The organism is Gordonia sp. DT30 (assembly GCF_049844915.1).
Classification (GTDB): domain Bacteria; phylum Actinomycetota; class Actinomycetes; order Mycobacteriales; family Mycobacteriaceae; genus Gordonia.
Window position 1 is genome coordinate 225427 of the sequence record NZ_JBNCLY010000001.1, and the last position, 194371, is coordinate 419797.

175 protein-coding genes, 1 tRNA gene, 2 pseudogenes and 1 riboswitch are annotated in these 194371 nt (G+C 67.9%); of the genes and pseudogenes, 51 read left to right on the plus strand and 127 right to left on the minus strand.

Annotated features, from left to right (window positions below; genetic code table 11):
- Positions 1-67 precede the first annotated feature (67 nt).
- From ACLQ3C_RS01085 to ACLQ3C_RS01095, 3 genes are all read left to right on the plus strand, one after another.
- Entirely contained in the window at positions 68-1060 is a 993-nt protein-coding gene (locus ACLQ3C_RS01085) for an isopenicillin N synthase family dioxygenase (protein ID WP_425702636.1), read from the plus strand.
- A 156-nt stretch (positions 1061-1216) separates the two neighbouring features.
- Positions 1217-2257 carry an LLM class F420-dependent oxidoreductase gene (locus tag ACLQ3C_RS01090; protein WP_425702638.1) on the plus strand — a complete coding sequence of 347 codons (1041 nt, stop codon included), beginning with the start codon at positions 1217-1219 and terminating at the stop codon, positions 2255-2257.
- 65 nt (positions 2258-2322) lie between these two features.
- A complete protein-coding gene (locus tag ACLQ3C_RS01095) occupies positions 2323-2841 on the plus strand; it encodes an FKBP-type peptidyl-prolyl cis-trans isomerase (RefSeq protein ID WP_425702639.1) in 519 nt (172 codons plus the stop codon).
- Here the strand turns inward: ACLQ3C_RS01095 and ACLQ3C_RS01100 are convergent.
- The 5 genes from ACLQ3C_RS01100 to ACLQ3C_RS01120 form a co-directional block, all read right to left on the minus strand.
- Complete coding sequence (locus ACLQ3C_RS01100) at positions 2838-5234, minus strand: ATP-binding cassette domain-containing protein (RefSeq protein WP_425702641.1); 2397 nt, start codon at positions 5232-5234, stop codon at positions 2838-2840. The two genes, ACLQ3C_RS01095 and ACLQ3C_RS01100, sit on opposite strands and share 4 nt — an antisense overlap.
- A gap of 51 nt (positions 5235-5285) precedes the next feature.
- Positions 5286-5699 (minus strand): VOC family protein, encoded by a 414-nt coding sequence (locus tag ACLQ3C_RS01105; protein ID WP_425702642.1) that lies wholly within the window; start codon positions 5697-5699, stop codon positions 5286-5288.
- Positions 5700-5709: 10 nt separating this feature from the next.
- Complete coding sequence (locus ACLQ3C_RS01110; RefSeq protein WP_425702643.1) at positions 5710-6153, minus strand: helix-turn-helix transcriptional regulator; 444 nt, start codon at positions 6151-6153, stop codon at positions 5710-5712.
- Positions 6150-6626, minus strand: a complete 477-nt coding sequence (locus ACLQ3C_RS01115) for a MaoC/PaaZ C-terminal domain-containing protein (RefSeq protein ID WP_425702644.1) — start codon at positions 6624-6626, stop codon at positions 6150-6152. The genes ACLQ3C_RS01110 and ACLQ3C_RS01115 overlap by 4 nt, the downstream gene beginning before the upstream one ends.
- Before the next feature lie 198 nt (positions 6627-6824).
- Positions 6825-7151: a hypothetical protein gene (locus ACLQ3C_RS01120; RefSeq protein ID WP_425702926.1), complete on the minus strand. Its 327-nt coding sequence runs from the start codon at positions 7149-7151 to the stop codon at positions 6825-6827.
- 108 nt (positions 7152-7259) lie between these two features.
- Between ACLQ3C_RS01120 and ACLQ3C_RS01125 the strand changes: the two genes are divergently transcribed.
- Entirely contained in the window at positions 7260-8507 is a 1248-nt protein-coding gene (locus tag ACLQ3C_RS01125) for an esterase/lipase family protein (RefSeq protein ID WP_425702645.1), read from the plus strand.
- Here ACLQ3C_RS01125 and ACLQ3C_RS01130 read toward each other — a convergent pair.
- The 5 genes from ACLQ3C_RS01130 to ACLQ3C_RS01150 all read right to left on the minus strand — a co-directional run bounded on the left by ACLQ3C_RS01130 (position 8481) and on the right by ACLQ3C_RS01150 (position 11629).
- The gene (locus ACLQ3C_RS01130; protein ID WP_425702646.1) at positions 8481-8843 is read right to left on the minus strand and encodes a hypothetical protein; all 363 of its coding nucleotides are present in this window, start codon (positions 8841-8843) and stop codon (positions 8481-8483) included. The genes ACLQ3C_RS01125 and ACLQ3C_RS01130 overlap by 27 nt on opposite strands.
- On the minus strand, positions 8840-9646 hold the full coding sequence (locus ACLQ3C_RS01135; RefSeq protein WP_425702647.1) for a VOC family protein: 807 nt from the start codon (positions 9644-9646) through the stop codon (positions 8840-8842). The genes ACLQ3C_RS01130 and ACLQ3C_RS01135 overlap by 4 nt, the downstream gene beginning before the upstream one ends.
- Before the next feature lie 409 nt (positions 9647-10055).
- Positions 10056-10277: a DUF3263 domain-containing protein gene (locus tag ACLQ3C_RS01140; RefSeq protein WP_425702927.1), complete on the minus strand. Its 222-nt coding sequence runs from the start codon at positions 10275-10277 to the stop codon at positions 10056-10058.
- A 207-nt stretch (positions 10278-10484) separates the two neighbouring features.
- Positions 10485-11351 carry an adenylate/guanylate cyclase domain-containing protein gene (locus tag ACLQ3C_RS01145; protein ID WP_425702649.1) on the minus strand — a complete coding sequence of 289 codons (867 nt, stop codon included), beginning with the start codon at positions 11349-11351 and terminating at the stop codon, positions 10485-10487.
- Positions 11348-11629, minus strand: coding sequence for a hypothetical protein (locus ACLQ3C_RS01150; RefSeq protein WP_425702651.1), 282 nt, complete (start codon positions 11627-11629; stop codon positions 11348-11350). The genes ACLQ3C_RS01145 and ACLQ3C_RS01150 overlap by 4 nt, the downstream gene beginning before the upstream one ends.
- Before the next feature lie 205 nt (positions 11630-11834).
- Between ACLQ3C_RS01150 and ACLQ3C_RS01155 the strand changes: the two genes are divergently transcribed.
- Positions 11835-12179 (plus strand): RNA polymerase-binding protein RbpA, encoded by a 345-nt coding sequence (locus ACLQ3C_RS01155; protein ID WP_005173696.1) that lies wholly within the window; start codon positions 11835-11837, stop codon positions 12177-12179.
- A 132-nt stretch (positions 12180-12311) separates the two neighbouring features.
- Here ACLQ3C_RS01155 and ACLQ3C_RS01160 read toward each other — a convergent pair whose 3' ends face one another.
- The 5 genes from ACLQ3C_RS01160 to cobN all read right to left on the minus strand — a co-directional run bounded on the left by ACLQ3C_RS01160 (position 12312) and on the right by cobN (position 20891).
- Positions 12312-13112 (minus strand): polyprenol monophosphomannose synthase, encoded by an 801-nt coding sequence (locus ACLQ3C_RS01160; protein WP_425702652.1) that lies wholly within the window; start codon positions 13110-13112, stop codon positions 12312-12314.
- On the minus strand, positions 13099-14679 hold the full coding sequence (gene lnt / locus ACLQ3C_RS01165; RefSeq protein WP_425702929.1) for an apolipoprotein N-acyltransferase: 1581 nt from the start codon (positions 14677-14679) through the stop codon (positions 13099-13101). The genes ACLQ3C_RS01160 and lnt overlap by 14 nt, the downstream gene beginning before the upstream one ends.
- A gap of 212 nt (positions 14680-14891) precedes the next feature.
- On the minus strand, positions 14892-16517 hold the full coding sequence (locus ACLQ3C_RS01170; protein ID WP_425702654.1) for an amidohydrolase: 1626 nt from the start codon (positions 16515-16517) through the stop codon (positions 14892-14894).
- Between the two features lie 69 nt (positions 16518-16586).
- Positions 16587-17120, minus strand: a complete 534-nt coding sequence (locus ACLQ3C_RS01175) for an FxsA family protein (RefSeq protein ID WP_425702656.1) — start codon at positions 17118-17120, stop codon at positions 16587-16589.
- 144 nt (positions 17121-17264) lie between these two features.
- Positions 17265-20891 (minus strand): cobaltochelatase subunit CobN, encoded by a 3627-nt coding sequence (gene cobN, locus ACLQ3C_RS01180; RefSeq protein ID WP_425702658.1) that lies wholly within the window; start codon positions 20889-20891, stop codon positions 17265-17267.
- A 238-nt stretch (positions 20892-21129) separates the two neighbouring features.
- On the opposite strand from cobN, the gene ACLQ3C_RS01185 reads away from it, so the two are divergent.
- The 3 genes from ACLQ3C_RS01185 (at position 21130) to cobJ (ending at position 24595) form a co-directional block, all read left to right on the plus strand.
- On the plus strand, positions 21130-22329 hold the full coding sequence (locus tag ACLQ3C_RS01185) for a precorrin-3B synthase (RefSeq protein ID WP_425702660.1): 1200 nt from the start codon (positions 21130-21132) through the stop codon (positions 22327-22329).
- Between the two features lie 99 nt (positions 22330-22428).
- On the plus strand, positions 22429-23052 hold the full coding sequence (locus ACLQ3C_RS01190) for a precorrin-8X methylmutase (protein ID WP_425702661.1): 624 nt from the start codon (positions 22429-22431) through the stop codon (positions 23050-23052).
- Positions 23053-23062: 10 nt separating this feature from the next.
- A complete protein-coding gene (cobJ, locus tag ACLQ3C_RS01195; protein WP_425702662.1) occupies positions 23063-24595 on the plus strand; it encodes a precorrin-3B C(17)-methyltransferase in 1533 nt (510 codons plus the stop codon).
- Between the two features lie 22 nt (positions 24596-24617).
- Here cobJ and ACLQ3C_RS01200 read toward each other — a convergent pair whose 3' ends face one another.
- From ACLQ3C_RS01200 to ACLQ3C_RS01215, 4 genes are read right to left on the minus strand one after another with little or no spacing between them, the layout of a single operon-like run.
- Entirely contained in the window at positions 24618-25382 is a 765-nt protein-coding gene (locus ACLQ3C_RS01200; protein WP_425702664.1) for a cobalt-precorrin-6A reductase, read from the minus strand.
- Complete coding sequence (locus ACLQ3C_RS01205; RefSeq protein ID WP_425702665.1) at positions 25379-26191, minus strand: cobalt-precorrin-4/precorrin-4 C(11)-methyltransferase; 813 nt, start codon at positions 26189-26191, stop codon at positions 25379-25381. Before ACLQ3C_RS01205 ends, ACLQ3C_RS01200 begins: the two co-directional genes overlap by 4 nt.
- Entirely contained in the window at positions 26188-27459 is a 1272-nt protein-coding gene (cbiE, locus tag ACLQ3C_RS01210) for a precorrin-6y C5,15-methyltransferase (decarboxylating) subunit CbiE (RefSeq protein ID WP_425702666.1), read from the minus strand. The genes ACLQ3C_RS01205 and cbiE overlap by 4 nt, the downstream gene beginning before the upstream one ends.
- Complete coding sequence (locus ACLQ3C_RS01215; RefSeq protein ID WP_425702931.1) at positions 27456-28244, minus strand: SDR family NAD(P)-dependent oxidoreductase; 789 nt, start codon at positions 28242-28244, stop codon at positions 27456-27458. The genes cbiE and ACLQ3C_RS01215 overlap by 4 nt, the downstream gene beginning before the upstream one ends.
- 102 nt (positions 28245-28346) lie before the next feature.
- Between ACLQ3C_RS01215 and ACLQ3C_RS01220 the strand changes: the two genes are divergently transcribed.
- Positions 28347-28748: a PPOX class F420-dependent oxidoreductase gene (locus ACLQ3C_RS01220; RefSeq protein ID WP_425702667.1), complete on the plus strand. Its 402-nt coding sequence runs from the start codon at positions 28347-28349 to the stop codon at positions 28746-28748.
- A 21-nt stretch (positions 28749-28769) separates the two neighbouring features.
- Here ACLQ3C_RS01220 and ACLQ3C_RS01225 read toward each other — a convergent pair whose 3' ends face one another.
- Positions 28770-29888, minus strand: a complete 1119-nt coding sequence (locus ACLQ3C_RS01225; RefSeq protein ID WP_425702669.1) for a M24 family metallopeptidase — start codon at positions 29886-29888, stop codon at positions 28770-28772.
- Between the two features lie 158 nt (positions 29889-30046).
- Between ACLQ3C_RS01225 and ACLQ3C_RS01230 the strand changes: the two genes are divergently transcribed.
- Positions 30047-31012, plus strand: coding sequence for a 5'-3' exonuclease (locus ACLQ3C_RS01230; protein ID WP_425702932.1), 966 nt, complete (start codon positions 30047-30049; stop codon positions 31010-31012).
- Between the two features lie 3 nt (positions 31013-31015).
- Here the strand turns inward: ACLQ3C_RS01230 and ACLQ3C_RS01235 are convergent, their stop codons facing one another.
- The 11 genes from ACLQ3C_RS01235 to dop all read right to left on the minus strand — a co-directional run bounded on the left by ACLQ3C_RS01235 (position 31016) and on the right by dop (position 43812).
- Positions 31016-32182, minus strand: coding sequence for a DUF4333 domain-containing protein (locus ACLQ3C_RS01235; RefSeq protein ID WP_425702671.1), 1167 nt, complete (start codon positions 32180-32182; stop codon positions 31016-31018).
- 250 nt (positions 32183-32432) lie between these two features.
- Complete coding sequence (locus ACLQ3C_RS01240; RefSeq protein WP_425702672.1) at positions 32433-35315, minus strand: DEAD/DEAH box helicase; 2883 nt, start codon at positions 35313-35315, stop codon at positions 32433-32435.
- A 69-nt stretch (positions 35316-35384) separates the two neighbouring features.
- Positions 35385-36371, minus strand: coding sequence for a twin-arginine translocase subunit TatC (tatC, locus tag ACLQ3C_RS01245; RefSeq protein WP_425702674.1), 987 nt, complete (start codon positions 36369-36371; stop codon positions 35385-35387).
- Positions 36372-36382: 11 nt separating this feature from the next.
- A complete protein-coding gene (gene tatA, locus ACLQ3C_RS01250) occupies positions 36383-36643 on the minus strand; it encodes a Sec-independent protein translocase subunit TatA (RefSeq protein WP_425702675.1) in 261 nt (86 codons plus the stop codon).
- 20 nt (positions 36644-36663) lie between these two features.
- Positions 36664-37668, minus strand: coding sequence for a helix-turn-helix transcriptional regulator (locus tag ACLQ3C_RS01255; protein ID WP_425702677.1), 1005 nt, complete (start codon positions 37666-37668; stop codon positions 36664-36666).
- Entirely contained in the window at positions 37668-38699 is a 1032-nt protein-coding gene (locus tag ACLQ3C_RS01260; protein ID WP_425702679.1) for a helix-turn-helix transcriptional regulator, read from the minus strand. Before ACLQ3C_RS01260 ends, ACLQ3C_RS01255 begins: the two co-directional genes overlap by 1 nt.
- A 16-nt stretch (positions 38700-38715) precedes the next feature.
- Positions 38716-40074, minus strand: coding sequence for a Pup--protein ligase (gene pafA, locus ACLQ3C_RS01265; RefSeq protein ID WP_425702681.1), 1359 nt, complete (start codon positions 40072-40074; stop codon positions 38716-38718).
- Between the two features lie 86 nt (positions 40075-40160).
- A complete protein-coding gene (prcA, locus tag ACLQ3C_RS01270; protein WP_425702683.1) occupies positions 40161-40985 on the minus strand; it encodes a proteasome subunit alpha in 825 nt (274 codons plus the stop codon).
- The gene (gene prcB, locus ACLQ3C_RS01275) at positions 40982-41860 is read right to left on the minus strand and encodes a proteasome subunit beta (protein WP_425702684.1); all 879 of its coding nucleotides are present in this window, start codon (positions 41858-41860) and stop codon (positions 40982-40984) included. Before prcB ends, prcA begins: the two co-directional genes overlap by 4 nt.
- A complete protein-coding gene (locus tag ACLQ3C_RS01280; protein ID WP_425702686.1) occupies positions 41857-42048 on the minus strand; it encodes a ubiquitin-like protein Pup in 192 nt (63 codons plus the stop codon). Before ACLQ3C_RS01280 ends, prcB begins: the two co-directional genes overlap by 4 nt.
- Before the next feature lie 264 nt (positions 42049-42312).
- Positions 42313-43812, minus strand: a complete 1500-nt coding sequence (dop, locus tag ACLQ3C_RS01285) for a depupylase/deamidase Dop (RefSeq protein WP_425702687.1) — start codon at positions 43810-43812, stop codon at positions 42313-42315.
- A gap of 156 nt (positions 43813-43968) precedes the next feature.
- Here dop and glgP point away from each other — a divergent pair, with 156 nt between their 5' ends.
- Positions 43969-46527, plus strand: coding sequence for an alpha-glucan family phosphorylase (glgP, locus tag ACLQ3C_RS01290; protein WP_425702689.1), 2559 nt, complete (start codon positions 43969-43971; stop codon positions 46525-46527).
- A 43-nt stretch (positions 46528-46570) separates the two neighbouring features.
- Here the strand turns inward: glgP and ACLQ3C_RS01295 are convergent, their stop codons facing one another.
- The 3 genes from ACLQ3C_RS01295 to ACLQ3C_RS01305 all read right to left on the minus strand — a co-directional run bounded on the left by ACLQ3C_RS01295 (position 46571) and on the right by ACLQ3C_RS01305 (position 49714).
- Entirely contained in the window at positions 46571-47572 is a 1002-nt protein-coding gene (locus tag ACLQ3C_RS01295) for an amidohydrolase family protein (protein WP_425702691.1), read from the minus strand.
- A gap of 118 nt (positions 47573-47690) precedes the next feature.
- Positions 47691-48692, minus strand: a complete 1002-nt coding sequence (locus ACLQ3C_RS01300; RefSeq protein ID WP_425702693.1) for a 4,5-dihydroxyphthalate decarboxylase — start codon at positions 48690-48692, stop codon at positions 47691-47693.
- Positions 48689-49714, minus strand: coding sequence for a PhnD/SsuA/transferrin family substrate-binding protein (locus ACLQ3C_RS01305; RefSeq protein ID WP_425702695.1), 1026 nt, complete (start codon positions 49712-49714; stop codon positions 48689-48691). The genes ACLQ3C_RS01300 and ACLQ3C_RS01305 overlap by 4 nt, the downstream gene beginning before the upstream one ends.
- A gap of 169 nt (positions 49715-49883) precedes the next feature.
- On the opposite strand from ACLQ3C_RS01305, the gene ACLQ3C_RS01310 reads away from it, so the two are divergent.
- Positions 49884-50474, plus strand: coding sequence for a TetR/AcrR family transcriptional regulator (locus ACLQ3C_RS01310; protein ID WP_425702934.1), 591 nt, complete (start codon positions 49884-49886; stop codon positions 50472-50474).
- Positions 50475-50486: 12 nt separating this feature from the next.
- Here the strand turns inward: ACLQ3C_RS01310 and ACLQ3C_RS01315 are convergent, their stop codons facing one another.
- From ACLQ3C_RS01315 to ACLQ3C_RS01325, 3 genes are all read right to left on the minus strand, one after another.
- Positions 50487-53102: an FHA domain-containing protein gene (locus ACLQ3C_RS01315; RefSeq protein ID WP_425702936.1), complete on the minus strand. Its 2616-nt coding sequence runs from the start codon at positions 53100-53102 to the stop codon at positions 50487-50489.
- A gap of 151 nt (positions 53103-53253) precedes the next feature.
- Complete coding sequence (gene arc / locus ACLQ3C_RS01320) at positions 53254-55068, minus strand: proteasome ATPase (RefSeq protein WP_425702697.1); 1815 nt, start codon at positions 55066-55068, stop codon at positions 53254-53256.
- Positions 55069-55229: 161 nt separating this feature from the next.
- Positions 55230-56075 (minus strand): tRNA (adenine-N1)-methyltransferase, encoded by an 846-nt coding sequence (locus ACLQ3C_RS01325; protein WP_425702699.1) that lies wholly within the window; start codon positions 56073-56075, stop codon positions 55230-55232.
- 145 nt (positions 56076-56220) lie between these two features.
- Here ACLQ3C_RS01325 and ACLQ3C_RS01330 point away from each other — a divergent pair, with 145 nt between their 5' ends.
- Complete coding sequence (locus ACLQ3C_RS01330) at positions 56221-57135, plus strand: RecB family exonuclease (RefSeq protein ID WP_425702701.1); 915 nt, start codon at positions 56221-56223, stop codon at positions 57133-57135.
- A 27-nt stretch (positions 57136-57162) separates the two neighbouring features.
- Here ACLQ3C_RS01330 and ACLQ3C_RS01335 read toward each other — a convergent pair whose 3' ends face one another.
- Positions 57163-58584, minus strand: coding sequence for a PE-PPE domain-containing protein (locus ACLQ3C_RS01335; RefSeq protein WP_425702702.1), 1422 nt, complete (start codon positions 58582-58584; stop codon positions 57163-57165).
- A 330-nt stretch (positions 58585-58914) separates the two neighbouring features.
- Between ACLQ3C_RS01335 and ACLQ3C_RS01340 the strand changes: the two genes are divergently transcribed.
- The gene (locus tag ACLQ3C_RS01340; RefSeq protein WP_425702703.1) at positions 58915-59766 is read left to right on the plus strand and encodes a thioesterase family protein; all 852 of its coding nucleotides are present in this window, start codon (positions 58915-58917) and stop codon (positions 59764-59766) included.
- A 33-nt stretch (positions 59767-59799) separates the two neighbouring features.
- On the opposite strand, the gene hisG is transcribed toward ACLQ3C_RS01340, so the two are convergent.
- The 4 genes from hisG to metH form a co-directional block, all read right to left on the minus strand.
- A complete protein-coding gene (gene hisG, locus ACLQ3C_RS01345) occupies positions 59800-60648 on the minus strand; it encodes an ATP phosphoribosyltransferase (RefSeq protein ID WP_425702705.1) in 849 nt (282 codons plus the stop codon).
- A 69-nt stretch (positions 60649-60717) separates the two neighbouring features.
- Positions 60718-60981 carry a phosphoribosyl-ATP diphosphatase gene (locus tag ACLQ3C_RS01350; RefSeq protein WP_425702707.1) on the minus strand — a complete coding sequence of 88 codons (264 nt, stop codon included), beginning with the start codon at positions 60979-60981 and terminating at the stop codon, positions 60718-60720.
- A 6-nt stretch (positions 60982-60987) separates the two neighbouring features.
- Complete coding sequence (locus ACLQ3C_RS01355) at positions 60988-61671, minus strand: HAD family hydrolase (protein ID WP_425702709.1); 684 nt, start codon at positions 61669-61671, stop codon at positions 60988-60990.
- A gap of 83 nt (positions 61672-61754) precedes the next feature.
- Complete coding sequence (gene metH / locus ACLQ3C_RS01360; RefSeq protein ID WP_425702710.1) at positions 61755-65339, minus strand: methionine synthase; 3585 nt, start codon at positions 65337-65339, stop codon at positions 61755-61757.
- A gap of 51 nt (positions 65340-65390) precedes the next feature.
- Between metH and ACLQ3C_RS01365 the strand changes: the two genes are divergently transcribed.
- Positions 65391-66272 carry a PAC2 family protein gene (locus ACLQ3C_RS01365; protein ID WP_425702711.1) on the plus strand — a complete coding sequence of 294 codons (882 nt, stop codon included), beginning with the start codon at positions 65391-65393 and terminating at the stop codon, positions 66270-66272.
- A gap of 3 nt (positions 66273-66275) precedes the next feature.
- On the opposite strand, the gene ACLQ3C_RS01370 is transcribed toward ACLQ3C_RS01365, so the two are convergent.
- The 6 genes from ACLQ3C_RS01370 to ACLQ3C_RS01395 all read right to left on the minus strand — a co-directional run bounded on the left by ACLQ3C_RS01370 (position 66276) and on the right by ACLQ3C_RS01395 (position 71361).
- Positions 66276-66584 (minus strand): hypothetical protein, encoded by a 309-nt coding sequence (locus ACLQ3C_RS01370; protein WP_425702712.1) that lies wholly within the window; start codon positions 66582-66584, stop codon positions 66276-66278.
- Between the two features lie 71 nt (positions 66585-66655).
- Complete coding sequence (gene mshC / locus ACLQ3C_RS01375; protein WP_425702714.1) at positions 66656-67900, minus strand: cysteine--1-D-myo-inosityl 2-amino-2-deoxy-alpha-D-glucopyranoside ligase; 1245 nt, start codon at positions 67898-67900, stop codon at positions 66656-66658.
- Positions 67901-67992: 92 nt separating this feature from the next.
- Positions 67993-68859, minus strand: coding sequence for an SCO1664 family protein (locus tag ACLQ3C_RS01380; protein ID WP_425702938.1), 867 nt, complete (start codon positions 68857-68859; stop codon positions 67993-67995).
- Positions 68860-68890: 31 nt separating this feature from the next.
- The gene (locus ACLQ3C_RS01385; RefSeq protein ID WP_425702716.1) at positions 68891-69613 is read right to left on the minus strand and encodes a DUF3090 domain-containing protein; all 723 of its coding nucleotides are present in this window, start codon (positions 69611-69613) and stop codon (positions 68891-68893) included.
- A gap of 27 nt (positions 69614-69640) precedes the next feature.
- Positions 69641-70423 (minus strand): MSMEG_4193 family putative phosphomutase, encoded by a 783-nt coding sequence (locus ACLQ3C_RS01390; protein ID WP_425702718.1) that lies wholly within the window; start codon positions 70421-70423, stop codon positions 69641-69643.
- Between the two features lie 95 nt (positions 70424-70518).
- Positions 70519-71361 (minus strand): undecaprenyl-diphosphate phosphatase, encoded by an 843-nt coding sequence (locus ACLQ3C_RS01395; protein ID WP_425702720.1) that lies wholly within the window; start codon positions 71359-71361, stop codon positions 70519-70521.
- Positions 71362-71463: 102 nt separating this feature from the next.
- Between ACLQ3C_RS01395 and ACLQ3C_RS01400 the strand changes: the two genes are divergently transcribed.
- The 3 genes from ACLQ3C_RS01400 to ACLQ3C_RS01410 are packed head-to-tail and all read left to right on the plus strand — an operon-like array spanning position 71464 to position 74035.
- Positions 71464-72594 (plus strand): YncE family protein, encoded by a 1131-nt coding sequence (locus ACLQ3C_RS01400; protein WP_425702721.1) that lies wholly within the window; start codon positions 71464-71466, stop codon positions 72592-72594.
- Positions 72591-72938: a DUF5703 family protein gene (locus ACLQ3C_RS01405; protein WP_425702722.1), complete on the plus strand. Its 348-nt coding sequence runs from the start codon at positions 72591-72593 to the stop codon at positions 72936-72938. The genes ACLQ3C_RS01400 and ACLQ3C_RS01405 overlap by 4 nt, the downstream gene beginning before the upstream one ends.
- Positions 72932-74035 carry a quinone-dependent dihydroorotate dehydrogenase gene (locus ACLQ3C_RS01410; RefSeq protein WP_425702723.1) on the plus strand — a complete coding sequence of 368 codons (1104 nt, stop codon included), beginning with the start codon at positions 72932-72934 and terminating at the stop codon, positions 74033-74035. The genes ACLQ3C_RS01405 and ACLQ3C_RS01410 overlap by 7 nt, the downstream gene beginning before the upstream one ends.
- 46 nt (positions 74036-74081) lie before the next feature.
- On the opposite strand, the gene ACLQ3C_RS01415 is transcribed toward ACLQ3C_RS01410, so the two are convergent.
- A complete protein-coding gene (locus ACLQ3C_RS01415) occupies positions 74082-74627 on the minus strand; it encodes a YbhB/YbcL family Raf kinase inhibitor-like protein (RefSeq protein ID WP_425702725.1) in 546 nt (181 codons plus the stop codon).
- Positions 74628-74721: 94 nt separating this feature from the next.
- Complete coding sequence (locus tag ACLQ3C_RS01420) at positions 74722-76068, minus strand: M20/M25/M40 family metallo-hydrolase (protein ID WP_425702727.1); 1347 nt, start codon at positions 76066-76068, stop codon at positions 74722-74724.
- 95 nt (positions 76069-76163) lie between these two features.
- Between ACLQ3C_RS01420 and ACLQ3C_RS01425 the strand changes: the two genes are divergently transcribed.
- The 3 genes and pseudogenes from ACLQ3C_RS01425 to ACLQ3C_RS01435 all read left to right on the plus strand — a co-directional run.
- Positions 76164-76252 (plus strand) — tRNA-Leu (locus ACLQ3C_RS01425).
- A gap of 384 nt (positions 76253-76636) precedes the next feature.
- Positions 76637-77533: a hypothetical protein gene (locus ACLQ3C_RS01430; protein WP_425702728.1), complete on the plus strand. Its 897-nt coding sequence runs from the start codon at positions 76637-76639 to the stop codon at positions 77531-77533.
- 167 nt (positions 77534-77700) lie between these two features.
- A pseudogene (locus ACLQ3C_RS01435) lies at positions 77701-77844 on the plus strand (3-hydroxyacyl-CoA dehydrogenase NAD-binding domain-containing protein); the annotation flags it as partial.
- Positions 77845-77953: 109 nt separating this feature from the next.
- On the opposite strand, the gene ACLQ3C_RS01440 reads toward ACLQ3C_RS01435, so the two are convergent.
- The gene (locus ACLQ3C_RS01440) at positions 77954-78949 is read right to left on the minus strand and encodes a mechanosensitive ion channel family protein (protein ID WP_425702730.1); all 996 of its coding nucleotides are present in this window, start codon (positions 78947-78949) and stop codon (positions 77954-77956) included.
- Positions 78950-79045: 96 nt separating this feature from the next.
- Between ACLQ3C_RS01440 and ACLQ3C_RS01445 the strand changes: the two genes are divergently transcribed.
- Both ACLQ3C_RS01445 and ACLQ3C_RS01450 read left to right on the plus strand, forming a co-directional pair.
- Entirely contained in the window at positions 79046-80089 is a 1044-nt protein-coding gene (locus tag ACLQ3C_RS01445; RefSeq protein ID WP_425702731.1) for a nucleoside hydrolase, read from the plus strand.
- Between the two features lie 9 nt (positions 80090-80098).
- The gene (locus ACLQ3C_RS01450) at positions 80099-81058 is read left to right on the plus strand and encodes an LLM class F420-dependent oxidoreductase (protein ID WP_425702733.1); all 960 of its coding nucleotides are present in this window, start codon (positions 80099-80101) and stop codon (positions 81056-81058) included.
- A 59-nt stretch (positions 81059-81117) separates the two neighbouring features.
- On the opposite strand, the gene meaB is transcribed toward ACLQ3C_RS01450, so the two are convergent.
- The 3 genes from meaB to ACLQ3C_RS01465 are packed head-to-tail and all read right to left on the minus strand — an operon-like array spanning position 81118 to position 86368.
- Complete coding sequence (gene meaB / locus ACLQ3C_RS01455) at positions 81118-82134, minus strand: methylmalonyl Co-A mutase-associated GTPase MeaB (protein WP_425702735.1); 1017 nt, start codon at positions 82132-82134, stop codon at positions 81118-81120.
- The gene (gene scpA, locus ACLQ3C_RS01460) at positions 82131-84404 is read right to left on the minus strand and encodes a methylmalonyl-CoA mutase (protein ID WP_425702737.1); all 2274 of its coding nucleotides are present in this window, start codon (positions 84402-84404) and stop codon (positions 82131-82133) included. Before scpA ends, meaB begins: the two co-directional genes overlap by 4 nt.
- Entirely contained in the window at positions 84401-86368 is a 1968-nt protein-coding gene (locus ACLQ3C_RS01465; RefSeq protein ID WP_425702738.1) for a methylmalonyl-CoA mutase family protein, read from the minus strand. The genes scpA and ACLQ3C_RS01465 overlap by 4 nt, the downstream gene beginning before the upstream one ends.
- A 192-nt stretch (positions 86369-86560) precedes the next feature.
- Between ACLQ3C_RS01465 and ACLQ3C_RS01470 the strand changes: the two genes are divergently transcribed.
- Complete coding sequence (locus ACLQ3C_RS01470; protein ID WP_425702740.1) at positions 86561-87319, plus strand: TVP38/TMEM64 family protein; 759 nt, start codon at positions 86561-86563, stop codon at positions 87317-87319.
- Here ACLQ3C_RS01470 and ACLQ3C_RS01475 read toward each other — a convergent pair.
- The 3 genes from ACLQ3C_RS01475 to ACLQ3C_RS01485 all read right to left on the minus strand — a co-directional run bounded on the left by ACLQ3C_RS01475 (position 87307) and on the right by ACLQ3C_RS01485 (position 89947).
- Complete coding sequence (locus tag ACLQ3C_RS01475; RefSeq protein WP_425702741.1) at positions 87307-88593, minus strand: SPFH domain-containing protein; 1287 nt, start codon at positions 88591-88593, stop codon at positions 87307-87309. The two genes, ACLQ3C_RS01470 and ACLQ3C_RS01475, sit on opposite strands and share 13 nt — an antisense overlap.
- Positions 88581-89009 carry an NfeD family protein gene (locus tag ACLQ3C_RS01480; protein ID WP_425702743.1) on the minus strand — a complete coding sequence of 143 codons (429 nt, stop codon included), beginning with the start codon at positions 89007-89009 and terminating at the stop codon, positions 88581-88583. The genes ACLQ3C_RS01475 and ACLQ3C_RS01480 overlap by 13 nt, the downstream gene beginning before the upstream one ends.
- A gap of 98 nt (positions 89010-89107) precedes the next feature.
- The gene (locus ACLQ3C_RS01485; RefSeq protein WP_425702744.1) at positions 89108-89947 is read right to left on the minus strand and encodes a DUF3097 domain-containing protein; all 840 of its coding nucleotides are present in this window, start codon (positions 89945-89947) and stop codon (positions 89108-89110) included.
- 77 nt (positions 89948-90024) lie between these two features.
- Here ACLQ3C_RS01485 and ACLQ3C_RS01490 point away from each other — a divergent pair, with 77 nt between their 5' ends.
- Positions 90025-90816: a hypothetical protein gene (locus ACLQ3C_RS01490; protein ID WP_425702745.1), complete on the plus strand. Its 792-nt coding sequence runs from the start codon at positions 90025-90027 to the stop codon at positions 90814-90816.
- Between the two features lie 6 nt (positions 90817-90822).
- On the opposite strand, the gene ACLQ3C_RS01495 is transcribed toward ACLQ3C_RS01490, so the two are convergent.
- The 8 genes from ACLQ3C_RS01495 to ACLQ3C_RS01530 all read right to left on the minus strand — a co-directional run bounded on the left by ACLQ3C_RS01495 (position 90823) and on the right by ACLQ3C_RS01530 (position 99488).
- Positions 90823-91908, minus strand: a complete 1086-nt coding sequence (locus ACLQ3C_RS01495; RefSeq protein WP_425702747.1) for a ferrochelatase — start codon at positions 91906-91908, stop codon at positions 90823-90825.
- 4 nt (positions 91909-91912) lie between these two features.
- On the minus strand, positions 91913-92746 hold the full coding sequence (gene inhA / locus ACLQ3C_RS01500) for an NADH-dependent enoyl-ACP reductase InhA (RefSeq protein ID WP_425702749.1): 834 nt from the start codon (positions 92744-92746) through the stop codon (positions 91913-91915).
- A 64-nt stretch (positions 92747-92810) separates the two neighbouring features.
- The gene (gene fabG1 / locus ACLQ3C_RS01505; protein WP_425702751.1) at positions 92811-93554 is read right to left on the minus strand and encodes a 3-oxoacyl-ACP reductase FabG1; all 744 of its coding nucleotides are present in this window, start codon (positions 93552-93554) and stop codon (positions 92811-92813) included.
- Between the two features lie 103 nt (positions 93555-93657).
- Positions 93658-94635: a VWA domain-containing protein gene (locus tag ACLQ3C_RS01510; RefSeq protein ID WP_425702752.1), complete on the minus strand. Its 978-nt coding sequence runs from the start codon at positions 94633-94635 to the stop codon at positions 93658-93660.
- Between the two features lie 4 nt (positions 94636-94639).
- Entirely contained in the window at positions 94640-95578 is a 939-nt protein-coding gene (locus ACLQ3C_RS01515) for a DUF58 domain-containing protein (protein ID WP_425702754.1), read from the minus strand.
- Complete coding sequence (locus tag ACLQ3C_RS01520; protein ID WP_425702756.1) at positions 95565-96767, minus strand: AAA family ATPase; 1203 nt, start codon at positions 96765-96767, stop codon at positions 95565-95567. The genes ACLQ3C_RS01515 and ACLQ3C_RS01520 overlap by 14 nt, the downstream gene beginning before the upstream one ends.
- 150 nt (positions 96768-96917) lie before the next feature.
- Positions 96918-98447 carry an NlpC/P60 family protein gene (locus tag ACLQ3C_RS01525; protein ID WP_425702757.1) on the minus strand — a complete coding sequence of 510 codons (1530 nt, stop codon included), beginning with the start codon at positions 98445-98447 and terminating at the stop codon, positions 96918-96920.
- A gap of 375 nt (positions 98448-98822) precedes the next feature.
- On the minus strand, positions 98823-99488 hold the full coding sequence (locus ACLQ3C_RS01530; RefSeq protein WP_425702759.1) for a DUF6676 family protein: 666 nt from the start codon (positions 99486-99488) through the stop codon (positions 98823-98825).
- Positions 99489-99876: 388 nt separating this feature from the next.
- Between ACLQ3C_RS01530 and ACLQ3C_RS01535 the strand changes: the two genes are divergently transcribed.
- The 4 genes from ACLQ3C_RS01535 to ACLQ3C_RS01550 all read left to right on the plus strand — a co-directional run bounded on the left by ACLQ3C_RS01535 (position 99877) and on the right by ACLQ3C_RS01550 (position 105982).
- Positions 99877-102687 (plus strand): aconitate hydratase, encoded by a 2811-nt coding sequence (locus ACLQ3C_RS01535; RefSeq protein WP_425702760.1) that lies wholly within the window; start codon positions 99877-99879, stop codon positions 102685-102687.
- 31 nt (positions 102688-102718) lie between these two features.
- Positions 102719-103285 (plus strand): TetR/AcrR family transcriptional regulator, encoded by a 567-nt coding sequence (locus ACLQ3C_RS01540; protein WP_425702762.1) that lies wholly within the window; start codon positions 102719-102721, stop codon positions 103283-103285.
- A gap of 96 nt (positions 103286-103381) precedes the next feature.
- Positions 103382-104929 carry an acyl-CoA synthetase gene (locus ACLQ3C_RS01545; RefSeq protein ID WP_425702764.1) on the plus strand — a complete coding sequence of 516 codons (1548 nt, stop codon included), beginning with the start codon at positions 103382-103384 and terminating at the stop codon, positions 104927-104929.
- 153 nt (positions 104930-105082) lie between these two features.
- On the plus strand, positions 105083-105982 hold the full coding sequence (locus ACLQ3C_RS01550) for an MSCRAMM family protein (protein ID WP_425702765.1): 900 nt from the start codon (positions 105083-105085) through the stop codon (positions 105980-105982).
- 204 nt (positions 105983-106186) lie between these two features.
- On the opposite strand, the gene ACLQ3C_RS01555 is transcribed toward ACLQ3C_RS01550, so the two are convergent.
- Complete coding sequence (locus ACLQ3C_RS01555) at positions 106187-106516, minus strand: hypothetical protein (RefSeq protein WP_425702767.1); 330 nt, start codon at positions 106514-106516, stop codon at positions 106187-106189.
- Between the two features lie 7 nt (positions 106517-106523).
- Here ACLQ3C_RS01555 and ACLQ3C_RS01560 point away from each other — a divergent pair, with 7 nt between their 5' ends.
- Together ACLQ3C_RS01560 and ACLQ3C_RS01565 are read left to right on the plus strand one after the other, a co-directional pair.
- Positions 106524-106823: a hypothetical protein gene (locus ACLQ3C_RS01560; protein ID WP_425702769.1), complete on the plus strand. Its 300-nt coding sequence runs from the start codon at positions 106524-106526 to the stop codon at positions 106821-106823.
- On the plus strand, positions 106820-107449 hold the full coding sequence (locus tag ACLQ3C_RS01565; protein ID WP_425702771.1) for a class F sortase: 630 nt from the start codon (positions 106820-106822) through the stop codon (positions 107447-107449). The genes ACLQ3C_RS01560 and ACLQ3C_RS01565 overlap by 4 nt, the downstream gene beginning before the upstream one ends.
- A 10-nt stretch (positions 107450-107459) precedes the next feature.
- On the opposite strand, the gene ACLQ3C_RS01570 is transcribed toward ACLQ3C_RS01565, so the two are convergent.
- Complete coding sequence (locus ACLQ3C_RS01570) at positions 107460-109088, minus strand: ABC-F family ATP-binding cassette domain-containing protein (RefSeq protein WP_425702773.1); 1629 nt, start codon at positions 109086-109088, stop codon at positions 107460-107462.
- A gap of 81 nt (positions 109089-109169) precedes the next feature.
- On the opposite strand from ACLQ3C_RS01570, the gene ACLQ3C_RS01575 reads away from it, so the two are divergent.
- Together ACLQ3C_RS01575 and ACLQ3C_RS01580 are read left to right on the plus strand one after the other, a co-directional pair.
- Positions 109170-109958 carry an SDR family oxidoreductase gene (locus ACLQ3C_RS01575; RefSeq protein ID WP_425702775.1) on the plus strand — a complete coding sequence of 263 codons (789 nt, stop codon included), beginning with the start codon at positions 109170-109172 and terminating at the stop codon, positions 109956-109958.
- A 23-nt stretch (positions 109959-109981) separates the two neighbouring features.
- Positions 109982-111064 (plus strand): lycopene cyclase family protein, encoded by a 1083-nt coding sequence (locus ACLQ3C_RS01580; RefSeq protein WP_425702939.1) that lies wholly within the window; start codon positions 109982-109984, stop codon positions 111062-111064.
- Between the two features lie 36 nt (positions 111065-111100).
- Here the strand turns inward: ACLQ3C_RS01580 and ACLQ3C_RS01585 are convergent.
- Together ACLQ3C_RS01585 and ACLQ3C_RS01590 are read right to left on the minus strand one after the other, a co-directional pair.
- Positions 111101-113657: pseudogene (locus ACLQ3C_RS01585) on the minus strand (polynucleotide kinase-phosphatase).
- A complete protein-coding gene (locus tag ACLQ3C_RS01590) occupies positions 113654-114952 on the minus strand; it encodes a 3' terminal RNA ribose 2'-O-methyltransferase Hen1 (protein WP_425702940.1) in 1299 nt (432 codons plus the stop codon). Before ACLQ3C_RS01590 ends, ACLQ3C_RS01585 begins: the two are co-directional and overlap by 4 nt.
- Before the next feature lie 223 nt (positions 114953-115175).
- Here ACLQ3C_RS01590 and ACLQ3C_RS01595 point away from each other — a divergent pair, with 223 nt between their 5' ends.
- The 3 genes from ACLQ3C_RS01595 (at position 115176) to ACLQ3C_RS01605 (ending at position 116810) form a co-directional block, all read left to right on the plus strand.
- Positions 115176-115862: a DsbA family oxidoreductase gene (locus tag ACLQ3C_RS01595; protein ID WP_425702777.1), complete on the plus strand. Its 687-nt coding sequence runs from the start codon at positions 115176-115178 to the stop codon at positions 115860-115862.
- Complete coding sequence (locus ACLQ3C_RS01600) at positions 115859-116044, plus strand: hypothetical protein (RefSeq protein WP_425702779.1); 186 nt, start codon at positions 115859-115861, stop codon at positions 116042-116044. The genes ACLQ3C_RS01595 and ACLQ3C_RS01600 overlap by 4 nt, the downstream gene beginning before the upstream one ends.
- Positions 116045-116162: 118 nt before the next feature.
- The gene (locus ACLQ3C_RS01605) at positions 116163-116810 is read left to right on the plus strand and encodes an FMN-dependent NADH-azoreductase (protein WP_425702781.1); all 648 of its coding nucleotides are present in this window, start codon (positions 116163-116165) and stop codon (positions 116808-116810) included.
- Between the two features lie 61 nt (positions 116811-116871).
- On the opposite strand, the gene ACLQ3C_RS01610 is transcribed toward ACLQ3C_RS01605, so the two are convergent.
- The 8 genes from ACLQ3C_RS01610 to ACLQ3C_RS01645 all read right to left on the minus strand — a co-directional run bounded on the left by ACLQ3C_RS01610 (position 116872) and on the right by ACLQ3C_RS01645 (position 123884).
- Complete coding sequence (locus tag ACLQ3C_RS01610) at positions 116872-117237, minus strand: DUF1992 domain-containing protein (RefSeq protein WP_425702942.1); 366 nt, start codon at positions 117235-117237, stop codon at positions 116872-116874.
- A 96-nt stretch (positions 117238-117333) separates the two neighbouring features.
- Positions 117334-117699, minus strand: coding sequence for a metal-sulfur cluster assembly factor (locus ACLQ3C_RS01615; protein ID WP_425702783.1), 366 nt, complete (start codon positions 117697-117699; stop codon positions 117334-117336).
- Positions 117696-118166: a Fe-S cluster assembly sulfur transfer protein SufU gene (gene sufU, locus ACLQ3C_RS01620; RefSeq protein ID WP_425702785.1), complete on the minus strand. Its 471-nt coding sequence runs from the start codon at positions 118164-118166 to the stop codon at positions 117696-117698. Before sufU ends, ACLQ3C_RS01615 begins: the two co-directional genes overlap by 4 nt.
- A 34-nt stretch (positions 118167-118200) precedes the next feature.
- Entirely contained in the window at positions 118201-119499 is a 1299-nt protein-coding gene (locus tag ACLQ3C_RS01625) for a cysteine desulfurase (RefSeq protein ID WP_425702787.1), read from the minus strand.
- Between the two features lie 53 nt (positions 119500-119552).
- A complete protein-coding gene (gene sufC, locus ACLQ3C_RS01630; RefSeq protein WP_425702789.1) occupies positions 119553-120326 on the minus strand; it encodes a Fe-S cluster assembly ATPase SufC in 774 nt (257 codons plus the stop codon).
- Between the two features lie 77 nt (positions 120327-120403).
- Complete coding sequence (sufD, locus tag ACLQ3C_RS01635) at positions 120404-121588, minus strand: Fe-S cluster assembly protein SufD (RefSeq protein WP_425702791.1); 1185 nt, start codon at positions 121586-121588, stop codon at positions 120404-120406.
- On the minus strand, positions 121588-123042 hold the full coding sequence (gene sufB, locus ACLQ3C_RS01640) for a Fe-S cluster assembly protein SufB (RefSeq protein WP_425702793.1): 1455 nt from the start codon (positions 123040-123042) through the stop codon (positions 121588-121590). The genes sufD and sufB overlap by 1 nt, the downstream gene beginning before the upstream one ends.
- Positions 123039-123884, minus strand: coding sequence for a helix-turn-helix transcriptional regulator (locus ACLQ3C_RS01645; protein ID WP_425702944.1), 846 nt, complete (start codon positions 123882-123884; stop codon positions 123039-123041). Before ACLQ3C_RS01645 ends, sufB begins: the two co-directional genes overlap by 4 nt.
- Positions 123885-124044: 160 nt before the next feature.
- On the opposite strand from ACLQ3C_RS01645, the gene mptB reads away from it, so the two are divergent.
- From mptB to ACLQ3C_RS01665, 4 genes are all read left to right on the plus strand, one after another.
- Positions 124045-125865: a polyprenol phosphomannose-dependent alpha 1,6 mannosyltransferase MptB gene (gene mptB, locus ACLQ3C_RS01650; protein WP_425702795.1), complete on the plus strand. Its 1821-nt coding sequence runs from the start codon at positions 124045-124047 to the stop codon at positions 125863-125865.
- Between the two features lie 117 nt (positions 125866-125982).
- Complete coding sequence (locus ACLQ3C_RS01655; protein WP_425702946.1) at positions 125983-126954, plus strand: ABC transporter ATP-binding protein; 972 nt, start codon at positions 125983-125985, stop codon at positions 126952-126954.
- The gene (locus ACLQ3C_RS01660; protein WP_425702797.1) at positions 126951-127775 is read left to right on the plus strand and encodes an ABC transporter permease; all 825 of its coding nucleotides are present in this window, start codon (positions 126951-126953) and stop codon (positions 127773-127775) included. Before ACLQ3C_RS01655 ends, ACLQ3C_RS01660 begins: the two co-directional genes overlap by 4 nt.
- Before the next feature lie 77 nt (positions 127776-127852).
- A complete protein-coding gene (locus ACLQ3C_RS01665; protein ID WP_425702799.1) occupies positions 127853-128860 on the plus strand; it encodes a COX15/CtaA family protein in 1008 nt (335 codons plus the stop codon).
- Between the two features lie 23 nt (positions 128861-128883).
- Here the strand turns inward: ACLQ3C_RS01665 and ACLQ3C_RS01670 are convergent, their stop codons facing one another.
- A complete protein-coding gene (locus ACLQ3C_RS01670; protein ID WP_425702801.1) occupies positions 128884-129282 on the minus strand; it encodes a hypothetical protein in 399 nt (132 codons plus the stop codon).
- Positions 129283-129384: 102 nt separating this feature from the next.
- On the opposite strand from ACLQ3C_RS01670, the gene ACLQ3C_RS01675 reads away from it, so the two are divergent.
- Together ACLQ3C_RS01675 and ACLQ3C_RS01680 are read left to right on the plus strand one after the other, a co-directional pair.
- Positions 129385-129891: a phosphoribosyltransferase gene (locus tag ACLQ3C_RS01675; protein ID WP_425702803.1), complete on the plus strand. Its 507-nt coding sequence runs from the start codon at positions 129385-129387 to the stop codon at positions 129889-129891.
- Between the two features lie 50 nt (positions 129892-129941).
- Positions 129942-130907 (plus strand): quinone oxidoreductase family protein, encoded by a 966-nt coding sequence (locus ACLQ3C_RS01680; RefSeq protein ID WP_425702805.1) that lies wholly within the window; start codon positions 129942-129944, stop codon positions 130905-130907.
- 16 nt (positions 130908-130923) lie between these two features.
- Here the strand turns inward: ACLQ3C_RS01680 and ACLQ3C_RS01685 are convergent, their stop codons facing one another.
- Positions 130924-131934 (minus strand): heme o synthase, encoded by a 1011-nt coding sequence (locus tag ACLQ3C_RS01685; protein ID WP_425702947.1) that lies wholly within the window; start codon positions 131932-131934, stop codon positions 130924-130926.
- Positions 131935-132400: 466 nt separating this feature from the next.
- On the opposite strand from ACLQ3C_RS01685, the gene tkt reads away from it, so the two are divergent.
- From tkt to pgl, 5 genes are all read left to right on the plus strand, one after another.
- Positions 132401-134476, plus strand: a complete 2076-nt coding sequence (tkt, locus tag ACLQ3C_RS01690; protein ID WP_425702807.1) for a transketolase — start codon at positions 132401-132403, stop codon at positions 134474-134476.
- An 80-nt stretch (positions 134477-134556) separates the two neighbouring features.
- Complete coding sequence (gene tal / locus ACLQ3C_RS01695; protein ID WP_425702809.1) at positions 134557-135678, plus strand: transaldolase; 1122 nt, start codon at positions 134557-134559, stop codon at positions 135676-135678.
- A 4-nt stretch (positions 135679-135682) separates the two neighbouring features.
- Positions 135683-137275, plus strand: a complete 1593-nt coding sequence (gene zwf, locus ACLQ3C_RS01700; protein WP_425702811.1) for a glucose-6-phosphate dehydrogenase — start codon at positions 135683-135685, stop codon at positions 137273-137275.
- Between the two features lie 22 nt (positions 137276-137297).
- Positions 137298-138215, plus strand: coding sequence for a glucose-6-phosphate dehydrogenase assembly protein OpcA (locus ACLQ3C_RS01705; protein WP_425702813.1), 918 nt, complete (start codon positions 137298-137300; stop codon positions 138213-138215).
- A complete protein-coding gene (gene pgl / locus ACLQ3C_RS01710; protein WP_425702815.1) occupies positions 138212-138955 on the plus strand; it encodes a 6-phosphogluconolactonase in 744 nt (247 codons plus the stop codon). Before ACLQ3C_RS01705 ends, pgl begins: the two co-directional genes overlap by 4 nt.
- Before the next feature lie 24 nt (positions 138956-138979).
- Here pgl and ppc read toward each other — a convergent pair whose 3' ends face one another.
- From ppc to ACLQ3C_RS01780, 14 genes are all read right to left on the minus strand, one after another.
- Positions 138980-141817: a phosphoenolpyruvate carboxylase gene (gene ppc, locus ACLQ3C_RS01715; protein ID WP_425702817.1), complete on the minus strand. Its 2838-nt coding sequence runs from the start codon at positions 141815-141817 to the stop codon at positions 138980-138982.
- A 150-nt stretch (positions 141818-141967) separates the two neighbouring features.
- On the minus strand, positions 141968-142207 hold the full coding sequence (secG, locus tag ACLQ3C_RS01720; RefSeq protein ID WP_006370296.1) for a preprotein translocase subunit SecG: 240 nt from the start codon (positions 142205-142207) through the stop codon (positions 141968-141970).
- Between the two features lie 140 nt (positions 142208-142347).
- A complete protein-coding gene (tpiA, locus tag ACLQ3C_RS01725; RefSeq protein WP_425702948.1) occupies positions 142348-143136 on the minus strand; it encodes a triose-phosphate isomerase in 789 nt (262 codons plus the stop codon).
- Entirely contained in the window at positions 143130-144341 is a 1212-nt protein-coding gene (locus ACLQ3C_RS01730) for a phosphoglycerate kinase (RefSeq protein WP_425702819.1), read from the minus strand. Before ACLQ3C_RS01730 ends, tpiA begins: the two co-directional genes overlap by 7 nt.
- Positions 144342-144374: 33 nt before the next feature.
- Positions 144375-145391, minus strand: coding sequence for a type I glyceraldehyde-3-phosphate dehydrogenase (gap, locus tag ACLQ3C_RS01735; protein ID WP_425702821.1), 1017 nt, complete (start codon positions 145389-145391; stop codon positions 144375-144377).
- 179 nt (positions 145392-145570) lie between these two features.
- Positions 145571-146548 carry a DNA-binding protein WhiA gene (whiA, locus tag ACLQ3C_RS01740; RefSeq protein ID WP_425702949.1) on the minus strand — a complete coding sequence of 326 codons (978 nt, stop codon included), beginning with the start codon at positions 146546-146548 and terminating at the stop codon, positions 145571-145573.
- 148 nt (positions 146549-146696) lie between these two features.
- Positions 146697-147701 (minus strand): gluconeogenesis factor YvcK family protein, encoded by a 1005-nt coding sequence (locus ACLQ3C_RS01745; protein WP_425702823.1) that lies wholly within the window; start codon positions 147699-147701, stop codon positions 146697-146699.
- Complete coding sequence (rapZ, locus tag ACLQ3C_RS01750) at positions 147698-148615, minus strand: RNase adapter RapZ (RefSeq protein ID WP_425702825.1); 918 nt, start codon at positions 148613-148615, stop codon at positions 147698-147700. Before rapZ ends, ACLQ3C_RS01745 begins: the two co-directional genes overlap by 4 nt.
- Positions 148616-148662: 47 nt before the next feature.
- A complete protein-coding gene (gene uvrC, locus ACLQ3C_RS01755; RefSeq protein ID WP_425702827.1) occupies positions 148663-150705 on the minus strand; it encodes an excinuclease ABC subunit UvrC in 2043 nt (680 codons plus the stop codon).
- Between the two features lie 10 nt (positions 150706-150715).
- Positions 150716-151603, minus strand: a complete 888-nt coding sequence (locus tag ACLQ3C_RS01760) for an SAM-dependent methyltransferase (RefSeq protein WP_425702829.1) — start codon at positions 151601-151603, stop codon at positions 150716-150718.
- A 9-nt stretch (positions 151604-151612) separates the two neighbouring features.
- Entirely contained in the window at positions 151613-152074 is a 462-nt protein-coding gene (locus ACLQ3C_RS01765) for a PH domain-containing protein (protein ID WP_425702831.1), read from the minus strand.
- A 23-nt stretch (positions 152075-152097) separates the two neighbouring features.
- Positions 152098-152613 (minus strand): 6,7-dimethyl-8-ribityllumazine synthase, encoded by a 516-nt coding sequence (gene ribH, locus ACLQ3C_RS01770; protein WP_425702833.1) that lies wholly within the window; start codon positions 152611-152613, stop codon positions 152098-152100.
- Complete coding sequence (locus ACLQ3C_RS01775; protein WP_425702835.1) at positions 152610-153926, minus strand: bifunctional 3,4-dihydroxy-2-butanone-4-phosphate synthase/GTP cyclohydrolase II; 1317 nt, start codon at positions 153924-153926, stop codon at positions 152610-152612. Before ACLQ3C_RS01775 ends, ribH begins: the two co-directional genes overlap by 4 nt.
- Positions 153926-154648: a riboflavin synthase gene (locus ACLQ3C_RS01780; protein ID WP_425702837.1), complete on the minus strand. Its 723-nt coding sequence runs from the start codon at positions 154646-154648 to the stop codon at positions 153926-153928. The genes ACLQ3C_RS01775 and ACLQ3C_RS01780 overlap by 1 nt, the downstream gene beginning before the upstream one ends.
- Positions 154649-154699: 51 nt before the next feature.
- Positions 154700-154857: riboswitch (FMN riboswitch) on the minus strand.
- A gap of 138 nt (positions 154858-154995) precedes the next feature.
- On the opposite strand from ACLQ3C_RS01780, the gene ACLQ3C_RS01785 reads away from it, so the two are divergent.
- Positions 154996-155271 carry a lipopolysaccharide assembly protein LapA domain-containing protein gene (locus ACLQ3C_RS01785; protein WP_425702839.1) on the plus strand — a complete coding sequence of 92 codons (276 nt, stop codon included), beginning with the start codon at positions 154996-154998 and terminating at the stop codon, positions 155269-155271.
- Here ACLQ3C_RS01785 and ribD read toward each other — a convergent pair.
- The 3 genes from ribD to map are packed head-to-tail and all read right to left on the minus strand — an operon-like array spanning position 155260 to position 157792.
- Positions 155260-156306, minus strand: a complete 1047-nt coding sequence (gene ribD / locus ACLQ3C_RS01790; protein ID WP_425702841.1) for a bifunctional diaminohydroxyphosphoribosylaminopyrimidine deaminase/5-amino-6-(5-phosphoribosylamino)uracil reductase RibD — start codon at positions 156304-156306, stop codon at positions 155260-155262. The two genes, ACLQ3C_RS01785 and ribD, sit on opposite strands and share 12 nt — an antisense overlap.
- Before the next feature lie 4 nt (positions 156307-156310).
- Complete coding sequence (rpe, locus tag ACLQ3C_RS01795; protein WP_425702950.1) at positions 156311-156988, minus strand: ribulose-phosphate 3-epimerase; 678 nt, start codon at positions 156986-156988, stop codon at positions 156311-156313.
- A gap of 39 nt (positions 156989-157027) precedes the next feature.
- Entirely contained in the window at positions 157028-157792 is a 765-nt protein-coding gene (gene map / locus ACLQ3C_RS01800; RefSeq protein ID WP_425702843.1) for a type I methionyl aminopeptidase, read from the minus strand.
- A 104-nt stretch (positions 157793-157896) separates the two neighbouring features.
- Here map and ACLQ3C_RS01805 point away from each other — a divergent pair, with 104 nt between their 5' ends.
- The gene (locus tag ACLQ3C_RS01805; protein ID WP_425702844.1) at positions 157897-158163 is read left to right on the plus strand and encodes a helix-turn-helix domain-containing protein; all 267 of its coding nucleotides are present in this window, start codon (positions 157897-157899) and stop codon (positions 158161-158163) included.
- Positions 158164-158176: 13 nt separating this feature from the next.
- Complete coding sequence (locus ACLQ3C_RS01810) at positions 158177-158317, plus strand: hypothetical protein (RefSeq protein WP_425702846.1); 141 nt, start codon at positions 158177-158179, stop codon at positions 158315-158317.
- 111 nt (positions 158318-158428) lie between these two features.
- On the opposite strand, the gene ACLQ3C_RS01815 is transcribed toward ACLQ3C_RS01810, so the two are convergent.
- The 22 genes from ACLQ3C_RS01815 to ACLQ3C_RS01920 all read right to left on the minus strand — a co-directional run bounded on the left by ACLQ3C_RS01815 (position 158429) and on the right by ACLQ3C_RS01920 (position 183305).
- A complete protein-coding gene (locus ACLQ3C_RS01815; RefSeq protein ID WP_425702848.1) occupies positions 158429-159868 on the minus strand; it encodes an RsmB/NOP family class I SAM-dependent RNA methyltransferase in 1440 nt (479 codons plus the stop codon).
- Positions 159865-160806 (minus strand): methionyl-tRNA formyltransferase, encoded by a 942-nt coding sequence (fmt, locus tag ACLQ3C_RS01820; protein WP_425702849.1) that lies wholly within the window; start codon positions 160804-160806, stop codon positions 159865-159867. Before fmt ends, ACLQ3C_RS01815 begins: the two co-directional genes overlap by 4 nt.
- A gap of 52 nt (positions 160807-160858) precedes the next feature.
- Positions 160859-162817, minus strand: a complete 1959-nt coding sequence (locus tag ACLQ3C_RS01825; RefSeq protein WP_425702952.1) for a primosomal protein N' — start codon at positions 162815-162817, stop codon at positions 160859-160861.
- A gap of 80 nt (positions 162818-162897) precedes the next feature.
- Entirely contained in the window at positions 162898-164109 is a 1212-nt protein-coding gene (metK, locus tag ACLQ3C_RS01830) for a methionine adenosyltransferase (protein ID WP_425702851.1), read from the minus strand.
- A gap of 106 nt (positions 164110-164215) precedes the next feature.
- The gene (gene coaBC, locus ACLQ3C_RS01835; RefSeq protein WP_425702853.1) at positions 164216-165478 is read right to left on the minus strand and encodes a bifunctional phosphopantothenoylcysteine decarboxylase/phosphopantothenate--cysteine ligase CoaBC; all 1263 of its coding nucleotides are present in this window, start codon (positions 165476-165478) and stop codon (positions 164216-164218) included.
- 19 nt (positions 165479-165497) lie between these two features.
- Positions 165498-165797 (minus strand): DNA-directed RNA polymerase subunit omega, encoded by a 300-nt coding sequence (rpoZ, locus tag ACLQ3C_RS01840; RefSeq protein WP_425702854.1) that lies wholly within the window; start codon positions 165795-165797, stop codon positions 165498-165500.
- 77 nt (positions 165798-165874) lie between these two features.
- The gene (gene gmk, locus ACLQ3C_RS01845) at positions 165875-166432 is read right to left on the minus strand and encodes a guanylate kinase (RefSeq protein WP_425702856.1); all 558 of its coding nucleotides are present in this window, start codon (positions 166430-166432) and stop codon (positions 165875-165877) included.
- Between the two features lie 62 nt (positions 166433-166494).
- Positions 166495-166809 carry an integration host factor, actinobacterial type gene (gene mihF, locus ACLQ3C_RS01850; RefSeq protein ID WP_425702858.1) on the minus strand — a complete coding sequence of 105 codons (315 nt, stop codon included), beginning with the start codon at positions 166807-166809 and terminating at the stop codon, positions 166495-166497.
- A gap of 475 nt (positions 166810-167284) precedes the next feature.
- Positions 167285-168556 carry a sensor histidine kinase gene (locus ACLQ3C_RS01855; protein WP_425702859.1) on the minus strand — a complete coding sequence of 424 codons (1272 nt, stop codon included), beginning with the start codon at positions 168554-168556 and terminating at the stop codon, positions 167285-167287.
- Positions 168553-169191, minus strand: coding sequence for a response regulator (locus ACLQ3C_RS01860; protein ID WP_425702861.1), 639 nt, complete (start codon positions 169189-169191; stop codon positions 168553-168555). Before ACLQ3C_RS01860 ends, ACLQ3C_RS01855 begins: the two co-directional genes overlap by 4 nt.
- Before the next feature lie 9 nt (positions 169192-169200).
- On the minus strand, positions 169201-170472 hold the full coding sequence (locus ACLQ3C_RS01865; protein ID WP_425702863.1) for a lipase family protein: 1272 nt from the start codon (positions 170470-170472) through the stop codon (positions 169201-169203).
- Between the two features lie 81 nt (positions 170473-170553).
- Complete coding sequence (locus ACLQ3C_RS01870; protein ID WP_425702865.1) at positions 170554-172218, minus strand: FUSC family protein; 1665 nt, start codon at positions 172216-172218, stop codon at positions 170554-170556.
- Positions 172219-172253: 35 nt separating this feature from the next.
- Positions 172254-173075: an orotidine-5'-phosphate decarboxylase gene (gene pyrF, locus ACLQ3C_RS01875; RefSeq protein ID WP_425702867.1), complete on the minus strand. Its 822-nt coding sequence runs from the start codon at positions 173073-173075 to the stop codon at positions 172254-172256.
- Positions 173072-176407 carry a carbamoyl-phosphate synthase large subunit gene (gene carB, locus ACLQ3C_RS01880; RefSeq protein WP_425702869.1) on the minus strand — a complete coding sequence of 1112 codons (3336 nt, stop codon included), beginning with the start codon at positions 176405-176407 and terminating at the stop codon, positions 173072-173074. The genes pyrF and carB overlap by 4 nt, the downstream gene beginning before the upstream one ends.
- Complete coding sequence (gene carA, locus ACLQ3C_RS01885) at positions 176407-177582, minus strand: glutamine-hydrolyzing carbamoyl-phosphate synthase small subunit (RefSeq protein WP_425702870.1); 1176 nt, start codon at positions 177580-177582, stop codon at positions 176407-176409. The genes carB and carA overlap by 1 nt, the downstream gene beginning before the upstream one ends.
- Entirely contained in the window at positions 177579-178148 is a 570-nt protein-coding gene (locus tag ACLQ3C_RS01890) for a transporter (RefSeq protein ID WP_425702872.1), read from the minus strand. The genes carA and ACLQ3C_RS01890 overlap by 4 nt, the downstream gene beginning before the upstream one ends.
- Positions 178145-179425 carry a dihydroorotase gene (locus ACLQ3C_RS01895; protein ID WP_425702874.1) on the minus strand — a complete coding sequence of 427 codons (1281 nt, stop codon included), beginning with the start codon at positions 179423-179425 and terminating at the stop codon, positions 178145-178147. The genes ACLQ3C_RS01890 and ACLQ3C_RS01895 overlap by 4 nt, the downstream gene beginning before the upstream one ends.
- A 26-nt stretch (positions 179426-179451) precedes the next feature.
- Positions 179452-180402 (minus strand): aspartate carbamoyltransferase catalytic subunit, encoded by a 951-nt coding sequence (locus tag ACLQ3C_RS01900; protein ID WP_425702875.1) that lies wholly within the window; start codon positions 180400-180402, stop codon positions 179452-179454.
- Positions 180402-180989: a bifunctional pyr operon transcriptional regulator/uracil phosphoribosyltransferase PyrR gene (gene pyrR, locus ACLQ3C_RS01905; protein ID WP_425702877.1), complete on the minus strand. Its 588-nt coding sequence runs from the start codon at positions 180987-180989 to the stop codon at positions 180402-180404. Before pyrR ends, ACLQ3C_RS01900 begins: the two co-directional genes overlap by 1 nt.
- Positions 180990-181104: 115 nt before the next feature.
- Positions 181105-181572 (minus strand): transcription antitermination factor NusB, encoded by a 468-nt coding sequence (gene nusB / locus ACLQ3C_RS01910; RefSeq protein ID WP_425702878.1) that lies wholly within the window; start codon positions 181570-181572, stop codon positions 181105-181107.
- Positions 181573-181587: 15 nt separating this feature from the next.
- Positions 181588-182151 (minus strand): elongation factor P, encoded by a 564-nt coding sequence (gene efp, locus ACLQ3C_RS01915; protein WP_425702879.1) that lies wholly within the window; start codon positions 182149-182151, stop codon positions 181588-181590.
- A 35-nt stretch (positions 182152-182186) separates the two neighbouring features.
- Positions 182187-183305, minus strand: coding sequence for a M24 family metallopeptidase (locus ACLQ3C_RS01920; protein WP_425702881.1), 1119 nt, complete (start codon positions 183303-183305; stop codon positions 182187-182189).
- 102 nt (positions 183306-183407) lie between these two features.
- On the opposite strand from ACLQ3C_RS01920, the gene ACLQ3C_RS01925 reads away from it, so the two are divergent.
- The gene (locus tag ACLQ3C_RS01925; RefSeq protein ID WP_425702883.1) at positions 183408-183908 is read left to right on the plus strand and encodes a B-4DMT family transporter; all 501 of its coding nucleotides are present in this window, start codon (positions 183408-183410) and stop codon (positions 183906-183908) included.
- A 22-nt stretch (positions 183909-183930) separates the two neighbouring features.
- On the opposite strand, the gene aroB is transcribed toward ACLQ3C_RS01925, so the two are convergent.
- From aroB to ACLQ3C_RS01970, 9 genes are all read right to left on the minus strand, one after another.
- Positions 183931-185070: a 3-dehydroquinate synthase gene (aroB, locus tag ACLQ3C_RS01930; RefSeq protein ID WP_425702885.1), complete on the minus strand. Its 1140-nt coding sequence runs from the start codon at positions 185068-185070 to the stop codon at positions 183931-183933.
- Entirely contained in the window at positions 185067-185630 is a 564-nt protein-coding gene (locus ACLQ3C_RS01935) for a shikimate kinase (protein ID WP_425702887.1), read from the minus strand. The genes aroB and ACLQ3C_RS01935 overlap by 4 nt, the downstream gene beginning before the upstream one ends.
- Positions 185627-186835 carry a chorismate synthase gene (aroC, locus tag ACLQ3C_RS01940; RefSeq protein ID WP_425702889.1) on the minus strand — a complete coding sequence of 403 codons (1209 nt, stop codon included), beginning with the start codon at positions 186833-186835 and terminating at the stop codon, positions 185627-185629. The genes ACLQ3C_RS01935 and aroC overlap by 4 nt, the downstream gene beginning before the upstream one ends.
- Before the next feature lie 60 nt (positions 186836-186895).
- The gene (locus ACLQ3C_RS01945; RefSeq protein WP_425702890.1) at positions 186896-187312 is read right to left on the minus strand and encodes an A24 family peptidase; all 417 of its coding nucleotides are present in this window, start codon (positions 187310-187312) and stop codon (positions 186896-186898) included.
- Positions 187313-187404: 92 nt separating this feature from the next.
- Positions 187405-188313 carry a shikimate dehydrogenase gene (locus ACLQ3C_RS01950; protein WP_425702954.1) on the minus strand — a complete coding sequence of 303 codons (909 nt, stop codon included), beginning with the start codon at positions 188311-188313 and terminating at the stop codon, positions 187405-187407.
- Positions 188314-188318: 5 nt separating this feature from the next.
- On the minus strand, positions 188319-189863 hold the full coding sequence (locus tag ACLQ3C_RS01955) for an endolytic transglycosylase MltG (RefSeq protein WP_425702892.1): 1545 nt from the start codon (positions 189861-189863) through the stop codon (positions 188319-188321).
- Positions 189864-190344: 481 nt separating this feature from the next.
- Positions 190345-190788, minus strand: coding sequence for a Holliday junction resolvase RuvX (ruvX, locus tag ACLQ3C_RS01960; RefSeq protein ID WP_425702893.1), 444 nt, complete (start codon positions 190786-190788; stop codon positions 190345-190347).
- Between the two features lie 14 nt (positions 190789-190802).
- Positions 190803-193514 (minus strand): alanine--tRNA ligase, encoded by a 2712-nt coding sequence (gene alaS, locus ACLQ3C_RS01965; protein WP_425702895.1) that lies wholly within the window; start codon positions 193512-193514, stop codon positions 190803-190805.
- 124 nt (positions 193515-193638) lie between these two features.
- The gene (locus ACLQ3C_RS01970; RefSeq protein WP_425702897.1) at positions 193639-194172 is read right to left on the minus strand and encodes a hypothetical protein; all 534 of its coding nucleotides are present in this window, start codon (positions 194170-194172) and stop codon (positions 193639-193641) included.
- Between the last annotated feature and the right edge of the window lie 199 nt (positions 194173-194371).

A 194371-nucleotide genomic window follows, 5' to 3' on the forward strand; every position in this document is an offset into this window, starting at 1 on the left:
CGGTGGACAACGATCGGGGTGACGCCGCCCACGGCCGCCGCCGGGGCAGCGGTGCCACCATGGACTCATGCTGCCAACTCTGGATCTGACCGACGCCGACACCGACCCCGCCGGGTTCGCGACCGCACTGCGTGAGGCCGCCCACGCCCACGGCTTCTTCTATCTCGTCGGCCACGGTATCCCCGATGCAAGGATCACGGAGGTCCTGCGACTGGCCCGCGACTTCTTCGCGTTGTCCGCCGAGGAGAAGGCGCGCATCTCGGCGCTGGAGAGCCCGCACTTCCGCGGATACTCACGGCTCGGCGGTGAGCTGACGAATGGCCAGGTCGACTGGCGTGAGCAGATCGACATCGGGCCGGATCGGCCGGCCATCGACGACGCACAGGGCTATTGGAACCTGCAGGGCCCCAACCTGTGGCCGGAGCGGCCCGCTGCCTTCCGGGAGGCGTTCACGTCATGGATCTCGGCGCTGTCGGCCGTCGGCTTACGACTGCTCCAGCGGTGGGCGGTGTCGCTGGGCGCACCCGCGGACCGCTTCGACGCGACGTTCGCCGACCGACCGGCCACCCTGCTGAAGGTGGTGCACTATCCCGGCAGCGCCGACCGTGACCAGGGCGTCGGTGCGCACAAGGACTCCGGCGTGCTCACGCTGCTGCTCGTGGAACCCGACTCGGCCGGACTACAGGTCGAGACGCTCTCGGGTGAGTGGATCGACGTGCCGCCGGTTCCCGGCGCGTTCATCGTCAACATCGGGGAACTGCTCGAGGTGGCCACCGGCGGATACCTGCGCGCCACCCGCCACCGCGTCCGCGCCCCCGGCCCGGGCACCGACCGGGTGTCGATCCCGTTCTTCCTGAACCCGGGCCTCGACGCCACGATTCCGATCATCACCCTGCCGCCGGAGCTGGCGGCACTGTCACGCGGCGTCGAAGCGGACCCGCGCAACCCGATATTCCACACCTACGGCGAGAACGCGTGGAAGTCGCGCACCCGCGCCCACCCGGATGTGGCGCAGCGCCATCATGGGATCGTGCCCGCAGGCCCGGGCACGAACTACTGAACGTTCCGCCGCGGCCGTTCGCGGCGGCCGCAGACGGTTACCGCAGACGGTGACCGCAGACGGTGACCCGTTGTATGTTCGAGCGGGCGGCCGCGGTCGCGCCAGATCGTCGGCGCAGATGCGGCGACGACACATTTGCCCGTGCGAAGGAGAGCGATGAAACTCGGACTGCAACTGGGGTATTGGGGTGCGCAGCCGTCGCCGAACCATCGTGAACTCGTCGTGGCGGCCGAAGAGGCGGGCTTCGACGCCGTCTTCACCGCCGAAGCCTGGGGCTCGGACGCGTACACCCCGCTCGCTTGGTGGGGTTCGTCGACGCAGCGGTTGCGGCTGGGTACCTCGGTGCTGCAACTCTCCGCACGGACACCCACCGCATGTGCGATGGCTGCGTTGACCCTCGATCACCTCTCCGGAGGTCGCCATATCGTGGGACTCGGAGTTTCCGGACCGCAGGTCGTAGAGGGTTGGTACGGCCAGAAATTCGCGAAGCCGCTGGCCCGTACGCGCGAATACATCGACATCATGCGTCAGGTGTGGGCACGGACGGCCCCGGTCGCGAGCAGTGGACCGCACTATCCGCTCCCCTATGACGGACCCGGCTCGACCGGTCTCGGCAAGACCCTCAAGCCGATCGTGCATCCGTTGCGCGCCGACATCCCGGTGATGCTCGGGGCCGAAGGTCCAAAGAACATCGCGTTGGCCGCCGAGATCGCCGACGGTTGGCTGCCGCTGTTCTACACACCACGGATGGCCGACACCTACAACGCATGGCTCGACGAGGGTTTCGCGCGGCCCGGTGCCCGCCGCGGCCGCGCGGACTTCGAGATCTGCGCCACCGCCCAGATCGTCATCACCGACGACCGGGCCGCCACCTATGCGGCGATCAAGCCGTTCCTCGCCCTCTACATGGGCGGAATGGGCAGCGAGGACACCAACTTTCACGCCGAGGTCTACCGGCGGATGGGGTACGGCGAGATAGTCGACGAGGTGACCGCGCTGTTCCGGTCCGGCAGGAAGGACGATGCGGCGGCGGTCATCCCGGACGAGGTGGTCGACGACTCCGCGATCGTCGGCGACGCCGATCATGTCCGTGAGCAGATCAGGGTGTGGGAGCGTTCCGGGGTCACCACGATGCTGGTCTCGCCGGGTAGCGTCGACGAGGTGCGGCAGCTTGCCGCGCTGGTCGACACCGAATGACCGTCCGGCCGTCGCGCGGGAGCTAGTCGAGGTGGTGGCCGGCCCGGCCGGTAGCGTCTGTGGCCATGCGTATTCTTCGTGGAGTTCTCGCGGTACTGGCACTTGTCGCCGCACTCGTCCTGTCTGCGTGCGGGTCGTCCGACAAGCCCGCGGCGCCGGTCAACTGGACGCAGCAGGGCACCACCGGCAGCGTCACCGTCACATCCCCCGGTGACCCCGCGACCGCTCCCACCGTCCACGTCACCACGCCGTTCGGCGTCGATCAGACCCTGGTCCATGTGTTGCGCACAGGCACCGGTGCCACCGTGGCGCCGGGCGCGAACGTCTCCGTCAGCTACGTCGGCGTCAACGGCCGCACCGGCGACCGGTTCGACAGCAGCTACACCAGGGGAGCTCCCGCCGATTTCTCACTCGCCCAGGTGATCCCGGGATTCTCCAAGGCGATCGTCGGCCAACACGTCGGCTCCACGGTGGCCGCGGCCATCGCGCCCGCCGACGGCTACACCTCCGGGATGCCTGCGGCAGGCATCGAGGCCGGCGACACCCTGGTGTTCGCGTTGACGATCGTCAGCGCAGGAGGCTAGCGGGAACCGGTAGCACCGACGTATTCGGCGAGATGCCGCCCGGTCAGGGTGCTGCGATCGGCGACCAGCTCGGCGGGGGTTCCGGTGAACACCACGTGCCCGCCGTCGTGCCCGGCTCCCGGGCCGAGGTCGATGATCCAGTCGGCGTGGGCCATCACCGCCTGATGGTGTTCGATGACGATCACCGATTTGCCGGTATCGACCAGCCGGTCGAGCAGACCCAGTAGTTGTTCGACGTCGGCCAGGTGCAGTCCGGTCGTCGGCTCGTCGAGGACGTAGACATCGCCCTTCTCCCCCATCTGCACTGCGAGCTTCAGTCGCTGGCGTTCGCCACCCGACAAGGTGGTCAACGGCTGGCCGATCCGCAGATACCCCAGGCCCACATCGGCGAGCCGAGCCAGGATCTTGTGGGCCGCCGGGAGTTTCGCATCACCATCGCCGAAGAACGCCTCGGCCTGTGCGACCGACATTCCCAGTACGTCGTCGATGTTGCGGCCACCGAAGGTGTAGTCGAGCACCTGCGCCTGAAAACGCCTGCCCTCGCACACCTCACACACCGTCGACACCCCGCCCATCATGGCGAGGTCGGAGTAGATCACGCCGGCGCCCTTGCAATTCGGGCATGCGCCTTCTGAATTCGCGCTGAACAGAGCAGGTTTGACGCCGTTGGCCTTCGCGAAGGCCTTGCGGATCGGCTCGAGCATCCCGGTGTAGGTGGCCGGGTTGCTGCGCCGCGAGCCCTTGATGGCGCGCTGGTCGATGCTCACCACCGAGTCGCGGCCCTCGACCGAACCGCTGATCAGTGAACTCTTGCCCGAGCCGGCGACGCCGGTCAGCACCACCAATACCCCGAGCGGGATGTCGACATCGACGTCGTGCAGATTGTGGGTGTTCGCGCCGCGGACCGCGAGGGCTCCGGTGGTCGCACGCACCTCGGGTTTGAGTTGGGCGCGGTCATCGAGGTGTCGTCCGGTCAGGGTATCGGCGCCGCGCAGCCCTTCGACGGTCCCCTCGAAGACGATCTCACCGCCGTCGGTGCCCGCGCCCGGCCCGATGTCGATGACGTGATCGGCGATCACGATCGCCTCCGGCTTGTGCTCGACCACGAGCACCGTGTTGCCCTTGTCGCGCAACTGCCGCAGCAGATCATTCATCCGCTCGATGTCGTGCGGGTGCAACCCGATCGTGGGTTCATCGAAGACATAGGTGACATCGGTCAGCGACGAGCCCAGATGCCGGATCAGTTTGGTGCGCTGCGCTTCTCCGCCCGAGAGCGTGCCGGCCGGTCGGTCGAGGGACAGATAACCCAACCCGATGCCGACGAACGAGTCCAGCAGCTCCGACAACGACGCCAGCACGGGCGCGACCGAACGGTGTGCCCCATGAAGGCCACGGACCCACCCGGCGAGGTCGGTGATCTGCATCGCGCAGACGTCGGCGATACTGCGGCCGTCGATCTTCGACGAGCGCGCGAGCTCACTGAGCCGCGTCCCCGCGCAGTCGGGGCAGACGGTGAAGGTGATCGCACGGTCGACGAACGCGCGGATATGGGGCTGCATGGCCTCACGGTCCTTGGCCAGCATCGACTTTCCGATCTTCGGGATCAATCCCTCGAAGGTGACGTTGATGCCCTCGACCTTGATCCGCTTCGGCTCGGAGTACAGCAGGATGTCGAGCTGGCGTTTGGTGAACTTGCCGATGGGCTTGTCCGCGTCGAAGAATCCGCACCCGCGGTAGATGCGACCGTACCAGCCGTCCATCGAGTAGCCCGGGATCGTCAACGCGCCCTCGTTGAGCGATTTGGTGTCGTCGTAGAGGGCGCTCAGGTCGAAGTCGGAGACGGTGCCGCGTCCCTCACACCTCGGGCACATGCCGCCGGTGACGCTGAACTCCCGGCGCTCCTTCACCTGTCGTCCGCCGCGCTCGACCTCGATTGCGCCCGCACCTGATACGGACGCCACGTTGAACGAGAATGCTTGCGGCGAACCGATATTCGGATCACCGAGGCGACTGAAGAGGATGCGCAACATGGCGTTGGCGTCGGTGGCAGTACCGACGGTGGAGCGCGGATTGGCACCCATCCGTTCCTGATCGACGATGATCGCCGTGGTCAGTCCCTCGAGAACGTCGACGTCGGGGCGGCCCAGCGCGGGCATGAATCCCTGCACGAAGGCGCTGTAGGTCTCGTTGATCATCCGCTGCGATTCGGCTGCGATGGTCGCGAACACCAACGAGCTCTTTCCCGACCCGGAGACCCCGGTGAATACGGTGAGCCGCCGTTTGGGTATCTCGACCTCGACGTTCTTGAGGTTGTTCTCGCGGGCGCCGTGCACGCGGATGAGATCGTGGGTGTCGGCGGGGTGGGGCGTCGATCGGGTCGGCGTCGCGCTCAAGGGATTCTCCGTTGTCGTCGGCGGGACATGGGGCGGGGTCGCGGGCGTCGGTCAGGACACTTGATTGATACGCAACAGATTTCCGGTTGGATCGCGGAAGGCGCAGTCGCGCACCCCATATGGCTGATCCATCGGCTCCTGGACGACCTCCGCACCGGCGGCCTGCAGTTTGTCGAACAGCCCCTGGAGATCGTCGGTCGCCAGGGTCAGCGCTGCGCCGTACGTGCCCTTGGCGATCAGGTCGAGAATGGTCTCGCGCTCCTCGTCGGTGATGCCCGGGTCGGCCGCCGGCGGGTGCAGGACGATGGAGGTCTGCGGCTGATCGGGTGGTCCCACCGTGATCCAGCGCATGCCCGAGTAGCCGACGTCGTTGCGAACCTCGAATCCCAGGGTGTCACGGTAGAACCCGAGCGTGGCGTCAGGATCGGTCTGTGGAAGGAAAGTGTAATGAATGGTGATGTTCATGGCACTCAGGCTATCCACGCCCGGCCCTGATCACTTCTCGATTCCTGACCGGTTTGGTGACCTGCTTGGCGATGCAGGCCGGGATGCCCGCGGTCTCGTCGGCGGATCGCGTGCGGTACTGCGACGGTGACATCCCGACGAGTTCGGTGAAGCGGGTGCTGAAGGTCCCCAGCGACGAGCAGCCCACCGCGAAACACACGTCGGTGACCGACATGTCGCCTCGACGCAGCAAGGTCATCGCGCGTTCGATCCGCCGCGTCATCAGATACGAGTAGGGCGATTCGCCATAGGCGCGCTTGAATTCGCGGCTGAGGTGACCGGCCGACATCGATGCGCCGCGAGCGAGCGCCTCCACATCGAGAGGTTGCGCGTGATCCCGGTCGATGCGGTCGCGTACCTGCCGGAGCCGCCGTAGATCGGTCCGCCGGCGTTCGCGGTCTGTCGTCGCGGTCACGGGTTGGATCCTCGCACATCTGTGGGTACCGATCGCGTTCTCAGATAGACGTCGACGTCGAAACGTAGCACCATCGCATCCGCCTGGTTCACGAGTTCGGTCGTGTACGTCACCAGCCCGCGGTCTCGCGTGCCGAGTACGACGGCGTCGATGTGCAACGTCCCGGCCAGGGTGTCGTCGGACCGGACCGGTGCGCGGAACTCCACCTCGCGCAGCCGCCGGCCGGCAATGACGCTCCACGAGTGCAGAAGCGAGGTGACCGAGAGTTGCTGTGCGATCGCCAGACTGTGGATACCGCTGGCGATCAGACCACCGAAGGCCCCCGCTTCGGCCGCCTCCCGATCGACGTGGAACGACTGCGGATCCCACTGCGAGGCGAAGTCGAGGAGTTCGTCCTCCGACACCGTATGGTCGCCGAGATCGTAGCGCTGCCCGGCATGAAGGTCCTCGGCGTAGACGGTCGGATCGGTCATCTCGTATTGCTCCTCGGGTCGGCTCACGGATGTGGCGCGCGTGCGCCGGAACTCGTGGCGAGACGGTGTAACGGCGCCGAACTCTTCGACGATCTCATCCATGACTCCGACCGAGAGTGCCAGACCCCCGACCCGGCACCCTCGGTCGGAGTTTCTCGTGGGCACTCGAGTGTCGGCGAAAATCGGTATCGGCGAACATCAGCGGCGGCGTCCCCTGATCCGACCGGGCTCGTCCACCGGCCGCAGCGCCCACGCCGGTACCCAATGGGTCACCGACTCCTGCCGATCGCGCGCGCTGAGTGTGTAGGTCACCTTGCCGTACCACTCGCCCCACTCCGATAGCCCCCACTCGGTGAGTACTCCGGTGGCCACCTTCCGGACCTGCAGCCCATCGGGGTGATACGTGCCGTTGTGGTGCGGAGTCTGCGGATACAGGGCATTCAGGTCGATGCGCACCGCGCGGTGCCCGACCCGAACGAAGGCCGGCCGGTGTGGTCGTCCGCTGTCGCCGCCGATCTGCGCCATACCCACGGCCCGATCATATGTTCGATCCCGGGATTTGCCCAACCCGGATGATCGGCCACCGGGCCGGCAATCGGGAAACGCCCAGTGCACATACGTACACTGACTGCCATGGGAGAGATCCGTTCAGCGGGTGAGGCCGGTGAGGTGCGCGCGCTTGCCCGGCTGGGTTTGCGCGAGCTGGCCAAGGCGACGGTCGGCATCGCGCGGGTGCACCGGACGACATCAGTGGCGGTATTCGGACCGCTGCAGGCGACGCTCGGCCGGCCGGTCACCCCGGTACGCGCCGTGCACGACACGGTCAGCGATGCCGTTTACACCTCGATCACCGGGATACTCGAGTCGGCATCGATCGTCGCCGACGCATTGCCTGAGAGCCGGCGTCCACCGACCACCACCGTTCGCGGCGCGAGGTTGATCGGTGTTCTGGACGGGCTGATAGGCGATGCGCTCGCTGCCGAGGATTCGCCGCTGGCACCGGATATGGCGGTGCGGGTCGACGGGACACCGATCCCGGTGACCACTGCGGGACTGGCCGCCGGCTTTCCTTCCGCCACCGGGCATCTCGTCGTCTTTCTCCACGGACTGATGGAGACCGAAAACGCATGGCGCCTCGGTGGGCGCCCAACCTACGGGACGCGGCTCGGCGAGGACATCGGTGCAACCGAGGTGCAGATCCGGTACAACAGCGGTCGTCACATCGCCGAGAACGGGGACGCCCTGACCCACCTGCTGCGCGGACTCGTCCTGCTGTGGCCGGTGCCGGTAACGCGGATCTCGCTGGTCGGCCACTCGATGGGCGGGCTGGTCGTCCGGGCCGCGTGTCACCGCGGTGCAACCGATCACGAACCGTGGGTTCCGCTGGTGACCGAGACAGTCAGTCTCGGGTGCCCCCATTTCGGCGCACCGCTGGCCCGCGGAGTGCATGCCGCGACGTCGGCACTCCGGGCACTCACGGTCACCCGACCGTTTGGCGATCTACTGCGCAGGCGCAGCGCCGGCGTGCGCGATCTGTTTCACGGCAACATCCTCGCCGATGATGGACCGGACGACGACCCTGACGGGTGGTGGCGCGCTCCCGGGGCCGACGTCCCGTTGCTGCGGGGCGCCCGGCACCTGTTCGCGACCGCGTCGATCTTCGAGGATCCGCGCCACCCCGTGGGACGCCTGATCGGCGACGGGCTGGTCCTGACGCCCAGTGGCCGCGGGTTCCACCGATCGCGGCGCATCGGATTCCACGAGGAGGATGGCGTGCATCTGGGGCGCGCCCACCATTTCACGCTCCTCAACAACGAGAACCTCTACCACTGGCTACGTCACGGTTTGCGACCGTTACGGGCGCTCACCGCCGGCGCCTAGATCGACGCGGACCGTGACCCGGCCCTTCTCGTCGCGGTGTGCGATGGCATGACCCTGCTGAGTTGCTCCGCCGAGTGTCAGCGACAACGGCCCACCATCTCCGGTGAAATTGCGCCACCACTTCTTCTCGTCGGGCAACGCAACCCCGATGACGACGGTCTCACTCCCGGCTTCACGGCGATAACCCACCGGCAGGCGGAAGGTCGAACCCGAGCGGCGTCCGGTATAGGTCACCACCGTCATCGAGCGGCCGAGAGCCGGACCGATCACCGGAACTGTCAACAGCGGAAGCACGGCCTTGTTGGCGGCGCCGGCGATCTGGGCGAAAAGACTCATTCTCGGGATCCATCCGTTCTGTGGTGATCGATGCGGGGTGTACTCGTGGCGATGATGATGGTTCGGGTGGCCAGCGCATCGTCATCGACGGTGGCGACCCGGGTTCCCGGTTTGCGGCCGGTCCGGATGTCGGAGACCTGCACGCCACCCTCCCGCAGGCGGCGGTGGGTGGTGTCGATGTCGTTGCTGCGCCAGGCTATTCCCCAGAGAGCGATCGGCGCGTCGTCGGGAGCATGGTCGGGGACGACGACCTCGATGACGAGATCGCCACGCCGGAAGAACAACTGACGCAGCCCGTCGACCACCCGACGATCGAGACGGAAGTCGAGTCCCAGGGTGGCCCCGAACAGGGCCACTGCCCGATCGCGATCCGGGCTCTGGAACACCAGATGGTCCACCCCGGAGATGTCGGGGGCGACACCGGTCGCGGCCGCGGAGCCGCTCGGGACCCGGGTGGCCGACAGCACGCCGAATGGAAGATCCTCGACGTGCGACTCGGCATCCGGGTCGGCTGAGGTCGCCGGACTCGACAGATCGAGTCCGCGCCGGCGCAGCACCCGGGTGTGCTCTTCGATGTCGGTGACCCCGAAGAGTACGCGGTGACCACCGGACTGCTGGGGCTGCAGCCGGATTCGCGTCGCGAACACGTCGACGTCGGCGCTCGGCTCGCTGCGCCCCAGCAACCGGGCGTAGGCCTTCGCCGAGTCCTCGACGTCGGCGGTGACCAGATCGAGCACCGCGACCAGGTGATGGGCTGCCGCGGGCGCCGTGCTGGGCTGTTCGGCCTCGGTCGGGTCGCTCATCATCAGGTGCTACTCCTCATCGCTTGTGCCGAGGGCGCCGGCCGTTCGGCCGGGGCGGTTCGTCACGCGGCGGACTGCTGGTGATGTGCCACCATCCGCATTCGCATCTGTAACACCGTAGCGTCGGCGACCGCCGCCCGGCCTGCCGAATGCGTCCGATCCCTGCCCCGGCCGCAGCTTGCGAAGCGAACGCATCCTTGTACGGCGTCGGGCAGCCACGCGGAGGAGGCACGCGCCGGTGGCGTTGCCGCGGAGTCAGATCGGTGCGCGCCTCGATCCGCCGGTAGAACTCCTCGAGGTCGTCATCGGAGAATGGGGCCATCAGGTGTCGGGGATCTGTTGCACTGCTCCAACCGGCGACGGATTCTGGATTGTCGGCGGTGGCCGCGTGTCGATCAGATGCCAGCTCTCAGCGGGCCATCCACAACCGACGACGAATGACCTCGCGCATCCTGCGCAGCTCGGCATTGGTCATGCCCCTCGGCGGTGCCGCGCTGACGATCTGGTTGAGCTCGGCGAAGAAGTCGCGGTCGGACAACCCGAACTGCTCGTTGATCTCCCGCGACGAACCGCCGCCGAGCGAGTACCAGCTCGACTCGAAATCGATCATCTGTTGCTGCTTGTTGTTGATCAGTGTCATGGTTGTGCCCCAACATAAAGGTGTCCCAGTGCGCACGTAGCCCACTCGGTCGTGGCTTGGCCGGGTGCGAAGCAGATGCGCTGTTGTCGTCCTTTGTACACCGCGATGGTGGCCGATGGCAGTCATTTCGGCAGCGGTGAGGTTAATGTCGGAACGCGGCACACATTGTGGCCGAAACCTGCTGTTGCGCCGGGTATCTCAGGCGTCGTATCGGGGGATCACCGCGTACACCGTCAGTTCGCGCGGAACTCCCTTGGCCTTGAACCGGCGGCGTCGGCGGCGGGCGTATCGCTCCGGATCGACAGCGTCGAGGGTTGCGTCGCTGATCAGTAACTCCCCCGCGCCCGCGGCGCCTGCGACCCGCGCGGCGATGTTGACGTCCACGCCGAGGAAGTCATCACCGACCGCACGCGGCGTCCCGGTGTGCAGGCCGGCCCGCAACTGGGGTCGATAGCCGTCGATCGTGAGTGCACTGACCGCGCCGATCGCCTCGTACGCCGCCACGATCGCCTCATCCGGATCGATAAAGGTCGCCATCACGCCGTCGCCGAGATTCTTGACGACCCGGCCACCACGGCGCCGGACCACCTGCTCGGTGGCCGCGTTGACCTCGCGCAGCAGACGCAGCACCTGATCATCACCGGCAGCGAGGGCCCAGGTGGAAAACCCGACGAGATCGGTGAACACGATGGTGACCGCGACCGGCGTGCCGGTGCGCTGCCTACGGCGGATCACCGACTGCCACGCTTGCACCCCCGCCAGGCCCAGCTCGCGGGTGGCGCTCGGCTTCCCCGGGCCGGCGTCGGCGATCAGCCGGGCCAGCCGATCCGACGGTCGAGAGTGGGAGATGGCCGCCGGCGCATCCGGCAGTAGACTCCGGACCGCGCGGATGGCGCGGATCCCGGTGGTGCTGGAATCGGCGCGGGCGAGCAGTTCGGCTGCGCGCCGTGCCGGTGGGGTCGGGGCCGGTGGGGTCGGGGCCGGTGGGGTCGGCTCGGGTGCCGCGGGCGGGGTCGGCCTCGGATCAGGGGAGGAATCCGGCCGGGCGGCATCGCCGTCGTTCATCGCAGCCGCTCCGCATCCCGCGCCAGCGACAGCAGGTCGTCGACGAGGCCGGCGAGGGTGATGCGATCGGCATCCTCGCCGACCGCGGTCTCGAGGTCTTCCGCGGCGCAGCGCAGCGCGAACATCCGATCGCCGAAGTCGGCGACGTCACCGGCGGACAGGATCACCGCGTCGTCGGGAATAGATGCCCCCGCCACGAGCGCTCTCTGTTCGTACGCACGTTGTCGGCAGGAACGCTTGCAGTACTTCCGGCGGCGGCCCATCTCGGAGTCGGCCATCGCAGATCCGCACCATGCGCAGGCATAGGTTCGCCGCCGGGGCGGGTCGCATCCACGGCACAGACCGTACCGCGTGCGGCGGCCATCCGGACGCAACGCACCGGGCCGGCCGGACCGAGCGGGAAGCCCGGGTGGAGAGAGTAGAGTGGTTCTGTTCAGCAGCTGGTTTGGTCAGCGATGCAAGCCGAGAGGAAAGCAGTAGCAAATGGCAGATCGAGTACTTCGGGGTAGCCGCCTCGGTGCGGTGAGCTACGAAACCGATCGTGATCACGATCTCGCGCCGCGGCGCATCGTCCAATACCGCACCGACAACGGTGAGATCTTCGATGTCCCCTTCGCCGACGACGCCGAGGTGCCGTCGAAGTGGCCGTGCAAAAACGGCATGGAGGGCACAATCCTCGAGGGCGCCGAGCCCGAGGAGAAGAAGGTCAAGCCGCCGCGCACCCACTGGGACATGCTTCTCGAGCGGCGTAGTGAGGAGGAACTCGAGGTCCTGCTCAACGAGCGCCTCGACCTCCTCAAGCAGCGTCGGCGTGGCGTGACGAACTGATCGGATACCGATCGATTCCTTGAACGAGGGCAACAGAAGGGCCGGTGGAGCGCAGTGCTCCACCGGCCCTTCTGTCGTATCCCCATTCGTCGGGCGCGCTCGGCGATGGAGCGGGCGCCGTCGGCGGTGTGCTCAGCGCCGCAGGCCGAGCTGGGTGAGCCGGCTCTGTACACCCCAGCGGAGCACCTTGACGAACGCCTCCGACATCACCCCGCCGCTCATCTTCGACTGCCCGATCTCACGTTCGGTGAAGGTGATCGGAACTTCGCGGACGTCGAATCCGGCCTGTACCGAACGCCAGGCGAGATCGATCTGGAAGCAGTAACCCGCCGATTCGACGGTGTCGAGGCTGATCTTCTCCAGGACCGCGCGCCGGTACGCGCGGTATCCGGCGGTGATGTCGTTGATTCCGGCGCCCAGGGCCAGTCGGGCGTAGGTGTTGGCGCCACGAGACAGGATCTCGCGTCGTCGCGGCCAATTCACCAGTTTGCCGCCCCGCACGTAACGCGATCCGATGACGAGGTCGGCGCCGTCGTTGATCGCGCGGAGGAGCGTGGGCAGTTGCTCGGGAGCGTGGCTGCCGTCGGCATCCATCTCGATGATGACCTCGTAGTCGCGGGCCAGCCCCCACGCGAATCCGGCAAGGTATGCCTTGCCCAGGCCGTCCTTCTCCACCCGGTGCAGCACGTGGATCCGATTCGCGTCGTCGGCGGCGGCGAGGTCGTCGGCGACCTCACCGGTGCCGTCGGGGCTGGAGTCGTCGACGACGAGCACGTGAATGCCACTCAGCGTCGACTGCAGGCGTCCGACGATCGTCGGCAGGTTCTCCCGCTCGTTGTAGGTGGGGATGACGACCAACGCGTTCTCGCCGTCGGGCCCGACGACGGCGGTTCTGTCGACACCACCGGCGGGCGATCGGTCACTGTTCGTCACCGGTGAACTCCTCCGACTTGTCCGGGGCGGCGCCGCCCTCCTGATGGGGCCGCACCGCCGTGAATCTCTGAGTGAACCTAGTACGCATGGCCACTGCGAACAAAAGCGCCACCAGTGCGAGGACCATGGCGACACGCTCGGGCCATGCTCCCAGACGGGCCGCGATCGTGATGTGGGAACTGAGCGGAAGGCGATCGGCGAGGATCGCCGGGGTGAAGATGTCCGATTCCGCCGACATCGAGCCGTCGGGTTCGATCAGCGCGCTGACGCCGCTCGTGGCGGCGACGATGACGGCCCGGCCGAATTCGACGGCACGGAACTGTGACATCGCCAACTGCTGGTAGGTCATGGAGGTGCGTCCGAAGGTGGCGTTGTTGGTGGGCACATAGAGGATCTGCGCGCCCTGGTCGACTGCGGCGCGCGCCGCCCGGTCGAATGCGATCTCCCAGCAGGTTGCGACGCCGACGACGACATCGCCCGACCGGCCGGGCACGGTGAGCACCGAGGGGCCCTGCCCGGGCTGTAGATCGCCGGCCATGTCGGCATAAGAGGAGAACATGCGAAAGAACGGCCGCCACGGCAGGTACTCGCCGAACGGCTGGATGATGTGCTTGTCGTAGCGGCCGATCGGGCCCTTGCGCCCGTCCCAGACGAGAACGGTGTTGGTGGGCCGGCCGTCGGCTCCGAACACCAGTGTGCCGACGAGAATCGGCGCACCGACTGCTACCGAGGCCGCGGTGATCTCCTCGGCGGCATCGGGATTGGCCAACGGGTCGATATCGGAGGCGTTCTCCGGCCACGCGACGAACGCCGGCTGCTCGGCCCGCCCGGCCCGGATCTCCTCGGCGAGCCGCATCGTCTCACGAACATGGTTGTCGAGGACGGCGCGCCGCTGTGCGTTGAACTCGAGGCCCAGCCGCGGCACGTTGCCCTGGATCGCGGCGACCCGGGTCGAGGAGGTCGCCACGTTGCGGTCGATGGTGTCGGGCATCAATGCGATGGCCGAGACGGGGGCGAGCAGAGCGAGCACGATCGCAAGTGCCGCGTGCCGGACGAGTACCCGTGATCGGTGATCCGACACGTGATCGCGACGGATGACGAGCTGTATCAGCCAGACCACCGCGGCAGCGGACAAGGCGACCGCGCCGGAGACACCCGGCGCGCCCAGTGCGGACGCCAGCGGCAGCAGAGGGCCCTCGACCTGACTGAATGCCACTCGGCCCCAAGGGAACCCGCCGAACGGGAAGGCCGAACGCACACCCTCGACAAGGACCCATGACAGTGCGAACCAGACCGGCGGTATCGGTAGCCGCATCGTCAGGGTCGCGCAGAGACCGAACAACGCCAGATACACCGCGAGTACGGCGGCCAGCGCCAGCCATGGCAGGGGCCCGACGTAGACCCCGATCCACGGCAGCAGCGGGATGAAGAAGCCGAGACCGAAAACGAAGCCGATCCAGGCGCCGGTGCGGGCCCGGAGCTGCCCTGCACTCAACAGCGCATACAGCACGGCAAGCGCGAGGACGGCCATGAACCACCAATTGTGTGGCGGGAACGCCGAATCCATCGCGAGCCCGGCGAGCGCGGCGAGGACCGTGCGAACGGCCCAGTCGATCCGTCGCCGCGCGACCGGTGATCCCTGCGCCCACCGCCGTACCGCGCGCCCGGACGCGCCGGCACGTGCGAACACCGCATGTGGGTCGGCCGAGGGTCGCGGCGCGGCCGACTCGTGCCCTTCGGGCGGCGGCTGATCGCGCGCGATCTGCTCGGGCGGGGGCGTCACCAGGCGTCTCCGGTATAGATGGCGGTTCCCGCACGCACGGTCCGCACGCACCGCGGCAGGCGCGCACTCGCCGACACATCGGGCAGCGCGGGTACCCGCGACCGCGGATCGGTGGACCAGCGTTGCACTCCCGCGTGGGAGCCGGCGACGACGAGCTCGTCGACCTCCCACACCGCGTAGTCGGCGTCGGCTCCCGGTTCGAGGGTGCCTGCGAGCCCGTCTCGGATGCCGCCGGCCCGCCAGGCCCCGCGCGTGCACGCGCCGAATGCGGCGCGTGCGGAGATCCCCGACTCCGTCCGGTGTGGATGCACTGCAGCCCGGATGGTCGCCCACGGGTCGATCGCCGTCACCGGCGAGTCGGACGAAAATGACAGAGCCACACCGGCTTTGGCGATCATTGCGAAATCGTTGAGGTCGGCGGCGCGGACGTCGCCGAGCCGCTGGGCATACAACTGCCCCGCCCCTCCCCATTCCGCGTCGAACAGTGGTTGCATGCTCGCGATCACCCCGCAGCGCGCGAGGACTGCCGCATCGTCGGCGTCGGCCATCTCCAGATGTTCGAGTCGATGGGCGCACCGCGCCACCGCCGGGGTACCGAGTTCTTCGGCGACGGCGGCGAAGGCGGCCACGGCGGTTTTGGTGGCGGCATCACCGATCACGTGGAAGCCGGCCTGTATCCCGGCGAGCGTGCAGGCGCGGATGTGGGCGCCGATGGTGCCCGGATCGAGATGGACGATGCCGGTGGTGTGCGGGTCGTCGGCGTACGGGTCACGCAACCACGCGGTGTGCGAACCGAGGGCGCCGTCGACGAAGAGGTCTCCCGCGAGGCCGTCGGCGCGCGTGATCGAGAGCAGCTCGGCGGCGTGCTCGGCGCTGTCGGCGGCCTGTCCCCAGTAGCGCCGGACGGCCACCGGGTGATCGAGGTCGGCCAACGAGAGGAAGTCGTCGAGGCCGGCGATCTCGGGACCACTGTTCTCGTGTACCGCGACGACCCCCGCGGCCGCGGCGGCATCGAGGGCGCGGCGCTGCAGACGGAGCCGGGTATCGGCGCTGATCAGGCTGCGTGCGGCGGCTCGGACCAGGTGATGGGCCTGCGCGACCAGCGGTGCGTGCTGATCGAATCCGTCGGCGGCATCGAGATCGGGAACCAGCCGGCGCAGCGCGGTGGAGGCGACCGCCGAATGCTCGTCGGCGCGGGCGAGATACACCGGACGATGGCCCACCACCTCGTCGATCTCGGCGGTGGTCGGGAAACGGCGGTCCTCGGAGTCGACGCCGCCCCACGTCGAGTCATCCCAGCCGAGACCCCAGATCGGCTCGCCGTCGCCGGTGTGGCGCACGGCAGCGGCCAGACGGGCCAGACAGTCCGACCGGCTCGTCGCCGCATGGAGGGTGAGACCGTCGAGGGCGAGACCGGTCGAGGTCAGATGGACGTGCGAATCGACGAACGCAGGAGCCACGAACCGGTCGGCGAGGTCGATGATCTGGGCGTCGGGATGCAGGGCCCGACCGACCGCGTCGGAGCCGACCCACGTCACGACGCCGTCGGTGACGGCCAGCGCGGTCGCATCCGGAACGCTCGACGAGTAGACGAATCCACCCAGCAGGAGTTCGGTAGCCACGGTCGTTCAGTGTGCCCTGAGTCGGGTTCGGTGGTGTCAGAGGGTCTGGGCGGCCAGGATGCTGGGATGTCAGGGGGTTCGCGGGCCCCGCGGCAACTGCCGCCCGCTCATCGACGGTGAACTGCCGGCGACGTCGCCGTCATGATGAATGTCCCCGTCCACGACGGTTCCGTCGATGACGGTGCCGCGCCCGAACCCGGAGTTGGGAAACCGGCCCGTCGCACGCATTCCCATCTGGTCCATCGCGACGACCATCCGCCGGGCGCCGAAGGCGGTCACCGCCGGACGGACGAGCCGGCGGGTCGGCGGGGCGAGGAGCACGATCCCCAGCAGCGTGGAGACCACTCCGGGCACGACGAGCAGCATCGTGGAACCGGCCATGATCGCGGTGTCGGCGAGCGGTGCGCGGGCATCCACTTCGTTGCGGGAGGCGCGGCGCAGCTCGCCGAAGACCTTGGCGCCCTGCCAGCGCAGCAAGAGGAAGCCGACGACGGCGGCGGCGATCGTGATCAACACCGCCCACCCGAATCCGAGGGTCATCGTCATCGCCACGAACACGCCGATCTCGACGGCGAGGTACAGGAGCACATACGCGAGTCGCATGTTTCGACCTTTCGTTGCGGTCACCGGTCGCCGTACGCGGGTCACGTCGTCGCGGCCGAGAGCCGGAAACCGATGGTGTCTGCATGGTCCAACGAACGGGACACCGATTTTGCTCCGCACGCACGAACGCGCTGCAGTACGTGACTACTCGTCGCGACCTTCGATGTCGCCCTCGGTCTGCAGGTACACCGCCCGCAGGTCGTCGAGCAGTTGTGCAGGCGGTTCGTGCCACATGTCACGTTCGACGGCCTCGAGCAGCCGCTCGGCGATCCCGTGCAACGCCCACGGGTTCGACTCGGCCATGAATTTCTGGTTGTGCTCGTCGAGCACATAGGACTCGGTGAGTTTCTCGTACATCCAGTCGGCCACGACGTCGGTGGTGGCGTCATAGCCGAACAGGTAGTCCACGGTGGCGGCCATCTCGAAGGCGCCCTTGTACCCGTGGCGCTGCATCGCCGAAATCCAGCGCGGGTTCACCACTCGCGCGCGGAACACACGGCTGGTTTCCTCCGAGAGGGTTCGTGTCCGGACCGCGTCGGGACGGGTGGAGTCGCCGATGTAGGCCTCCGGTGACGTGCCGGTCAGCGCCCGCACGGTCGCGACCATGCCGCCGTGATATTGGAAGTAGTCGTCGGAGTCGGCGATGTCGTGTTCTCGGGTGTCGGTATTCTTCGCGGCGACCGCGATACGACGGTAGGCGCTGCGCATGTCGTCGACGGCGGCGACCCCGGAGAGGTCACGCCCGTAGGCGTAGCCGCCCCACTCGGTGTAGACGCGAGCGAGATCCTCGTCGGTGCGCCAATCCCGGGAGTCGATCAGTTGCAGCAGTCCGGCACCATAGGTCCCCGGCTTGGAGCCGAAGATCCGGGTGGTGGCGCGGCGGTGGTCGCCGTGTTCGGCAAGTGCGGCGCGGGCGTGCGCGGCCACGAAGTTCTGCTCGTCGGGTTCGTCGGCGCCCGCGGCGAGGGCGACGGCGTCGTCGAGCATGGTCACCACATGGGGGAAGGCGTCGCGGAAGAAGCCGGAGATGCGGACGGTGACGTCGATTCGGGGCCGGCCGAGCTCGGTGAGCCCGATCAGCTCCAGGGAGCTCACGCGTCGGGAGGCCTCGTCCCAGACCGGGGTGACCCCCAGCAATGCGAGCACCTCGGCGATGTCGTCACCGGAGGTGCGCATGGCGCTGGTGCCCCACACCGACAATCCGACCGACGCCGGATACTCGCCGTGGTCGGCGCGGTAGCGGTCCAGCAGCGAGTCGGCCATCGCACGGCCGGTCTCCCATGCGAGCCGCGACGGGACGGCCTTGGGGTCCACCGAGTAGAAGTTTCGTCCGGTCGGCAGCACGTTGATCAGTCCGCGCAGCGGCGATCCGCTCGGTCCGGCCGGGATGAACCCGCCATCGAGGGCATGCAGCACCCGGGGGATCTCACGCGTGGTCTGCCGCAGCCGCGGGACCACCTCGGCGGCGGCGAAACGCAGAATGTCGCCGACCGCGGCGGGGTGCCCTGCGGCAGCGGCACTCGCCGCGTGCTCCGACCAGTCATCCTCGGCGCACGCCTGGACGAGTCCACGCGCCACCTGTTCGATCTCGTCCACCTCGGTACGGGCCGCTTCCCCGCTGCCCTCGGTCAGGCCGAGAGCTTCACGCAGACCCGGCAGAGCCGCGCTGCCGCCCCACAACTGGCGTGCGCGCAGCATCGCAAGGACGAGGTCGACCTCGTGCTCGTCGGCGGGCGACTCACCCAGCACGTGCAGACCGTCGCGGATCTGTGCATCCTTGATCTCGCACAGCCAGCCGTCGACGTGCAGCAGCATGTCGTCGAAGATCTCTTCGTCGGGCCGCTCGGTCAGTCCGAGATCGTGATCCATCTTCGCCGCGGTGAGCAGCGTCCAGATCTGCTGACGGATCGCCGGGAGTTTGGCCGGATCCAGGGTGGAGATGTTGGCGTGCTCGTCGAGGAGCTGCTCGAGCCGGGCGATGTCGCCATAGGATTCGGCCCGGGCCATCGGCGGGATGAGGTGATCGACGAGGACCGCGTGTGCGCGTCGTTTGGCCTGTGTTCCCTCGCCTGGATCGTTGACCAGGAACGGGTACACCAGCGGCAGATCGCCCAGCGCGGCGTCGGTGCCGCAGTCGGCGGACATGCCAAGTGTCTTGCCCGGCAACCATTCCAGATTTCCGTGCTTGCCGATGTGGACCACCGCGTCGGCGCCGAAACCGGGCACGTCAGCGGCGCGGCCGGAACGCCCGGCGACCCAACGATAGGAGGCCAGATAGTGATGAGACGGCGGTAGGTCGGGGTCGTGATAGATCGCGACCGGATTCTCTCCGAACCCGCGCGGCGGCTGCACCATGATCGCAATATTTCCGAAAACCAATGCGGCGACGACGATATCGCCATCGGGGTTCGATGATCGGTCGACGAACAACTCGCCGGGCGGCGGACCCCAGTGCGCGGTGACCGACTCCCGCAGCGTTGCGGGCAGGGTGGCGAACCAGTGGGTGTAGTCGGCGGCAGACACGCGGATGGGGTTGGCCGCCAACGCTTCCTCGGTCAGCCAGTCCGCATCCTGGCCCCCGGCGGCGATGATGGCGTGGATCAGTGCATCCGAATCATCCTCGGCCAGGCCGGGAATGGCCTGTGGCCCGGACTCGGGGCCGATGTCGTATCCGGCATCACGCAGGGCGTGCAGCAGCCGCAGCAGGCTGCGTGGGGTATCGAGTCCGACGGCGTTGCCGATCCGCGCGTGTTTGGTGGGATACGCCGAGAGCATCAGCACGATCCGCCGGTCGGTGGCGGCGGTGTGCCGCAGCCGCGCGTGGGCGACGGCGATGCCGGCCACGCGCGCGCACCGTTCCGCGTCGGGCCGATAGGTGGGCAGACCGTTCTCGTCGAATTCCTTGAAGGAGAACGGGACCGTGATGATGCGGCCGTCGAATTCCGGAACGGCTACCTGGGTGGCCACGTCGAGCGGCGAGAGTCCGTCGTCGTTGGCCGTCCAGTCCGTCCGAGCGGACGTCAGGCACAATCCTTGCAGTATCGGAATGTCCAGGGCGGCAAGGCGTTCGATGTTCCACGCGTCGTCATCACCGCCGGCCGACGCGGTGGCCGGGGTGGCGCCGCCCGCGGCGAGCACGGTGACCACGAGGGCATCGGCGGTGCCGAGGAGCTCGATCAGGTCGTCCGGGGCGGTCCGCAGCGATGCGCAGAAGACCGCCACGGCACGCGCGCCGGCGGCCTCGATCGCATGGCACAGCGCGTCGACGTAGGCGGTGTTGCCTGCCAGATGTTGGGCCCGGTAGTAGAGCACCGCGATGGTCGGTCCCGTCCCGGCGGTGGCATGGGGACGGTCGAGAACGCCCCAGGCCGGCGTCTGAGCCGGCGGTTCGAATCCGAGACCGGTCAAGAGCAGGGTGTCGGAGAGGAAGTTGTGCAGGTTCTCCAGATTCACCACGCCGCCGGCGGCGAGGTAGTTGTGCGCCTGCTGCGCGACACCGGCGGGCACCGTCGAACATGCCATCAGGTCGGGGTCGGGTTGTTGTTCGCCGGAGAGCACCACCACCGGACGCCCGGCGGCGAGTACGGCCTCGAGTCCGTCCTCCCACGCGCGTCGGCCGCCCAGAATGCGCACAACGACGATGTCGGCGGCCCGCACGAGTTCGGGGACCTCGTCGATGAGCAGACGCGCGGGATTGGCGATGGTGTAGTCGCCGGACCCCGCATGCGCGGTGATGAGGTCGGTGTCGGAGGTCGACAGCAGCAAGATCATGGTGCACTCCTCACCGGGGTGACGCGCCCGGTCGTGGTGGTCGGGTACCCGGTGGCAGGTCTGGCTCCGGGACGCCGCCGCGGGGCGCTGTCCCATACAGTGGCGCGACCGCGCCGGATTCGCACCGGCTTCTGCGCAGTGGGGTGTGTGTGGAGCCTAGTTGTCACCGCCGGTGCAGCAGATTCCGGGGCCGACCCGAGCCGCGAGCCCGCCCCGCCTGCGCGGCTACGCTGGAGCCGTGAACGAGCCGGTGCAGCGACCAACACGGGACCGGTGTCCCGGTGTCGTCGACCCGCATCCGGCCGCCGACGGCGCACTGGCCCGGATCCGGTTGCTCGGGGGTGCGCTCACCCCGGCGCAGATGCAGACGTTGGCGCAGGTGAGCGCCGAGTTCGGAGACGGATTCCTGGAACTGACCGCGCGCGCCAACATTCAGGTCCGCGGTATCGCCGACGTCGACGCGGTGGCCGAGCGCCTCACCGCAGCCGGACTCCTGCCCGGTGGCGACCGCGAGAAGATCCGCAACATCGACGTGAGTTCGCTGACCGGCCGCATCAGCGGTCACATCGACGTCCGCGACCTCGCCGAGGCGCTGGACGCGGCGCTGCGCACCGACCACGGCCTTACCGGTTTGTCGGGCCGATTCCTGTTCGGGGTGGACGACGGACGCGGCGACGTGGTGGCCCGGCGGCCCGACGTGTGCGCCGTCGTGCGTCCGGGCGCACACCTCGGCACGCTGTCGCCGGCCGACATCCTGATCGACGGCACTCCGGCCGGATCGGTGGCCGATCGGTCCGACGCGCCGTCGGCGATGATCGACGTGGCGCGCGACATGGTGCGCATCGCTGCCGCCGCCGAATCCGGTTCGCGACGCCCGTGGCGGGTCCGCGATCTCGATGCCGGCGGCCGCAACGATCTGATCGGCTCGGCGCGCGCCCGGCTGGCGACATCTGCCGCGGCTCCCGATGCCGCCGAGACGGTTCGGGCGCCGAGTGCGCCCGTTGTCGGATGGTTCGAGCAGGACGACGGCCTCGTACTGCTGGGCGCCGTCGTCGAACTGGGTCGGCTGCCTGCGCGGCCGGCCGAGTTCCTCGCCGCGATCGGCGCACCCATCATCGTCACCCCGGACCGGGAGATCCTGATCTGCGACCTCACCGAGGGCGCCGCCGAAACGGTGGTCCGGGTGCTCGCCCCGATGGGAGTGATCTTCGATGCCGACTCGCCCTGGGTGAAGGTCAGCAGCTGTGCGGGTGCGCCCGGGTGCGTGAAGTCCCATGCCCCGGTACGGGCCGATGTGGCGCAGCGCGTCGACTCCGATGTGGCGGTCACCGAACGCGAGCACTGGGTGGGGTGTGCGCGCGGCTGCGGCTCCCCTGCGCAGAGCCATATGCGTGTCGAGGCCGGACCCGGCGGTTACCGCCGTCAGCGCATCGGCTGAGAAGCGAAGAGTCACGCGCCCACCACCCCCCGGCATCACCGACCGCGGCGCCGGGAGTGCTCACCGATAGTCTTGTCGCACCATGACGGAGTACGCACCATGACCGAATACCTGCGCGATGGCGCCGCGATCTACCGCCGGTCGTTCGCGATGATCCGCGACGAGGCCGACCTGTCGGCGTTCGCACCCGATGTTGCCGGCGTGGTCGTACGCATGATCCACGCCTGCGGGCAGACCGACCTGACGACCGATGTTGTCGCCACCGCAGGCGTGGTGCGCGCGGCGCGCGGCGCGCTCGAGAGCGGCGCACCCATCCTCTGCGATGCCACCATGGTCGCCAGTGGCATCACCCGCCGGCGGCTGCCTGCCGACAACCAGGTCATCTGCCGGCTCGCCGACCTGCGCGTGCCCGATCTGGCCAAGCGAATGAACACCACCAGAACCGCTGCGGCGCTTGAACTCTGGCGGCCCATGCTCGAGGGCGCGGTGGTCGCGATCGGCAATGCGCCGACCGCGCTGTTCGCCTTGTTGGAGATGATCGACGCCGGCGCACCACGGCCGGCGGCGGTCGTCGGCGCACCCGTGGGTTTCGTCGGTGCCGCCGAATCCTGTGCAGAACTCGCCGCCCGCGCCGACCTCGAATTCGTGACGGTGACCGGGCGCCGTGGTGGATCGGCCATCACCGCGGCCGCCGTCAACGCCCTGGCCACGCCCGAGGAATGAGGCTGCGCAGATGAGCGGAGAAGACCCGAAGGCGACGGTCACCGAGCACCGGCCGGGCACGTTGTGGGGCGTCGGACTCGGTCCCGGAGACAGCGAACTGGTGACGGTCAAGGCCGCGCGCGTGATCGGCTCGGCCGACGTGATCGCCTATCACTGTGCGCGGCACGGCCGCAGCATCGCGCGGTCGGTGGCGCAGCCGTACCTGCGTGCCGGGCAGGTCGAAGAACAGCTCATGTACCCGGTGACGACCGAGTCCACCGATCACCCGGGCGGATATCGCGGTGCACTCGAGGACTTCTACGCCCGAAGTGCCGAGGTTCTCGCCGGTCATCTTCGCGCCGGCCGCGACGTAGCACTTCTGGCCGAGGGTGATCCGCTGTTCTTCAGCTCCTACATGCACATGCACAAGCGGCTGGCCGACGAGTTCCCCACCGAGATCATCCCCGGCGTGACCTCGGTGAGCGCGGCGTCGTCGGCGATCGAGATCCCCCTGGTCGAGGGCGAAGAAGCCCTCACGGTGGTGCCGGGCACCTTGCCCGTTCCCCGGATGCGCGAACTGTTCTCGCACGCCGACGCGGTGGCCGTACTCAAACTCGGCCGCACCTTCTCGCGAGTGCGCGAGGCGCTCGAGCAGGCCGGACGCCTCGAGGAGGCCTGGTACGTCGAACGGGCGTCGACGTCGGTGCAGAAGGTCGCACCGGTCGGCGACGTCGATCCGGCGGAGGTGCCCTACTTCTCGATGATCGTCGTACCCGGGCGCACCAACAATCCCCGCTCGGCACCGGCACCGGCGACCCGCGGCGAGGTGGTCGTCGTCGGGCTCGGTCCGGGCGCCGACGACTGGACGACGCCGCAGGTGAGCCGTGAGCTGGCAGCCGCCACCGATCTCGTCGGGTACAAGACCTATCTGGCCCGGGTCGCCGCACGACCCGGTCAGCGCGTCCATGCCAGTGACAACCGCGTGGAGTCCGTGCGCGCCGAATTCGCTCTCGACCTGGCGGCGCGCGGAGCGCACGTCGCGGTGGTGTCCTCCGGCGATCCCGGCGTCTTCGCGATGGCGTCCGCGGTGGCCGAGGTGGCCGCCGAAGACCGATGGGCCCACGTTCCGGTGCGGGTGGTGCCGGGCATGACGGCGGCGAACGCTGTCGCGGCCGCAGTGGGTGCGCCGCTGGGGCACGACTTCGCGGTGATCTCGCTGTCGGATCGGCTAAAACCGTGGGACGTGATCACCGACCGGATCCGTCGGGCGCTGTCCGCGGACCTGGTGATCGCGGTTTACAACCCCGGCTCGCAAAGTCGCAGTTGGCAGGTCAGTGCCCTCAAAGACATTCTGGCCGAGGCGGTCTCGCCTGACCGGGTCCTGATTCTGGGACGAGATGTCGGTGGGCCCGAGCAATCGCTGACCGTCACCACTGTCGCCGAGTTCGATCCGGCGGTCGTCGACATGCGAACTCTGCTGGTCATCGGGTCGTCGGCCACCCGCGTCGTCACCCGTCCCGGCGGCGACCTGGTCTACACCCCGCGTAGCCACCCCGCCCGCTGAGGCGGGTGCCGACGGCGCGGGGTCAGCGGACCCGCTCACCGACCCACGCGGCGGCGGCACCGACATCGTCTACCGCGATGAGGCCGACCGGTTCGGTCGGCCGCTCGACGATGATCACCCGGATTCCCAGTTCGCGGGCCGCGTCGAGCTTGGGCCGGGTCAGCACTCCCCCGCTATTTTTGGTGACGAGTGTATCGATCCGATTGGCCTGCAGCAGTCGGTGTTCGGCCACGAGATCATAAGGCCCGCGGGATCGCAGGATCTCGTGACGCGCAGGCAGATCCCCGGTCGGTGGGTCGACGACGCGGATCAGGAACCAGGCCGAGGAGTTGCCGACGAACGCGTCCACGTCCTGGCGGCCGGTGGTGAGCAGGACGCGTCCACGGTGCCCGGCGACCGCGGTGGCCGCGCCTGCGATGTCGCGCACGGGGAGCCAGTCGTCGTCCGGGCGCGGGCTCCATGCCGGGCGACGCAGCCGCACCAAGGGCACCCCGGTGGCCGCGCACGCCGCGACCGCGTGCGCGGTGATGGTGGCCGCGAACGGGTGGGTGGCGTCGACGACGGCGCGGATCGTGTTGTCCGCCAACCACGAGGCGAGTCCGGCGACCCCGCCGAAACCCCCGATGCGTACCGGCCCCTCCGGCAACCGGGGGCGCGCGACGCGCCCGGCGAGCGAACTGATGACCGGCACGTCGGCGGTCCGTAGCGCCGACGCGAGGTCGCGGGCCTCGCCGGTACCACCGAGGATCAACACGGATCCGTCGACCGGCGGCGGTGGAGCGTTCACCGGGACCGGGACCCGTCTCCCGGACCGTCTGTGTGGGCGTGCCGGGAATCGGTGCGCAACTTGGTCATCCGGGCCTGCGAGTACAGGTAGCTGTCGAGGCGGGCGGGATGGTCGGCGGCGGCGAGAACACGGCCCACGAAGATCACCGCGGTGCGCCGGATCCCGGCGTCGGTGAGTGCCGTCGGCAGGTCGGCCAGGCGGCAACGAACGATCTGCTGATCGGAGCGCGAGGCGAAAGCTACTGTGGCGGTCGGGCAGTCGGCTCCGTAGTGCGGGACAAGAGTCGCGGCGATCTGCTCGGTCCGATGCGCGGCAAGATGCAGGGCCAGGGTCACGCCGGTGGCGGCCAGGGCGTCGAGCTCCTCCCCCGCCGGCATATCCGTCGACAGCGTCGACACCCGGGTGACGAGCAGGCTCTGACCGATTCCGGGCACGGTCAATTCGTTTTCCAACGCCGAGGCGGCGGCGGCGAACGCCGGGACCCCCGGTACCCACTGCACGTCGATCCCGGCTGCACGCACCGCAGTGACCTGCTCGGTGACCGCCGAATACAACGACAGATCGCCCGAGTGCAGACGCGCCACATCGTGACCGGCCCGGTCGGCGTCGACGATGTGGGAGATGATCTGCCCCAACGGCATCCGTGCCGTGTCGATGATCTCGGTGTCGGCCGGGCACAATTCCAGGATCTCGTCGGGCACCAGCGAACCGGCCACCAGACACGTCTGGCACCGGCCCAGGATTCGCACACCGCGCACGGTGATGAGGTCAGCGGCGCCGGGACCGGCACCGATCAGGTACAGCGTCATGATGCCCCCGATGGGATGGACCCCGATTCGGTGTCCGATGGTTTGGTGCCCGCCCACGTCACGATCGGCAGGGCCGGCCGCCAGGCCAGGTAACGGCCAAGGGGGGCGGCGGTGTCAACGGCCACCCGACGCAAGGTTCCGGCATGAGTGCGGTGCCAGTCGGCGAGCAGGCTCTGGCTCTCGATGGTGACGGCGTTGGCGACGAGACGCCCACCGGGACGCAGTGCCGCCCACGCGGCAGCCAACAGCGCCGCGTCGAGTCCGCCGCCGACGAACACTGCATCCGGAGTATCGGTCTCGGTGGCGGAATCGGAAAACGCGGCGGGTGCGGCGCCGCGGAGGCCGATCCGGCTCGACACGCCATGGCGCCGGGCGTTGGCGACGATCCGTGCGGACCGGGTCTGGTCCTGCTCGAAGGCCACCGCCCGGCCGCCGGGATCGGCGCGCAACCACTCGATCGCGACAGCGCCGGATCCGGATCCGATGTCCCACAGGGTCTGTCGGCCCGCCGGGGCCAACGCACACACGGTCAGCGCGCGGATCGTCGATTTGGTGATCTGGCCGTCATGGTCGAATCCGTCCTCGCCGCGACCGGGCAGGGCCGACCGGCGTGGCCCGATACAGTCGACGGCGATCACATTCAGCGGATCGACGCGCGCGCCGGGATCCCAGCTGCCCACGCGGGACGCGGTGACCTGTTGGCGCGGACCACCGAGTTGCGCGAGAACCGTGAACGTCGAATCGCCGAATCCGTGTGCCGCAAGCAGTTCCGCGACGCGAGCCGGTGTCGACGCGTCCCGGCTCAAGACGAGCACGCGGCGGCCGTCGGTGACCTCGGTGAGGATGATCTCGGGATCGGCGGTCACGGCACTGACGACGGCCACCTCGGCGAGATCCCAGCCGAGATGCGCACACGCGAGCGAGGCACTCGAGACCGCGGGGAACACCTCGACTCGCTCGGCTCCGACGGCCCGCACGACCGTGGCACCGAGACCGTGGAACATCGGGTCGCCGCTGGCGAGCAGATGAACCCGCGGGGAGGCCGGCACCGCACCCGGAGCGCCGGTGAGCACTGCGTCGAGATGCGCTGACATCGGTGACCGCCAGTCGATCGTGGTGGCCGGTAGCGCCGGCAGCAGATCCAGTTGCCGCTGCGACCCGAGGATCACTGCCGCCGAGCGCAATTCGGCCCGGACCCGCGGCGACAAACCGTCCCAGCCGTCGGCGCCGATACCGACCACGACGAAGCCTGGTGTTGCGGCACTCATCGTGGCAGCCGTCGCCAGATCGCCCGCGGAATCATCCGCATCCCGACGAACAGCGGACGCAACGCGGCCGGGACCCACACCTCGCCGCGCCCCTTGCGATAGGCCCGGGCGACCGCATCGGCCACCTCGTCGGCGGTCACCGACAACGGTGCCGGTTTGGTGCCCGCGGCCATCAGATCGGCGGTCATATTCCCGACCACAAAGCCCGGTCGGGCCAGCAGAAGCCGAACACCACTGCCGTGCAATGCATCCGCGAGCCCGCCGGCGAATCCGTCGAGACCGGCCTTGGTGGACCCGTACACATAGTTGGCGCGCCGGACGCGGATACCGGCCACCGAGGAGAACACGATGATCGTGCCGCTGCGTTGCTCGCGCAGTGCCGACGCCAGTGGCGTGAGGACGCTGATCTGCGCGAGATAGTCGGTGTGTGCGATCTGCAGGGCATGGCTCACATCGGATTCGGCGCGGACCTGATCGCCGAGAATTCCGAAGGCGACGATCGCTATCCCGACCGGCCCGTGTTCGTCCACGATCTGCTGGATGAGGCCCGGGTGGGAATCGGTGTCGTCGGCGTCGAAGGCCACCGCGGTGACGCTGCTCGCCCCGGCGGCCAGCAACGATTGCCGTTGGGCGTCGAGGTCGTCGGGTCGGCGCGCGGCCAAGACCACGGCACGACCAGTGCAGAGTCTCTCGGCCAGCGCCACCCCGATCTCGCTGCGACCGCCGAAGACGACCACCGACCCGGGATCGGACTGTGCTCGCTGCTGATCTGCCACGTCATGCAGTATTCCACCGGGCGCCGATGCCCCCGGCGGGAGCCTGGTGTCCCGGCGCACGGTGCGGGTGGCCGGATACGGATACGGAAACGGGCTCGCTACCGTGAACCCATGCCACGTACCGCTGTCGACCTGGGCTCCGCTGCCCTGACCTTTCTGGCCGAGCGCCACCTTGCCAGCATCGCCACCCTGCGCGCCGATGGCACCCCCCACGTCGCGGCGGTCGGCTTCACCTACGACCTGGAGAACAGCATCGCGCGGGTGATCACCTCCGACGGCAATCAGAAGGTCCGTAACGTCGAACGTGGTGGCTACGCGTCGCTCACCCATGTCGACGGCCCCCGATGGCTGACCGTGGAAGGCCCGGCGCGGGTGCGCCGGGAACCCGAACGGGTCGCCGACGCGGAAAATCGCTATGCCGCCCGCTACCGCCGACCCAAGCCGAACCCGCGACGCGTGGTGATCGAGGTCGAGGTCAGCCGGGTGATGGGGTCGACCACCCTGCTCGGCTGAACTCTCATCGACGTGTGGCGTCTAGAGCATGACGAGGTCGTGCGGGCGGGAGTTCAGCGGCTCGCACCCGTCGTCGGTGACGAGCACGATGTCCTCGATGCGGGCACCCCATTGACCCGGGAAGTACACACCCGGTTCGATGCTGAAGGCCATCCCCGGTCGCAGGGTGAGGTCGTTGCCGCCGACGATGTAGGGCTCCTCGTGCACCGACAAGCCGATCCCATGGCCGGTGCGGTGGATGAAGTTGTCACCGAATCCCTTGTCGCGCAGGAGGTCCCGGGCTTCTGCATCGATCGACTCGGCCCTCACGCCGGGCCGGACCGCACCCACCGCGCGCGCCTGCGCCTCCTGCAGGGCCGCGTAGGCCCCGGCGATCTCGGGGGGCGGCGGCGCGAAGCAGTAGGTGCGGGTGGAGTCGGAGTTGTATCCCGGCTCCACCGGGCCACCGATGTCGATGACGACGATGTCGCTGGGTGCGACGATCCGGTCGGAGAACTCGTGATGGGGATCGGCCCCGTTCGGACCGGAACCGACGATCACGAACTCCGCACCGGTGTGTCCCTCGGCGACGATCGCGGCGGCGATGTCGGCGGCGATGTCCTTCTCGGTTCGGCCGGGCCGGAGCCACTCGCCCATCCGGGCATGCACCCGGTCGATGGCCGCACCGGCACGACGTAAGGCGTCGATTTCGGCGCCGTCCTTGATCATACGTAGCTCGCGCAGCACGTCGGTCGCCAACCTCGGAGTGGCGCCGACGCGTTCGGCGATGGGCACCACGTGCAGCGCGGGCATCGCGTCGGAGACCGCGATGTGGGGGTGTGCGGGAAGGCCGGCCAGTGCGAGTGCATGCGCGTCCTGACCGTCGACCCAGTCGGCGACGTCGATGTCGAGGTCCGCAACGGCCGACTCCCGCAACGACGCCGTCTCCAGCCGGGCCACCACCAGCTTCGGTACGCCGGCGGCCGGAATCACCAATGCGGTCAGACGCTCGAAGGTCTCGGCGCGCGAACCGACCAGATAGCGCAGGTCGGGCCCGGGCGAGACGATGAGGGCGTCGAGGCCGGCGGCGCGGGTCAGTTGGGCCGCGCGGGACACTCTCGCGCGGTAGACATCCGAGTCGAATCGCGAAGCGCTGGTCATGCGGGCAGCCTACGCGGAGTCGATGGGGCGGGCGGCGCCGCATTCGTCGGGCGGCGGCCGCCCGGCGCGGCCGGGGTGATGGCATCGAGACCCGCGCAGATGACAGAGTTGAGTCCGTGACCGACATACACGCCGGGGATCGGCCGACCGGATCGCTGATGCTGCTCGACGGCGCGAGCCTCTGGTTCCGCTCGTTCTTCGCCCTTCCGGAGAAGATGACCGCGCCCGACGGACGACCGGTCAACGCCGTTCGCGGATTCCTCGACACCATCGCCAATCTGGTGACGGCGCACCGGCCGACACGCCTGGTCGTGTGTCTGGACCTCGACTGGCGACCGGCCTTCCGTACCGAGCTCATCCCGTCCTACAAGGCGCACCGGGTGGCGCAAACCGCCGATCCGGGCGCAGTGGACGTCGAGGAGGTTCCCGACACGCTGACGCCGCAGGTCGACATGATCCTCGCGGTGCTCGCCGCTGCCGGGCTGGCGACCTCCGGTGCCCCCGGTTGCGAGGCCGACGATGTCATCGGCACTCTTGCCTTCGCCGAGTCCGCCGACGACGTCATCGTGGTCAGCGGGGACCGCGACCTGCTGCAGGTGGTCGCCGATGATCCGGTGCGGGTCCGCGTCCTCTACGTCGGACGGGGTCTGGCGAAAGCCGAGATGATGGGGCCTGCCGAAGTCGCCGCGAAGTACGCGCTACCACCCCAACGGGCCGGCGCCGCCTATGCGGAGATGTCGATCCTGCGCGGCGATCCGTCCGACGGGCTGCCCGGTGTCAGTGGGATCGGCGAGAAGACCGCCGCGAAACTCATGAACGAATACGGTGACCTCGACGGACTCGAGGTGGCGGCCGCCGACGCATCCTCGGCATTGACCAAACGAAATCGCAAGGCGCTCAACGACTCTGTCGATTATCTGCGTGCGGCGCGAACGGTGGTCTTTGTGCGGACCGACGCCGAGACCATCGACAGCTCCGACGATGGCCGCCTACCCGATGCACCCGCTGACCAGGCGCGGTTGGCCGAACTCGTCACCGAACTCGGAATCGGCGCGTCGGTGGGCAGGCTGGCCAAGGCGCTGGGCTGGGACGCCATGAGCGTCGCGGCAAGCGGACCGAGCTGATGGTCAGCTCGTCGGCCTGGCGACCTGATATTTGCCGTCGTCGTCGAGGAAGGTGACCTTGACCTTCTGTTGCTGCCCGCCGACCGTCGCGGTGCATGTGAAGGAATTGCCCTTCTTCACCTTCTGACCTGAGGGACAGCTCACCTTGGAGACGTCACTGGCCTGGTACTGCTCGGTAAGGACCTGCTTCACGCCGTTCTGGGCGGCGGTCTGATCGAGTTCGTGCGGCCACCACCACAGCCAGCCGGTGACGACGATGACAACCGCAGCGATGATGAGCACGGCTCCGCCGGCGATCAACGCCTTCCACAGTCCCTTTTTCTGGGGTGGCTGTGCCATCCCGGCGAACTGATCCCCCGGTGCACCGTAGGGACCATATGGACCTGACTGGGCCGCCTGCCCGTATTGGCCCGGTTGTTGCCCGTATTGGCCCGGCTGCCCGTATTGGCCTGGTTGCTGACCGTACTGGCCGGGTTGACCGTACTGGCCACCACCACCAGGCTGGCTCTGGGCGCCCAGGGGTGCCGTCCCCGGCTGGCCGTATGCGCCAGGAGGCTGCTGACCGTATGCTCCGGCCGATGGTTGCTGACCGTAGGGAGCGCCCGGCTGCGCACTCGGCTGACCGTAGGGACTGCTGCCCTGCCCGGGCTGGCCGTACTGACCTGGTTGCGCGGGCGAACCCGCATACGGTGTGCCCGCCGGCTGACCATACTGGCCGGCCGACGGATCGGTGCCGTAACCCGGCTGGGGCTGACCGGGCTGGGGCTGACCGGGCTGGGATTGACCGGGCTGGGATTGACCGGGCTGGGATTGACCGCGCTGGGGCTGACTCGTCTGGGCCATCTGGGTGGGGTTGTACTGCGGATTCGAACCGGCGCCGGGCGGCGTGGCCGGAGTCCCGTACGACGGCGCCGGGGTCTGACCCGGAGATGGGGTTTGACCCGGGGCAGGCGGATAACCGAATCCGGGCGTCGGCGCCGCGGTCGTCGGCGGCGCCTGCGGCGGCTGGGGACCTTGTCCCGGGATTCCCACAACCTCGGTCTTTCCGTCAGTGCCCGCATCGCCCGGATTTGAGTTGTTCGGGTCCGGGTTGGTCGGCTCTGGGGTGTTCGGGGCGGGATTGCCCGGATACGGAGACGCGGGATTGTTGGGATCGTAGGGGTTGCTCATGTGTGGTCTCCCGCCTTCGCTGTGGCCGCCCGGCCAACCGTATCTGGCCTGCGCGCACCCGATCGCTGAACGTCTGATCTCAAGGCCGGTGAGTCCCCCCGCCGAGTGCACGGCCTCCGCGCTGAGGTCAGCGAGAAAGGTCGGGCACCGGCCCCGATGCGCAACGAACATTACCCCAGCCACGTCCCACAATCACTCACCGAAACCCTGGCCCGGCCTCCGCGTCGGTCGGATGGCCGATGGGCGTCTATCACCCGAGCTCGGCGGCGACGACGCCCCGCCGGATCGCATCGACTGCCGACCGCGCCGGCCGTGCCAGCGGTGAGTCCGGACCGACACACAGGCGGATCTGTTCCAGCAGATCGACGACCTGACGATTCCATCGCACGAAATCGCCCGGGGAGAGCAGATGACCACGTTCTCCGGCGGCGGCGAGCGACTCGGTGAGCGACCGGCCCGCCACCCACAACGAGATGGCCACCGAGAAGCCCGTGTCGGGTTCCCGGGTCGGCGGCACATGATGACGCGACTCCACTTCGGTCACCGTCCGCCAGATGCCGATCGTCTCGGCCATGGCGGTCCGCAGCGCGGTGTTTCCCGGCAATGCGTCGGCCCCGGCATAGCTCTCCCGGCGTGATTCGAACACCAACGACGCGACCATCGCGGCGAGATCCGACGGCGACAACCGATCCCAGATACCTGCCCGAATGCATTCGGTGACCAGCAGATCACTCTCGCTGTAGATCCGACCGAGTACTTCCCCGGTCGGGGTGACCCGGACGGTGTCGCCGGTGTACTCGAGATAGTTCAGTTCACCCAGCACCCCGACGATGTGATCGAAGGTGACGCCGAGCGTCGAGGTACGCGCCCCGATGCGTTGCTCGGCGTCGACGATGTCGCGCAATAGCCGGTTTCGGCGTTCGGCCAGGCGGAAGAGCTCGTCCGAGGCCTCGACGTGGTGGGCCGGATGCGCCTTCAGCCGTTGCCGGAGACGCCGTAGCTCGGCATCGTCGGCGGCATCGGCACGCTTCTTGTTCCCCCGGCCACGCGGCATGTCGATGCCCGTCGAGCGCAGGGCCGATGCCAGGTCGCGGCGTCCCCGCCCGGTACGCCGATCGGGGTTACGTGGCAACCGCATCCCCCCGAGCACCTCGGGCGGGTTGATGAAGTCGCCGACCCCGATCCGGCCGCACCAGGCGTCCTCGGTCAATACGAGCGGCTTGGGGTCGACGGGTTGCCCGGCGGTCTCCAGGACAACCGCCAGACCCCGATGGCGTCCGGTGGGCACGCCGATCACCGCACCCCGTTTGAGTGCGGTGAGTTCGTCGGCGATGCCGTCGCGCGTGTCGATGCGGCGCCGGAACCTGAGCTCGCGTTCGCGGTGGCGGATGTCCTCGCGCAACGTGATGTAGCCGAGGAACCCGGCGTAGAGGTCATCAGGGGCCGACCCGGACACCTCGTCGGGTCCCTCCGGTCCGATGGGGCCCGGGTCGATTCCGTGATGCTGCGCGGCGCCGGCCAGTTCGACGTCGAGGCGACGCAGCTGCCGGGTCATCTCATCGACCTTGCGGGCCTGGCCGACCACCGACCGATCGGCCTGGAATTGCGCGAACGACCGGTTCAGGAGGTCGCGCGAGCCCTCGATCCCCAGTCGTCCGATCAAGTTCACGGCCATGTTGTATTCGGGGGCAAAGGAACTACGCAGCGGAAAAGTCCGGGCGCCGGCGAGCCCGGCGACCTGTTCGGGCACCAACTCGGGCGACCACACGATGATCGCGTGTCCCTCGACGTCGATACCGCGGCGTCCGGCCCGCCCGGTGAGCTGCGTGAACTCGCCGGGACTGAGATCGACATGCGCCTCGCCGTTGAACTTCACCAGTCGCTCGAGCACCACCGACCGTGCGGGCATGTTGATGCCCAGCGCGAGCGTCTCGGTGGCGAAGACCATACGCACCAGACCACGGACGAACAGTTCTTCGACGGTATGGCGGAAGGTCGGCAGGAGACCCGCGTGATGCGCGGCGAAACCGCGACGCAATCCCGCACGCCATTCGGCGACCCCGAGAACCTCGGCGTCGGCCGGTGACAACTCCGTCAGGTGCCGATCCACCACTTCGTCGACCGCGGCGGCCTGGTCGGGCGCAAGCAGGTTCAGGCCTGACCGCAGACACTGCGCCAACGCGCCGTCACACCCCGCCCGCGAGAAGATGAATCCGATCGCCGGCAGCAGGCCCTCGCGTTCGAGACGGGAAACCACCTGCGGTCGCGGCGGGCCGGCGTTACGACGCGGGCGCGACCGAGGGCCCCGACCTCCCCGGCCGCCTCGATCGTCGTCATCGGCCATTAGCACGCGGTTACGGATGAAACGCTTGAGTTCGGGATTGACCTTGGGCCGGCCCGGGCCCGAGGCGGTGCGCGTGTCAAATAGGTCGAACAGCCGGCTGCCGACCAGCATGTGCTGTGTCAGTGGCACGGGGCGATGGTCGTCGACGATCACCGTGGTGTCGCCGCGCACAGTCTGGATCCATTCGCCGAATTCTTCGGCGTTGCTGACCGTGGCCGACAGGCTGACGACCCGCACCGATGATTCCAGATGCAGGATGACCTCTTCCCAGACCGCACCGCGGAATCGGTCGGCGAGGAAATGCACCTCGTCCATCACCACATGTGACAGCCCGACCAGCGCCGGGGAGTTCGCGTAGATCATGTTGCGCACGACCTCGGTGGTCATCACGACGACCGGCGCATCGGAGTTGATCGACGTGTCGCCGGTGAGCAGACCCACCGATGCGGCCCCGTACACGGCGACCAGATCGGCATACTTCTGGTTGCTCAACGCCTTGATCGGCGTCGTGTAGAAGCATTTGGTGCCGGCCGCCAGCGCCAAGTGCACCGCGAACTCGCCGACGATCGTCTTACCGGCGCCGGTCGGGGCACAAACGAGGACGCCGTGTCCGCCCTCGAGAGCGTGACACGCGCGGACCTGGAAGTCGTCGAGACCGAAGTCGAGGCGGGCGGAAAAGGCATCGAAGGCCGAACCGGCGGACCGGTTCTGCGGTCGGCCGGCGGTGACCGGATTCGTGACGACGGGACCGGCGGGAGTCGTCGACTCCAGAGGTTCGGAGGGATTCATCGACTCCAGCATGTCACTGTGAGCCGACAGTGGCCCACCACCGCGCCGGTCACCGAACGCTTCGGCAGGTCAGAGAACATCGTCGAAGGACTGCGCGGCATTCGTCCGGGACGACGACGCATAGCCGGTGGTCGGCGTCGTCGTACCGGTGGTGGCGGGCAGCGGTGAGGCCGCCGGCCGCGGTGACGGCGCCGGGATGGAGCTGGCCTCGTCGTCCGACAGGGCCTCCCACTCCGCGGCGCGCCGAGCCTTGCGGCGATCGTTGATACGCGCGATCTGGATCGCCAGCTCCAGGAGCACCGTCAACGCGACCGAGAGCGAGAGCATCGTGAACGGGTCCTGGCCGGGTGTGACGACGGCGGCGAAAACGAACATGGTGAAGACCAGTCCGCGGCGCCACGCCTTCAGCTTCTGATAGCTGACGGCGCCGACGAGGTTGAGCGCCACGATCAGCAACGGCAACTCGAAGCTGACGCCGAAGATGATCAACAGGTGGATCATGAACCCGAAGTACTGGTCGCCGGCGAGGGCCGTCACCTGCACATCGTTGCCGACGGTCAGCAGGAAGTGGAACGCCTTGGCGACCACCATGTACGCGAGTACGGCACCGCCGACGAACAGCACCGCTGCCGCCGACACGAACCCCATCGCGTACTTGCGCTCGTTCGCATGCATACCGGGAGTGACGAATTGCCAGATCTGGAACAGCCAGACCGGGCACGCGAGAACGAGACCGGCGGTGAGCCCGACCTTGAGGCGCAACATGAACTGATCAAAGGGTCCGGTCGCCAGCAGCCGGCAGGCGCCGTCGGGTGTGAGCGTCGCGCGCGTCGAGGCAGGCAACGAGCAGTATGGTTCGCGCAGGAGATCGCCCAGCGACGAGATGCCGAGGGCGCCATGTGAGTACCAGATGAAGCCGACAATCGTGGTGATCACGATCGCGCTCAACGCTATGAGCAGCCGGTATCGAAGCTCCTGCAGATGCTCGGTCAACGGCATCGTGCCGTCGGGGTTGAGCTTGCGTTGTCGCTTACGCGGGTCGAGAGGGATCCGCACTCCGTACGCGCCTAAGCAGACTTCTTCGTGTTGTCGGCCGCGGCATCGTGCGTTGGCCGCTCCGCCGACGCCGACAATTCGCGTGGCGGCTCCGGCTCGGCGGTCTTCGTCGGCTCGGGCTCACCATCCTTCTGCATCTCCTGGACCTCACTCTTGAAGATCCGCAGCGACTGGCCGAGGCCACGCGCCGCATCGGGAAGCTTCTTCGATCCGAACAGCAGAACCAGAACCACCAGCACGATGACCCAGTGCCACCATGACATTGCACCCATTGGAAAACCTTTCCCCGTCTTCAGTCGGCCCGGTGGTCATCGTACCGCGCGAGGGCCCGCGCGGCGTCCTCACCGATTGCGGCCGCAAGGTCGGCGTCGTCGACGACGCGGATCCGACCGCCGAAACCGAGCAGAAAGCGGGTGAGCCAACGCGGCGAACCGTAGACGATGCGGGCGCGCACCGGCAGCGTGGGATCGGGGCGCGACTCGATCGGTTCGAGTGGTTCGACGGTGTAGTAGTCCAGAATCCACAGTTCGGATGGGTCGATGTCGATGAGCGCCGTGGGCAGATCGGGATTTCCGGCGAGTATCGGCGACTGCGGGCTGTGGCGGGCCTGCTCGGGCGGCGCCGCGGGCTCGTCGAGCATCTCGGCGTCGTCGATGCGGTCGAAGCGGAACAGCCGCACACCCTCACTCTCCCGGCACCAGGCCTGCAGGTAGGTGTGGTTGTCGACGGCCTGCAACGAGATCGGGTCGACGATCCGGCGGGTCACGACATCGCGGGTGGCCGAATAGTAGTTCAGCGACAGCGCGCGATCGGCGCGGACGGCCTCGCGGACGGTGCGATAGCGGGGGGACTCGGTCAGTTCGGCGCCGGAGGCCGAGGCGACCGAAGTCCTGCCGTGCCCGCCCTGGGCGTCCGGGGCGGGCGTGCCGACGGCCTGCTCGATCTTCGCGATGGCCCGCCCGGCGGCCTCCCGGTCCACGATGCCCGGGGTGTCGACGAGCGCGCGCAACGCGACCAGCATGATGCTGGCCTCGGTCGGGGTCAGCCGCAGCGGGCGATCCATGCCGGCGGCGAAGCCGACGTGGACGTGCCCTTCACTGAACTCGAGCTCGATCAGGTCGTCCGGGTAGTAGCCCGGCAGCCCGCAGACGAACAACTGCTCGAGGTCCTTGGTCAGCTGCCGCACCGTGACACCGAGATCGGCCGCGGCCTGATCGATCGGAATCCCGTCGTGGGCAAGGAAATACGGTACGAGCGCGAGTAGCCGGCTCAGCCGGGATGGCGCAGCGGAGGCCATTACGCACGCACCCGCGCCATCGTGTCGAGCGCGCCGATGACGAGGTCACGTAGCTCCGGCGGTGACAGCACCACCGCGTCGGCCCCGGCGCCGAGAACCATCCGCGCCAGCGTCGTCACCGAACTGATCTCGATGTCGAGGACATCGCCGGACGCGTCGGCGTACTCCATCGGTTCACTGCGCTGCGCCAGACGCCGCAGTCCGGCGGCATGATCTGCGGCCACCCATACGCGTGCGGTGCGACCGTCTGATCCGGCGGCCGAATCGACGGCGGCGGCAACGATCTGCTGCAGATCGGTGTCCGCGGGCACCACCACCGAACCCGGGGCATCGATGGCAACGACCTCGGTGACCCGGCTGAGACGAAAGGTTCGGGTGTCGTCACGATCACGGTCATGGCCCACCACATACCAGCGGCCACGGTGAGTCACCACACCCCACGGTTCGAGGGTGCGGGTCACCCCTGCCGAACCCGAGCCGGCCCGGTAGGTGAAAGTGACCGGACGCTGGGCCTCGATCGCGGTCAGCAGCGCACCCAGCGTCGCCTCACTCCCCATCGAACGGGGCGAATCTCCTGCGGAGACGCCGATCTCGTCATCGGCGCGCACGTCGAACCCGGCGGCACGCAACTTCAGGACGGCGGTCTGGCTGATGGCCGAGATCTCGGGCGTATCCCAAAGGGTTGCGGCCATGGCGATCGCTGCGGCCTCGTCGCGGTCGAAGGAAAGTTCGGGCAATGCATAGCTGTCCCGATTGATGCGGTACCCGTCATGTCCCTGGCCCACCACCGATGGACCGGTGACCAGCGGGATACCGAGTTCGCGCAGCTCGGTCTTGTCGCGCTCGAACATTCGGTTGAACGCCTCGACCGACTGTCCCTCGTCGTTGTATCCGACGACGCTGCGGCGGATGTAGTCCGCGGTCACGAACTGGCGGGTGGCCAGCAGACAGATGACCAGGTTGAGCAGCCGCTCCACTTTCGAGGTCTTGCGTACCGCCGACTCAGAGGACGACGTCTTGGATGGTGCCACCGGTCGAGCCTACGACTCACATGGACGCGATCAGGCGTTCGACGCGCTCGTCGACGGACCGGAACGGGTCTTTGCACAGCACCGTCCGTTGTGCCTGATCGTTCAGCTTGAGGTGGACCCAGTCGACGGTGAAATCGCGGCCGGCCTTCTGGGCGGCCGAGATGAAGTCACCCCGCAACTTGGCCCGGGTGGTCTGCGGTGGCTCGTTGACCGCGGTCTTGATCGCCTCGTCGGTGGTGATCCGCCGGACCAGACCCTTGCGGGCGAGGACGTCGAAGACACCACGGCCACGTTTGATGTCGTGATAGGCGAGGTCGAGCTGAGCGATCTTCGGATCCGACAGATCCATCGAGTATTTATCCTCGTAACGCTGGAAAAGTTTGCGCTTGATCACCCAGTCGATCTCGGTGTCGACCGCGGAGAAGTCGTCGGCTTCCACGGCGTCGAGCATGCGGCCCCACAAATCGACGACCATGTCCATCTCCGGATCCGGCCGGCGATTGACCAGATGCTCGACGGCCCGCGCGTGATACTCGCGCTGGATGTCCAAGGCGGTGGCCTGGCGGCCGCCGGCCAACCGCACCGGCCGGCGCCCGGTCGGGTCGTGGCTCACCTCTCGGATGGCCCGAATCGGGTTGTCCAGCGCGAAATCCCGGAACACCACGCCCGCCTCGATCATCTCCAGCACCAGGGCGGCCGATCCCACCTTCAGCATGGTGGTCATCTCCGCCATGTTGGAGTCACCGACGATGACATGCAGGCGCCGGTACTTCTCGGCATCGGCGTGCGGCTCGTCACGGGTGTTGATGATCGGCCGCGAACGGGTGGTCGCCGACGACACGCCCTCCCAGATGTGTTCGGCACGTTGTGACAGGCAGAAGGTGGCGGCCTTCGGGGTCGCGAGGACCTTACCTGCGCCGCAGATCAGCTGGCGTGTCACCAGGAATGGCAGCAGCACGTCGGAGATGCGGGAGAACTCACCGGCACGCACCACGAGATAGTTCTCGTGGCAACCGTAGGAGTTGCCCGCCGAGTCGGTGTTGTTCTTGAACAGGTAGATGTCACCACCGATGCCCTCGTCGGCGAGTCGCTGTTCGGCATCGATCAGCAGATCCTCGAGGACGAGTTCGCCGGCGCGGTCGTGAGTGATGAGCTGCACCAGCCCGTCACACTCGGCGGTGGCGTACTCGGGATGCGAACCCACGTCGAGGTAGAGACGCGCCCCGTTCTGCAGAAAGACATTCGACGACCGGCCCCACGAGACCACCCGCCGGAAGAGGTACCGGGCCACCTCGTCCGGACTGAGTCGACGATGACCGTGAAAGGTGCATGTGACACCGAATTCCGTCTCGATGCCCATGATTCGACGCTGCACGTGATCAACCCTACCCGCGGCGACGTCCGCCGACCCGCCGGACGCGCGCCCAGGCGGTCGGCGATGCAACCGGCCAGCGGCGGCCCCTATGAGTCGCCGTCACCGGAATCCGAACCATCATCTGCCTCCGATCCGCCCGGCGAGTGCGGGGAGGCGGCCCCGTTGTCGGTGCCGTCGGCGTCGTGGCCGCCCTCGACGCTCGCGAGGAGCTCGGCGACCCGGGCGGTGGTGAGCCGCTTGAACGCGCGACGCGGGCGAGTGCGGTCGAGGATCGCGACCTCGAGATCGCCCGGACTCAGTTCCCGTGGCGTGCCGGCGGCACCGTTGCCCGCATCGGCGGGGGTGGACAACGCCTCGACGGCCATCGAGAGTGCCTGCGCCAGCTCGAGATCGGGCGCGTAGGCCTCCTTCAGTGCGGCCGCGATCGATTCGGTGGCACCGCCCATGACAAGAAAGCGGGTCTCATCGGCGATCGAACCGTCATAGCCGATGCGATACAGCTGGGACGGCTTGGGCTTGCCCGCGCGCGCCACCTCGGCGACGCACAGCTCGACCTCGTAAGGCTTGGCCTGCTCGGTGAACACCGAGCCCAGCGCGTTGGCGTAGGTGTTGGCCAGGCTCAACGCCGACACGTCGTTGCGGTCATAGCTGTATCCACGCATGTCGGCGAGCTGGATGCCGGCCTTGCGCAGACTCTCGAACTCGTTGTACTTGCCGACTGCGGCGAAGCCGATGCGGTCATAGATCTCGCTGGTCTTGCGCAGCGTGTTCGACGGATTCTCCGCGACGAACAGCACACCGTCGGCATAGGTCAGGACGACCACGCTGCGGCCACGGGCGATGCCCTTGCGCGCGAGCTCCGAGCGGTCGCGCATGATCTGCTCGGCACTGGCGTAATACGGGAACGTCACCGCACTTCTCCTTCGTGCTCGGCGGACCGGCGTTCGATGATCGCCCGCGCAGCCGCCTCGATGGCGGCCGACTCCACATCATGTGCGCCGTCCGCGCCGACGATGACCGCCAGCGGGAAGATCTTGCGGACGAGGTCCGGGCCGCCGGTGGCGGTGTCGTCGTCGGCGGCGTCGTAGAGCGCTTCGATCGCAACCGCAAGTGCGCCCTCGGCATCGAGATCACGACGGTAGAGCTTCTTCAACGACGACTTCGCGAAAACCGAACCCGAGCCGATCGAGGTGTAACCGGCGGACTCTTCGTGCCGGTCACCGGCGACGTCGAAGGAGAAGATCCGGCCGCGTTCGGTCGGATCGTCGTGGTCGATGTCGTAGCCGACGAGCAGCGGGACCGCCGCCAAACCTTGAAGTGCCGCACCGAGATTGCCGCGCACCATCGACGCGAGCCGGCTGACCTTGCCGTCGAGCGTCAGCGGCACACCCTCGATCTTCTCGTAGTGTTCGAGCTCGACGGTGAACAACCGGACCATCTCGATCGCGATACCCGCGGTACCGGCGATACCGGCCGCCGAATACTCGTCGGTGATGTAGACCTTCTGCACATCACGCGTGGCGATCAGATTTCCCATCGTCGCGCGCCGATCACCGGCGAGCACGACACCGCCCGGGTAGCTGACGGCCACGATGGTGGTGCCGTGAGGAATGTCGGAGGTGTCCGGGGAACCGCTGAAGGTACTCATCTGCTGGGCGCGAGTGGAGGGCAACTGCTCTGGTGCATGGACCCGGAGAAAATCACTGAACGAGGAGATGTCCGCGCCAAGGGAAAATGCCGGTCGTCGGGTGGGATCGGGGAGCAGTGAATCGAACCTGTCGCTCACTGGCCGCCCTTCTGCACGTAGGCCCGCACGAAGTCCTCGGCGTTCTCCTCGAGCACATCGTCGATCTCGTCGAGCAGGTCATCGGTGTCCTCGGCGAGCTTCTCGCGTCGTTCCTGACCCGCACCGCCATCCGAACCGAGATCGTCGTCGTCTCCGCCACCACCGCGCTTGGTCTGTTCCTGCGCCATCTGCACTCCTTAGTATCGGCGAAGCCTCCGGCTTCGCGTGTGTTCACGCCCTGATGCACCGCTCTTCGTCGTCAGCAACATCGCTCGCTTCGCTCGCTCGTTCCTTCCTCCTGCATCGCGGTGCGGCGTGAACACGCCCGTGCCATGCCGTTCCGTCGACCGTTGCCCATGAGTTCATGCGTGTCGGGGCCGGCGGTGTAGGACCACACTACCGGCGAGGACCCGATCGCGGCGGCCGTAACGCGAGGCGAATGTCGGAGTCCGTCAGTTGGTGAGCTGCTCGACGAGTTCGGCGGCGGAGTCCACCGAATCGAGAAGCTTGCCGACGTGGGCGCGACTGCCGCGCAACGGTTCCAGCGTCGGGATGCGCACGAGGGAGTCGCCGCCGAGGTCGAAGATCACCGAGTCCCAGCTCGCCGCCGCCACATCGGCCCCGAAACGACGCAGGCACTCGCCGCGGAAGTACGCCCGGGTGTTGGCCGGCGGTTCGGTGATGGCGCGGGTCACCTGCGCCTCGTCGACGAGCCGCTTCATCGAGCCGCGCGCGACCAGTCGGTTGTAGAGGCCCTTTTCCAGCCGCACATCGGAATACTGCAGGTCGATCAGATGCAGACGCGGCGCCGACCAGCCCAGCCCCTCCCGCTGCCGGAAACCCTCGAGGATCCTCAGTTTCGCGGGCCAGTCGAGGATGTCGGCGCATTCCAGCGGGTCACGTTCGAGGCGGTCGAGGACCTCGGCCCACGTGGCCAACACGTGCATGGCGCGCTCGTCGTCGGAGTGTTCTCGCTGGTGAAAGGTCATGCACCGCTCGAGATATTCTCGCTGTAATGCCAAGCCGGTGAGTTCGCGGCCATCGGTCAGCGCGACCGTGGCGGCCAGGCCCGGGTCATGGCTGATGGTGTGTACGGCCTGCACCGGACGTGCCAGTTCGAGGTCGGAAAAGTCGACACCGGCCTCGATCAGATCGAGAACCAGCGAGGTCGTGCCCACCTTCAGATAGGTGGCCGTCTCGGCGAGATTGGCGTCGCCGACGATGACGTGCAGCCGCCGGTAACGCTCCGGATCGGCATGCGGCTCGTCCCGGGTGTTGATGATCCCACGCTTGAGGGTCGTCTCCAGGCCGACCTCGACCTCGATGTAGTCCGCACGCTGCGAGAGTTGATAGCCCGCCTCGTCGCCGGACTGTCCGATGCCCACACGCCCGGCGCCGCAGATCACCTGCCGAGAGGCGAAGAACGTGGTGAGTCCGGCGATGATCGCGGTGAACGGGGTGTCGCGGCTCATCAGGTAGTTCTCGTGGGTGCCGTAGGAGGCGCCCTTGCCGTCGATGTTGTTCTTGTACAGCTGCAACCGCGGTGCACCCGGAACGCTCGCGACATGGCGGGCCGCGGCCTCCATCACCCGCTCCCCCGCCTTGTCCCAGATCACCGCGTCCATCGGGTCGGTGACCTCGGGTGCGGAGTACTCGGGGTGGGCGTGGTCGACGTAGAGGCGGGCACCGTTGGTGAGGATCATGTTCGCCGCACCGATCTCGTCGGCATCGATGATCGGCGCCGGACCCGACCCCCGCCCGAGGTCGAAACCGCGGGCGTCGCGCAGCGGCGACTCCACCTCGTAATCCCAGCGTGTGCGCTTGGCGCGGGGCACTCCCGCGGCCGCCGCATAGGCGAGTACCGCCTGGGTGGAGGTCATGATCGGGTTTGCGGTCGGGTCCCCGGGAGCCGAGATGCCGTACTCGACCTCGGTTCCGATGATTCGCTGCATCCCTTGAGGGTAGATGTCGGCATGCGATGTCACCGATCGCACCCGCCGGTGGTTCACCGCGGGGTGCCTCCGGACACCGCCCCGCACAGGCATACGCAGCGGATACCGTCGTCGCTCACGGTGCACCCGCGCGCCGACGTCGGTACCGTTCACGCCGTGAAAGCCTTTCGTCGGTTCACCATCCGGATCCCGCTCCCCGCCGACCTCGCCGACCTCGATGTCCTGGCCCGCAACCTGCGCTGGGTGTGGCACAGCGCGACACAGGATCTGTTCGCCACGATCGACCCCGAGTTGTGGCACGCCTGTGCCGATCCGCTCCGACTGCTCGACGAGGTCGATCCGGCGCGCTTGGTCACCCTGGCAGCCGACGACGACTTCCGGTCGCGACTGACGAAGGTGCGTGGAGAGCTCGAGTCCTACCAGGCGGCGCCGCAGTGGTTTGGCACGCAGCAGCAGGCAGGTGCGGATATGCCTGCGGGTATCGCATATTTCTCGATGGAATTCGGCATCTCGGAGGTTCTGCCGATCTATTCCGGTGGGCTCGGCATCCTCGCCGGCGACCATCTGAAGGCGGCGTCGGATCTGGGGCTGCCGCTGATCGGCGTCGGACTGTTCTACCGCTCCGGCTACTTCCGGCAGGGCCTGACGCACGATGGCTGGCAGATCGAACGCTACCCGGTCAACGATCCCGGTCTGCTGCCGCTGGAATTGCTGACCGACGACGCCGGCCGGCCGGTCGACATCACTGTCTCGATGCCCGGCGGGCGCACCTTGCACGCGCAGGTCTGGGTGGCGACGGTGGGCCGGATCCCGTTGTTGCTCTTGGATACCGACGTCCCCGGTAACGACGACGAGTTGCGATCGGTCACCGACCGCCTCTACGGCGGCGATCAGGCTCATCGAATCCGGCAGGAGATCCTGCTGGGCATCGGCGGGGTGCGCGCCCTGCGCGTATTCATCGCCCGCACCGGGCGGCCGGAACCGACGGTGTTCCACATGAACGAAGGGCACGCCGGCTTCCTCGGCGCCGAACGGGTCCGCGAGCTCGTGGAGTCGGGGCTGGACTTCGGGTCGGCCGAGTCGGTGGTGCGGGCGTCGAACATATTCACCACACACACTCCGGTCCCGGCCGGCATCGACCGCTTTCCCCGGGACCTGGTGTCGCACTACCTCGACCCCGATCCAGGCGGCGTGTCCCGGCTGCTGCCCGGACTGCGCGCGGCCGCCGTACTCGAACTAGGCAATGAAGATGACCACGGCGTATTCAACATGGCGCACATGGGCTTTCGGCTCGGGCAGCGATCGAATGGAGTGTCGCGGCTGCACGGTGAGGTCAGTCGTGAGATGTTCGCCGGTCTATGGCCGGGATTCGACGCCGACGAGGTGCCGATCGGCGCGATCACCAACGGTGTGCACGGATTCACCTGGGTGGCACGGCCGTGGCGCGATCTCATCGGCGACGACGAGGACTCGGCCGCGCAAGAATACTCCACACTGCCGGCGAGTGACCTGTGGAGGACACGGCAGACGCTGCGCGCCGGACTGGTCGCCGAGGTCCGCCGTCGCGCCCAGGCCAGCGGCCGCGACCGCGCATTCAGTGAGCTCGAATTGGGTTGGACCGCCGAACTTTTCGATCCGGACATCCTGACGATCGGGTTCGCGCGACGCGCGGCGACCTACAAACGGTTGACGCTGATGCTGCGCGACCCGGATCGTCTCAAGCGCATCCTCACCGACCCGCAACGACCGGTCCAGCTGGTGATCGCAGGTAAGGCACATCCGGCCGACGACGGCGGCAAGGCGCTCATCCAGCAGGTGGTCCGGTTCACCGAAGATCCGGCGGTCCGCGACCGCATCGTGTTCCTGCCGGACTACGACATCTCGATGGCGCGCCACATCTACGCCGGATGCGACGTGTGGCTCAACAACCCGGTCCGCCCCATGGAGGCGTGTGGAACGTCGGGGATGAAGTCTGCGCTCAACGGCGGCCTGAACCTGTCGATCCTCGACGGGTGGTGGGACGAGATGGCCGACGGCGAGAACGGCTGGGCCATCCCGTCGGCGCAGGGCGTCACCGATGAGCCCCGACGTGACGACCTGGAGGCGCAAGCCCTCTACTCGCTGCTGGAGGATTCGGTGATCCCGCTCTTCTACGCACGCGACGGCGACGGGCTGCCCGGACGCTGGGTGGAGATGGTGCGTCACACCCTGTCGGTGCTCGGCCCCAAGGTGCTGGCCTCACGGATGGTCCGCGACTACACCACCGAGCGCTACGTTCCGGCCGCGCTCGAGTTCGCCGCGGCGATCGCCGACGACTACGCGGCCGCCCGCGACCTGGCGGCCTACCGCAGGCGCGTGCAGGCGGCGTGGCCGTCGGTGACGCTCGCGGGGATCGACGAGTCCCGCGAGCCGGGTGGTGCGCCGTTGCACCTGACCGCTCGGGTCGCGCTCGGTGGCATGGCCGCCGACGAGGTGAAGGTCGAGGCCGTACTCGGCCCGGTCGGCGACAACGGCGACATCTCCGACCCGGCTGCCACCGAGATGACACCGGTCGACGGGCCGGACGCGTCGGGGCGGGTCCGCTTCGCCGCCGACGTCCACCCTCACCGTTCGGGCACACTCGGCTACACCGCGCGCGTACTACCGAGGCACCGGCTGCTCGCCGCCGACGCCGAACTCGGCCTGGTGCGCTATCCGGCTCCGGCGGGCGGCTGAGGGCGACCGATCCGCATCTCCACTGCCGGTGAGTTGGGCTGTGTCAGCGGCCGATTCGGGTGAGCAGTCGTTCCCAGTTCGCGGAGCCGATCGCGGCTTGGTCCGCCGGCTCGGGCGCACCCGCCCGCAGGAAGGTGCGCACCGGACCGGACAGCGGCACGAACGGATAATCCGCAGCGAACAGAATTCGTTCGATGCCGATCGTTTCGATCGTCCACCGCAGGTACTTCTCGCTGAGAATGCCGCTGGGGGTGACGAATACGTTGGTACGCAGGTAGTCCGAGACCGGCCGTTCCAGCCCGGCGACGGCGGTGAGGTTGGTGTCGATGCGGTCCAGGAAGAACAACATCAGCTCTCCCCAATGCCCCACGATGACTTGTAGATTCGGCAACCGGTCGAACACTCCGGACACGATGAGGCGTAGCAGTTCGATGCCGCAGTCGTAGTGCCAGCCGACGCCGTGGGTGGCCAGGGCGGAGTCGAGGGGCGCGCCGAGCCCACCGTAGTACGCCTTACGCACGGTGCGCGGCGGCGACTGAGGGTGCAGATACAGTGGTGCGCCCAGCGCGGCGGCCGCCTCCAGCAACGGTGAGAACTCCGGGTCGTCCAGGTGCCGCTCCCGGGTACGGCCGAAGATCATGGCCCCGTGCAGACCGAGCTGGTTCACTGCACGATCAAGTTCTGCCGCAGCGGCTTCCGGTGCCGGGGTGGCCAGCGTCGCGAATGCCTGGAAACGATCCGGACGGGTGCGGACGGCGTCGGCGAGCCGATCGTTGACGTCGCCCTGCAGGGCGACGGCGTCGGCCGGCTCGAGGTTCTGCAGACCCGGCGCGGTCAGCGACAGGACCTGCATATCGATGCCGGCGGCATCCATTGCCATGATGCGTTCGTCATCGATCTCGCTCAGCAGGCGGCCGCTTTCTCCCTGGGTGGACGGAGTCAGGGCCAGATCGCGCAGGCGCGGCGGCAGGTTGCGCCAAGCAGCCACGACCTCAGGGGTGACCATGTGCTCCTCCAGAGCGATGACACGGTATCGGCTCGGCATCAGTTCGGCTCCTTGTGGTCGGTGAGCGTTCGGTCGGTATGGGTTGGGTCGGTAAGGGTTGGGTCGGTGAGGATTCGGCCGGTGAGGATTGAGCCAGCGGCACATCGGCCGCTCTTCATCACGTCGCGAGAAGTTCCGGGGTGAACAGCTCGTCACAGGTCAGGCGCCGAGCCGACAATCCTTGTTCGAAGTGGTATCTGAGGACGGTGTCGAGCGTCGTGCGGTTGTTCTCGAGTCCGTAGGGCCACCAGTCCGCCGGGAACATATCGGCGTTGCGATCGAACAGTGCGTTGGTCCACGGGAGCATCGTGCGAATCTGGTAGACCTTGCGGCCGTTGCGATATCGATCCATGCCCGCGTCTTTGGCGGCCAAGTAGGCGTCATAGACGGTTCGGGCGAGGCCGGGGCGCGCCGTGACCAGCGACCGGGGCAGCACGACGGTGTGCATGATCGGAAAGATCGCCGTGCGGCGGTAGTAGTCGCGTTCGACGGCCTCGTGGTCGGGAAACAGCCGGGCCACGTGCGGGGATCGGCCCATCACGCACTGCGGAACGTTGGCCGAGATGAGCGCATCGATCTCGCCGCTGTCGAGCATCGCGCTCAGTGAGCGTCCGGGCGGCGCCTGTTCGACCTGTACGTCCGCAGGGTGCGGCTGGGGGACGAAATCGAAGGGCGGTGCCGGCCGGTCCAGGCCGCCGATCACCCAGCGGCATCGGTCCGGGGTGACACCGTAGTCGTCGGACAATATCCCTTTGGCCCAGACACCCGAGTCCTGGCCGTACATGCCGAACTCCCCCACCGTTTTTCCGGCGAGGTCTTCGGGGCGGGAGATCCCGCTCGCGGTGTTGATGAAGATGGCCGAGTGGCGGAAGACCCGTGCGGGAAAGGCGGGGATCGCGACGAACGGCGGCTCGTCCGAGTCGAGCGTGCGCAAGTAGACGGTGAGTCCGAGTTCGGCCACGTCGAACTCACGGTCGTGCACCATGCGGCGGAAGATATCGGAGACGATGTCCGCGCTCTCGATCGTCGCCTGGATTCCGTCGAAGGTGACGCTGCCGTCGAGTAGCGCCCGGGTGGTGTCGTAGGGCATCGTGCCCACGTGCAGTGTCGGCTCTGTCATTCGGACAGTCCCTTCTCGCGCAACGTATTCCATTCGATGTCGGACACGAAGATGTCCTCGGCGGTGAGTAGTTGTCGCGACAGTCCCTGCTCATGGTGGTAACGCAGGAAGGTGTTGACGGCCTTCTGGTTGGCATCGAGGCCGTACGGCCACCAGTCCTCGCCGAGCAACGCCCGATTCTCCGCGAAGAGCTCACTGAACCATGGGGTGATCACCGCCATGTGCTGCTTGGCGGCGCCCGCTCGATATTGTTCCTGCACCATGGCTTTCGCGTCGACGAACGCGCGATACACCGACTGCAGCAGCTCGCGTTCACCGGCCAGTTCACGGCGGATCGCGACGACATGCATCATCGGAAAGATGCCGGTTCGGCGGTAGTAGTCTCGCTCGACGGACTCGTAGTCGGTGAACAGCCGCCGGATCTTCTTCGTGGATCCGTCGATCAGGGCCGCCGGGACATCGACCGACAGCAGCGCGTCGATCTCACCCGTTTCGAGCATCGCGGCCAGGGTCCGACCCTCTTCGACATGGCGGACGTCGACGCCGGCCGGCGGGGGCTGGGGAATCCAGTCGAAGGCCGGGATCGGGTGGTCGGTACCACCGATCACCCAGCGCATCTGGTCGGGTGTGACGCCGTATTCCTCGGCGAGGACGCCCTTCATCCAGACACCCGGGTCACTCCCCCACAGCGCGAATTCCCCGACCGTTTTGTCCACGAGGTCCGCCGGTGTCTCGATTCCACTGTCGGCGTTGACGAACAAAGCCGAGTGCCGGAAGTTGCGGTTCGGAAAGATCGGCAGCGCCAGGAACGGTGAATCGTCCAGGTCGAACATGCGCAGGAAGTAGGTCATCCCGAACTCGGCGATGTCCAGTTCGCCGCCGGCCATGCGCTGGAAGACATCCGAGATCAGCGGCGAGGTGTGCAGGGTGACCTCCGCCCCATCGATCGCGACTCGCCCGTCGAACAGTGGCTCGGTGTGTTCGTACCGGTACACACCCAGGTCACGCTTCCGAGCGGCCATGGTGGTCCTCCTGCTCGTCGGTGGCCGCTTCCGTGAACGGCCCTTCACTTTTATGATGACGAGAGCAACTCGACCCCGTCAAGGCGAATGCTCATTCATTTTACGAAAGGACGTGTGACCTGTGCCACGCATCACTGCCGAACAGCGCGAAGCGAACCGTGCTCAGATTGTGGCGGCGGCTCGTCGCTGCTTTTCCCGTGATGGGTTCCACCAAACGTCGATGCCCGACATCGCGGCCGAAGCGGGTCTGTCGGTGGGGGCTCCTTACCGCTACTTCGCCGGCAAGGAGGAAATCATCCTCGAGATAGCCGGTGACGCGTTCCGGGTGATGTTCGCCCCGGTCGAGCGGCTCGCCGACAACGCCGACGTCACGATTGCCGATCTGGTCGCGGCGGCGGTCGATCCGGTGAGCGGAGACTCCGCCACCGACGCGGCAGGCCGATCGGTGCCCGTCGACGAACTCCTGCGCTGCGTTGTGCAGGCGTGGGGTGAACTGCTGCGAAACGAAGGGCTACGGCGCCAGGCGTCGGCGGGCTTCGAGCACGTTCGCGAACGCATCGCAGACGCACTCCGCAACGGGCAGCGAATCGGAAACGTGCCGGCGGGACTCGATCCCGATCGCGGAGCCCGGTTGGTGATGGCCTTGCTACACGGATTCGTACTGCAGCACGCAGCCTTCGGGCCGATCGACACCGCCGGCTTTGCCGACGACGTCAGGGTCATACTCGCCGGCGCCGCACTGCCCCGCCGTGATCGCTGATCAGCTCCGGACTCAGCGCTTTTTGAGCCGAAGTCGCGAGTAGGTGAACATGTACAGGATGGCCGCGATCGCCAGCAGCACCCCGAAGGCCAGCCCGGCGTGGGCGCCCGACGTCTCCCAGAGGCTCACCTTCTGAGTGGCGTCCGGGTTGATCGACGGAAGATCGACCGCGCCCGCAGCGGCCACATACCCCCAGTACGACGGGAAGATCCACGAGAGCTGCTGCAAGCCGGGCTTGTCCAGGGCGAACAGGCCGCCGCAGAACACCAGCTGCACCATGATCACGATGACCAGCGGCGGCATCACCTGCTCGTTGGATTTCACCGCCGCCGAGATCGCCAGACCCACCAGGGTCGACACGCAGGCCAGGGCGGCTATCGAGACGAACAGTGCGACCGCAGGCGGCAGCAGCGGACCACCCAGCGTGGGCAGGCCGCGACCGGCGAAGGTGATGGCCACCATCACCGCGCTCTGCAGGATGGCGGTGACGAAGAAGACCACCACCTTGGCCCAGAGGTATGCCCCCGGCCGTAGGCCCACCGCCCGTTCCCGCTCGAAGATGTCGCGCTCGCCGACGAGATCGCGCACCGTCAGCGCTGCCCCCATGAACGCGGCGCCGACCACCAGCACCACCAGGATCTGTACGGCCTCCACCGGATCGTTGGCCGCTGGACGCGGCGGGATCAGGTTCGGATCGGATTTGAGTTTCTGCCCGAAGCCGTCGCTGCCCGGGATGACGAGGGTGAGCAGACCCAGCACCACCGGCAGCAGCACCAGAAACGCCAGATAGCCGACGTCGGCGAAGATCAGACGCACCTGCCGCCGGCCGATCGTGCTCGACTGCCGCGCAAAACTGGTCTGCGGCACCGGGATCGGCGGGCCGGGTGGTCGCGGTGGTGGTGGCGGCGCGGGGGCGCGCCGACCCTGCAGGTACCGCATGTGCGCGGTGTCGGGCGCGTCGGCGACGAACGCGAAGATCTCGGCCCAGTCGGCGGTACCCATCGCGGCACCGACCTCGGCCGGCGGACCACAGAAGGCGGTCTTTCCGCCGGGAGCGAGCAGCAGCACCTGATCGCACATCGACAGGTAGGTCAGCGAGTGCGTGACCACGAGAACGACGCGTCCGGCATCGGCGAGGCGCCGCAGGGTCGACATCACCTGACGGTCGAGGGCCGGGTCGAGCCCGGACGTCGGCTCGTCGAGAATCAGCAGTGACGGGCCGGTGAGCAACTCCATCGCGACCGAAGCGCGCTTCTGCTGGCCACCGGACAGCTTCTCCACACGTGTGTCGACGTGCTCGGTGAGCTGCAGTTCGGCGAGCACCCCGTTGATGACGTTGTCGCGGTCGGCCTTGGACAGGTCGGGTGGCAGCCGCAACTCGGCGGCGTATCGCAATGCCTGCCGCAAGGTGAGCTTGTGGTGCAGCACGTCCTTCTGCGGCACCATTCCGATACGTGTACGCAGTGCGTCGTATTCGGCGTGGACACTGCGGCTTTCGAAGGTGACCTGTCCGCTCGTCGGCGAGTTCAGCCCGGCGACGATCCGCGAGACCGTCGACTTACCCGCTCCCGACGGACCGATGATCGCGGTCAGCGACCCCGGCCCGGCGGTGAATTCGACGTTCTGCAGCAACTTCTTGCCGCCGTCGACCACCAGACTGATCCCGTGTACCTGCAAGCCGCCGGCCACCACATCCTGGGCCTGCCCACGCATCAGGCTGCCGCCGGAGACGACGAAGTCGCTGTTGCCGATGGTCACCACGTTGCCGTCGGTCAACCGGACCCGGCTGACGCGTTGTCCGTTGACGTAGGTGCCGTTGACGCTTCTGAGGTCTTCGATGTACAGACCGTCGGGGCGGGTCAGGACCCGGGCGTGGTGCCGTGATGCGAGGACGTCACTGACGACGATGTCGTTGTCCGGCGTGCGGCCGATGGACTGCACACCGGCGAGCGAGATCGTCTCGCGTCCGGGCCGCTTGTCGCGTCCGGGCAACTGATAGATCGCCGACACGTTTTGTTTGAGGGCCTGCAGGTGTGGCGCGTCCGCCAGTTGGGCCGACACCGGGGCCACCGCACCAGACGGGTAGGAACCGGGTGCGGGTACCCGCATCGGCATGCGGGCCGACGATCCGGCCGGCGCGGCGGGCACCGGGGCCCCAGCGGGTGCGGCGGGCCGCCCGGGTCCTGGGTTGGGGGCCGGATGTGCGGCCGGACCGGGACCGGAGCGGGCCGGCGCAGGCGGCGCGAATCCCCGTGGCGGCGGCGCGTCGGGCATCGGGCGCGCCTGCGCCCCCAACTGCGGTCCGGCGGGAGCCACGGCATCCAGGGCGACCTGGACCGTCGGGCCGGTCGCCGCATCTCCGAGCCGGAAGGTGACTGCGCCGGTCAACGCCAGTTCGGACACCCGCTGGGGTCCGTTGAAGAAGCCGTTGGTACTGCCGGCATCGACAGCCCACCAACCGGTCCCCCGCCACTCGATCGACAGATGATGGCGCGACACCAGTGGGTGATTGACCACGATGTCGTTGTCGGGGGTGCGGCCGATGCGGACGCGTGGTGAACCACCGAGGCTGTGGGTGGTCCCGGCGACGGTCAACCGGCCGGGAATCATCGAGACGCTGCTGTTCATCACCGACAGACTCTAGTGGGTCACCATGCCCGCGTCCCCGTTCCGTCGTGTGGACGACGGACACGTCACGTGTCGGCGCACCGTGGAGCCGCCCACACATGACGGCGGTCCGTCCCCCGGCCGGGGACGGACCGCCGTGCTTGCGAACGTTCTACAGATACTGTCCGGTGTTGGTCTCGGTGTCGATCGCCCGGCTCGCACCCGCGCTCTTCCCGGTGACCAACGTGCGGATGTAGACGATCCGCTCGCCCTTCTTGCCGGAGATGCGGGCCCAATCATCAGGATTGGTCGTGTTGGGCAGATCCTCGTTCTCCGCGAACTCGTCGAGGATGGAATCGAACAGATGCTGCACGCGCAGCCCCGGTGTGCCCGTGTCCAATTGGGACTTGATCGCGTACTTCTTGGCTCGGTCGACAACGTTCTGGATCATCGCGCCGGAGTTGAAGTCCTTGAAGTACATGATCTCTTTGTCGCCGTTGGCGTAGGTCACCTCGAGGAAGCGGTTCTCATCGCTCTCGGCGTACATCCGCTCGACGACCTTCTCGATCATCGCGTTCACGCAAGCCGTCCGGTCGCCGCCGAACTCACCGAGATCATCGGTATGCACCGGCAGCTGTTCGGTGAGGTACTTGGAGAAGATGTCGATCGCCGACTCCGCATCGGGGCGTTCGATCTTGATCTTCACGTCGAGCCTGCCGGGACGCAGGATGGCCGGATCGATCATGTCCTCGCGGTTGGAGGCGCCGATCACGATCACGTTCTCCAGGCCCTCGACACCATCGATCTCGCTGAGCAGCTGCGGCACGACGGTGGTCTCGACGTCGGAGGAGACGCCCGATCCGCGGGTGCGGAAGATCGAGTCCATCTCGTCGAAGAACACGATGACGGGGGTCCCCTCGGACGCCTTCTCGCGGGCGCGCTGGAAGATCAGGCGGATATGCCGCTCGGTCTCGCCGACGAACTTGTTGAGCAGCTCGGGGCCCTTGATGTTGAGGAAGTACGACTTGGCCTCCTTGGCGTCGTCGCCCCGCACCTCTGCGATCTTCTTGGCGAGGGAATTGGCCACCGCCTTCGCGATCAGCGTCTTACCGCACCCGGGCGGCCCGTAGAGCAGGACGCCCTTCGGCGGGCGCAGCGCATAGTCGCGGAACAGGTCCTTGTGCAGGAACGGCAATTCGACGGCGTCGCGGATCTGCTCGATCTGACGTCCGAGACCACCGATGTCCTCGTATCCGACGTCGGGCACCTCTTCGAGCACGAGGTCCTCGACCTCGGCCTTCGGTACACGTTCGAATGCGAAGCCGGCCTTGGTGTCGATGAGCAGGGAGTCGCCGGGGCGCAATGGGCGTCGGCGGCCGTCTTCGGCATCGACGTCGCCGAGCAACGGCTCGGCCAACCACACCACCCGCTCTTCGTCGGCATGTCCGACGACCAGCGCCCGTCGACCGTCCCCGAGAACCTCTCGAAGACTGCTGATCTCGCCGACGGAGTCGAACTCGCACGCCTCGACGATGGTCAGGGCTTCGTTCAGCCGAAGCGTCTGGCCCTTGTGCAGAAGGTCGGTGTCGATATTCGGTGAGCACGTCAGCCGCATCTTGCGGCCGGAGGTGAACACGTCGACGGTCTGATCGGGATAGATCTCGAGCAACACCCCGTATCCGCTCGGCGGTTGACCGAGACGATCGACCTCCTCCCGCAACGCGACGAGTTGCTGCCGTGCCTCCTTGAGTGTTTCGAGGAGTTTCGCGTTGCGGGTGGTGAGACTGTCTACGCGATCCTGGAGATCCTGCGGATCGGCCGGCCGGGCGAACGATGAGCGCTCACGATCTGCCCGCGTCGGCAGTGGCGGGGTGTAGGCGGGCGTGAACGTGTCCCCCGATTCGGTGTCCCGCGCCTGTCGGGACTCGTTGGGGTCGTTGCCGCCCGTGTTCTCCACCGAGGCTTCATGGCGATCAGATTCGGTCATTACTGACTCCTCTCCCCGGCAATCACTCCCACTGAAGTGCTTTGCGCCGTAGCACCACGCTACCGGGATGAGGCCGAAAAGGTCGTCCACTGACCGACGACAAATGTTGGGGATGTGTTAAATGTGCGTCTTCGCAACGTAATCGCGAGGTCAGCAGATCGTTACGCTTGCGGTAGCGCGCCACGGGTGGGACGCCGTTGTGGCCGCAGCGTCGTCGTGCCGTCGGCGAGTCGCCGCGCGGTGATCAGAAACGCGGTGTGTCCTTGCATTCTGTGTTCGGGCCGGACCGCGAGCCCGACCGCGCTCCAGTCGCGTACCAGCGATTCCCACGCCCGCGGTTCGGTCCAGCATTCCTGTTGACGCAGGGACTCGATGACCCGGGACAACTGGGTGACCGTCGCCACGTACACCGTCAAGACGCCGCCTGGTTTCAAAATCGTTCGCACCACCTCGAGGTTCTCCCACGGCGCGAGCATGTCCAGGATGATGCGGTCGAATCGCTCGGCGTCGCCGACGTTCGCCAGGTCGTCGACAACCAGCGACCAGTTCGGCGGCGGGCCGGCAAAGAAGGTCTCGACGTTGCGCTGGGCGTATTCGGCGTGATCGGCCCGGATCTCGTAGGAGACGACCTCGCCACGGTCACCGACGGCACGGAGTAACGAGCAGGTCAGCGCGCCGGAACCGGCGCCTGCCTCGAGTACACGGGCGCCGGGGAAGATGTCGCCCTCGGTCACGATCTGGGCGGCATCCTTGGGGTAGATGACCTGCGCCCCACGTGGCATCGACAGGACGTAGTCGACCAGCAACGGGCGCAGCGCCAGGTACTGGGTTCCGCTCGTCGCCGCGACGATACTGCCCTCGGGAGCACCGATCAGATCGTCGTGGGCGATCGCCCCGCGATGCGTGTGGAATTGTTTGCCCGCTTCGAGGACCACCGTGAACTTGCGTCCCTTGGCGTCGGAGAGCTGGACCCGGTCGCCGACGGCGAATGCACCGCTCGATGCCATCAGACGGTGCTCTCGCGCGGCATGTGGTGGTCCTTCCGGGGCCAGTGTGACTCGTGTTATCCAGTGTGACAGGAGGTTTCCGCGGTCGGACGCCGGGGCCCGGATGTGCGCAGAATTGTCGCAGCCGCGCCCTACCCTGCCAAATGTGACGACCACAGTCTTGCCCGGGTCTGCCCAAGCGCACACCCCCACCACCGCAGCCGCACCGGACGGGGGCGCACCGGACGGGGGCGCACCGAACGAGGGGCGCGGACTCCTCGGCCGGCCGTTGGCGTTGTCGCCGTCACGCGCGGCGGACTTCAAGCAGTGTCCCCTGCTGTACCGGTACCGCGCGATCGACAGGTTCCCGGAGACCCCGACCAAGGCCCAGACCCGGGGCACGGTGATCCACGCTGCGCTGGAGAACCTCTTCGACATGCCCGCATCGCTGCGCACCCGCGAGTCCGCGGACTACCTCGTCGAGGGCGCGTGGGCGGCGATGTGCGAGGCCGATCCGAGCCTGGCCGAGCTGATCGGGCCCGGCGATCACGAGGCCTTTCTCGCCGAGGCCCACGGGCTCATCGCGAACTACTACCGCATGGAGAACCCGACGGCCTTTGACGCCGCCGCCGTCGAAGAGCACGTCGAGATCGAGGCCGATGACGTGCTGATGCGCGGCTTCATCGACCGGATCGACATCGCGCCCACCGGCGAGATCCGCGTGGTGGACTACAAGACCGGGCGAGCCCCCGGCGAGGCCTACGAGGCCAAGGCGATGTTCCAGATGAAGTTCTACGCGCTCGCGGTCCTGCGGATCCGCGGCGTCGTACCGCACCGGCTGCAGCTGATGTACCTGTCCGACGGGCAGGTTCTCACCTACACTCCCGACCGCGACGAACTCGAACGGTTCGGGCGGACCCTCTCGGCGATCTGGCAGGCGATCCGGGTGGCCGTGGCCACCGGCGATTTCCGGCCCCGCCCCTCACGGATGTGCCGCTATTGCGAACACCAGCGGCGCTGCCCGGAGTTCGGGGGAGAGATTCCCGAATACCCCGGTCCGCCTGCAGGTTTCACGGCCTGACCATTCCGCGGCGGTGACCGGGGCGAGTCAGGCGGCCGGCGACGATGCGGGCACGGAAGCACCGCCGGTCGTCGCGGCGCCGCCCTCGTCGGTCGATTGCCGGCCACCGCCCAGCGCAGGCTGTTCAGCCTCCGCCGGCCTCTGGGATTGCCGAGTCTCGGTTTGAGTCTGGGGCGCCGGGGTCTGCTGAGTCTGTGATGATGCGGTAGGCGCCTCCCGAGTTGGCGCGGTGCCCGTTTCGCCGGTCCCGGCAGGAGCCGTGCCCGGGTTGTCGCCGACCGCCGGCTCCGGTGCCCGATGGCGCCCCACCGTCGACGGAGCCGCCGCAGCCGCCACTGAGTCAGATGTTTGCGTCACCGTCGGCGAATTGGTCTGTCGGGCAGTCGGTCCGGCGTCGCTCGCGACGACCGGCACCGCCGCGTTGCCGACACCGGGTTCTTGCAGCGGATAGAAGGCGTTGTTCGCCTTGTCCCAGCGCTCGAGGTCGTCGGCGTCGTAGGTGACGCCGAGTTTGTCATCGATCAGCATGGTGAGCATGGTCAGCGGATGGTGATCGGGTTGGTAGACGAGGTAGGTGGTGTTGCCGTCGCGACTGTGGAGCCGCGTCGGTTCGTGGCTGTAGTCGATGAGGTTGCCGTAGTTGTCGACTCCCGCTCCGGAATGGATCGTGATGAATCCGGCCGCGTCGACGAGCAACGAGCTCACGGGGCGATACCACACCCACTGGAAGTTGCTCACCGGGTCACCGACGACGATGACCGACGTGACGGCCAGGTCTCGTCCGGTGGCGCCGGGATCGCGGGAGCCGTTCGACTCGGCCCCGAAGACGCTCAACACTGCGCCGATCGCCGGATGCCCGGCGACCCAGGCCTTGAGGCCCCACGGTGATCGGGGATCAGAGATCAGGATGACGTGCGATCTACTGGTGTCGATCGAACCGTCGGCCACCGCCTGCTCGGCGGCGTTACCGAGCGCCTCGGCGCCCTGCGAGTAGCCGGTATAGACCACGCGCGGTCCGTGCAGCGCCTCGAAGGCCACCATCACGGTGAGGTTGTTGGCCACCGCGATGTCCCGCGATTTGTCGTAGGACGGCGCAAAGAGCGGTAGCGCCACCTCGGCTTGTCCTGAGATGATCGGGCCGATGGCCTCGGGATAGTTGACGACGAGGGTTTGGCGGCCCGCGCGCATGCCCTTGATGCGCGGATACAAAGAGCCGTCGTCGGTACCCGGCGTGACGATCAGGATCGTGTTGCGGTCCGCCCCCGGATCACCGGTGTGGAGCCAGTCCGGGCAGGGTGGGGTCGAATCCGTGGGGCCGCTCTGGTCATCGGCGCCACCGGTGGGGACGGGGCAGTCGTCCGGCGTCGCAGCTCGTACGACGTTCTGGTTCTCGAGCCACGTGATGGTGTCGGTGGTGCCGGCGCCGGCCGTCGTCGAAGACACCGTCATCGGCAGGACGGCTCCGAGACATACCGCGCAACTCACTGCGGCACCCGCGGCGGCCTTTCGGACTTTCTGCAACGTCTCACCTCTACTTCGATTACTTCGATCGCCGCCCGGATCGGTGCGGGCCCACCAGACGATCCGGCGACATGCGCTATTCGCATACCAAAATCTCCTGTGGTGAACAAAATAGAGTTTGGACGATTGATCCACCGCACCGCCTTCGTGGACACAAAGATTCCCCCGAACGGACGAATGATTGAGTCCGTTCGCACGACAGACTCCGAACGCCGCCCCTGCGGCCGCGGATTCGTCGACTCACCTAGAGTCGGGACCGTGGAGAGCAGCTACTACGTTCGGGTCCCCGCGTCTGAGATCGATACCGGCGCCGCCGATTCCGCGGACGGCGTCGACTACTTCCGGCCGACGGCGGCCACCACCAGCCCCTGGTCGGCCGACATCCAGCACGGCGGGCCGCCGACCGGGCTGTTGATGCGGGCGCTCGGGCAGGTCGCACCGGATCCGTCGATGCACTTCACCCGGGTGACCACCGAGATTCTCGGTGCGGTCGGTCTCGGTGTGAATCGGGTGCGTGCGCAGGTGCTCCGCCCCGGGCGGCGGATCAGCGTGGTCACTGCCGAGCTCGACGTGCAGCAGCCCGGCGGTGCCTTCCGCACCGTCGCGCGGGCGGTGGCGTGGCAGATGCGCGCGCACGACACGTCGGCCGTGGCGCAGGCGCGACCCCGGTTGCGGCCCACACCGGACGAACTCCATCGCACACTCGGGGTCACCTCCCACAGCTCACTCGGAGTCGACTGGGGCACCGAGGGATTCATCGGTACGACCGAGATCGCGGTGGCCGGCGACGGTGCGGGTGACACCCCGGCGGTCTGGCTACGGCCGGCGATCGAGTTGGTGGCCGGGGAGAAGACCTCCGACCTCGAGTCGGTCATGACCGTCGTCGACGTCGCCAACGGGCTCGGAACCCGCCTGCGGCCCGACCAATGGACCTGGATGAACACCGACACCACCGTGCACTTCACGGCGGTACCGACCGGTCCGTGGCTCGGTATCGACGCCGACCTCGCCGCCGGGCCCGACGGCTTCGGCGCGACCTTCGCCGACCTCTACGACGTCGACGGGTTCATCGGGCGCTCGGCCCAGACGGTGCTGCTCGACCAACGCTGACGCCGGCCCGGCGGGCAGGCCCGCCGCATCCGGTCAGAACCGGCAGGAGCGGATGTCGGAGGCCAGGATCGCCCGCACCCCCAGCTCGGAGAGCTCGTCCATCAGATTCTGGTGGGTCTTGCGGGGCACCATCGCCCGCACCGCGACCCAGTCCGGGTCGGCCATCGGCGCCACCGTCGGCGACTCCAGGCCCGGCGTCAGGGCGATGGCCTGGTCGAAGATGGCGCGCGGGCAGTCATAGTCGATCATCACGTACTGCTGGCCGAACACCACGCCCTGCACCCGTTTGACGAACTGGCGGGCACGCTTGTCGAGGTCGGCGCCGGCGCGGCTGATCAACACACCTTCGGAGTCGCACAGCGACTCACCGAACGCGACCAGCCCGTGTTGGCGCAGCGTCCGCCCCGACCCGACGACGTCGGCGATGGCGTCGGCGACACCGAGTTGGATGGAGATCTCGACGGCACCGTCGAGTCGGATGATCTCGGCAGCGTTGATCCCGCGGGCCGACAGGTCGCCGCGCACGAGGTTCGGGTACGAGGTGGCGATCCGCTTGTCCGCTAGGTCGGCGACGTCCCACTGCTGACCGGCAGGCGCGGCGTAGCGGAAACTCGAGCTGCCGAAGCCCATCGCGAGCTCCTCGTCGACGGCGGCACCGGAGTCGAGGGCGAGGTCGCGCCCGGTGATGCCGAGGTCGAGGGTGCCCGCCCCGACGTAGATGGCGATGTCCTTGGGACGCAAGAAGAAGAATTCGACGTCGTTGGTGATGTCGAGAACCGTGAGGTCTTTTGCGTCGGTGCGTTTGCGGTAGCCGGCCTCGGCCAGCACCGCGGCCGCGGACTCGGAAAGGGAACCCTTGTTGGGTACGGCGACTCGCAGCATGTTCACTCCAGGGTTTGCGAGATGAGCGGGTGGGGGCAATCGGTGGGCCGCGCCCGGAGGGGACGCGACCTACAGATGGCGGTACACGTCGCTCAGTGACAGACCCCGCTTGATCATCATCACCTGCAACCAGTAGAGCAGTTGGGAGATCTCCTCCCCCAGCGACTCGTCCGACTCGTGTTCGGCGGCCAGCCACACCTCGCCGGCCTCCTCGATGATCTTCTTGCCGAGCGTGTGCACGCCCGCATCGAGGGCGGCGACCGTTCCGCTGCCGGCCGGGCGGGTCTGCGCCTTGTCGGTCAACTCGGCGAACAGCTCGTCGAAGGTTTTCACGAGTACCTATCCTCGCATGTCGGGAGTGGCGAGTTCGGCGAGGGTGACCCCGACCAGTGACGTCCGGAACTCCCGCAACGGCCCGGCCGGTACCGGGGAGGTCGACGGGACCACCAGGGTGAGACATCCGGCCGCGGTCGCCGATGCCGCGCCCGTCGGTGAATCCTCGACCGCACGGCAGCGGCCGGGATCGACACCGAGCAGCGCAGCCGCCTTCCGGTAGGGGTCGGGAGCAGGCTTGCCGGCGATCACCTCGTCCCCGCAGACCGTGGCGGCGAAGTAGTGCCGCCCGATGGTGTCGAGCGCCTGCTCGGTGAGCTCACGCACCGTGTTGGTCACCAGCGCCATCGGGATCCCCGCCGATGCCACGAGCTCGAGGGTTTCGCGCGCACCCGCCCGCCACGGGAGGTCGATGGCGAACAGTTCGGCGACACGATCGAGCAGGCGGCGTTCGTCACCGGCATGGTCACGTTCGCCCGGCGCGAGGGCGGCCGCATCGTAGACCTTGTCGAGCGCGTCGCGCATCGAGTTCCCGAGCGTGGACTCACGCAGCTCGGTGGTCATCGGATATCCGTACCGCGCCGACAGTTCGGCGACCGCCACGTCCCACAATCGCTCCGAATCGAGCAGGGTGCCGTCCATGTCCCACAGGACGGCGGCGGGCGATCGACGATCAGCGGAGGGCGGCACCACGAAATCATCGCCGATTGCGTGCCTGCGCACCCAATCCGGTGGCGCCGGTCACCGTACCGACGCGCGCCATGTGACGTACCTCAGGTGTTGAAGTACTTCGCCTCCGGGTGATGCAGTACGAACGCATCCGTCGACTGCTCCGGGTGTAGTTGCAGCTCCTCGGAGAGCTCCACGCCGATGCGTTCGGGCTCGAGCAGCGCGATCATCTTGGCGCGGTCCTCGAGGTCCGGGCAGGCGCCGTAACCGAACGAGAAACGCGCACCCCGGTATTCGAGGTCGAAGAAGCCCTGTGCGTCTTGCGGATCCTCGGCGTCGACGCTCCGGTCGGTGAACCGCATTTCGCTGCGTACCCGCTGATGCCAGTACTCGGCGAGCGCCTCGGTCAGCTGCACGCTGATGCCGTGCACCTCCAGGTAGTCCCGGTAGGCGTCGCGGGCGAACAACGCGTTGGCGAAGTCGGCGATCGGCTGGCCCATTGTCACCAGCTGGAGCGGCAGCACGTCGACGCGGCCGTCGGCAACCGCGGCCTCGCGCGAGCGCACGAAGTCGGCGATGCACAGGAAACGCGATCGCTGCTGCCGGGGGAAGGTGAACGAGAACCGTACCGGTGCATCGGGTTCGGGTTCGGTGAGTACATGCACCGTGTCGCCCTCGCTGACCGCCGGGAAGTAGCCGTACACGACGGCGGCGTGCGCCAGGATACCCTCTGTCGACAGTCGGTCGATCCATTCACGCAGTCGCGGCCGGCCCTCGGACTCGACCAGGTCTTCATACGATGGGCCCTCGCCGCCACGTACGCCGCGTAATCCCCACTGGCCCAAGAACAATGCCCGCTCGTCGAGGAATTGACGATAGTCCGCGACCGGGATGCCCTTGACGATCCGGGTGCCCCAGAACGGCGGAGTCGGGATCTCGTTGTCGGCGGCCACATCCGAACGCGCCGGGACCTCGACGGGTACCTCGGCCGCCTTACGCTTGGCGGCGATCCGCTTGGAACGTTCGTGGCGGGCCTTGCGGTCGGCCGCCTTCTTCGCGGCCGCGATGGAATCGGCGCTCTCCGGCACCGACCCGCCACCGCGCTTGAGCGTCATGATCTCGTCCATCAGGCGCAGACCTTCGAAGGCATCTCGCGCGTAGTGAACGTCTCCCTCATAGGTGTCGGAGAGGTCGTTCTCCACATAGGTCCGGGTGAGGGCGGCGCCGCCGAGAAGCACCGGGTAATTGTCGGCGAGCCCGCGCGAATTGATTTCCTGGAGGTTCTCCTTCATCACCACGGTCGATTTGACGAGCAGTCCGGACATGCCGATCACGTCGGCGCGCTTGTCCTCGGCAGCCTCGAGAATCGTCGAGATCGGTTGCTTGATACCGAGATTGACGACCTCGTAGCCGTTGTTGGACAGGATGATGTCGACGAGGTTCTTGCCGATGTCGTGCACGTCGCCCTTGACGGTAGCGAGCACAATCCGGCCCTTGCCGTCCTCGTCGGTGGCTTCCATGTGCGGTTCGAGGTGTGCCACCGCGGTTTTCATCACCTCGGCGGACTGCAGCACGAACGGCAACTGCATCTGACCCGAGCCGAACAGCTCGCCGACTGTCTTCATCCCGGACAACAGGGTCTCGTTGATGATCGCCAACGGTGGCTTCTCGGTCATCGCCTCGTCGAGGTCGGCCTCGAGTCCGTTGCGTTCGCCGTCGACGATGCGCCGTTCGAGGCGCTCGAACAGCGGCAGCCGCGCGAGTTCCTGTGCCCGGGACTCCCGGGCCGAGGCCGCTGACACACCCTCGAACAGCGACATCAGCTTCTGGAGCGGGTCGTAGCCCTCGCGCCGGCGGTCGTACACGAGGTCCAGGGCGACCTCGCGGTGTTCGTCGGGGATCTTGTTCATCGGCAGGATCTTCGACGCGTGCACGATCGCCGTGTCCAGGCCGGCCTGCACGCATTCGTGCAGGAACACCGAGTTGAGTACCTGCCGCGCAGCCGGATTCAAGCCGAACGAGATGTTGGAGATGCCGAGGGTGAAGTGCACATCGGGGTGTGTCTCGTGCAGGCGGCGGATCGCCTCGATCGTCTCGGCACCGTCCCGGCGGACCTCCTCCTGACCGGTGGAGATCGGGAAGGTGAGCGTGTCGAGGATGATGTCCTCCTCGGCCAGCCCCCAATTGGCGGTGATGTCGGCGATGAGCCGCTCGGCGACGCTGACCTTCCAGTCGGCGGTGCGCGCCTGGCCTTCCTCGTCGATGGTCAGCGCGACGACAGCAGCGCCGTGCTCGACGACCAGCCGCATGATCCGGGAGAAGCGCGAGTCCGGGCCGTCACCGTCCTCGTAGTTGACCGAGTTGACCGCGCACCGGCCGCCCAACGCCTCGAGTCCGGCCCGGATGACCTCGGGTTCGGTGGAGTCGAGCATGATCGGCAGCGTCGAGGCCGTCGCGAACCGCCCGGCGAGTGCGGTCATGTCCACTGCGCCATCGCGTCCGACGTAGTCGATGTTGAGATCGAGCATGTGGGCGCCGTCGCGAGTCTGTTCCTTGGCGATGTCGAGGCACCGCTGGTAGTCCTCGGCGAGCATCGCATCCCGGAAAGCCTTGGAGCCGTTGGAATTCGTGCGTTCGCCGATCACCAGGAAGCTGGCGTCCTGATCGAAGGGAACTGCGCTGTAGAGCGAGGAGATCTCCGCGGTGTGCTCAGGCGTGCGAATGGCCGGAGTGCTCTCGGCGACGGCCGCGGCCACCTGCCGGATGTGTTCGGGGGTGGTACCGCAGCAGCCGCCGACAAAGCTCAGCCCGAACTCGCCGATGAAGCCGCCGAGTGCACCCGCCAGCTCGTCGGGTTGCAGCGGATACTCCGCGCCATCGGGTCCCAGTGTCGGGAGCCCGGCATTGGGCATCACCGACACCGGGATGCGTGCATTTCGCGACAGATACCGCAGGTGTTCGCTCATCTCTGCGGGTCCGGTCGCGCAGTTCAAGCCGATCATGTCGACGCCGAGCGGCTCGATCGCCGCCAGCGCCGCGCCGATCTCCGACCCGAGCAGCATCGTGCCCGTCGTCTCGACCGTGACATGCGAGATGATCGGAATCCGCCGTCCGAGTTCGGCCATTGCCGAGCGCGCGGCCACGACGGCGGCCTTCACCTGCAGCAGATCCTGGGAGGTCTCGATCAGAATGGCGTCGGCGCCGCCGTCGAGCATTCCCGCCACGCACTCGAAGTAGGCGTTCCGGATCACTTCGAAGGTGGTGTGGCCGAGGCTGGGGAGCTTGGTGCCGGGCCCGACCGACCCGAGCACGAACCGATCGGTCCCGTCGGCGGACGGGCCCATCTCGTCGGCGACGCCCCGGGCGATGGCGGTGCCCTTGTAGGACAGCTCACGGATCCGGTCGGCGATGTCGTAGTCGCCGAGATTGGACTGGTTGCAGCCGAAGGTGTTGGTCTCCACGGCGTCGGCACCGGCCTCGAAGTACGCCCGGTGGATGCCTTCGAGTACGTCGGGCCGGGTGTCGTTGAGGATCTCGTTGCAGCCCTCGAGGCCCGCGAAATCGTCCAGTGTCAGGTCGGCGGCCTGCAACATGGTGCCCATCGCGCCGTCCCCGACAAGCACGCGACGCGACATCGCCGACAGGAAGGTCGTGTCGTGATTGGTGGGCTGCGGTGTATGCGAGGACATGATGGTCAGAGTAGTTCGCTCTCTTTTGCGGTTCGGCCGTAGGCTGGATCAGTGAACGCTGAGCAGATGTCGAACCTTCCCCGCCTGCGCAGACCTCTCTTGCTGGCCGCCTTCGAGGGATGGAACGACGCCGGCGACGCCGCGAGCGCCGCCGTGGAACATCTCGCACTCATGTGGGACGCACGTCCACTGGCCGAGATCGGATCCGACGACTACTACGACTTCCAGGTGAACCGCCCGACGATCAAACAGATCGACGGAGTGACCCGGCGGATCGAATGGCCCACCACATCCATCTCCTACTGCAGCCCGCAAGGGGCTGACCGGGACATCCTACTCGTACGTGGTATCGAGCCCAACATGCGCTGGCGGGCCTTCTGCGGCGAGATCGTCGACTACGCCGAAGCCCTCGATGTCGAGACGACCGTCATGCTCGGCGCCCTGCTCGCCGACACTCCACACACCCGTCCGGTGCCGGTCACCGGCAGCGCTTACAGCAGCGACGCCGCCCAGCGGTACAACGTCGCCGAGAGCCGCTACGAGGGCCCGACCGGCATCACCGGGGTGCTCCAGGACCTGTTGGTGCAGGCCGGCGTCCCCGCGGTGTCGTTCTGGGCGGCCGTCCCCCACTACGTCTCGACGCCCCCGAACCCGAAGGCGACGGTTGCACTACTGACCCGTGTCGAGGAGGTCCTCGACATCGAGGTGCCGCTGGGCACACTGCCCGAGCAGGCCGAGGAGTGGGAGCAGGCGGTCACGGAGATGACCGAGGACGACGAGGAGATCGCCGAGTACGTCCGGGGACTCGAAGAACGCGGAGACGCCGAGATCGACACCGATGAGGTCATGGCCAAGATCGACGGCGACGCGTTGGCCGCCGAGTTCGAGCGCTACCTCAAACGACGTGGCGGACCAGGAGCATTCGGCGGGTGAACCTCACCCGATCCGTTCGATCGACACGACGGGTGTGGTGATCCGCCAGGTGCGGACGTCGGGGTCGTCGGCGGCGCGCACCCAGAACTGCGCGGATTCCCCGACGCGGCACGACTTCACGCCCAGCAACGGGATGTCCTCGGAGTCGCGACGCAGCGTACTCACCGCCCAGTCCGCACTGTCGGTGCTGCCGACCCCGGGTGCCCGCAACAGAGTCATCTCATCGAAGTCGATGAGATAGGTCGAGGTCTGGGTCTGCACGGTCCACACCCCGGTCGCGGTTTCCGTATTGATCGCCTGCACACGTGTCACGCGCAAACTGTACTAACTCGACGGCGCCTGCACCCAGCCGAGTCCGTCGGCGGCGGGCCGCCGCACCGCCGTCAGCGCCGCAGGTCCACCCCGAGGAGTGCGTCGACGGCCCGAGCGATCTGCCCGGGCGCCTCGGTGTCGAGGCCGATCCCCTGCTCCACGTCGCGGCACCAGCCATCGACCGCATCGAGTGCCTTGGGGGTGTCGAGGTCGTCGGCGAGGTGCTGACGGAGTCGCTCGATCACCGGTGCCGCGGCGGGTCCCCGTCCGGCGGCGGTGGCCGCCCGCCAGCGGTCGAGCCGGGCGGTTCCGGCGTCGAGGACGGCATCGGTCCACATCCGGTCCGCGCGGTAGTGGTCGGCGAGCAGCGCCACCCGGATCGCCACGGGATCGGTGCCCTGCGCACGCAACTTCGACACGAACACCAGATTGCCGCGGCTCTTGGACATCTTCTCGCCGTCGAGCCCGACCATGCCGGTGTGGACGTAGTGCCGCGCGAATCGCGGCGATCCGGTCAGGGCCTCGCCGTGGGCAGCCGAGAACTCGTGGTGCGGGAAGATCAGATCGTTGCCGCCGCCCTGGATGTCGAACTCGATCCCGAGCCGGTTCAGTGCGATCGCCGAACACTCGATGTGCCACCCCGGGCGCCCGCGCCCGAACGGGGCGTCCCAGGCGGGTTCGCCGGGCCGTTCGGCTCGCCAGAGCACCGCGTCGAGACGGTCACGCTTGCCGGGCCGGTCCGGATCGCCGCCACGCTCGGCGAAGAACCGCAGCATCGTGTCGCGGTCGTAACCCGACTCGTAGCCGAATTGCTCGGTGGCGTCGATCCGGAAGTAGACGTCGGGGTACTGGGCGTCGTCGACGACGTACGCGGCGCCGGAGGCCAGCAGCTTGCCGATCATCTCCACCACCTCGGCCACCGATTCCATCGCACCGATGTAGTCGCGCGGCGGCAGCACCCGCAGGGCCGTCATGTCCTCACGGAACAGCTGGATCTGCGCGCTGCCGAGTTCACGCCAATCCACGCCATCACGTTCGGCCCGTTCGAACAGCGGATCGTCGACGTCGGTGATGTTCTGCACGTAGTGCACGTCATGGCCCTGATCACGCAGCACCCGGTTCACCATGTCGAAGGTCAGGTAGGTCGCGGCGTGCCCGAGATGGGTGGCGTCATAGGGAGTGATCCCGCAGACGTACATCGTGGCCGTCGGACCCGGGGCAACCGGCCGGACCTGGGAGCCTGCGGTGTCGAAGAGTCGAAGTGCGGGGCCGGTGCCGGGAACGGCAGGCACCGTGAGATCGGGCCACGATTGCATGGGTCCACTGTATGGCGGGCTCGCGGGGCAACCGGACGGGGGCCGACCGGAAAGGGCACGCCGAGCGTCGGCTATCGGGTGGGCATCTCCGATCAGAAGGGCGGCCAGGGTATCGCGCGGTGCATCGGCGGCCGGGGCATCCTCGCGTCTTCGGCAAGGATCAGCGTCCGCAGGGTCAGCGCTTCGATCTCGTCGGCGGTGAGGTGGGTACGAAGCTCCACGCGCAACGTCGACGATTCGGTCTCGAGCGCGTCGGCGAGCCGCGCCACGTCGGCCAGCAGGTGGGCCGGGACGGGCTCGCCCGCCCAGCCCCACAGCACCGTGCGCAGCTTGTCCTCGTTGTGCAGGCAGATGCCGTGGTCGACGCCGTACACCTCGCCGTCGAGACCCTCGAGGACATGCCCGCCCTTGCGGTCGGCGTTGTTGAGGATCAGGTCGAGCACGGCCATTCGCTGCAGACGCGGGTCGTCGGCGTGGACGAGTTCGACGGGTTCGCCCTGCCCGTCGAGCGCCCGCAGGATCGACCGATATCCCTGAGGTACGGCCTCGGGCGGGCACAGATCGACCAGATCGAATCTGGTGGCGCATAACTGCGGATCGTCCGGCTCCGGGGTGTCAATCCAGCGCTGCACCATGCCCACCCCGATCGGGCCGTCGCGCAGGACGGTCGTCGGGATGGTGCCCCAGCCCAGGGCCTGCGACACCAGATACGAGGCGACTTCCCGGCCGGCGAGGGTGCCGTCGGGGAAATCCCACAGCGGCACCTCGCCGCGGACCGGTTTGTACACGCAGCGCACCGCCTGCTCGCCGAGCAGCGCGTCGCACACGAGCGTCGCGTTGCTGGCGGTGGGGATCGCGCCGATGATCGTCAGTTCACCATCACGCAAGGTCACGCCGGTGGGGTCGGCCTCCTCGCGGGGGCCGCGCTCGGGCATGCCGGTGGCGTCCTCGACGCTCATGGCCGGCCCGCGGACCACGCGATCGCCGTGGTCACCGGGAGCCACCCGCGGGGCCGTCGGCGTCTGGATCGTCGGGATCGGATTCCTCGGCGGTGGGGTGGTCGGGATCTTCATCGGGATCGGGGCCGAGCAGCGGTGGCACGTCGCCGAGCCCACGGAAGACCTCGGGGTCGATGAAGTCGAGGGATTTGCTCAACTCCGCGTCACGCTTGTAGCCGTTGGTCCGCACACAGAGATGGCCCTCGGTATTGAGGGGCTCACCGCACAGCGGGCATGGTGGCCGCCCCGCCGAGATGACCCGCGTGGACCGTGCAGCGAACTCGCGAGCCGCCCGCGTCGTCAGGAAGACGCGGACCGCATCGGGGCCCTCGTCGGTGTCGTCGAGGACGACACTCTCGTCGAACTCACCCTCGGTGATCGCCAGCAGCTCGACGACGACCGCCTCGGATTCGGCATCCCAGCCCAATCCCATTGTGCCGACCCGGAATTCGGCGTCGACCGGCATGGCCAGCGGACTGAGGTCGCTGACCTGTCCGGCTTCCGGCGGAATCGGCGTCCCGAAGCGTCGATGGATCTCCTCGAGCAGCGCCCCGATGCGCTCGGCGAGGATCTGAACCTGCTGCTTCTCGAGCATGACGCTGACGATGCGTGTCTCGTGCACGGCCTGGAGGTAGAACGTCCGGTCACCGGGCTGTCCGACGGTCCCCGCGACGAATCGATCAGGACTGCGGAACACATGAATCGCTCGCGACATCACCCACCTCCTTACGCTGTCTGTTCATTATCCGTCCCGGCCGGTGCCCGCGGCCACCGGCGGACCGGCCGGCTCACCCACCGGCACCCGGTCGGATTCTGGCTTGTCCCCGCCGGGTTCGTCGGTGCCCTGGTCGCCGCCGACCACCGCGTCGTCGGACGCCGGCCGCCGCAGCGGCACCGAAAGCGCTTTCGTCGAGTTGACCGTGTGCACATACGGGCGGGTGTCGCTGTAGCGGATGACGCTGACCGAGGCGGGTTCGACGACGATGCGCTGGAACGCGTCGAGGTGCATCCCCATGGCATCGGCGAGGATCGCCTTGATGACGTCGCCGTGCGAGCAGGCCACCCACACTCCGGCACCGTCGGGCCCGCCGTGGATCCGGTCGAGGGCGCGGATCGCCGCCACCGCACGAGCCTGCACCGCGGCGAGCCCCTCACCGTCGGGGAACACCGCCGCCGAGGGATGCTGCTGCACGGTTTTCCACAGCGGTTCCTTCAGCAGTTCACCGATCGTGCGGTTCGTCCATGCACCGTAGTCGACCTCGGCGAGGTCGTCGACGACGATTTCGGGGACCTCGCGACCGGCGCCGATCAGGGCTCCGAGCAGCGGGCTCATCGTCTCTGCGCAACGTTGCAGTGGCGAACGGGCGACGGCGCCGATGGCGGGCAGATATGGCGTAAGGCGCTCGACGAGCTCGGCGGCCTGACCTTGCCCCTTCTCATCGAGGGCGACTCCGGGGCTGCGTCCGGCGAGCACGCCCGACGTGTTGGCCGTGGAGCGTCCGTGGCGCACGAGGATCACGGTCATCCCACAACCTTATGCACCCGTGCGACCGCCGGCACATCTGCCACGACCCGCGTGCGCGCCGTACTCGACGGGAGACGACGCCAGGACATACCCGATCAGGTCGCGCTGATGACGCCACCGGCCAACAGCCCGATCACGACCAGTCCCAGTGCAACCCGGTAGGCGCCGAACCAATTCATCGAGTGGTGGCTGACGAAACGGAGCAACCAGGCGATCGAGACGTAACCCAAGACGAACGCGACAAGCGTCGCGATGATCAGCTGCGCTCCCGTGGCCTCCATGCCGTCGCCGGTGGGGTGAACGGCGTCGGGGATGCTGAACAGTCCCGAGGCGAGCACCGCCGGGATGGCGAGCAGGAACGAGAACCGGAACGCGGCCTCGCGTTCGAGACCCAGAAACAGCCCGGCGCTGGCGGTGGCGCCCGAACGCGACACCCCGGGGACCAGGGCCAGACACTGCGCCAACCCCATGACCAGGCCGTCGCGCAGTGTGAGCCGTTCCATCGAACGCCGCTGGGTCGCGAGTCGCTCGGCGAGCCAGAAGACTCCCGAGAACAGGATCAACACCGTCGCCACCAGCCAGAGATTGCGTGCCGCCGACCGGATCTCGTCCTTGAGGAGGTACCCGATCACCCCGATCGGAATGGTGGCGAAGATCACATACCAGCCGATCCGGTAGTCGAGTCCGCGCTCGGTGCGAGAAAAGAGTCCCCGGAACCAGGCGACCACGATCCGGGCGATGTCACGGGCGAAGAACACCAGTACAGCCGCCTCGGTACCGAGTTGGGTGACCGCGGTGAACGACGCACCGGCGTCCTGTCCGAACATCAGTTCCGAGGCGATACGCAGATGGGCCGAAGAGGAGATCGGCAAGAATTCGGTGAGGCCCTGGATCGCGCCGAGGACGATCGACTGGGCCCACGTCATGGTGTCGGTCACGGCGGTCGATGCTACGCGGGAACTCGCGCGAGACGTTCACCCCCGACACGAGTGCCGACCCCGCGGCGCCGGGCCGGTTCGGCGGTGCGCCAAGATGGGGAGATGCCTGCCAGTCGATCCGGTTCAGTGGTCCGTACCAGCGCGCGACGGACCGCCGGCGCGCTCGTCGCACTCACTGCCTCCGTACTGGTGATCGCCGGTTGCAACTCCTCCGATGGCTCGCAGACCCCCACCGATGTGGCCACTGTCACACCGGCCTCTGCGAGTTCGGCACCTCCCGGCCCGGCCGTCACGCCGGCGGGGCTGACCATTCCCACCCCGGCCGGCTCATCCGCCCTCGCCGAGTCGGGAACCCGCCTCGCGGTGATCGGTCCCGGCGGAAATTCGGTGATGCGGTTCGATACCGCGGCCGGGACCGCCCCGACGCCGACCCCGGTGATCCCCACCCCGGTGATCACCCGACTCCTCGGCGTCGGGGACGGCGGGTTCGTGGGCGCCGGACCGGGCCATCTCGTGCGAATCGGGCCCGACGGCAACGTCACCGCGGTACCGCTGCGCACCGACGCGCCGACCGCCCTCGCGCGGACGGCCGACGGACGTATCCTGGTGGGCACCGAGAACGGTCACGTGCTGGTCCACACCGACCGGTTGCAGCAGCAACGCGACATCGCCGGGTTCGTGCGCGTCGACGACATCACCGTCTCGCCGCCCGGTGCCGAGTTGTCCGACGAGCAGGTTGTCGTTCTCGACCGGGCACAGTCGTCGGTGACTCCGGTCGATCTGAGCAACGGGAATCTGGGACCGGCGTTGCGCGCAGGCAACGGCGCGACCACCGCCACGGTGGATCACTATGGCCGGGTGCTCGTCGCCAACACCCGTGACGACGAGATCGTCGGATTCTTCGGATCGCCGCTGGTGATGCGGTTCCGCTATCCCGTGGCCGACGGGCCCTACGCCGTAGACTACGACGACACCCGCAACCTGCTATGGGTGTCGACGACAGCGAACAACGAGGTGGTGGCCTATGACCTCGCCAACGGCGAACCCGCGGAGAAGCACCGCTTCGCCTCGGTGGCCCAACCGGATTCGATGGTGGCCGACGCGGACGGCACGGTGTACGTACTCTCCGCCCGAGACGGCGGACTCCAGGTCGTCGCGCCCGCCGACCAGGGCGGCGGAACCCCGGTGACACCCACCAGCGGAGTGCCGACGACGACCGGGGCCGCCGGATGACGTTGCGCCCAGGGAACATACCCGCCGCATCCGGGCGTGCCGGTGCGCGCCACGGCGCTCGTTACCCTCGTGGCTGGGAGGTCACCTCCGACGATTTCGAGTGCATCCTCGTGCGTTTGCCGCCGGAGGTGACGCGCGTGACGGCGTCGATGCGCCTGTCGCTGGAGGCGGAGTTCGGTGGGTGGGAGCTGTCGCGGGTACGGCTGTATTCCGACGGAACCCGCAAGGTGCTGCTCAAACGTCGCAAACCCTCCCGCGGACAACGCGCCGAGCCGACCGGAGTCGATCGAAACCCTATGACAGCCAATGATTCTCTGCCCGATGAGGACGCCCGGGCATGCTGAGCACCCTCAACCGGTACGCCTATCCGGTGCTGTTGCGGCTGATGTTCTGTGTTTCACCCGAACGCATCCACCGCGTCACCGCGGCGGCCATCCGAGTCGTGATGCTGATCGCACCGCTGCGGCAGGTGTCTGCGCGGGTGCTCGCGACGCATGATCCGGTGCTGCGTCAACAGGTCTTCGGGGTCGAGTTCCCCGCCCCGCTGGGACTGGCCGCGGGCTTCGACAAGACGGCGTCGGCCGTGAACGCCTGGGGGCAGCTGGGTTTCGGCTTCGCCGAGATCGGTACCATCACCGGCCAGGCGCAACCGGGCAACCCGCTGCCCCGGCTGTTCCGCCTGCCGCGTGATCGCGCGCTGGTCAATCGCATGGGTTTCAACAATCCCGGTGCCCGGGTCGCCGCCCAGCACCTTCAGGCGGCACGGCCCGGCCCGGTCCGGGTACCCATCGGCGCCAACATCGGCAAGACCAAGACGGTGCCCGTCGACGAGGCCGTCGACGATTATCGGTGCTCGGCAAGGCTTCTGGGCCCACACGCCGATTTCGTCGTCGTCAATGTCAGCTCGCCCAACACGCCGGGCCTGCGTGATCTGCAGGCCGTCGATGCGCTACGGCCGATCCTCGTCGCCGTACAGGGCGAGGTTTCGGTGCCCGTGCTGGTGAAGATTGCGCCCGACCTTGCCGACACCGACGTCGACGCGGTCGCCGACCTCGCCGTCGAACTCGGGCTCGCCGGCATCGTCGCGACCAACACCACCATCAGCCGGACCGGGTTACGCACCCCGGCTGCCGAGGTGGCGGCAATGGGCGCCGGCGGATTGTCCGGCGCACCACTGCACGACCGCTCGCTGGCGGTGCTGCAGCGCCTGTATGCCCGTGTCGGCGGCCGGCTCTCACTGATCAGTGTCGGCGGTATCGACACCGTCGAGCAGGCGTGGGAACGAATCCTGGCCGGCGCAGATCTCCTGCAGGTGTACACGCAGTTCATCTACGGCGGGCCGGTCTGGCTCAAGGAGGTCAACGCCGGTATCGCGCAACGCGTACGCGACGGCGGTTTCCCCGATCTGGCTGCGGCCGTCGGCGCCGCGACTCGCCGCTGAGGCGCTCGGTACCGACGGGCCACGGCTCAGCGACCGCGGCGACGACTCACGTGTCTTCCGAAGGCTGCTCGTAGAGACCGACGATCCTGGTCCGGGCGATGGCATGGGAGAACAGGTTGAAGCCCAGGTAGGCGGGCGTCGCACCGTCGGGCAGACCCAGCGATTCGACGTCGACGGCATGCACGACGATGAAGTAGCGGTGCGGGCCGTGTCCGGGAGGCGGTGCGGCGCCGACATATCGGCGCAGCGACGCGTCGTTGGCGAGCGTGACCGCACCGGCCGGCAGGCCGGAGCCGGTGTCGTCGCCTGCGCCCTCGTCGAGACTTGTCACCGCGGCCGGGATGTCGGCGACCGCCCAGTGCCAGAAGCCCGATGCCGTCGGCGCGTCGGGGTCGTACACGGTGACCGTGAAACTCTTGGTCTCGCTGGGGAATCCGGACCAGCTCAACTGAGGTGACACGTCCTGGCCACCGGCGCCCATCAACCCACTCGCCTGTCGACTCGCCAGCGTCGCACCGTCGTCGACACTGGTGGAGGTCACCTCGAATCCCGGCAGGGCGGGCAACGGTTCGTACGGATCGAAACTCGGCATCAGGTCACCTTTCTCGTGGTCGGCGCGCTTCTCAACCCACTCTAGGCGACCACCGCCGGCCCGCCGGGGCACTGTCCCGGGCCGCCCGGCACGATCAGCTGTGCAGCAGGAAGTGTTCGAGCACCTTGGTACCGAAGACGACGGCGTCGACCGGCACCCGTTCATCGACCCCATGGAACAGTGCCGCGAAATCCAGTTCCCGCGGCAACTGCAGCGGCGCGAACCCGAAGCACCGGATTCCCAGTTTCGCGAAGGCCTTGGCGTCGGTGCCGCCCGACATCATGTACGGCACGGTGCGGGCGCCCGGATCGTGCGCGAGGATCGCAGCGTTCATCGCGTCGACGAGGTCACCGTCGAAACTCGTCTCGTAAGAGTCGAGGTGGGTGATCCACTCCCGTGTCACGTGCGGACCGATGAGCCGGTCGATCTCGGCCTCGAACTCCTTCTGACGCCCCGGCAGAACTCGGCAGTCCACCACCGCCTCCGCCTTCTGTGGGATCACATTGGCCTTGTACCCCGCCCGCAGCATCGTCGGATTGGCCGTGTCGCGCAGCGTCGCCCCGATGATCCGCGCGAGGCTCCCCAATTTGAACAGCGAGGTCTCCAGGTCCGGTGCGTCGGGGCTCAGGTCGAGTCCGGTCTCCTCGGACACCGCCGACAAGAACTGCGTCACCGATTCGCTGATCACCAGCGGAAAGGTGTGCCGGCCGATCCGCGCGACCGCCTCGGCGATCTCGGTGACGGCGTTGTCGGAGTGCAGGAACGATCCGTGGCCTGCGGTGGCGTCGGCAGTCAACCGCATCCACGCCAGACCCTTCTCGGCGGTCTCCACCAGATAGAGACGGCGTTCGCTGCCGTCGGGCCGGTCCACCGTCAGCGAGTAGCCGCCCACCTCCCCGACCGCCTCGGTGATGCCCTCGAACAGGTCCGGTCGATGTTCGACGAGCCAGTGCGATCCCCACGTCCCGCCAGCCTCCTCGTCGGCGAGGAAGGCGAAGACGATGTCGCGTGGCGGCACCGTGCCCTCGCGCTGGAACTGACGCGCCAACGCCAGCGCCATACCGACCATGTCCTTCATGTCGATGGCGCCGCGGCCCCAGATGTAGCCGTCCTTGACGGTCCCGGCAAAGGGATGCACGCTCCAGTCGGCCGGCTCGGCGGGCACCACGTCGAGGTGGCCATGGATCAGCAGCGCGCCGCGGTCGGAATCCGGCGGGCCCGCCAGCCGGGCGAAGACGTTGCCGCGGCCCGGCTGCCCCGACTCCACATATTGCGTGGTGTACCCCACCTCTTCGAGCATCTGGGCCACCCATTTGGCGCATTCCTCCTCGCCGCGGGTGGTCTCGAGTTCGCCGGTGTTGCTGGTGTCGAAACGGATCAGGGTGCTGACGAGGTCGACGACCTCGTCGACGGCGCGCGGGAGCTCAGACTCTTCGGTCACCCCTCACTCCTACGGGATTTGGGATACCGGGGCAACCTCGGTTAGTGTTATCGCCGCCGGTGTGAGAGGTCACCTCCCACACAGACCACAATCGAGTCCGAGTGGCGGAATGGCAGACGCGCTAGCTTGAGGTGCTAGTGCCCTATTAACGGGCGTGGGGGTTCAAGTCCCCCCTCGGACACCACACGACGAAGTCCCCGAGTTCCACTCGGGGACTTTGTCGTTTCCGGCGCGCCGGTTGCGATCAGCGTGGTCGAAAGTGCGGCCGGGCCCGTACAGCCGTCCGAATCGGCGGTGACCAGTTGACGGCCGGCCGGGCAGGGCAGCTCGACGTCGTGCTCGTCATGGACCACGGGATCGAAAGATCCTGTGGCACAGCGGGATATCGACGCAAACGCCGAGCTCCGGTCTCCCCGGGAGCGGATCCAGGAGTCGACGCAGATCCCTGATGAAACACCCGGTCATCGCGTACCGTGATGACCGTCGGCGGCCGTTCACGCGGAGCGGGTCACACGCTCCCGGCAGGACCGACATCCAACGGTTCGTCGCCATCGGAGAAGGAGACGATGTGTATCGCAAGCTGGTTGCGCTGGGTATCTCGACCGATCGCATCTTCACGATCGACACCACGACCGGCCAGGCCGATCAGGTCTATGCCGATACCGGCGCGTCCCCGGACGGACTGCAGATCGCCGGCGGCGTCGCCTATTGGACGACCATGGGCACGCCCATCCAGCACCCCGACAAGGGCGACGGCGAGTCGGCGCTGGACTACAGCACCCCCAACGGTGGCGTCCACGCCATCAACGTCGACGGCACCGGTCGCCGCGACCTGACCGCACCGGGCGACATCACCACCGGCAAGCAGCTGGTGTGCCATGGCGACCGGCTGTACTGGGGAGATCGCGAGGGACACCGGGTCAGCCGGATACGCATTGACGGAAGCGATCGCCAGGACCTCGTGGTCAACGAGCCCGGCATCGAGAACCAGTGTGTCGGGGTGGCCGTCGATGCGGCGGGCGAACAGCTCTACTGGACGCAGAAGGGGCCGGCCAAGGGTGGTGTCGGCAAGATCCTGCGAGCGCCGGTGCAGATCGCGGCCGGCGAGACGCCGCAGACCCGCACCGATATCGAAGTTCTGTGGGCTCACCTGCCCGAGCCCATCGATCTCGAGATCGCCGACGGAACGCTGTACTGGACCGACCGCGGTGCTCCCCCGAACGGCAACACGCTGAACCGGGCTCCGATCCCGGCGCCCGGTGAGCCGGGCGCGACACCGGAGATCCTCGCCGACGGATTCGAGGAGGCCATCGGTCTGGTCGTCGACACCGAAGCGGACACGGTCTATGTCTCCGACCTCGGCGGAAGCGTCTACGCGGTGCCGCTGACGGGAAGCGCCGATCACGGCAAACGCCTGGTGGCCAACCTCGCCACCCACTTGTCCGGCATCGCCGGGATGGTCTGACCCCGAAATCATCCCCACCGAAAGGGTTTACGGCACACGGGCTTTGCGCACACTTTCGATGACATCCAGTCCCGTCCGGTCGCGGTTTTCGGAGCCGGCATCCTTGGCCGACGCATCGCGTTGATGTTCGCGACGCGTGGGGCGAGGTCCGGATCTACGATCCCGATGTGACACAGGCGCAGGCGGCCGTCGCCGACGCGCTCACCGACACCTGGCTCGCTGTCGAGGCGGTTCCCGAGCGGCTGGACATCAAGATTCCACTGTGGGGCGAGATCGACGCGGCCGCACCGCCCGACACGAACTACGCGACCAACTCGTCCTCGTACGCGTCGCGACTGATGGATGAGAACATCCGCGACAAGACCCGCTTCTCACAACATGCACTTTTATGCCGCCGGATGCCAACGCGGTGGATCCCCATCACCCCGCTCCCCCATCGGCCTGGCCGTTCGTCGAACCCACGAGCTGTCCGAGCGGGTGAGGCAATTCGATGCCGTGCTCCTCGAACGCGATCAGAGTCGCCGAACGGAGACGACGTTGGGTCGACCATTGCGCGTTCGGTTTCGTCTTCACCGTCATGCGTAATGTCACGCGGTGCGGTGCGACCTCCTGAACACCGAGCATCTCCGGCGGTCCGAGTACATTGTCGGCGAGTTCTTTGTCGGTCACCTCAGCCTTCGCCGCGTCGAGGGCGACCTCCTGTGCCCGGTCCAGATCGGCACTCAATGCAACCGGCAGATCGAGCCGGGCGACGGCATACTCCTGGCTCATGTTGCCCACGCGGGCGATCTCGCCGTTGCGCACGTACCAGAGGGTGCCGTCGACGTCGCGCAACGTCGTGATGCGCAGTCCCACGCTCTCCACCGTGCCCACGGCCTCGCCGAGGTCGACGGTGTCGCCGACGCCGTACTGGTCCTCGAGGAGCATGAAGATGCCGGTGACGAAGTCACGGACCAGATTCTGCGCACCGAAGCCGATCGCGAGACCGATCACCCCGGCGGAGGCGATGAACGGTGCGATGTTGACCCCGAGGACCGACAGGATCGCGAGCACCACCCACACCAGCACGATGATCGACACGGTGGACTTGAGCACCGAGCCGATGGTCCGCGCTCGCTGGGATCGTCGCTGTGCCACAGCCGTCTTGGCGGCTCCAGAGGTCTTTGCGCCGGTCGGTGCGCGTTCGCGTAGGTGCCGGATCAGGGCCGGGGCGGATCGCTGACCACCCCCGTCGGGGTGGGGGCGGGTCGCTCGGTCGATGAGTCGGTTCGCGACCCACCGCACGATCAGTGCGCCGACGATATAGCAGACGATGCGAATCGGCCGCTCCATCAACCACATCCGGTTCGAATCGGTCCATTCGAAGGCCAGGTGGGCGACACCGGGGTGGGCCGCGCCGAGAATCGAGACGTCCATGCCCCGACGTTACGGAATTGTGCCGATCCGTCGAATGCGCTGGACAGCGGCGTACAGGCGACGATGAACCCCGCGAAAGAGGCACAATGGATGCTCGTGACCCAACGACTGTTCTTCGACTGCGATACCGGGATCGACGACTCGCTCGCATTGCTCTATCTCCTCGCCCGCAGCGACGCCGACATCGTCGGCATCGCCAGCACGGCCGGCAATGTGCCCGCCGATGTGGTCACCGCGAACAACCTGGCATGGCTGGCACTGTGCGGCCGCGAAGACATCCCCGTCCATCAAGGGGCGCCGACTCCGCTGGTCGCCGAGCTGATGACCACCGAAGACACGCACGGCCCGCTGGGTGTCGGTTACGCCGAATTGCCCACGGCCACGCACTCGGCCGCCGACCTCGACGCGGCGGATGCCTGGGTCGCGGCCACCCGGGCATACCCGGGGGAATTGGTCGGACTGGTCACCGGCCCTCTCACCTCGCTGGCCACGGCCATCCGACGCGACCCCGACCTGCCGTTCCGGCTGCGGCGTCTGGTGATCATGGGCGGGGCCTTCCACGTGCACGGCAACACCACACCGACCTCGGAATGGAATGTCGCAGTCGATCCGGAGGCCGCGGCCGAGGTGTTCGCCGCCTTCGGCACCGACGGCGCCCCCGAACCCATCGTGTGTCCGCTGGATCTCACCGAATCCATCGCGCTGACCCCCGACCACACCGTGCGGCTGGCCGCCGCGGCCGGCAGTACACCGCTGGAATGCCCGGATCCGGCCGACGCGCCGGGCGCCCGCTCGGTGGCCCAGAACGTGGTCATCAGGCACGTGATGGATGCACTGCGCTTCTATCTCGAGTTCCACCACGCCCACGACGAGGGATACATCGCCCACCTGCACGACCCGTTCGCGGCGATGGTGGCGCTCGACCCGGCGTGGGCGTCGACCCGGCCGGCACGCGTCGCGGTCGAGTTGTCCGGGACGCTCACGCGCGGCACGACGGTCGCCGACGAACGCGGGATGTGGGGCGGTGCACCCAATGTCCGGATCGCGACCGCCACCGATGTCGACCGCGTCTTCGACGATCTCATCGACACCATCGCCGGTCTCGCACGCTCGGTGGGCGACCGCATGCGAGGGGCGTAACCTGTTGCGGTGACTCACCTCGGCTACCAGATCCCGAACTTCACCTACCCCGACACCGCACCGGCACAGTTGTTTCCGACTATCGCCGCCCAGGCAGTGGAAGCCGAGAACTCCGGTTTCGACACGGTCTTCGTGATGGACCACTTCTATCAGCTCGCGATGCTCGGGGAGCCCGAGGATCCGATGCTCGAGTGCTACTCACTGCTGTCCGCACTCGCCCAGCACACGTCAAAGGTACGTCTGTCGGCGCTGGTCACCGGCAACACCTATCGCAACCCGACGCTGCTCGCCAAGACGATCACCGCGCTCGATCTCGTCTCGCAGGGGCGCGCGCAACTCGGTATCGGGGCCGGCTGGTTCGAACTCGAACACGACTCACTGGGCTACGAATTCGGCACCTTCACCGATCGGTTCGAGAAGCTCGAAGAGGCGTTGCAGATCATCCTGCCCATGTTGCGCGGTGAACGACCGTCGTTGCAGGGCAAGTGGTATCAGGTGTCCGAAGCCGTCAACTCTCCCGCACCGATGAGCCGCATCCCGGTGCTGATCGGCGGTGGCGGGGAACGCAAGACGCTGCGAATGGTCGCCCAATACGCCGACGAGTCGAATCTGATCTGCGGGGTCGACGAGATCGGCCGCAAGCTCGACGCCCTCGCCGAGCACTGTGAACGACTCGGCCGCGATCGCTCCGAGATCACCGTGACCATACAGACGACGGCCTGTGTGGCACCGACGCATGAACAGGCCGTACGCGAATTCGAGGAGTACCTGGCACGCAATCCCCGCGCCCAGGGCACGCGGGACCGCGCCATCATCGGTTCCCCGGCCGAGGTCGCCGACCGTTTCACCGAGCTCTTGGCCACCGGAATCGACGGCTTCACGATCAACGCGCCTGCCAACGGCCACCTCCCGGGCCGGGTCGAGCTGCTGGGCTCGACGGTCGCGCCACTGATTCAGGTGGCCGGCTGACCGGGCTGTGCGACAGGCGGTTTCCCACTCGACCGAACCGCTGACGGCCGGGTGTGCCGTCAGCGCCGGTCGAAGGCCTCGATGATCCGCTGTGCCCCGAGGGCCGGGGTCAGTTCGGCGTCGGCGACCTGCGCTTCGACGGCGGTGCGCTCGGCCCGGACCGCCGCGGACTCCGCCAGCCGGGAGAGCACGGTCTCGCGCGCCATCTCCCACATCCAATCGATTTGCTGTCGATTGCGTCGGGCCTCGAATTCGCCTGCGGCGATGAGGGTTTCGTGGTGCCGCTCGACGGCGGCCCAGTAGTCGTCGACGCCGGCGTTCTCCAGTGCGCTCATCGTCTGGACCGGCGGAACCCACAGTGCGTCATGCGGATAGATCAGTTTGAGGGCGTTTTTGAGTTCGCGGGCGGCTCCGCGGGCCTCGGTGAGGTGTGAGCCGTCGGCCTTGTTGACCATGATCACGTCGGCGAGTTCGAGGACGCCTTTCTTGATGCCCTGCAACGAATCACCGGTGCGGGCCAGAGTCAGGAAAGTGAACGTGTCGACCATGTTCGCGACCGCCACCTCCGATTGCCCGACGCCAACGGTCTCCACCAGGACCACGTCGAAACCGGCCGCCTCGACGAGCACGATCGACTCGCGCGTCGCCTTGGCGACTCCACCGAGGGTGCCCGACGTCGGCGACGGCCGGATATAGGCGCGGTTGTCCGTGGAGAGCCCGCCCATCCGGGTCTTGTCGCCCAGGATCGAACCGCCGGTGCGCGTCGAGGACGGGTCGACAGCAAGTACCGCCACCTTGTGGCCCTGCTCGATCAGGCGCAGGCCGAGCGCCTCGATCGTCGTGGACTTGCCGACCCCGGGCACACCGGTGATCCCGACCCGAAAAGACTTGCCCGCGTGCGGCGTCAGACGCAGCAGCAACTCCTGCGCCGCTACCCGATGGTCGGCTCGCCGGGACTCGACGAGAGTGATCGCACGAGCCAGATCGGCCCGCCGGTCGCCGAGCACGCCCGCTTCGAGGGCGTCGATGTCGACGCGCCGGCCGACCGCCCTGCCGGTGTCTCCCGCGTCGCTCACTCCGATGCGGCTCCGGCGAGTTCGAGGCCGAGTTGGTCGGCGAGTTTGCCGATCAGCTCGACGGCCGAGTCGGCGATCACCGTGCCGGGCGGGAAGATCGCCGCGGCCCCGGCCTCGTAGAGCGCGTCGAAATCGCCGGGCGGGATGACACCGCCCACGACGATCATGATGTCGGGACGCCCGACCTCCGCGAGCGCCGTACGCAACGCGGGCACCAGGGTGAGATGCCCGGCCGCCAACGACGACACCCCGACGACGTGCACGTCGTTGTCGGCCGCCTGCCCGGCGACCTCCTCCGGAGTGGCGAACAGCGGCCCCACGTCGACGTCGAAGCCGAGGTCGGCAAACGCGGTCGCGATCACCTTCTGGCCGCGGTCATGCCCGTCTTGTCCCATCTTGGCGACCAGCACACGCGGACGACGGCCCTCGGCCTCGGCAAACTGCGCCACGATCTCGGTCGCCGCGTCGACCGAGCTCACCTCGCCCACCTCATGCCGATACACCCCGCTGATGGTCTTGATCTCTGCCTGGTGGCGACCATAGACCTTTTCGAGTGCGGTCGAGATCTCGCCGACAGTTGCCTGATGCCGCGCCGCCTCGATGGCCAGCGCCAGCAGGTTGTTCGCCATACCGCCGTCGGTGGTCGCGGCGGCCCGGGTGAGATCGGCGAGCGCAGCCTCGACGGCCACCGGATCACGGCCCGCGCGAAGCCTTTCCAGCTTCTCCAACTGCTCGGCGCGCACCTTGGAGTTCTCGACCTTGAGGACGTCGATGTCCTCGTCGTCGGTGACCCGGTACTTGTTGACGCCGATCAGTGGCTGCTGCCCGGAATCGATGCGGGCCTGCGTGCGTGCGGCGGCCTCCTCGATGCGCAACTTCGGCAGACCCTCGTTGATGGCCTGCGTCATCCCGCCCGTCGCCTCCACCTCGGCGATGTGGGCGCGGGCCTTCTGCGCGAGCTGATGGGTCAGCCACTCGACATAGTTGGACCCGGCCCAGGGATCGATCGGACGAGTGGTCCCCGACTCCTGCGCCAGCAGCAACTGGGTGTTGCGAGCGATCCGCGCGGAGAAGTCGGTCGGCAGCGCGATCGCTTCATCGAGCGCGTTGGTGTGCAGTGACTGGGTGTGTCCCTGCGTCGCGGCCATCGCCTCGACGCAGGTGCGCGCCACGTTGTTGAACACGTCCTGGGCGGTCAGCGACCAGCCCGAGGTCTGCGAATGTGTGCGCAGCGACCGCGATTTGGGGTTCTTGGGATCGAATTGTGCCACCAGTTCGCTCCAGAGCAGACGACCGGCACGCAGCTTGGCGACCTCCATGAAGAAGTTCATCCCGATGCCCCAGAAGAACGAGAGCCGCGGGGCGAAGGCGTCGATACCGAGCCCGGCATCGAGGCCGGCCCGGATGTATTCGACCCCATCGGCGAGCGTGTAGGCCAGCTCGAGATCGGCCGTCGCCCCGGCTTCCTGGATGTGGTAGCCGGAAATGGAGATCGAGTTGAACTTCGGCATCTTCTGGCTGGCGTATTCGAAGATGTTCGAGATGATCCGCATCGACGGTTTGGGCGGATAGATGTAGGTGTTGCGGACCATGAACTCTTTGAGGATGTCGTTCTGGATGGTCCCCGCCAGCTTCTCCGGTGGTACGCCTTGTTCTTCGGCGGCAACGACATACAACGCCAGAATCGGCAAGACGGCACCGTTCATCGTCATCGACACGGACACGGTGCCCAGATCGATGCCGTCGAAGAGTTGACGCATGTCGAGAATCGAGTCGATCGCCACCCCCGCCATGCCGACGTCGCCGGCGACGCGCGGATGATCGGAATCGTAGCCGCGGTGGGTCGCGAGGTCGAAGGCCACCGACAGGCCCTTCTGCCCGGCTGCGAGATTGCGCCGGTAGAAGGCGTTGGATTCGGCGGCCGTGGAGAAGCCGGCGTATTGGCGAATCGTCCACGGCTGGTTGACATACATCGTCGGATACGGGCCACGGATGAACGGCGCCGCGCCGGGCAGCGAGTCCAGCGGATAAGGATGTTCGTCATCGCGGGTGACCGCGTCCCGGTCGGCGCGGGTGTAGACCGGTTTGACGTCGATCTGCTCGGGCGTGGTCCAGGTGACCTGCTCGGCGGTGTAACCATGTGCGCGCGAGAGATTCTCGATCACGTCGGCGCCCGCGTGCGCCGGGGCCTCGGGTACCTCCGGCGCATCGGCAGTGAGCTCGACGTCGGCGAAATTCGGTATGGCGGTGTGCTGTTCGGTGTTGGTCATGCCTGGACTCCCGAGGTGGCGGGCTCGGTGGGTACGAGCCGATCGAACAGGTCGGTCAGGGCGGTGACCGCATCGATTCCGACACGCAGTTCGGCGTCCGGACCGTCATCACCGGCCGGCCACTCCTTCGCCGGTCCGGCGAGGAGTACACGCGTCAGGCCCGCGGCCCGGACCGCGGCGAGCGCTGTCGGCCCCTCGTCGGCGTAGCGCTGCCGGGTCCCGCACAGCACGGCGATCGGCGTGGCGGCAGCGGCGGCCGCGTCGGCGACCCCGGTGGCATCCATCGGCCCCGGATTGACCGCTTCGATGCCGCCGGCGGCGAGCAGATTGGTGACAAAGGTGGTGCGGCCATTGTGCTCGGCCACGCTACCCAAGGGCAGCAACAGGATTCGCGGTCGCGTGCCGGTCGCTGCCAGGTGGGTGTCGGAGCGGTCGCGCAGCGACTCGAAGGCACGGCCGACGCGCGCCAGACGCGGACTCGCGCCGGGCAGACCCGTCATCGATGCGGCGGGTGTGGCGATGGGCTTCTCGTCGAGATTCGGGAACTCGTTGACGCCGGTCACCGACTGTCGACGATGGGCGACTTCGATGTCTCTGGTGGCCAGCGATTCGGCGACGCGATCGGCGATCCATCCCGATTCGAGGGCGCTGTGATATCCACCGCGCCGCTCGAGGTCGCCGAACACCGCCCACGCGTTCGCTGCGAGATCGTCGGTCAGCGATTCGACGAACCAGGAGCCGCCGGCCGGGTCGAGGACGCGGCCGATGTTGGACTCCTCGAGCAGCACCAGCTGGGTGTTGCGCGCCATGCGCCGCGAAAAGCGGGCACCCGAGGTACGGGCATCGGCGGGGAGCGCGGCGTCGAAGCCGAGAACTGTCACCTGATCGGCGCCGCCGACGCCGGCGCCGAATGCGGCGATCGTGCTGCGCAGCATGTTGACCCACGGATCGCGCTGGCTGTACATCGACAGGTCGGTCACCGCGTGCGTCAGCGCGGCACCGACCTCGGGCGCACCGACGACATCGGCCACTCGGGCCCAGATGCGTCGTAAGGCCCGCAGTTTCGCGATGCCGGCGAACTGATCGTCGTCGATCGACACGGCGAAGGAGATCTGCTCGAGGGCCTGTGCCGGGGCGAGACCCGCCTGGGCGAGATCACGAACATGCGCCAGCGCCGCGGCGACCGAGAGCCCCAGTTCGAGACCGTTGTCGGCACCGGCAGTCGCGAAGTCGGTGCCGTCGACCCGGAAGGTGCGTACCGCGCGGCCGTACTCGGCCGCGACGTCGACGGCCAGCGCAGTCGCCGCGTCGGCCGCGACGGTGGCCCGGCCGCTGTAGGCCGCGGTGAGCGGCGAGAGGCCCAGCGAAAGCGTGGTGGCCGCGGTCGGCGGTGCGGTGCTCGTCGCGGGCGTCGCCGCGTCGCGGACCCCGAGCAATGCCCGCGCGGCCTCGATCCCCGCGGCCCCGGCGTCCAGGGTGATCGGCACCAGATCGAGATAGACACCCGAGAGCACGGTCGGGATGTCGTCGACAGTGAGTGCTCCCCCGAGCGTGAGCCACAGCCCGCTGGTGCCGTTGGTCATGGCGTCGAGGACGGCGGAGTTGGTGTCGGCCGGTGCAGTTGGGTCGTCGCCAAGGGCGGTGTCGCCGAACCGCTCGGTGACCCGCCAGCCGGTGAGGACGTCACGCGCCGGGTCGGCGCCGCGTACGTAGGGGAACTGACCGGGAACGCCCGGCTCGGCGGTCTCATCCCGGCGCGTATACAGCGGGCGAATGGCGAGCCCGTCGCGCGTCCGGGTGGACAGCAGCGCTTCGGGAGTGTCGGGCAGCTCATCGACCTCGACGCGCCGCGACTTGGCCAGTACCGCCGCCGCCGCGTGCGACCACGTGTCGTATGCCTCGTCCAGTCCGGACCGGGATGACACCGATCGGGATTGTTCGGGCTGTTCGGATTGCGCGGGCATCGTGCTGAACACACCTCCATCATGCGCTCGGACCGAGAGCGTAGTTGACCTTAGCCGATCGCTCGCTCGGTACGACACAATAGGGCGGACCGGTGACGTAGACCACGCCACATCCTCATCGGCTGACCGGCGCGCGCCTCGTCGAAACCGCCGCATGCGGGCCTTATGTGCTCGATCGCCTACAGTGAACCGGTGCCGAACGACCGCAGCCGACCGGGCGAGTCGACGGCCCCAACCAGGCAGGACCCGGCCAGGCCGGACCGGGTCAGGCGTGAGCCGACCGCCGAGTCCGCCCGTGAGCGTCGGCGCAGCATCCGAAACGCGATCATCGGGCTCGTCGCGGTATGTGCGCTGTTGGCCGCCTCCTATCTGGCCCCGGTCCCGTCGGTGGCCAGCGTGCGGGCGTGGGGTGACAACCTGGGCCCGACCTTTGTCTGGGTGTTCTTCGTGGCCTATGTGGCGTTCACGGTGCTCCCGATTCCGCGCACGATCTTCACGGTGATGGCCGGTATCTTCTTCGGCCCGGTCGTCGGCCTGTTGGGCGCGATGATCGCTGCGACGCTGGCGGCCTACGTGGCGTTCCGGCTGGCGCGCGGGGTCGGCCGCACGCGCATCCAACCGTTCCTCACCCGTCCGGTGATCCGGGCGGTCGAGTACCGTCTGCGGGCACGCGGGTGGCTCGCGGTGGGGTCGCTGCGGCTGATCCCGGTGTGCCCGTTCTGGCTCCTCAACTACTGCTCGGGACTCTCCTCGGTCCGCACCGGCCCCTACCTTCTGGCCACCGTCATGGGCATGGCACCGGGCACCGTGGCCGTGGTGCTGCTCGGGGATGCACTGACCGGCCGGACCAATCCTTGGCTGCTCGTGATGAGCGGATGCTTCTTCGCGATCGGCGTGATCGGTTTGATCCTGGACATGCGGCTACCGGTTCGCAGGGCTCAGGAAGTCTGAGATCCCCCGGCATGTCGCGGGTCGTAACCGGAATTGGGCACGGCCTGCGGGTCGCCCGCTCCGACGGCCTGTGGATCAGGGAAGCCGGGCGCGGCACCGACCGCGTTCGGGACGTCGACGCCCGGAGCCGTATTCGTCCGGACATTCGGCCGCAGGGGGGCCTCGGGTGCCACGGGTTGCCGGGCCACCGCCTCGGCCTCCGCGACCGCGCGGGCAACGTGCGGGTCGGTGGTCATGTCGAACCAGCCCTCGGTCTCGGACTCGTCGACGTCGGGCACCGTGTCATCGGCGGGCTCGTAGCGGAACACGCCATCGTCGCCCTGCGCCCCGAACGACCGCGCGAATCCCTGTAGGGCCGAACCGAAGTCGGTGGGCAGCACCCACACCTTGCTGGCCTCGCCCTTGGCCATCTCCGGGATCTGCTGCAGGTATTGGTAAGCCAGGATCTCGGGGGTTGGCTTGCTCGCCTTCACCGCCGCGAAGGTCTTCTGGATCGCCTTGGCCTCGCCCTGCGCCTTGAGGTAGGTGGCCGCCCGGTCGCCCTGTGCGCGCAGGATGCGGGACTGCCGTTCGGCCTCGGCGCCGAGGATCGCCGCCTGCTTGGCACCCTCGGCCGAGAGGATCTGGCTCTGCTTGGCGCCTTCTGCGGTCTTGATCGCCGATTCGCGCTGTCCCTCCGCGGCGAGGATCGTGGCGCGCTTCTCCCGGTCGGCCTTCATCTGCTTTTCCATCGATTCCTGGATCGACGGCGGCGGCATGATCGATTTCAGTTCGACCCGCGCGACGCGCAGACCCCATCGGCCGGTGGCCTCGTCGAGCACACCGCGCAACTGCCCATTGATCGAGTCACGCGAGGTCAGGGTCTCCTCGAGGGTCATGCCACCGACCACGTTGCGCAGGGTGGTGATCGTCAACTGCTCCACACCGGCGATGTAGTTGTCGATCTCGTAGACCGCCGACCGCGGGTTGGTGACCTGGAAGTAGACGACCGTGTCGATCGAGAGCGTGAGGTTGTCCTCGGTGATGACCGGCTGCGGGGGGAACGAGACCACGCGTTCGCGGATGTCGACACGTGCGCGGATCCGGTCGATGAACGGGACCAGCAGCGTCAGCTGACCGGACACGGTGCGGGTATACCGCCCGAGCCGCTCGATCACCGCGGCCTCCGCCTGTGGGATCAGGGCCACCGATTTCGCGAGGACCACCACCACCAACACGATCAGCAGCACCGCCACTACCAGGCCGACATACTCCACGACTCTCACCCTCTCCATACGACGGCGGTCGCGCCGTCGATCTGCATCACGGTCACTTGTTCGCCTGCCTCGAATCGATCGCCGGGCGTCATCACCCGGGCCGACCACTCCTCGCCGCCGATCTTCACTCGTCCTCCGTGCTCATCGACATGTGCGGTCACGACGGCGTGTTTGCCCTCGAGAGCCTCGGTGTTGGTGAGCAGGGCCGGTCGGCTCAGCAGGTGCCGCTTGGCGACCGGACGGACAAAGGCCAGCAGCAGTACCGCCGCCACGGCGAAGACCACACCGTCCACCCAGATCGGCGGCGAAACAAAGAAGTCCACACCCGCCGCGGCCAGTGCGCCACCACCCAGCATGAGCAGCACCAGATCGCCGCTGACCATCTCGCCGATCAGCAGCACGATCACGGCCACCAGCCAGATCAGCGCACTCATGGGTCCAGTCTGCCAGAGGGCGGGCCGGATTCGTCCGGATCGTCATCGGTGTGTGCAACCGCGGCAATCTCCCGGCGGCGCAGTCGGACTCCGGCCGATCAGTTGTCGCCGCCGGCGGCGGTGACGAAGTCGATGAGTTGTTCCACCGAGCGCAGCAGATCGACCTCGAGATCACGGAATCCGCCCACTCCGGCAAGCACGCGGCGCCAGCCGTCTTGCGGTGTGCCCCAACCTAATCGGGCGCACATTCCCGTCTTCCAATCCTCACCGCGCGGAACCTTCGGCCACGCCCGGATTCCCACCGACGCGGGTTTGACCGCCTCCCAGACGTCGATGTAGGGGTGCCCGCAGATCAAAACGTGCTCGCCCAGCCCCGCGGTGAGTCGTTCTTCTTTGGATCCCGACACGAGGTGATCGACGAGGACGCCGGCGCGCCGGTGCGCCGCCGGCCCGAACTCGGCGAGGACCTCCTCGAGATTGTCGAGGCCGTCGAGGCCGACGACCACCACACCCTCGGCCCGCAGGTCGGCGCCCCACACTCGCTCGATCAGCGTGGCGTCATGGACACCTTCGACAAAGATGCGGCTGGCGCGGGCGGTGCGCGCCCGGGTCTTCGGTGCCACCCGCGAACCAGAGGCGGTGCGTTGGGCGGGGAGGGGCCCGCGTGCACGGGGCCGGACCAGGGTGACCGGCGAACCGTCGATGAGGAAGGCCGCCGGGTGCATCACGAAGACGCGCGTGCGGCCGTTCCGGTCCTCCAGCCGCACCAGATCGCCGGCGTAGCTCTTCTCCAGCCCGACGACGGCGCCGCAGAAGCCACTTGCCGCATCCTCGACCACCAGATCCCGCTCGGCGGCCACCTCCGGGGTGCGGGGCGCGACGCGACGCGGCGCGGCCAGTACATCTCGTCCGTAACGATCGGGTGTCACACCGGCCACTGTAGTGAACTACTGCCACACCGCACGCCTGCCACGCCGCACGCCATCCGGTACACCGCAGGTATTGTGGAGTGCCTATGACCAGTACCGATCATGTCCTCACCCGCGCCTGGCCGACCTGTGCCTTCGGGGCGTGGTCGGCCGCGTGGATCGCCGGACGCTGCTCCCCCGATGACGTTGCCGACACCCTCGCCGACTCGGCCGATCTCCATGTGCTCGACGACCGCTCCGGTACCGACGTATCGTCTGCGCACGGCGTACTCGGGCTGCTCGGCATGCTGCGCGGCGCTCGGCGACTATCGGTCCGACTGCCGTCGGCCGGTGCACCTCACGGACTTCCACCCGATGACGCAACCACCGCCGCGTTCGCCGCCGGCGAGGTCCTGCTGATCGACGACGGTGCGCCGACACCGCTCGCATTGATCCCCGGCGAGCACGACGGCAGCCTTCGCTGGCGCGCCCTGCGCTACGGAACGTCGGTCCCCAGCAGCGCCACAGCCGCCGCCGGTCAGATCGAATTGGAACTACGCCAGGCGATTACGACGACGGCCGATCTCATCACGCGCATCGGGGGCCGGACCGCCACCGCCCCCGCCGACCTGCGCGCAACGCTGCGGGCCCAGACCCACCGGCACCTCGTCGATCTGCCGCCGCATGACGACCAACGCGCGACCCGGATGATCGAGACGGCCGCACAGGTCGAATCGATCGCATCACTGGCTGCCGGCGCCGGAGCCGGCTTCGGGACGACCGCCGATCAGTGGTCGGCCGGGGACTCAGAGTTACGCCGGCTGGTCACGCTGGCCCGGTCCGCGCGGGCCGCCGCCGTCGACCGCGTGATCGGCGAATTCCTGGGCGTCACCTGGTGATGACGATCAGTCGCGCGCCGGACGCCCGGCCGGGACGCAGCAGCGGTCACGGCAGATCCGCCCGTTGTCCCCGCATCCCATCGCCGTGAGATCGCCTGCGCCCCGCAGGTAGTCGTCGACGAGGTCGGCGATGAGCGCGATGAAGCGCTCGTCGGTGCCGACGGTCCCCGCGCGCACGTAGTCCATTCCTAGCCGCCGCGCGGTCTCGGCGGCCTCGTTGTCGAGATCCCAGACCACCTCGAGATGGTCGGAGATGAAGCCGACCGGATATACGATGACCTGCGCAATACCTTGGCCTGCAAGGCTTTCCAGGTGATCGCAGATGTCGGGCTCGAGCCACGGCACCTGCGGTGGACCCGACCGGGACTGCCACACCTGGTCGTAGGAGGCGAAGCCGGCAGCGTGCGCAACCATCTCGGCGGCGCGCGCCACCTGGCGCGAATAGAGGCGCCCGCCGTCGGCGGCAGGTCCAGAATTCACATCGGCCGCCATCGGCACCGAATGTGCGGTACAGACCAAGCGGGGCGGTTCGTCGGCTGTGGGCAGTGCCGCTGCCGCCCGCATGATCGCGTCACGTCCGGCCGCCACCATCGCCGGGTGATCCCAATACTGCGGCAGTTTGCGCAGCAGAACAGGATCCGACGCCGCGGCGGGACGCCGACCGCCCAACTCGGCGACTGCGGCCTCGATGTCCTCGTGGTACTGCCGGCATCCCGAGTAGCCGCCCCACGCCGAGGTCGGGAAGACCAGGATGCGACGGTGACCGGCGTCGTACATCTCGGTCACGGCGTCGGCGACCAGCGGATGCCAGTTGCGGTTACCGAAGTACACCGGCAGCCCGCAATGGCCGCGCGCATCGAGCTCGGTGCGCAACGACGCGATCATGTCGCGGTTGAGCCCGTTGATCGGTGAGACACCACCGAAGTGCAGGTAATGTTCGGCCACCGCCGCGAGCCGGTCGGCCGGCACGCCACGTCCATGGGTGACGTTCTGCAGGAACGGCAGGACGTCGTCGGGTCCGTCCGGTCCGCCGAAGGACAGGAACAGGACGGCGTCGAATCCCCCGTCACCGCCCGACGACGTCACCGGCACATCCTCACTTGATGAAGTCCTCCGGGAACCACGTGTTGTGGCTGGCGCCGCCGTCGACATAGACGATCGAGCCCGTCGTACCGGGCAGATAGTCGGAGAGCAGCGTGCACACACTGGTGCCCACGACACCCGGGTCGTTGACGTCCCAACCGATCGGCGACGCCCCGTTCCAATACTCGTTGAGCATGTTCAGTTTCTTCGCATCATCGGTTGCGGTACCCGAAATAGCCTTGGCGGCAAGGGTTTTGATCGGACCGGCCGCAACGAGATTCGATCGGATGCCCTTGGCGTAACCGACTTCGCGCGCTACGTAGCGGTTGACCGATTCCAGCGCCGCCTTGGCCACGCCCATCCAGTTGTATTCGGGCATGGCGGTGCGCGGATCGAAATCCATACCGACGATCGAACCGCCCTCGTTCATGGCAGGCAGCGCCGCGCGGGCCAGCGAGGCGTAGCTCCACGCCGAGATCTCGAAGGCCTTGGCCACATCCGGGCCCAGCCCGTCGAGGAACGGCACGGCGTCGGGACCCATCAGGGTCTTCGGCGCGAAGGCGATCGAATGTACGACTCCGTCGATGCCCTCGGGTGCGAGCTCGCGCACCTTGCCGGCCAGCGCCGAGAGCGACTCCTCGTCGGTCACGTCGAGCCCGATCGCAGGCGGCACCTCCTGCGGCAGCCGCCTCGCGATGCGGTCGATCAGCCGCAGCCGCTCCGGAATGCCGGTGATGACCACCTTGGCGCCCTGCTCCTGTGCAACCTTGGCGGTGTGGAAGGCGATCGAGGCATCGGTGATGATGCCGGTGATGAGGACGGTTTTACCGTCCAGGATTCCGCTCACGACGAGAACTCCTCTGTGGTCCGGTGGATGGTGATGGGTTCGGTGTGATGATCGGGTACGCGGTTCAGTGCCCCATACCCAGGCCACCGTCGACGTTGATGACGTTGCCGGTGACATAGGCCGAGTCGTCGGAGGCGAGGAAGGACACCACCGCCGCGACCTCCTCGGGCTGCCCCATCCGTTTGGCCGGGATCGCTTGGTCCACGGCGGTCTTGGTGTACTCCTCGGGCAGTGATCGCGTCATGTCGGTGTCGATGAGGCCGGGGGCCACCACGTTGGCGGTGATGTTACGGCCACCGAGCTCGCGGGTGACCGACCGCGCGAGACCGATCACGCCGGCCTTGGAAGATGCGTAGTTGGCCTGGCCGGGCGTGCCCATCAGGCCGACGACCGAGCCCAGGTAGATGAATCGTCCCCAACGCTTGCGCAACATGCCGCGAGTGGCCGCCTTGGTCACGCGGAAAGCGCCGGTGAGATTGGCGTCGATGACGTTCTCGAAGCTCTCCACGCTCATCCGCATGATGAGGGTGTCGTCGTTGGTGCCGGCGTTGGAGACGACCACCTCCACCGGACCCTGATGTTCGGCGACCTCGGCGAAGGCCCGCTCGACCGACTCGGTATCGGTCACGTCGCACACCACCCCGAACAGCCCCTCGGGCATCCCGGAGCCGCGATGGGTCACCGCGACCTTGTGTCCGTCGGCGAGCAATCGCCGGGCGACGGCCAGACCGATCCCCCGATTGCCGCCGGTGACCAGTACCGATCGTGAGACGCGAGCCGCGTCGGACGTTTCGTTGCTATCAGCCATGGGCCATAACCTATCCGTTCGCTCGATGACGCTCGATGTCAGGTGGACGTGAAGCCCGGGTGGGCGTGTTCACCCTCAGATGGACCTCAGATGAACGTATTCACTATGGGAGGCGCTGATTGATCACCAGCGAACCGATCACCGCGGCGATCGCCAGCACGGTTCCGGTGATGATCCACGGCCGCGAGGCATCACCCCGGCGAGTCTCGTAACCGATTTCCTTCTGCAGCGTCGCGTATACCTTGTTCAGTTCGTCGAGACTGGAGGCGGTGAAGAACGTACCGCCCGACAGGTTGGCGATCTGATGTAGCGAGTCGTCGTCGACGGGCACCGGCACACGATCTCCGTCGAGGTCGACCGTGCCGGTCGCGGTACCGAACGAAATGGTGGAGACCGGGATGTTCTCCTCCTTGGCCTTGCGCGCCGCGGTGAAACTGCCGCGTGGATCCTCGGGATCGTCTGGCACCGTCTGTTTGCCGTCGGAGAGCAGCACGATACGCGACGGCGGGGCGCCCGCGGCACCACCGAGTACGGCATTGAGCGTCTGGATCTGCTGGATGGCCGCAAAGATTCCCTCGCCCGTTGCGGTCTTGTCGGCGAGCTGGAGTTTGTCGACGGCGGTCTTGGTGGCGTTGTGGTCGGGAGTCGGTGTGACGAGATTCGACGCGGTGCCGGCAAAGGAGATCAGACCGAGGTTGATGCCATCGGTGAGATCGTCGGCGAACTTCTTGGCGGCCGCCTGGGCCGCCTTGAGCCGGGTGGGCGCGACATCGGTCGACTCCATCGAGCGCGACACGTCGATGACCAGGATGACCGTGGCCTTGTTGCGGGGCACCTTGCGGTCGGCCTGCGGCCCGGCCGCCGCGACGACCAGCAGCAACAGGGCGACGATGAGGAGGGCGATCGGTGCGTGTCGTACCCAGCGGGTCCGCCGGCCCTCGGTGGGGATGACCCGGTCGAGAACCTCGAGATTGGCGAATTGCAGGGTGCGCTTGCGCCGGTTGCGCAGTACGTAGACGTAGCAGACCGCCAGGACCGCCACGAGCAGGACGAGCAGAAGCCACCACGGGTTGGAGAACACCCGCTCACCCGACCCCGGCCACAAGGCCTCGACGACGCTGCCCGACGAACTTCACGACGTCGGTGAGCCAGTCCCGGTCGGTGCGCAGCGACAGCACCGGGCCACCACAACTACGGATCGTCCGCCGCACTTGGGTCGCGTGGGCGTTCGCGGCGACGGCGAAGTCGTGCCGCAGCCCTTCGGTGATCGTCACCTCACGCACGTCACCGGACTCGGCGTCGGCCAACCGGACCTCCCCGACGGGCGGTAGTTCGACATCGCGGGGATCGAGCACCTCGACCGCAAGCAGTTCGTGATGTGCGGCGATCGCCCGCAATGACCGCTCCCAGTTGATCGGACCGAGGAAGTCGCTGATCACCACAGCCAGCCCACGACGCCGCTGTGGTCGGCGCAAGGCCTCGATTCCGGCGTCGAGGTCACCACGCACGCCCGGTGCGCTGCGTGTGGTGGTCGCGATGGTCTTGAGCACGTGCTGTGCGTGTACGCGTCCGGCGCGTGCCGGGATGCGGACCACCTGGTCTCCGGTCACCACGATCGCACCGTGCCGGTTGCCGCCGCCGGCGGTCAGATGCACGATCGCGGCCGCCGCGGCGACGGCGAGATCTCGTTTGGTGCAGTTGACGGTGCCGAAATCCAGGCTGGCCGACGCGTCGACGACCAGCCACGTCTCGAGCTCACGGTCGGCGATCATCTGCCGTACGTGCGGCTGGGTGGTACGGGCGGTCACCGACCATTCCATCCGCCGGATGTCGTCGCCGGGCTGGTAGGGCCGGGCCTCCCCCGGCTCGGATCCCGGACCGGGGATGAGGCCGAGATGTTCGCCCTGCAGGACACCCTCGAGCTTGCGCCGCACGGTGAGCTCGAGCATCTTCAGCGCCGCCGTCAGCGCGGGCTCCTCGAGCAATCCCGTTCCGAGCGACGGCAGATCGCTATTGGCCGCCATATTGCGCGGTCGTCTGGTTCGGTGCGGGCTGGACCGCCTGCTGGGCGGGCGCCTGCGAATTCACCGACTGCTGGTTCGCGCCCGGCGGCGCCGTCGGGTGGTTCGGGTACTCGGCGACGGGCTGCTGTCGGCCGGGCCCCTGGAACGGTGCGGCCACCGGCTGCGCGCCGACCTGCGGCAGTCCGACCGTCTGCAGGATCCGGGTGATGACGGTGTCGGCGGTGACCTCGTCGGCGAGCGCGTCATAACTGAGCACCAGACGATGACGCAGGACGTCGGGAATGATCTCCACGATGTCCTGTGGGACCACGTAGTCCCGGCCCCGGACCAGTGCAAGTGCCCGCGCCGCCGCGACGATGCCCAGGGTGGCACGCGGAGAGGCACCGTAGGACAACCAGCTCGCGGCATCGGTCAGACCGAGCTCGGCCGGGCGGCGCGTCGCGTTGATGACCCGCACCACATAGTCGACGAGAGCGTGGTGGACGAAGACGTTCGCGGCAGCGCGTTGCAGCCGGACTGTTGATTCCGGGTCGAGAATCTGCGACGCCTCCGGCGCGACATTGCCCATGCGGTAGACGATCTCGCGTTCCTCCTCGACCGTGGGGTAGTCCACGAGCACCTTGAACAGGAACCGGTCGCGCTGCGCCTCGGGCAGTGGGTAGACACCCTCGTTCTCGATCGGGTTCTGGGTCGCCATCACCAGGAATGGATCGGGCATCGGGTAGGTGGTGCCGCCGATCGAGACGTGACGTTCGGCCATCACCTCGAGCAGGGCCGACTGGACCTTTGCGGGCGCGCGATTGATCTCGTCGGCGAGCAGGAAGTTGGCGACGACCGGACCGAGCTCGGTATCGAATTCCTCGCGGCCCTGCCGGTAGATGCGCGTACCGATGAGGTCGGTGGGCACGAGGTCCGGGGTGAACTGCACGCGCGAGAAGCTGCCGCCGACCACCTTGGCAAAGGTCTCGACGGCCAAGGTCTTGGCCACCCCTGGGACGCCCTCGAGCAGGATGTGTCCGCGGGCCAGCAGCCCGACGAGGATGCGCTCGACGAGCTGATCCTGTCCGACGATGACTCGCTTGACCTCGTAAATCGCGCGTTCCACGAGCTTGACGTCGGCGTCACTCAATTCGATAGCCGCCGCGCCGTCCCCCTGCGCCGACGGCTCGACTGTGGGATGTGAGGTCAACCCTTGCTCCTGTCGTTGCTGATCGGGCGACAGACATGCCCCCGCTCTCGTCGATGCCAGCCTAGCGGCGCCGACTGAGAACATGCCACGAAGGTCACATGCGCGGGCGTGAATGCCCGCACCGGGACGGGCGGTGATCGGCCATACCGCTCAGAGCAGACGGACCACGTTGGGCATCGCGCCGGCCGTACGCACCGGCGACACCTTGACCACCGAGCCGGACTCCGGCGCCTCGACCATCTTGCCGTCGCCGAGGTACATCGCGACGTGCTCGCTGGCGTTGGCCCCGTAGAAGATCATGTCGCCGCGCTGCATCTCGCTGAGTGGAAATTGTGGTCCTGACGTGTACTGGTAACCCGTGTAGTGCGGCAACGAGATACCCACGCCGGCGAAGGCGTAGACCATCAGGCCCGAGCAGTCGAAACCGATCTTGTTGTAGTCGCCATAGCTGTCGGCGACGCCGCCGTCGCGGATGCCCTGCGTCGGACCGTTCGCATCCCCACCGCCCCAGGCGTACGGAACATTCAGCTGCGACAGCGCCCGGTTGACGACGACCTCGACCGCCTGCGGTCCGCGCAGACCGGACCGGGCCACGCCCCCGCCGCCGCCGGAACTGCCGAAGAGGCTGCCGAGGCTGCCCGACCCCAACCGGGAACCGAGGGTGTCCGGGCCGTCGCTGCCCAGGCCTGCGCCACCCAAACCGAGTTCGTCGAGCAGTTCCGAATGCGGCACCTGCTGCTGGCCGACGAGGCCCGACAACATCTTCTGGGTGACGTCGAGGGCCAGCCGCGCCGCGGCCTCGGCCGCCACCTGCATCGTGTCGTTGTCGCCCGCGGCCTGCGTCGGACTGATCGTGGCGGGCCCGGGCGCCGGCTGACCGGGCACGTTCCGGAACAAACCGGTGAGCAGATCCGCCGGTGCCGGATCGGCGACCTGCCGCGGCCGCACCGTGCCGCGCAACGCGTCGAGCCGGGTTTGCACCGAGTCGCGCTGCTGGACCAGGGCGACGCGTTTGCGTCGCTGATCGACCATCGCGCTGCGCGCCTCCGACACCGCCGACACCGCGCCGTCGCGACGGGTCTGTGCGCTTTGGGCCGCGTAGGCGGTCTGACGTTTGGTGGCCTGCAGCGCCGCCACCTGATTCGCCTGCTGATTTCGGGCCACCTGCAGGCGCCGGATGGTCTGCTGCTGGTCGCGCCCGAGCTGATTGATCACCGACACCCGGTCGAGGACGGCCTGGGGATTCGACGACGACAAATACTCGGTGAGCGTGCCCTCGTTGCCACCCGTGCGGTAGACCGAGCGGACGAACTTGTCGAAGGAACGCTGCGCGTCCTGGGTGGCACGGGTCGCGCGGGTCAGTGACTGGGCGGCACCGTCGGCGGCGACGGCGGCGATACGTTTGGCGGCGAGCGCGTTCTGGTAGTCGGCGACCGCATGGTTGGCAGCCTCTTGCCGGGCGGCCACCGCGGCGTCGAGGTCACTCAGGTTCTGATTCACCGTGGCGATCTGATTGATCAGGGCCGACACCGGGGATCGCGGTGCGCTCGAGGTGGTCGGCGCCGCGGCCGCAGATCCCATCATGGCGACGACGCCTGCGGTCACGGCGACGAGTGACGTCGCCAGAGACGCCCAACGTCGCGTCGCCTTTCGGCCCACACCTGTGGTCCCTCGCCTCACTGAGTACTCCCTCGCCGTCTGTCACCAGATGTGCTCATCCGTGGCACGAACAGCGCTTGCAACCCCCGTCCGACGCACAGACGCCGACGATGCAACACGCATCACTTGCGGCGCGTTAATCGACATCTACACCACAGGTGACATGGGAACCGTACGTCACATTTGCCACAGGCGAAAACATCTGGAACGAATTACAAAGACGTGATTACCTGCGGCGATGCTGTGAACTGCCAAAAGACCAACAGGGGTGGGTTGGTATCGAATTGGCAACAGTGGCCGTAACTTCGGTGTCGGCTCTTCAGGCGACACCGGCATCGGCCGGAAGCGAAGGCGAAAAGCCGCCGACGAGCCGCGCGTACCAGCGGATGGGCGGCCTCAGGAGTGGGGGCGCGACGGCGCCGAGTCGTCCTCGGCAGGCGTGTCGTCACCGCGGTCCGGCGATGGTGCCGACTCCGGTTCGACCACAGGCGGGGCGCTCGACGATCGGCGTCGTACGGCGCGCACACGCCCGAGCACCGCACCGATGGCGACCACCGCGATCAGCACGATCGTGATCAGCGTCCAGTCCAGTCCGGGTCTGGCGATGGCGTCGACCATCTGCTGGGCCGCCTGTGGCGGATTGGACAGCGTGAGATTGTCGGTCGCGTCCTCGAGCGTGGCACGGCTGAACTCCGGCGAAGCGCTGCCGACGGAGTTCGGACCGAACACCAGGACGGTCCCATGCACCTGCTGTTGGAGTTCGGTGGCCACGTCCCGGTACATCGTGAACTTCGGCAACTGCTGCGAGAGCACCACGATGTTGATGTCATGGCCCTGCGCCTGCGCGTGGGCGACCACCTGCTTGAGTGCCGGCACCTGCGCGGGATCCTGGCTGTAGACGTGGTCGTCGCGCAGGTCGGCAGCGATCGCGGTGAGGTCGACGCCACCGGGGGCGGTGGTGGCCGTGACCCCCTCGGTTGCGGTCGCCGGCGCCGCCGTGGCGGGCGCGGCCCAGACGCTTGCACCGTCGTTTGTGCCGTCGGTGACCGGACCAGGATTCATTGTTCCGCTCCCTCGGGACAGGTGGGCGCCGTGCTCGATGCCCACGTTTACGATCAGCAAATGTCCGCCGGACCGAAGAGTGTCCGCCGGTCCCGGTCAGAACGGTACGACAGAATGCGCGTGCGGTGAGCATCCGGGGGCACGCAGGCCAGACCGCGCGTGTCGTTCTTGTTAGCAGTACGCCCGTACTGTTAGACTGACCGGGTGCTCCGGCGACCGCATGGTCGTCGGAGGGAATATGTAGAGCACGATCCCGGCGCAGCCCGTCGGGTGATGGTCAGAGTCGACGAGCCGGTGTTTCATCGACGAGCACGATGGTCCGGGGATCGTCGCCCCGGCCGCACAGCATGCCGGCGCAGCCCGCCGGCCAGAGGAGAGTGGATTACACGTGAGTATCAATTCGTATGGCGCACGCGGCACCCTGGAGGTGGGCGACAACTCCTACGAGATCTACCGCCTCGGCGCGGTCGAGGGCACCGAAAAACTTCCCTATGCGCTCAAGGTGCTCGCGGAGAACCTGCTGCGGACCGAAGACGGCGCGAATATCACCAAAGAACACATCAGCGCGCTCGCCAACTGGGATCCCTCGGCCCAGCCGAGCATCGAGATCCAGTTCACCCCGGCCCGCGTGATCATGCAGGACTTCACCGGTGTGCCATGCATCGTCGACCTGACCACCATGCGCGACGCCGTCAAGGAGCTCGGCGGCGACCCCGACAAGGTCAATCCGCTCGCGCCGGCCGAGATGGTCATCGACCACTCGGTCATCATCGAGGCCTTCGGCAACGCCCAGGCATTCGAGCGCAACGTCGAGATCGAATATCAGCGCAACGAGGAGCGCTACAAGTTCCTGCGTTGGGGCCAGGGCGCCTTCGACGACTTCCGCGTCGTGCCGCCGGGCACCGGTATCGTCCACCAGGTCAACATCGAGCATCTCGCCCGCTCGGTCATGGTGCGCGACGGCGTCGCCTATCCCGACACCTGCATCGGCACCGACTCGCACACCACCATGGAGAACGGTCTGGGCGTGCTCGGCTGGGGCGTCGGCGGTATCGAGGCCGAGGCGGCCATGCTGGGCCAGCCCGTGTCGATGCTCATCCCGCGCGTCGTCGGCTTCAAGCTGACCGGCTCGGCCAAGCCCGGCGTCACCGCGACCGACGTGGTGCTCACCATCACCGAACTCCTGCGCAAGCACGGCGTGGTCGGCAAGTTCGTCGAGTTCTACGGCAACGGTGTCGCCGAGGTACCGCTGGCCAACCGCGCCACCATCGGCAACATGAGCCCGGAATTCGGTTCGACCTGCGCGATCTTCCCGATCGACGCGGAGACCATCAACTACCTCAAGCTCACCGGGCGTAGCGCCGAGACACTCGACCTGGTCGAGGCGTACGCCAAGGAACAGGGCATGTGGCTGGACAAGGATGCCCCCGAGGCCCAGTACTCCGAGTACCTGGAGCTCGACCTGTCCACCGTGGTCCCGTCCATCGCCGGCCCGAAGCGCCCGCAGGACCGGATCGAACTGTGGGACGCCAAGAACGCCTTCCGCAAGGACATCCACAACTACGTCGAAGAGGGCAACACCCCGGCACTCAACGGTGTCGACGAGGCCAACGAGGAGAGCTTCCCGGCCTCCGACGCCCCCTCTACCTCGCCCGGCGCCGCGAAACTCTCGTTCTCCGACGAGCCCGCCCACAATGCGTCGAAGAACGCCGAGGGCCGCCCGTCGAAGCCGGTCACGGTGGAGTCGGCCGAGCGCGGCACGATGATCCTCGACCACGGCATCGTCACCATCGCCTCGATCACCAGCTGCACCAACACCTCTAACCCGTCGGTCATGCTCGGTGCGGGTCTGCTCGCGAAGAAGGCCGTCGACAAGGGCCTGACGTCCAAGCCGTGGGTCAAGACCTCGATGGCGCCGGGATCGCAGGTCGTCACCGGCTACTACGAGAAGGCGGGCCTGTGGCCCTACCTGGAGAAGCTGGGCTTCTTCCTGGTCGGCTACGGCTGCACCACCTGCATCGGCAACTCGGGACCGCTGCCCGAGGACATCTCCAAGGCGATCAACGACAACGACCTCGCCGCGACCGCGGTGCTCTCGGGCAACCGCAACTTCGAAGGGCGCATCAACCCCGACGTGAAGATGAACTACCTGGCCTCGCCGCCGCTGGTCATCGCCTACGCACTCGCCGGCACGATGGACTTCGACTTCGAGTCCGACCCGCTGGGGCAGGACACCGAGGGCAACGACGTCTTCCTGAAGGACATCTGGCCGTCGAACGAGGAGATCCAGCAGACGATCGCCTCGTCGATCTCGCCCGAGCAGTATGCCCAGGACTACGCCGATGTGTTCAAGGGCGATGAGCGTTGGCAGAGTCTGCCCACCCCGGACGGCAAGACCTTCGAGTGGGATGACGAGTCGACCTACGTCCGCAAACCTCCGTACTTCGAGGGCATGACCCCCGAGCCGGAGCCGGTTGCCGACATCGTGGGCGCGCGCGTGCTGGCCAAGCTGGGCGATTCGGTCACCACCGACCACATCTCCCCCGCGTCGACCATCAAGCCGGGCACCCCGGCGGCGCAGTACCTCGACGCACATGGCGTGGCCCGCAAGGATTACAACTCGCTGGGCGCCCGCCGCGGCAACCACGAGGTGATGATCCGCTCGACGTTCGGCAACATCCGGCTGGCCAACCAGCTCGTCGACGTCACCGGTGGCTACACCCGCGACTTCACCCAGGACGGCGCCCCGCAGTCGTTCATCTACGACGCCGCGCAGAACTACGCCGCGCAGAACACCCCGTTGGTCGTTCTCGGCGGCAAGGAGTACGGCACCGGCAGCTCGCGTGACTGGGCCGCCAAGGGCACCAGCCTGCTGGGCGTGAAGGCCGTCATCACCGAGAGCTTTGAGCGCATCCACCGGTCGAACCTGATCGGTATGGGCGTGATCCCGCTGCAGTTCCCCGAGGGCGAGTCACACAAGACGCTGGGCCTCGACGGCACCGAGGTCTTCGACATCACCGGCATCGAGGCACTCAACTCCGGCGGCACGCCGGAGACGGTCCATGTGACGGCGACCAAGGAGGACGGCTCCACCGTCGAGTTCGACGCGAAGGTGCGCATCGATACCCCCGGTGAAGCCGATTACTACCGCAACGGAGGCATTCTGCAGTACGTGCTGCGGAACATGATCAACAGCTGAGGCGCACCGCTCGACAACGAGGAGCAATTACGTGCCCAAGGTCAGTGATGACCGCCTTGCCGCGCGCCGCCGGGAGATTCTCGACGGCGCGCGGCATTGTTTCGCGGAGTACGGATATGACGGGGCCACCGTCAAACGGATCGAGGAATCGACCGGTCTGTCCCGTGGTGCGATCTTCCACCACTTCCGGGACAAGGAAGCGTTGTTCCTGGCGCTCGCGCAGGAGGATGCCGAACGGATGGCCGACGTGGCCGCCGAGCAGGGCCTCGTCCAGGTCATGCGCGACGTCCTGGCACGTCCGCAGGACTTCAACTGGCTCGGCACCCGACTGGAGATCGCTCGAAAACTGCGTACGGACAAGAGCTTTCGCGATGCCTGGATGTCACATTCGGCCGATGTCGAGAAGGCGACCCTGGCCCGGCTGGAGCGCGGCCGCGCATCGGGCCGGCTGCGCGACGACGTGGCGCCCGAGGTGCTCGTGAAGTATCTCGACCTCGTCCTCGACGGCCTCATCACGCGGCTGGCGACCGGGCAGCCGACCGACGACCTGCACGATGTCCTCGACCTCGTGGAGGAGTCGGTGCGCGTCTCGCGCTGATCCCCACATCGAAGTCGGCCTTTGCCGATTCCACCGTGCCGAGCGAACGCTCGCTATAGCCTGGGTTCCCAGTGTCATCGGCTGTGAGGAGACAGCGTGTTCCCAGGAGTTTTCGCCGCTCGTACCCCCGACAAGCCCGCCGTCCTCCGGCCGGCGACCGGGGAACAGCTGACCTACCGGCAACTCGACGAGAACTCCACCCGGCTGGCCGATCATCTCCATTCGCTCGGCCTGCGGCCGGGCCACTGCATCGCCGTCGTCTCCGAGAACGACCTCCGCATCTTCGAGGCCTACTGGGCCGCGCTGCGCAGTGGCATGTACATCACCGTCATCAACCACCACCTGACCGCCGAGGAGACCGACTACATCCTCGCCGACTCCGACGCCCAGGTCGTGCTCGCCGGGGCATCGGTGGCGCACGCTCTCGCCCACGCCGCCTCGCTGCCCGCACTTGCGGCGCCGGGCCGCCGAATCGCCTGGGGCGGAGACATTCCCGGCTTCGACGCCTATGAGAAGGTGCTCGCGCAGGCTTCGGCGCGGCCGCGCACCGACCAGCCGCGCGGCACCGACATGCTGTACTCGTCGGGTACCACCGGGCGCCCCAAGGGGATCCGGACCCCGTTGCCGCAAGGGCAGGTCGACGCCATCCCCGACGCCTACACCGCGGTCTTCGGGCCCATGTACGGATTCGACGAGAACTCGGTGTACCTCTCCCCTGCCCCGCTGTATCACGCTGCGCCACTGCGCTATTGCGGAACCACCCACTCCGTCGGCGGAACCGTGGTGATGATGGATCACTTCGAGCCGGAGGAGGCCCTACGACTGATCGAGACCTACCACGTCACCCACAGCCAGTGGGTGCCGACGATGTTCATCCGCATGCTCAAACTGCCCGATGCGGTGCGTGCGCGTTACGACGTCTCCAGCATGAAAGTCGCCATCCACGCAGCAGCCCCCTGCCCGGTGGACGTCAAGCGGGCCATGATCGAGTGGTGGGGTCCGGTCATTCACGAGTACTACGCCTCCACCGAGGCTGCGGGAGCGACATTCATCGGCCCGCAGGAAGCTCTCGCTCATCCCGGCTCGGTCGGCCGGCCACTACTGGGTATCGTCCACATCTGCGACGAGGACGGCGTCGAATCACCCACCGGGGACGTCGGATCGGTGTACTTCGAACGGGACGGGGCGGCCTTCGAATACCACAACGATCCTGCCAAAACCGCTGCCGCGCGCCACCCGGGCCACGACAACTGGTCGACCACGGGCGACGTCGGATACGTCGACGACGACGGGTATCTCTACCTCACCGATCGCAAGGCGTTCATGATCATCTCCGGCGGGGTCAACATCTACCCGCAAGAGGCGGAGAACGTTCTGGTCACCCATCCGGCGGTCTTCGATGTCGGCGTCATCGGGGTGCCCGACCCGGACCTCGGTGAGGTCGCCAAGGCGTGCGTCCAACTCGCGCCCGGACACACGCCCTCGGCGGAGCTTGCCGCCGAACTGCTGGATTCTGCGCGATCGAAGATCGCCGCATACAAGGTGCCCCGTTCCGTGGACTTCGTCGACGACCTGCCCCGCACACCCACCGGAAAGCTTGTGAAGGGCGTTCTGCGCAAGGCGTATTGGCCGTCGCCGGTATGATTCTGCAGGTCCTTGATTTCGGGGACGACCCGGTAACGCGGCGATAACAGTTTCTGTGGTTTGCTAACGATCCGACCGCCCGATGCGGATTAGTCATTGTCGGGGGACACATCGGACTCGGGTCGGGGAGACCACGAGAACCCCATGCATCACATGAATTTTCGCCCGCGGACGACCGCCCTGCGGCTTGCCTGTGCCGTCGCCGTCAGCGCGGCCCTGACCTCCGGGGGCGGCATCGCTCTGGCCGACGAGCCACCCACGAGCGATTCGACGACCACGACCACCGACGAGCCACCCACGACCACGTCGACGGAGACGACGACGTCTCCTGACACCACCACTCCGCAGACCACGCAGAGCACGCCTTCGACGCCGGCATCGACCACCACGACGACGCCCACCACGACGACGCCCACCACGACGACGCCCGCCCCACCCGAAGGCGAGGGCACCATCAATCTGTCCGCCACCGACACGTCTGGCGCTCCACTGCCCGGTGTCGTCGTCGACTTCGCCGGACCGTCGAGCGGGCAACCGATTCCGCTGCCCGCCTCGCTGAACGACTATCCCGGCGACTACCACGTCACCGTCACCACCGTTCCGGCCGGCTATCGGCTGATCGGCTCCGGCGGGATCACCGTGCACCTCGCCGTGGGGCAGACGGTGGGCCACGTGTTCGTCTTCAAGCGCACCGGGGGCAACGATGGCGACGGGTTCCTACAGATCATCAAACGTGACCGGATCGATGGACACACCCTGGGAAATGCCCGTTTCGTCCTCGCCACGTGCGGCGGCGAACCACTCGGCATCGAGGTCACCGGGGTGACCGGTGCGCTGACCCGCAAGGTCCACCCCGGCTGCTACACCGCACACGAGTACGCCGCCCCCGCAGGCTATGTCAACGACGGATACACCTACACGTTCCAGGTGACCGCCGGACAGACTGCCACCCAGGTCGTATACAACACCCCGGCAGGGCATGTCAGCCAACGTGATCCGGGCGGACGTACCCCGCTGTCGTCGATTCCCTCCGGACCGGTGAACCAGCGGTGACGGCCGCGCTGTCAGCTCCCCTGCGGCACAACAGGAGCCAGGAATGTCAACGAAGCCGACAGTGTCCGTATCGGTAACCCCGCGATAACGGTTTCGGTGAACTGGTAACGACCCGACGCACGGTGCGGATCACCCAGTGACGGGGACACACACATCGGACTCGGGTCGGGGAGACCACGAGAAGATCATGCACCACAAGCGCTTTCACCTACGGACGACAGCCCTGCGGCTTGGCTTTGCAATCGCCGTCACCACCGCCATGGCCTCCGGTGTGGGTGTCGCAGTCGCCGACGATTCACCGGCCGGCGACCAGGCCACCACGACCGCCGTCACCAGCCAGCCGACCGCGACCACTCCGACGGATCCGGCCACGACGACCCCGCAAACCACACCGAGCACGCCTTCGACACCGGCCTCGACAACCACCACGACAACCACCACGACACCGGCAACCACGCCGGCCTCGACAACCACGACGACACCGGCAACGCGCTCGCTGTATCTCGTCTCGTTCGTCCCCAAGGCCGGTGGCATCGATCCGGTGGGCGGCGTCCGAGTCCACCTCACCGAGACCGGGTCGGGCGCCGGGATCGACGCCACGACCCCGGCGCACCTGTCCGTACCCGCGGGGATGTACCGGGCGCATGTGGTCGGTGTTCCGGCCGGCTACCGACTCGTCTCCGGCGAGGACGATACGGTCGACCTCACCGACAACGGCAATCACCTGCAGTTCATCCTCGAACGCGTAACCGCGGGCAACGGGGCCGGTCCTGTGGCCCGTGATCCGGGCGGGCGCACCCCACTGTCGTCGATTCCGTCCGGACCGGTGAACCAACCATGACGACCACCCCGAGCGCGCATCGCAGCGTCCGGCACGCCGCCGTGGCCGTTGCCGTGACTCTCACCGTGTTGCTGATCGGGTTGCTCGTCGGCGGCTGCGGCAGTACCGGATCAGTCAAATCCGCCAATCCGTCTGCGGCACAGCAGGACCTGCCCGTGCCTGTCAAGGCACACACCGATGATCCCGGCGCCCCGGTCTCGGTGGCCACCGGCGGCGGCACCGCACAGGTTGATGCGGTGGCCACCGACACCGCGGGCGCACTGCTCCCGCCGCAGGACGTCACACGCCTCGGCTGGTGGGTCGATTCGGCTCTGCCGGGGTCGGGTAAGGGCACGGTGGTGATCACCGGGCACATCGACGAGGCCGGACAGGGCAAGGGTTTTGCCGCGCGGTTCGCCGATCTCGCACCGGGTGCCGAGGTGCAGGTCACCACCGCCAACCGCGAGCAGGTCGCCTATCGGGTGACCCGGGTGCAGACTGCCGACAAGCACAATGGCTTCCCCGCAACCGAACTCAATCGACTCGACGGCCCGGAGACGCTGGCACTGGTCACCTGTGGAGGACCGTTCATCGGCCCTCCCCTCGGCTATGCCGACAACATCATCGCCTGGGCGTCACGGGGGTAACCCTTGCGACTCAAGCGAGTTCGATGAGCTCCTGATACTCATCGCTCCAGTGATCCTCGGTGCCGTCGGGCAGCAGGATCACGCGTTGCGGGTCGAGTGCAGCAGCGGCGCCGGGGTCGTGGGTCACCAACACCACGGCCCCGGTGTAACTGCGCAATGCATCGAGGACCTGCTCGCGTGAGATGGGGTCGAGGTTGTTGGTCGGCTCGTCGAGAAGCAACACATTCGCCGCCGAGGAGACCAGACCGGCCAGCGAGAGCCGGGTCTTCTCACCACCGGACAGCGTCCCGGTGGGTTGGTCGAGCTGCGGCCCGGTGAACATGAAGGCACCGAGCAGGCTGCGCAGGTCCTGTTCACCCGCGTCCGGGGCGGCGTGGCGGATGTTCTCCCACACCGTGGCAGCGTCGTCGAGAGTGTCATGTTCCTGGGCGAAGTATCCGATCTTGAGGCCGTAGCCGGGTTCGATCGAACCGAGGTCGGGTGCCTCGACGCCGGCGAGCAGCTTGAGCAGCGTGGTCTTGCCCGCACCGTTGAGGCCGAGCACCACGACCCGGCTGCCCTTGTCGACGGCGAGGTCCACGCCGGTGAAGATCTCCAGGGACCCGTAGGTTTTGGTCAGTCCCGACGCCATCAGCGGGGTCTTGCCGCACGCCGCCGGCTCGGGGAAGCGGATCTTCGCGGTGCGATCGGCGACCCGCTCGTCTTCGAGGGAGTCGAGCATGCGGTCGGCGCGCTTGAGCATGTTCTGTGCCGCGGTGGCCTTGGTCGCCTTCGCACCGAGCTTGGCCGCCTGCACGCGCAGCGCCGACGCCTTCTTCTCCGCGTTGGCGCGCTCACGTTTGCGCCGCTGCTCGTCGGTGGCGCGAGCGTCGAGGTAGCGCTTCCACCCCATGTTGTAGACGTCGGCCTCGCCGCGCACGGCATCGAGGAACCACACCCGGTTGACCACATCGGCGAGCAGATCGACGTCGTGGCTGATCACCACCAGGCCGCCCTCGTGGTTCTGCAGGAAACTGCGCAACCAGGTGATCGAGTCGGCGTCGAGGTGGTTGGTCGGCTCGTCGAGCAGCAGGGTCGTATCGGATTTCCCGGATCCGTCGGAAGCGGCGAACAGGATGCGTGCCAATTCGATCCGACGCCGCTGCCCGCCGGACAGGGTCCGCAGCGGCTGGGCCAGTACGCGGTCGGGCAGGCCGAGACTGTTACAGATCCGGGCCGCGTCGGACTCGGCGACGTAACCGCCGAGGGCGGAGAAACGCTCCTCGAGTTGCCCGTACTTGGCGACGGCCTTGTCGCGCACCCGGTCGTCGGCCGCCTCGGCCATCAGTGCCTGCTGCTTTTCCATCTGCCGCATGATCGCGTCGAGGCCGCGTGCCGAGAGCACCCGATCACGCGCCAACACCTCGAGGTCGCCCTCCTTGGGGTCTTGCGGCAGGTAGCCGATCTCCCCGCTGCGGACCACCGTTCCCGCATACGGCTCGGTTTCGCCGGCGAGGATGCGCAAGGTGGTCGTCTTCCCGGCGCCGTTCCGGCCGACCAATCCGATGCGGTCACCGGCTTGGATGCGCAGTGCAGGGCCGGGTGCCGACAACAGGGTCCGGGCACCCGCTCGAACTTCCAGGTCGGTCGCGGTGATCACGACGATCCAGTCTAATCGCCACCGGCGATATGGCCGCATCGCGCAAAAGGGCGCAGGTCGAGGGTCCGCTAGGCTGGCGCTGTGACCGACACCACCGCGTTTCCCGTCCCCGATCTCCGTGGCCGCTCGGCCCTCGTCACCGGCTCCAGCCGCGGTATCGGACTCGAGATCGCCACCGAACTCGCCCGACGCGGCGCAGCCGTCGTCATCACCGGACGCAAACCCGAACCACTGGACGGCGCGGCCGAGTCGATCCGCGCCGCCGTCCCCGGTGCCCATGTCACTGCGGCACCCGGCAACACCGGCGACGTCGAGCATCGGGCGGCTGCGGTCGCGGCCGCCGCCGCGCAGGGCGGCGTACACATCCTGGTGAACAACACCGGCATCGCGCCGGCCGCGGGACCGCTGATGGATGCCGACCTCGGGGCGGTTCGCAAGACCTTCGACACCAATGTGGTCGCCGCCCTGGCCTTCGTACAGGAGGCGTATCGCGCGGGCATGGCCGAGACCGGCGGCGCGGTGGTCAACATCGCGTCGGTGGCCGGCCTGCGCTCCACGGGGGCCATCGCCGCCTACGGGGCGTCCAAGGCCGCCCTGATCCGGCTCACCGAGGAACTGGCCTGGGAGCTCGGCCCCGTCGGCATCCGGGTGAACGCCATCGCGCCGGCGATCGTGCGTACCCGATTCGCCGCGGCCCTCATCGCCGGCGACAACGAGGCCAAGGCGTTGGCCGGCTATCCGCTCGGCCGACTCGGTGAACCGGAGGACATCGCGCGGGCGGCCGCCTTCCTGGTCGGCGACGAGTCCTCCTGGATCACCGGCGAGACCCTGCGGGTCGACGGCGGCCTGTTGGCCACCGGCTCGATGTGACACCGGCCCCTTCGGCCATCGTGGTGGGTGCCGGGCCGGCGGGGCGCGCGCTGACTCATCGACTCGCACAACGCAATGTGGCAGTGACACTTGTTGATTCGCATCCTCAACGCATGTGGCGGGCCACCTACGCATGCTGGACCGACGAACTGCCTGCGTGGGTACCATCCGACGTGGTCGCCCAACAGCTGGACGCTGTACGAATCTGCTGCCCCCATCCGCGCGACATCCCGCGCAGCTACGCGGTGCTCGACACGGCCGCCCTCCGGCAGGCGCTCACCGATCCGCAGGTCGAGATCGTCGCCGGGCGGGCGGTTGTCCTCGGCGACAACGCAATTCGGGTCGACGATGGAACAGTGCTCCGTGCCGGCACCGTGATCGATGCACGCGGGACCGCCGGACACGGCCCTCGTCAGACCGCCTGGGGCATCGTCGTGCCGCGACCGGTCGCCGCGCCGATCCTCGATGGCGCCGACGCGATCCTGATGGATTGGCGGCCGGCCGCACCGGAACTCACCGGGTCGCCATCTTTCCTCTATGCCGTGCCGCTCGATGCCGAGCGGGTGTTGCTCGAGGAGACCTGCCTGGCCGGCGCACCGGCATTGTCCCCGTCCGCGCTGCGTGATCGCCTGACACGTCGACTTGCCTGTGCCGCCATCGATCCCGACGACGTGCTCGCGAGCGAACGGGTGTCATTCGGGCTCACCGGCATCGACGCCCGGCCGTGGCGGCACCGGCCGCTGCTCTACGGCGCGCGTGCCGGGCTGATGCACCCGGCCACCGGCTACAGCGTGGCCGCGTCGTTGGCGGCCGCCGACGACGTGGCCGCCGCAGTCAGCTCCGGGCGGCAGCCGGCTGCGGCGCTGTGGCCGCGTCCGGCGCGCGCGATCGCCCGGCTGCGGTCGGTCGGACTGCGGGCGCTACTCGAGATGGATACCGCCGAGATCGCCGACTTCTTCGACAATTTCTTCTCGCTGCCGGTGGCCGTGCAGCGCGACTACCTCTCCGAACGGCGCCACTTGGGCTCCGTCCTCGCGGCGATGGTCCGCATCTACCGGGGTGGCGACCGCAGGCAACGGTTGGCGCTGATGCGCGCACTGATCTGAACGCCCCCGACGGCCGAATCCGACACGGACGCATTGCTACAGCCTCGAATCCACCGCTTCCGATTCGAGAGCCAGCACGGCGAAGACGCATTCGTGGACCTGCCACAGCGGTGCGGCGTCGACGTGATGGGCCAACGCCTCGCGACCGAGTTGGTACTCACGCATAGCCATCGACTGCTTGTGCCGGAGATCGCGGGCGCGTAGACGGCCGAGATCGGCACGGTAGGACGGCCCGTAGATGATCCGCAGATATTCCGGGCCGCGTACCTTCAGGCCCGGCGGCACCAGGCGACCCCTGCTGTCTCGGGTCAGGTTGGCGGCCGGCTTGACCACCATGCCCTCGCCACCGGAACCGGTGATCTCGTTCCACCATCGGGCACCAGCCGCACGTGACTCCGCCGAGGTGACGTCGACGTCGATGTGCCGGGTACCGGCGAACAGCGCCGGCTCTGCCCGGACCAGTTGCGCCGCGACATCGAGATGCCAGGCGTGCGAACAACTCTCGAATGTCGTCGCGCCATCGGATCCGCCGGCGGCGAGGACCTCGGACGGTGCGATACGCAACTCGGCCATCGACGCCCCGACGTCGACGTACTCGAGATAGGCGGCGCGGAATGCCCGGAAATCGTCGATCGTGACCGCGGTACGTGCCACCAACCGATCGACCTCGAGACCGCGCGCCCCGGCGGTGTCCAGCTCACGGGCCAAGAAGTCCAGTTCCGGCTCGGCCGCAGCGGCGACCTGCGCAAAATGGTCGCGAATCAGACCTTCGCCCTTGATGTTCCACGGCAGCACCTCGGCATCGATGATCACCCAGTCCCAGCCGCGGTCCGCGAGGATCGGACGCAGTGCCGATCGCGCGCGCTCGACGACCGACGCTGTCGTCGCCGGATCGAAGAACGACCGACCAGTGCGGGTATAGAGCGCCCCGATCCCCTCGGTCACCCCGAACACGCGCCGGGCGACACCGGCATCGGCGGCCGGCACGAGAACTCCCCTCGACCCCATGTGCTTTTCCTCGCACACGACGTGCTCGACTCCGAGGTCGGCGTAACGGCTGTACGCCGCCTTCGGATCCTCGAGCAGGTCCGGGCTCTCGCCACCGACCGGACTCATGGTCGGCGGCAGATAGCGAATCCAACCCGGATCGACGGCGTAACGCGACATCACCTCGAGGGCTGCGGCGGCGTTGTCGGCACGGACGGTGACCACGGGCCCGTACCGGCCGGCGATGGACCTCTTGCCGAGCACATCGTCGAGCCGGAGTTCCGATCGCACCAGGGTGTCGGCGGAGCTGTCGCCATAGCCCATCGGCTTTCCGCTGGGCCAGTAGACTTCTCGCGCCGGCACGTCGACGACCGACGACTCCGGATATCGCAGGGCGCTGAGTCTGCCACCGAAGACGCAACCGGTGTCCACACAGATCGTGTTGTTGAGCCACGCGGCCGCGGGTACCGGCGTATGCCCGTAGACCACCGTGGCGGCGCCGCGATAGTCACCACGCACCGGGTAGCCCCAACGATCTTTCTCGCCGGTCGTCTCGCCGTACATGGCCAGGGCGCGGACCCGGCCCGATGTCCGTCCGTGATAGCGCTCGGCCAGACCGGCGTGCGCCACGACCAGCCGGCCGTCATCGAAGATGAGGTGCGACACCAGGCCGTCGACGAACGTCATCACCTGCTCCCGGAACCCGGTCGGCTGTGAGTCGAGCTGGGCCACCGACGTCTGCAGTCCGTGGGTCAGCTCGACCTCACGGTCGTGGCGGCCGGCAACGGATCGCTGACGCAAGACTTTCAGCAGCTTCTCCTCATGGTTGCCACGCACACAGAAGGCCTGACCCGCATCGACCATCGCCATCACCAGCCGAAGAACGGCGGGCGTATCCGGCCCACGGTCGACGAGGTCGCCCACGAAGATGATGCGCCAGGCCCGCGGGATGGTCACGCGCACCGACGATCTCACCACTCGAGCTGCGTACCGGCGTCCAGCCGAGTCGTTCGAGCAACTCGGCGAGTTCGCCGATGCAACCGTGGATGTCACCGATCACGTCGAATGGTCCGTGTTCGGCGGTGCGGTCGTTGAAGAGCCGGGTGCGGACAACCGTGGCCGTATCGATCGCGGCTGTTCCGTCGAGGACGTGCACAAACCGGAAACCCTCCTTGCGGAGGTTCTTTCCCTGTTGGCGCAGCAGCCGGTGCTGACGGACGACCACCGCCTCAGAGATGTCGGGACGCTGCCCGGCACGCGCCGTCAGCTCGGTCAGCGGCACATCCAACACGATCGCCGCCGCGAAGACGTCGTGGTCCTTCGCCATCTCCAGCAGTCCACGGCGATCCTCGGGGCGTGCCGAGGTCGCATCGACGACCGTCAGCAGGCCACGCCGCAGCCGGTGCCGCGCCACGTCGTAGAGCGCGTCGAAGGCATCGCCGGTGGCCGACTGATCCGTCGGATCGTCGGCGACCAGCCCGCGGAACACATCCCACGACAGAATCTCGGTGTCGCGGAAGTGGTTGTGCGCGAACGTCGTCTTACCCGCTCCCGACGCACCGACGAGTACGACCAGACACAGGTCGGGCAACTCGATGGTGGTCATCGACCCACCTCCCCGTCGACCCGGGTGAAGACCGCCGTCTGGGTCGGCGCTCCGAGGCCGTCGGCCCTGTCGCCGATCTCCAAGATCGAAGCCGTGTAACCGTAAGTCGCGCAGACATCGTCGCACCAGGCGCCGAACTCGGCCCGAGTGAACTCGAAGCGGTGATCGGGGTGCCGGAACTCGTCGGCGGCGAGCCCGAACACCGGATTGTGCTCACGATTGGGCGTGGTGACGATGACCGTACCGGGCGCCATCGACTCGAAGACCGAATACACGGCCGTCGGCAGTCGATCGGGCTCGATGTGCTCGACGACCTCCATCAGGACCACGGCATCGTGTCCGCGGCACCGCGGATCGGTGTACATGAGCGACGACTGCCACAACTCGACACCGCGCCACCGCTCGAGTCGTCGCTGCGCCCTCTCGAGCGCCTGCATCGACACGTCGACGCCCGAGAGTCGGCCGGCGAAGCGGTCGGAGACCAGCTCGGCGAGCAACTTCCCCTCCCCGCAACCGATATCGAGAACCGAATGGGCACCGGTCTGGCGGATCAGGTCGGCCACCCGTCGGACACGCCGGCCCGCCAACGACGTCCCGTGAGTCCGGGATGTGACCGGCGCGTCGTCGGCGCCGCTTTCGACGAGGGCCCGCCGGGTGAGCGGTGCGACGTGCTTGAGATACCCGCGCACGATCTCTTCACGGCCCGGATGTCCATCGAGCCACCCCTTTCCGAGGCGATCCAGCTTGTCGATCTCGGGTTCGTCCACGAAATAGTGTTTGTCGTCGGCGATCACCGGCACCAGCACACACACGTGACGCAAGGCCTCGCGAACGGTGGCCGAACCCTCGAGCACCACGTTGCGGAACACCGAGTCGCCCCAACTGGCCGGATGAAGGCGCTGCGGGGTCGACGTCACCGACCATCCAAGGGGCGCAAAGACCTCCACCGGGTCCGGACCCCGCACCGGCACCGAGACGATCTCGATCCGCAGCGGCCAGACCTTCTCGGTGAGGTCGGGCCGCATTGCGCAGCGTCCCGCGATCGCATCTCCGAAGACCTTGCCCAGTGCCACGATCAGGCGCGACGAGGCGGCGTGGGCCACGGTGTTCACGTAGCGGTCGGGCTCGCCGACCGCCCGCGCCCCGGCCCCGTCCACGTGAACGACGACCCGGCACCGATCATCGGTCGCGACCGGGTAGAACACGGTCGCGTGGCCCTGCGTCGTCGGAAAGGACTGCACCCGTTCGGGATGCTTGTGCAACAGATATCCGAGGTCGGTGGCCGGGGGTGACATCGTCACCGACCGCTTCGATGGCCAGAATCACCGTCTCAGCGCACTGACCTGGGCAACCGCAATTCGCCGTCCCCGATCAGGCGCGGCTCGTGCCGCATCGGCTTCTTGCCCGCGGCCGTCGACGCGAACATCTCGCGACGCCTACGTACTTCAAAGTGCCTTTTGTAAGCTCCGCCTTACCGACGCATGATGGTGTTACGCACTAGCAGTGAGGTGAACAAGAATGGTTGATCAGATAACCCATCCCGACGGGTCGCAGATCGTCATCGAGGTCTGGTCCGACCTGGGATGCCCGTGGTGCTATCTCGCGAAGCACCGGCTCCAGACCGCGATCGAGCAGCGCCCCGACGCCGATCGGTTCAAGGTCGTGATGCGGTCCTTCGAGCTGAATCCGGCAGCACCGAAGCGCCCGGAGGCGATCGAAAAGGCCTTCATCAGTACCCACGGCGGAACCGCCACCCAATTCCTGGCGGCAGAACGCCAGATGCAGTCGATCGCCCGCAAGGAAGGCCTGGAGTTCACGCTGGACCGTCTCAGTGCCAACACTTTTGACCTGCACCGGGTGGTGCAGTACGCCAACGACGAAGGACTCGGGTTCGAGTTCTTCTCGGCTGTCCAGGACGGCTTCTTCGTCGGCACGCTCAACCCCTATGACTCCGATGCCCTGGCCGCGGTCGCCGAGTCGGTCGGGCTCGACGGCGGGCGAGTGCGCGCGATACTCGCCGGCGACGAGTACGCCAAGCGGGTACGCGCCGACCGGGCAAAGGGACTCGAGCTCGGTGCGACCGGTGTCCCGTTCGTCGTCCTCGACCGGCGGGTCGCCGCCCCGGGTGCACAAAAGGTCCAGGTGTACGGCCAGATGCTCGAGCAGGTGGCGGCCGCAGCCGCACCGAGCGAGCGTGTGTCATGAACGAGCACGACGAGCAAACAATCGAGGTAGCCGCGCCGAAGGGTGGCCTCCAGATCATCGCCGCACCCCCCGGCGGATGGTGCGAGCCCGACACCGGGGTCTGCCACCTCGATCCCCCCGACCCGGTGAGCGACGCCGAGGCTCTCGACGAGACGGACGCGCCCGGTCCCGCCGGGCGGTGACCACTCGACGAGCCACCGACCGATCCGCAACAACAGCAGACCGGCAACACAGCCGATCACGCAGACCCGCCTCCGGAGATCACCGGAGCGTTCCCACCACTCTGAAAGGACCCCACCCATGTCGTATCTGCTTCACATCGACTCCTCGTCACTCGGCGAGGCATCGATCTCGCGCCAAGTCGCCCAGTCCTTCCTCGACGGCTGGAACGGCGACGTCGTCCACCGAGACCTGGCTGCTTCACCGGTGCCTCACCTATCCGCGGCCGGCATCTCCGCCCGTTCCACGGCCCCCGACCAATACACGGCCGAAGAGGCCGAGGCGGCCGCGTTGCAGGACACGCTGATCGAGGAGTTCCTCGGCGCGAGCTCCTATCTGTTCACCGTGCCCATGTACAACCTGACGATGCCGTCGGTGTTCAAGGCATGGCTCGACCAGATCATGGTCTTCGGCCGCACCATGGCGTTCGAAGGTCCGGTGCCTGCGGCCGGCCGGCCGGCCGTGGTGATCTCGGCGCGCGGAGGCGGCTATGGTCCCGGTGCCCCCAAGTACGGCCTGGATTACGTCGTACCCAGCCTCGAAGCCGTACTCGGCCGTGCGGACATGCTCGGCCTCGACCTCACCACCGTCGTTCCCGAGCTGACCATGGTGCCCCACGCCCCGGCCATGGCCGCACTGCTGCCGAAGCACGAGGAATCCATGGCCAGCGCTCACGACCGGGCCAGGGAGCTCGCCGCCACGATCGCCGGGGCCACGACCGCCGCCTGAGCCCGCGCCGGCTCGATACGAAGCGACCGACGCGGCCCCGCCCTCCGTGGGTGGGGTCGCGTCAGTTGTTGCCGCGCAGCTTCCGCCAGCCCTCGATCATCTCGTCGACGTCGACGGTGCGGCAGATCAGCTGCGAACTCGGCTCCAGACCCGGACGCAGCCGATCCTGCCTCACCCGCCGGTTGAAGTCGGTCAGGATGGTGCGCACCGCGGATTCATTCCCGATGCCGCGCAACGATTCCGGGAACGACTGGCGTTCCTTGCGCAATTGCAGGATCGGTGGGAGCAATGCGGCGGAGTCGAGATCCTCGTCGCGAATCTTCTGCTTGGCCCACCAGTCGGGGTCGTCGAGCCCGGAAAGGTTGAGTGGCTTGCCCATTCCGGGCAGGTTGTCGAATTCACCGCGCTCGGTGGCCTCGCGGATCATCTTCTCGACCCGGGTCTCGTGCCGCTGGGGTCGCCAGCGCCGGACACGCCGAAAGTGGCCGTCAGCGGGCAGATCCTCGGGTTGCTCGGTCACGACCTACACGGTGAAGCCGAGCGCACGGAGCTGTTCGCGCCCGTCGTCGGTGATCTTGTCCGGACCCCATGGCGGTATCCACACCCAGTTGATCTCCAGGTCGGTACACAGACCGCTGTTCACCAGCGCCGCTCGCGTCTGGTCCTCGATGACATCGGTCAGCGGACAGGCCGCCGACGTGAGCGTCATGTCGATCCTGGCGACGGCGTCATCGGTGATCTCGATCCCGTACACGAGGCCGAGGTCGACGACGTTGATCCCGAGTTCGGGGTCGACGACATCTCGCATCGCCTCTTCGACGTCATCGAGCTGCGGCAGCGACGTGGTGACCTCCACCCCGCCGGCAATGCTCTCGGTGTTGTCGCTCATGCTGTCTCCGCTCGTTGCGATTCGATTGCCTCGACCGATCGTGCCAACGCATCCTTGAACGCCAGCCATCCCAGCAGTGCACATTTCACCCGGGCGGGGTACTTGCTGACCCCCGCCAGGGCCACGCCGTCGCCGATCACGTCCTCATCGCCCTCGTCCCGGCCGCGGGAGGTCAGCATCGCGTTGAAGGATCCGAGGGTGGCCAACGCCTCGTCGAGTGTCTGACCGACGATCTGGTCGTAGAGCACCGATGTCGACGCCTGCGAGATCGAACAGCCCTGTCCGTCATAGGAGATGTCGGCGACGCGCTCGCCGTCGTCACTCAACGCCACCCGCAAGGTGACCTCGTCACCGCAGGTGGGATTCACGTGATGCACCTCGGCGCCGAACGGCTCCCGCAGCCCGCGACCGTGCGGGTGCTTGTAGTGATCGAGGATCACGTCCTGATACATCTGTTCCATCCGCATCAGCGCTTACCTCCCATCGACGTCCCACTCCACATCAGCGGTCACCGTTGACGCCGAAGAAGCTCTGCGCCTTGCCGATTGCGGCGGCGAGTGCGTCTACCTCGTCGAGTGTGTTGTAGGCGGCAAAGGAGGCGCGGGCGGTGGCCGCCACCCCGAACCGCTTGTGTAGCGGCCACGCGCAGTGGTGCCCGACGCGGATGGCGACACCCTCGTCGTCGAGGATCTGGCCGAGATCGTGGGCGTGGATGCCGTCGACGACGAACGACACCGCTCCCCCACGATCGGCGGTGGTGGCCGGTCCGATGATACGCAGGCCGTCGATCTGTCCGAGCAGGTCGAGAGCCCGCTCGGTCAGCGAGTGCTCGTGTGCGGCAATGGCTTCCATACCGATCGCATTCAGATAGTCGATTGCGGCGCCGAGGCCGACGACCTGCGAGGTCATCGGCACGCCGGCCTCGAATCGCTGCGGCGGCGGCGCGTAGGTGGTGCCGTCCATGGAGACGGTCTCGATCATCGAGCCACCGGTGATGAACGGCGGCAACCCATCCAGCAGTTCGGTCTTGCCGTAGAGCACTCCCACACCGGACGGACCGAACATCTTGTGCCCGGAGAAGGCGGCGAAGTCGACGTCGAGAGCGTTGAAGTCGACCGGCGTGTGGGGCACCGACTGGCACGCGTCGAGAACCACCAGCGCGCCGACGGCACGCGCCCGCCGCACCATCTCCGCGACATCGGCAACCGCACCGGTCACGTTGGACTGGTGGGTGAAGGCCACCACCTTGACGGTGTCGTCGAGCTCGAGTGACGACAGATCGATCCGGCCGTCCCCGGTCACGCCATACCAGCGCAAGGTGGCACCGGTCCGGCGGCAGAGTTCTTGCCACGGAACGAGGTTCGCATGATGCTCGAGCTCGGTGATGACGACGGTGTCGCCCTGTCCCAGCGGCTTCCCGCCCAGCAGCGCAGCGCTGCGGTCGTCACCGAGGGTGTAGGTGACCAGGTTGAGCGCCTCGGTCGCGTTCTTGGTGAACACGATCTGATCCGGGAGTGCCCCGACGAAACCGGCGATCTTCTCGCGGGCACCCTCGTAGGCGTCGGTGGCCTCCTCGGCGAGCTGATGAGCGCCGCGGTGCACCGCCGCGTTGTGGGTCAGCAGGAATTCGCGTTCGGCGTCGAGGACCTGCAGGGGCCGCTGCGAGGTGGCTCCGGAGTCGAGATAGACAAGCGGCTTGTCGTCGCGAACGGTGCGCGCCAGGATCGGGAAATCGGCGCGCAGAGCGGCGACATCGAGCCCGCTCGAGCGGGTCTCGACGGCATCGGCGAAAAGGGTCACGATTGCTCCTTCTGCATCGACGGGAACGGCGATGTGGGGTCAGCGGTGCCGGGTCAGCGGCTCGCGGGCGCCGACGTGAAACGCACGTAGCCGCTCGCTTCGAGCTCGTCGGCCAGTTCCGGTCCGGCGGACTCGACGATCCGGCCGCCGACGAACACATGGACGTGGTCGGGCTTGATGTAGCGCAGAATCCGGGTGTAGTGCGTGATCAGCAGGATGCCGCCGTTCTGGCTCTCCTTGTACCGGTTCACACCCTCGCTGACCACGCGCAGCGCATCGACGTCGAGACCCGAGTCGGTCTCGTCGAGGATGGCGATCCGCGGCTTGAGCAGATCGAGCTGCAGGATCTCGTGGCGCTTCTTCTCGCCACCGGAGAACCCCTCGTTGACACTGCGTTCGGCGAACGAGGGATCGATCTCCAGCGCCGTCATTGCCTCCTTGGACTCCTTGACCCAATGGCGAAGCTTCGGCGCCTCACCGCGGACCGCGGTCGCCGCGGTGCGCAGGAAGTTCGACATCGACACCCCGGGTACCTCCACCGGGTATTGCATGGCCAGGAAGAGTCCGGCGCGGGCCCGCTCGTCGACGCTCATCGCCAGGACGTTCTCGCCGTCGAGGGTGATCGAGCCCTGTGTCACCTGGTATTTGGGGTGTCCGGCGATCGCGTAGGACAAGGTGGACTTGCCGGACCCATTGGGGCCCATGATCGCGTGCGTCTCACCGGATTTCACGGTCAGATCGACGCCGTTGAGGATGTGGATCGGCTCCGCGTCGGTGTCGGACTGGGCGACGTCGACGTGCAGGTCACGAATTTCGAGGGTGCTCACGGTATTTCCTTGATGCTCGGCCCTGATGGATATGTGGGCGCGGTCGGGTTGGCTGGTCTGGACGGCGGGTCGGGCGGTCAGGTGCCGGCGTTCTCGAGTTCGGCTTCCACCGCGGCCTCGAGACGCTCACGCAACTGTGGGACCCCGATCTTGGCGATGATCTCGCGAAAGAACCCGCGGATCACGAGACGGCGGGCCTGGTCCTCGGGAATTCCGCGGGCCTGCAGGTAGAACAGCTGTTCATCGTCGAATCGTCCGGTGGCACTGGCGTGCCCGGCGCCGATGATCTCGCCGGTCTCGATCTCCAGGTTGGGCACGGAGTCGGCGCGGGCACCATCGGTGAGGACGAGGTTGCGGTTGAGCTCGAAGGTGTCGGTGCCCTCGGCCTCGGGCCGGATCAGCACGTCGCCGATCCACACGGTGTGCGCCTCGCGCGCCCGATCGGTCGGATCACCTTGCAGCGCACCCTTGTACACCACGTTCGAGCGGCAGTTGGGCTGGCTGTGGTCGATCAGCAACCGCTGCTCGAGGTGCTGGCCGGCATCGGCGAAGTACAGGCCCCACAGCTCGACGTCGCCGCCCGGTGCGTCGTAGTGCACGATCGGCGAGAGCCGGACCAGGTTGCCGCCGAGGCTGATCGCGAAGTGACGGACCACCGCATCGCGACCGACCTTGAGGTGGTGTGCGGCAACGTGCACCGCGTCATCGGCCCAATCGTGCACGTTGACGACGGTCAGCGCGGCCTGGTCGCCGACGATGAATTCGACGTTCTCCGCATACGTGCCGCTGCCCTGCTGATCGAGGATGACGACCGCGCGGGCGAAGGGTTCGAGGCGGATCTGGATATGTCCGTAGGCGACCTCGTCGACCCCGGGCCCGCGGACCGTGACCGTCACCGGCTCGGCGAGTTCGGTCTCCTTCGCAACCGTGATGACGCTCGCCCCGGCGAACGATGAATAAGCCTGGGCGGCAACCCGATCGAACGGAACGCCGCCCTGACCGAGACGTTCGTCGTCGCGGCCGACGGTCTCCACGCGCACACCGTCGGCGGTGCCGGTCACCTCGACGGGCGCAGTACCGGTGGCCGGCGCGGACCCGTCGTGCAGACCACGCAGGCGGCGGAACGGGGTGAACCGCCACGCCTCCTCACGCGGACTCGGCACCTCGAAGGCGGCGACGTCGAAGGACGTGAACAGCTCGCCCTTGTTGGTCACCGGCGCCACGGAGTCCGGAGTGGTCGTCGGGAGTGTGGGATCTGCCATCAGCCGACGGCTCCTTCCATCTGGAGTTCGATGAGACGGTTGAGTTCGAGCGCATACTCCATCGGGAGTTCCTTGGCGATCGGCTCGACGAATCCGCGGACCACCATCGCCATCGCCTCGTCCTCGGTGAGACCACGACTCATCAGATAGAAGAGCTGGTCGTCACTGACCTTGGACACGGTGGCCTCGTGGCCCATCGTCACGTCGTCCTCGCGGATGTCGACGTACGGGTAGGTGTCGCTGCGGCTGATCGTGTCGACGAGCAGCGCATCACATTTCACCGTCGACCGGCTGCCGTGGGCGCCCTTGTTGATCTTGATCAGGCCTCGATAGGACGCCCGGCCGCCGCCACGCGCCACCGACTTGGAGATGATGTTCGACGACGTGTTGGGCGCCAGGTGCACCATCTTGGAACCGGTGTCCTGGTGCTGGCCCTCGCCGGCGAATGCCACCGAGAGCACCTCGCCCTTGGCATGCTCACCGGTCAGCCAGACGGCCGGGTACTTCATGGTGACCTTGGAACCGATATTTCCGTCGACCCACTCCATGGTCGCGCCTGCCTCGGCCTTGGCCCGCTTGGTCACCAGGTTGTACACGTTGTTCGACCAGTTCTGGATGGTCGTGTAGCGGCAGCGACCACCCTTCTTGACGACGATCTCGACGACCGCCGAGTGCAGCGAGTCGGTCTTGTAGATCGGCGCAGTACAGCCCTCGACGTAATGCACGTATGCGCCCTCGTCGACGATGATCAGCGTCCGCTCGAACTGGCCCATGTTCTCGGTGTTGATGCGGAAATAGGCCTGCAGCGGGATGTCGATGTGCACGCCCGGCGGCACGTAGATGAACGAGCCACCCGACCACACTGCGGTGTTGAGCGCGGAGAACTTGTTGTCCCCGGCCGGGATCACCGACCCGAAGTACTCCTGGAAGATCTCCGGGTGTTCCCGCAGACCGGTGTCGGTGTCGACGAAGATGACGCCCTGTTGCTCCAGATCCTCGCGGATCTGGTGATAGACGACCTCCGACTCGTACTGGGCCGCGACACCGCCGACCAGACGCTGCTTCTCGGCCTCGGGGATGCCGAGCCGGTCATAGGTGTTCTTGATGTCCTCGGGCAGGTCGTCCCAGGTGGCAGCCTGCTTCTCGGTGGAGCGCACGAAATACTTGATGTTGTCGAAGTCGATCCCGTCGAGGTCGCCGCCCCAATGCGGCATCGGCTTACGGTCGAAGATGTTCAACGCCTTGAGGCGCTGCTCGAGCATCCACTGCGGCTCGCTCTTCTTCGCGGAGATGTCGGCGACCACCGCCGGTGAGAGGCCACGCTGCGCGCTGGAACCCGCGACGTCGGAGTCCGCCCAGCCGTATCCGTACTTGCCCAGCGAGGCAATGGTCTCGTCTTGGGTGAGCGGCGTGTTGGGGGCGGCGGTGGTGAGCGTGGGATCGGTGACTGTCATCGCGAAGCCTTTCGACTCGGGGTGGTGGGAGCGGATGCGGGCTGTGCATCACTCGTCGGGATCGTGCGGTCTCGGGGCGGGTCGGGCTGTTGTCGTTCCGGTGGACTCTGCCCGCGCGGATGGGCGACCGCATCGGGCGGGGGCGGATCCGGGTGCGGCAGTGGCACGTTGGTGGTGCATGCGCAGTCACCGTTGGCGATCGTGGCCAGCCGTTGGACGTGTGTGCCGAGCAGTTCGGTGAACACCGCGGTCTCCGCCTCGCACAGCTCCGGGAACTCCGAGGCCACGTGGGCGACCGGGCAGTGGTGCTGGCAGATCTGGATTCCGGTACCGACCTGACGGGTGTTGGCCGAGTAACCGGCGCCGGTGAGGGCATCGGTGATGTCGGTGACGGTGCCGGCGACCGCAGCCGGACCGGCTGCGGGCGCAACCCCGGCGACGATGCGTTCCACACGTTCCCGGGCGAAGTCCGCCACGGCGTCCGAACCGCCGAGATCACGCAGCTTGCGCATCGCGGCGCCGGCGAGGTCGTCGTAGGCGTGCTGCAACTTGCCACGACCGGCGGCGGTGAGCTGGAACCACTTGGCCGGACGTCCACGGCCACCACGCTGACCGAAGGCCGGTGAGGCCTCCTCGATGTCACCGGCGGCCACCAGTGAATCGAGGTGACGACGCACACCGGCCGCGCTGATACCGAGGCGTTCGCCGATCTCACCGGCGGTCAACGGACCGTCCTCGAGGAGCAGGGAGATCACCGCAGCCCGCGTCTGCCCATCGGCGTGGACACCATGATGGGCGGAATCGGCGGGCATGGCTGCGCCCTGCACAAGATCTCCGGGCATGGTTTTCACAACACGAGTGTGACGTAATTGATTCCGCCGTGCCAGGAAGGGTGCCCTCAGACCCCGCCGCCGCGCTCCTCGGTTGCCGGTGTGAGCGGGCGGCCGAACCGCATCTGCCCACCTCACCGGTGACGGGTACGGCACCCACTACAGTCGTCCTGTGTCGGAATCACCCGTGTCGGAGGCCACCGTGCTGCGCCGGGCACTGGAGTACGTCGGTCTGGGCGCGCCCGCCCGCGCGGTCGGGCGCGATCCCGAACGGCGTGGTGACTACGGCGTCACCGTCGCCAAACTCCACGACCGCGAACCCGAACCGGAGGTCGGACCACTCGACGCGGCCGAGAACCGGCGACTGCTGCGGATCAAGTTGTTCGGGGCCACCGGCAGCATCCTGATGCTGGTCGGATCGCTGGGCACCGGGCAGATCCCGGTGTTGCAGAACCCGGTGGCCGGGATGCGCGTCCTCTCGCTGCCGTCCCGGATGTGGAGCACCGCTCTGACATTGTCCATCGGCGGGACGATCATGCTCGTCGTCGCCTGGCTGCTGATCGGGCGTTTCGCGGTGGGCCGGTTCAGTGTGGAGGTGCTGCACGGGCGCAGCCCGCAGCGCCGCATGACACGGCAGCAGGCCGACCGCACGCTGTTGCTGTGGATCGCGCCGATCATCGTGGCACCGCCGCTGCTGAGCAAGGACATCTACTCCTATCTCGCCCAATCGGCGATCGCCTATCGCGGAATGGACCCGTACACGGTCAGCCCGTTGCACGGCCTGGGGGTCGGCGACGTCCTGACGCGGTCGGTGCCCAACCTGTGGCGCGATACCCCCGCTCCGTACGGTCCGCTGTTCATCTGGATCGGTAAGGGCATCACCGCCGCGACCGGCGACAACATCACCGCGGCGGTCTTCGCACACCGGCTGGTCGCCCTGGTGGGGCTCGCGCTGATCGTCTGGGCGCTGCCGCGCCTGGCCCGCCGCTGCGGCGTGTCGCCCGTGGCCGCCCTGTGGCTCGGCGTGATGAATCCGCTGGTCATCCTGCATCTCGTCGGCGGCATCCACAACGAGGCGCTGATGCTGGGGCTGATGCTCGTCGGCATCGAATTGTGCTTCTCCGCCATCTACGACACCGGCCCGCTACGTGCACGCGGGACGTGGCTGCCCACCCGCGCCGGCTGGCTGCTGTTGGCCGGTACCGCGGTGATCTCGATGAGTTCGCTGGTCAAATTCACCTCGGTGCTCGCACTCGGGTTCGTCGGCATCGCGCTGGCCCGCCGGTGGGGAGCCACCCTGCCCGCATTGCGTGGGGCGCCGTGGCGTCAGTGGTGGTCGCGTTCGCGCACCACTATCTGGGCGCTGGCCGCCGCCGCAGGCAGCCTCGGCGTCGTGCTCGTGGTCGTCATGGTGGCCGTCTGCTTCGGCACCGGTCTCGGCTTCGGGTGGACATCGACCCTGTCCACTGGCGCGGTGGTGCGATCGTGGATGTCGATGCCGACGCTGCTCTCGGTATCGGCGGGCCGGGTCGGGGTCGTCCTCGGTCTCGGCGACCAGACTCAGGCCATCCTCGACGTCGTGCGTCCGCTCGCGCAGCTGGTCGCCGCACTGTTCGTCGTCCGATGGATGCTCGCCACGATTGCCGGACGTCTGCATCCGCTCGGCGCATTGGGCGTCTCGATGGCGACGGTCGTCGTGTTCTCCCCGTTCGTCCAGGCCTGGTACCTGCTGTGGGCGGTGATCCCGCTCGCGGCATGGGCCACCCGCCCCTGGTTCCGCCTGGCGACCATCACCGTGTCGGCGATCATCGCCATCGTGGTGATGCCCACGAGTTCCAACACGAGCGGTGTCGTCCTCGCCCAGGGACTGCTCGCCGGTGTGATCATGGTCGCGGTGATGACCGCCCTGTTCTTCGAGGACCGGCCCCGCTGGCTTCTGCGACGGCGCTGGTCGAGGAAGCCGACAACCGATCGCACCGACGCCACACCCTGACTGTCGGCGCACGTGCCGACGGGCCTACGCCGCGTCGGCGGTTTTCTACCTGCGCACACGAAGGCATAGTCTGACCGTGTGCGCAGCGCGACCTCCACACCGTCGAGCGACGATCCGATGACCGATCGTCGACTCGGCGGCCCTTCCGAGGGGCCGGGCGCCGCCGGTGCCGGCTCGCCTGCACTGCTCGTGCGCGGTCTGGTCAAGCGTTTCGGCGACCGGACCGCCGTCGACGGACTCGATCTCGAACTACCCAGCGGCTCGATTCTGGCGTTGCTGGGGCCCAACGGTGCCGGTAAGACGACAACCGTCGAGATCTGCGAAGGGTTTCAGAGCCCCGACGCCGGTTCGGTCAGCGTCCTCGGGCTCGATCCTCGGCACGACAACGATCAGTTGCGCCGTCGTATCGGTGTCATGCTGCAGGGCGGGGGTGCCTATCCCGGCGCCCGCGCCGACGAGATGCTGCGGCTGTGCGCGTCCTATTGCGCCGAGCCGATCGATCCGGCCTGGCTACTCGATGCGCTCGGGCTACGTGACGCCGCCCGCACTCCCTTCCGCCGGCTCTCCGGCGGCCAGCAGCAGCGACTGTCGTTGGCCTGCGCCATCGTCGGCCGCCCGGAGCTGGTGTTCCTCGACGAGCCGACAGCCGGACTCGACGCCCACGCCCGGCTGGTCGTCTGGGAGATCATCGATCGTCTACGTGGAGACGGAGTTTCGGTGCTGCTCACCACACACCTGATGGACGAGGCCGAACGTCTCGCCGACCAGGTCGTCATCATCGACGCGGGACGTGTCGTCGCCGCGGGCAGTCCGGCGGATCTGACCAGCGCGGGCGCCGAGAACGAGCTACGTTTCACCGCACCGCGCCACCTCGACCTCGAGCTCCTGCGGCGGGTGCTGCCCGAGGGCTACCTGTGTTCGGAGACCGCACCCGGCAGCTATCTGGTGGCCGGAACGATGACCCCGCAGATCCTGGCCACGGTGACGGGGTGGTGCGCCCGGATCAACGTGCTGGCCACCGACCTGCGGGTGGAGACCCGCACCCTCGAGGACGTCTTCCTGGACCTGACCGGCCGGGCGCTGCGATGACCGACGCCACGGCAGCTCGCGCCGGCGAGCAGGCGCCCGCGCCACGTTTTCCCGCAGGGACCTTCACCCCGCGGGGCGGAGCCGCGCCGCTCGCCGCGATGCTGGCCGCCCAGACCCGTCTCGAACTTCGCCTGCTGCTGCGCAACGGGGAGCAGCTCCTGCTCACCATGTTCATCCCGATCACCCTGCTGATCGGACTCTGCCTGCTGCCGTTGGACACCGACCTCGGATCGAGTACCGCCGAACGTGCGGCGACCTTCGTCCCGGCCATCATGACGGTGGCGGTGATGTCGACCGCCTTCACCGGCCAGGCCATCGCGGTCGGTTTCGACCGACGCTACGGCGCCCTCAAACGCCTTGGCGCAACGCCGATTCCGCGTTGGGGCATCATCGTCGGCAAGTCCCTGGCAGTCGTCGCCGTCGTCGTCATGCAGTCGGTGATCATCGGTGCCATCGGTGCCGCATTCGGCTGGCGCCCGAGCGTGCTCGGACTGGTCATCGGCGCACTGGTGATCGCGATCGGCACCGCCACCTTCTCCGCGCTGGGATTGCTGCTGGGCGGCACACTCAAGGCCGAGATCGTGCTGGCCCTCGGCAATCTGTTGTGGTTCGCCATGGTCGGTGTCGGCAGCGTCGTGGTGATGGCGTCCCGCATCCCCGACGCGATGTGGTGGGTGGCGCGCTGCGTACCCTCGGGCGCTCTCACCGAAGCGCTGGAACGGGCCACGCGCGGCGAGTTCGACGTCTTCGGTGTGGTCGTCCTCCTCGTGTGGGCCGCAGTGGCCGGCGCTTGCGCGATCAGATGGTTCCGATTCGAGTGAGTCCGCCCGGTACCGGATGACCCGTCCTGCATGACCACCCCGCCCCGACGACACCCCCAACGATCCCGGGATTGACGATGACCACCTCCGAGAAGACACCGCCCGCCGCCGACAAGGCACGCACTCCCATCGCCCCGTCGCCCGGTTCGGCGCTGGCCCGCATACCCGGTTTCGGTCGGCCGACCGTCCGGTTCGTGCACCGCTGGGCCATCGCACTACTCGTCGCCAATGTCGGTATCACCGTCACCGGCGGCGCCGTCCGGTTGACCGGTTCCGGTCTGGGGTGTCCCACCTGGCCGCAGTGCACCTCGGGTTCGTTCGTCCCCCACGAGGCGATGGGATATCACGCGGCAATCGAATTCAGCAATCGCATGCTGACGTGGGTACTCATCGTCGTCGCCATCGCCACGTGGATCGCGGTGTGGCGGCAGGCCTCGGCCACAACCCGTAATCGGACCCTGGTCACCCTCCTCGCCCTGGGCATCCCCTTCCAGGGGGTCGTCGGCGGCATCACCGTGCTCACCGATCTGAATCCGTGGATCGTCGCGCTGCATTTCCTGCTGTCGATGTTGTTGGTCTCCGGATCCACGGTGCTGGTCTTCCGGACCACGCCCTACCCACGGGAACTGTCGACGCCGGGGGTCGCTTCGCGTGGCGGACTGGTGTTGGCATGGCTGGTCTACGCCGTGACGTGGATCGCGATCTACCTGGGCACGGTGGTCACCGGGTCCGGACCGCATGCCGGCGACGTCAAGGCACCGAGAAACGGGCTGACCCCCTCACAGGTGACCCAACTACACGCCGACTCGGTCTTCGTGCTCGTCGGCCTGACCGTGGCGGTCCTCGTCTTGACGCGCGTCATGCGGATGCCGCAATCCCGAGCGGCTCTGATCTATGCCGTGCTGCTCGTCCTGCAGGGCGTCATCGGGGTGGTCCAGTACGTCACCGATCTGCCGATCCTGTTGGTGCTGGCACACATGCTGGGTAGCGCCCTGCTCTTGATCGGAGCGACCTGGCTGGTGCTGTGGTTCCGGCGCTCGGAGCAGGCCTCCGACGACGAGGCAGACCCGACTCCCGTCGCGTGAGACAAGGCGGGTTCGCCGGACCGTCAGAGGATCGCCCGGTTACGCGGCTTCGGAAATCGCTTCTGTCCGGCCACCCAGCCGGCCATCTTCCGATACCGTCCGGGTTCGACGTCGGCCGACGACGTGAGGTCGCGATCCCATTCGGCGGTCTCGACGCCGGTCGCGGCGGCCACCACGGCCTTGGCCGTCTCGAGGTCGGGCACGACTCGATCCCCGAGGATGCCGCCCTTCTCGCCGACGAGGGTGATCCGCACGCCGGCAGCCCCGACCGGCGCCAGGACGGCCTTGGCCGATCCGCCCTCACGGGCGGCGAACTTCTCGATCGACGACACGACCTCGCGCGGTATGCGCACCGCGGGGGTGCCTGCGGTTTCGGTGTGCTGGGCGGTATCGGTGTGCTGCGCTGCGGACTGCTCGCTCATGATCGTCGAGCATACCGTCGGGCGTCAGGACCCCGGCGCCCGTCCCGGCGCTCCCACGCTGTCGGCGTGTGAATCCTGCCGGAGCTTGGCAGAGTCTCTTTCATGACCACACCCGCACCCGCCGCGCGCGAAACACTCACCTGGGAGATGAACGGCCGGGCGTGCCGCGACCTCGCCCAACAGGTCGCCGACGACGGCTTCGTGCCCGACATCATCCTCGGCATCGCCCGCGGTGGCCTCATCCCCGCCGGCGCCATCGCCTACGCCCTGGACTGCAAACTGATGATCTCGCTCAATGTGACCTTCTACACCGGTATCGGCGAGACACTGGCCGAACCGGTGATGCTGCCGTCGCTGCTCGAGAGCAGCGGCCTGCGCGATCAGAAGGTACTCGTCGTCGACGACGTGGCCGATTCCGGCAAGACCCTGGCGCTCGTCGACGACTTCTGTCGACAACAGGGCCGCGTCGCCGAGGTCCGCAACGCGGTGATCTACCAGAAGCCGCACACCATCACCAGACCCGACTATTGCTGGCGCACCACCGCCCGCTGGATCGACTTCCCGTGGTCGGTCGAACCCCCGGTCACCGGCAGCGTCGAGAAGCCCTGAGCGACTGGAGCATCGACGGCCGGGCGAGTACCCGGGTGTAGAAACGAACCATGCGCGCAATACAGGTCACCCGGCACGGCGGTCCCGAAGTATTGAGCTATGGCACGGTCGACGACCCGATCCCCGCTCCGGGCGAGGTCCTGGTCCGCGTCGCGGCGGTAGGTGTCAACTTCGTCGACACCTACCTGCGCCGCGGCGTGTATCCGTCCCAGCCGCCCTACGTGCCCGGCACGGAGGGGGCGGGCGAGGTCGTCGCCGTGGGCTCAGAGGTCACCGACCTGCAGCCGGGTACCCGGGTCTGCTGGTGCGACGCCCCGGCGAGCTACGCCGAACTGGTCGCCGTGCCGGCCCGGCGGGCGGTACGGATACCCGACGGTGTCTCCGACGAGGTGGCGGGCAGTTCCCTGCTGCGCGGCCTGACCGCGCACTACCTGCTCGATGGCAACGCGCACCCCGCCGCCGGAGACGCGATCCTGCTGCACGCCGGCGCGGGTGGCGTCGGACTGATCCTCACCCAGCTCGCCAAGCGCAAGGGGCTCCGGGTCATCACGACCGTCTCCACCGACCAGAAGGAACAGCTGTCCGCGGCCGCCGGCGCCGACCACGTACTGCGCTACGGCGACGACCTGGTCGACCGGGTTCGCGACCTCACCGACGGCGAAGGGGTACGCCTCACCTACGACGGGGTCGGTGCCGACACCTTCGACCAGTCCCTCGCCGCGACGGGCGTACGCGGGACCGTCGTGTTGTTCGGTGCGGCCAGCGGTCCGGTGCCGCCGTTCGATCTGCAACGCCTCAACGTGGAGGGCTCGCTGTCGGTGACCCGGCCCACTCTCGGCCATTTCATCGCCGACGACGCCGAATTGGCGTGGCGCGCCTCGGAGTATCTGGGAGCGCTGGCCGACGGGGTCGACGTCCGGATCGGTCAGCGGTATCGGCTCGCCGACGCGCAGCAGGCACAGGCAAATCTGGAGGGCCGCGCGACCACCGGAACGTCGGTGCTCATCCCCGGCTGACCGGCCGGCAACCTGCTCAGCCGAATGCGTGGGCGATGACGGGCAGGTTGACCACCGCGTCGATCGCGAGACCGCAGAAGAGCAAGGCGAGGTACTCGTTGGACTGCAGGAAGATCTTCAGCGGGGTCAGTTCGGCGCCCCGGCGCGTGTCGCGGTACAGCTTGTGCACGCGATTGAGGAACCAGGCCCCGGCGAGCACCGCGACCGCCGCGTAGATCCAGCTCGCCGCCGGGATCAACGCCAGCGAGGCGATCACCGTGGCCCAGGTGTAGAACAGCATCTGCCGGGTGACACGTTCGTCGGAGGCGATCACCGGCAGCATCGGGACACCCGCGGCCTTGTAGTCCTCGCGGTAGCGCATCGCCAGCGCCCAGGTGTGCGGCGGCGTCCAGAAGAAGATCACCAGGAACAGCACGACCGGTTGCCAACTCAGCGTGCCGGTCACCGCCGACCAGCCGACCAGCGTCGGCATGCAGCCGGCCGCGCCACCCCACACCACGTTCTGCCAGGTGCGGCGTTTGAGGATCAACGTGTAGACGCCGACGTAGAAACCGATCGTCGCGGTCACCAGTAGTGCGCTGAGCAGGTTCGCGGCGAAGTACAGCACCAGGAACGACGCCACCCACAGCACGACCCCGAAGATCAGCGCGCTGCGCGTGGCCACTGCCCGGCGGGCCAGCGGTCGACGCGCGGTGCGACGCATCTTCTTGTCGATGTCGGCGTCGGCGACCATGTTGAGAGTGTTCGCGCTGGCCGCCCCGAGCCAGCCACCGAGCAACGTGAACAGGATCACCGCGATGTCGACATGCCCGCGATGGGCCTGCAACATCACCGGGATCGTCGCAACCAGGAGCAGTTCGATGACGCGTGGCTTGGTGAGCGCGATATAGGCCATCACGATGCCGCGGACGCGTGCCGGCCACGACGCCCCGTTCGGAACGGTGTCATCGGCCGGCTCGGTGGTCGCGGCCGGCTCGGTGGTCGCGGCCGGTTCGGTGGTCGCGGCCGGGTCAGAAGGAGACGTCAGCCCGAACGCCGTCTCGCGATCCGAGGGCTCGGTCTCGTGGTCCGAGGAGGACTCACGGGATGGGGTGTACCGGGCGGCAGCGGCGCCTTCTCCGCTCACACGTTCCCCAATCCTCACGTCCACTCCTCGCCTGCCCGAACGACGCACTGAGGGCAGTTGACCGGCTTCACAACGCGCGCCACACCTACTACACAGCATGGTAGACGCTGCCCCATCCGATCGAAGAATTGCCGTCGTCGCACCGGGTGTGCGGGACGTTGCCGCGGCGCCGCATCCGCAGAACACCGGTGCTGCGGGAAGGTTGCCCGGCGTAGGACGTGTGTGGCCGATTACTCTGGGACGCGTGAGGCTATTCCGACGTACACCACATGCGGCGGCTTCGGTTCCGTCCACGGGTGGCGCCGACTCTCATATGCCCGTATTCCGATCGCACGCACCCCGATAGGTAACAGGAGACTGCAGGACAGTGGCTGACACAGACGAGATCCGCGAACTCACCGAGGCGGACCACCCGAACTGGTGGACCGAGGTCGATTCGCGAGCCGTGGACACCGTTCGTGTCCTCGCCGCCGACGCGGTACAGAAGTGTGGCAGCGGCCACCCCGGCACCGCGATGAGCCTGGCCCCGTTGGCCTACACGCTCTACCAGCACGTGATGCGTCATGATCCCGCCGACACCCACTGGGTCGGCCGCGACCGGTTCGTTCTGTCCTGCGGGCATTCCAGCCTGACCCAGTACATCCAGCTCTACCTCGGCGGATTCGACCTCGAGCTCTCCGACATCGAGGCATTGCGCACCTGGGGTTCCAAGACCCCGGGCCACCCTGAGCTGCATCACACGCGCGGCGTCGAGATGACCACCGGTCCGCTCGGCCAGGGCCTGGCGTCGGCGGTGGGCATGGCATATGCCGCACGCTACGAACGCGGCCTGTTCGATCCGGACGCCGCGACCGGTACCAGCCCGTTCGATCACCACATCTACGTGATCGCCTCCGATGGCGACATCGAGGAGGGGGTCACCTCCGAGGCGTCGTCGCTGGCCGGCGCGCAGCAGCTCGGCAACCTGATCCTCTTCTACGACAAGAACCACATCTCCATCGAGGACGACACCCAGATCGCGCTGACCGAGGACACCGCCAAGCGCTACGAGGCCTACGGATGGCACGTCCAGCACGTCGAGGGTGGCGAGAACGTCACCGCGATCGAAGCCGCGATCGAGGCCGCTAAGAAGGTGACCGACAAACCCTCACTCATCGTGCTGCGCACCATCATCGGATATCCGGCCCCGGACAAGATGAACACCGGCGCCATCCACGGTTCGGCCCTCGGCGCCGACGAGGTGGCCGCGACGAAGAAGGTCCTCGGCTTCGATCCCGACAAGAATTTCGAGGTCTCCGACGAGGTACTCGCCCACACCCGTGGCCTGGTACAACGTGGCGCCGATGCGCACGCCGAGTGGCAGAAGACCTTTGACGCCTGGGCCGGCGCCAACCCGGAACGCAAAGCGCTCTTCGACCGTCTCTGGGCCCATGAATTCCCGGAGGGCTGGACCGAGGTGCTGCCGACCTGGGAGCCGGGCGGCAAGGCGATCGCCACCCGCGCGGCATCGGGCGACGTGCTCTCCGCGCTCGGCCCGCTGCTACCCGAGTTGTGGGGTGGCTCGGCCGACCTGGCCGGCTCCAACAACACCACCATGGACGGGGTCGACTCGTTCGGCCCGTCGTCGCTGAGCACCAAGAAGTGGACGGCCGATCCCTACGGTCGCACGTTGCACTTCGGCATCCGTGAACACGCGATGGCCTCGATCCTGGCCGGCATCGTGCTGCACGGGCCGACCCGCGCCTACGGCGGCACCTTCCTGCAGTTCGCCGACTACATGCGTCCGGCGGTGCGGTTGGCCGCGCTCATGGAGATCGACCCGATCTATGTGTGGACCCACGACTCGATCGGTCTCGGTGAGGACGGTCCGACCCATCAGCCGGTCGAGCACCTCGCGGGGTTGCGCGCCATCCCGAATCTCGACGTGGTGCGTCCGGCCGACGCCAACGAGACCGCCCACGCGTGGCGACACGTGCTCACCCGTCGCGATCACCCGGTGGGTCTGTGCCTGACCCGTCAGGGCGTGCCGGTACTCGCGGGCACCTCCTACGACGGCGTCGCGGCGGGAGCGTATGTCCTCGCCGAATCCGACGGCGACCCGCAGGTCGTGCTGGTCGGCACCGGCTCGGAGGTACAGCTCGCCGTCGAGGCGCAGAAAACGCTCGCCGACAAGGGGATCCGGGCCCGTGTGGTCTCGATGCCGTGCTTCGAGTGGTTCTTCGAGCAGCCGCAGGACTACCGCGATTCGGTGTTTCCGCCGTCGGTGCCGCGCGTCTCCATCGAGGCCGGTATCGCCATGCCGTGGTACCGGATCGTCGGCGACACCGGGGCCATCATCTCGCTGGAGCACTTCGGCGCATCCGCCGACTACAAGGTGCTCTACGAGAAATTCGGCATCACCGCCGACGCGCTCACCGCGGCCGCCGAGCGCGTCGTGAAGTAGCCCACTCATCCTCCGCCACACCGACATCACCGAGATCGCGTTGCCCACAAGGAGAACGTGATGGAAACCAGGAGAGAACCGTGACCCAGAACGAGAAGCTCGCCGAACTGTCCGCCGCCGGGGTATCGGTGTGGCTGGATGACCTGTCCCGTGACCTGATCGCCTCGGGCGGTCTGCAGGAGGTCATCGACACCAAATCGGTGGTCGGCGTCACCACCAATCCGTCGATCTTTCAGGCGGCACTGTCCAAGGGCAGCGCCTATGACGCACAGGTCAACGAACTCGCCGCACGGGGCGCCGACGTCGACGCCACCATCCGCACGGTGACCACCGACGACGTCCGCAACGCGTGTGACGTGTTGGCGCCCGTGTTCTCGTCGTCGAACGGTGTCGACGGCCGGGTGTCGATCGAGGTCGATCCGCGGCTGGCCCACGACACCGACAAGACGGTCGCCCAGGCGATCGAGCTGTGGAAGATCGTCGACCGGCCCAATGTGCTGATCAAGATCCCTGCCACCGCAGCCGGCCTGCCGGCCATCTCCCGGGTGATCGCCGAGGGCATCAGCGTCAACGTGACCCTGATCTTCTCCGTCGAGCGCTACCGGGGCGTCATGGACGCCTACCTGTCGGGTGTCGAGGCGGCGGCACAGGCCGGTCACGATGTGTCGAAGATCCACTCGGTCGCCTCGTTCTTCGTCTCGCGCGTCGACACCGAGGTCGACAAGCGGCTCGATGCCATCGGCACGACCGACGCCACCGAGCGCAAGGGTAAGGCCGCACTGGCGAATGCCCGGCTGGCCTACGCGGCCTATCAGGAGATCTTCGAGGTCGAACCGCGCTTCCAGGGGCTCAGTGCCAAGGGCGCCAACGCGCAGCGGCCGCTGTGGGCCTCGACCGGCACCAAGAACGCCGACTACCCCGACACGCTCTACGTCAGCGAGCTCGTCGCCCCGAATACGGTCAACACCATGCCCGGCAAGACGATGGACGCCTTCGCCGATCACGGCTGGGTCAACAACTCCTCGATCGTCGGAACCGCGGCGGCTTCCCAGCAGACCTTCGACGCGATCTCGGCGGCCGGCGTCGACATCACGGACGTGTTCGTGGTCCTCGAGGACGAGGGCGTGAGCAAGTTCGAGGATTCATGGAACGAGTTGCTCACCGCCACCGCCGAACAGCTCGACGCGGCAAAGAAGGCGTGAGCCGGTGCCCACCGGACCAGCGAAATGGCGTAATCCCCTTCGTGATCCGCGGGACAAGCGGCTGCTGCGCATCGCCGGGCCGTGCAGTCTGGTCATCTTCGGCGTCACCGGTGACCTGGCCCGCAAGAAGCTGATGCCGGCGGTCTACGACCTGGCCAACCGCGGGTTGTTGCCGCCGTCGTTCGCCCTCGTCGGATTCGCCCGCCGCGACTGGGATGACGACGACTTCGCCACCGTCATCCACGACGCGGTGCGCCAGCACGCACGTACCGGATTCCGGGAAGAGGTGTGGGAACGCCTCGCCGAGGGTTTCCGCTTCGTCCAGGGTTCCTTCGATGACGACGATGCGTTCGCGCGACTGAAGGCGACGCTCACCGATCTCGACAACGAGCGCGGCACCGACGGCAATTACGCCTTCTACCTGTCGATCCCGCCGAAGGCGTTTCCGACGGTGTGTGAGCAACTCGAGCGAAGTGGTCTGGCCGCAGGCGGGGCGAACAGAACCGGCATCGGGGGCCGAGCGAGCGCGCCGGTGTCCGGTCAGCCCGAGGACCACTGGCGGCGCGTGGTCATCGAGAAGCCGTTCGGCCACGACCTGGAGTCGGCCAAGGAGCTCAACGCCATCGTCAACGCCGTCTTCCCGGAGTCGTCGGTGTTCCGCATCGACCACTACCTGGGCAAGGAGACGGTCCAGAACATCTTGGCGTTGCGATTTGCCAATCAGCTCTTCGATCCGCTGTGGAGTTCGCATTACGTCGATCACGTGCAGATCACCATGGCCGAGGATATCGGTCTCGGTGGGCGCGCCGGCTATTACGACGGGATCGGCGCCGCCCGTGATGTCATCCAGAACCATCTGCTGCAGTTGATGGCGCTGGTGGCGATGGAGGAGCCGATCTCCTTCGAGCCCAAGCAGTTACAGGCCGAGAAGATCAAGGTGCTCGCGGCGACCAGCAACATTCTGCCGATCGAGGAGAACACCGCACGCGGCCAGTACGGTCCCGGATGGCAGGGCAGCGAGAAGGTGCCCGGTCTCAAGGACGAAGAGGGCTTTGCCGCCGATTCCACCACCGAGACATACGCGGCGATCGCGCTCGAGGTCGACTCACGGCGCTGGGCAGGCGTGCCCTTTTACCTCCGCACCGGAAAGCGCCTGGGCCGCCGGGTCACCGAGATCGCGCTGGTGTTCAAGCGGGCGCCACATCTGCCGTTCGACAAGACGATGACCGAGGAGCTGTCGCAGAACGCCTTGGTGATCCGGATTCAGCCCGACGAGGGCATCACCTTGCGGTTCGGCTCCAAGGTACCGGCCTCGAGTATGGAGGTCCGTGACGTCAACATGGACTTCAGCTACGGCACGGCCTTCACCGAGGCGTCTCCCGAGGCCTATGAGCGTCTCATTCTCGACGTACTCCTCGGCGAGCCGTCACTGTTCCCGGTGAACGACGAGGTCGAATTGTCTTGGGAGATACTCGATCCCGTTCTCGACAGCTGGGCGCAATCGGGGAAGCCCGACATCTATGAGGCGGGCACGTGGGGCCCGAAGTCGGCCGACGACATGATGGACCGGACCGGACGCGCCTGGCGGCGTCCGTGAGTTCGGCCGCGAGAGGACACCGATGATCATCGACATGCCCGAGACCTCGACCAATCACGTCGCCAAGAAGATGGTCGAGCTCCGCGAATCCGGCGGCGCCATCAGCCTCGGACGAGTGCTGACCCTGGTGGTGGTGGCCGAACACGGCGAGCCTACCGAGGCCGCGATCGAGGCCGCGATCGGCGCCAGCAGTGAGCATCCCAGTCGCGTCATCGTGCTGGCGTGTGGATCCCGCAAGAGTGAGTCGCTGCTGAACGCCCAGATCCGGGTCGGCGGTGACGCAGGCGCATCGGAAGTGGTGATCCTGTCGATGTCTGGTCCGTTGGCCGATCAGCCGCACAGTGTGGTCACACCGTTCCTGCTGCCCGATTGTCCGATCGTGGTGTGGTGGCCGGGTGCGGCGCCGGAGAACCCGGCCGCCGACCCGATGGGTCGGATCAGTCGCCGCCGCATTCTCGATGCCAGCAAATCCACTCACCCCGACAGCGTGCTCGAGCGCCGCTTGGCGACCTACTCCCCCGGCGACTCCGATCTGGCCTGGACCCAGATCACGCATTGGCGGGCGCTCATCGCGTCGGCCGTCGATCGCCCGCCGCACACCGCGATTCAGTCGGTGGTGGTCACCGGGCCGGCTCAGTCGCCCGGCATCGAATTGCTCGCGGGGTGGCTGCACTCGGCGCTGGGCGTGCCGACGACCCGTTCCATCGGCAGTTTCGAGGTGCGTCTGCTCCGCGAGCACGGTGCGACGGTGCTGTCCATCGACCAGAACGGCAATGCGGTGATCTCCGTACCCGGTAAACCCGACGGCCGGGTAGCGATGACCAATCGTGATCTGCCGGTTTACCTCGCCGAGGAGCTACGTCGTCTCGATACCGATGAGGTGTACGAGCAGGCCTTGCGTGGCGCGGTCGAACTGAGCCGAGAGGGGCAACCTGCATGACCCCGCAGACACTGGTTTTCGAGGACAAGAAGACGCTGATCGACACGGCGGCCCGCCGCTTCGTCGACGTCATCGGTGCCGCCCAACGGGACCGGGGCGTGGCGTCGGTGGTGCTGACCGGCGGCAGCAACGGGATCGCGATTCTGGCGGCGCTGGCCGCCGACAGTGGCGGCATCGACTGGTCGAAGGTCGACATCTATTGGGGCGACGACCGATTCGTGCCGGCCGACGATCCCGAGCGCAACTACGGACAAGCGTGTGCGGCCCTACTCGACCACGTTCCGATCGATCCGGCTCGAGTTCATCCGATGGCGCCCTCGGACGGCGAGTACGGCGACCACATCGATGCGGCCGCCGCCTCCTACGCGGCAACGCTCCTCGCGCATGCCGGTGACGACATCACGCCGTATTTCGATATCCATCTGCTCGGAATGGGCGGTGAAGGGCACATCAATTCCCTGTTCCCGCACACATCCGCGACGGCCGAGACCGAAAAATCCGTTGTCGCAGTTCGGGACTCACCAAAACCCCCACCCCGACGGATCACCCTGACGCTACCGGTCGTCAACCGCAGCACCGCCGTCTGGTTTCTCGTCGCCGGTGCAGACAAGGCCGAGGCGGTGGCCGCGGCCCACGCGGGCGCCGATCCGTCCGACTGGCCGTGTGCGGGCGCGCACGGCACCGCGGAGACGATCTGGTTTCTCGACCGGGCGGCGGCGGCGTCACTGCCACAGGGCTGATCGGACCGCCCGGCCGGTTTGCGTCTACCCGCTGTTGCGCAGCGCGGTGGCCAGACCGTTCATGGTGAGTTGGATGCCGCGGCGGAGGCGGGGCGAGTCGTCACCGGCACGGAAGCGGCGCAGCAACTCGACCTGCAGCAGATTCAGCGGCTCGAGGTACGGGAAGCGGTTGTAGACCGATCGCTTGAGCGCCGGGTTGTCGGCGAGCAGATCGTTGGTCCCGGTGATCGCCGCGTACATCGCGATGGTGCGCTCGTGTTCGACGGCGATCATGCCGAAGACCTTGTCGCGCAACGTCTCATCGGGGACGAGCTGGGCGTAACGATGCGCCAGCCCCATGTCGGACTTGGCAAGGACCTGGGCCATGTTGGACATGACGGTGCGGAAGAACGGCCACTTCTCGTAATACCGTTGCAGGATGGCCAGTCGCGCCTCGTCGTCACCGATCCATTGCGCAAACGCGGCACCGGTGCCGTACCAGCCCGGCAGCATCACACGAGACTGGGTCCACGACAGCACCCATGGGATGGCACGGAGGTCGGAGATCTTCTCGGTCTGCTTACGCGAGGCCGGACGGCTGCCGATGTTGAGCGCGCCGATCTCCGACAGCGGAGTCGAGGTGGTGAAGTACTCGACGAAACCCGGTGTGTCGTGCACGAGCTCGCTGTAGGCCGCCCGCGCGAGCGCGGCGATCTCGTCCATGTGGGTGTAGGCGTCCGCGGAGTCCTCGCCGAGGCCCTCGACGTCGAGCAACGACGATTCGATCGTCGCCGCGAGCAGCGTTTCCAGGTTGCGTTCGGCGCTGACCGGCTCGGCATACTTGGCCGCGATGATCTCGCCCTGCTCGGTGATACGCAGTGACCCCTGCACCGCTCCCGGCGGCTGGGCCAGGATCGCGTCATAGCTCGGTCCGCCGCCGCGTCCGACGGTGCCGCCACGGCCATGGAAGAGCCGCAATCGGATTCCGGCCTTCGTCGCCGCCTCCACCAGGTCGAGCTCGCCGCGATACAGCGCCCAGTTGGCGGCCATGTACCCGCCGTCCTTGTTGGAATCGGAGTAGCCGAGCATGACCTCCTGCATGCCCGACTGTGCGTCCACCAGGCCGCGGTACAACGGGATGTCCAGTGCGGCCAGGAGCGTTTCCGCGCCCTGCTGCAGGTCCTCGATCGTCTCGAACAGTGGGACGATGCGCACGGTCGAGGTGAGTGCGCCGGCCGCACCGTCCAGGTCGATCAGGCCCGCCTCCTTGAGCAGGATCATCGGCTCGAGCATGTCCGAGACCGACGTACACATGCTGATGATGTAGTTGGGCACCGACTCGGGACCGAATCGTGCCACTGCGGTCGCGGCCGCACGCACGATGTTCAGTTCTTTGGTTGCCAAGTCGGAGAGCGTGGCGTCGGACCGGGTCAACGGTCGCCGCGCGGCGAGCTCCCGGGTCAGGATCTCGACGCGGGCATCCTCGTCGAGTGAACGGTAGTCCGGGTGCACCCCGGCCCACGCCAGTAGTTCGGCGATGACCTCCTCGTGGACATCGGAGTTCTGTCGCATGTCCAGCCCAGACAGATGGAACCCGAAGGTGCGCACTGCTTCTCGTAGCGCCAGCAACCGGTCGTCGGCAATGATGTCGTCGCGGGCCGCTCGCAGCCCGCCATCGATGATGTCGAGGTCGACCAGCAGTTCGTCGGCCGTGGCGTACGGGGGCGCACCGTCGAGCAGGAACAGATCCGAGGTCTTCATGACCTCCTCGCCGAAGTGGCCGGTCGCGGTGGCCACCAGTCGGGAACGGATGTGACGCAACGCCAACCGGAACGCCTCGTCGGCAGCCGGGTCGTCGCGCGGCACTCCGGCGAGATCGAAGAGCGCGTCCGAAGGCGACATCAACCGGGTCGACATGCTCAGTTCCTGCCCGAGTTTCTCCAGTTCGGACAAGTGGTGACCGATCGCGGTCCGCGCCGCGAGAGTCGTTGCGAGTTCGACGACCTCGTCGGTGACGAACGGATTGCCGTCACGATCGCCGCCGATCCAGGAACCCATCCGCAGCATCGGCTCGTCGGCCAGACCCGCATCCGGGTAGGCGTGCCGCAGCGCCGCCCGCACCGAGGTGTTGATCTTGGGCACGACCTCGAAGAAGGAAGCGTCGTAGTATCGCAGCCCGGTCCGGATCTCGTCCTGGATGGTCAGCCGCTCGAGACGGATCAGCGCGGTCTGCCACAGCGTGAGGATCTGCCGCCGGATGCCTTCGGTGACGTCGGCTTGTTCGTCCGGGGTCAGCTCGGTGCGTGCACGGAACCGCATGAGCTCGGTGATGCGGTTCTGTGCGTCGAACACCGAGCGGCGCCGGGTCTCGGTCGGGTGGGCGGTGATGACCGGCACCACTGTGGCGTCGGCAAGGGCACGGCCGACCTCATCGTCATCGAGCACCGCGGCCGCGAGTTTGCCGTACGTGGCCGCCAGGCTGCTGTCCTGCGGCGGGTCACTGGCGCGGACGTGAATCATCCGCCGCCGTTCGCGATGGATGTCCTCGGCGAGATTGGCCAGCAGCGCAAAGTTGCTGAAGGCCCGGATGATCGGCATCACCACGGCGATGTCGAGATCGACGAAGAGATCGGCCAGCTCGTCCCGGTCGATCTCGGCCCGGCGAATCCGGAACGCCGCGACGCGCGCGGTTTCCACCAGATCGAAGACCGCAGACCCGGAGTGCTCACGCACCATGTCGCCGAGAATCCCGCCGAGTAGGCGGATGTCCTCGCGCAACGGCTCGGTCAGGGCACGGCCCTCGTCGTCGACGGCGATGTGACCGACGATCGAAACCGAGGGACGCCAGTCCGGGGCACCGTGTGAGGGATCGGATGAGCTCATGGTTTCAGTATCCCGGCTCGATGCCACAGTGGCATCTCGGACACACTTATCCGGGCAACCGGCCGGCCACCGGCGCCGACGGTAGGGGCAACTCGGCCCGGCACTGCCGAAGCGGTGCCGGGCCGATGGCGCAGGTACGTCGCGAAGAGATCAGGCGGACAACTTGATGTCGACGCCGATGCCGATGATGAAGATGAACCACACCAGGCCGACGAAGATCGTCAGCCGGTCCAGGTTGCGCTCGACGACGCTCGAACCGGACAGACTCGACTGCACGCCGCCGCCGAACAGCGACGACAGCCCGCCGCCCTTGCCCCGGTGCAGCAGTACCAGGATCACCAGCAGCACGCTGGTGATGATCAGGCCGATGTCCAGCACTGTTTCGAGCACGAGAAGCAGATCCTTGTCGGTCGGGGGCGGTATGCGGCGCGATCTTCGGATGCGTGGCCGCGCATACAGGTCGGGCCGGGGGATCCCTCCGCGGGGAGAATCCGACCGGCCCGACCAGTGTACGCGTCAGTCAGGCGGGCTCAGGGCAGGGGTCCGCCGGCGGCGATCGCCGACAAGGTGGCGAACTCGTCGGCCTTGAGCGACGCGCCTCCGACGAGCGCACCGTCGACGTCGGACTGGCCGACGATCTCACCGACGTTCTTGGAACTCACCGAACCCCCGTAGAGAATGCGCACCGACGCCGCGGTGGCCTCGTCGGCGATCTCCGACAGCGCCGAGCGCACCGCCGAGCACACCTCCTGGGCATCGCCGGCACTTGCGACGCGGCCGGTGCCGATGGCCCACACCGGTTCATAGGCGATGACCACCTTGCCGATCTGCTCCGCCGACAGCCCCGCCAGCGAACCCTTGAGCTGGGTCACGTTGTGGGCGACGTGCTCGCCGGATTCGCGTACGTCGAGACCCTCACCGATACAGACGATCGGAGTCAGACCGTGCTTGAGCGCAGCCTTGGTCTTGGCCAGCACGGTCTCATCGGTCTCGGCGTGCAGTGTGCGCCGCTCGGAGTGGCCGACGACGACGAAGGTGCAGCCGAGTTTGGCCAGGAAGGCACCGCTGATCTCGCCGGTGTAGGCGCCCGAGTCGTGTTCGGACAGATCCTGGGCGCCGTAGGTCAGCAGCAGTTTGTCGCCGTCGATGACGGTCTGCACCGAGCGGATGTCGGTGAACGGCGGCAGCACCGCCACGTCGACCTTCTCGAAGTACTTCGCGGGCAAGGCGAAGGCGATCTTCTGGACGAGGGCGATGGCCTCGAGGTGATTGAGGTTGCACTTCCAGTTGCCCGCGATGAGCGGTTTACGACTCATGATTCCAGCACCTTCAACCCGGGCAGTTCCTTGCCCTCGAGAAATTCCAGCGACGCCCCGCCGCCGGTGGAGATGTGCGAGAAGTCCGAGTCCGGCAAGCCGAGTGTGCGCACCGCTGCGGCCGAGTCCCCGCCGCCGACGACGGTGAAGGCGCCCGAGCGGGTGGCCCCGGCGATCGCCTCGGCGACTCCCTTGGTGCCTGCGGAGAACTTCGGGAACTCGAACACGCCGGACGGTCCGTTCCAGAAGATCGTCTTGGCACCGGAGAGCAGCGCCGCGAATCGCGCAACCGATGCCGGGCCGATGTCGAGGCCCATCCATCCGTCCGGGATCGCGTCGGCGGCGACGGTCTGCGAGTCGGCGTCGGCGGCGAACTTGTCGGCCACAACCACATCGACGGGCAGCCGGATGACGTCACCGAATCGTTCCAGCAGATTCTTGCAGACCTCGATCTGGTCTGCCTGCAGCAGCGAGGTGCCCACGCCGTGGCCCTGTGCGGCCAGGAAGGTGAAGGCCATGCCGCCGCCGATCACCAGGGTGTCGACCTTGGGCGCGAGGGCCTCGATGACACCGAGCTTGTCGGACACCTTCGACCCGCCGAGGACCACCGCATACGGACTGTCCGGGTTCTCGGTCAGCGTGGAGAGCACCTTGACCTCGGCTGCCACCAATTCACCCGCGTAGTGCGGGAGCAACTTGGCGACGTCATAGACCGAGGCCTGCTTGCGGTGCACCACCCCGAACCCGTCGGAGACGAAGGCACCGTCGGAGCCGACGAGCTCGACGAACGCCTTCGCGAGGGCCTCCCGCTCGGCGTCGTCCTTGGACGTCTCGCGCGGATCGAACCGGACGTTCTCCAGCAGGAGGACGTCACCGTCGGTGAGCCCCTCGGCGCGCGCCAGCGCATCGGTGCCGACGACGTCACCGGCAAGCTGGACGTTGCGGCCCAGTTCGGCGGAGAGCCGCTCGGCGACCGGGGCCAGCGAATACTTCGCGTCCGGTTCGCCCTTCGGCCGGCCGAGATGCGCGGTGATGATCACCTTGGCGCCCGCGTCGATCAGTGCGTTCAGCGTCGGCAGCGAGGCCACGATGCGGCCCGGATCGGTGATCGTCGACCCGTCGAGCGGGACGTTGAAATCCGATCGAACCAACACACCGCGGCCCGAAACGCCTTCGTCGAGAAGGTCTTTCAGAGTGGGTACACCCATTGCAGCGTTGCTCCGTATTCTCCGGTCAGATCCTCAGAGGGACTTGCCGACCAGGCCGGTGAGGTCGACGAGACGGTTGGAGTAGCCCCACTCGTTGTCGTACCAGGACACGGCCTTGACCTGATTGCCGATGACCTTGGTCAGACCGGCGTCGAAGAGTGAGCTGTGCGGGTCGGTGACGATGTCGCTGGAGACGATCGGCGCGTCGTAGTACTTCAGGATGCCCTTGAGGGGTCCCTCCGCCGCCGCCTTCATCGCTGCGTTGATCTCGTCGGCGGTGGCCGTCTTCTCGAGGATGGCGGTCAGGTCGGTCACCGAGCCGGTCGGGATCGGCACACGCAGGGCGTAGCCGTCGAGCTTGCCCTTGAGCTCCGGGAGCACCAGGCCGATGGCCTTGGCGGCACCGGTGGAGGTCGGCACCACGTTGATCGCGGCGGCGCGGGCGCGGCGCAGATCCTTGTGCGGGCCATCCTGCAGATTCTGGTCCTGGGTGTAGGCGTGCACAGTCGTCATCAGGCCGGAGACGATGCCGAACTCGTCGTTGAGGACCTTTGCGAACGGTCCGAGGCAGTTGGTGGTGCACGACGCGTTGGAGATGATGTTCTGGCTGCCGTCGTACTTGTCGTCGTTGACGCCCATCACGATCGTGATGTCCTCGTCGGTGGCCGGGGCGGAGATGATGACCTTCTTCGCACCCGCATCGAGGTGGCCCTTGGCCTTGGCTGCGTTGGTGAAGATGCCGGTCGACTCGACGACGACATCGACGCCGAGGTCGCCCCAGGGCAGCGCCGCCGGGCCTTCCCTGACCTCGAGCGCCTTGATGCGCTGATCGCCGACGACGATGAAATCGCCGTCGAGAGAGACCTCCTGGGGCAGACGTCCCAGGATCGAGTCGAACTTCAGCAGATGGGCCAGGGTGGCGTTGTCGGTCAGATCGTTGACGGCGACGATCTCGATGTCGGTGGTACCCAATGCCTTTTGCGCTTCGATGGCGCGGAAGAAGTTACGGCCGATACGGCCGAATCCGTTGACGCCTACCCGAACAGTCACTGGTGTGCTCCTTAGCGGTTGTCTCGGCGCTGGGACGGATGTCCGCACCGCTCCTTCTCGGTCGGTCGGCTCGTGGCCGACCGGGGTCCCCTCAGCCTAGTGGGCCCCTTGATGGGGGGCAGCGCGATGGGTCTCCTTCGGTGGCCGGTCCGGCCCGCACGTCCGGCCGGCCGCGGTTCTCACGCCTCGTCGAGCAGATCGGAGGTGACCGCCGACTCGGTGTCCGGGAGGCCCTCGGCGTGTGCCTTTTTGTCCGCGGTCGAGAGCAGTCGACGAATACGGCCGGCGACGGCATCTTTGGTCATCGGCGGATCGGCGAGCTGACCGAGCTCCTCCAGCGATGCCTGCCGGTGCATGACGCGCAGATGCCCGGCCGCGGCCAGATGATCGGGGACCTCCTCGCCGAGAATCTCCAATGCGCGTTCGACGCGTGCAGCCGCCGCGACCGCGGCCCGCGCCGAGCGGCGCAGGTTCGCGTCGTCGAAGTTGGCGAGCCGATTGGCCGTCGCCCGGACCTCACGGCGCATCCGCCGTTCCTCCCAGACCAGCCGGGTGTCCTGGGCGCCCATCCGGGTCAGCAGTGCCCCGATGGCCTCACCGTCACGGATGACCACCCGATCGGCGCCGCGCACCTCGCGGGCCTTCGCCGAGACACCGAGCCGACGCGCCGCGCCGACGAGGGCGAGCGCCGATTCCGGTCCGGGACAGCTGACCTCGAGGGCCGAGGACCGGCCGGGTTCGGTGAGCGATCCGTGGGCGAGGAAGGCGCCCCGCCAGGCGGCCTCGGCGTCGGCGATGCTGCCGCCGACCACCTGCGCGGGCAGACCGCGGACCGGACGGCCGCGCAGATCCAGCAGGCCGGTCTGGCGGGCGAGCCCCTCACCGTCGGTGGCGACCCGCACGATGTAGCGCGCCGACTTGCGCAGCCCGCCGCCGCGGAGCACATGCACCTCGGAGGTGTAGCCGTAGAGGTCATGGATCTCGCGGCGCAACCGGCGCGCCACATTCCCCATGTCGACCTCGGCCTCGACGACCACCCGGCCGGCCACGATGTGCAGACCGCCCGCGAATCGCAGGAGCGCCGACACCTCGGCCTTACGTGGGCTCACCTGCGTCACGGCGAGTCGACTCAGTTCGTCCTTCACCGCCGCGGTCATCGCCACCGGTCCCTGTCCTCCTGTCATTACCGGGTCCTCCTACCCTCTGTGGACCCGCTACCTGTCACCGGCACCATACGAGCCGCCACTCCCCACACTGCGCTGATCGTCGGCCTCCCCTGCGCGCGCCCAACCACGTCGGGTCAGCCTAACGGGTCCGTTCACCAGAGCACAGTTGCTCGACGAGGCCCGCCACCTTGGCCGGGTCGTGAACGTGACGTCCGGGCACCGCGAGATCGCCGATCTCCAGCGAGGCGCCGAACATTCCGGCCGCCCGTTCGAGGTGTTCGCGCTCCCGGCCCGCAGGCACCGACGACTCGTCGACGACGACATGGTCGATCGCGAAGGTGTCGGCGTGCGCATGTAGGACATGCAGGTGCCGTTCCACCGAGAATCCCGGGGTCTCGCCCGGTTCCGGTGCCAGGTTCACGATCAGGATCTTGCGGGAAGTGCTGCGCTGCAACGCCTCGAACAGACCGGGCACCAAGACATGCGGGATGACGCTGGAGAACCAGGAGCCCGGGCCCAGCACCACCAGATCGGCCTCGTCGATGGCGGAGATCACCGGCTCACAGGCGGGCGGCTCCGGCGGTAACAGCCGCACCCGACGGACCTTACCCGGGGTCGTGGCGACGGCGACCTGTCCACGGATGACGCGAGAGATCCGCGGATCGGATTCGAGCCCCGACACGTCGGCCTCGATCTCCAGTGGCACCGACGACATGGGCAGCACCCGGCCCTGCACGTCGAAGACCCGCATCAACTCGTCGAGCGCCGCCACCGGATCACCGAGGACCTCCGTCAGCCCGGCCAGCAACAGATTGCCGACCGGATGTCCGGCCAGTGCGCCGTAGCCACCGAACCGATGCTGCAACGTCTGTGCCCACAGTTCATGGCGCCGGCGATCGGCGTCGGGATCGGCTCGCGCCGACAACCCGTCGAGTGCGGCGGGCGCACACATCAACGCCGCCATCGCCATTCGCAGATCGCCCGGCGGGATGACGCCGAGCTCCGATCGCAGCCGGCCCGAGGAACCGCCGTCGTCGGCGACCGTGACGACCGCCGTGACATGTGCGCTCAGGTAGCGCATCGCGGTCAGCGTCGCATACAGGCCGTGTCCGCCACCGAGTGCGGCGATCCGCGGGGCACTCATTCGCGCCCCAGATCCCGGTGCATGACCCGGACGTCATACCGGGCGGCGCCGGCGTCGTCGGCGTCGGCGCGGAGTCGGCGGGCGAGTTCTTCGGAAATGGCGACGCTGCGGTGTTTACCACCGGTGCACCCGATGCTGACGGTCATGTACCGCTTGCCTTCTCGGAGATAGCCCTTGCTCACGACGCTGATCAGTTCGGCGTAGAGATCGACGAATCGGCCGGCGTCCTCGCGTCCCAGAACGTAGTCACGTACCGGCGCGTCGCGTCCGTTGAGTTCACGCAGATCGGCCACCCAGTAGGGATTGGGCAGAAACCGCACGTCGGCGACGAGGTCCGAATCGATCGGCAGCCCGTATTTGAAGCCGAAGGACTGTACCGCGACACTCAGACGTGAATTCGCATCACGCGGGTACGAATCCTCCACCACCGCACGAAGTTTCGCCACCGTCAGTGACGAGGTCTCCACCACGAGGTCAGCGGAATCCTTGATGGGGGCAAGGATGACGCGTTCCCGCGCGATCCCCTCGACCAGGGTTTCGCTGCCCTGCAACGGGTGCCGTCGGCGCACCTGCTCGAATCGCCGCACCAGTACCTGATCACTGGCATCGAGGAACAGCAACCGGGTCTGGATGCCGGTCGCCTCCAATTGGGCTCGCAACGAACGTAATTCATCACCCAGAGTTGCATCGGAGGCCCGCAGCACCATCGCCAGCCGCAGGATCGGCGGATCGCTTCCGGCGACGAGGTCGACCATGGTGGAGATCAATGCGGTCGGCACGTTGTCGGCGACGTACCAGCCGTCGTCCTCCAGGACATTGGCCACGGTGGACCGACCGGCACCGGACATCCCCGCGACGAAGAGCACCACCAGACCGTCCACGCGATCGTCCCCCGCTGTGCGCTCACCCTTCATTCTGCCTCCGCCCGTCCCGGTCCCGTCTGCCTCGCCCTCGGGCACTGTCATGATCGGCCCGCCGTGACGTTCTCGCCGGTGCCTGCCGTCGAACCCCCTTCGGCCGCCGAACTCTCTTCGGCGGCCGGGTCGTTCGGATCCGGGTTCGCCGCGACGGCCAATGCATCATGGACGATCCGGGCGGTGCCCGGGCCGATCCCGGGAACCCCCGCGATGTCCTCGACCGAGGCCTCGCGCAGCCGCGCCACCGACCCGAAGTGGGTGACCAGCGCGGTGCGGCGGGACCGGCCCAGGCCGGGCACGCCGTCGAGGGCGGATTCGGTCATGCGCTTGCTTCGCTTGCTGCGGTGGAAGGTGATCGCGAAGCGATGCGCCTCGTCGCGCACCCGCTGGAGCAAGAACAGCGCCTCGCTCGAGCGTGGCAGGATCACCGGTTCATCGTCACCGGGCACCCAGATCTCCTCGAGGCGTTTGGCCAATCCGATCACGGCGACGTCGGTGACGCCGAGTTCGTCGAGTACGGTGGCCGCCGCATGTACCTGGGGCGCACCTCCGTCGACGACGAAAAGATTCGGCGGGTAGGCGAATCGACGCGGCTTCTTGGTCTCCGGGTTGACGACCTGGGCCGCCACCCCTTCCTCGGCATCGGCGCGATGACGCAGGAATCGGCGGCGGGTCACCTCCGCGATGGAGCCGACGTCGTCGGATCGTCCACCGCCGGCGGCCTCGCGGATCGAATAGTGCCGGTAGTCGGATTTGCGTGGCAGGCCATCCTCGAAGACCACCAACGACGCGACCACGTCGGTGCCCTGCACGTGGGAGATGTCGACGCATTCGATGCGCAATGGGGCCTGGTCGAGGCCGAGCCCCTCCTGTAGCCCGGTCAGTGCCGCCGAGCGGGTGGTCAGGTCGCCGGCCCGCCGCAACTTGTGCCGGGTCAATGCTTCGCCGGCATTGCGGGCCACGGTCTCGAAGAGCGCCTTCTTGTCTCCCCGCTGCGGCACCCGAAGGCTGACCTTGCTCCCGCGCAGTTCGGAGAGGAATTCGGCGAGCTCCTCGTGATCGGCGGGCAATGCCGGGACCAGGACCTCCCGGGGGACCGACTCGGCACCGACGCGATCTGCCCCGACGTCGATCGTCGCGTCGAGATCGACCTGGGTGCCGTAGAACTGGGTGAGGAACTGACCGACCTGCTCGCCGATGTCGGTGTCGTCGGATTTCTCCACGACCCACCCGCGTTCGCCGCGCACCCGGCCATCGCGCACATGGAAGATCTGTACCGACACCTCGAGTTCATCACCGGCCATCGCGATGATGTCGGCGTCGGTGCCGTCGCCGAGGACGACCGCCTGCTTTTCCATCGCTCGCTTCATCGCCGACAGGTCATCACGCAGCCGGGCGGCCCGCTCGAAGTCGAGTTCTGCTGCCGCCGAGGCCATGTCGCGTTCGAGTCGTTTCATCATCTGATCTGTGCGCCCGGCCAGGAAGTCACAGAAGTCGTCGACGATCTCCCGGTGCTCGGCTGCGCTGACCCGGCCGATACACGGCGCCGCACACTTGTCGATGTAGCCGAGCAGGCACGGACGGTCGATCTGCCCATGGCGTTTGAAGACCCCGTTGGAGCAGGTGCGCGCCGGAAAGACCCGAGTGAGCAGATCGACGGTCTCGCGGATCGCCCAGGCATGTGAATACGGACCGAAGTAGCGCACCCCACGACGCCGCGGACCCCGGTAGACGAACAGCCGCGGATACTCCTCGTTGAGGGTGACCGCGAGCATCGGGTAGCTCTTGTCGTCGCGATAGCGGACGTTGAACCGCGGGTCGAACTCCTTGATCCAGTTGTATTCGAGTTGCAGCGCCTCGACCTCGGTACCGACGACCGTCCATTCCACCGATGCCGCGGTGGTGACCATCTGGCGGGTCCGCGGATGCAGCGACGAGATGTCGGCGAAGTAGGACGTCAGCCGCGAGCGCAGATTCTTGGCCTTGCCGACGTAGATGACCCGACCGTGGACGTCGCGGAATTTGTACACCCCGGGATCGGTGGGGATCGTCCCCGCAGCGGGACGGTATGTACTCGGGTCGGCCACGCACCCCAGGCTAGTCGGCGACCCCGACGGACACCGATCCGTACCGTGCGGCGAGCAGGTTCGACCCGGTCCGGCTTGCGATCGTGGCGCCGGTGCGCGGCGCGCAGACGTCACGGCCATACGCCGCGAGTACCGCCGCCGCATCGGTGCGCTCGCAGGTCCAGCCGGTGCCGGTGAGACGCTCGACGATGCCGGGGTCGGGATGCCAGAGCTTTGCCACGTCGGCATATGGGTCGCGCGCCGGCCGCGCGCGACCACTGCGCACCGTCGCACCGAGGCGCGAGCCGCCGACCGAGGCCGAGCCGATCGTGTCGATCACCCGCCACACGGCCTCGGGAGCCAGATAGGCCAGGAGTCCCTCGGCGAGCCAGCAAATGGGCGCGTCGGTGGTCACCCCCGCCGACGACAGCGCCGGCCACCACTCCGCGGTGAGGTCGGCCGCCACGACCCGTCGGGTACCGATCGGCGCGAGTCCGTGCTCGGCCACCAGCGACTCCTTGACATCGATCACTGCCGGCCGGTCGAGTTCGACGACGAGCGAGTCGGTCCCGAGATCGAGCCGGAACGCGCGGGCATCCAGACCGGATCCGAGGATCACGAACTGCCGCACACCGTCGGCCGCGGCGCGCCGGCACAGCTCATCGAAAAACAGTGTGCGCGCGACGATCCAGTGGTACATCCCGCGACGAGCCCGATCCCCCGTCCCAGAGTCTCCCGGCCCGGAGTCCCCCGTCCCGGAGTCGGCAGTCGGCGTCGAGGCGACGTCCTCGCCCTCGGCCGCCGAGAACAGGGCCGAGGCCAGCGGGTCCTGGAAGAGCGCATCGGCCCGGCCGGATTCACGTGCACGTAGGTAGGCGACGCCCAGCGCGGTCCGTCCCAGGGCATCGAGGTCGGTCAACGACGCCGCCTAGCGAGCTCGGCGATGGCGTTGTTCGATCTGGCGATATCTTTCCATCGCCTCGATCGCGCGTTCGCCGTCGGCGGCCTGGACGGCCAGGACCGGGATGTGTTCGTCGTGCGGCAACTCGAGTTGGCCCCCGAAGCCCTTGTCCGGGTACGAGAGTCCGCGAACCTCGTCCCAGGTGAAAAACCGTTCGGTGGCGAGATTGCGCACCGCCACTCCTCGCGCACCCACCCGCAGCCGCGGACGGGTGAGGAGCATCACCGCACCGGCGATGACGACGCCGAGCGCGATGATGGCCGCCTGATCGGACCAGCCGATGTTGTCCGGACCGGTGTTGGAGATGGTGAGCAGAAGACCGAACGTGACGTGGATGATGAGCACCACCACCGCGACCGCGACCGCGATGATCACCAGTCGACGCGAACGGTAGTCCAGATCCCACTCGGTGGGCTTGTCGTCGCTCACCGGCGTCTCCGGTCGAACCTTGCTCACGACGCGGTTGCGGTCGCCACCGAGCCCGGTTGCGTGTCGCCGCGACTCAGGGCCCGAAGTGTGAGGGCCGACGCCAGCGCGGCGGTCATGGCCTGCGCACCCTTGTCCTCCTTGGACTCCGGGAGACCTGCCCGGTCCAGTGCCTGCTGCTCGGTGAACGTGGTCAGCACGCCGTTGCCGACGGGCGTCGACTCGTCGAGCGATACCCGCGTCAGCCCGGTGGTGACCGCATCGCACACGTAGTCGAAGTGCGGGGTCTCGCCCTTGATGACCGCTCCGAGGGCGACCACGGCGTCGTGTGTCCGGGCGAGCGCCTGCACGATCACGGGCAGTTCGATGGCACCGGCCACCTGCACGATCGTCGGTGCGGTGAGGCCATGATCGGCGGCCGCGCGCACTGCCCCGTCGAGGAGTGCCCGACAGATGGTGGCGTGCCATTGTGAGGAGACGATCGCCACCCGCAGCGTTCCCGCGTCGCCCAGCTCGAGGGTCGGTTCACCGTGTCCACTCATGCAGGTCCTCCATCTCCGGCTGCCGAGTCCAAGGTGTCCGGACCGTCCCAGTTCTCCAGTCCGGCGAGGTCGTGTCCCATTCGGTCACGCTTGGTCCGCAGATATCGCAAATTCTCCTTGTTGGCGCGCACCGGCATCGGCACGCGCTCCACGATATGCAATCCGTATCCGTCGAGTCCCACCCGCTTGGCCGGATTGTTGGTCAGCAACCGCATCGAGGTCACCCCCAGGTCGACCAGGATCTGCGCACCCAGCCCGTAATCGCGGGAATCGGCGGGCAACCCGAGCTGCAGATTGGCGTCGACGGTGTCCGAGCCGGCGTCCTGGAGCTGATATGCCTGCAGCTTGTGCAGTAGGCCGATGCCGCGGCCCTCGTGACCGCGCATGTAGAGCACGATCCCACGGCCCTCGGCGGCGACCAGCTCCATGGCGGCATCGAGCTGAGGTCCGCAGTCGCAGCGCAGCGAACCGAAGACATCACCGGTGAGGCATTCGGAATGCACGCGCACCAGCACGTCACTGCCGGTCCCGTCCGCCCCCGCGATGTCGCCCATCACCAGCGCGACATGCTCGACGTCGTCGTGGATGCTGGTGTAGCCGACAGCCCGGAAATCGCCGTGCCGGGTAGGGATTCGGGCATCGGCGACCCGCACGACATGCTTCTCGTGGCGGCGCCGCCAGGCAATGAGATCGGCGATGGAGATGAGGGCAAGATCGTGCTCGTCGGCGAAGACGCGCAGCTCGTCGGTCTGGGCCATCGAGCCGACATCCTTCTGCGACACCACTTCGCAGATCACACCGGCCGGGGCGAGCCCGGCCAACCGCGCCAGATCGACGGCGGCCTCGGTGTGGCCGGGGCGGCGCAGCACACCACCCTCCTTGGCGCGCAACGGAACCACATGACCGGGTCGCGTGAAGTCGCCGGCGCTGCTCGCCGGATCGGCCAGCAACCGCATCGTCGTCGCGCGGTCGGAGGCACTGATGCCGGTACCGATGCCCTCCCGGGCGTCGACGGTGACCGTATACGCGGTGCCGTGTTTGTCCTGGTTCATCGAGTACATCGGCGGCAACCCGAGCCGGTCGCAGTCATCACCGGCCAGCGGCACGCACAAGTATCCGGAGGTGTAACGCACCATGAACGCCACCAACTCCGGGGTGGCCATCTCGGCGGCGAAGATCAGATCGCCCTCGTTCTCGCGATCTTCATCGTCGACCACGACGACGGCCTTTCCGGCCGCGATGTCGGCAATGGCGCGCTCGACGGTGTCGAGAGGCACTCGCACACGTGGGGTTTCACTCGTCGTCTCGCTCATCACTTCACCTCTGCTGCGCCGGACACCCCGGCGGTCGAATTATGTGTGTTCTGGGTGGCCGCGGCGCTCTGCGTGGCCGCGGCGCTCTGCGTGGCCGCGGCGCTCCGGGTGGCCTGCAGGCGCTCGACGTATTTGGCGAGGACGTCGACCTCGAGGTTGACCACCGACCCGACCGCCGCCGCGCCGAGGTTGGTCTCCTGCAATGTGGTGGGAATCAGCGAGATCTCGAACCACTCGCCCGCTTCGTACCCGGCGCCGGGTGGATCCGACCCGATGGCCGAAACCGTAAGGGAGACACCGTCGACGGTGATCGAACCCTTCTCCACGAGATAGCGACTCAATTCGGGCGCCACGCCGATTCGTACGACCGTCCAGTTCTGTGACGGCGTCACCGACACGATGGTCCCGGTGCCATCGACGTGGCCCTGCACGATGTGCCCGCCGAAGCGGCCGTCGGCGCGCATGGCGCGTTCGAGATTCACCGGACTTCCGGGCCCGAGACGGTCGAGGGAACTGCGACGGAGCGTTTCGGCCATCACATCGACCGTGAACTGCTGCTGGTCGAATTCGACGACTGTCAGACAGACGCCATTCACCGCGATCGAATCGCCGAAGCCGGCGTCGGAAGTGACCCGGGGGCCACGAATGGTGAGTCGGGCCGCGTCGACGAGATCATCCCGTCCGACAATGGTGCCCAGTTCTTCGACAATTCCCGTGAACATCCGCTACCTCCTGTCGTGCTCGCTCGGAGCAGACAGGACGGCGCGTCACCGTCTTGTTCTCTCGCATCCGGACTGTGACCGTCGGCTCCGGGTTCACACCGGAATCTGCTGACCCCGTCCCATCGGACAGGCGCTCGCGGGCTCGATGCGCCGTTTCAAGCGTCACCATCACCGCCGGTGGGGAATTGCACCCCGCCCCGAGAACGTACATATCGAAGTTAGCACGGCATAAGCGGGTCAACCAGTACAGCGGTCCGGTTACCGATGGTGACGTACGTCGCTGGGATAGGATTCGCCCACACTCTGCCTCCGGCACCGGAGCGCATCTGACGAAAGGCGACGCCACCATGGCCGACAAGGCAACACCTGGGCGGTCCACAGGGAGCCGCCGCAGCGTCGGCGACGTCGCCCTCGGATTGCTCAAGCGCTTTTGGCTCCCACTGATCCTGGTGGTCGCCGCCATCATCTTCATCGCCCAGAACACCCAGCACGTACAGGTGCGATTCCTGGTCTTCTCGATCGGCTCGTGGCAGTGGCTGATCATCACCGTGGTGGCGGTCGGCGGTCTCATCGCCGGCTGGGTGCTGGGCCGCAACGGCGCGCGCAAGGGCTCACGGCAATAGCCGAGTGGTCTGGGCGCGGATCAGCACGTCGGGACCGATCTGCTCCACGCCCGCCAACCGCATGTCGGCGGCATCGGTGAGCGTGATGGCTCCCACGCGTTCGACTGCCGACGGCCCGGCTCCCAGCACCTTCGGTGCGACGTAGGACTCCATCTCGTCGACCAGCCCGGCGTCGAGGAAGGCACCGATGATGCCCGGCCCACCCTCCACCAGCACCCACGTGGCCTCGGGAAGTGCCGCGAGCACGTCCGCCGGATCGTGGCTGCTGACGTGCCGGAACTCGGACACAGCGGCATCGCGGATCCGGGCGGTTGCGGGAATGGCACGCTCCCCCATGGCGATCCGGACAGGCTGACGTTCGTGCAGGCTGCCGTCGGGTCGGCGGGCAGTCAGCGCCGGATCGTCGGTCAGCACGGTACCGGTGCCGACGATGATGGCGTCGAGTTCGGCGCGCTGCCGATGTACCCGGGCCCGTGCCTGCGGACCGGTGATCCACTGACTCGTGCCGTCCGGCGCGGCGATCCGGCCGTCGAGGGTGGCCGCGATCTTCACGGTGACCAGAGGCCGGCCGTAGCGCTGCCGAAAGAGCCAGCCGCGCAACGGCCCGCGGCGCGCGCCGTCCGCACCGATCCCCGCGATCACCTCGACACCGGCATCGCGCAGGCGATCGGCCCCGCCGGATGCGGTCGGATCGGGGTCGCCGACCGCGTACACCACCCGGCCCACGCCCGCGTCGATCAGGGCATCCGCACACGGTCCGGTCCGGCCGGTGTGATTGCAGGGTTCGAGTGTGACGACGGCAGTCGCCCCCCGCGCCGCGGCACCGGCTGCGCGCAACGCCTCGATCTCGGCGTGCGCCCCACCGGCCCGCTGCGTATGACCACGGGCGATCTCGGATCCGTCCGGCGCGATCAGGAGCGCCCCGACCGCCGGATTCGGAGTCGAAAGCCCAAGCGCCCCACGTGATTCGGCGATCGCCTCGCGCATCGCCGCGAGTAGGGACGGCTCGTCGCCGAGGTCTTCGTGGCGAGTCATCACCTCAGTGCGCGTGCGCGCGTGCGGCGGCGGCCTTCGCCCGCAGTGCGGCCACTGCTGCGCCCGCGTCCTGCGCTCCGTACACCGCGGACCCGGCGACGAAGCAATCGACACCGGCCTCGGCGGCCTCGGCGATGGTGCCGTCGTGGATGCCGCCATCGATCTCGACGAGCAGTCGCAACTCGCCGGCATCGACGATCTTGCGGATCGCGCGGACCTTGTCGAGTACCTCGGGCATGAACTTCTGGCCCCCGAAACCCGGTTCGACACTCATCACGAGCAGGGTGTCGAAGTCGCGGAGGATCTCCAGATACGGGTCGAGCGGCGTACCCGGTTTGATCGCCAGCCCCGCCTTGGCTCCGGCCGACCGAAGATCCCTGGCGACGGCGATCGGGTCATCGGTGGCCTCGGCATGGAATGTGACGTTGTGGGCACCGGCCTCGGCGTACGGCGGTGCCCAGCGCGCCGGGTTCTCGATCATCAGGTGGCAGTCGAGCGGGATGTCGGTGGCCTTGAGCAGGCTCTCGACGATGGGCAGCCCCAGGGTCAGATTCGGCACGAAGTGGGCATCCATCACGTCGACGTGCAGCCAGTCCGCGCGCGCGGGTCCCGGCCCGGAGACCGCGGCCGCCTCGGCGGCGAGGTTGGCGAAATCGGCCGAGAGGATCGAGGGCGCGATCATCGGGGCAGTCGGGGAACTCATGGCAGACAACCCTACTAGTCACGTTGTGGTGAGAATGCGTGGTCCGTCGTCGGTGATCGCGATCGTGTGCTCGGTATGTGCGCCGGGCTGACCGTCCGCGAGGCGCAGCGTCCAGCCATCGGGGTCGACGACCAGCTCGTCGGTACCCAGTCCCCACCACGGTTCGAGGGCCAGGGTCATGCCCGCCTTCAGCCGCATCCCCCGTCCGGGGCGGCCACGATTGGGGATGTGCGGATCCTCGTGCATGGTCCGGCCGAGTCCATGACCCCCGAAGTCGGTGTTGACCCGATAGCCCTCGGCGTCGGCCACCTCACCGATCGCGGCCGAGATATCACCGAGCCGCCCACCCGGCACCGCCGCCCCGATCCCGGCAGCCAGGGCGCGGCGGGTGGACTCGATCAGCGCGCTCACCCGTTCGCGGGGTTCACCGATCTGCACGGTGATCGCAGCGTCGGCCACCCACCCGTCGATGGACACCGCCAGGTCCATCGTGAGAACGTCGCCGTCGGCGAGTACGTGCTCGCGCGGAAGACCATGCAGCACAGCGTCGTTCACCGAAAGGCAGATCACATTGCGAAATGGGCCGCGGCCGAACGACGGTGAATAGTCCCAGTAGCAGGACACCGCACCGCGTTCCTCGAGCATCCGCCGGGCACGGGCTTCGAGCGTCAGCAGGTCCACCCCCGGCTCTGCTTGCGCACCCAGGGTCGCCAAGACCTCGGCGACGAACCGGCCGGTGACCGCCATCTTCTCGATCTCCGCCGGGGACTTCAGTTCGATCATGCACACTCCGATCAGAGCAAGTTACGATATTTCTCAATACCCGATATTTCTCAATACCCGGTATTTTTATACCCGGTATTTTTATACCACGGTATACTTATACCATGGTGCGTGTTCCACTGTCCCCAGAGCAGATCGATGCCGGCCGCCGGCTCGGTGCCCTCCTGCGATCGTCTCGCGCCGGGCAAGATCCCGAAACCGTTGCCCGCCAGGCACGTATCTCACCGGAGACGCTGCGCAAGATCGAGGTCGGCCGGATTCCCAGCCCGAGTTTCGGCACCGTGGTCGCGATCTGTGACGCCATCGGTCTGCCGATCACCGAGGCCGTCGACGTCTGGCGCACATCGGCGGCCGACGACGTCGCCGTCTGAACCCGGGTCAACCATGACCGAGAACTCCCACGCATGCGGCCCGCTCGCCCGATCCCATCCCGCACGTGAGATGGCCGAATCCTTCGGCGCCAGGTTCGAGGAATGGGATTCCTTCGGCCGGACATTCGACATCGTCGTCTCGGCGCAGACCTGACGCAGGCACCGGCCGATGTGATCGACCGAATCCTGACCGGGGTCGGCAGCGTGATCGATCGGGCCGGGGGAACCCTCACCGGTACCGCCACCACCGTGGTCGGTACGGCGGTCAGTCTCGAGTGAGTGCGGCCAGGAACATCGCGTCGGTGCCGTGAACGTGCGGCCAGAGTTGCACATGCGGACCGTCACCGAGGTCGGCGGCACCGACGAGCGGACGTGCATCGAGTTGGCGCGCACCGGGCGCCTCGGCGAGGACCCCGGCCACCAGATCGGTGGTCTCGGCCGGATGCGGCGAGCACGTGGAGTACACCACCACCCCACCGGGACGCACCAGCCGGAGCGCCTCGATGAGCAACTCCCGTTGCAGCGCAACGAGTTCCGGAACATCGGAGGGCCGGCGCCGCCATCGCGCCTCCGGCCGGCGCCGTAGCGAGCCCAGTCCGGTACACGGCGCATCGAGCAGGATCCGGTCGAAACCGGGTTCCAGCCCGGTGTGGCCGGTGACATCCCGTGCGTCGGCGACGTGGACGTCGACGGGCAGGTCGCGCACCACTCCGCGGATGAGGTCGGCACGATGTTCGCTCACCTCGACGGCGTCGAGATGGGCGTCGTCGATGTCGGCGAGAGCACCGATGAGCGCCGCCTTCCCGCCGGGACCGGCACACATGTCCAGCCAGCGCCCGTCGTCGGTACCGATGTCGGCGACGGTGACGGCGCGCGCAACCAGTTGACTGCCCTCGTCCTGCACCCCGGCGTAGCCCTGCCGGATCGCCTCCACGTCACCGGGATCCCCGCCGGGCAGATAGACACAGTACGGCGAGTACCGGCCGACCTCGCCCCCGCTGGTGAGCGCGAGCTCTTCGGCGGTGATGAATCCCGGGCGGGCCACCAGGTGGACCGGCGGACGCTCGTCGTCGGCGGCCAGCGCGGCCTGCAATTGCCCGTAGGAGTGTCCGAGCGCGTCGTAGAACACCTCCGCGATCCAGCGCGGGTGGGCATAGCGGAACGCCAGATGTCCGATGGGGTCATCGGCCAAAGAGGGTGCGAGTTCATCGACCCAGAGTTGCTCGTCGCGTTGGGACACCTTGCGCAGCACCGCGTTCGCGAATCCGGCCGGGCCCATCCCCGATTCGGCGCGCACCAGATCCACCGACGTGTCGACGGCCGCGTGCGCGCCGATCCGGGTGCGTAGCAATTGGTAGGCGCCCAGCCGCAGCACATCGAGCAGCGTCCCGTCGATCTCGGCGACCGGACGCTTGGCCGCGGCGGCGATCACCGCGTCGAGCACGCCCTGCGCCCGCGCGGCGCCGTAGGTCAATTCGGTGGCCAGCGCCGCATCGCGGCCAGTGATGTGGCGCTCCCGCAGCATCTTCGGCAACACCAGGTTGGCGTAGGCGTCTCGCTCGCGCACGGCGCGCAACACGTCGCGTGCGGTGGCGCGTACCGGGTCGACGGCCTTGTCGCGAACCTTGGCGTCGCGAACCTTGGCGTCTCGGACCCTGGCATCGTTGCCGCGCCGGTCATTCCGTCCGCTCTGCGGTCTGCTCATCCGAGCACGCTCCCCTCGTCGAGCCGGGCTCCGCGCGCCCAGTCGGTGGCAGGCATCGGTTTCTTGCCGGGTGGCTGTACGGTACCGAGCCGGACCGGGGTGGTGGCGGTCCCGACGAGCACGGCCTTCTTGGTGACCTCGACGACGCCCGGCGCGGGCCGGTTGTCGGCGGTGTCGTCGGCGTCCACGGGGGTGACGGGACCGAGTTTGAGGCGGACGTCTCCGAATGTCGTCCAGGCGCCGGGGGCTGGGGTGTGTGCCCGGATGCGGCGCTCGACGATGTGGGCGGGCAGGTCCCATCGGACGCGCGCATCGTCGACCTCGACCTTCGGCGCGTGACTGATCCCGTCGGCGGGCTGTGGCACCGGGTCCAGCTCTCGGCGCTCGATGCCCGAGAGGGTGTCGACGAGCAGCCCTGCTCCCGCCGCGGCGAGCCGGTCGAGCAGTTCGCCGCTGGTGTCGGTGGCCCGGATCGTCTCGGTGAGCACGCCGTAGACCGGTCCGGTGTCCAGACCCTTCTCGAGCCGGAACGTGGTCGCGCCGGTGGTGGTGTCGCCGGCCGCGATGGCCGCCTGTACGGGTGCGGCGCCACGCCAGGCCGGCAGCACCGAGAAGTGCAGGTTGATCCAGCCGTGCGTGGGCAGTCCGAGCAGCGACGGTGGTACCAGCCCGCCGTACGCGACGACGGCACCGGCTTCGGGGTCCCAGTCATGAAGGGTCGCTTCGACTTCCGGCTCGCCGAGCCGGCGCGGGGTAAGTACCGGAATGCCGTGGGCGTCGGCGAGTTCGGCGACCGGTGCCCGATGAACCCTGCGGCCGCGGCCCGAGACCGCGTCCGGGCGCGAGATGACGCCGACGACCTCGTGCGCGGCCCCGTCGATGAGCCGTCGCAGCGACGGCACCGCCACCTCCGGTGTTCCCGCGAACACGATTCTCACGCCGGTTGCCTCCACTCGCTGGGATCTTCTGGCGTGCGCGGGTGCGCGACGCTCACCCGATCGTAGGCGGGTCGACCTGCACCCGGATCGGTCCGGTCTCCCGTTGCGCGTTGCGCCGGATCTGCGCCGCGGTCAGCGCCCGCGCCAGGGCTCGGCCGTCTCCACGGTCGGTGCGCACCAGAATTCGCTCGATCTCGTCGGGGGCGCCATGCCCGCCCGGCCGGTCCCACTCGGCACTGCCCGCGGGCGCCCGCACCCCGTCGGGCAGCGGCACCGGGCCGAGGAGGTCGGCGCCGTCGGGCAGGTCGACGAGCCCGATGAAGTCGGTGACCAGGTCGGCCGGGCCGTCGACCGATGCCATCGTGACCGCGGGCGGGAATCCGAGCTCGGCACGGCGGGACAGCTCGGTCTCGGCGAAACCGACTGGGTCCCAGCGGATCAGGGCCTGTACTGGATGCAGCGTGGAGTCGGCGACGATCACCATCGTGCCGCCGTCGCGGCGGGGGCGGACCTGGGCACCGATCGCCGTCCATCGGCGTACCGCGTCTTCTTCGGCACGCAGGTCGGCGCGATCGAGCTGGGCCCAGGTGTCGAGGATGACCGCCGCGCCGTAGCCGCCCGGTGCCACCGGCTCGGCGCCGGGAGTCGCCACGACCACCCGGGCGCCCGGCGGCAACTCGTCGACCATGGCGCCACCGCCACTGGTGATCACCGGTGCACCTGCGAAGGCCCGACCGAGTTCCTCGGCGGTGCGGCGGGCACCGAGGGTCAGTGCACGGACCCGGTTTCCGCCGCAGTCCGGGCACCGGAAGTTGGTTTCGGGACGCCCACACCACCGGCACGACAGCGACCCGCCGGCGTCCATCTGCAGTGGTCCGTGGCAGGCACGGCAGCGCGCGTGCGCCCGGCAGCGGGCACACGCGAGCGACGGGATGTATCCGCGTCGTGGAACGCTGAACAGCACGGGGGCGTCGGCGCTCAGCGCCCGGCGCGCCGCGTCGAAGGCGACGGCCGGGATGCGCGCGGTGCGTGCCAGCGGGTCTCGGGCGACCCGTATGTCCTCATCGGTGATCGCCTCGATGGCGGCGCAATGTTCACGCACCACGGTGCGGTCGGCGACCAGGTCGTGCGCCCAGCCCGAGCTGACCAGTGCCTGCGATTCGGCGGTCCGGGCGAACCCACCGATCACCAGCCCGGCCTGCTCGTGGTGCGCGCGCAGCACCGCGATCTCGCGGGGATGCGGGTACGGCGCGCGCGGCTCGTTCAGGCTGTCGTCGCCGTCGTCCCACACGATGATCAGACCCAGGTCGTGCACCGGTGCGAAAATCGCACTGCGCGTGCCGAGGACGACGTCGGCGGCGCCGCGCCGCACCGCGAGCCAGCGGCGGTACCGGGCGGTGGGACCCAGGCCGGCGGAGAGTGTGACGCAACGATCACCGAGCATGGGCTCACATGCCGCCGCGAGGCGGTCGAGATCTCGCTGATCGGGTACGACGATCACCACGCCACGGCCGGCTGCGGCGGTCAGCGCGGCGAGGTCGGCGAGCCGATGCGGCCAGCTCTCCCCCGGCACCGCCTGCCACACCGCCCGCGGGTTGCCCGACGCCAACGATTCGAGGAACGACGCGCCGGTGCGGTAGATCTGCCAGGCACCGCGATCCGGCGCGACGACCTCGGTGGTCGGTGGCGGCGTCGCCTGCGCCTCGGTCCGGGCGTGGCGGGGCGGGACGGCGAGCCGCAACACATCCGACATGGTGCCCGCATAGCGATCGGCGACCGCTCGGCATACCCGCGCCATCTGCGGTGACAGCACCGGTTCGGCCGACACGATGCGATCGATCCAGCCCAGCCGGCCCTCGTGGTCGGACTCGTCGATGCGGTCGAGCAGGAATCCGTCGACGAGGCGACCGGCGAACCGAACCCGGACCCGGACGCCGGGCACCGCGTCGGCATCCTGGTCGGAGTCGATCAGGTAGTCGAAGGGGCGGTCGAGATGGGCCAACCCCAGCATCGGCAGGACCCGGGCGATGGGCGCTGTGCGGGCACGTTCACGAGCCCCGGCACGCTGGGCACCGACCGCCAACGCAGCAGCTACAGTCCGGCGGCCGCGCGCAGCTTCTCGGCGCGGTCGGTGCGCTCCCACGGCAGATCGACGTCGGTACGGCCGAAGTGGCCGTACGCGGCGGTCGGGCCGTAGATCGGGCGCAGCAGGTCGAGGTCGCGGATGATCGCGAGCGGACGCAGGTCGAACACCTCGGAGATGGCGCGCCGGATGACGATCGGATCGGTCTTCTCGGTACCGAAGGTCTCCACGAACAACCCGACGGGCGCGGCGCGGCCGATCGCGTAGGCGACCTGCACCTCGATCCGGTCGGCGAGGCCGGCGGCGATCGCGTTCTTGGCCACCCAGCGCATCGCGTAGGCGGCGCTGCGGTCCACCTTTGACGGGTCCTTGCCGGAGAACGCACCGCCGCCGTGGCGGGCCATGCCGCCGTAGGTGTCGACGATGATCTTGCGGCCGGTCAGTCCCGCGTCCCCCATCGGACCACCGAGCACGAACTTGCCGGTCGGATTCACCAGCAGGCGGTAACCCTCGGTCGAGAGATCGGGCAGGCCGATCTCGCCGAGCACCGGGTCGACGACCTGGCTCTGGATGTCGGGGGTCAGCATGTTGTGCAGGTCGATGTCGGCCGCGTGCTGGGTCGAGAGCACCACGGTGTCGAGCCGGATCGGCTTGTCGCCGTCGTATTCGATGGTGACCTGGGTCTTGCCGTCGGGACGCAGGTACGGCAGTGCGCCGGACTTGCGGACCTCGGTGAGCCGGCGCGAGAGCCGGTGCGCGAGTGCGATCGGCACCGGCATGTACTCGGGGGTCTCGTTGGTGGCGTACCCGAACATCAGGCCCTGGTCACCGGCGCCCTGCGCGTCGATCTCGTCCTCGGAGATGCCGCTGCGGTTCTCGTGGGAGTTGAAGACACCGCCGGCGATGTCCGGGGACTGCGCGCCGATCGCGACGTTCACGCCACACGAGGCGCCGTCGAAGCCCTTGGTGGACGAGTCGTACCCGATGTCGAGGATCTTGGCGCGCACGATGCCGGGGATGTCGACGTAGGCCGTGGTCGTCACCTCGCCGGCGACGTGCACCTGACCGGTGGTGACAAGCGTCTCCACGGCGACCCGGGCTTTGGGATCTGTCGTGAGGATGGCGTCGAGGACCGCGTCGCTGATCGCGTCACAGATCTTGTCCGGATGCCCCTCGGTGACGGACTCGCTGGTGAAAAGGCGTGACGCAGAGCTGGACATCGGATCCTCTCGAGGTCGTGACGGCGACGCGCTGACATCGCCGGTGAACGTAGAACAAAACTACACAGGGCCACCTGGCGCCCGTGTGATGGGCGTCCAGGCCTGATCAATCAGGCACCAGGGAACGAACCTCGTCAAGTATCCGGCTCGCCATGAGTGTTTTGGTACCCAGCGGCAGTGCCGTCTCCTCGCCCTGCGCCGAGAGCAACCAGCCGGTGTTGTCCTCGGTGCCGAAAGCCTTGCCGTTGCCGACCGCATTCACCACCAGCAGGTCGCAGCCTTTGCGTTTGAGTTTCGCACGACCGTGATCGAGCACACCACCGCTCTCGTCGCCGGTCTCGGCGGCGAATCCGACGATGACGGTGTCCGCGGCAATGCGTCCGGCATCACGGGCCTCGACGAGGCCCCGCAGAATGTCGGGGTTGGTGGTCAGTTCGACGGGTTCCGGGCCGTGGGCACCCTTCTTGATCTTCGATTCGGCCGTCGAGACCGGCCGGAAGTCGGCGACCGCCGCGGCCATGATCACCACGTCGGCCCGAGCAGCGCGGGTGGTCATCTCCGTGGCGAGTTCACGGGCGGTGTCGATCGGCACCACCTCGACCGCCGGCGGCTCCCCGGCCCCGTTGGTCGATCCGGACACCACGGTGACCTCGGCGCCCCGCTGGGCCGCGGCCCGCGCCAGTGCGTAGCCCTGTTTCCCGGAGCTGTGATTGCCGAGGAAGCGGACCGGGTCCAGGGATTCGCGCGTCCCGCCTGCGCTGATCAGCACGCGAACCCCGGTCAGATCGTGCGGCAACGCATCGGGACGATCCAGCAGCAGCTCGCCCACCAGGGCGATCTCCTGCGGTTCGGGTAGCCGACCCGGTCCGCTGTCGGCCCCGGTGAGCCGGCCGGAGGCCGGCGTCATGACGATGTTGCCGCGGTCGCGCAACGTGGCGACATTGGCCTGGGTCGCGCCGTGCCGCCACATCTCGGTGTGCATCGCGGGCACGAAGAGCACGGGACACGTTGCGACCAGCAGCGATGCGGTCAGCAGATCGTCGGCTCGCCCGCCGGCGGCGCGCGCCAGCAGGTCGGCGGTCGCGGGCGCGATGATCACCAGGTCCGCGCCCTGACCGAGGCGTACGTGGACGACCTCATCGACATCGTCGAACACCTCGGTGCTGACGGGATTACCCGAGAGTGCCTCGAAGGTGGCCGCGCCGACGAATTTCAGCGCGGCACGTGTCGGCACCACCCGAACATCGTGGCCGGCCTCGGTGAAGTGCCGGATGAGCGAACACACCTTGTAGGCGGCGATACCACCACCCACCCCGACGAGGATGCGTTTGCGGCTACGCGGCGCCGCCGCGGTCGTGGCTGCGGTCATCTGCAGACCCGTGGGGCTCTTACTCGCCCTCGGTGTGCTCGAGCAGATCGGAGTGGATCTCACGCATCGCGATCGACAGCGGCTTCTCCTGCAGACCCGGCTCCACCAGCGGTCCCACGTATTCGAGGATGCCATCGCCGAGCTGGTTGTAGTAGTCGTTGATCTGACGAGCGCGCTTCGCCGCGAAGATCACCAACGCGTACTTCGACGACGCGCGCTCGAGCAGGTCGTCGATCGGCGGGTTGGTGATGCCCAACGGCGTGTCGTATGACGGGGCGTCGGCGATCTCGGTCATGTCGAAATTGGTCTGCGTGCTCACGCGAACTCCTGCGGTGGTGTGTCTCTGGGTGGGAGGTCTGAGGCTCCGAATCGGCGGTGTCCGCGCCATGCGACGGGTCAGCTCGCCGCTGATTCGGGTCCGACCAGCAAGGATACCAATTCTTCGGCGGCGCGGTCGACCCGGGAGTTGACGATGACGTGATCGAACTCGTCCTGAGCAGCCATCTCGCTGCGTGCGGTGGTCAATCGCGCGTCGATCGCCTCGGGCGTTTCGGTGCCCCGGCCGTGCAATCGTGACTCGAGTTCGTCCCAGCTCGGCGGCGCCAGGAACACCAGGACCGCCTCGGGAAGCCGGTGGCGGATGTTGCGGGCACCGGTGAGGTCGACCTCCAGCAGGACCGGCGCCCCGGAGGCCAGAGCCGTCTCCACGGGGTGCAGCGGCGTCCCCGAACGCTGTAACCCGCCGTGGATGTCGGCCCATTCGAGCAACTCGCCTGCGGCGATCATGTGATCGAACTCGGCGCGCGACACGAAGTGATAATCGCGACCGTCGACCTCGCCCGGCCGCGGCTCTCGAGTGGTTGCCGACACGCTGAACCACAGCGCCGGGAGCAGTTCCCGGACCCGCGACACCACCGTCGACTTGCCCACAGCAGAGGGGCCGACCAGTACCACCAGTCGGCCCCTCGTACGTGTGGGCTGTGTCGCCGTCACGCTGCTGTGTTGGACGTGCTCGATCAGGAGCTGAACTTCTCGAGCAGCGCCTTGCGCTGACGGTCACCGAGACCGCGCAGGCGGCGGGTCGGGGCGATCTCCAGCTCGGTCATGATTTCCTGCGCCTTGACCTTGCCGACCTTCGGCAGGGCTTCGAGCAGAGCCGAGACCTTCATCTTGCCCAAGATCTCGTCGTCTTCGGCGTCCTTGAGCACCTGCTTGAGGTCAGTGCCGCCACGCTTGAGCCGCTCTTTGAGTTCGGCGCGCGCTCGGCGGGCGGCAGCAGCCTTCTCCAACGCAGCGGCGCGCTGCTCGTCTGTCAACTGGGGAAGCGCCACGGGTTCCTCCGTCTTTCGTTCTCGATCTGGACTGCACCGGCACCATGTGGTGCCCGGTGGCGTGTGGCCGCTCGAAGCGGGGGCGGTGGGCCGCCGCGAGCAAACGCTGCGACCTGCACTCACCGATTGGATGCGGCGAAAGCGACCGTACCCACGTGAGCAGGCATTTGCGAGGGCCACCCCTGGTAAGCGCCGTGATGGCGGTGCTGTAGGTTGCCCGCGGATCGACCCTGATGTGCGGGCGGACCGAGGACCACCCTACCCCGGGGCCCTGACGTGTTGCGACGATAACCGCAGGTGAGCGACGTAAGAATGAGATCGCAGCCAACGGAGAGCAGCTACCGGGCCGACGGTCTCGGCCATCGGTGACCGATGCGGATGGGACTGCTGCGACAGATGTGATCGGCCACGATTTTTCGGAACATCGATTGCGTGTTGCGCGTGTCGTGCACTCGTCGGCGGGGCGCCGCCCACCTCACGGCTCGAGTGGCACGGTTGCCACGGCCACCGTTCCGCTCCCGGTCCGGGGCCGCACCGACAATGATCCGCCGGCGACGGCCAGCCGCACGCGCCGTGATGCGAGACCGAGGTGTCCGTTCGCCATCCGCGCGTCGAGGCTCTGCTGCGACACGTCGTCGTCGGTGATCCCGATCCCGTCGTCCACCACCACGAGTCGGGCCTGCCCGTCGGCGTGTTCCAGGGTCATCTCGACGTGCCGGGCCCGGGCGTGCCGGACCACATTGCCCAGCAGTTCGCGCGCGGCCGCGAAGAGCAGGGCGTCGGCGGCGGTCGGATGATCGGGCCAGGCCGCGGTGTCTACGAGAATCGACAGGTCCGACGACGATTCGGTTGCCCGCGCAAGTTCGGTGATCGCGGTGGACAACCCGTGACGTTCGAGGACGGCCGGATTCAGCGCGGCGAGTGTCGAACGCAACAGCCGGCCGGACTGTGCGAGCGCGGTGTCCACCCGGTCGATGGCGACGGGCTCGCCGCGTCGCACGGCGTCCATCTCGGCCCGGGCGGCGAGCACGAACTGCAGTGCGCCGTCGTGCAGCGCCTCGGCGAGTTCGCGACGCTCACGGGCCTCGATCCGCACCGCGTCGTCGAGTAGCTCCGAGCGTTCCCGGGCCAGGGTGGCGATCGTGAGCACCCGTGAGCGGGCCACGGCCGAGAGCAGGATGCTGCCCGCGCCCAGCCCGGCGATCACGAGCGTGTGCAACAGCACCGACGACCACGGCTCGCCGTTGGCAGACCGGGCAGCGGCGCTGGTGAGAAGAAACACCAGCGTGGTCGGTACCGCGATCGCCGCACACACCGCCGGGCGCAACTGCGTCGCCGCGGCCATCGGGATGAACGCGAATCCGGTGAGCAACACATCGGAGGTCCAGCTCGTCTGATCCGAACGTGCGGCGAGCACCGCGACGGCGGTGAGCGCGAGCAGGTCGACGAGCAGGGCCAGCCATGCCCAGCGCAGCGTGCGCCGGGCCGCCCGCCGGGCCGGCGCGATACTCGCCAGCGCCCAGGCGAGATAGGCGCCGACGACCGCCCAGATCGGGGCACGCAACTGCGCGGGCGGGTCGAGCGCGACGACCAGTACCAGGAACACCGTCAAGGTCAGCCGCAGGACGACCTGTACCCGCAAACCCAACAGCGCGTGCTGATAGAGGATGCGGTCGAGGGCCGGCTCCCCCGACCCGGAGAAACCCCAGGCGGTGAAACCCGCTCGGGAAATGCGTCGCCTGCTCATTCGATCAGGCGGCGCCGCATGCCCTCGGCGACGGCCGCAGCCCGATCGGAGACGCCGAGCTTCTGGTACAGGTTGGCCGCATGGGTCTTGACGGTGGATGCCCCGATGTAGAGCTCGGCGGCGATCTGCGGGATGGACAGTCCACGCGCAAAGCCGTTGAGTACCTGGCTTTCCCGTTCGCTCAGCGCCGGCGCGTCCGGCTCGGAATGGGCGCGGATCTGATCGACCACCCCAGCGGCGAGCTCAGGTGGTACGACCGTGCCACCGCGGGCCACCCGTTCGACCGCGGCGATGATGGCGTCGCGGTCGGAATCCTTGGACATGTAGCCCGCGGCGCCCTCGCGCAGTGCATCGAAGACGACCACCGAATCGGTGATCGCCGACAGCAGCAGCACCTTGGTTGCCGACTTGTCCCGCGTGAGCGCATGGACGAGATCGATGCCGGTCATGCCCGGCATCTGGTAGTCCACGACCGCCACGTCGGGTTTCAGGTCGCCGATCACCTCGATGCCGGTGCGCGCGTCGGGGGCTTCGCCGAGCACCCGGATTGCTCCGCCGGCGGCCAGTCCGCGAGCAAGCCCGTCCCGGAAGAACGGGTGGTCGTCGACGACGACGACACTGATGGTCCGGTTCACAGTGACCTCCTACGGCACCGGGATCGGTGCCAGCGCCGGGCCGGGTGCGATGACCGCGCAGGTGTCGATGGCCGGACGGCCGGCGAATCGGGCGGCCAGGAAGTCGAAGCCGTCGGCGGCAAAGGGTACGTACGCCGCACCGTGCGACTTGCCCTCGTAGGTGTGGAAGTCGACACGGACGCCGCGGCCGCAGAACGTTCGCCCCAGGGTGCGGACGTCGCCGGTGATCATCACCGAGTCCCCGGTGGCGTCGGAATGCCCGACACCCAGGAACATCGGAATCCGCGGTGTTCCTGCGGTACCCATGATGTTGTCGTTCAGCGCAGCTGCCACCGCGGGCACGTCCAAGAGCGATCGGAAGGGGCCGCGGACCATCTCGGCATCGGTGAGCCCCGGATACCTCGCGGCGAACGCGGCGATGCACTCGTCGGCGACCGTCGATGTCAGCTGGGTTCCACGGGGCGACAGGAACGACGAGGTGTCGAGTCCGTAGGCGCGCTGGTAGGCGACCACGATCGCGGGGATGACCCCCGCCCACTGACTCGATCCGCTCACATACGGCAGGTTGTGTGCCAGTTCCACGGGAAGTCCGCCGGCGGCGGCGCCGACGATGCGCAGCTCGGGGGCGTATCGGGGTGCGACCTCGGCCGCGTAGTCGGTGGGTACCGACCCGCCCGAATAGCCGACCAGTCCCACCGGGGTACTGCGCGGCAGCCGCAACACCGACTCGGCGGCGCGGATGCCGTCGAGGGCGGCGTAGCCGGACTGGCGCCCCACGGTCCACTCCAGGTCCGGCCCCTCGTAGTCGGAGACGACCAGGGTGTAGCCGGCGGCGAGATACCGTGCCATCGCCGTCTGTTCGACGACGGTGACCCGCGTCGGATCGTCGCCTTGGAGGGTATAGGACGGGTCGCAGGCCGCGCCGAGTCCGTCGTAGGCCATGTGAAAACTGACCAGACGTGTCGCGGCGGGCGCGGTCGGCGGACGCACCACGGTGGTCACCGTGGTACTCGGTGCGCCCTGTTGGTCGGTGGTGCGGTAGAGCGCCTGGGTGGCGCGCAGCGGCGTCGCGACGCCGGCGATCCCGATGGTGACCTCACGCGTGCGCAGCACCGCGCCCGGCGCCGCGTCGGTGAACGATGGTGGCGCGCTATCGAACCCGTTGCCGGGCGGGTCGGCGGCCGCCGCTCCCGGCAGGCCCGCACCGGCCATCGCCCAGCTCAGCAGTGTCAGCGCGACGGCGATGAGCACCGCCGCCGATCGTTGTCTGCGAACGGTCATCTCGCGTCTCCTGCTCGTGTCGGGCGCGCGGAGTGCACCGTCCGGAAGATGAGACTATCGGGCCGACGGGCCGACCGACGCCTACTCGCCGCCTGCGGTGGACTCGTTCTCGATATTTGCCAGCCGGCCGCGCAGGACCGCGGCAGTGGAGTCGCCGCCGTGGCGGCGCAGTGCGGTGATCTCGTCGACGATCGACTTCACGGCCAGGGACCGGGCCAGGGATCGGCGGGCGAGGGCGCCGACCGGTGGTGGCTCGAGTAGGGCGGCCCGGCTCAGGTCGATGGCGTTGCCTGCCGCCGTGTACGCCTGCTCCGAGGCCGCGGCCACGTCCGTTCCCGTGGTCACCGCCCGCAGGTAGTCGGCGCTCGCGGTGACCGCGGCGCGCAACCCCTGCGACGGGTCGGGGGCTCCCCGGCCGGGCCACAGCACGAAGCCGAAGACGACCGCGATCGCCGCGCCGATCAGGGTGTCGCCCACCCGAACGAGCGGCACGACGGGGTCCGCGGTCGCGATCGATGCGCTCATCAGCGCTCCACAAGTCACACCGATCACACTGAGCGCGTAGGACTTCGGGGCCGCGGCGACCGAGAAGCCGATGGCGATCGCCGCGGCGGCCGCGACGGGCGGCCCGCTGCCCAGCACCAGGAGCAGGGCCGCCGCGAGCGCACCGCCGGCGAGCGTGCCGGCGAGCCGGTTGACGACCCGGACGAACACCGTGCCGTATTCGGGACGCACCAGAACGCTGACCGTCAACGGGATCCACAGTGCATGTCCGGGGTCGTGCAACAGCAGGGTGACCGCCGTCGCCAGCGCCATGCACCAGCCGATCCGGATGCCGTCGGCCCATGCCCCGCGCCCCACGACCGCCCGGGCTCGCAGCTCGGCCGGAGGGGCCACATCCACCGGTTCTGCTGTGGGCCAGTCGATTCGGTCGCCATTCTGGAGAGCGTCGGCCCAGATGCGCATTTGTGCGGCCTCGGCCGGTCGAGCCTGCCGATCGACCGTCGCGGCAGCGGCCTGCAGTGCGGCGTCGGCGGCGCGTCGCCACACGTCCTCGTACGGCACCGGCCGCCGTCGCCACCGCAGGCGAGGCCCGAAGACCACCTTCCGCGCGCGCTGTGATGCGGCGACGAGCCCGGACCGCGCGGTGGGCGCCGCGCGGCTGCCCGCCGACTCGAACACCGCCGCGCACGCCCGGAACACCTCCACGACCGCGGCCCGCCGCACATCTCGCGGCCGCCACGGCCACGGTCCGAGATCGGCGACGGCGATCGCCGCGGTGCCGGCGAGATAGCACAGGCATTGCTGATACCACGACAACGCAGAGCCGCCGAACGCGGCAAACGCCACCCCGATGATCGCCATCAGGCCGGCACCGGCACCCGCCCGCCCCAGACGTCCCAGTGGCCCGGAGAACGCGCCCACCGCGCCGGCGAGCACGACCGAGCCGATCGGCCCATGGGTGAGCGAGCCGAGTGCGATACCCGCGCAGGCGCCCAGTGCCTGCCAGAGCAACGACGTCGCACAGATCGCTCGGGTGCCGGTGCGGTCGGCGAGCACCGCGGCGCACGCGGTGCCGAACAGGCACACCGCAACGAGGTCGGGGCGGCCGAGTGGGATGCCGATGGCACAGACCGCGGCGGCCGCGACGATCACCGCGGCCGCCGGTCGCAGCGCCCAAGGAGCGACGGCGGGGCGCAGCGCCATGCCGGTCGCGGCGAGCCAGCCGCTGCGGGACAGGCGCATCGGTTCCCCTCCTGCTCCGGTCGCTGGTGCTACGGCTACTGCAGCGCCGACTCCACCTCGTCGCGCGCGGTCTCGAATGCGCTGCGCACCGCGGCGGCGTCGGGCCCGGCGCGCAGCACTCCGCGCGAGGACGCCGGCAGGAGCCAGCTGAGGTCGGCGTCGGCGAAGACCGCGCCGAGATCTGCGGCCGTGGCGCCCTGAGCGCCGAGTCCGGGTGCGAGGACCGGGCCGGCCAGCGTCGTGAGATCCAGGCCATGTGCCCGAGTCGCCCCGACCACGACGCCCAGCGTTCCCGATCCATCGGTGTTGGCCGCGGCCGCGGCGTCGACGATCCGCTGCCCCACCGGACGCCCGCCGGCGTCGGCGAGCTGCACACCGGCCCCGTCCGGGTTGGAGGTCCGCGCCAGCACGAACGCACCTCGTTGCGCGGCCCGGGCGGCGTCGAAAGCCGGTGCAAGCGAACCGAATCCAAGATATGGAGAGACGGTGACCGCGTCGGCGGCCAGCGGCGAGGAATCGTCGAGCCAGGCCCTGGCATACGCGGCCATCGTCGACCCGATGTCACCACGTTTGGCGTCGGCGAGCACCAGCGCCCCGGCCCCGCGGCATTCGGCGATGACACGTTCGAGTGTCGCGAACCCCGCCGCCCCGAAGGGTTCGAAGAACGCGACCTGTGGTTTGACGACCGCCGCCACCGGGGCGAGTGCCGCAATGCAGATGTCGGCGAACCGGTCGAGTCCGGCCGCGTCCACGCCGAGTCCCCAGCTCTCGAGGAGTTCGGAATGCGGATCGATGCCCGCGCACAGCCGTCCTCTGGTGCCGACCGCGGCACGGAAGCGGGGACCGAAGCCGGTCATTGCTCGTTGACCAGCGCCGCGTGGCGTCGTTGCAGCGCCTCGACGCCCATCCGGTTGCCGCGCGCGGCCTCGATGCCGTGTACCGCGGCACTGGCGCCCTGCACCGTCGTGATACACGGGATGCCGGCCCCGACTGCCGCACTACGGATCTCGTAGCCGTCGACCCGCGGTCCGGACTGGCCGTAGGGGGTGTTGATCACCATCACCACCTCGCCGCTCGCGATGGCGTCGAGAATGGTCGGCTCCCCCGGTACCGACTCGAAGTGTTTGCGTACCGTCGTCGACTCGATGCCGTTGCGGCGCAACACTTCCGCGGTGCCCTCGGTCGCCAGGATGGTGAATCCGAGATCGGCGAGGTGTTTGACCGGGAACAACAGTGCCCGTTTGTCCTTGTTGGCCACCGACACGAAGACCGCACCGGAGGTGGGCAACGATCCGTAGGCGGCCGTCTGCGACTTCGCGAAGGCACGGCCGAAGTCGGCGTCGATGCCCATCACCTCGCCGGTCGACTTCATCTCCGGGCTCAGCAGCACGTCCACCCCGGTCCCGTCATGACGCCGGAACCTGTTGAAGGGCAGCACCGCTTCCTTCACGGCGATCGGTGCGTGCGCCGGGGCGTCGCCGCCGTCACCGGTGGCCGACAGGATGCCCTGATCGCGCAGCTCGGCGATCGAGGTGCCCATCATCACCCGTGCGCACGCCTTGGCCAGCGGCACCGCGGTGGCCTTGGAGACGAAGGGCACGGTTCGGCTGGCCCGCGGATTGGCCTCCAGCACATAGAGGACGTCGTCCTTGAGCGCGTACTGCACGTTGAGCAGGCCGCGTACCCCGATGCCCTTGGCGAGGGCTTCGGTGGACTCCCGCACCATCGCGAGATCCGATCGTCCGAGCGTCACCGGCGGCAGCGCGCACGCCGAGTCACCGGAATGGATACCTGCCTCCTCGATGTGCTCCATGATCCCGCCGATGTAGACCTCGGTGCCGTCACACAACGCGTCGACGTCGATCTCGACGGCATCCTCGAGGAACCGGTCGACCAGAACGGGATGATCGGGAGTCAATTCCGTGGCACGGGAGATGTAGTCGGCGAGGGACTGCTCGTCGTAGACGATCTCCATTCCCCGGCCGCCGAGTACATACGACGGGCGGACGAGTACCGGGTATCCGATGCGGGCCGCGATGTCGCGGGCGTCGTCGAAGCTGGTGGCGGCACCGAATGCGGGCGCGGGCAGACCGGCGGCGGTGAGCACCTTGCCGAATTCGCCGCGGTCCTCGGCCAGATCGATCGCGGCGGGACTGGTGCCGACGATCGGCACGCCGGCCGCCTCGAGGCGATTGGCCAGGCCTAGCGGGGTCTGGCCGCCGAGCTGCACGATGACGCCGGCCACCGTACCCGAGACCGACTCGGCGTGGAACACCTCGAGCACGTCCTCGAAGGTCAGCGGCTCGAAGTACAGGCGGTCGGCGGTGTCGTAGTCGGTCGAGACGGTCTCGGGATTGCAGTTGACCATGACCGTCTCGTAGCCGGCCTCGCTGAGGGTGAGGGCCGCATGCACACAGGAGTAGTCGAACTCGATGCCCTGACCGATCCGGTTGGGCCCGGAACCGAGGATGAGTACCTTGGGCCGGTCGGGTTGCGGCGCGATCTCACTGATGGCCGCCGGGTCGAGTTCGTAGGTGGAATAGTGGTAGGGGGTGCGGGCCTCGAACTCCGCCGCGCAGGTGTCGACCGTCTTGTACACCGGACGTATCCCGGCGGCGTGGCGGAACTGCCGTACCGCATCCTCGTCGGCGAAATCGCTACGCAGCACTGCGATCTGGCGATCGGAGAAGCCGGTCGACTTCGCTTCGCGCAGAAGGTCCGGGGACACTGCGTCGGCGTCGCGGATCTGTGCGCCGAGGTCGGCGATGCCGCCGATCTCGGCGAGGAACCACGGGTCGATCGCCGTTGCCTCGTAGAGTTGCTCGATACTCGCACCGGCCTCGAACGCGAGCATGATGCCGTAGAGGCGCCCGTCTTTGGGGGTACGCAACGAGTCGAGGAGAGCATCGAGGTCCAGCGATGCGGGATCGGGCCGGCCCGGCTCGGTCCAGAAGCCGGCGGCCTTGGTCTCCAGCGAACGCATCACCTTGCCCAGCGCCTCGGCGAAGGATCGGCCCAGGCTCATCGCCTCACCCACCGATTTCATCGTCGTGGTGAGGGTGTCGTCGGCTCCCGGGAACTTCTCGAAGGCGAATCGGGGCGCCTTGACCACGACGTAGTCGAGCGTCGGCTCGAAACACGCCGGCGTCTCCTTGGTGATGTCGTTGGTGATCTCGTCGAGGCGGTAGCCGATGGCGAGCTTCGCGGCGATCTTGGCGATCGGGAAACCGGTTGCCTTGGAGGCCAATGCCGATGACCGCGACACACGCGGGTTCATCTCGATGACGATGAGGCGACCGTCGCGGGGGTCCTGCGCGAACTGGATGTTGCAGCCGCCGGTGTCCACACCGACCTCGCGCAGGATATCGATCGAGAGGTCACGCATGATCTGGTATTCGCGGTCGGTCAGCGTCATCGCCGGGGCGACGGTCACCGAGTCCCCGGTGTGCACGCCGACCGGGTCCACGTTCTCGATCGAACAGATGACGACCACGTTGTCGCGGTTGTCGCGCATCAGCTCGAGTTCGTATTCCTTCCAACCGAGGATCGACTCCTCGATCAGCACGTTGGCGGTCGGCGAGGCGGCCAGCCCACCACCGGCGATCCGCTCGAGATCTGCTGCGTCATAAGCCATCCCGGAGCCGAGGCCGCCCATCGTGAACGACGGTCGCACGACGACGGGGTAGCCGAGTTCGGCGACGGTCTCGTGCGCCTCGGCCATCGTGTGGCAGACCCGTGAGCGGGCACTCTCGCCGCCGACCTTGGCCACGATGTCCTTGAACATCTGCCGGTCCTCGCCGCGCTGGATCGCGTCGAAGTCGGCGCCGATCAGCTCTATGCCGTACTTCTCCAGCGAACCCCGGTCATGTAGTGCCACAGCGGCATTGAGCGCCGTCTGACCGCCGAGGGTCGCCAGCACCGCGTCGATGGGGTGCCCGGCGTCGCGCTCGGCCTCGATGACCTTCTCGACGTATTCCGGCGTGATCGGTTCGATGTAGGTCGCGTCGGCGAACTCGGGATCGGTCATGATCGTGGCCGGGTTGGAGTTCACCAGGCTCACCCGCAGTCCCTCCGCCTTGAGGACGCGGCAGGCCTGGGTTCCGGAATAGTCGAACTCGCAGGCCTGGCCGATGACGATCGGTCCGGAGCCGATCACCAGGACATGGGACAGATCGGTGCGGCGCGGCATCAGGCCCTCGTTCCGTTGGCGCGGTCATCCTCGAGGAGGGTGACGAATTTGTCGAAGAGGTAGGCGGCGTCGTGTGGTCCGGCGGCCGCCTCGGGATGGTATTGCACCGAAAAGGCTCGGCCGGAAAGCAATTCGACACCCTCGACGGTGCCGTCGTTGGCGCAGACGTGGCTGACGCGGGCCCGGCCGAAATCGGTGTCGAACTCCTCCCCGGCCTCGCCCTCGAGTGCGAAGCCGTGGTTCTGCGAGGTGATCGACACCTTTCCGGTGGCGTGATCGATGACCGGGATGTTGATTCCGCGATGGCCGAAGGCCATCTTGTAGGTGCCGCGGCCCAGCGCGCGGCCGAGGATCTGGTTGCCGAAACAGATGCCGAACAACGGCAGGTCTGCACCGAGGACCTCGCGGGTCAGTGCGACCGCGGTGTCGGCTGTTGCCGGGTCGCCGGGGCCGTTGGACAGGAACACCCCGTCGGGCTTCAGCCCGGCGATCGTCTCGAACGAGGTGTCCGCGGGCAGTACATGCACGGCCACTCCCCGTTCGGCGAACATCCGGGGGGTGTTGGTCTTGATTCCCAGGTCTATCGCGGCGACGGTGAAGCGCGTCTTCGCTCCCGCTGCCGGCTCGACGAGATATCCGGCGTCGGTGGATACCTCGCCGGCCAGGTCGGCGCCCTTCATCTCGGGTTGACTGCGCACCCGGTTCAGGAGTTCGTCGTCGGCGGCGAGCGCCGGGCCGGAGAACACGCCGGCGCGCATCGAACCGTGATCGCGCAGCACCCGCACCACGGTGCGGGTGTCGATGCCGGCGATACCGACCACACCCTGCGTGCTCAGTTCATCCTCGAGAGTCGTTGTCGCGCGCCAATTCGACACGCGCCGAGTGGGATTGCGGATCGCGTAACCGGCCACCCAGATCTTCCCGGAATCGCCGTCGAGGTGGTCGCTGCCCGCACTGCCCGCGGACTCCCCGTCCTCGGTGTTCCATCCGGTGTTGCCGATCTGCGGAGCGGTTGCCACCACGATCTGGCGGTGATAGCTGGGATCGGTGAGGGTCTCCTGGTATCCGGTCATCGCCGTGCAGAACACGGCCTCGCCGAGCGTCTCGCCGACGGCGCCGTAAGCGCGACCGGTAAAGACCTGGCCGTTCTCGAGCACCAGTACCGCTGCGGTCATTGTCCATTCCTCTGTTCGGTATCGGGCTGCGCCGGGTCGGGCTGCGAAGCCGGCGGGGAAGTGTCTGAGGGAACCTCGAATTCGGCGATCCACGAGGCGTAGACGGCCTTGTCGTCGGCGCGGAATCCGGTGTCGAGCTCGGTACCGGAGGGCAGTATCCAGCGGATCACCAACACGCCGGCGGCGCCCATCACCTTGCCCGCGTGGCCACGTTCGGTGCGGATTGCGGTGATCGCCGCCCGCGGAATCCAGACATCGGTGGCCCCGTTGCGCTCGATGTGGATTCCCGTGGGATGGGCGCGGAACGTGGCGGCGGCGCGATCCCCGTAGTCGCCGACCGCGACCCGGTTCTGCCAGCTGGGCGCGAAGGTGGCGCCCAGATACATGCCGGAGTCGGGACCGAGCAACGTGTCACCGGGATCGGCCGGCACGGATGGGACTTCACCGATTGCGTCGGCCTGTCGGCGGCCCCGGTTGCGCCATCCGCGCAGCAACGCGACCACCAGGGCCAGCCACACCGCCAGGACGACGATCACGATGATGAGGTCGAGGAGGATCTCGTTCATGCGCTCGCCTGCCCGCCACGTGCGGTGACGACACCGCGCAGCAAGGTGTCGGTGACCCGCGCCGGCATCGTCATCTCCTCGTACGGGGTGTTCGACGAGAGACTGGCCAGCTGGTCGCCACGCACCACCCAGGAGGCATCGGGATCGACGATCGTGAGGTTGGCCGGTTCACCGACCGCGATCGGCCGTCCCTGATCGGTGAGACCGGCGATCTGCGCCGGCCGTTCGCTCATCACGCGCGCCACGCCACGCCAGTCGAGCAGTCCCGGGGTCAGCATCGTGTCGACGACGATGGCCAGCGCCGTCTCCAATCCGAGCATGCCGGGTTTGGCGATCGCGAACTCGCAGCATTTGTCCTGTGCGGCGTGCGGTGCGTGGTCGGTGGCGACGCAGTCGACGATGCCGTCGGCGAGGGCCCGGCGCAGCGCGCGGGTGTCGCGCTCCTCCCGAAGCGGCGGATTCACCTTGTTGACCGGGTCGTAGGTCGTGAGGCGTTCGTCGGTGAGCGACAGGTGATGCGGGGTGACCTCGGCGGTGATGGCGATGCCCTGATCCTTGGCCCAGCGCAGCAGTTCGACGGTGCCCTCGGTGGATGCGTGGCAGATGTGGACGCGGGCCCCGGCGTCGCGGGCGAGCAACGCATCGCGCACCACGATCGATTCCTCGGCGGCGCGTGGCCACCCGGTCAGGCCCAGCCGGGCTGCGACCGGACCCTCGTGCGCGATCGACCCCTTGGTCAACCGTGGTTCCTCGGCATGCTGGGCGATCAGGACATCGAGCCCCCTGGCGTACTCGAGGGCCCGGCGCATCATCAGTGGGTCGTGTACGCACTTGCCGTCATCGCTGAACATCCGGACACCTGCCGCACCGGCGGCCATCATGCCCATCTCGGCGAGCTGCGTACCGCCCAGACCGACGGTCACCGCTCCTACGGGGTGTACATCGACCAGGCCGACGTCGCGCCCGACCCGCCACACATTGTCGGTGATGGTGGCGTTGTCGGCGACCGGGTCGGTGTTGGCCATCGCGAAGACCGCGGTGTACCCGCCGAGTGCGGCGGCCCGCGATCCGGTGCGGATGGTCTCGGTGTCCTCGCGGCCGGGTTCACGCAGGTGGGTGTGCAGGTCGACGAACCCGGGCAGCAGGATCTTGCCGCCACCGTCGATGCGCTGCGCATCGGCGGGCACCGTGACCGAGGCCCCGATCTCGGCGATCTCGCCGTCGACGACGACCACGTCGACCAGATCGTCGCCATACGGCCGAACTTGCTGGAGCACAACAGTTCCCGTGCTCTTCTGGCCACTCACTGGGACACTCCTGTCTGTTCGGTGCCGACGAGCAGACGGAACAGCACCGCCATCCGCACGTGCACTCCGTTGCGCACCTGCTCGAGGACCGTCGCCTGCGGGGCGTCGGCAACCGAGAACCCGATCTCCATGCCACGCAACATCGGACCCGGATGCAGAATCACCGCATCCTCCCCGAGGAGCTCGCGCCGCCGCTCGGACAGTCCGTAGCGCACCGAGTACTCCCGCGAACTCGGGAAGAATCCGCCGTTCATGCGTTCGGCCTGCACCCGCAGCATCATCACCGCATCCACCGCGGGCAGTTCGGCGTCGAGGTCGGCCGAGACGGTGACCGGCCACGACTCGACTCCCACCGGCAACAGGGTCGGCGGCGCCACGAGCACCACCTCGGCGCCCAGCGTCGAGAGCAGATGCGCATTGGACCGGGCCACCCGCGAGTGCAGGACATCACCGACGATCGCAACGCGCCGACCGGTCAGCGAACCGAGACGCTGTCGCAGGGTCAGGGCGTCGAGCAGCGCCTGAGTGGGGTGCTCGTGCGTGCCGTCACCGGCGTTGATCACCGCGGGGCCGTCGCCGTCGGTACCCGCGGTCCACTGCGCAATCTGTTGCGCCGCACCCGAAGCCGGGTGCCGCACGATCAGGGCGTCGGCACCGATGGCGCGCAATGTCATTGCGGTGTCCCGTAGCGATTCACCCTTGCCTGCCGACGAACTCGACGCCGACACGTTGATCACGTCGGCGCTCATCCATTTGCCCGCGGTCTCGAAGGACACGCGGGTGCGGGTGGAGTTCTCATAGAACACCGTCATCACGGTGCGCCCGCGCAGGGTGGGTAGTTTGCGGACCTCACGACCGGCCAGCGCCTGCTCGAAACGCTGCGCCTCGTCGAGCAGTTCGGTCGCCTCCTGCGCCGACAGTCCTTCGGTGGACAACAGGTGGCGCATCAGCGCTCCTCCGCCCCGGACGCGGTGAGCACGACCTCGTCGACCTCATCGTGTTCGGTGAGATGCACTGCGACGTTCTCGTCCCGTGAGGTGGGGATGTTCTTGCCGACATAGTCTGCGCGCAAGGGCAATTCGCGATGACCGCGATCGATGAGCACGGCCAGCTGTACGGCGTCGGGGCGACCGAGATCACGCAGCGCATCGAGCGCGGCGCGGACCGTGCGGCCTGAATAGAGGACGTCGTCGACGAGGACGACGATCGCGTGGTCCACACCGCCGGCGGGCACCATCGTCCGCTCGAGCGGGCGATGTGGCTTGTCGCGCAGATCATCACGATAGAGCGTGATGTCGAGATAGCCGACCGGAATCTCCCGGCCCGCGAATTCGGCGATCTTCGCCGCCAGCCGATCGGCGAGAGCAGTACCCCGAGTGGGGATTCCGATGATGATGACGCGAGGTGCGTCGGGGGCGTCGAGTGCGTTCTTCTCGATCACCTGATGCGCGACCCGGGCGATGGTGCGGGAGACGTCACCGGCATCGAGGAGAACTCGCCGACCCGAGGCGGCACCGTTGGTGGGCGTGACCACGCCGACCTCCTTCTCCGCCTCACGGGACGGATCGTTAAAGGATGTCTGTCGGCTTCACCCTACACCGGGCCACCGGTCGGAAACGAACCGGCAGGGGCCCGAACCGCCGAGGCGATCACGGATTGTCGTGATCGGATCCGGCGGCCTGCGCGGCCCGGACCTGGGGTGCGAGTTCGGCGATCGTGCCCAGCACCCCGTTGACGAACGCGGGCGAGTCGTCGGTGGACAGTTCTTTGGCCAACTCGACGGCCTCGTCGACCACCACCACCGGGTCGACATCGGTGGCGTTGAACAGTTCCCACGTGGCCAGGCGCAGGATCGCGCGGTCCACCGCAGGCAGGCGATCGAGCGTCCACCCTTTCAGATGCGACGAGACCACGGCGTCGATCTGGGCGCCGTCGGTGTCCAGTCCGTCGATCACGCGGGCGGTGTAGGGATGGATCTGCCCCACACTCTCGTCGCTCTGCACGAGCGTGCGCCGTTCACCGACGAGGTCGGCCGGACTGACGCCCTTGGCCTCCGCCTCGAAGAGCAGGTCGATGGCGCGCCGCCGCGCCTTGTGCCGGGTTCCGGGTTGCTTCACGTGTGATGATCTCGCTCAGCTGTTGACGCGGCCGAGGTAGCTGCCGTCGCGTGAGTCGACTTTCAGCTTGTCGCCGGTGTTGATGAACAACGGAACCGCGATCTCGGTGCCGGTCTCGAGCGTGGCCGGCTTGGTGCCGCCGGTGGAGCGGTCGCCCTGCAGGCCGGGATCGGTGTGGGTGACCTCGAGCTCGACGGTGACCGGCAGCTCGACGAACAGCGCAAGACCCTCGTTCAGCGAGACCTGCACGGTCATGTTCTCGAGCAGGAAACGGGCACCGTCACCGACGGTGTCCGGCGCGATCGGATACTGCTCGTAGTCCTGGGTGTCCATGAAGACGTAGTCGGTGCCGTCGTTGTACAGGTAGGTCATGTCCCGGCGGTCGACGGTGGCGGTCTCGACCTTCACACCGGCGTTGAAGGTCTTGTCGACGGTCTTACCCGAGAGGACGTTCTTGATCTTGGTCCGCACGAAGGCCGGTCCCTTACCGGGCTTGACGTGCTGGAACTCCTGGATCTGCCACAGCTGCTGGTCCATGCGCAGCACGAGGCCGTTCTTGAAGTCGGCGGTGGTCGCCATAGGTGTCGTCTCTTCCTTCTCGCGGGGCAGAACCGTCAGATGACGGTGAATGTCTTGTCGCTGGCGGTCAGCAGCTCCGGATCGCCGTCCGTGACGACGAGGGTGTCCTCGATCCTGACTCCGCCTCGCCCCGGGAGGTAGACCCCGGGTTCCACGGTCACCGCTGCGCCGCAAGGCAGTGTACCCGTCGCGAGTTTGCCGATCCCCGGCGCTTCGTGGATCTCGAGACCGACGCCGTGCCCTAGTCCGTGCACATAGTCCGGACCGTGACCGGCATCGGCGATCACCGTCCGTGCCGCCGCGTCCACCTCGCGCAGGTCTGCCCCCGGCTTCAGCGCCGCCCGTCCGGCGGCCTGCGCGGTCGCCACCAACTCATAGATCTCGCGCTGCCAGTCCGCTGCGCGCGACAACACGAAGGTGCGCGTCATGTCCGAGTGATACCCACCGAACACGGCTCCGAAATCGATCTTCACGAGGTCACCGTCGGCGAGGACGTCGTGTGTCGGGCGATGATGCGGGATGGCCGAGTTGGCGCCGGCGGCCACGATCGTCTCGAAGGCGACGGCGTCGGCCCCGCGGCGATACATCTCCCACTCGATCGCTCTGGCCACCTCGCGCTCGGTGGACCCGGCACGCAACACACCCTCGGCGATGATCGCGGTCAACGCCTCGTCACCGATCTCGCACGCCCGCCGCAGCAACGTGATCTCGCCGGCATCCTTGACCTCGCGCAAACCCTCCACCAGGCCCGACCGGCCCACCAGCTCCACCTCGCCGGCGAGCTGCACCGCACTCAACCGTCGATGCGCGGAGACGCTCAACGCATCCGCCTCGAAACCGATGCGCCGCGCCCCGGCCCCGGCTGCGATCCGCAGCAACTCGGGCGGGCAGTCGCGGGCGATGACGGCCATCAGATCACCGGACTGTTCGGCAACCTGGGTCTCATACCGGCCGTCGGTGCAGATCCGGTCGCCGGCGGGGCCCGTCGCCCCACCGGTCCAGATCAACGCCGCTCCATTGGAACCGGTGAACCCGGTCAGATAGCGCAGGTTGGTCAGGTCGGTGACCAGGAAGGCATCGGCGGAAGCGTCTCCGGAACCGATGAGTGCACGCAGCCGGTCACGCCGGCCGGCGTGGTCGTGGATGACGGTCATTGCTCCAGGTTACGACGCAGCCGATGAGTGCGAGCAGTGGCTGCGACGCCCAAGTGTGGCCAACAGCACTGTCGCGACTGACTGTCTAGTAACCTGTTCCGCATGCTCTCCTCCTGGTTGCTGCGCGGCGTGTTCATGACCGCCGTCCATGTCGTCGCCCGCGTGCTGCTCGGCCTCGCCATCATCCACGCTCCCCTGCATTCGACGGTGTGGAAGACGATCGCCGTCGCCGCGGTCGTGCTGATCGCGTTGCTGTGGGGCGGGGTCGACGGCATCGCCGACGCCCGCGCCAACCCGGACCCCGATGACTACGGTGACCTCACCGTCCGCTGGCTCAAGGCCGGTGTGTTCGCCGGGCTGGTCGCCGGTCTGATCTCCTGGATTCTCGGGAACTTCGTGTTCTCCGGCATCGGCGAGGCGAGCCTGTGGGTCGAACTGTTCGCGGGCGGCTCGTTCACCGCATTGCTGATCTTCGCGCCCGCCTTCGTCGGCGCCGCAGTCGGCCGCTGGCTGGTACGCCGCGATCAGCGCAAGAACGCTCGCAACGACGACTGGTCGGTACATCCCGACGCGCAGCCGACCGAGCAGATCGAACGGGTCTGAACCGTTCGATCTGCCTGTTTGCTCACAGCAGGGTGGCGCCGTCGGGCGTGACGTCTGCGGCGACCGCCGAATATGCCGCCGCGATCAGCGACGGGTCCGGTCCCTCGAGACGTCCGGGCTTGGCCAGTCCGTCGAGCACGACGAAGCGCATCACACCCGAACGGTTCTTCTTGTCACCGGCCATCGTCTGCAGTAGGTCACCGAGGGCGTCGGCGTCGTAGCTCACGGGCAGGCCGACCATCGAGAGGATCGCGGCGTGGCGGTCGGCCGTCTCGTCGTCGAGTCGTCCGGCCAGACGGGCGAGTTCGGCGGCGAACACCAGTCCTACCGAGACCGCCGCACCGTGCCGCCAGCGGTACCGTTCACGCCGCTCGATGGCGTGACCGAGGGTGTGCCCGTAATTGAGGATCTCGCGCAGCGAGGATTCCTTGAGATCGACCGATACGACGTCGGCCTTGACCTGCACCGAGCGGCGGATCAGTTCGGGTAGCACAGGTCCGGCGGGATCGGTTGCCGCGGCCGGGTCGGCCTCGATCAGGTCGAGGATCACCGGGTCGGCGATGAACCCGGTCTTGATGACCTCCGCGAGTCCGGCGATCACCTCGTTGCGGGGCACCGTCTCCAGCGTCGCGATGTCGATCAAGACGGCGTCGGGCTCGTGGAACGACCCCACCAGGTTCTTGCCCGCGTCGGTGTTGATTCCGGTCTTGCCGCCGATGGCGGCATCGACCATCGCCAGCAGGGTCGTCGGCACATGAATGACCCCGATCCCGCGCATCCAGGTCGCGGCGACGAACCCGGCGAGATCGGTGGCGGCGCCGCCGCCCAGCGAGATGATCTTGTCGTTGCGCTTCAGTCCGATCCGGCCGCACACCTCCCAGCAGAACGCGGCCACGGCGAGGTCCTTGCCGTCTTCGGCGTCGGGAATCTCCACCCGGTGGGCGTCGAAACCCTTGTCGGACAGGAATTCTCGGATCTGCTCTGCGGTCTGCGCAAGAGTCGGCTGGTAGAGGATCGCGATCCGGTCGGCACCCTCGGCCGCCGCGGCGAGCTCACCGAGCAGTCCACGGCCGATGATCACGTCGTAGGGCGAACCAGCAGAGACCCGGATCCGCACCGGATCGGTGGTGGACTGTTCGGGATGGGAGGTGTGCTCGCTCATGGGGTCCTCTCGGGTACGAGTTCGCGGGCGATGGCGGCGATGATCGTGTCGGCGACGTCGTGTGCGTCCCCGCGTGCGGCATCCACCTCGATGGTCGCGACCTCGGCGTAGGTGCCGGCCCGCTCGGCGAGCAGTAGGCGGTAACGCTCGGCCGGATCGGCGCCCGCCAGCAGTGGCCGATCGGAACCGGACACCCGCGCGAATCCGGCGTCGGCGTCGACCTTCAGGTGCACCACGCGATGCCCACCGAGCGCGTCGCGTACGGCCTCGGTGGTGACCGCTCCGCCGCCCAGGGCGACCACGCCGCGGTGACGTTCCAGGACGTCGAGGACGACCTCGGATTCGATCTGCCGGAAGCGTTCGGCACCGGCGTCGGCGAAGATCTCCGGGATGGCCTGGCCGGTCCGCTGCACGATCTCGCAGTCGGTGTCGACGAGGTCGACACCGAGCTGGTCGGCGAGCACGCGTCCGACGGTGGACTTTCCGGCTCCCATGAACCCGACGAGCACGGCGACCGGGCGTTGCGGCCCACCGGTCACCGGTGGCTGTGCGCCGGTCATGATCGCGGTGGCCGGGACTCGATGTGTTTGAGGTAGCCGTGCAGGTTCTCGCCGGTCTCGGTGACCGAATCGCCACCGAACTTCTCCAGCGCGGCCTGCGCCAGGACCAGGGCGACCATGGCCTCGGCCACCACCCCGGCGGCGGGCACGGCGCACACGTCGGAACGTTGGTGGATGGCCACGGCCGGATCGCCGGTGCTCATGTCGATGGTCGACAGCGCGCGCGGCACCGTGGAGATCGGCTTCATCGCCACCCGGACGCGTACGTCCTCACCGTTGGTCATGCCACCCTCGAGGCCACCGGCCCGATTGGTCGAGCGCAGCACACCATCGGGGCCGGGCACCATCTCGTCATGGGCGGCGCTGCCCCGACGACGCGCCGTCGCGAAACCGTCACCGACCTCGACACCCTTGATGGCCTGGATGCCCATCAGGGCACCGGCCAGACGTGCGTCGAGCCGGGTCTCGCCGCTGACATGGGAGCCGAGCCCGACGGGCACGTTCGTGGCGAGGACCTCGACCACCCCGCCGAGGGTGTCGCCGTCCTTCTTGGCGGCCTCGATCTCGGCGATCATCGCCACCTGCGCATCGTGGCCGTATGCGCGAACCGGACTCGCGTCGATCGCCTCGAGATCGGCATAGCGCGGCGGCGGGCCGTCATAGGGTTCGCTCGCCCCGATCGAGATCACATGCGAGAGGACATCGATGCCGAATACCTGCCGCAAGAAGTTTCGCGCCACGGTGCCGGCCGCGACTCGTGCTGCGGTCTCGCGCGCACTTGCACGTTCGAGCACCGGACGCGCGTCGTCGAAGCCGTACTTGAGCATTCCGGAGTAGTCGGCATGCCCGGGCCGCGGGCGTGTCAGCGGCGCGTTACGGGCGCTGTCCTCGAGATCGGCGGGATCGACCGGATCGGCGGCCATCACCGTCTCCCACTTGGGCCACTCGGTGTTGCCGATCTCGATGGCGATCGGGCCACCCATCGAGAACCCGTGACGCAGGCCGCCGATTATCGTGATCTGGTCGGCCTCGAACTTCATGCGGGCGCCGCGACCATAACCGAGGCGGCGACGAGCCAGTTGTTCGGCGATATCCGACGAGGTGATCTCTACTCCGGCGACCATTCCCTCGACGATCGCCATGAGTGCCGGGCCATGTGACTCTCCGGCTGTTATCCAGCGCAACACAAGGATCAATTGTTCCATGCGGGCCACCTGCACCGCGAACAGCCTTGATCGGCATGCCCGGCGGAGCCCACCGGCTCCTCATCCGAGTGCGAACCCGAGGACGACCACGATGACGGCAGCGGTGACGAGGGTAGGGCCGTGGGGACGCCGGCGCGGACCGGCACGACGATGGACGACCAGGAGACCGACCTGGGCGAGCACGACCATCACCAGCGCCGACATCGGATGAGCAAGCAATCCGCCGAGCACGAATCCGAGCTTGACGTCGGCTCCCCCGCACCGGCCGCACACGAACGCCACCAGATAGCCGACGGACCCGGCGGCCGCCGCGAAGAGCACCTCCGGGTGGGCGCAACCGGCGACGCCGACCCCGAGCACGCCCGGCCACAACAGAGCATTCGGGATGCGGCCGGTGCGCCGGTCCGTCTCGGCGATCACCGCCAACCACCCCGCGAGGAGGATGAGGGCCGTCAGCGACATGTCCGGGAGGATCACGTCCGTCAGTCTCGCCCACCACGGTGCACGCGCCCCGCGCCTCTTCGGCGAATCGGTTCCCGACTGTGGACGGAGGTCTGTCTGGGGAGTGGTCAGGATGCCGCGTCGCGGCCGGCGAAGACCGTCTCCATCGCCGCGCGCGGGGCGGGTGAACCGGTGAACTGCTCGACCTGGCTGAATGCCTGGTTCAGCAGCATCACCAGTCCCCCGGCGACCTGCCCGCCGGCAGCGCGCACCGCGGTGGCCAGCGGGGTCGGCCACGGGTCGTAGATGACGTCGACGACCCGCCGCGACGCCGCAAGTGCATCGAGTACCGGTGTCGTTGCGGCGGCAGGCACGGTGGACACGGTCACCGCGGCGCCGGCACACCGCGACCGCAGGCCGGTGTCGGCGGCGAAGGGCACCACCCGCACCCTCATCCCGAGACGCTCGGCGAGGGCGCGGACCCCGTCGGCCCGGTCGGCGCTGCGCGCCACGACGGTCACCTCGGCGATCCCGATGGCCGCGAGCGCGGCCATAGTCGGCAAGGCGGTGCCACCGGCACCGACGACAACCGCCGAGTCCGTCGCTTCGCCGCCGGCAACGCGTTCGCGCACGCCGAGTCGGTCCAGCGCACCCGTCATCCCGTCGATGTCGGTACAGTCCGCGCGCCACCCGGCGCGGGTACGTACGAGGGTGTTCGCCGATCCGACGAGCACCGCCCGGTCGGTCCGCGTGTCGGCGACCTCGAGTGCGGCGAGTTTGCCGGGCATCGTCACCGAGAACCCCACCTGCGCGTCGGGTGCCGATGCGACGATCCCGGCCAGCGCCTCGGCGGTGCACTCGATCCGGGTGTATACCCAGTCGCTCAGACCCAGCGCCCGATAGGCGGCCAGATGCAGGTCCGGCGACCGCGAGTGCGACACCGGTGATCCGAGTACCGCGGCGCGTCGTGCGCTACGCCCGCCGATCGGATCGTGCAGTGGCGGACGCCCCAGCGGCAGAACAGGATTCACCGACATGCCGCTCACCGACAGGTGATGAATTTGTTCTCGCACGCGGTGTTGATGTTGCGGCGATGCTGATCGAAGTCGTCAGTGAACAAGGTCGTTCCCTTGGAGTCGACTGTCACGAAGTACAGCCAGTTGCCGTCGGCCGGTTGCTCCATCGCCTCGAGTGCCGGTTCTTCCACCGCACCGATCGGTGTGGGCGGAAGGCCCTTCTGCACGTAGGTGTTCCACGGCGTATTGGCCTTGAGTGCGTCGTCGTGCAGATTCAGGTCGACGATGTTGGCGGTGTAGTTGGCCGTCGAATCGAACTCGAGACGCTGTCCTTTGGCGAGCCGGTTCAGAATGACGCGCGCGACCTTGGGATAGTCCTCGGGCTGCACTTCGCCCTGCAGCAACGAGGCGGCGACCAACGTCTGGTACGAGCTGAGACCGGACTCGTTGTGGCTCAACAAGCCCCACCCCTCGTACTTACGCGCACTCGTGGTGATCAGCGAGCTCAGGATCTCGGTGGGATTGTCGTGCGGGTCGATGTCCTCCCAGGTGCCCGGCGCGATGAGGCCCTCGATGCGGCGATGATCGCCGTCGAGTGCGGTGACCGCGTCCCGCGCCCAGGCGGGTACGCCGAGTTCGGCGACACCAGCCTTCGCCGCGGCCTCCTCGAGTTGCTGTTGGGTCACCCCGAGCCGCCGGCCGTTGACCTCGACGCCGGACTGATCGGCGATCATCTCCAGGATGCCCGGAGTCACCCGGCCGGAGGTGTCACGCTTGGTGTCCAGCGGGGTGCCCGGAGGCACGACGATCCGCCCGACACGGTTTGCCGAATCGGGGTTGGTCATCATCTTCACCGCCACCGCCGCGGGGACCTGGGTACGCAACTTGTAATAGCCGCTGGACAGCGATGCACCATCAGCTGCGTCGACGAAGGCGCGGACACTGCCGACCACGTCGTCGTCGACCAAGATCCCGCCGATCTGCTTGATCGACGAGTCGTCCGGGACGTGCACGAGGACGTCGGCGGTTCCGGCCGCGTTCGAGTAGTCCTTGCGCGAGTCCAGCAACCCGGCCTTCTGTGCACCCCAATAGCCCACTCCGGCAATCACCGCCAGCATGACGACCAGCACGACGGCCATGCCGATCCGGCGGCGGCGGCGACGTGCGATGGCCGCGGGCCGCCGTTCGGGGTGCTCGTCCGGCTCGGGAGCCGGCGCGGCAACAATCAGGTCATCGGTGCCGTCTTGACCGTCGGGTGTCCCGATCGCATCCGGCCGGGCCTCCGGGCCGGCATCGGAATAGGCGGGGTCGGGGTCGGGGTCGGGGTATGCGGTATCGGGGTACGCGGGGTCGTCATGGACGGTGGTGTCCTCGTACCGGGCGGCCGCGGCGGGCTCGATACGTTGCGGCGCAGCGCGGCGCGGGGGCGACAAGTGTGAGCGCTCGTAGCGCTCCGACGCCGGGGCCCGAGCGGGTGTGGGGCGTACCGACCGGCCGCGCAGGGACGGCGCCTCGGCCGGTGGCATCTGCGGCGGTGGCGACTGCGGCGGTGGCGACTGCGGCGGTGGCATCTGCGGCGGTGGCGACTGCCGAAGCGCCGGCGGTTGCCGTATCGGCGGCGGTTGCCGACGCGGTGGGGTCTGCCGGGGCGGTGGCGTCTGCTGGGGCGGTGGCGTCTGCTGGGGCGGTGGCGTCTGCTGGGGCACTGCAGCCCAAGAACCCGACGGCGATCCCGCCGAGCCGGAACGGCGGCGCCGATGGCGGCTGCCGGGTCCCCCGTCGACCGGTTGGGTGAAGTACCTCAGTCGATCCGGGTCCATCCCCTCGCCGGCACGCTCCCCGCCCGAGTGTCCCTCCCTCGCAGGCTCGGAATGCTCTCGATGGCGATTCCGATGCCGTTCGTCGCTCACCGCGAATACCCTCCCTGGTTCCGGTTCGACGGTCGGCGCACGCACCCGATCGTCCCCCGGCACATGCGCGAATTGCGCACCACACCGGCCCTGGACCGACCGGACCCTCCGGTCGGCCGACGCGTCGACGATGCCCACGAGGTCATCGTCGCGCGTCCAGCCATCCCTGCAGAATAGCGACCGCGGCCGCCTGATCAATCACCGAACGTGACGACTTCGCCGAACGTCCACTCGCGCGCAGGGCCTGGGCGGCGGTGACGGTGGTGAGTCGTTCGTCGACGTATTCGACGGGCACCGGCGCGATCGCGGTGGTCAGCGCATCGCCGAACTCCCGAGCGGCGGCGACCGCGTGCCCGTCGGTGTTGCGCAGCGTCTTGGGCAGGCCGACGATCACGCCGATCGCCTCGTACTCGGCCACCAATTCCGCGATCCTCGCCACATCCGCACCGCCGGCCGTGTCGCGCCGCACGGTCTCGACTGGCGTCGCCAGAATGCCGTCCGGATCACACACCGCCACCCCGATGCGCACGCTGCCGACGTCGATCCCGAGGCGGCGACCGCGTCGCCACGGCTCGCGAGGCGGCATCTGCTCAGGGCACATCAGTGCAGGAGCTCGCTGATCTGCCGTATTGCCACGTCCACCCCGGCCGGATCGGTCCCCGATCCCTGGGCCAGGTCGGGTTTGCCGCCGCCCCGCCCGCCGAGCAGGGGTGCGATCTGCCTGACCACCTCACCGGCCTTGACGCCGGTGGCGCGGGCGGCCTCGGTGGTGGCCACGACGAACGGCACCTTCGCCGGCTCGCCGTCGGCGCCGTCACCGCCGGAGAACAGCGCGATCACCGCGGACCGGTCGGCCACCCGGCCCCGCAGGTCCGCGGCCACCGACCGGAGGCCGTTGGCATCGACTCCGGGCACCCGGCCGGCCACGAGCAGGGTCGAACCGACGGTGCTCGCCTGATCGAACAGCGCGGCCGCCGACGCGCGGGCGGATTCGGCGCGCACCTTCTCCAGTTGCTTCTCGGCATCGCGCAATCGGCCCACCAGTTGCTCGACCCGGGCCGGTACCTCTTCGGAGGGCACCTTCAGTGACGAGGCGAGCCCGGCCATCAGCGCGCGCTCCTTGGACAGGTGGCGGAACGAGTCCATGCCGACGTAGGCCTCGACGCGCCGGACACCCGAACCCACCGACGACTCGCCGATGAGGGTCACCGGACCGATCTGTGCCGAGGACGCCACATGCGTACCGCCGCACAGTTCCATCGAGAACGGTCCGCCGATCTCGACGACGCGCACCTGATCGCCGTAGTTCTCGCCGAACAGCGCCAGGGCGCCCATGGACTTCGCCTCGGCGAGACCGGTCTCGAAGGTGTTGACCTGATAGTTGGACTCGACGGCCTCGTTGGAGATCTCCTCGATCTCGCCGCGCTGCGCGGCCGTCAACGGGCCGGCGGAGTGGAAATCGAAGCGCAGGTAACCGGGCCGGTTCAGCGAACCTGCTTGTGTCGCACCAGGTCCGAGCACCTGACGCAGTGCTGCGTGAACCATGTGCGTACCCGAGTGACCCTGGGTGGCGCCGTGTCGCCAGCCCTGGTCGACCGCGGCGAGCACCTCGTCGCCCTCGATCACCTCACCGGTCTCGACGATCACATTGTGCAGCCACACCGACTTGCCGACCCGCTGTACGTCCTTGACCGCCAGCCGGGCGCCGGTGCTGGTGGTGATGGTGCCGATGTCGGCCATCTGTCCACCCGATTCGGCGTAGAGCGGGGTGCGATCGAGGATCACTGTCAGTTCCTGGCCCGCGGTGGCGTTGCGCATCCGGGCGCCGTCGGCGACGAGGCCGATGATCCGCGCCTCGGAGACCAGCTCGTCATAACCGGTGAACTCCGTCGGCCCGCGGTCGAGGAATTCGCGGTAGACCGCGGCGTCGGCGTGGCCGGTCTTGCGGGCATTCGCGTCGGCCTTGGCACGTTGCTTCTGCTCGGCCATCAGCTCGGTGAAACCGGCTTCGTCCACCGACAGGCCGGCCTCGGCCGCCATCTCGAGAGTGAGGTCGATGGGGAATCCGTAGGTGTCGTGCAGCGTGAACGCGTCGCCACCGGAAAGCGTCTTCTTGTTCGCCGATTTGGTGGCAGCGGCCGCGTCGCCGAACAGCTTGGTGCCCGCCGCGAGGGTCTTGGCGAACGAGACCTCCTCGCCCACCGCGACGGTCAGGATGTGCTCGCGCTTGGCGGCCAGTTCGGGATACGACGGCGCCATCAGGTCGATCGCGGCGCCGACGAAGTCCGCCATCATGGGCCGATCGGCGCCGCCGGGGTTCGCACCGTCGGCCGCGCCCGTGGAACCGAGCAGCCGGGCCGAGCGAACGACGCGCCGCAACAGCCGCCGGAGCACGTAGCCGCGTCCGTCGTTGCCGGGGAGCACCCCGTCACCGATCAGCATCGTCGCGGTGCGGGTGTGGTCGGCGATGACGCGGAATCGGACGTCGGCCTCATGATCGCCGCCGCCGTAGGAGCGACCGGTCACCGTGGTTGCGAGATCGATGATCGGCTTGAGCAGGTCGGTCTCGTAGACATTGTCGACGTCCTGCAGGATGCAGGCGACCCGCTCGATCCCCATGCCGGTGTCGATGTTCTTCTTCGGCAGCGGACCGAGGATCTCGTAGCCCTCCTTGCCACCGCCGGGGCCCCGCTCGTTCTGCATGAACACGAGATTCCAGATCTCGATGTAGCGGTCTTCGTCGATCTCCGGGCCGCCCTCGACCCCGTAGGCGGGGCCGCGGTCATAGAAGATCTCCGAGCACGGACCACACGGCCCGGGCACACCCATCGACCAGTAGTTGTCCTTCATTCCGCGCCGCTGGATCCGCTCGGCGGGTACGCCGATCTCCTCACGCCAGATCGTCTCGGCCTCGTCGTCGTCGAGATAGACTGTCGGCCACAGCTTTTCGGGCGGAATACCGTATCCGCCGTCCTCGATGCGGCCGGTCAGCAGCGTCCACGCGAAGGTGATGGCCTCGCGCTTGAAGTAGTCGCCGAAGGAGAAGTTGCCCGCCATCTGGAAGAAGGTGTTGTGGCGCGTGGTGATGCCGACCTCGTCGATGTCGAGGGTCCGCACGCACTTCTGCACACTGGTGGCCCGGTCGAACGGCGGGGTCCGCTCACCGAGGAAGAACGGCTTGAACGGCACCATGCCTGCGTTGACGAAGAGCAGGTTCGGATCGTCGAGGATCAGGGAGGCGCTGGGCACCTCGGTGTGCCCGGCCTTGATGAAGTGATCCAGGAATCGCTTCCGGATGTCATGCGTCTGCACTGGGGGTGTCGTCCTCGGAGTCGTCGATGGCGGTTCTGCGGCTTACCAGCCTACCGCCGGGTACCGCCACGGCAGGCCACCGGCGTCGTTGTCCATTGGCGGCGACCGGCCCGGCCGCGATCGGCTAGGTGATCGTGTAGAGCACACCGTCGCCGGCCGCGGCCCGGTCGGCCATGAACATGCGTGCGGTGACCAGGTAGTCGTTGATCACCGGCGCAGACCACGTCAGGCCTCGCGAAAGCAGCGGGTTGTCGTCGGCGACGAGGTCGACCTGCCGAAGGTCGGCGGCGATGGCCGCGGTGTGCGCAACGTCGAGTACTCGTAGCCACGGGGTGCACGAGTAGCCCTCGGCGAAGGACATCGTCGGTTCTCCTTCGACCAGCGCGTAAGACTCTCGCGCGCTCTCTCCGGCACCGCCCGAGAAGAGATCCTGGAAGACCCGGTACGCCTTGTCCAGGTACAGCATCGTCGGCCGCGGTTTGTCCGGGTCGATGTAGGAAAGGCGACCCGGGCGGATCCCGCCGAGTTTCTCCGGCGGGACCGGCACCAGACGCCACGCGTCGGCGAGTGGATCGACCCCGAGAAACGGCGAGGGGTCGCGGCGGGCGTCGTCGATGCGATCGCCGGGGACCGGATATGCGTAGTAGCGAATTCCCATGTCCCACACTGTCCCTCAGGGTGCCCACATCACGGCCCGCCCTGGTGCCGGTTATCCACAGCGGCGGCGGCTGTGGATGGTCGGCTGGCTAGCCTCGATTTTTCGTGCCGGTTGGTCAGTGGGCGGGTTTCGCCTCGGATCGGGTTGGTCCGAGGCGGTTTTCGGTGTGTAGGTGTGGGGTGTTGCCCGATGTCGCTCG

Excerpts from the sequence above, each read along its gene's own strand:
- ACLQ3C_RS01085 (WP_425702636.1), top strand. The coding sequence starts at position 68 with ATGCTGCCAACTCTGGATCTGACCGACGCCGACACCGACCCCGCCGGG.
- ACLQ3C_RS01090 (WP_425702638.1), top strand. The coding sequence starts at position 1,217 with ATGAAACTCGGACTGCAACTGGGGTATTGGGGTGCGCAGCCGTCGCCG.
- ACLQ3C_RS01095 (WP_425702639.1), top strand. The coding sequence starts at position 2,323 with ATGCGTATTCTTCGTGGAGTTCTCGCGGTACTGGCACTTGTCGCCGCA.
- ACLQ3C_RS01105 (WP_425702642.1), bottom strand. The coding sequence starts at position 5,699 with ATGAACATCACCATTCATTACACTTTCCTTCCACAGACCGATCCTGAC.
- ACLQ3C_RS01115 (WP_425702644.1), bottom strand. The coding sequence starts at position 6,626 with ATGACCGATCCGACCGTCTACGCCGAGGACCTTCATGCCGGGCAGCGC.
- ACLQ3C_RS01120 (WP_425702926.1), bottom strand. The coding sequence starts at position 7,151 with ATGGCGCAGATCGGCGGCGACAGCGGACGACCACACCGGCCGGCCTTC.
- ACLQ3C_RS01125 (WP_425702645.1), top strand. The coding sequence starts at position 7,260 with ATGGGAGAGATCCGTTCAGCGGGTGAGGCCGGTGAGGTGCGCGCGCTT.
- ACLQ3C_RS01130 (WP_425702646.1), bottom strand. The coding sequence starts at position 8,843 with ATGAGTCTTTTCGCCCAGATCGCCGGCGCCGCCAACAAGGCCGTGCTT.
- ACLQ3C_RS01135 (WP_425702647.1), bottom strand. The coding sequence starts at position 9,646 with ATGAGCGACCCGACCGAGGCCGAACAGCCCAGCACGGCGCCCGCGGCA.
- ACLQ3C_RS01145 (WP_425702649.1), bottom strand. The coding sequence starts at position 11,351 with ATGAACGACGGCGATGCCGCCCGGCCGGATTCCTCCCCTGATCCGAGG.
- ACLQ3C_RS01150 (WP_425702651.1), bottom strand. The coding sequence starts at position 11,629 with ATGGCCGACTCCGAGATGGGCCGCCGCCGGAAGTACTGCAAGCGTTCC.
- ACLQ3C_RS01155 (WP_005173696.1), top strand. The coding sequence starts at position 11,835 with ATGGCAGATCGAGTACTTCGGGGTAGCCGCCTCGGTGCGGTGAGCTAC.
- lnt (WP_425702929.1), bottom strand. The coding sequence starts at position 14,679 with ATGGATTCGGCGTTCCCGCCACACAATTGGTGGTTCATGGCCGTCCTC.
- ACLQ3C_RS01175 (WP_425702656.1), bottom strand. The coding sequence starts at position 17,120 with ATGCGACTCGCGTATGTGCTCCTGTACCTCGCCGTCGAGATCGGCGTG.
- cobN (WP_425702658.1), bottom strand. The coding sequence starts at position 20,891 with ATGATCTTGCTGCTGTCGACCTCCGACACCGACCTCATCACCGCGCAT.
- ACLQ3C_RS01190 (WP_425702661.1), top strand. The coding sequence starts at position 22,429 with ATGACCGAATACCTGCGCGATGGCGCCGCGATCTACCGCCGGTCGTTC.
- cobJ (WP_425702662.1), top strand. The coding sequence starts at position 23,063 with ATGAGCGGAGAAGACCCGAAGGCGACGGTCACCGAGCACCGGCCGGGC.
- ACLQ3C_RS01205 (WP_425702665.1), bottom strand. The coding sequence starts at position 26,191 with ATGACGCTGTACCTGATCGGTGCCGGTCCCGGCGCCGCTGACCTCATC.
- cbiE (WP_425702666.1), bottom strand. The coding sequence starts at position 27,459 with ATGAGTGCCGCAACACCAGGCTTCGTCGTGGTCGGTATCGGCGCCGAC.
- ACLQ3C_RS01220 (WP_425702667.1), top strand. The coding sequence starts at position 28,347 with ATGCCACGTACCGCTGTCGACCTGGGCTCCGCTGCCCTGACCTTTCTG.
- ACLQ3C_RS01225 (WP_425702669.1), bottom strand. The coding sequence starts at position 29,888 with ATGACCAGCGCTTCGCGATTCGACTCGGATGTCTACCGCGCGAGAGTG.
- ACLQ3C_RS01230 (WP_425702932.1), top strand. The coding sequence starts at position 30,047 with ATGCTGCTCGACGGCGCGAGCCTCTGGTTCCGCTCGTTCTTCGCCCTT.
- ACLQ3C_RS01235 (WP_425702671.1), bottom strand. The coding sequence starts at position 32,182 with ATGAGCAACCCCTACGATCCCAACAATCCCGCGTCTCCGTATCCGGGC.
- ACLQ3C_RS01240 (WP_425702672.1), bottom strand. The coding sequence starts at position 35,315 with ATGAATCCCTCCGAACCTCTGGAGTCGACGACTCCCGCCGGTCCCGTC.
- tatA (WP_425702675.1), bottom strand. The coding sequence starts at position 36,643 with ATGGGTGCAATGTCATGGTGGCACTGGGTCATCGTGCTGGTGGTTCTG.
- ACLQ3C_RS01255 (WP_425702677.1), bottom strand. The coding sequence starts at position 37,668 with ATGGCCTCCGCTGCGCCATCCCGGCTGAGCCGGCTACTCGCGCTCGTA.
- ACLQ3C_RS01280 (WP_425702686.1), bottom strand. The coding sequence starts at position 42,048 with ATGGCGCAGGAACAGACCAAGCGCGGTGGTGGCGGAGACGACGACGAT.
- dop (WP_425702687.1), bottom strand. The coding sequence starts at position 43,812 with ATGCAGCGAATCATCGGAACCGAGGTCGAGTACGGCATCTCGGCTCCC.
- ACLQ3C_RS01295 (WP_425702691.1), bottom strand. The coding sequence starts at position 47,572 with ATGCCGAGCCGATACCGTGTCATCGCTCTGGAGGAGCACATGGTCACC.
- ACLQ3C_RS01300 (WP_425702693.1), bottom strand. The coding sequence starts at position 48,692 with ATGACAGAGCCGACACTGCACGTGGGCACGATGCCCTACGACACCACC.
- ACLQ3C_RS01305 (WP_425702695.1), bottom strand. The coding sequence starts at position 49,714 with ATGGCCGCTCGGAAGCGTGACCTGGGTGTGTACCGGTACGAACACACC.
- ACLQ3C_RS01315 (WP_425702936.1), bottom strand. The coding sequence starts at position 53,102 with ATGAACAGCAGCGTCTCGATGATTCCCGGCCGGTTGACCGTCGCCGGG.
- arc (WP_425702697.1), bottom strand. The coding sequence starts at position 55,068 with ATGACCGAATCTGATCGCCATGAAGCCTCGGTGGAGAACACGGGCGGC.
- ACLQ3C_RS01325 (WP_425702699.1), bottom strand. The coding sequence starts at position 56,075 with ATGGCATCGAGCGGTGCATTCGCCGTCGGCGACCGGGTCCAGCTCTCC.
- ACLQ3C_RS01335 (WP_425702702.1), bottom strand. The coding sequence starts at position 58,584 with ATGACGGTGTCTTCGACGACGGCCGGCGCCGGCACCACCGACACCATC.
- hisG (WP_425702705.1), bottom strand. The coding sequence starts at position 60,648 with ATGCTGCGAGTCGCCGTACCCAACAAGGGTTCCCTTTCCGAGTCCGCG.
- metH (WP_425702710.1), bottom strand. The coding sequence starts at position 65,339 with ATGTCCTCGCATACACCGCAGCCCACCAATCACGACACGACCTTCCTG.
- mshC (WP_425702714.1), bottom strand. The coding sequence starts at position 67,900 with ATGCAATCGTGGCCCGATCTCACGGTGCCTGCCGTTCCCGGCACCGGC.
- ACLQ3C_RS01380 (WP_425702938.1), bottom strand. The coding sequence starts at position 68,859 with ATGAGCGTCGAGGACGCCACCGGCATGCCCGAGCGCGGCCCCCGCGAG.
- ACLQ3C_RS01385 (WP_425702716.1), bottom strand. The coding sequence starts at position 69,613 with ATGTCGCGAGCGATTCATGTGTTCCGCAGTCCTGATCGATTCGTCGCG.
- ACLQ3C_RS01390 (WP_425702718.1), bottom strand. The coding sequence starts at position 70,423 with ATGACCGTGATCCTCGTGCGCCACGGACGCTCCACGGCCAACACGTCG.
- ACLQ3C_RS01400 (WP_425702721.1), top strand. The coding sequence starts at position 71,464 with ATGCCTGCCAGTCGATCCGGTTCAGTGGTCCGTACCAGCGCGCGACGG.
- ACLQ3C_RS01405 (WP_425702722.1), top strand. The coding sequence starts at position 72,591 with ATGACGTTGCGCCCAGGGAACATACCCGCCGCATCCGGGCGTGCCGGT.
- ACLQ3C_RS01410 (WP_425702723.1), top strand. The coding sequence starts at position 72,932 with ATGCTGAGCACCCTCAACCGGTACGCCTATCCGGTGCTGTTGCGGCTG.
- ACLQ3C_RS01415 (WP_425702725.1), bottom strand. The coding sequence starts at position 74,627 with ATGCCGAGTTTCGATCCGTACGAACCGTTGCCCGCCCTGCCGGGATTC.
- ACLQ3C_RS01440 (WP_425702730.1), bottom strand. The coding sequence starts at position 78,949 with ATGGACGTCTCGATTCTCGGCGCGGCCCACCCCGGTGTCGCCCACCTG.
- scpA (WP_425702737.1), bottom strand. The coding sequence starts at position 84,404 with ATGACCAACACCGAACAGCACACCGCCATACCGAATTTCGCCGACGTC.
- ACLQ3C_RS01465 (WP_425702738.1), bottom strand. The coding sequence starts at position 86,368 with ATGCCCGCGCAATCCGAACAGCCCGAACAATCCCGATCGGTGTCATCC.
- ACLQ3C_RS01475 (WP_425702741.1), bottom strand. The coding sequence starts at position 88,593 with ATGGAGAGGGTGAGAGTCGTGGAGTATGTCGGCCTGGTAGTGGCGGTG.
- ACLQ3C_RS01480 (WP_425702743.1), bottom strand. The coding sequence starts at position 89,009 with ATGAGTGCGCTGATCTGGCTGGTGGCCGTGATCGTGCTGCTGATCGGC.
- ACLQ3C_RS01490 (WP_425702745.1), top strand. The coding sequence starts at position 90,025 with ATGACCAGTACCGATCATGTCCTCACCCGCGCCTGGCCGACCTGTGCC.
- fabG1 (WP_425702751.1), bottom strand. The coding sequence starts at position 93,554 with ATGGCTGATAGCAACGAAACGTCCGACGCGGCTCGCGTCTCACGATCG.
- ACLQ3C_RS01515 (WP_425702754.1), bottom strand. The coding sequence starts at position 95,578 with ATGGCGGCCAATAGCGATCTGCCGTCGCTCGGAACGGGATTGCTCGAG.
- ACLQ3C_RS01530 (WP_425702759.1), bottom strand. The coding sequence starts at position 99,488 with ATGAATCCTGGTCCGGTCACCGACGGCACAAACGACGGTGCAAGCGTC.
- ACLQ3C_RS01550 (WP_425702765.1), top strand. The coding sequence starts at position 105,083 with ATGAATTTTCGCCCGCGGACGACCGCCCTGCGGCTTGCCTGTGCCGTC.
- ACLQ3C_RS01555 (WP_425702767.1), bottom strand. The coding sequence starts at position 106,516 with ATGCCACCGGCCTTGGGGACGAACGAGACGAGATACAGCGAGCGCGTT.
- ACLQ3C_RS01565 (WP_425702771.1), top strand. The coding sequence starts at position 106,820 with ATGACGACCACCCCGAGCGCGCATCGCAGCGTCCGGCACGCCGCCGTG.
- ACLQ3C_RS01590 (WP_425702940.1), bottom strand. The coding sequence starts at position 114,952 with ATGTCACCCCCGGCCACCGACCTCGGATATCTGTTGCACAAGCATCCC.
- ACLQ3C_RS01595 (WP_425702777.1), top strand. The coding sequence starts at position 115,176 with ATGGTTGATCAGATAACCCATCCCGACGGGTCGCAGATCGTCATCGAG.
- ACLQ3C_RS01600 (WP_425702779.1), top strand. The coding sequence starts at position 115,859 with ATGAACGAGCACGACGAGCAAACAATCGAGGTAGCCGCGCCGAAGGGT.
- ACLQ3C_RS01605 (WP_425702781.1), top strand. The coding sequence starts at position 116,163 with ATGTCGTATCTGCTTCACATCGACTCCTCGTCACTCGGCGAGGCATCG.
- ACLQ3C_RS01610 (WP_425702942.1), bottom strand. The coding sequence starts at position 117,237 with ATGATCCGCGAGGCCACCGAGCGCGGTGAATTCGACAACCTGCCCGGA.
- ACLQ3C_RS01615 (WP_425702783.1), bottom strand. The coding sequence starts at position 117,699 with ATGAGCGACAACACCGAGAGCATTGCCGGCGGGGTGGAGGTCACCACG.
- sufU (WP_425702785.1), bottom strand. The coding sequence starts at position 118,166 with ATGCGGATGGAACAGATGTATCAGGACGTGATCCTCGATCACTACAAG.
- sufD (WP_425702791.1), bottom strand. The coding sequence starts at position 121,588 with ATGGCAGATCCCACACTCCCGACGACCACTCCGGACTCCGTGGCGCCG.
- sufB (WP_425702793.1), bottom strand. The coding sequence starts at position 123,042 with ATGACAGTCACCGATCCCACGCTCACCACCGCCGCCCCCAACACGCCG.
- ACLQ3C_RS01645 (WP_425702944.1), bottom strand. The coding sequence starts at position 123,884 with ATGCCCGGAGATCTTGTGCAGGGCGCAGCCATGCCCGCCGATTCCGCC.
- ACLQ3C_RS01655 (WP_425702946.1), top strand. The coding sequence starts at position 125,983 with ATGACCGATCGTCGACTCGGCGGCCCTTCCGAGGGGCCGGGCGCCGCC.
- ACLQ3C_RS01660 (WP_425702797.1), top strand. The coding sequence starts at position 126,951 with ATGACCGACGCCACGGCAGCTCGCGCCGGCGAGCAGGCGCCCGCGCCA.
- ACLQ3C_RS01665 (WP_425702799.1), top strand. The coding sequence starts at position 127,853 with ATGACCACCTCCGAGAAGACACCGCCCGCCGCCGACAAGGCACGCACT.
- ACLQ3C_RS01670 (WP_425702801.1), bottom strand. The coding sequence starts at position 129,282 with ATGAGCGAGCAGTCCGCAGCGCAGCACACCGATACCGCCCAGCACACC.
- ACLQ3C_RS01675 (WP_425702803.1), top strand. The coding sequence starts at position 129,385 with ATGACCACACCCGCACCCGCCGCGCGCGAAACACTCACCTGGGAGATG.
- ACLQ3C_RS01680 (WP_425702805.1), top strand. The coding sequence starts at position 129,942 with ATGCGCGCAATACAGGTCACCCGGCACGGCGGTCCCGAAGTATTGAGC.
- ACLQ3C_RS01705 (WP_425702813.1), top strand. The coding sequence starts at position 137,298 with ATGATCATCGACATGCCCGAGACCTCGACCAATCACGTCGCCAAGAAG.
- pgl (WP_425702815.1), top strand. The coding sequence starts at position 138,212 with ATGACCCCGCAGACACTGGTTTTCGAGGACAAGAAGACGCTGATCGAC.
- ppc (WP_425702817.1), bottom strand. The coding sequence starts at position 141,817 with ATGAGCTCATCCGATCCCTCACACGGTGCCCCGGACTGGCGTCCCTCG.
- ACLQ3C_RS01730 (WP_425702819.1), bottom strand. The coding sequence starts at position 144,341 with ATGGGTGTACCCACTCTGAAAGACCTTCTCGACGAAGGCGTTTCGGGC.
- whiA (WP_425702949.1), bottom strand. The coding sequence starts at position 146,548 with ATGACCGCGGCGGTGAAGGACGAACTGAGTCGACTCGCCGTGACGCAG.
- ACLQ3C_RS01745 (WP_425702823.1), bottom strand. The coding sequence starts at position 147,701 with ATGAGTGCCCCGCGGATCGCCGCACTCGGTGGCGGACACGGCCTGTAT.
- rapZ (WP_425702825.1), bottom strand. The coding sequence starts at position 148,615 with ATGAAGGGTGAGCGCACAGCGGGGGACGATCGCGTGGACGGTCTGGTG.
- ribH (WP_425702833.1), bottom strand. The coding sequence starts at position 152,613 with ATGAGTGGACACGGTGAACCGACCCTCGAGCTGGGCGACGCGGGAACG.
- ACLQ3C_RS01775 (WP_425702835.1), bottom strand. The coding sequence starts at position 153,926 with ATGAGCGAGACGACGAGTGAAACCCCACGTGTGCGAGTGCCTCTCGAC.
- ACLQ3C_RS01780 (WP_425702837.1), bottom strand. The coding sequence starts at position 154,648 with ATGTTCACGGGAATTGTCGAAGAACTGGGCACCATTGTCGGACGGGAT.
- ACLQ3C_RS01785 (WP_425702839.1), top strand. The coding sequence starts at position 154,996 with ATGGCCGACAAGGCAACACCTGGGCGGTCCACAGGGAGCCGCCGCAGC.
- ribD (WP_425702841.1), bottom strand. The coding sequence starts at position 156,306 with ATGACTCGCCACGAAGACCTCGGCGACGAGCCGTCCCTACTCGCGGCG.
- rpe (WP_425702950.1), bottom strand. The coding sequence starts at position 156,988 with ATGATCGCGCCCTCGATCCTCTCGGCCGATTTCGCCAACCTCGCCGCC.
- map (WP_425702843.1), bottom strand. The coding sequence starts at position 157,792 with ATGATCGAACTGAAGTCCCCGGCGGAGATCGAGAAGATGGCGGTCACC.
- ACLQ3C_RS01805 (WP_425702844.1), top strand. The coding sequence starts at position 157,897 with ATGGTGCGTGTTCCACTGTCCCCAGAGCAGATCGATGCCGGCCGCCGG.
- ACLQ3C_RS01810 (WP_425702846.1), top strand. The coding sequence starts at position 158,177 with ATGACCGAGAACTCCCACGCATGCGGCCCGCTCGCCCGATCCCATCCC.
- ACLQ3C_RS01815 (WP_425702848.1), bottom strand. The coding sequence starts at position 159,868 with ATGAGCAGACCGCAGAGCGGACGGAATGACCGGCGCGGCAACGATGCC.
- ACLQ3C_RS01825 (WP_425702952.1), bottom strand. The coding sequence starts at position 162,817 with ATGCTGGGGTTGGCCCATCTCGACCGCCCCTTCGACTACCTGATCGAC.
- metK (WP_425702851.1), bottom strand. The coding sequence starts at position 164,109 with ATGTCCAGCTCTGCGTCACGCCTTTTCACCAGCGAGTCCGTCACCGAG.
- coaBC (WP_425702853.1), bottom strand. The coding sequence starts at position 165,478 with ATGACCGCAGCCACGACCGCGGCGGCGCCGCGTAGCCGCAAACGCATC.
- ACLQ3C_RS01855 (WP_425702859.1), bottom strand. The coding sequence starts at position 168,556 with ATGAGCAGGCGACGCATTTCCCGAGCGGGTTTCACCGCCTGGGGTTTC.
- ACLQ3C_RS01865 (WP_425702863.1), bottom strand. The coding sequence starts at position 170,472 with ATGACCGTTCGCAGACAACGATCGGCGGCGGTGCTCATCGCCGTCGCG.
- ACLQ3C_RS01870 (WP_425702865.1), bottom strand. The coding sequence starts at position 172,218 with ATGCGCCTGTCCCGCAGCGGCTGGCTCGCCGCGACCGGCATGGCGCTG.
- pyrF (WP_425702867.1), bottom strand. The coding sequence starts at position 173,075 with ATGACCGGCTTCGGTCCCCGCTTCCGTGCCGCGGTCGGCACCAGAGGA.
- carB (WP_425702869.1), bottom strand. The coding sequence starts at position 176,407 with ATGCCGCGCCGCACCGATCTGTCCCATGTCCTGGTGATCGGCTCCGGA.
- carA (WP_425702870.1), bottom strand. The coding sequence starts at position 177,582 with ATGACCGCAGCGGTACTGGTGCTCGAGAACGGCCAGGTCTTTACCGGT.
- ACLQ3C_RS01890 (WP_425702872.1), bottom strand. The coding sequence starts at position 178,148 with ATGAACGAGATCCTCCTCGACCTCATCATCGTGATCGTCGTCCTGGCG.
- ACLQ3C_RS01900 (WP_425702875.1), bottom strand. The coding sequence starts at position 180,402 with ATGCGCCACCTGTTGTCCACCGAAGGACTGTCGGCGCAGGAGGCGACC.
- efp (WP_425702879.1), bottom strand. The coding sequence starts at position 182,151 with ATGGCGACCACCGCCGACTTCAAGAACGGCCTCGTGCTGCGCATGGAC.
- ACLQ3C_RS01920 (WP_425702881.1), bottom strand. The coding sequence starts at position 183,305 with ATGACCGTCATCCACGACCACGCCGGCCGGCGTGACCGGCTGCGTGCA.
- ACLQ3C_RS01925 (WP_425702883.1), top strand. The coding sequence starts at position 183,408 with ATGCTCTCCTCCTGGTTGCTGCGCGGCGTGTTCATGACCGCCGTCCAT.
- aroB (WP_425702885.1), bottom strand. The coding sequence starts at position 185,070 with ATGAGCGAGCACACCTCCCATCCCGAACAGTCCACCACCGATCCGGTG.
- ACLQ3C_RS01935 (WP_425702887.1), bottom strand. The coding sequence starts at position 185,630 with ATGACCGGCGCACAGCCACCGGTGACCGGTGGGCCGCAACGCCCGGTC.
- aroC (WP_425702889.1), bottom strand. The coding sequence starts at position 186,835 with ATGGAACAATTGATCCTTGTGTTGCGCTGGATAACAGCCGGAGAGTCA.
- ACLQ3C_RS01950 (WP_425702954.1), bottom strand. The coding sequence starts at position 188,313 with ATGTCGGTGAATCCTGTTCTGCCGCTGGGGCGTCCGCCACTGCACGAT.
- ACLQ3C_RS01955 (WP_425702892.1), bottom strand. The coding sequence starts at position 189,863 with ATGCCACCGCCGCAGTCGCCACCGCCGCAGTCGCCACCGCCGCAGATG.
- ruvX (WP_425702893.1), bottom strand. The coding sequence starts at position 190,788 with ATGCCGCCTCGCGAGCCGTGGCGACGCGGTCGCCGCCTCGGGATCGAC.
- ACLQ3C_RS01970 (WP_425702897.1), bottom strand. The coding sequence starts at position 194,172 with ATGGGAATTCGCTACTACGCATATCCGGTCCCCGGCGATCGCATCGAC.